The organism is Streptomyces sp. NPDC127129 (assembly GCF_042671585.1).
Lineage (GTDB): Bacteria > Actinomycetota > Actinomycetes > Streptomycetales > Streptomycetaceae > Streptomyces.
Genome location: NZ_JBHXTV010000012.1, coordinates 57,093 through 284,339, shown reverse-complemented (window position 1 = coordinate 284,339; position 227,247 = coordinate 57,093). Strand labels below are relative to the sequence as shown.

The window sequence follows — 227,247 nt, the reverse complement described above, 5'->3', positions numbered from 1 at the left end:
GGCGGCAGGGACCGCAGAGACCCGCGGGAGAAGTGCCGCTCCAGGTAGTACTGGCCCACGCTGAACACGCTGGTCAGCGCCAGGTACCAGATGGAGGCCACGAAGAGCATCTCCATGACGGCACCGGCCGTGCTGCCGATGTTCGAGGAGGCCCTCAGGAGCTCCGTGTACTGCACCGCCGAGACCAGCGACGAGGTCTTCAGCAGGTTGATGAACTCGTTGCCCGTCGGCGGCACGATCACCCGCATCGCCTGCGGAAGAACGATCCGGCGCATGGTCTTCGTCTGGGACATGCCGAGCGCGTGCGCCGCCTCGGTCTGGCCCTCGTCGACCGACTGGATGCCGGCCCGGACGATCTCCGCCATGTACGCGCCCTCGTTCAGGCCGAGGCCCAGGAGCGCGACCATGAACGGCGTCATGACGTCGACGGTCTCGTTCTTGTAGATCGGTCCGAGGTTGATGTACTCGAAGATCAGCGACAGGTTGAACCAGACCAGCAGCTGGACGTAGACCGGCGTGCCGCGGAAGAACCAGATGTAGAGCCAGGCGACCGCGCCGGTCACCGGGTTCTTCGAGAGCCGCATCACGGCGAAGACGACGCCGAGGACGAGGCCCAGCGCCATGGAGGCGACGCTGATGATGATCGTGTTCCCGAGGCCCTCGAGGACCGAGGGGTCGAACAGCTTGTCCCAGACCGTGTCCCAGATGACGTTGCCCTGGGAGAAGGCGTAGACGAGCCAGCCGAGCAGCGCGACGACGACGACGGCGCTGATCCAGCGGCCGACGTGCCTCACGGGGATTGCCTTGATCGCCTCGTAGGGAGTACCCGAGGCGCCGGGCCCGACCGGACTGTCGGCCGGACCCTTGTCGATCTTGTCAGTCACGATGACTGCCCTTCAGCGGAGCGTGGTGATCACTGGCCGGCGTTGACGGTGGCCTGCTTGACGGCGCTGTCGGTGACATCCCACTTCTCCAGGACCTTCTCGTACGAGCCGTCCTTGATGATCGCGTCGAGAGCTTCCTTGACGGCGTCACGCAGCTGCGTGTCGTCCTTGGAGACGCCGATGCCGAAGAGGCCGACGTCGCTCTGGCTGCCGACGACCTCGAAGTCGTTGCCGCCGCCCGAGGTCTTCGCGATGTACGCGGCGACCGGGTAGTCGTTCAGGTCGGCGACGGCGCCGCCGGCCTTGACGCGGGTCTGGGCCTCGGCGTCGGTGTCGAACGCCTGGATGGTGAGCTTGTTCGCGCCGCACTTCTCGGCCTGCGCCTTGAAGGTGTCCTCGTAGATGGTGCCGCGCTGGACGGCGACCGTCTTGCCGCACAGGTCGTCGAGGGAGTTGATCCCCTGCGGGTTGCCCTTCTTCACGAGGAGCGAGACGCCGGAGCTGAAGTAGTCGACGAAGTCGATGCCCTTGCCGATCTTCTTCCCGCTGTCGTCCAGGCCCTCCTGACGCTTCTTGTTGTCCGTCATCGAGGACATGATCAGGTCCTGGCGGCCGGTCTCCAGCGAGGTGATCAGGCCGTCGAAGGTGCCGGAGGTGAACGCGAACTTCACACCCAGCTGCTTGGAGAGCGCCTCGGCGATGTCGGGGTCGACACCGACGATCTTGCCGCCCTCGGTGTACTCCATCGGGGCGTAGGAGGCGTCCGTGCCGACCTTCACGACACCGGACTTCTGGATGTCGGCGGGCAGCTTCGAGAAGAGGGGCGCGTTGCTGGCGGCGCCGCTGGACGTGCCGCCCTCGGGGGTCGAGCCGCCCTCGGTCTGGTCGCCGCAGGCGGTCAGCAGCATCGAGCCGGCGACCGCGATGGCGGCGACCGCGGCAAGACGGGAGGTGCGGGTCTTGGCGGTCGTACAGCGCGTGGAGCGTGCGGTCATGGTCGGGTTCCTCCGGCGTGTGAGGGAGTTGCCTTAGGCCGCGCACGCACCTTCGGGTGTCGCGACCTCGTGTGATTACGCGCATCTTGCCATTCGGACTGCCCGAATCGGACGGCCTCGCATGTCAAAATCGGATAACGGGTGACCCCCGAATCCCGACAGGCCGGTACATCAAGGCCGGACCTTCTCCCGAGATTTCTTGTTACCGCCGGAAAATCTCCGGTTGATCTCGCCATTCGGACGACACGAATACCACGATTCGGTCTACGTCCGAACGTATCCGGACATCGGCCGACGCGCCTGGTGTGCGCAAGGTGCCAATACGGCTGTATGAGCCACATCACCGCTCCGTATTGGACTCGTCTACGGTGATGTACGTCCGGTAAGAAGGATCCTTACACCCCTCATCCGGGGCTCAGGGCGCGTTGTGCGGCGCGCCCGCGCGGTTGCCAGACACGGCGACCGCGGGACCCGCCCACCCCTCCTCAACCAGGAGTGGCCACCCTCAAATGAAGAAGACTTAAGGGGTCAACCCAATGGCAGCGGAGATCGTCAATCCTCGCAGCGAGAGCGGTACGGATGGGGCTCAGGAGCCCTTCGATCCGGCCTTCGCGCTGCACCGCGGCGGCAAGATGGCCATCTCGGCCACGGTGCCGCTCCGCGACAAGGACGACCTGTCCCTCGCGTACACGCCCGGCGTCGCCAAGGTGTGCACCGCGATTGCCGAGCAGCCGGAACTGGTCCACGACTACACCTGGAAGTCCCAGGTCGTCGCGGTCGTGACCGACGGTACGGCGGTGCTCGGACTCGGCGACATCGGCCCGGAGGCCTCGCTTCCGGTCATGGAGGGGAAAGCGATCCTCTTCAAGCAGTTCGGCGGCGTGGACGCGGTGCCGATCGCGCTCGCGACCACGGACACCGACGAGATCGTGGAGACCGTCGTCAGGCTCGCCCCGTCCTTCGGTGGAGTGAACCTGGAGGACATCTCGGCGCCGCGGTGCTTCGAGATCGAGCGCAAGCTCCAGGAGCGCCTGGACATCCCCGTCTTCCACGACGACCAGCACGGCACCGCCGTCGTCACCCTCGCCGCGCTCCGCAATGCGGCGAAGCTGACCGGCCGTACCCTCGGTGACCTGCGCGGAGTCATCTCCGGCGCCGGTGCGGCGGGTGTCGCCATCGCCAAGTTCCTGCTCGAGGCGGGGCTCGGCGACGTGGCCGTCGCGGACCGCAAGGGCATCGTCAGCCTGGACCGGGACGACCTGACCCCGGTCAAGCGCGAGCTCGCGGAGATCACCAACAAGGCCGGTCTCTCCGGCTCCCTGGAGACCGCCCTGGCCGGCGCGGACGTCTTCATCGGTGTGTCTGGCGGTACGGTCCCCGAGGCCGCGGTCGCGTCCATGGCGCCGAACGCGTTCGTGTTCGCCATGGCCAACCCGAACCCGGAGGTCCACCCCGACGTCGCGCACAAGTACGCGGCCGTCGTGGCGACCGGTCGTTCGGACTACCCGAACCAGATCAACAACGTGCTCGCCTTCCCGGGCATCTTCGCGGGCGCCCTCCAGGTCCGCGCCTCCCGGATCACCGAGGGCATGAAGATCGCCGCCGCCGACGCGATCGCCGGTGTGGTCGCCGACGAGCTCTCCGCCGAGTGCGTGATCCCGTCGCCGTTCGACGAGCGCGTCGCCCCGGCCGTCGCGGCCGCCGTCGCCGCCGCCGCCCGCGCCGAGGGCGTGGCGCGCCGCTGACGCGTCCGGTGCACCGCGTAGGGCCGTCCCGACCCCGGGGCGGCCCTTCGCCGTGTGCGGGCCCGCCGAGGCGCCTCACGGCCCGGCCGGCCTCACGGCCCGCATGGTGCGCGGGGGGCCGCCGAGGCGCCTCACAGCTCCACGACGGGCGGCTGTACGGGGTCACCGGCCGTCACGCGCTGATGCGTGTGTCACAGCCCTGCGTGGTTCCGCCGCGCGGGTGGGGGACCCTACGCTCGGCCCATGTTCGCTGCCTACGCCGCCCGAATCGACCGCGACCAGCCCCTGAACGGCCTTGAGCTGGGGGAACGGCCCGAGCCCGAGGTGCGTCCCGGGTGGACCACCGTCACCGTCAAGGCCGCCTCGCTCAACCACCACGACCTCTGGTCGCTGCGCGGGGTCGGGCTGCCCGAGGAGAAGCTGCCGATGATCCTCGGCTGCGACGCCGCGGGCATCGACGAGAACGGCAACGAGGTCGTCCTGCACTCCGTGATCGGCCAGTCCGGCCACGGGGTCGGCCCCGACGAGCCCCGCTCGATCCTGACCGAGCGCTACCAGGGCACCTTCGCCGAGCGCGTCACCGTGCCGGCCTGGAACGTGCTCCCCAAGCCCAAGGAGCTCTCCTTCGAGGAGGCCGCCTGCCTGCCGACCGCCTGGCTCACCGCGTACCGCATGCTCTTCACCAATGCGGGCGTGCGCCCCGGCGACTCGATCCTCGTCCAGGGCGCCGGCGGCGGGGTCGCCACCGCCGCCATCGTGCTGGGCAAGGCCGCCGGCCTGCGGGTCTTCGCCACCAGCCGGGACGAGGCCAAGCGGAAGCGGGCCGTCGAGCTCGGCGCCGTCGAGGCGTACGAGCCGGGCGCGCGGCTGCCGAAGCGGGTGGACGCCGTCATCGAGACCGTCGGCGCCGCCACCTGGTCGCACTCGGTCAAGTCGCTGCGCCCCGGCGGCAGCCTGGTGATCTCGGGCGCCACGAGCGGCGACCGCCCCTCGCACGCCGAGCTGACCCGGATCTTCTTCCTGGAGCTGAAGGTCGTCGGCTCGACCATGGGCACCAAGGACGAGCTGGAGGACCTCCTGTCGTTCTGCGCCGCCACGGGCGTCCGGCCGGTGATCGACGAGGTGCTGCCCCTGGACCGGGCGCGCGAGGGCTTCGAGAAGATGGCCTCGGGCGAGCTCTTCGGGAAGATCGTCCTGACAACGTCTTGATGGATCGTCAGATCTGCTGATGGGATCTCCGGCACCGCGCTCACCACGAGCGCCCCGTGCCGGAGGTTCCGTTGTCACGAACGTCCCGAACGTCACGAACATCACGACCGTTGCGAACGGCCCTTGCCGTCGGTGCCGTTGCCGCCGCTCTCCTGGCCCCCACGGCCGCCCGCGCCGACCCCGGAACCACCACGGCCGGCATACCCGCCGTCACCGACGACCGCGGCCGCGCCCTCACCCTGCGCGGCTGGAACGTCGAGGACAAGGCGAACCGCGGTGACCAGGCCCTCGGTGCCATCACCGAGCGGCACTTCAGGGACATGCGGGCCAAGGGCTTCAACTTCGCCCGGCTGCTCGTCTTCTGGGACGACCTGGAGCCGGAGCGCGGCCGCTACAGCCAGGCCTACCTGCGGAAGATCGAGCGGGTGCTGGACTGGGCGGAGAAGTACGACGTCCATGTCCTCATCGACGCCCACCAGGACGTCTTCGGGCCCGCCTTCGGCCACCGGGGCGTGCCCGCCTGGGCGACGAGGACGGACGGTCTGCCCTTCACCCCGCACCCGGACGACTGGTTCGCCGAGTACTTCGAGCCGGCCGTGCAGCGCGCCTTCACCCATCTCTACGAGGACGAGGACCTGCGGCGGGCCCAGGCGGCGATGTGGCGCGTGCTCGCCGACCGCTTCGAGGACCACCCGGCCGTTCTCGGCTACGACCTGATCAACGAACCGATGGGGGAGCTGCGCGAGGGCGAGGGCCTGCCGGCCGCCGCCCGCCGGATCGAGCGCGAGCAGCTCACTCCGATGTACAACCGGCTCGCGGACGCCGTCCGTTCGGTGGACCGGGACACCTGGATCTTCGTCGAACCGACGCCGATCGTCGGTGAGGGCGTGCCGACCGGCCTGGGCAGGATAGAGGACCGGAAGGTCGTCTACGCCCCGCACTTCTACAACACCGCCATGGAGGCGGGCGCCGACTACGACCCGGCGGCGGGCTGGATCGAGACGTACGAGCAGGCGGTGACCCGGTACCCCGAGGAGTACAAGGTCCCGGTCGTCGTGGGGGAGTGGGGGCCGCTCAACAACTCGCTGCCGAACATGAACCGCTTCTACCGTGAGGCGATGGCCTCCCTCGGCCGGTACGGCAGCGGGTGGGCCGGCTACGTCTGGTGCTACGGCGGCGGATACTGCGCGGTGGACGGCGCCGGAGGCTTCCGTACGAACAAGGAGCTGACCGCCGAGCCCTACGCGGAGGCGGTCGCGGGCACGGTGACCTCCTCCGCGTACGACTCCGGGGCGGGCGTCTACCGCCTCGCGTACGAGTCGTCACGGCGCGGCACCCGGGTCACCGAGCTGTCGCTTCCCCCGGGCGCCTGGCAGGTGACGGCCCGGGGGAAGGCGGTGGTGCTCCGCGAGAGCGCGGGCAGGGCCCGGGTCCTGGCGGCGCCCGGGGCCCGGGTGACGGTGACGGTCACCGAGGAGTCCCGCCGGGGGGTGTCCCCCTAGGCGTCCTAGGCGTCCTGGGGGTCCCTGGGGGGCCTAGGCGTCCTGGGCGTCCTTGCGCTCGGGGCGCAGCACGGAGGCGATCCGGTCCGCAGCCGTGGACAGATGGCGGCGGGCCTCGGTCAGCTGAGCCGCCGTCACCCCGTGGTCCCGGGCCGCGTCGCGCACGTCGTCGCGGAAGCGGTCCAGGAGCCGGTCGAGATCGCGGGCCGGTTCGCCGGTCGGCTCGACCGTCGCGGCCCAGTCCGAGACGGCCCCCTCCGGGGAGGAGGCACGGCCCGACGCCTTGGGGTGCGTCGTGCCGGTGACCAGGCCGCCCAGCTGGGCGGTGATGTCCGAGATGCCCTCCCAGACGCCCGACGGCCAGTCGCCGCGCGCGAAGCGGTCCTGGACCTGGTCCTGGACCTGCTGGGCGATCCGCTGGAACTCCTTCGCCTGTCTGCGCGCCGACTGCGCCTCCTCGCGGGCCTGGCGGGTCTGCTCCCGCCACTCCTGCTTGGCGCGGCGCAGCTCCTCCTTGGCGTCGCCGAACGAGGAGCCCTTCTGCCGGGTCTCGCTCGCCGCGGCGCGCATCTCGCTGCGCAGCTTGCCCGCCGCCCCGCGCACGTCGTCGCGGATCTCGGCGGCGAGCTCGGAGACCGACTCGCGGATCTCCCGCTCCAGGTCGTCGAGTTCGCCGCCGCGGCCGGCCAGCTCCGCGCGGCCCGCGTCGGTGATCGAGTACACCTTGCGGCCGCCCTCCGTGGCGTGCGTGACCAGCCCCTCGGCCTCCAGCTTCGCGAGCCGGGGGTAGACCGTGCCGGCGGAGGGGGCGTACAGCCCGTGGAAGCGCTCCTCCAGGAGTCTGATCACCTCGTAGCCGTGGCGGGGGGCCTCGTCGAGGAGCTTGAGCAGATAGAGGCGCAGTCGGCCGTGGGCGAAGACGGGCGGCATGTCACAGCACCTTTCCGGAGGCGTGGTCGAGGTCGTCGGAGCCGACCGGGTCCGGGCGGCGCAGGAGGGCGATCGAGCCGGAGACCGTGGTGGCCTTGAGTGTGCCCCGACCCTCGCCCAGCGTGCCGGTGATGGTCTTGGTCCCCCACTGCCCGGTGACCCGCAGGTCGTCGAAGGCGTTGGAGACGGAGCCGCTCGTCGTGCTCGCCTCGACCCGGGCGTCCGACGGATGCGGGATCCGGATCGCGACCTCGCCCGAGACGCTCGTCAGCCGGATGTCGGCGGGCGGGCCGTCCAGGTCGACGGCGTCGAGGTCGATCACCATGTCCCCGCTGACCGAGTCGGCGCGCACGGAGGATCCCGAGCCGTCGATGACCGTCAGATCGCCCGTCACCGTGTTGACCCTCAGCGCGCCCGTGACCGACTGGGCCTCCAGGGAGCCGGAGACGCTCTCCGCGTGCACCGGGCCGGAGAGTCCGACGAGCGTGGTGTCGCCGGTGACGCCCTTGACGTCCGTACGCCCCTTGATGCCGGAGATGACCGCGCCCGCGCTCACCACGCCCACCTCGACGTCCGCGCCGGCCGGGACGGCCACCGAGACGACGGCCCGACGGCGGTGCCCCTTGCGGTCGAACCACTTGAGGAAGCCCTGCCAGTGCAGGTCCTCGTAGGTGACGGTGAGGGTGGAGCCCTCCTGGGTCACGATCAGCGGAGGGCCCTGGATCTCGGAGACCTCCAGGCGGGCGGTGCTCTCGGCGGTGCCCACCACGTTCACCGTGCCGCCGACGACACGCACCTGGAGGCGGCCCACGGGGTCGGTCAGCATGAGTCTCGTCGGCTCGGCCACGGACCACTCTGTCATCGTGCTGACCTCCCGTATCGGTGACGCAACATATCGCGTCCTTGGTAGACACGATATATCGCGGTACGGGGAAGTCAACCCCGTTCGGTGTGGACGCGAGCGAACAATTAACCTCCTATGCGGACAAATTGTCCTAGCGTAAGGGCCCATGAACGCGACATCCGGATCGAGCCCCGTCGGCGCTCTGCTGCTCTGCCGCGCCGAGCCGCCGACGGTCCGCCCACCGGCACAGCTGCTGCGCGAAGAACTCCTCCTCGCCCCGGCCGGAACCGAATGGAGCGTCGTCGTCCCGGAGGGCAAGCCCTGGCTCCACGGCGGTGAGCCCGTCGAACGGGTCGTCAGCGGCTGGGCCACCGCGCTGGCCGTCTCCGCCGCCACCTGGCCCGTCCTCGCGCTCTGGTGGGACGCGGACCGGGCCGGCTTCGTCCTCGCCTCCGGATTCCGCCGCACCGTCGGCTACACCTGGCTCGCGGACGGCACCCCGGTCGGCGAGGACGAGGCCATGCGCACCTTCGCGGCCCGCCTCGCCCTCGATCCCGTACTCGATCTCCAGGCCCTGGAGCCGCTCACCGGACCGGACAAGGACGCCGACGCGCACGCCAGGCTCGTCGGCCTGACCGCCGTCCTCGCCCGCGTGGGCCTGGCCCTGCCCGCCGGACTCACTCCCGGGGAGAGCGCGGACCGGCTCCGCTCCGTCGCCCTGGCACAGGGTGCGGAGGAGCTCGAATGGGCCGGCTGGCGCGACGCCGTGCGCGCCGAACTCGACGCGGTGGAGGGCGGACCGCTCGGCCCGTTCCTGCGTGGCCCCAGGGCCCGGCTGCTCGGCGCGGTCCAACTCGGGGCGGGGCTGCCGCTGCTCGCCTGGGGAGTCGCCCGCCGCAGCGGGGGCTGGACGGCGGCGGGGGTGCTGCTGGTCGCGCACGGCGCGCTGGGACTCGCCTACGACCGGCTGCGCGGTGACCGGCCGGGACCGTCGTTCCTGACCGGCGGGACCGTCGGTCGGTGACCCCGGAGGGGGTCCCCGGCAGACGTCACTCGTCCTCGTCCTCGTCGTCCAGACGGGCCAGCCAGGTCGCGAGGCGCTCGACCGGCACCTCGAAGTCGGGGTTGAGGTCGACGAACGTACGGAGCTGCTCGGCGAGCCACTCGAAGGAGACCTCCTCCTCGCCGCGCCGCTTCTCCAGTTCCTCGATGCCACGGTCAGTGAAGTACATGCGATCAGGATAGGCCGTGCTCCCGACGGACCCTCGCGCTTGTCAGCGGCAGCGATTAGCCTTCTTCATCATCGTTTCGGGGAGCGGGGGGCCGCTGTGACGCACGGGATCGCTCGGGTACGACTGGACGACGGCACACCTGTCTGGGCCCGCATCAGCGAGCCGGACGAACTCGGCCGGGGCGGCGGCTTCACGGACACCGGCATCGGCGACCGGGTCATCTCGATGGCCGGGGGACTCACCGACGTCGTGCGCGGGGTCGTCGGCTCGCTGCGGGACGGGCTCGACCCGCAGTCGCCGGTCGAGGTCGCCGTCAGCTTCGGCATCGAACTCTCCGCCCAGGCGGGCAAGGTGATCAGCGTCCTCGCGGAGGGCGGTGGCACGGCCTCGATATCGGTCTCCCTCACCTGGACCGAACCGGGCCCCGACGCCGGACCGCCTGCGGGCCCGGGCCTCGACGCCGACCCGGCCGAGGCGCCCGGACCCGAGCCCCGACCCGGACCCGGATCCGCGCCCGCGCGCGTGCCCGGTCCCGCGCCGGCGCCCGACACCGGACCGCTCCACCGCCCGGCGGCCGATGGCGCCGTATGAGCGCCTTCGAATCACTCGTGCGCCCCGCACTGGTACGCGTCGCGGCTCCCGGTGACGGGTATGACCCGCTCGGCGACCGGTACTGGGGCACCGGCTTCTTCATCGCCCCCGGCTGGGTGCTGACCTGCGCCCATGTCGTGGCAAAGGGGGGAAGTGCGGTGTGGAAAGGCGAGCGGGCCGTCGGCATCGTCTGGGACGGCGGCGTGACGACCGGCGAGGTCGTCCTGGCCAGCCCGCGCCCCGCCGTGCCCGAGGAGGAGCTCCACCGGTGGGACTTCCCCGACCTCGCGCTCGTCCGCGTCCCCGACGCCAGGGACGCCAGCTGCGTACGGCTCAGTGAGCGCAGGCCCGTGATCGCCGAGCCCATCCCGGTCGGACTCCACGGCTGGTCCCGGGTGACCGGCCGGCTCGGCGTCCGCGAAGCCGTCGGCGAGGTCCACGGTGTCGACGGCGAGGCCCTCCTGCTGCGCGGGACACAGCCCGTGGAGGGGCTCTCCGGCGGACCCGTGGTCGACCTCGACCGCGCGGTCGTCATCGGCCTCAACAAGGGACGCGGTGCGGACGAGGGTGCGGCCGTCCCCATCACCTCCCTGCGCCGGCTCTACCGCGAGCGCGGCGGCGAGGTGCTCTCCGAGGTCATGCGCGAGCACGACCGGCACCACCTCGCCCGCTACCGCTCGCCCTCCGGTGCGCCCGACTGGACCAGGGCGCAGCTCCGCCACCGCCCGCCCACCGCCGAGGGCGGCCTCGACCCCGGGCGCCGGATCCATCTCTACGGACGGCTCGCCGAACTGCCCCAGCCCACCGGGCCGGGCGACGTGCTGCACCTCGTCGACGAGGCCCGGAGAGCGACGGTCGGCCACGACTTACGCCCCGTGCTCGAAGTCGCCCCGCGGACCTGGCGCGAGGGCGTCGGACTGCTCCACGAACTCCACGATCCGAACCAGGAGGAGGAGACCGCCTCCGGCCTCGGACTGAACGCCGTCTTCGTGTACGCGGCGAAGGTGGCCCGGCACGTCAGGGAGCGGCACGGGGAGAGCCGGGCGATCCGGAACCTGGCCGAATGGGTGACCGACGCCGCCGCCGGGACCCCGCTGCTCACCCGCCAGGCGATCGCCGCCGTGCTGGCGGCCGGCCGTCCCACCGGGACCCGGCCGGTCCGTGAAGCCGGGGCACGGGCGGACGTCCTGGTCGAGATCGACACCCCTCCGTACGGCCGGAAGTTCCCCTGGCGGGTGAAGCTGCTCTTCGACGGACACACGATCACGCCGCTGCACGGGGACGACGAAGGAGTGGAGCGCGAGCGGCTCCGGGACACCCTGCGCGAGCCGCTTGCGGACGCGCTGGCCCGGGGCGACCGCGGGGAGCATCTGGCCGCCGTGGAGGCGCTGTTGCCGCGCGAACTCTTCGACGAACCCCTCGACACCTGGCGGCTCTCGCCCGACGACGAGCTCTTCGACGAGCGCTCGCTGCCGCTCGGTCAGCGGCGGATCGTCGTCATCCGGGACGCGGCCCGCAACAAGCGGCCGCCGGCGCCCGAGTGGCACATGCGCTGGCGGACGGCCGGTCTCGGGCCCCTGCGGGCGGTACCGCTGCGCGCCGAGGTGCTCACGGCGGGAGGGGACGCCGCCCACGCGGCGCGTACCCGCCGCGAGTCCCCGCGTCAGGCCTGGGTACGGCTCTCCGAGGCCGACGACGGCTCGGTGCCGGTCTACTGCGGTCCCGTGGGCAGCGGCGACGGGCTCAAGGCGATGGCGGCCGCGCTCGCCGCCGGGCACCCCATCGCCCTGTGGCGCAGCGGGGCACACGACCACGCGGACTGCGCCGAGTTCCACGAGCGGGCGGACGGGCTGCTCCTTGAGGCGGGGCGTGCCGAGGCGCTGCACGGGCCGGTCGTCTCCCTGCGCAAGCGGGTGGCCGCGGACGCGGACCTCCTGGGCATGGAGGCGGGCACGGAGCCGCCCTGGGGCACGGAGCCGCCCTGGGGCACGGAGCCGCCCTGGGACGCGGATCCGCCCCGGGACGCGGATCCGGACGCCGGCCCGGACGGGGCCCCGGCGCCCGTGCGGTCCGAGCACGCCTGGGCCGAGCATCTCGCCGTGCTGTTCGATCCGCCGGACCGGCCCCCGCGCGAAGATCCGCTCCAGGGGCCGAGGATGCTCGGCGAGGAGGAGTGGTGACCGTACGGACGACTCCGCGAACACCCGGGCAATCGGTCCGGTTTGAGCGTCGGCAGCGCAAGGGGCCGGGCGGTATTTTCGACGGGCCGGGCCATGACACCACAGCCAGGAGGAGTCCATCGTGAACGATTGGCGGATCTACCGTGGTGCCGGCCACCCGCACGACGAGATACGGCGGTTGCCCGCACCGCCGCCGTGGCGGGACTTCTCGACCGGCGGGGCCGACGACACCCTCGCCGGCTCCGACCGGCGGCTCGGGGTGCGCCGCCGCCTGGTCCAGAACCACCATCCACGCCCCGCGGAGACCGACGCCGTCAACGCTGCGCTCTATCTGCGCCGGCCGCTCCTGGTCACCGGCAACCCCGGCACCGGCAAGTCCACGCTCGCCCACGCCGTCGCCCACGAACTGGGCCTGGGCCGGGTGCTGCGCTGGCCGATCGTGAGCCGCTCCACCCTCCTGGACGGGCTCTACCGCTACGACGCCATCGGCCGGCTCCAGGACGTCCAGCTGGAGCGGGCGCAGGCCGGGTCGGCGGTACCCGCCGCGACGCCCGCCGGCATCGGCTCGTACATCCGGCTCGGACCGCTCGGCACCGCGCTGCTCCCCTCCGAGCAGCCCCGCGTCCTCCTCATCGACGAGCTCGACAAGAGCGACCTCGATCTGCCGAACGACCTGCTGAACGCCCTTGAGGAGGGCGAGTTCGCGATTCCGGAGCTGGAGCGGCTGGCCGACCGCGAGCCCGTGGTCCAGGTGCTGACCGACGACGGCCGCAAGGTGCCCGTCCAGGGCGGACGCATCCGCTGCTCCACGTTCCCGTTCATCGTGCTCACCTCCAACGGTGAACGGGACTTCCCCGCCGCTCTGTTGCGCCGCTGCATCCGCCTGGAGCTGGAACCGCCGGGCGAGGAGCAGCTCGGCGCCATGATCGAGGCGCACCTCGGGCCCGACGCGGCAGCGGGGGAGGAGGGTCTGGTCAGCCGCTTCCTGAACCGCGAACCCGGCGAAGTGATCGCCACCGACCAGCTCCTGAACGCGATCTATCTGACCCAGCACGCCCCGCGCACCGAGCGGGTGACCCGGGAACGCATCGCGGACATGCTCATGCAGCCGCTCGATCAGCCGAGGTGATGGCCGGATGCACCGGATGCATCTGGAAGAGCTCACCCGCAGACTGCGGGCAGGCGGCCAGGACCCCACGGCCGAGGAGGTCGCGGATGCCGTCTGGCTCGCCCAGTGGCTGCCGCGTGCCTCCCCGGACCCGGTGGACGGTGCCGTCGACGGCGCGGGAGACGGTCGCGCGGAGGACCCGGGCGGCCTCCGGGCGACGCAGGAGGGGCGAGATCCGGCCACGGGCGACGGTGACGACCCCGGCAACGCCCTGACGGGTGCGGGCGCCGACGGCGAGCGCGTCCCCGGGGACGACAGCGGTACGGGTCAGGTCACGGGGCACGGCACGGGCGCCGGCCCGGACCCCGGCGACGACGGACGCAGGCCCGTCCGCCCCTCCGAGGACGTCGACATCGCGCTGCTCGTCGGTCCCGGGGGCCACGGCGCCGCCCGCATGCAGCGGAACAGGACCCTCCCCGTCCGCGCGCCCGGTGCCAACGCCCTGCCCGGCCTCCTCGGTCTGCAGAAGGCGCTCCGCCCCCTGCGCCACTACGCCCACTTCCCGGTCAGGCCCGGCGAAGGTCACCTCGACGAGGAGGCGACCGCCGAACACAGCGCCGCCGCGGGCATCCTCACCCCCGTCCTGCGCCCGGCCGCGGGCCGCCGCCCCGACATCCAGCTCCTCATGGACTCCGGACCCGCCATGGTCGTCTGGACCCGCATGGTCGAGGAGCTGCGCCAGGCCTGCCAGCAGTCCGGCGCCTTCCGCGACGTCCAGGTCCACCGGCTGTACGACACCGGCGACGGCGCCCCGCTGGTCACCACGACCTCCGGGGCGGACGGCAGGCCCCGGCTGCGCCCCGGCGACCAGCTCCACGACCCCACCGGCCGCCGGCTCACCCTGATCGTCAGCGACTGCGTCGGCCCCTTGTGGCAGCGTGGCGCGGCCCAGCGGCTCATCCACCAGTGGCCCCGGCAGTCCCCGATCGCCCTCGTCCAGCCGCTGCCCCCGAGGCTCTGGCCCCGGACCGCGCTCACCGTCGAACCCGGCCTGCTGCTCCGCCCCGTGTCCCCCGGCGGGCACACCGGCTTCCAGCCCGACGAGGAGCCCTGGGAGCCGGCCGCCCCGGACACGCGCGCGGTGCCCGTGCTGACGCCGACGCCCGAGGCGTTCGCCTCCTGGGCGCGCCTGCACGCCGGTCACGGCTCGGGCGGGGTGCGCGGCTGGGCGGCCACGATCGCCCCCGAGCCGCCGCGACCGTCCGCGCCGGCGGCGAGCACCGCGCGGACCGGGTCTCCCGGCCGGGCCCGCAGCCCGCGCAGCGACGAGGAGTTGCTGCGCGCCTTCACCGCCGGTGCCTCGCCCGGCGCGCTGCGGCTCGCCGTCCATCTCGCCGCCGCGCCGCTCGCCCTCCCCGTGATGCAGCTCGTGCAGCGCGCCATGCTGCCCGACACGGGCCCCATGGAGCTCGCCGAGGTCCTGCTCAGCGGGCTGCTGCGGCAACTGCCCGGACCCTCCCCGTACCCCTGCTTCAGCTATCCGCCCGGGGTTCAGCAGCATCTGCTCGGATCCCTGGACCGCAGCGCCGCCGCGCTGGTCCTCAAACACTGCTCCGAGTACGTGGAACGCAACTTCGGCCAGGGCATGCGCAACTTCCCGGCGCTCGCGGCCGCCCAGCTCGCGGGCCACTCCACGGACGACGGCCGGGCGGCCGCGACCGGCCCGGTCGAGGGGACCGACGAACCCTCCGGCCCGGTCGGCACGGAGCCCGAACTCTTCGCCCGCATCCCCGCGCGCGTGCTCCGCTTCTACCACCCCGACCTGATCACCCCCGATCCGCTGGCCGCCGCGCGACGGCTCTTCGAGCAGTGGCTGGGCCAGTCCGACCCCTCGCTCCTCGTCCGGTGCCGCCAACAGGCCGAGGCCGCAATGCCGGAGCACCCCGTCGAAGCGGGGATCCTGCTCGGCCGCGTGCTGTACGCGGAGTCCGGCACCGCCGCCGCCCGGGGCAGCGAGCGGCGCCGGGAGCTCCTCACCCGCGCGCTGACCGAGCTGGAGCGCGCGGGGAGCCTCGCCGCTCCCGGCAGCGCGGAATGGGCCGAGGCCCGGCTCGAACAGGCCGTCGCCCACCACGGGCTGTGGCGCCACACCGACGACCCCCGGCACCTCGACCACGCCCTCGCCGCGCTCCTCGGAGACGTACCGGACTGGCCCGAAGTCCACCACCACACCCTCCACCTGCGCCGCGGGCGCCTGCTGCTCGCGCGCGGCGACGGCGCCGCCGCGGCGACCGAACTCACCACCGCCCTCTCCCTCCGGGAGAGCGGTGCCGCACTCCTCGACCTGGCCGACGCCCTGCACCTCGCCGGCGCCGACACGGCCGAGATCACCCCCGTACTCGACCGCGCGGGCGAGCACCTCGGGGACGGTGTCGCCCTGCGGCTGCGCTGGACGACGGCGCGCGCCCGGCTGTACGACACGGCCGGCGACGGACCGGCCGCCGACACCGCCTACGAGGAGGCCACCCTGCTCGCCCCCGCCGACAGCGGACGGCGCGGCCGGATCCTGATGTCCTGGGGGGAGTCCCTGATGCGCCGGGCGGCGGCCGCCCCGGGCCAGGCCCCCGTCGACCGGGCCGAAGGCGTCCTGCGCGAGGCGCTGACCAGCCTCCCGGCCGACGCGCCGGAGCGCGCCCGGGCCAGGATCCTGATCGGCAGCGTCCTGGCCCTCCGCTTCCACCGGGCCGGGTTCCTGCCCGACCTCTTCGAGGGCCGCCACCTCCTGGAGCAGGCCGCCCGCACCACCCGGGACATCGGACTGCGTGCGGAGGTGTGGCTGCAACTGGGACGGGTGAGACTGGAGTTGAGCGAGTCCGCCCGGGACGGTGTCCTCGGCGACGCGCTCACGGCGTACGAACGGGCCTGGGAGGACGCCCGCTCGGCGCACGGCGACACCCCGGGCACGGTCACCGGCGCCCGCGCGCTCCACGCGCAGGGAGCGGTGCTCCGGCTCATGGGCCGTACGGGCAGGGCGCGCGAGGTGCTGAGCGCCGCGGCCGAGCAGTGGCGGCGGCTCACCGCCGCGCTGGTGGAGGTGGACTGGGGCGACGTCGAACGGACCAGGACCCTCCTGGCGGAGGCGGCCGCGGACCAGGACCTGCCCCAGGCACCGCCGTCCGGCGAGGACCGCCGCCGGATCGCTCCGCCGTGGTGGGCGTGGAGCGATACGGGCGGGTAGGTGACGGCCGGAGGGCCGAAACGGAGAACGGCTGGATAACGGGGGCGCGAATGGGCGCAGTTGAGTCGAACGGGTTTCTGACTTCCTGGCGTCGGGAAGAACCGCTCCGCCGCTACGACCGTGGGGGACAAGCGTCGGTGGGGAGGAGCCGAGGGTGTCGGAGCACAACGAGTGGGCGACCGGTGCCGACCGTGACAACGGCCGGTCCGCGCACCTGCCCGATCTCGCCGCTGTGGACCTGCGGACCCTGCGTGGCCTGGACGATCCCGAACTCGCGGCCGCGGTCGAGCTGGTGTTGCTGCGCTCACCCGAGCTGGTCGACGCGTGGTGCGAAGGCGCGGGGGACCGAGCCGCCTGACACGTGCCGCCACCACCGTCTGTTTCCGGCCGGATCCTCGCGATGGCCGAGGCTCCCCCGAAGGAGGCGGGAATGAACTTCGCGCCCCTGCCCGCGGGGGTCTTCACCGAGCTGGCGCGCACCCGACCCGCCCCGGCCGACGTCGCCCTGCTGCGCTCCGCGCTGCACGCGCGGCGCCTGCTGCTGCTCAAAGCCCTCCTGGTCCGCGTCCACCGGCACCGCGAGGCGGTCGACGCCGCCGTGTTCCGCCGCTTCGAGGACTCCTGGCACCTGCTCGAACGGGCCGAGAGCCGCAACCCCGACGTCGTACGGGACGTACTCGACTACCCCACCACGGGCGCATGGCTCGCGGCCGCGCTCGCCGAGCCGGTGGGACCCGCCCTCGACCGCCATCTCGTCCGGCTCGAAGGCGTCGCCGTCACCGCGGCCCTCCGCGCGGACTGCCCCCTCGACCTCACCGTCGAGCCCCCCGACGGCCGGCTCTCACTGCCCGGCGTCGGCCGGCAGACCGCGGGCGGCGGGCGCCTCCGGATCAGGGCCGGATCGCGCGTCGCCCGGGTCCACCCCGAGGACCCGCAGGCCGCCCCCGTCGTCCTGCTGCTCACCGACCGGCGCGCCGGCACCCTCGTCGGCCGGGGCCCGGGCTGGGACGGGCTGCACACCCTGCCCGGCTCCACCGCCCGCCTCGACGACCTCGACCCGTACCGGGTGCCGCCCGGCGGGATCGGCACCCCGCCCCGTACCGCCGCCGACCGCGCCGACACCGACCCCGTCGTCTGGTCGGCGCGCTGGAGCGGAGCGCAGGCGCTGCTCGCGCACACCGACCCGGGACGCGCCGCCGAGATCCGGCACGCCCTGCGCGCCGTCGTCCCGCTGCTGCCGCACGGCCCCCGGTCCCAGGGCGCCACCCTGCGCTCGGCTCCGGGCGCCGTCCTGACCTCCCTGCCGGTCGGGGCGCAGGACATGGCCGAAACGCTCGTCCACGAACTCCACCACAGCAAACTCGCCACCCTGCACGAGCTCGTACCGCTCTACCGGCAGGGCCGGGCGGCCGTGCACCGGGTCGGCTGGCGCCCCGACGCCCGGCCCATCGGCGGCGTGCTCCAGGGCGCGTACGCCCACCTGGCCCTGACCGATCTCTGGCGGCGCGCCGCGACCGCCCACGCGGCGCCGCGGCCCTGGCGGTCCAGCGCCGGGCAACAGTTCGACCATATGCACGATCAGGTGGGCGAGGCACTGACGATCCTGCTTGAATCCGATGAACTGACCAATGAGGGGCGGGAGTTCGCCCAGCAAATGAGGCGGCATCACGCGAGCCTCGGCGCGGCCCCCCGGGCAGCTGGGTAACACTGTGCCCAGGGCACATGACACTGCGTTGCGCGTGAGCGGGACGGGAGACGTATCAGATGGCGGAACAGCGGTCGGGTGGCGGCGCGGCGGACGACGGTGGCAGGGGCGCACCCGAGCACGTCCTTGTGGTCTTCCCCGGCTACCACCGGCCGTGGGCGGCCTGGATCAACCAGCGCCTCGAAGCCCACGGAGTGCGCGCGACCCTGCAGCGCTGGGACCCGCCGCGCGAGGTGCCCCTGGAGGACTCCCTCAGCGACCTGCTGCTCGCCAGCGGGCAGGTGCTGCTCGTGCTCAACGACTGGTTCTTCCAGCTCGGCCCCCGGCCGGCCGGCGAGTGGAACGACGTCCTGCGCGGCTTCGTCGCCTCCCGCGCCGACCGGTTCGCCGCCGTCAACCTCACCAACCGGCCGCTCCTCCCCGCCACCGCCGTCCTCGAACCCGTGAGCCTCTGGGGCGTGGGCGAGGACGAGGCCGAAGCGCGCCTCCTGAGCCGGCTCGGCATCGAACCCCGCCGCGCCTCCGGCCGCCGCGGCCCGCTCGGCACACCCGTCCGCTACCCCGACACCCCGCCCGAGATCTGGGGCGAGATCCCGCGCCGGAACCCGCGGTTCACCGGCCGCGACGACCTCCTCACCGAGCTCCAGGAACGGCTCATGGACGCGGACCGCGGCAACGCGGCCTGCACCCTGCTCGGCATGTCCGGCATCGGCAAGACCCAGATCGCCGCCGAGTACGCCCACCGCTTCAGCCCCGACTACGACGTCGTCTGGTGGGTCAACTCCGACGACCGCAACGTCCAGCGCGACCGCTTCGGCGAACTCGCCGCCGAACTCCGCCTGCCCAGCGGCAACGAACCCGGCGAACGCATCCGCGCCGTGCGCGAGGCCCTGCGCCGCGGCGACCCCCACTCCCGCTGGCTCGTCATCTTCGACGGCTGGGACGACACCGACGGCGCCCAGGTCCTGCTGCCCCACGGCCCCGGACACGTACTGATCACCTCCCGCAACCGCGGCTGGGGCGACTACACCGACGTCCTCGAAGTCCCCAGCTTCGACCGCGCCGAGTCCACCGCCTACCTGATGCGCCGCGCCTCCCACATCACCGCGCCCCAGGCCGACGAGGTCGCCGCCGAATTCGGCGACGTACCCCTGCCGCTCGTCCAGGCCGCCGCCTGGCTCGGGGAGTCCGGCATGGAGGTGCCCGAGTACCTGCGCATGGTCCGCGACGGGCGGCTCTCCACCGTCGAGGAGCCCTCCGCCGTCGACGGCTACCCCAACGCCTCGCTCACCTCCTGGTCGATACTGATCAACCGGCTCCGACGCTCCCAGCCGCAGGCCATCGACGTCCTCAGCCTGTGCGCCTCCTTCGCCCCCGGCCGCATCCCCCTCGGACTCGTCCGCGCCTACCCGCAGGCCGAACTGCCCGAGGACCTGCGCTGGATGGCCACCGACCTGCCCGCCTGGACCCGCGCCCTGGACACCCTCGTCAACTACTCGGTGCTCACCCGCGAGACCCGCGGCCCCGCCACCAACGTCGAGGTGGGACCCCACCAGGAGTCCGTGCACATGCACCGGCTCGTCCACGACATCGTCGCCCGCCTCACCGACGGCGAGAACCGGGAGGCCCACCGCAAGGCCGTCCGCTCCCTGCTCGCCGAGGCCGACCCCGGCAACCCGATGGACAGCCGCAACTGGCCCCGGTACGCCGAACTCCTGCCGCACGTCGGCCCGTCCGGCGCCCTCACCAGCCGTAGCCCCCGCGTGCAGACCGCCGTCCTCAACAGCCTTCGCTACTGCTACCGCAGCGGCGAGTTCCGGGCGGGCGCCCAGCTCGCCGAGCGCATCCGGGACGCCTGGTCCACCTTCATGGACCCGCTGGACCAGCCCATGCTCGACCTCACCACACAACAGGGCAACGTCCTGCGCTCCTTCGGCCGGTTCCGCGAGGCGTACGAACTCGACCTCGCCCAGCGCGAGCGGCTGAGCGCCGCCACACCCGCCAACGAGCTCGGCTCCCTCCTGTCCGGCAGCGCCATCGCCAGCGACCTGCGCTTCCTCGGCCAGTACCAGGAGTCCGAGAAGCTCCAGCGCCAGGTGCTCTCCGAGGCCGAACGCCTCCTCGGCGACACCGAGTTCTCCACCTTCGTCGCCCGCCACAACCTCGGCGTCGTCCTGCGGATGCTCGGCCGCTACCAGGAGGCGTACGACCTCGACGCGGAGTCCCTCGTCCGCTGCGAGACCGTGCTGCGCACCCGCCACGCCCACACCCTGGGCGCCGGCAACGCCCTCGCCCACGACCTCCGGCTCCTCGGCCAGTACCGCGAGGCTCTCGCCCGCCAGGAGGCCAACGTCCGGGTGCACGTCCAGGTCCTCGGGCCACAGCATCTGCAGACCCTGTACGCGCGCACCCAGCTGGCCCTCTGCCGGCGCCGCGAAGGCGGCTTCCAGCAGGACCTCGGAGCCACCATGGCCAGCCTGCTCGAACAGCTGGAACAGGTCCACGGCCGCGGGCACTACATCACGCTCGCCGCCATCAACAACTACGCCAACTACCTGCGCGAGCACGGCGACCTCGACCACGCCAGGGAGCTCGTCACCGAGGCCGAGGCCGGCTACCGCTCCCTCCTCGGGCCCGCCCACCCCGTCGCCACCGGGGTGCTCGCCAACACCGCCCTGGTCATGCAGGCCTCCGGAGAACGCGCCGACGCCATGGCCATCCTGGAGGGCGCGCTCGCCGGCCTCACCGCCTCCCTCGGAGCCGACCACCCCTGGGTCCTCGGCTGCGCGCTCAACACGGCCGCCGCCCGCAACTTCAACGGGCGGGTCGCGGACGCCGCCGAACTCAGCAGGGACACCCTGCGCCGGGCCCGGCACAGCCTGGGCAACGAGCACCCGCTCACCCTCTCCGGCCAGATCGCCCTCGCCACCGACCTGCGCGGCCTGCGCGAGGTCGAGGAGGCCGGAAAGCTGGAGGAGGCCGCCCTGCTCTCCCTCACCCGCACCCTGGGCGCCCAGCACCCGCACACCCTCTCCGCCCGCCACCGCAACCGCCCCTACTGGGACTTCGAGGCCAACCTCGGATAGCCCGACGGAGCTCGGACACGCCGGAGGCCCGGCACCCCTCGCGGGGTGCCGGGCCTCCGTACGCAGACGGAACAGCGGGTCAGGCGTCGAAGACCTCGTTGACCAGCTGCTGCTGCTCGGCCTGGTGGCGCTTGGCCGAGCCGACCGCCGGGGACGAGGAGTGCGGACGCGAGATCCGGCGCAGGCGCTCGCCGTGCGGGATGTCGGCGCCGACCGCCAGGTCCAGGTGGTCGATCAGGTTCAGCGCGATGAACGGCCACGCACCCTGGTTCGCCGGCTCCTCCTGCGCCCACAGGTACTTCTCGGCGTTCGGGTACTTGGCGATCTCGGCCTGCAGCTCGGCACCCGGCAGCGGGTACAGGCGCTCCAGACGGATGATCGCCGTGTCCGTGACACCGCGCTTCTGCCGCTCGGCCTCCAGGTCGTAGTAGACCTTGCCGGCGCAGAAGACGACCTTGCGGACGTCGGCCGGGTTGGCCGAGCTGTCGCCGATCACCGGGCGGAAGCCGCCGGTGGTGAACTCCTCCACCTTCGACGCCGCGGCCTTCAGACGCAGCATCGACTTCGGGGTGAAGACGATGAGCGGCTTGTGGTGCGGGTTGTGGACCTGCCAGCGCAGCAGGTGGAAGTAGTTCGACGGCAGGGTCGGCATGGCGATCGTCATGTTGTCCTGCGCGCACATCTGGAGGAAGCGCTCCGGGCGCGCGGACGAGTGGTCCGGGCCCTGGCCCTCGTAGCCGTGCGGCAGGAGCAGCGTGACGCCGGAGGTCTGGCCCCACTTCTGCTCGGCCGAGGAGATGAACTCGTCGACGACGGTCTGCGCGCCGTTGACGAAGTCACCGAACTGGGCCTCCCAGATGACCAGCGAGTCCGGGCGGGCCAGCGAGTAGCCGTACTCGAAGCCCATCGCCGCGTACTCGCTGAGCAGCGAGTCGTAGACGTTGTAGTGGGCCTGGTCCTCGCCCAGGTAGAGCAGCGGGGTGTAGTCCTCGCCGGTCTCCTGGTCCACCAGGACCGCGTGCCGCTGACCGAAGGTGCCGCGGCGGGAGTCCTGGCCGGACAGCCGGACCGGGGTGCCCTCCATCAGCAGCGAGCCGATGGCGAGGGTCTCGCCGAAGCCCCAGTCGATGGTGCCGTCGTCGATGGAGGCCGCGCGGCGCTGCATCTGCGGCATCAGACGCGGGTGGACCGTGATCCGCTCCGGGATGTTGACCTGCGACTCGGCGATCCGCTTCACGACCTCCTGGGAGACCGCGGTGGTGACGGCGACCGGGAACTCCGGCTGCGGGTCCGGGACGTGCGCCGGGGCCGGGGCGGAGGTGGCCTCGCGGACCTCCGCGAAGACCTTCTCCAGCTGGCCCTGGAAGTCCTGGAGCGCCTGCTCGGCCTCTTCCAGCGTGATGTCGCCGCGACCGATCAGCGACTCGGTGTACAGCTTGCGCACCGAGCGCTTCTTGTCGATCAGGTTGTACATCTGCGGGTTGGTGAACTGCGGGTTGTCGCCCTCGTTGTGACCGCGGCGGCGGTAGCAGATGAGGTCGATCACGACGTCCTTGTTGAACGTCTGGCGGAACTCGAAGGCGAGCCGCGCGACGCGGACCACGGCCTCCGGGTCGTCGCCGTTCACGTGGAAGATCGGCGCCTCGATCATGCGGGCCACGTCGGTCGCGTACATCGAGGAACGCGAGGACTCCGGGGCGGCGGTGAAGCCGACCTGGTTGTTGATGACGATGTGGACCGTGCCGCCGGTGCGGTAGCCGCGCAGCTGCGACATGTTCAGCGTCTCGGCGACGACACCCTGGCCGGCGAAGGCCGCGTCACCGTGCAGGGCGACGGGCAGGACGGTGAAGTCCGTGCCGCCCTTGTTGATGACGTCCTGCTTGGCGCGGACGACACCCTCCAGGACCGGGTCGACCGCCTCCAGGTGCGAGGGGTTGGCGGCGAGCGAGACCTTGATCTGCTCGCCGTCCAGGCCGGTGAAGGTGCCCTCGGCGCCCAGGTGGTACTTCACGTCGCCGGAGCCGTGCATCGACTTCGGGTCGAGGTTGCCCTCGAACTCGCGGAAGATCTGCGCGTACGACTTGCCCACGATGTTCGCGAGGACGTTCAGGCGGCCGCGGTGGGCCATGCCGATGACGACCTCGTCCAGGCGGGACTCGGCGGCGGAGTCGATGACCGCGTCGAGCAGCGGGATGACGGACTCGCCGCCCTCCAGGGAGAACCGCTTCTGACCGACGTACTTGGTCTGCAGGAAGGTCTCGAACGCCTCGGCCGCGTTCAGGCGGCGCAGGATCCGCAGCTGCTCCTCGCGCTCCGGCTTGGAGTGCGAGCGCTCGACGCGGTCCTGGATCCACTTGCGCTGCTTCGGGTCCTGGATGTGCATGAACTCGACGCCGGTGGTGCGGCAGTACGAGTCGCGCAGGACGCCGAGGATGTCGCGGAGCTTCATCATCGACTTGCCGGCGAAGCCGCCGACCGCGAACTCGCGCTCCAGGTCCCACAGGGTGAGGCCGTGCTCGGTGATGTCCAGGTCGGGGTGCTTGCGCTGGCGGTACTCCAGCGGGTCGGTGTCGGCCATGACGTGGCCGCGGACCCGGTAGGAGTGGATCAGCTCGAAGACGCGGGCGGCCTTGGTGACGTCGTCGTCGTGCGAGGCGTCGATGTCCTTGAGCCAGCGGACCGGCTCGTAGGGGATCCGCAGGGCCTTGAAGATCTCGTCGTAGAAGCCCTCCTCGCCGAGGAGGTAGTTCGCGACGACCCGCAGGAACTCGCCGGAGGCGGCGCCCTGGATGACCCGGTGGTCGTACGTCGAGGTCAGGGTCATGACCTTGGAGATGCCCAGCTTGTTCAGGGTGTCCTGGGAGGTGCCCTGGAACTCGGCCGGGTAGTCCATCGAGCCGACGCCCATGATCACGGACTGTCCGGGCATCAGACGCGGCACGGAGTGGACGGTGCCGAGGCCGCCGGGGTTGGTCAGCGAGACCGTGACGCCGGTGAAGTCCTCCATCGTCAGCTTGCCCACGCGGGCGCGCTTGACGATGTCCTCGTAGGCCTGCCAGAACTCGAAGAAGTTCAGCGTCTCGGCCTTCTTGATGCCGGCGACGACGAGCTGGCGTTCGCCGTTCGGCTTCACCAGGTCGATCGCGAGGCCGAAGTTCACGTGGTCCGGCTTGACCAGGGTCGGCTTGCCGTCCTTCTCCGCGAAGGAGTGGTTCATCGACGGCATGGCCTTGATCGCCTGCACCATCGCGTAGCCGATGAGGTGCGTGAAGGAGATCTTCCCGCCCCGGGCACGCTTCAGGTGGTTGTTGATCACGATCCGGTTGTCGAAGAGCAGCTTCACCGGGACGGCGCGGACGGACGTGGCCGTCGGCACCGCCAGCGAGGCGTTCATGTTCTTCGCGACGGCGGCGGCGGGGCCGCGCAGCGTGATCAGCTCGGGGCCGGCGGGCGCCTCGGCGGAGGTGGCCGCGGGGGCCTTGGCCGCGGGCGCGGCCTTCGCGGGCGCCGGAGCGGCGGCGGCGGGCTTCGCCGGGGCCGCGGCGGCGGGCTGCGCGGGCGCCGGAGCAGCGGCGGCCGGGGCAGCGGCGGCCGGGGCCGGAACAGCCTTGGCGGGAGCCGGGGCGGGCGCCGGAGCGGCGGGCGTCGCGGCAGGTGCGGCCTGTGCGGGGCTCACCTGCGGCGCGGCGGCCGGAGTCTCCGTCGCACCGGGCTTGTAGTCGGCGAAGAAGTCCCACCAGGCGCGATCGACCGAATTCGGGTCCTGGAGGTACTGCTGATAGATCTCGTCGACGAGCCACTCATTGGCGCCGAAGGCGGTCGCAGGGTTCTGACCCTGCCCGTCCTGGCCGGTGGAGGTACTCGGGGTACTGGGGGACTGAGACGACACGGCGGTAACCGCCCTCTTCCGCTTCACAAGGTGATGGACAGCGGAAATAAAGGCTACGCCTCCCTGACCGACAGGTGCAGGCCGGGCAGCTCCAACGTCGCGCAAGTCACACTTGACGGGGTGTTTCGGGGCAGGGATTGGCGGGAAACAAGCGTGGTTCTGCCCTCCCGCGGGTACGGGAGACCCGGGTTGCGGCCCGTGAGGCACGCATCCCTGACCACGTCCTGATCGTGTCCTGTTCATGTACACGCAGAACATGTGCTTCCGGTTCGACCCTACGTCAACCGCGCGCCGGAATGCTTCCCGGAAGAGTGACCTGGATCCGGCAGCCGCGTGACGATTCGGCCACGCCGATCTCGCCTCCGTGCAGATCCACCGCCCACCGGGCGATCGCCAGCCCCAGACCCGTACCGCCGTCGCTGCCCTTGCCGGACTGGGCCGGCACCTGTCCCCGGTTGAACCGCTCGAAGACCGTGTGGCGGAGCGACTCCGGGATGCCCGGGCCCTCGTCCTCGACCTCCAGGGCCAGCGAGTCCGGCCACGACCCGCGTCGCGCCCGTACCGTCACCCGGCCGTGCGGAGGAGAGTGCTTCACCGCGTTGTCGATCAGGTTCGCCATCACCTGGTGCAGCCGCTCCGCGTCCGCGTGCGCGGTCAGCTCGGGCGGCGAGACGTCCAGGTGCAGATGGACGTCCGTACGGTTGTGCAGCCCCGACGTCGAGGACAGACCCCGCTGGGACGCCGCGAGGTTGGCCTCGCGGAGCACGCCGGAGAGGTACGGCCAGACTTCGAAACGCCGTGCCTTCAGCGTGACGACACCGTTGTCAAGACGTGACAGGTCGAGCAGGGTCTCGACCAGCCGGCCGAGCCGCTCGGTCTGCTTCAGGGCCGTCCGCATCGTCTCCGGATCGGCCTGGGAGACACCGTCGACGACGTTCTCCAGGACGGCGCGGAGGGCGGCGATGGGGGTGCGCAGCTCGTGCGACACGTTGGCGACCAGCTCCTTGCGGTGCCGGTCGACCGCCTCCAGGTCGTCCGCCATGCGGTTGATCGTCGAGGCGAGGTCGCCCAGCTCGTCACGGCGGTCCGCGCCGCGCACACGCCGGCTGAAGTCGCCGCGCGAGATCGACCCGGCCACCGTGTTCATCTCGTCCAGCGGCGCCGTCAGGGACTGCGCCACGAACTGGGTGATCAACAGCGTCGCGATCATCGCGAAGATCGTGATGTAGCGGAACTCCGTGGAGGTCCGGATCGCCACCAGCGCCAGCCCGGAGGTCAGCAGGACCGCCCCGACGACCAGCGTGCCCAGCTTGGTCTTGATCGAGATCACGATCCGGCGCCTGCTCCGGCGCTCGGGGCGCTGCCCCCGGCGCCTCATGACGCCGGCGTCTCCAGTGCGTACCCGACGCCGTGGACCGTACGGATCCGCTCCGCCCCGATCTTCCGGCGCAGCGCCTTGATGTGGCTGTCGACCGTGCGCGTACCGGAGGCGTCCGCCCAGTCCCAGACCTCGGCGAGCAGCTGCTCGCGGGAGAGGACCGCGCGCGGGGTGTTCGCCAGGCAGACCAGCAGGTCGAACTCGGTCGGCGTCAGATGCACGTCCTCGTTGCGGACCCTGACCCGGCGCTGCGCGTGGTCGATCTCCAGCTCGCCGAGGCGCAGGATCCCGCTCCGCGGGGTCACGGCCGCCAGCGCGGCACGCTCCACCCGGCGCAGCAGGACGTGCACCCGCGCGGCCAGCTCACGCATCGAGAACGGCTTGGTCATGTAGTCGTCGGCGCCGACGCCGAGCCCCACCAGCATGTCCGTCTCGTCGTCCCGTGCCGTCAGCATCAGGACCGGGACCGGACGCTGGGCCTGGACCCGGCGGCAGACCTCCAGGCCGTCGAAGCCCGGCAGCATCACGTCGAGGACCATCAGGTCGGGCTGCCAGGCCTCGGCCGCGTCCACGGCCGCCGGGCCGTCGGTCGCCGTCTGGACGAGGAAGCCCTCCGCGCGCAGCCGCGCGGAGATCGCTTCCACGATCGTCGTGTCGTCCTCGACGACCAGCACTCGTCGCTGCGCACCCGGAGTGGCCGCCGCACCGTGGTGAGTGGTGTGTGTCTGCTCCATTGCCCCGCCTCGCATCGCTGGTGTCGGCCAGCAGCCTAGAGGCACGGGGAGCGTCCCGGCTACGCAGGCCTGATGGCGACGTGCACCACGTCAGGGACGCCCCGGGCAACCGGGATCTCTTCGGTCCGTACCCCGCTGAATCCGGCATTCCGCAATGACTCTTCGAAATCGGCTGACGGCTGGGCGGACCACACGGCGAGGATTCCGCCCGGATTCAGACGGCGTGCGCAGGCCTCCAACCCCTCGGCGGAGTAAAGGTTTTGGTTGTCCTCGGTCACGGTCCAGTCGGGTCCGTTGTCGATGTCCAGACAGAGAGCGTCGTAGTGGTCCGGGGAGGTGCGGAGGTGTTCGACCAGGTCCGTGTGAAGGATCACGTTGCGCGGATCGGCCAGAGCCGCTCCGGAGATCGCGGCAAGCGGCCCCTCGTGGTGCCAGTCGATGATCGCCTGCTCGCGCTCGGCCACGACGATCCTGGCCCAGCGGGGGTCGGCGGCGGCGTGCGCGAGGGAGAAGCCGACGCCGAGCCCGCCGATCAGGACGGAGGCGCCGTGACGGCCGCCGAGCGCGTCCATCGCCGCGTCGACGAGCAGCCGCTCCGAGCGTCCGTCGGAGGTGTCCATCAGGAAGGTGCCGTTGGCGATGATCTCGAAATGCTCGTCGCGCCGGCGCAGCACGACCTCGCCGTACGGTCCCTCGCGGCGGTCGAGGGTGACGGGCTGGGACATGGGTACTCGCTCCGATCGGCTCTCGGGGTCGTCGTGGCCGTCCATCCTTGCGGGATGCCGGTGGCCGGGACAACCGGAAGAGAGCGGTCCGGGGCCGGGCCCCCCACGGGCCGGCCCCGGACCGGGTGCGGGGCCGGTCAGGAACCCCGCGGTCAGAGGAGATCGGATTCTGGATATCGGATCGTGGATCCGATCCGTTGGATCTGGTCTCAGATCGCCAGGCCGTGGCCATGGGCGAAGACCGGGTCCGCCGTGTCGTTCGGCACGTCCGGGCGGGCCGCCTCCACCGCCGCCATCGAGCGCGGCAGCTCGAAGGGGAGCCGTCCCTCCGCCGTCGCCCGGCCGAACGCCACGTCGAGCAGGGCGTCGTCGCCCGCCCCGTAGTCGGCGATCAGCGCCGCAGCCCGCTCGGCGATCTCCGGCAGGACGGCCGGGCGCTCCAGGTTGACGCAGACCACCGTCGGGACCGTGTCGAGCAGCGACAGGATCCGGGCCAGCTCCGCCTCCTCGAAGGCGAGCGAGCCGGAGTGGAAGAAGGCCTCGAAGCGGTTCGGCCGCTCCTCGTACGGGGTGCGCAGACGCAGCACCGCCAGGTCCGCCTCGGCGGGGGCGGCCACGACGTCCCCGTAGGCGGCCGCGACCTGCGGGTCGACGTTCTCGACGTACAGCTTCGGGCGCCCGGCCAGGGGCAGCGGCCCGTTCGTGAGGACCGTGAGCGAGCGGCGCTGGGCCGCCGCGCCCGCGGCCTTGAAGTCGGCGCGGCCGACCGTCTCGGCCGCCTCGTCGGGGTCGACGTACCGGCGCCGGTCGAAGAGCCCGAGAACGAACTTCTCGCGCAGCAGCCGTCGTACGGAGGCGTCGATCCGCTCCATGGAGATCCGTCCCGACTCCACCAGCTCCACGACCACCTCGGGGCACTGCTCGCCGCCGAACTGGTCCGAGCCTGCGTCCAGCGCCTTCGCCGCCCGCTCGGCCACGCTCAGGTGCTCCACCCCCCACGCCCGCGCCTCGTGCGTCTCGCCGAAGATGACCGCGTCCGTGAGCAGCCCCCAGTCGGTGCAGACGATGCCGGTGAAGCCCAGCTCCTCCCGCAGCAGCCCGGTGACCACGCCCTTGTTGAAGCCGAAGCCGACCTCCTCCCAGTCGGTGCCGATCGGCTGGCCGTAGTACGGCATCATCTGCGAGCAGCCGGCGGCGACGGCGGCCCTGAAGGGCTCCAGGTGGTGCTCCCGCATGCCGCCCGGGTAGATCTGCTCCTTGCCGTGCGGGAAGTGCGGGTCCTCGCCGTCCTTCTGCGGCCCGCCGCCGGGGAAGTGCTTCACCATGGCGGCCACCGAGTCCGGCCCCAGCTCCTCGCCCTGCAGGCCGCGGACGTACGCCTGGACCAGCTCGCCGGTCAGCTTGGCGTCCGAGCCGAACGTGCCGGACTGGCGGGCCCAGCGGGGCTCGGTGGCGAGGTCGATCTGCGGGTGCAGGGCCGTGCGGAAGCCGACCGAGAGGTACTCGCGGCGCACGGTGTCGGCGAAGCGGAACACCAGTTCCGGGTCGCCTGTCGCGGCGAGTCCCAGCGCCTCGGGCCAGGCGGAGAACGCACCGGCGTTGAAGGAGGCGCCGACGTTGTCCGTGAAGGCGTGGCGCGGGTCGGTGGAGAGCGAGACCGGGATGCCCAGGCGGGTGTTCTCGGCCATTTCCTGGACCGCGTTGTGCCAGAGGGCCATCTCGCGGGCGCCGTAGGTGCCGAGCAGGTTGAAGTGGCTGAGGTGGCGGTCCTCGACGAGTTCCGGCGTGGTGAAGGGGAGCATCGAGCCGTCCGTCTCGGTCACCGGGGTGCCGTCCGCGTTCATCATCAGCATCGAGTGGAAGAGCTGGCCGGCCTTCTCCTCCAGCGTCATCCGGGAGAGCAGGTCCTCGACCCGTTCGGCGACGGGGCGGGTGGCGTCCTGGTAGGGGTGCATGTCGAGGCTCCTGAGGGCGGCTGCGTGAGGGGACGGCGGGCTCAGGCTAAGTGTGAAAACCGAGTGGGTACTAGGTTTCTGTTCTGTGACCTGGATCACGGCTCGCAGGGGCGGATTTCGGACAGCGTCTAGGGTGGCCGCATGCCGGAGAACAAGGGCCGATCGACCCGCGCGGGCGCGGGCAGGGGCAGCTACGCGGTGGGCGACGAGCGCCGCCGGAAGATCCTCGACACCGCCGTCGAACACTTCGGCCGGTGGGGCTTCCACGCCTCCTCGCTCGCCCGGATCGCCAACGACTGCGGCATCACCCAGGGTGGACTCCTGCACCATTTCCGCAGCAAGGAGGACCTTCTGCTCTCGGTCCTCGCGCAGAGCGAGCAGCACGACGTCGAGCGCCTCTTCGCCGAGGAACCGGAGTCTTACACCGCGTACCTGGAGACCGTCGTCGGTCTCGTCGAGGACAACACCCGGCGCCCCGGCATCGTGCGGATGTTCAACGTCCTGGTCGGAGAGTCGGGCAACGTCGGACATCCCGCGCACACGTACTTCAAGGAGCGGTACGCGCGCGTGCTGCGCCACACCCTCGACCTGATGGAGGCGGCGGTGCGGCGCGGGGAGCTGCGGGAGGGCGTCGACTGCCGGGCCGTCGCGCAGGAGCAGCTCGCCGTCATGGACGGTCTGCAGCTCCAGTGGGCGCTCGATCCCGGGGCGATGGACATGCCCGGGCGCGTACGGGCCTACCTGGACCGTCAGTTGAGAGGGATCTCGGCGACGGGGGAGGGGCTCCCCGGGGCCCCGTGAGGGTCCGGTCCGTCGCGGTCCGGCCGTCACCGTCCGGCCGTCACGGTCCGGTCCGTCGCGGTCCGGCCGTCACCGTCCGGCCGTCAGGGCCCGGTTCTTCAGGGTCCGGTTCTTCACGGTCCGGTCGGGGGGCCGCCGTCGGGCAGGGCCTCGAAGACGCGCTGCAGGGCGGGAGGGCGCTCGCCGTCCGCCGCGACGACGACGCGGTACCGGTACGTGAAGACGTACTGGAAACCGTCCTGGACCGTGCCTCCCGTCGGCCGGGCGGGCACCTTCGCGTAGGCCGGGTCCTCCAGCGCCGCGCGCAGCTCGGCCACTTCGGCGGCGGTCATACGGCCCGTGCGCGGCTCCTCCGTCCCGGAGCGGGTGGTGTAGCTGCCGTCGTAGTGGACGACCAGCTGGTTGCGGACGCCGGCGAGACCGCCGTTGACGTTCACCTCGACGAGGACCTCGCGCGGACCGGGCTCGTGGTCGTTGCGCACGGTCCCGTCCGTCGCGGTCGGGACCGGCGGGGCGGAGACGTCGCCGGTCCGGTCCGGAGCCGGTACCGATGCCGGGCTTCCCTCCCGGGGCGCGGCCGGCCCCGGTGGGGTGGCCTGGTCGCCGCAGCCGGTCAGTGCCAGTACCGGAACCAGTGCCGCCGTCGCGGCCCAGAGCCTCGCGTTACCGCCCTTGAGCGTCATGGCCACGATCCTGCCCTCACCCGACCCGGTTGACCAGGGTCGCGAGCGCGGCGTCGAGGCGAGGACCGTGCGGCCCGCTCCGTACCGCCCGGTCGACGGCGTCCGCGCACGCCCCGCACCGTTCGAGATGGGCCTCGGCGTGGCCGAGGACTTCGGGGGAGAGCTCCCCGCGGGCGTACGCCCCCACCCAGTCCGCGGGCAGATGCCGATGCCGTGCGGGCGCGGAGGCGGAGGCGGGCGCGGAGGTGGGGGTGGCGGGGGGAGAGAGCTCGGTCATGCGGGGGCCGCTTTCGGAAGTGGGGGGCGGAGTGGGGGCGGGGGCCCGGTCAGGGGCGGGGGCGGGGGACCCGGTCGCGGTCATGGGCACCTCCTCCGCCGGGGCCCGGGCCGCCGTTCCCCCGGGCGTCGTCCCTCGACTCCGCCTCGCCCTGGGCCACGATCCACTCGCGCAGCCGGGCGCAGCCGCGGGCTGCGCGGGCCTTGACCGTGCCCTCGGGGACGGCCAGGCGCTCGGCGGTCTCGCGGACGCTGTAGTGCTGGAGGTAGCGCAGCTCGATGACCTCGCGCTGCCGGGTTGGGAGCCCGGCGAGCGCGTAGGCGACGGCCGCGTAACGGGGCGATGAGGCCAGCAGGCAGTCCTCCGCCGAGGGCGCGGCTCCGGCGGAGGCGGGTGTGTGCTCGCGGGCCCGGTCGGCGAGGGCCCGCTGGCGGCCGGCGGCCCTTTCGAGGTCGATCGCACGACAGTGGGCTATTCGCCGCAGCCAGGCGGGGACGCTCCCCTCGTGGAAGCCGGAGGCGCTCTTCCACACGGTCAGGAAGGTCTCCTGGACGGCGTCCTCGACGGTCTGGGCGGGGAAGCCGCGGTTGAGGAGATGGGCGAAGAGGGGGCCTGCGTGCCGGGCGAAGAGCCGGGACAGCGCGTCCTTGTCGCCGTCGGCGACGGCGTGGACGAGCTGCCCGTCGCACCCGTCGTCCTCGACCGCCGGCCGGTCCTCGGTGCACTGCCCGCACCCGGGATAACTCGTCGTCACGACCGGTGAACGCATCGGAGGGGTGCGGAGGTTGCAGTTCCGCGTGTCTTTTCCCGATACGCCGGGTGCCGGCCCGTCGTACGAGGCGAAGCCACCCCCGCCCCGGAGTGCCCCGCCCCCCGTGCGTCACGCCTTGCTGATCTCCTGGCGGCGCACCATCTCGGCGATCCAGGTGGGGGCGAACGGAGAGGTGCAGTTCGGGGCGGTCGGGTAGTCCTTGAGGACCTCCAGGCGCTCGCCGATGCCGACCGCGCGGGCGCGGTGCCCGGGGTGCTGGATCCCGATCTGGGCCAGGCAGGTGTTCATCGCCCACTGCAGCCGGTCGGGTGCGTCCTTCATCTCGGCCTCGACGACGTCGAGCAGTCCGTCGAGGTCGAGACCGGCGGGCTTCTTCACCACGCGCTCGGCGGTCAGCGCCCAGCCGGCGCTCGCGACCACGGGGTCCGGGTCCGCCGACCAGGCGAGGCGCAGCTCCTCGGCGTGCGGGCTCTTCTTCACCACGTAGTTCACGAGCCAGTCGTGCACCTTGGGGGCGCGTGCCTCGCGCACCATGGTGTCCAGTTCGTCCCGCTCGAACGCCTTCGGGCGGCAGATCAGCAGCGCCAGGAGCCTCGCGGCGGTGACGTCCGTCGCCCAGAGCTCGCGGGCGAGATCCTGCTGCGTCCCGAGCTCCTTCGCGAGCGCGCGCAGCCGGGTGAGGTTCACGCCGTGATCGTCGCCGCGCTTCTCGTTCGCCGCGCGCATCTTCGGGTCCTCGAGCGCGGCCAGGTCGGCCATGACCCGCGCCCGCGTCGTCCCGGTCGTCACCTCGGTCACCTGGGTCTCCTCTTTCTCGCGGTGGCAGCCAGCCTACGGCCGGCCGACACCGATACGTCCTGCCGTGTCCCGATCGCTCAGAGCGAACGCCGCTCGGGGAACAACCCAAGGCTCATGTGCATTGAGTCCACATAGCTCAACTTGACTGCCGAAGGGGAGATCATGGCTGCTGAGTCCATGGCGTCCGTGCCGCTCACTCTGCCCGTGCTGCCGCTCGACGACGAGGTCGTGCTGCCCGGAATGGTGGTGCCGCTGGACCTGTCCGACAACGACGTACGCGCCGCGGTGGAGGCCGCCCAGGCCGCCGCCCGTTCCGGGGCCGGCAAGCCCAGGGTGCTCCTCGTGCCCCGGGTCGACGGGACGTACGCCGGGACCGGCGTCCTCGGCACCGTCGAACAGGTCGGCCGCCTGTCCGACGGCGACCCCGGCGCGCTCATCCGGGGTCGCGGCCGCGTCAGGATCGGCGCCGGTACGACGGGCCCCGGCGCCGCTCTCTGGGTCGAGGGAACCGTCGTCGAGGAGGTCCTGCCCGACCCGCTGCCCGGCTCCGTGACCGAGCTGGTCAAGGAGTACAAGGCGCTGGCCACCAGCTGGCTGAAGAAGCGCGGCGCCTGGCAGGTCGTGGACCGCGTCCAGCAGATCGACGGCGTCTCCGCCCTCGCCGACAACTCCGGCTACTCGCCCTTCCTCACCCTTGAGCAGAAGGTCGAGCTCCTGGAGACCGCCGACCCGGTCACCCGCCTCAAGCTCGCCACGGCCCAGCTCCGCGAGCACCTGGCCGAGCAGGACGTGGCCGAGTCCATCGCGAAGGACGTCCAGGAGGGCGTCGACAAGCAGCAGCGCGAGTTCCTGCTGCGGCGCCAGCTCGATGCCGTACGCAAGGAGCTGCGCGACCTCAACGGCGAGACCGACGGCGACGAGTCCGACGACTACCGGGCCCGTGTCGAGGCCGCCGACCTGCCCGAGAACGTACGGGAGGCGGCCCTCAAGGAGGTCGAGAAGCTGGAGCGGTCCAGCGACCAGTCCCCGGAGGGCTCCTGGATCCGCACCTGGCTCGACACCGTCCTCGAACTGCCGTGGAACGAACGGACCGAGGACCAGTACGACATCCAGGGCGCCAAGGCGATCCTCGACGCCGAGCACGCAGGCCTGGACGACGTGAAGGAACGGATCACCGAGTACCTGGCGGTGCGCAAGCGGCGCGCCGAGCGCGGGCTCGGGGTCGTCGGCGGCCGTCGCGGCGGCGCCGTCCTGGCCCTGGTCGGCCCGCCCGGTGTCGGAAAGACGTCGCTGGGCGAATCGGTCGCGCACGCGATGGGACGGAAGTTCGTCCGGGTCGCGCTCGGCGGCGTACGGGACGAGGCGGAGATCCGCGGCCACCGGCGGACGTACGTCGGCGCGCTGCCGGGCCGGATCGTACGGGCGGTCAAGGAGGCCGGGTCGATGAACCCGGTGGTCCTGCTCGACGAGATCGACAAGGTCGGCTCCGACTACCGCGGCGACCCCGCGGCCGCACTCCTCGAAGTCCTCGACCCGGCGCAGAACCACACCTTCCGCGACCACTACCTGGAGGTCGAACTCGACCTCTCCGACGTCGTCTTCCTGGCGACGGCGAACGTCCTGGAGGCCATCCCGGAGGCGCTGCTCGACCGGATGGAGCTGGTGCGCCTGGACGGGTACACGGAGGACGAGAAGGTCGTCATCGCCCGCGACCACCTGCTGCCCCGGCAGCTGGAGCGCGCGGGTCTGGAGCCGGGCGAGGTGGTCCTGGAGGACGCGTCGCTGCGGAAGCTGGCGGGCGAGTACACCCGTGAGGCAGGCGTACGGACCCTGGAGCGCTCCATCGCGCGGCTGCTGCGGAAGGTCGCGGCGCAGCACGAACTGGGCGACCGGGAGCTGCCGTTCACGGTCGGCGTCGACGATCTGCGCGGGCTGATCGGGCGTCCGCACCACATCCCGGAGTCCGCCCAGGACCCGGCCGAGCGCCGCACGGCGGTGCCGGGCGTGGCGACCGGGCTCGCCGTCACCGGCGCGGGCGGTGACGTCCTCTTCGTGGAGGCGTCGCTCGCCGACCCGGAGACGGGCGCGGCGGGACTCACCCTGACGGGCCAGCTGGGCGACGTCATGAAGGAGTCCGCGCAGATCGCGCTCTCCTTCCTGCGGTCGCACGGCGCGGAGCTGGAGCTGCCCGTGACCGGTCTGAAGGACCGGGGCGTGCACATCCACTTCCCGGCGGGCGCGGTGCCGAAGGACGGCCCGAGCGCGGGCATCACCATGACGACGGCGCTCGCGTCGCTGCTCTCCGGCCGGCTGGTCCGGACGGACGTGGCGATGACCGGTGAGGTGTCGCTGACCGGCCGGGTCCTCCCGATCGGCGGTGTGAAGCAGAAGCTGCTCGCGGCCCACCGGGCCGGCATCACGACGGTCGTGATCCCGAAGCGGAACGAGGCGGACCTGGACGACGTCCCGGCCGAGATCCTGGAGAAGCTGGAGGTCCACCCGGTGACGGACGTCCGCCAGGTCCTGGAGATCGCCCTCGCCCCTGCGGAGGTGGCGGTGAGCGCGGCCGCGTAAGCGGTTCCGGCGGTACGAGAAAGCGGGGCGCCCCTCACCGGGGCGCCCCGCTCCTCGTGTCCGTGGCCGCGCATGGAGGGAACATTGCGGGAGGACGCTCCGTTGACGCTCTGGCCGCCACTCGCACCACGAACCGAGGAGTGCCTTGACCGAGACGCCGTCGACGAGCCCCAGCCCGCACGCCCTCCCGTCGCTCACCGCCCAGGCGGAGCGGCTGATCGAACTCGGGGTGCACGAACTGGCCGGGGTTCCGGCGGACGAGGTGCGTGCCTTCGCCACGGGTGCGGGCGGCGGACGGGCGGACGTCCTGCTCGCCGTGCACCCCGACCGCGCGCCCGCCTCCGCCCTCGCGCCCCTGCTCCGCCGTGACGACAAGCCCGGCTTCGTCGTCGTCGACATGCCCGACGTCGACGACTTCGCGCCGCTCGACACCGTGGAGCTGCCCGACGCTCCCCTCTACCTCGTCTCCGGCGTCGACCGCGGAGACCACATGTCCAACTGGAGCCCGGACGAGGCGCTGCCCGCCCTCGCCGAGAAGGACCGCACCCCGCTGCTGCTCAGCGAGGGCATCCACTGGGTCCTTCAGCAGCCGGCGGCCCTGGAGCGGAACCTCTGCTTCATGACCATCGGCTCCCGGCTCCGCAAGGCGAACGGCGCCTTCGACGCACGCACGCCGGCGATCTGGATCAGCAACGGAACCGGGCGGGACGGCCGTGAGCGGCGCAACGCTCCGAAGGTCGGCTGGTGTTGGTGGAACAACCGTCACACCTGGCTGGGATTCGCCTCCACGACGGGCCGGAGCATCTGACGGGACGCGTGCCGGCCCGCCGCGGCCGTCACGAAACGTTCCGGCGCCGCGTCAGGAGCAGGCTGCCGGCGCCGAAGGCCGCCAGTGCGCCCGCGCCCGCGAGAGCCAGGGGGAGAGGGGACGGGGAGGTGCGTGCGGCCTCGGCCGAGAGCGCCGGGGCCTGCTCGTCGCCGCCGTGGCCCGCGTGGCTCACCGTCGAACGGTCCGTGCCCGCCGCGATCCTGGCCTCGCTCGGCGCCGAGCCCGCCACCGTCGTCGTACCGCCGTAGGTGACGTCCGAGCAGCTGTAGAACGCCTCCGGGCTGTCGTTGCGCTGCCAGACCTTGTAGACGATGTGGCGGCCGGTGCGCGCGGGCAGGGTGCCGGTGAAGTTGTAGTAGCCGTCCGCCGACGTGCGCGGCGTGGCGTAGGCGGCCACGGGCGTCGCGTCCAGGTCCGACCACTTCAGCGGCTTCGTGGGGTCGAAGCCCTGCTTGGTGATGTAGACGGTCATGGTGCCCGAGTGCGCCGCCGTGACCCGGACCTTGAAGTCGAAGGAGCCCGCCCCGACCGCCGTCGCGGGCCAGTCCGTCCGGGCCCAGTCCAGCGCGCGGTACTTCTCGCGGTTGGCCGAACAGAGCTTGCCGTCGGGGATGACCACCTGGTGCTGCCCGTTCGCGTTGGCGATGTTCACCTCGTTCCAGTCGTAGAGCGGCTGGGTGCCGGAGTCGGCGACGAGGTCCTTGCAGACCTGGGAGTCGGGGGACTCGGGCCCCTCCGCGTAACAGGCCGCGACCCGGCTCACCGGGTTGAAGACGGCGCCGTGCGCGCCCGCGGCGGACGGGGTGAGGGGGATCAGCGCGGCCGCGGACAGGGTGACGGCTGCGGCGGTGCGGCGGTACGAGGACGGCATGTCGGGGCTCTCTCTCGTGCGTGGGGGAGGACGGAACGAGCAATGAGCGGGTGGCGTACGGAAGTTGAAAGCCGCACGCGTCGCCCCAGAGACTCGCATTGGTCCATACCAATCGGCAAGAGGGGGAGCGAAAATGACCGGGAGAGGGGAAGGCCGGGACGGAGGAAGGCGGGGACGGAGGAAGGCCGGGACGGAGGAAGTCCGGGACGGAGGAAGGCCGGGGCCGAGGAGCCGGAAACGCGGAGGCGGTCTCCCGGGCGCGCCGCCGCGCACCCCGAAGACCGCCGGACGAGGGCGAAGGCCGGCTCAGCCGTTCGCCAGCGCCTGCACGCGCGAGAGGTCGCCGTTGAAGCGGTTGTGGTCGCCGACCGTCGGACCGGTCGAGGTGTACTGCCACATCGTGTAGTACGGCCAGCCGGCCGGCAGCGTGCCGACCGTCGAGGAGTACCGCGCGATCCACAGCGGGTTGCTCGCGCCGAAGCCGGCGTAGTTGCCCGTGCACTGCGTCCACCAGCTCGTCGCCGTGTAGATCACCGCGTCCCGGCCGGTCCGCGCCTTGTAGCGGTTGAGGAAGTCACGGATCCACGTGACCATCGCCGACTGCGACTTGCCGTAGCAGGTCGCGCCGTACGGGTTCCACTCGATGTCCAGCGCGCCGGGCAGGGTCCTGCCGTCCCCGGACCAGCCGCCGCCGTTGTTGACGAAGTAGTCGGCCTGCGCCGTACCCGTGGTCGTGTCCGGGGTGGCGAAGTGGTACGCGCCGCGGATCATGCCCACGTTGTACGAACCGTTGTACTGCTGCGCGAAGTAGGGGTTCTTGTAGTAGGTGCCTTCCGTCGCCTTGACGTAGGCCCACTTCACCCCGCTGTTCCACAGCGTCGACCAGGCCACGTTCCCCTGGTGGCTGGAGACGTCCACGCCTTCGGTCTGGGCGGCCCGGGGCGTTCCGGGTGTGCCGCCTCGGCCGTCGTGCTCGACGACGCCCATGCCCATGTGGGCGGAGCCGCGTGGGGGAACGGCCTCGGCGTCGGCCGCGTTCGCCGGGCCGGAGAGGGTGAGGGGCAGGAGGAGGGCCAGGGCCGCGAGGGCGGCGCCGGCGAGGGTCTTTCCGGATCTGTGCACGGGCATTGCGTGCCTCCGAAAGGCTCGGTGGGGGAGCGTGCCGGGACAGTCCTGGTGTGGACATGTCACCGATGACGCTACGCACGTAGACCGGTTCGGCGGAAGGGGGGCCGGGTGCCGCCGTTGGTCTACGCCTGCGAAATACTGAAGGAGCTGCGGCGATGACCGCGGACGAAAGAAACTTTCAGCGACCGGAAAGCGCGCGAGGGGTGCTGACGTGCACGGAAGCGGTACGGGGAGTGAAGGCGAGCCCACGGCGAGGAGTGGTGTGGACCAGGAATTCCTCGCCCTGGAACGGGAACTGGCGGTCTTTCTGCGCCGCGCCCGCGCCCAGTCCGGTGAGATGGCCCGCGAGGTCCATCCCGAGCTCGAATCCTCCGCGTACGGACTCTTCGTACGGCTCGACGACACCGGGCCCCAGCGCGCCACCGAACTGGCGGGCTACTTCGGCGTCGGCAAGGCGACCATGAGCCGCCAGCTGCGCGCCCTCGAAGAGCTCGGACTCGTCGCCCGCGACCCCGACCCCGCCGACGGACGCGCCTCGCTCGTCCGGCTGACCGAGGAGGGCCGGCTCCGCTTCCGGCGGGTACGGGACGCACGGCGCGGGCGGTACGTCCGGAAGCTCGCCGACTGGGACCGCGGCGAGGTCGCCGAACTGGCGCGCCTGCTCCATCAGCTGAACACCCGCGCCGAGGGCTGAGCCCCGCGCCGAGGCCGAGCCCCGCACAGGCCCCCTCGGCCGAAAGGGCCCCGCACGGGAAGGCAGGGGCAGGCAGGGCGGGGCCGTCTCAGAGGACCGCGTACACCGCCGTCGCGTCGTCGTGGCGCTTCCGGCGAAGGGTCCGGCCCGCCGCCCCGCCCTCCGTCTCCAGCGACCGGACGCGCGCCAGCAGCCCGTGCGCGCCCTCCTCGCCGAGCACCCCCATGCAGTCCGCCCAGTCGCCCTGCCCGAACACCTCCACCCAGCGCGCCGCCCCGTCCGTGAGTGCCGCCAGCGCCCGTACGGCCGCCCGGGGCGCCGTTCCGGTGACCGCCCGCCGTGCCACGTCCGGGTCCGCCGCGGCCGTGAAGAAGCCGCCCTCGCGGTTCCGCAGCCGGTCCGTGGCCTCCAGCGAACGCCTGACCGTGTCCGGGATCCGGTCGAGACGGTCGTCCAGCACCGCGCGTACGGACCCGTCCGGCGCCGCCAGGAGGAGCACGGCGTCCGACAGCACCAGGTACTCGACGGCTGCCGCGTCCCAGCGCGCCATCGCCACGGTCGCCTGGGGCGTGCGGACGTGAGAAAGGTCACAGCTGTCGCGGTGGGCGTCCGCGGTGCGCCGGATTGCCTCCGCGAGGATCCCGTCCAGCGTCATGTCACGCCGCGAAGCGGACAGTTCGGTCAGCGCGCCACCGAGGCGGGCGGTGAACCACGGCACGTCGTGCACACAACCGTCATCCCCCGCCGGCGGTGTCACCCCGTCGAGGACCACCACCGTCCCGCCCGCGCCCGAGGCGGGAAGAGTCGTGGCCGCCCAGTCCTCGTTGGGGTGTTCGGGGCGGCCGGGGAGGGTGGCGGCTTCGGTGCGCATGATCCCCAGTCTGCCTCCGGCCGACCGGGCCCGCACGGCACCTTCACGGCGTCTCCATAGGGGCGAACGGGGCCTGCACCAGGCTCTCCAGGGCCGCCCGAGAGGCGGAAGCGGAACCTCCGGCAAGCTGCGGGCGGGCATCCTGCCAAAGGCCGGGCGGAAGATCCAACCGGCGCACCGCGCGGACGCGCGGAACGCGCCGCCGGGAGTTGTTCCCCAACTCAGGAGTGTTGTTCACTCGTTCGGGTGGCGGAGCGGCCGATGCGCGTCCCCTTCCCAGAAGCGCTGGAATGGTCGGAAGCCGTACCAGGGGTGGGGGCGCTCTAACACATGACCGGTCGTCACCTCTGCTTCATGGGCGGACGAGTCGAGAATGCGAGCACCGGTGCAGAAGAAGCGGCCTCGGAGCAACAACGGCAGCCGGAGCCAGGCCCCCGGTGACCCGCTGAGCACGGGTGACGCCACGGGCCCCGCCGTCGTACCCGCGCAGCCGGGCACGGGTTCCGCCACAGTGCCCCCGCAGGCGAAGCCGGGCCGGTCCAAGCGCGTCCGCAACCGCCTCGTCGCCGGAGTCGCCCTCGTCGGCGTCACCGTCCTCGCCGCCGGCGCCCCCGCGGTCCTCACCGCCTCCGGCGCACTGACCGACTCGCAGAGCCTGGTCACCCTCGCCGAACTCGACCGCCAGGCCATCACCCTCGCGCACTCCCTCGCCGACGAGCGCGACGAGGTCGTCGCGTACATCGCCGCGGGCCGCGACGAGCAGAAGGGCGACAGCGACAAGAAGCGGCAGGTCACCAGCGCCCGGTCCACCCGCGTCGACCGCCAGATCGACGAGATCCGGCCCGCCGCCCCCGCCGAGCTGCGCCGCGACCTCGCGGGCCTGCCCTCCATCCGCCGTACCGCGCTCACCGGCAAGGGCACCGCCCTGGAGGCCCACAAGGCGTACACGGACGTCATCGCCAAGCTCCAGGCCCTCGCCGACGAGCTCGCCGAACAGACCCCGGCCCGCGCCGCCCAGGACACCAGGGCGCCCGCCGCCCTCGGCCGCGCCGTCGAGCAGGCGTCCGCCACACGCGGACTGCTCCTCGCCGCCCTGGCCGTGCCCCAGCCCGAGTCCAGCGGGGTCACCTACGACCCGGTCACCGGCACGTACGTCCCCGAAAAGGCGGAGGGCGCCGACGAGGCCGAGCGGATCCGCAACGCCCTCACGGCCGCCGCCCAGCAGGCCCGGGTCCGCGAACTGGCCACCCTCGCCGACTTCGACCAGGCCGCCTCCAGCGCCGGACGCGACTCCCTCGCCGTCACCGTCACCGGCCCCGACGTCAAGAACGCCGAGCGGCTCCTGGCGCGCCTCACCGACCAGCCGGAGCTCAGCAAGTCCGAGCGCAAGACCGACCCGGAGAAGCTGGAGGCCGCGCTCTCCGCCCGTGTCGAGCAGATGCGCGGCGTCGAGTCCGCCCTCGCCGCCACCCGGGTGGAGCGGCTCTCCCAGCTCCGCGACGACGACGTCACCGCGCTCGAGGTCCGCATCGCCTTCCTGGGCGGCTGCCTGCTCGTCGCGATCGGCATCTCCACCTACGTGGCCCGCACCCTCACCCGGCCGCTCGCCGTCCTGCGCATCGGCGCCGCTCGCCTCGCCGCGGCCCCGGAGCCGGAGACCGAGGAGCCGATCCGCTTCACCGGCCGCAACGACGAGTTCGCCCAGGTCGTCCGGTCACTCAACACCCTCCACGGCAAGCTCGCCGACCTCGGCCGGCGCACCGCGCAGCTCGACAGCGAGCGCGCCGACCTCAGCGGAGCCCGCGAGGCCCTCACCGCGGAGCTCGCCGCCCAGCGCGCCGAACTCCAGGGCCACACCGCGCTCCTCACCGCCGAGCTCGAACGCCTCCGGCACAGCGTCCACCACACCTTCGTCAACCTCTCGCTGCGCAGCCTCGGTCTGGTGGAGCGCCAGCTCGGGGTGATCGAGAAGCTGGAGGAGCGCGAGCAGGACCCGGAGCGGCTCGCGACGCTCTTCAAGCTCGACCACATGGCGACCGTGATGCGCCGCCACAGCGAGAACCTCCTCGTCCTCGCCGGCCACGAGCACGTCCACGGCCACCCCGGGCCCGTCCCGCTCGTGGACGTGCTGCGCGCGGCCGTCAGCGAGATCGAGCGGTACGAGCGGGTCGCGATCCAGTCCCTGCCGCCGCACGCCCAGATCGCCGGCTTCGCCGCGGACGACCTCAGCCACCTGATCGCCGAGCTCCTGGAGAACGCCACCTCCTTCTCGCCGCCCGACACCCAGGTCCAGCTCTCCGGCTGGCTCCTGGAGTCCGGCGAGGTCATGCTCTCCGTCCAGGACGAGGGCATCGGCATGACCGAGTCCCGGCTCGTCGAGCTGAACGCCCGGCTCGCCGAGGCCGACCCGGCCGACGTCGCGGGGGAGGGGCTCGGCATCCGCGTCGCCGCCCTGCTCGCCGCGCGCCACGGCGTACGGGTGCAGCTGCGGGAGCAGAAGCAGGGGGGCATCGCGGCCGTCGTCGTCCTGCCGCTCCCGCTCCTCCCGACGGCCCCGCCGACCGCGGGCCCGCCGGCCGTCCCGGTCGCGGGCGCGGCCCCCACGCTGAACCTTCCGGGCTCGGTCGCCGAGGCCAACTCCAACACCCTGCCGTCCCGCACCCGCGACCCGCTCGTGGAGGCCGCGGAGCGCGCCTTCGAGGCGGCGGCCGAGGAGACGAACGCGGCTGCGGCTGCGGAGGTGGCCGGGAACACCGCGAGCGCCGAGCCCGCCCCGGAGCGGACCGAGCCCGCCGCGTCGGCCCCGTCCGCCGAGTCCGCCGAGCACGGCGAACAGGCCGAGTCCGCCGAGCACGCCCAGCAGGGTGAACAGACGGAGTCCGCCGAGCCGACGCTCGCCGAGACCACCCTCCAGGTCCGCCTGCCCGACCCGCCGCCCGAGCCCGACGCCCACGAGCGCGCCTCCGAGGAGACGGACCCCGGCGCCCAGCGCCTCACGGACAAGGGCCTGCCCAAGCGCACTCCGAGGATCGTCCAGCAGGCCGACACCTCGCCCACCCCCCGTACGGGCGGAGTGGACGCCGAGGCCCTGCGCCGCCGGCTCGGCGGCTTCCACCAGGGGGCCAAGGAGGGGCGCCGCGACGTGGAGGCCGAGATCGGGGCGGCCACCGCGCCCGGAACCGAAACCGCGAAGGCCGGGACCACGGCCGAGACCAAGGCCGCGACCACGGCCGAGAGCGAGACCGAGAACGCGGCCGTGGACACCGCGCGTACCGAGGAGAAGACGGGGGACACAGTCGAGGAGGCACGCAGTTGACTGCGACCGGAACATTCGGACTGAGCAGGGAAGCCCGCAATCTGCACTGGCTGCTGGGCAACCTCGTCGAGGAGGTGCCCGGGGTCCGTTCGGTCGCCGTCGTCTCCTCCGACGGACTCCTCCTGCTCTCGTCCGACCCGGCGGTTCAGAACGCCGCGCCCGCCGAGAAGCGCCCGGCCGGCCCGAGGGGATCGAGCGCCGACCTCGCCACGATCGTCTCCGGCATCGGAAGCCTCACCGTCGGCGCCGCCCGGCTGATGGACGGCGGCGGGGTCAAGCAGACGATGGTGGCGATGGACGAGGGCAGCGTCTTCGTCATGTCGATCAGCGACGGCTCGCTGCTCGGCGTGCACGCCGAGCCGGACTGCGACATGAGCGTCGTGGCGTACCACATGGCCCTCTTCGTCGGCCGCGCCGGACACGTACTCACCCCCGAACTCCGCAGTGAGCTGCGCAAATCGATGGAGAGCGCCCAGTGACGTCTGTGCCGTCGGTCTACCACGCCTACAAGCTGCCGGTACGGGGAGAGGGCCGGCGCCCCGCGCGCGTACGCCCGTACTCCCTCACCGGCGGCCGCACCCGCTTCGGCCACGTCCTGCTCGTCGAGACGTTCGTCGCGGCGCTGGAGGCGGCGCCGGAGCGCAAGGTGCTGACGGACGGCGGCCCCGCCCGCGGGCTCATGCCGGAGATGCGGGCCATCGTCGAGATCTGCCGCCGGATGCGTACCGTCGCGGAGATCTCGGCGCTCCTGAAGATGCCGCTGGGTGTCGTCCGGGTGCTGCTCAGCGACCTGGCCGACCAGGGAAAGATCCGTGTGTACGGGACCGGTCACGGCACCGGCCAGCCCGACCGCGCGCTCCTCGAAAGGGTGCTGAGTGGACTCCGCCGTCTCTGAAGCCGCAGCCCCGGCGTCCGCCGGAATTCCCGCACAGCCCCGACCCGCCGATGTCTCCACGGAGGACGGCGCCCGGGACTGGCAGCTCGACCACACCCGGGCCCCCATAGCCACCAAGGTCGTCGTCGCGGGCGGGTTCGGCGTCGGCAAGACGACCTTCGTGCGGGCCGTCTCGGAGATCACCCCGCTCCAGACCGAGGCCCTGATGACGCAGGCCAGCGAGGAGACCGACGATCTCTCCGCGACGCCCGAGAAGCTCACCACGACCGTGGCGATGGACTTCGGCCGGATCACCCTCGACGACGATCTCGTCCTGTACGTCTTCGGTACGCCCGGCCAGCAGCGCTTCTGGTTCATGTGGGACGACCTGGTGCGGGGCGCGATCGGCGCGATCGTGCTCGCCGACACCCGCCGGCTGACCGACTGCTTCGCCGCCCTCGACTACTTCGAGAGCTGCGGGCTGCCGTACATCGTCGCCGTCAACCACTTCGAGGGCACCGAGCGGTTCGAGCCCGAGGACGTCCGGGAGGCCCTCACGGTGCCGCCGCACGTACCCGTCGTGATCATGGACGCGCGCAAGCGGTACAGCGTCGTCGAGACCCTGCTCGCGATGGTCGGGCACGCGCTCGAATCCTCCCCCGAATAGTCGGACCCCTCGTAAGGAACACCCGCCATGCGGAAGATACTCATCGTCGGAGCCGGTCAGTCCGGTCTCCAGCTCGCCCTCGGACTCCAGTCGCAGGGGTACGAAGTCACCCTCATGTCCAACCGCACGGCGGACGAGATCCGGGCCGGCCGGGTCATGTCCACCCAGTGCATGTTCGACACCGCGCTCCAGCACGAGCGCGACCTCGGCATCAACTTCTGGGAGTCCCAGGCCCCCCGGATCGAGGGACTCGGCGTCTCCGTCGCCGGCCCGGAGTCGCAGCGTGTGATCGACTGGGTCGGCACGCTGGACGGCTACGCCCAGTCCGTCGACCAGCGCGTGAAGATGGCCGGCTGGATGGAGACCTTCGCCCAGCGCGGCGGCCAGCTCGTCATCCACGGCGCCGCAGTCTCCGACCTGGACTTCTTCTCCCGCACGTACGACCTGGTGCTCGTCTCCGCCGGAAAGGGCGAGCTGGTCTCCATGTTCGGCCGGGACGCCGCCCGTTCCCCGTACGGCGAGCCGCAGCGCGCGCTGGCCGTCGCGTACGTCCACGGCCTCGGCCCGCGCCCCGAGCACCCGGACTTCGACGCCGTGCGCTGCAACCTGGTCCCCGGCGTCGGCGAGCTCTTCGTCATGCCGACGCTGACCACCTCGGGCCGCGCGGACATCCTCTTCTGGGAGGGCATCCCCGGCGGTCCGCTCGACGTCTTCCAGGGCGTCAAGGACCCGGCGGAGCACCTGTCGCTGACCCTGGAGCTGATGGAGAAGTACACGCCCTGGGAGTACGCGCGCGCGACGAAGGTCGAGCTGACCGACGCCAACGGCACCCTCGCGGGCCGCTACGCCCCGACCGTCCGCAACCCGATCGGCCGCCTCCCCGGCGGCGGTCTGGTCCTGGGCGTCGCGGACGTCGTCGTCGCCAACGACCCGATCACCGGCCAGGGCTCGAACTCGGCCTCCAAGTGCGCCGCCGCCTACCTGGCGTCGATCGTCGAGCACGGCGACAAGCCGTTCGACGAGGAGTGGATGCAGGCCACGTTCGACCGCTACTGGGACACGGCCCAGCACGTCACCAAGTGGACGAACGCGATGCTCGGCGTCCCGCCGGAGCACGTCCTCAACCTGCTCGGCGCCGCAGGCGGCCTCCAGCCGGTCGCCGACCGCTTCGCGAACGGCTTCAACGACCCGGCCGACTTCGAGAACTTCTTCTTCGACCCCGAGAAGGCCGAGGCCTACCTGGCGTCGGTCGCCGGGGCCTGACGGTCCGGGAGAGACGGGCGGGCGCCGGGCAGGTGCCCGACGCCCGCCCGGGGGTCACACGGCCCGCCTGGTGAGGCTCTGGTTGGCGCCGCCGTGGCAGTCCCACAGCCGCGCGCGGGCGCCCGGCTGCGTGCTCCAGTCGGCTATCTCCAGGCACTTGCTCCAGGCGTAGTCGTAGTCCATGTAGAGAATGCCGTCGCCGTGGAACAGCTGGTTGAGGCCGTAGTGGCAGTCCCACTGGTTGGCGGTCGCACCGTTGTTGCGTCCCCAGCCGCCGATCTCCAGGCACTTGCCGCTGTTGGCGTTCCGGTAGTACCACGCGCCGACGGGCGTGCTGGTGTAGTAGTAGAGCTCCCACTTCTGGTTGGCGCCACCGGTGCAGGGCCACTGCCGGACGGCCGCGCCGTTCGCCTTGCTCCAGTCCGCCACCTCGAGGCACTGGCCGGAGTGGCCCGCGCGGATCTCGACGGTGCCCCCGTAGTGGAGGGTCGCGGCCTGGGCCGGAACGGCCGAGACGCCGAAGACGAGACCGAGGGATGCGGCGAGCACGAGCAGACCGCGACGGGCGCGGACGATCGGGTTGAACTTCATGGTCCTCTGCAATCAATAGGAGAATCCGGCAAGAGGCCGGAAATCGCCGTTCATGATCGCATAGGTTTTCGACGCAACTGATCGCCCCTGCTGCCTATTTGGGCCGCCACCGCGTCCCCCGGGGTGGCAGGGTGGGCGGAATCGATTCCTCCGCCTCGCGGTGCCGACGGTGACGGTTGGTCAGTCGGGGGCGATGAGGGCCAGGACGGCATCGGTCGTCCAGTGGCCCGCCGCCCCCGGACAGGTGCCCAGGTAGGCGGCGATCTCGGCCGGACGCCACGCTCCGGTCTCGGCGAGCCCGGCTGCCAGGTGCTGGACGTAGGGGGCCGAGGGCTCGCGCAGGGCCACGTCGGTCATCCGCCACGGTGCGGTCAGCGTGAGGACCGGGACGCCGTCGAGCGTGCCGGGGCACACCAGCGTCTCGTACCGCCCCGGCCCGAGTTCGGAGCGGCCCCGGGTGACGGCCTCGGTCAGGTCCAGGTCGCTCTCCGGCTCCCGGTACATCTCCTGCGCCGCGATGTCGGCGAACTGGCCCGCGGTGATCAGATGGGCACACGCGAGCGCCGGGCCCCGCGCCGCGGGGTCGTAGAAGCCGCGGCCACCGGTCCAGACGGCCGACTCCGTGGCGAAGTACACCGCACCCGGCAGCACGACCGGCACGGACCGCGCGGGCGGTGTCCGGTCACGGCAGCCGGGGTAGCTCCGGGCCGAGCCCGGGGGCCGGCCCCCGTCGATGTAGTGGAGCAGCCGCGCGAGGTGCATGTTGGAGCCGTACGCGGCGTACCAGACGTGCGGGGGCGGCGCCGCCCCACCGGGGAGCGCGGGGGCCGGACGGCGGGGCTCTGGCATGGGCGCTCCTCGACAGGGCCGACGGACAGGGCGACGGGCAGGACCCGACGGGCAGGGCGACCGGCGGGGCGACCGACAGGGCACGCCCCCGACATGCTCAGGCCGTCCCCTGATCGAACCCCTCGTCCGTGCCGTCCCTGGCCCCGGCGGGGAGGTCGGGCGGCGTGTACGACTCAAGGGGTGCGCCGTCCGGGTCGGGACGGACCGCCCCGAGAAGCGGGTTGGCGGCGATGGGGGACACCTTGACCTTGGCGCCGGGGCGGGGCGCCTGCACGACCAGTCCGTGGCCGAGGTAGATCGCCACATGCGTGGCCTCGGGGAAGTAGACGACCAGGTCGCCGGGGCGCAGCTCGCGCAGCTCCACCCTGGGGAGGGTCCGCCACTGCTCCTGGCTGGTGCGCGGGATCTCCCGGCCGGCGCTCGCCCAGGCCCGGGAGGTCAGCCCCGAGCAGTCGTACGACTCCGGTCCTTCGGCGCCCCACTCGTACGGCTTGCCGATCTGGCCGACCGCGAACCGCAGGGCCTCGCCGCCCGCCCGGGACGGTGTCCGGGCGCCGTCCAGGACGCCCGAGCCGAGGAGCTCGCTCTGCGCGCCCGCCGTCTGCCGGCGCTCCAGCTCGGTCAGCCGGGTGAGCTGGTCGGCGGGGAGCGAGGCGAGCAGCCGCTCGACCTCCGCAAGCCGCTTCCGGACGTCCTCGCGCTGCTTGAGCCGCCGCGCGGCGAGCGTCTGCTGCCGGTCCAGGGCCTTGCGGGAGGCGCTCGCGAGCTCGTCGGCCGCCTTCTCGGCCCGGGTGAGCCGGGACACGGTGGTGGCCCGGTCGCGGACCGCGCGGTCCATCAGATGCCCCTGGTCCAGGGCGTGCTGGGGGTCGTCGGCGAGCAGCAGACGCAGGTACGAGGAGAACGCCGAGGTCGTGACCCGGCCCTGGTACTGCTCCCTGGCGAGCCGCCCCGCGGCGTTCCGGCCCCGGGCGAGGCGCTCGCGGGCCTCGGTGAGGGCGCCGCTGACCTTCTTGGTGTCGGCGGTCTGGAGGCGCAGCGCCTCGTCCGTTGCGTTGAGGGCCTCGGTGGCCTGCTCGGCCTGGCGGTAGAGGGTCCGGAGCCTGCCGAGGAGCGTCGCGACGGAGTCGCCGCCGGAGGGCGGGAGTTCGGCGGCGTCGTCGAGGGGGGTGCCGTCGGCCGGATCGGTGCCGCCGGCGGGGTCGGTACCGCCGGTGGAGTCCCCGGCATCCTCGGGCTCGTCGTCCTCGGGCTCGTCGTCCTCGGGCTCGTCGTCCTCGCCCGGGGAGGGGGCCGACACCTCCGCCGGGGCCTCCGTCACCGCGTCCGCCGGGTCGTCCGCCGTGGCCGGCGGAATCCCCGCGAGCGCGGTCGTCGCGGCGAGCACCCCCGTGCAGACCGTGCGCAGCACCCTTCCTGACACGTCATCACCTCCACCGCGATGATGGAGGGACCGCGCGGTCGGATGACCTCACAAAGGGGCGAATCGGCCCAATCGGCTCACCCGTTCGGCTTGGACCAGGGCCACTTCGGCGTCTGCCGCTCGCGGCCCTCGGGGACGTACTCGTAGACCCAGCCGCGCTGGATCCCGAGCCGCTTGGTGTGCCCGGCCGGTTCGCGGCGGTAGGCGTGGACCGTCGGGGGGCCGCCGTCCGCGTCCGGTACGGGCACTTCGTACCACTTCGGGGGGTGTCCGGTGTGGCCGAGGAGGACGGGCAGGACCTGGCCGTCCAGAGGACCGCCGCGGAAAGGGGTGTTCTCGCTTCTCACGGGACCAGTCTCATATGAGGTGCGCCGCCTTGCTCACCACGGGGGTCACTCGCCGCGCCAGCCTGCCGACCGGCCCTTCGGCCGTCTCCTGTGCGAGGAGCAGCGAGACGACCGACGCCGTCTCCTCGTCGCTCGCCGCCGTGGCCGCGAGCAGCGCGACCAGATGGTCGACCAGCCAGTCCCGCAGCTCGCCGGCCGGGGGCTGCTTCCCCTCGTCGAGCCAGATCAGCGAGGCCGCCTCCACCGCCGCGATCCAGGTGCGGACCATCATCCGCAGCCGGGGTCCGGGGCGGTCCACCCCCAGGTGGACGAGGATCTGCTCCGCCGCGGCGCGCCGCACCTCGTCCACGATCGCGGTGGTCCGGGAGGTCTCGGCGACGCTGCCGCCCTGCAGGAGGGCGCTGAACCCCGCGTCGTGCTCGTCGACGAAGGCCAGATAGCGGTCGAGGACCCGGCTGAGCCGCTCGGTCGGCGGGCCGTTCTGCGGCTCGGCGAAGCAGAGCTCCAGCTCGTCGGCGGAGGAGCGCAGGGCGGCCTCGTACAGCTGCTGCTTGCCGCCGGGGAAGTACCGGTAGACGAGCGGTCGCGAGACGCCCGCCGCCTCGGCGACGTCGTCGAGGGAGACCTCGTCGGGCGCCCGGTGCGCGAAGAGCGTCAGGGCGGCGGCGAGGAGCTGCACCCGTCGCTCCTCGACGCTGAGCCGGCGGTACGCGGGCGAGGCGGCACTGGTCATGCCTCGCAGGGTAGCTCCGCGAGATGACGCCCAGGGCGGAAGCCCGTGACCCCCGCCCTGCCCGGCCGTCCGCCCGGTCCGCCTGCCCGTCCGTCCGAGCCGCCCGCCCGTCCCCCCGAGCCGCCCGCCCGTCCCCCCGGGCCGTCCTCCCGCCGGCTCACGCCAGCAGTCCGGACGACTTCCAGAGCCGCCGGCCGGGGCCGCGCAGCACCCCGATGTCGTCGAGGAAGTCGGTCAGGCGCCGGGCGCCCGACTGCATGACCTCGCGGCGGTGGCCGCTCGCCCTGACCTGGGCGACCGCCTCGCGGCGGTCCAGGCCGACGTTGTCGTACACCGCGGGGTTGATGAAGCAGGTGGAGAAGACCCGGGCGGCCTGGCCGCAGCTGAGCCGGGTGAACTCCTGCTCCCAGCGCGGCGCGGTCACCATCTGGCGCCGCAGCTCCTCGCGGGCGTAGCGCACGTGCCGGGCCTCCTCGACGACATGGATGCGGGTCACGCCCCGTACCAGCGTCTGGACGCGCTCGTCCGGGAACGTCAGCCGTTGCATCCAGTCCAGGATCTCCTCGCCGAGGAGGGTGGCGGCGAAGGAGCCGGGGGTCGTGGAGACGGTCTTCAGGACGCGGGCGAGATTGTGGTGGATCCGCGGTACGGGGTAGGCGGGCGCGCCGCCCTTCTGGATCATCCGCGCGAACATCATCGAGTGCCGGCACTCGTCGGCGATCTCGGTCAGGGCGTACCGCACATGGTCGCTCGTGAGCGACTTGTCGTAGATGTGCCGGACGAGCAGCTGCATCAGGATGATCTCGAACCAGATGCCGAGCGAGGCGAGCGACGCGGCCTCGTGCCGGGCGAGGTCCATCCGCTGCTCCTCGGACATCCGCCGCCACATCGGGGTGTCGTAGAGCGAGACGAGCTCCGGCGGCCAGAACCACTTGCCGTCCTCGAGGGGCGCGGCCCAGTCGAGTTCGGTCTCGGGGTCGAAGGAGTGCTTGAGGGAGGACTCGAGCAGCCGGGCGGCGACCTGTTCCCGGTCGCGGAGCGGGCCGAGGGCGTCCCGGAGAAGGCTGAAGTCCAGTTCGGTCCGAGTGGTCATGACGGTGCGACACCTCGCTGTGCTCGCAGTCGGGTTACCGGCGGTCGCTCCTATCAGAATGCCTGTCAGTAAGCCCGTCAATCCCCCGTGCGCGACTTGTTGACTCGATGTCTACCAAGGTGTCAGCCTGCCCGGAGGACCATCACGTCCCCGTGAGAGCAAGGAGTCGTCAGTGTCGACGTACGACCTCTACACGAAGACCTTGAAAGCCGCGAACGCCACGGAAGACCCCATCTGGCAGGTGCCGGCGACCGGTTCGGCCCGCTTCAGCTGGGAGTACGACGACGGTCGCGACCGCCTCCTCGCCCTGTACCAGAAGGGCAAGGACAAACAGTGGGACGGCTCCAGGCGCATCGACTGGGACCTGGAGGTCGACCCGTACGACCCCCTCGGCACCCCCGACGACGTCCTCACCCTCTACGGCACGCGCCACTGGGCGAAGATGACGGAGAAGGACAAGGCCGAACTGCGCCGGCACTACGCCTCCTGGCAGTTCAGCCAGTTCCTCCACGGCGAGCAGGGCGCGATGATCTGCGCCGCGCGGATCGTCGAGTCCGTCCCGGACCTGGACGCCAAGTTCTACTCGGCGACGCAGACCATGGACGAGGCACGGCACGCGGAGGTCTACGGCCGCTTCCTGCACGAGAAGATCGGGATGCTCTACCCGATCAACGACAACCTCCAGGGTCTGCTGGGCGACACCCTCCGCGACGCGCGCTGGGACATGCCGTACCTCGGGATGCAGGTCCTGATCGAGGGCCTGGCCCTCGCCGCGTTCGGCATGATCCGCGACACCACGGACAAGCCGCTCCCGAAGCAGATCCTGGCGTACGTGATGCAGGACGAGGCCCGCCACGTGGCCTTCGGCCGGATGGCGCTGCGCGACTACTACAGGCAGCTGACGGACGCGGAACTGCGCGAGCGCGAGGAGTTCGTGATCGAGGGCTGCTACCTGATGCGGGACCGGCTGCGCGGGGTCGAGGTCCTGGAGAACTTCGGCATCGGGCGCAAGGAGGCGGAGGAGCTCAGCGAGCAGAGCGAGTTCCTGCACCTCTTCCGCAAGCTGCTGTTCAGCCGGATCGTCCCCTGCGTGAAGGACATCGGCCTCTGGGGCGAACGCCTCCAGAAGGCCTACCTGGACATGGGCGTCTTCGACCTCGGCGACTCGAGCCTGGACCTCCTGATGACCCAGGACGAGGAGATCGCGGAGGCGCTGGACCGGGAGCGGTTCGCGACGGAGGAGGCGGAGCGGGTGGCGGAGGTCGAGGAGGCCATCGCGCAGGGCGCGGCGGAGGCGGAGGCGTAGGCGGCAGGCGGGAGCCCCCGGAGGCGGGGCCACGGACCGGACCCGGAGGGTGGGATGTCGTACCGGTGACGTAGCGTGCCCGCCATGACCATGCCGCCATCGCCGAGCCAGCCGCCCCACAACCCCTACGGCGGCCCCGTCCCGCCCCCGCAGCAGCCCGGCCCGTACGGGGCTCCGCAGGGGTACCCCGCACAGGGCGTCCCTCCGCAGGGGTACCCCGCGCAGGGCGTCCCTCCGCAGGGCTTCCCTCCGCAGTACCAGCAGCCGGGCGCCGGGGGCTGGGGGCAGCCGCCCATGGGGCCGCCGCCGAAGAAGTCGCTCTCCGCGGGGGCGATCGTCGCCATCGTCGTCGGTTCCCTGGTCCTGGTCGGCGGGATCGGCTACGCGGCGAAGGCCGGGCTCTCCGGCGTCACCGGCTCCTTCCCCGAGGCGACGCACAAGCTCGTCGTCCCCAAGACGCTCCTCGCCGGCGAGTACACGCTGGTCTCCGACCTCTCCGACACCCAGGGCAAGGAGATCGAGGACACCCCCGATCTCACGGTGAAGGACGCCGAGGCGGCGGTCGGCCAGTACACCGGCAAGGACGGGTCCGTCCTCGTCGTCTCCGGTATGCACGGGCGCATCAAGAACGCCGACGTCACCCGGCGGTCCATCCTCAAGGGCGCCTCCACGGAGAAGGGCTCCACGCTCGCCGTCCCGCCCAAGGACTTCACCCCCGCCGGCTACGGCGTGACCGTGAGCTGCCAGGTCACGACGTCGAAGGACGCCCTCGCCACGACCACGCTGCCCATGTGCGCCTGGGGCGACGACAACACCGCGGCCGCCGTGGCCCTCGTGACCCCCGGTTCGGCGACCGCCGACCCGAAGGACATCGACCTGGCCGAACTCGCCGAGACCACGGCCAAGGTCCGCGCGGAGATCCGCAAGCCGATCGGCTAGCCGCCCGCCGCCCGCCGCCCGCCGCCCGCCGCCCGTACGACTGACCGGCCGTCCGGCTCCCAGCCCGTCCGGCTCCCAGCCCGTACGGCTCACAGTCCGTACGGTCAGCCGTCGTCCCGGGGTCGCAGCGCCTCCTCCATCACGGCCCGGGCGATCGGCGCCGCGCTGCCGCCGCCGCTGATCTCCGTACGCCTGGCCTCCGCGTCCTCCACGACGACCGCGACCGCCACCGCGGGCTGGGCCGAGTCCGCCGCCTGCGCCCAGGCGATGAACCAGGCGTACGGAGTGCCCGTGTTGCCCAGGCCGTGCTGGGCGGTGCCGGTCTTGCCGCCGACGGTCGCGCCCGGGATCGCCGCGTTGGTGCCGGTGCCCTCCTCGACCGCCTTGACCATCAGCCGCTGCAACTGGTTCGCGGTCGAGGGGCGCATCGCCTGGCGGTAGCTGCGCCGGCCCGTCGTGTCGACGGTCGTACCGCCGGCCGTCGTCGTCCGCTCCACCAGATACGGGTGGGCGATCTCCCCGTTGTTGGCGATCGCCGCCGCCACCAGCGCCATCTGCAACGGCGTCGCCGTCGTGTCGAACTGGCCGATCGACGACAGCGCGAGCTGGTCGTCGCTCATCTCACGGTCGAAGTTGGACTTCGCCACCCAGGACGGGATCGACAGGCCGGTGTCGTTGAAGCCGAAGCTCTCCACCGCCTCCACCATCCCGGAGAGCCCGACCTCCACCCCGAGCCCGGCCATCACCGTGTTGCACGACCACTGGATCGCGTACGCGAGCGACGCGTTCCCGCACCCCTTCGCCTCGTTCGGGAGCACCTGCCGGGTCCCCGGCAGCACGAACGGGTCCGGGGTGTCCGTCGGCGCGTCGACGTCCGTCACCACGCCCGCGTCCAGCGCGGCCGCCGCCGTCACCATCTTGAACGTGGAGCCGGGCGGATACGTCTGGCGGATCGCCCGGTTCAGCATCGGCTGGTTCGGCGAGGTGTTCAGCCGGGCCCAGGCGCCCTTGACCGCGGCACCCGTCCCGGACAGCAGCGCCGGATCGTACGAGGGGGAGGAGACCAGGGCCAGGATCCGCCCGCTCGACGGCTCGACCGCCGCCACCGCGCCCCGCTTCCCGCCGAGCCCCCGGTACGCGGCCTCCTGCATCGGGGCCCGGACCGTCGTCACCACGTCACCGCCGGGCTGCCGCCCCCGGCCGACGTCGTTCCAGAACGGCAGCGGGGCGAGCAGCGGACTCGTACCGGCCAGGATGTCGTCCTCGGCGTGCTCGACGAAGGTCGTGCCGTACGTCTGCGAGGCGTAGCCGGTCACCGGCGCGTACAACGGGCCCTGCTTGTAGGTCCGTTCGTAGCGGAGCTGCTGGCCGCTGTCCCGTGATCCGGTCACCGGCCGTCCCTCGACCACGATCTCGCCCCGCGGCTCGCCCCAGCCGGTGATCGCGACGCGCCGGTTGGCCGGGTTCTCGTTCAGTTCGTCGGACTGGACGACCATCACCCGCGCCGCGTTGACGAGCAGAGCCGCCAGCAGAACGAGGCAGAGCGCGGCAGCGCGCCGGATGTAGGGGATCACCGGGCGTCCTCCGCCGCCGGTGCGACGACACCGGGCTCGACCGTGTCGGGAAGGGGTGCGCGGGCCGAGTCGCTGAGCCGGATCAGCAGCGCCACGATGATCCAGTTGGTGACGACGGACGAGCCGCCCTGCGCCAGGAACGGCATCGCCATGCCGGTGAGCGGGATCAGCCCCATCACCCCGCCGGCGATGACGAAGACCTGGAGCGCCAGGATCGAGGCGAGACCGATCGCGAGCAGCCGCCCGAAGGGGTCGCGCAGGGCGAGCCCGGCCCGGAACCCGCGCGCGACGAGCAGCGCGTACAGCAGGAACAGGGCGGTCAGCCCTGCCAGTCCGAGCTCCTCGCCCGCCGTCGCCAGGATGAAGTCGGACTTGGCGGCGAAGCCGATCAGGATGGAGTGGCCGAGACCGAGCCCCGTGCCGAGCATCCCGCCCGCGGCGAAGGAGAACAGGGACTGTGCGAGCTGGCTCGGCCCGTCCCCCGCCTCGATCGAGGCGTAGGGGTTCAGCCAGTCCTCGACGCGGCTGTGCACATGGGGTTCGAGCGAGCCGACCGCGAACGCCCCCACGCCCGCGAGGAGCAGCCCGACCGCGATCCAGCCGGTCCGGCCCGTCGCCACGTACAGCATGATCACGAAGAGTCCGAAGAAGAGCAGGGACGTGCCGAGGTCCCGCTCCAGGACGAGCACGCCCACGCTCAGCACCCAGATCGCCACGATCGGCCCGAGCACCCGGCCGGTGGGGAGCTGGAGCCGCCAGATCCTGCGGCCGGTGTACGCCAGCGCGTTGCGGTTGGCAGCCAGATAGGCGGCGAAGAAGACCGCGAGCAGGATCTTGGCGAACTCGCCCGGCTGGAAGGAGAGTCCGCCGATCCGGATCCAGATCTTGGCCCCGTTCACCGCCGGGAAGAGGATCGGCACGAGCATCAGGACCAGGGCGCTGGCCATCGACAGGTACGCGTACCGCTGCAGCACCCGGTGGTCGCGCAGCAGTACCACGACGGCGCCGAAGAGCGCGACGCCGAGCGCCGACCAGACCAGCTGCGTGAAGGCCGCCTGGTCCTTCGGGGTCTCCAGGTCCAGCCGGTAGATCAGCACCAGGCCGAGGCCGTTGAGGAGTACGCCGATGGGCAGCAGCAGCGGATCCGCGTACGGGGCGCGGAACCGTACGGCGAGATGGGCGAGGAGCGCGAGCGCGCCCAGACCGGCTCCGTAGCGCAGGGCGTCCGGCGGGACGGCGTCGTTCTTGGCCAGGCCGACGCCCGCGTAGCCCATGACGGAGATGAGGACGGCGCAGACGAGGAGGGAGAGTTCCACGCCGCGGCGCTTCGGGACGCGTAGCGCGGGCGGGGGAGCGTCCGCCGTCGTTGCGGTCATGGACCGCAACGTAGCAAGCGATATGGCTTATATCCCTTATGTGTGACGGTGTGCCGTCAGGGGCCGGTGAACCGCACGTACTCCGGCAGCGTCAGCCGCGCCTCGGCGCCGCCGTCCGGCGCGTTGCCGAAGACCAGCTCCGCGCCGATCACTTCGGCCTGGCCGGCCGCGATGGTGAGCCCGAGACCGTGTCCCTTGCCGCCGCTCTCGGTACGGAACCGCTGCGGCCCGGACGCCAGCAGGTACTCCGGATATCCGGCCCCGTGGTCCCGCACCGTGACGACGGGGCCGTCCACGGTCAGGACGACCGGCGGGGAGCCGTGCCGGTGGGCGTTGGCGACGAGATTGCCGAGGACCCGTTCCAGGCGCCGCCGGTCCGTCTCGACCATCGCGTCCCGGACGACCCGTACCTCCGTCCCGGTCCCGGACGCCCGCACCACCCCGCGCGCGAGCGGCCCGAGATCGTGCATCGCCAGGTCGACGGTCTCGTTGCGGGCGTCGAGCCGCGAGATCTCCAGCAGGTCCTCGGTCAGCCCGCGCATGGCCTTCACCCGGTCCCGTACGAGCTCCGACGGCCGCCCCTCCGGCAGCAGTTCGGCGGCGGCCGACAGGCCGGTCAGCGGGGTGCGCAGTTCGTGCGCCACGTCCGCCGTGAATCGCTGCTCGGTCTGGAGCTTGCGCTGGAGCGAGGAGGCCATCGTGTCGAGGGCCCCGGAGACCGTGGCCACCTCGTCCTGCGGGCGTCCGGGGACCTTCGTACGGGGGTCGTCCACGCGCGCGTCGAGATCGCCGGCGCTGATCCGCCGGGCCACCTGGGCCGTCAGGTGCAGCCGGCGGGTGACCCGGGTGACCGCGAACGCGCCCACGAGCAGCGTCGCCCCGATCGCGAGGACCGAGGAGCCCATGATCGACCGGTCGAGGCCGTCGATGATCTCCGAGCCCGTGGAGTAGTCCACCCGGACGGCGAGGGCGCGGCCGTCGGCCGGTCCCGCCGCCCACATCGTCGGCCGGTCGCGGTACTCCCCGGCCATCGTGCCGCGCTCCCCCTTCAGGGCGAGCGCGCGCAGCTCGTCCGGGAGGTCCTCGGGGTCGATCCCGGTGGCACGGGGGAGCGGGTCGCCCGCCTCGTACGCCCGGGAGGCCGTGGTCAGCCGGGCGAGCGCCCGCTCGCGGAAGTCGTCCTCGGTCTGCCGGGACACGGAGACGTGCACGAGGGCGCCGAGCAGCGCGGCCAGGGCGCAGCACATGACGGTGATGAAGACCGCGGACTTCCAGGTGAGCGTCGCGGTCCAGGCGGGCAGGCGGAGCCGTCCGCGCGCGGTCACGGGGCCTCCCCGAAGGCGTCGTCGGTGTCGGAGGGCGCGGGGGAGGAGCCGGTCGGACCGGGCGTGGGCGTCGGCTCGACGAGCCGGGGCTGGGGCGCCGGCGAGACGGACGGGCCCGGCGGCTTGACGCGGACGATCTCGTCCCGGGCCGGGAGCATCGCCCCCTGCTGCTCGTCCCAGGACCAGGCCGTGCGGTACTCGTACCCCGGGATACCGGCCGAGGAGGCCCGCACGATCAGGTCCCTGCCCGCCAGCTCCACGCTGATCACCTGGTCGACGGTGGACATGATCCGGGTGAGCCCGCCGTTCTCGGCGAGATACACCCGCACCCCCACCTGCTGCTCGGGCATCCGGATGCCGACGATCAGCTCGTCCCGGCCGTTGCCGGTCAGATCGCGGTAGTACGGCTTCATGACCGGGCACGTCGCGGGCTCGGCCGCGCACCGGTCGATCTGCCGCGCCGTCTCCTGGTACATGCCGTCGGCCCCGGAGTACGTGTCCGGGTGGGCCTTCGCCTCGGCGCGGACCACGGCCACGGCGTCCACCCGGTGGACATCGTTGTCGGGGACCTCGATGCCCGGGACCGACTCGGTGTCGGTCTCGCCGTAGTCGAGCGGCGGCGCGGTCGCGGGCGGCAGACCGGGCCAGAGGCGCACGGGTCCGACGGCGCCGGGCGTGGCGCCCGCGCTCCTCAGCTCGCCCTCGGCGCCGCAGCCGGAGAGCATGAGCGGCGCCGCCGCGGCCAGGGCCACGGCGGCGACGAGCGGCCGTCCGCGCGGTCTCACTCTGCTCCTCGGGGGCGATCGGGTTCGCTGCTTCACCAGGTCGGCGAAGAGGAAGACGGTGTCACTCCGGTGACCGTCCACGATCGGCCCCCGCGGGTGATCGGCCGGAGTTCGGGACGGTCGGCCTTCCCGTAGACCATATTCGTAGGGAAGTCCTTTTTGCCGACCTGCTGGATCCCCCGGACCTGGAACGTGACCGTGGAGCCGTCCGCCCGACCGTCCTCGATCACCTCGCAGAGCGATTGATTCGAAGGTAAATGTCCGCTATTGCGACCCGGTAACAGTGACCCTTAAGTGGTGTGACGAAGCAGCCGCCCGCCCGGCTTCCTAGCGCTCCATCCGGTCCAGCGCGGCGCGGCAGAAGGTCAGCAGCTTCTCGTCCTCGTGGACGTCATGGCTGCTGTAGCCGCTCTCACGCACGTTGTGACGGCGCGGCCGGGCCAGTTCGGAACGGATCACCCACCGCGCCTCCACCGCCTCGGGACCCATCTCCGCCAGGCACTCCGCGATGTCCACGCGCGCGTGCCGGTTCTCCTCCCAGGCCGCGAGCAGCACCGGCAGCGCCGCCGCCGCGTCCCCGGACACCCGCCACAGAGCCGCCGCGCTGCGCACCCGTACCCACAGGTCCAGCGCCGTGAGGCCCGGGAGCAGGGCGGGCGCGCTGCTCGCCGCCGCCGGGCCGATCGTGCCCAGCGCGCGGGCCGCCGCGCACCGGTCCGGAGCGGTCGCGTCCGGGCCCAGCCAGGCCATCAGCGTCGGCAGTACGGCCTCCCGGTCGCCCTCCACCGCCCAGAGCGTGAGCGCCGCCTGTGCCGAGACCGCCGCCGACTCGCTCTCCAGCAGGAGCCGCGCGTCCGGGATCGCCTCCCGCGCGGCGGGTCCGAACGCGGACAGCGTCCTCAGCGCTGCCTCCTGCACCCAGTCCCGCCGGTTCGACGGAGCCCCGCGCAGCACCCGCAGCACCTCGGGCATCGCCTGGACACCCCGCACCGAGGCCAGGGCGTGGAGCAGCGGCGCCGCGTGCTCGTACAGCCGGTCGTCCAGGTCGACGCGGGCCAGCCGGCGGCGCAGCAGCGGCGCGAGCGGCGCGGCGGCCGGCCCCAGGGTGGGGACCGCGTACAGCAGATCGCGCCGGACCTCGGGCTCGACCAGGGCGCGGGCGAGCAGCGGTACGGCCCGCGCGTCCCCCGAGCGGGTGAGGGCGAGCAGGGCGCGGCCGCGTACGTCCGGTGCCCCCGGCTCGTCCTCCGGCCGGTCGGCCCACTCCTCCCACTCGGGCCGGTCGGGCCGTCCGGCGTACGCGGCGAGCCGGGCCGCGAGGGCGTCGGTCGCGGGGCCGGTGAGCTCGAAAAGGCCCTCCAGGAACGAGGTGGCGGCCTCGCACAGCCGGGGATCGGGGTCGGCGAGCTGCGCCCCGATCAGCCGCACCATCTCCTCGTACCCCCCGCGCCAGACCCGTATCAGACCGCCGCTCAGCCAGATGGCGTCCGCGCGCTGGCACCGGTCCGGACTGCGCAGCTGGGCGAGGATCAGGGCGATCCGGTCCTCGACACGGTCGTCGAGCGCGGTGTGCAGGGTCCGCATCAGCTCGTCGGTCCACGGGGTCGCACGGCCCGCGGCATGCTCCTCGAAGAGCTCGCGGACCTGCCCGGCGAACGTGGGCGCGGACGGCCGGGAGCTCTCCGGGGCGGCCGCCTCGGGCGGCGCGGTCCGCACCTCGTCGAGCAGCCGCGTCACCCGCTCGACCACGTCGCCCGGGACCTCGCCCGGCGCGCACCGGGCCAGCTGCGCGAGCGCCGCGAGCCGCAGGCCCGGCGCGTGGGCCGCGCGGGTGAGCCAGCCGAGCCAGTCGACGGTCTCGTCCCGCAGCGACTCGTGCCGCCGCGCGATGCGCCCGACCGCCTCCACCAGCGCGAGCCGCACCTCCGTGTCCCGCTCGACGGTCAGCCGCTCCCTCAGCAGGGTCAGCACACCGGCCGGGTCCGGGTGCAGCGAGGCGAGCGCGCAGGGGGCGGCGAGCCGCACCTCGCAGTCCGGGTCGCCGACGAGCCCGAGGAAGACGTCGGCACCCGCGGCGACCGCGGCGGCGGCCATGGCGTAGTTCGCCGCCGGGATGAAGTCCTCGTCGTCCGGATCGAGTTCGTCGAGCCCGTCCTCGCCGCTCAGATCGATCCCGCCGATGCTGGTCAGCAACTCGACGATGCCGCCACGGTCCTGGACCTCCGGGTCGGCGACGAGTTCGAGCAGGAAGGGGATGCAGGCGAGCGTCGAGTCGTACACGTCCCCCTGGTGGTGCACCGCGCCGTACATGCCGTCGAGGGCGAGCTCCCGTTCGCCGGAGTCGGGCGAGGCGAGTCCGCGCAGCATCCCCGGTACATCGTCGGCTGGTCCGTAGGCATGCCCCAACGAGGCCCAGTCGACCTCCTCGATCCCCGTCAGCATGCGGCCGCCGCCTTCCCCGTGAGCGCTGTACCAGGCAGCAAGTGTGCACCACCACACCGGGAACAAGGACCCGCTGACCGGACGCGGTCCCCGAAGGGCCCGCGAGCCGCTCGCTTTGCGCCATCTGCGGGAGCGCTACGCGGAGTTGCGCACGCCGGTACGGGGAGTGGCGTATGAGGAGCACGGGAGAACAGGCGTACGGAGGCGGGCAAGGGCACCCGCCGGACCGTCGCCGGCGGCCTAGCCGTCGGACCGTACGCGCACGAAGCGGGCCGTCTCGTGCCGCCCGGCCTGCTGCCGCAGCTCGACCGTCAGAGGGTCGGCGAGCGGGGTCACCGTGCCGTGCTCGGGATGCTCCACCGGCGCCCCGAGCCGGCCCGCGGCCAGCGCGCCGACCTCGCGGGCCTGCACCGGAGTCAGCTTCGGCGAGGTCGCCACCGTACGGTCGTCGGGGAGGCGGACGAGCAGCGCCCGGGGCCGGTCCGCCGGGCCGACCAGCCCGAGGAGCGTGCCGTCGAGCGTGTCCGCGTGCCGCACCTTCCGCCACGCCCACGTCTCGCCGGCCCGGTACGGAGAGCGCAGCGCCTTCGCCACGATCCCCTCGACGCCCGCCGCCCGCAGATCGCGGAACCAGTCCCGCGCCGTCTCCTCGTCCAGCGTCGCGAGCACGGGCTGCACGGGCGGCCCGACGTCGCTCAGCGCGACGCCCAGCAGCTTCCAGCGCTCGACGAGCGGCAGCGTCCTGACGTCCCGGCCGGGGAGGGCGAGGACGTCGAAGGCGATGTACGAGACCGGCACACCGGCCTGTCTGCGGTCGGCGTGCGAGCGGAGCAGGTCGGTGAAGCTCAGCCGCCCCTCCCGGTACGCGCACAGCTCCCCGTCCAGGACGACACCGGCCGGCAGCCGGGCGCCCAGATGCGCCGCGAGCTCGGGAAACTCCCGGGAGAGGTCCCGGTGCGAGCGCGACTGCAGGAAGACCCTGCGGTCCTCCAGGACGAAGGCGAGGGCCCGGAATCCGTCGAGCTTGAGGGAGTACTGCAGACCCCCCGGCGTGCTTCCCTGCGCCGGGATCTCGTCGGCCGGGCGCGGGCGCATGACGTCGACCGGCGGCCGCAGGACGGGTCCCTCGGCCGAGCCCGGCCCGGGGGCGGCGGTCATGGCATGGCCCCGGCCCGGGCCGGGTCGAAGAGCGGCCCGAGCAGGTCCCCGTACCGCTCCAGACGTGGCGCGATGTCGTCCATCATCAGCACGAGCCGTTCGGGCGCGTCGCACGCCTCGACCTCCTCCCACGTCACCGGCGCGGAGACGGTGGGCCGGGGGCGGGCGCGCAGGGTGTAGGGGGTCGCGGTGGTCTTGGCGGCCGCGTTCTGACTGAAGTCCACGAAGACCTTCCCCGGCCGCAGCGACCGCGCCATCCGGTGGACGACGAGCGCCGGGTGGTCCGCCTCCGCCTGGACGGCGAGCTGCTTCGCGTATGCCGAGACCTGGTCGGACGGGGTCGGCTCCAGGGGGACGAGCAGGTGCATGCCCTTGGCCCCGGAGGTCTTGGCGAAGGCCTCCAGGCCGTCCGCCGCGAGCCGCTCGCGCAGCCAGAGGGCCACCCGGCAGCAGTCCACGACGGTGGCCGGCGGCCCGGGGTCGAGGTCGAGGACGAGGCGGTCGGCGAGGGCCTGCGAGCCGGCCCGCCACTGCGGCGTGTGGAACTCCACGACCAGGTTCGCTGCCCACATCAGGGAGGCGAGGTCCTGGATCATGACCTGCCGCGCGCGGGGGTCGTCCGAGCGGGGGACCGGGGTGGTCTTCACCCAGGCGGGTGTGCCGGGCGGCGGGTTCTTGGTGAAGAAGAGCTGCCCTTCGGGGCCGTCCGGATAGCGCAGGAAGGACACCGGGCGGTCGCGCAGATGCGGCAGGAGCGCGGTGCCGACGGTGGCGTAGTAGTGCAGCAGCTCGCCCTTGGTGGTGCCGGTGGAGGGGTGGAGGACCTTCTCCAGATTGCTGAGCGGGAGGCGCCGCCCCTCCACCTCCGTGATGGGCGTCATACGATGAGAATCCCATGAATCCGGAAGTACCGTGCGAAAGGGATGAAACGTGCGATCCATATGGAACGGCGCCATTTCCTTCGGCCTGGTGAGCATCCCGATCAAGCTGGTGAACGCCACCGAGAGCCGGTCCGTGTCCTTCCGCCAGATCCACGCCGCGGACGGCGGCCGGATCCGCTACCGCAAGGTGTGCGAGCTGGACGGCGAGGAGATCTCGCAGGCCGAGATCGGCAAGGCCTACGAGGAGTCCGACGGGACCATGATCCCGATCACGGACGAGGACCTGGCGACGCTCCCGCTGCCGACGGCGAAGACGATCGAGATCGTGGCCTTCGTGCCGGCCGGGGAGATCGACCCGCTCCAGATGGACGCCGCGTACTACCTCTCGGCGAGCGGGGCGGCGGCCGCCAAGCCGTACACCCTGCTGCGCGAGGCGCTCAAGCGGAGCGACAAGGTGGCCGTCGCGAAGTACGCCCTGCGCGGGCGCGAGCGGCTCGGCATGCTCCGGGTCGTGGACGACGTGATCGCGATGCACGGACTGCTCTGGCCGGATGAGATCCGGGCGCCCGAGGGGGTGGCCCCGGAGACCCCCGTCTCGGTACGGGACGCGGAACTCGACCTGGCGGACGCCCTGATGGCGACCCTCGGCGAGGTGGACATCGCCACCCTGCACGACGACTACCGGGAGGCGGTCGAACAGATGATCGCCGCCAAGGCGGAGGGCGGCGCGGCGGTGGCGCCCCCGGAGCCCGAGGCGGCGGGCGGCGGCCAGGTCATCGACCTGATGGCGGCCCTGGAGAGCAGTGTCCGCGCCGCGAAGGAGGCGCGCGGGGAGGGCGGGGACGCCGACGTGAGGGAGCTGACGCCCCGCAAGACCTCGGCACGCACCCCGAAGGAGACGGGCGCGCGGAAGTCCACGTCGAAGACGGCGGCGAAGAAGGCGGCCCCGGCCCGCAAGTCGACGTCGAAGACGGCGGGAGCGGGGTCCGGGGCGGGCGGCGGCAGGACGGCGGCGAAGAAGACGACGGCGAAGACGGCCACGAAGTCGACGTCGAAGACGGCCGCCAAGAAGACGGCGGCGAAGAAGACCACGGCGTCCACGAAGAAGGCGACCCCGCGCAAACGGTCGGCATGATCCGAAGGACAGACCCCTAGCTCTTCAGCAGCTCCCGCAGCGACCTCTTCATCGCGGTCACGAACGCCTCCCGCTCCGCCTCGCCCACCAGGTCGAGCGAGAGGTACGGATTGAGGTCCTCCAGCTCCACGAGCAGCAGCTCCCCGCCCGGCGCCCGGCAGGCGTCGACGCGCTGGATGCCGAACTCCAGGCCGTTCCAGTCCACGAACCGCCGCGCGAACGCGAGGTCGTCGCCGGTCGGCTCGTACCGCTCCAGCCTCCACCGGGCGTCCGGGTCGGGCGCGTAGAGGGCGTACTGGAAGGCGTGCCCCACGAAGTAGAACGAGACCTCGTACGTGAACGGGATCCGCGGTTGTACGAGCATCCCGGCGGGGTCCACGTCCTGCAGCGCCGCCCGCTCCACGAACCGCAGGCCGACCGAGTCCGCCCCGAGGACCGGCTTGACGACGTACTCCTCGGCCTCCGGCAGCCGCGCGAACTCCTCGCGCCGGCCCGCCGTGGGAATGACCGGAAATCCCTCCCTCGACAGCTGCAGGAGGTAGTCCTTTCCGGCCATGTCGCCCTTCCCGGTGAGCGAGTTGAACACCCGCACCCCGCCCTCGCGCGCGGCGCGGGTGAAGGCGTCGTACGCCTCCTGGTAGTGGAGGACGGGCCCGCTGTTGCGTACGACGACGGCGTCGAAGCGGTCCATCAGTGCCGCCGCGTCGAGCGGATGGCAGAGCGCGACGTCGAACTCCTCGCGCAGCCGTCCGGAGAGCCAGATGTCCTCGTCGCAGTAGCGCCGCCCGCGCGCCTGGTAGCCGAGGTCGGTGACGTAGAGAAGCGTTTCCATGTGTGGTCCCCTCTGCCCCGGTTCGCGTTCGGTGGCCGGATCGCCACAGGTTACGTGACGGAAACACGCTGACCACAGCCGTAACGGATCCGCCTCCTCCGACACTTAACGTGAGCGAACACAGGTGCGAAGAGCGAGAGCTGAGGGCGGCATCATGCATTACCGGATCCTGGGACCGGTGCGGGTTTGGCGGCGAGACGCCGAACTGGCCCTGGGACCCCCGAAGCAGCAGGCCGTGCTGGCGCTGCTGCTGGCGCGGGCGGGAGAACTGCTCACACCCCAGGAGGTGATCGACGCTCTCTGGGAGGAGCCGCCCGGCAGCGCGGTCAACGTGGTGCACCGCCATGTCGGGGCGCTGCGCAGGCTCCTGGAACCCGAACTGCCCAGCCGGACGGCCGCGAGGCGGCTGCTGCGGGGGGCCGGGGGCTACCGGCTGCGCGTCGAACCGGGCGAGCTGGACCTGCTGCGCTTCCGGTCCCTGCGCGAGGACGCGGGCCGTGCGGCCACGGTGGGCGGCGACCGCGCCAAGGGGGTGTCGCTCCTCGTCGACGCCCTCGGACTGTGGGGCGGCCCCGCCGGTACGGGCCTGCCTCCGGTCGTGGCCGCGCACCCGCTCTTCACCACGCTGAACCACGAGTACCTGGCCGCCGTGAAGGAGGCCGCCGACCTCGCCCTGGCGACCGAGAGCGCGCCGGCGGCCCCGAACGCGCCGGCGACGGATCACACCCCGGCGACCGGGCACACCCCGGCGGCGCGGCAGGCCGACGTCGAGCGCGTGCTGACGCTGCTCGAACAGGCCACCCACCACTACCCGTTCGACGAGGCGCTGCACGCCAGGCTGGTCACCGCGCTCGCCGCCCTCGGGCGGCAGGCCGAGGCCCTGGCCGTCCACCAGTCCGTACGTTCCCGGCTCGTGGGGGAGCTCGGGGTCGACCCGGGTCCTGAGCTGCGCGCCGCCCACGAACGCGTCCTGCGGCAGGCCGTACCCGTCGTGGTCCGCGCCGTCGACCCGCGGGGTGACGCGGCGGAACCGGAGACCCGTCCGCCCGCACCCTCGCTCCTGCCCGCCCAACTCCCCTCCGACATACCCACGTTCGCCGGGCGCCGGGCGGAACTGGCCCTGTCGAAGGAGCTGCTGGACGGCCCCGACGACACGGAGGACGCCTCCGCCTCCGCCCCCGCTCGCGCCCTCGCGCCCGCCTCCGCCCCCGGCGGGGCGCCGGCGATCGCGGCGATCAGCGGCATGGCCGGCGTGGGCAAGACCACGCTCGCCGTCCACTGGGCCCACCGCGTGGCGCACCGCTTCCCGGACGGCCAGCTCTACGTGAACCTCCGCGGCTTCCACCCCACCATGGCCCCCCTCGACGCCCCCGACGTCATGCGCGAGGTGCTCTCGGCGCTCGGGGTCCCGCCCCAGCGCGTCCCGGAGAACCCCCAGGCCCTCCCGGCCTTCTACCGCAGCCTTCTCGCGCCCCGCCGCATGCTGATCCTGCTGGACAACGCCCGGGACTCCGAGCAGGTCAGGCCCCTGCTCCCCGGCACACCCGGCTGCCTGACCCTCGTCACCAGCCGCCAACGCCTCGACGGGCTCGTCGTCACCCACGCCGTCCGCTTCCTCGGTCTGGACGTGCTCTCCCGTGCGGAGGGCTTCGAGTTCCTGACGCGGCGGCTCGGCCTGGACCGGGTCGCGGCCGAACCCGAGGCCGCCGGGGACATCGTCGAGCTCTGCGGACATCTGCCGCTCGCCCTCGCGATCGTCTGCGCACGCGCCCTGCTCAACCCCCGGTTCGCCCTGGAGGCGATCGCGACGGAACTGCGCGCCAACCGGGGCAGCCTGGACTCCTTCGCGGGCAGCGACGCGAGCGCCGACGCCCGGAGCGTCTTCTCCTGGTCCTACCGGGCGCTCACCCCGCCCGCCGCCCGTCTCTTCCGGCTGCTCGGCGGCGCGCACGCGGGGCCGGAACTCTCCGTCCCCGCCGCGGCGAGTCTCGCGGGCGTGCCGGTACGGGAGGCCCGCCGCCAGATCGCCGAACTGCTGGAGAGCCAGCTGCTCCTGGAGGAGGCGCCGGGCCGCTACTCCTGCCACGAGCTGCTGCGGGCGTACGCCGGGGAGCTGAGCGGAGAACGGGACGACGAGGAGGAGCGGGCCCGGGCCCGGCGACGGCTGGTCGAGCACCATCTGCACAGCGCGTGGGCGGCCGACGCCCTCCTCGCCCCGTACCGGGACCGGGTTCCCCTGCCGCCTCCGGGCGAGGGCGTGGTGCCGGAGGAGCTGACCGACGAGACACAGGCCGCGCAGTGGCTGCACCGGCAGCGTCAGGTCCTGCTCGCGGCCGTGGAGCGCGCCGCCGCGGACGGAGACGACGGCGAGGGTCTCTGCTGGCGGCTGGCCGCGACCCTGGAGCTCTTCCTGGACCGGGCCGGACGCTGGGAGGAGCAGCGGGTCATCCAGGAACGTGCCCTGCGCGCCGCCCGCCGGGCCGGAGACACCACGGGCGAGGCGTACATCCTGCGCGCGCTGGGATTCGCGTACTGCAGGCTCGGGCTGTTCAAGGAGTCCCACAACACGCTCTCGCAGGCGCTCGACCGCTTCACCGCCGCCGGGGAACGGGACGGACAGGCGACCGCCCACCGCAACCTGGCGTTCCTCTGCAACGCGAGGGGGCGGCACCCGCAGGCGCTGGAGCACTACCGGCTGGCGTCCGCCCTCTACGAGGCCTCCGGACATCGCACGGGAGCCGCGGCCGTGCTCAACGAGATCGGCTGGACCCACATCCTCACCGGCGCCTACGAACAGGCGCTGGACGACTGCGGCAGAGCCGTCCTCCTGCACCGGCGGAACGGGAACCGGAACGGCGAGGCCGCGGCCTGGGACAGCGTCGGCTACGCCAGACACCACCGCGGTGAACACGCCGAGGCGCTCGACGCCTACGCGCGGGCGATCGCCCTCTACCGGGAGATCGGGGATCTCAGCCTGCAGGCCGACACCCTGGCGCACCTGGGGGACAGCCACGCGGCCGCCGGTGACCCCGCCGCCGCGGCCGTCGCCTGGCGGGAAGCCCTGCAGCTCTTCGAGCACCTGGGGCATCCCGACGCCGAGCAGGTCAGGGAGCGGCTCGCCGAACGGGACCCGCTCTCACCGCCGCCGGAGCAGTGGTGAGGCGGGACGTCACTTTTTCGGCACTGGACCCCGCCTATCCTGTCTCTGAAACCGCTCTCAGAGAATCGGGTCGTGGCCAACGATCAAGACAGGTCAGGCCGTTCCCCGATGCGCATGACAGAGGACCGATACGGGCGACGGGTTCAGGACGAACCCGCCGGCCCGGTCTTCCCGTTCACGAAACCGAGAACTTCAATGTGTTTACGTTCTGCTTCACGGCCTCAGGTCACGGAGCACGCCACTGACATTCAGCACGGCGTGGCAGCCGGAGGCCTGCCGCCCGGTTGCCGGAGTACCCGGCTTCGCGCAGGTCACTTCCGCGGTCACGGTCGAGTTCTCGGGGATTTCGATGGGGGTGACCCAGTGGTAGTCCTGATTCCGGAAGGTCTCCAGCGCGATCGTGGTGATCTTCCGCTCTCCGAACGAGATCGTGATGACACCCTCGTCACCCTGGAAGTTCGCCACGACCATGTCGGTGACCCCGAACACCTTGCCCCGGGGCACCTGATACGTCCCCGCCTTCTTGCCGCCCGCGCCCGTCTGGACGTCGATCGTGGCGGAACTCTGCTGACCGGGACCGGCACGGCCCGTACCGGACCCGCCGTCACCCTGCCCGCCGCCGGAACCCTGCTCCTGCCCGCCGGACCCGTCGCTCGGCTTGGCCCGCGCCCTCTCCTGCTCGGCGGCCTCCTGCTGCTTCGCGGCCTCCTCCTTCTGCGCGGTGGTCGCGGCCTCCTTCGCGGCGCTGCGCACCGCCGGCCTGACCAGCGCGAACCAGGCGACCAGCAGCGCCATGAGCACCGCGAGCAGGATCAGCAGCCACTTCGGCAGGACCGGCAGCTGGACGAACTCGCCCTCGGCCACGCCCGACACGGCGGGCTCGCCGCCGCTCTCGGTGCTCCACGAACTCTCCGCGGAACCCGAGGTCTTGGCGATCCCCGGCGCGTCCGCGTCGCCGCCCTCGGCCGCCTCGGCCACCTCGATCTCGAAGGGGTGGCTCACCGGCTCGCCGAACCAGATCAGCGGCCGGACCGCCGCCTTCAGCGCGACCTCGGCCGACTCGCCGGGCTCAAGACGCTTGCGCTGCGGAGTGGTGCGCAGACTCAGCTCTTCCCCGGCCTGCCGGCCGGAGAGAGCGAGCGACACGGGCGTGTTCCCCTGGTTCCGCAGGGCGACCCGGTAGCGCGCCCCGCGCCAGCCGCGCCGCCGGCGGGGCGTGAGCTCCTGACGGACCTCCCGGAACGCGCCCACACGCACCGTGGTCTCCGGGACCGTCACGTTCTCCGGGTGCTCCACGGGCAGGACCCGCACACCGAGCGGCTTCTCCCCCGCGCGGACCTCGGGGGAGCGCGGCGGTGCCAGCCGCACCGTCACCGTCTCGGAGGTGCCGGGATAGAGCGAGACACGGGCCGGCTCGACGGTGCTCCACGCGGCGCACTCACCGACCACCGTGAACGTGTACGCCTCGACGATGTCGCTGTCGTTGCGGACGTTCAGGGTGGTCGTCGCCTCGCCACCGGGCGAGACCGTCACGGTCGGCATTTCGAGTTCGGCAGAAGTGGTCACGCAGGGAACCTAGGCCGCCGACGGGCCCTTCTCCAGGGGCGTGGGGGCCAACGACCGGGCAGCCCGGATGCCCCCGAGGACCAACGCCGCACGGCCACGCGCCACATCTGAACCACCCGCCGGCCGTAGACCCTCCGGCCGGCGGACGACCATGAAACGGGTGGGAAGAACATGACGAACAGTGATCAGTGCAATTCCAGGGTGTCGGTCTCGGTCTACGCCGAAGACCTGATCCTCCAGGCGGGAATCACCGAACAACTGCGCAGGCGCCCCGAGGTGGAGCTGCTGCCCGAGGCGGACGCCGACCGGGCCAGGGCCACCCTGGTGGTGGTGGACACGGTCGACGACTCCACCGTGCAACTGCTGCGCCGCCTCCAGCGCAACACCGCCACCAGCACCGGGCTCGTCGTCGGACGGTTCGAGGCCGGCGCGCTCCAGACGATGATCGAATGCTCGGTCGCCGCCGTACTGCGCCGCGCCGAGGCCGACCAGGACCGCCTCGTGCACCTGGTGACCGCGCTGGCCAAGGGGGAGGGCGTCCTCCCCGGCGACCTGCTGGGCAAGTTGCTCGCCCACGTCAGCAGCCTCCAGCGGACGGTCCTCGACCCGCGCGGCCTGACCCTCTCCACCCTGACGACACGTGAGGCCGACATGCTCCGGCTGGTGTCCGAGGGCTTCGACACCGTGGAGATCGCGCAGAAGACCTCGTACTCCGAACGGACCGTCAAGAACGTGCTGCACGAGGTCACCAGCCGGCTCCAACTGCGCAACCGCGCCCACGCGGTGGGCTACGCGATGCGGCACGGACTCATATGAGTGCCCGAAAGAGCAGCGGACGCTTCCCCCGGCACGGGTACTCGCGCCCTGGCACCGTGCGACCCGGGCTGTGACGCTCGACGACGGTGAACCGCTCCCAGACTGTGAGGTGGACGTGACCGGCACCCCCGGCCCGGTGGGCCGAATCAGGCTGGGCAGACTGTCCGTCGCCGTAGCGCTGATCGTGCCCCTGCTCGCGGTGAGTTCACCCCGTGCCGCCACCCCCGCCGCCGCGCCCGCCCGCGCGGCGGCGGCCGCCGACGAGACCGGCCGCATCGCCTTCGCGGGCACCGAGCACCGCTCCATGGGGCGCGTCACCGGCAACCCGGCCACGAGCGAACCGCTGCTCGGCAAGGGCCCGGCGCACTACGACACCGAGGCCTCCGCGCGCGGGGACCAGATCGTCTTCACCAGCCTGCGCGACGGCACGCGTCCCCAGGTGTACCTGCGGGACGCCGCCGGGGGCATCCACAAGCTGACCTCCGACCGCGACGCGGCCAACCCCGAACTCACCCCGGACGGCCGGTCCGTGGTGTTCGACTCCGCCGAACCCGGCATCGGCGGCACCCAGCGCGACCTGTGGATCGTGGGCACGGACGGGTCCGGGGCCCGCCCCCTCACCGACACCCCCGCGAACGAGACCGCGCCCACCGTCTCGCCGGACGGCGCCAGGATCGCGTACGCGACCGACGCCGACCCCCTGCGCGGACGGCAGATCCACCGCCGCCAGCTGGCCGGCGGAGCATCCGAGCGGATCAGCGACGGTCCGGCCGGCGACGCCGACGACCCCGCCTGGAACCCGGTCGACGACACCGTCAACCGCGACCTCGTCGCCTACACCCTCACCCTCGCCCCCGGCGGCCAGGAGAGCGGCTCCCGACTGCGCGTCACCGCCGGCCGGGGCGCCGACGGCCCGCTCCTCTCCGGCGAACAGGCCGGCTGGAACACCCGGGCCGCCGCCTGGCAGCCCGACGGCGACACCCTCCTCTTCCTCAGCATCAACGGGCCCTGCGGCTGCACCAACCCGTACGACACCGTCTACCGGGCCGTCGCCCACTCCACGACCAGGGCGGAGGTCGTCCTCTACGAGGACCGCGTCGTCGACTCCCCGACCTGGCTCGGCCCGCAGAACGGCGGCTCCGTCGTCGTCACCCGCACCACCGCGGAGGCCCGCTACCACGCGTACCTCCAGGACGTACGGCCCGACGGCTCCGACCCGCGCGACCTCGGCGTCAAGATCCTCCGCGAGGACCCCGCCGCACGGACCACCACCGACCCGGCGGCCGACCCGCTCTTCAAACCGGCCAAGGGCTACGACCCGTGGACCCAGCGGCAGAACTACACCCCCGACGGCCGGCGGATCGTCGTGTCCCGCTTCTCGGGAGACCCCGAGACCGGCCGGATCGAACAGATCTGGCTCACCGGCGCCGACGGAACCGGCCCGGCCCTCGTACCGCTCGCCGGACGGGGCGAGAAGGACTGGGACACCGACCCCACGTTCTCGCCCGACGGCAGGCTCCTCGCCTTCACCCGCACCTCTCCCGGCGGCGTCGGCACGGCCTCCGGCCCCGGCCGCATCCTCGTCGCGGACGCCACGACCGGCGCACTCGTCGGCGAGGTGCGCCCGCCCGCCGGACAGACCGGCGGCGACGCCCAGCCGACCTGGTCCTCGGACGGCACGACCCTCGCCTTCACCCGCAACCAGGTCATCGACGGCGTGGGCGGCAACAAGCACATCTGGACCGTGCCCGTGAAGGCGCTCGGCCAGCAGCGGAACCTGAGCGCCGAACTCTGCCCCGGCACCTGCCAGGTCATCGACGACAGTCCCGCGTTCTCGCCCGACGGCAAGCGCCTCGCCTTCAACCGCAAGGACGGCGGCGGCCGGGTCAACGAACGCAACAGCGTCCTCATGACCGACCTCACCGACGGCCGCTGCCAGGTACTCCTGCCGGCGGGCCGTGCCGGCGACCCCGACGGCTGCCGGCGGGCCGTCCCCGACACCTCCGCCACCGGCCCCTTCCAGCCGCGTGACGTGGCCTGGTCCCCGGACGCGAGCCGGCTCGTGTTCAGCTCCCGCCGAGCCCTGGCGGCCAACTCGCCGGAGGCCCTGTCCACCGTCGAGCTCGCCACCGGTGCCGTCACGTCCCTCACCGGTGCCCTTCCGGGCCGCCAGAAGGAGCCCGCGTACCAGCAGTCCGTGAACCTGACGGTCACCGCGCCCCCCGCCGCGGACCCGGTGACCGAGGGCGAGACCGGCACGGTGACCGTGACCGTCACCAACCAGGGACCCTCCGCCGCGCCCGGCACGACCTTCACCGCGGCCGTTCCCCCCGGCGTACGGCTCGACGGGCTGACCCCGTCGAAGGGGCGGTGCGCGCCCGGGTCCCCCCAGTGCGACCTCGGGGTCCTCACCCCGGGGGAGAGCGTCACCGTCCTCGTCACGCTCACCGGCGTGACCCCCGGCGACCAGGTGATCGACTGGTCCGTCACCGGCGCCGTGATCGACCGCAGCCCGGCCGACAACGCCACCCGGACCCTCGTCCCCGTCGACGACGCCCCGGCGCCCCCGACGCCGACCCCGACCCCGACCACGCCGACGCCGACACCCACCCCGGCGCCCCCGAAGCCCACCCCGCCCCCGCCCGCGCCCGAGGCCGGCCCCGCGCTGACCCTCACCGCCCAGCCCGAACCGGGTTACGTCGGCGGCCGCGTGGTCCTCACGTACACCGTCCGCAACGGGCGGGAGGCGCTGGCCACCGGCCTCTCCCTGAGGCTCGGCCTCCCCCGCGGCATCCCGGCCGGGAAGGCCCCCGCCGGGTGCGTCGACGGCGTGTGCGCCCTCGGCGACCTCGCCCCCGGCGCCTCCACCGTCGTCACGGTCGTGCTCTCCCCGGACAAGGCGCTCACCGCCACCGCCAGCGGCCGGATCACCACCTCCGGCACCGACGCCGACGCGTCCGACAACGCCGACCGGCAGCGGATCCGGATCCTCCAGCCGAAGATCGTGGCCGTACCGGCCGTCGGCAAGCCCGGCTTCGTGACCTCCGTGCGCGGCAAGGACTTCCCGCCCGGGACCCCGGTCACGCTGAGCTGGAAGCCCGGCATCACCGCCGCGGCCGTGCCCACCGTCCCCCGCGCCGACGGCACCTTCATCGCCCAGCTGCTGATCCTCGCCAAGGACGAGACGGGGCCGCGCACGATCACCGCCAAGGGCGCCGGGTTCTCCCCGGTCACCACGCCCTTCCTGGTCGTCACCGGCAACGTCGCCCCGCCCGACGAGGTGGCGCGCCGGTGATCCACGAAGTCGACGAGGGGCTGCGCCTGCTGCTCACCCAGTCCGGCTTGACCGAGAGCGGGGTCGACCTGGTCTTCGACCCGCCCACCCGTGAGTGGGCGGCGCGCCGCAACGCCCCGACCATCAGCGTCTTCCTCTACGACATCAGGGAGGACGTCGAACGGCGGCGGACCGGCAGGCTCGAGGAGTACGACGACACCGGGCGGATCGTGGCGTACCGCACCCCGCCCCGCTGGTTCGACCTCACCTACCTCGTCACGGCCTGGACCAACCGGCCCCAGGACGAGCACCGGCTGCTCTCCGAGGTGCTGCGGTGCATGGCCCGTACGGACGTGCTCCCCGCCCGTCTGCGCACCGGCACCCTGGCCGAGCTGGGCCTCGCCGTCCCCATCGAGGTGGCCGGCGGCGGCACGCAGGGCCGGTCGGCCGGAGACGTGTGGTCCGCCCTCGGCGGTGAGCTGAAGGCCGCGATCGACCTCAGGGTGCTGGCTCCGCTCGCGGGCGAGCTCATCGACGCCGCGCCGCCGGTCACCGAGGGGATGGAGGTACGCGTCACCCCCGCGGCCGACGACACACCCTCGGGCCCGGGCCGGCGCCTGCGCTACGACGGTGCCGGCGACCCCGGTCCGCAGGGCTTCGCCACTCCGCGCGACAGGCCCCAGCCGACGCGCCGCCACCGGGGGCCCGTCCGGTGATCCAGGACGACGTACGGACGTACGTGGACGCGGACACGGAGTCGGGCGCCGTCATGGACGGGGCCGGGGACCCGGCCGGGCTCACCCACCTCTGGGAGCGGCTGGCCCGCGTCGAACTGCGGGTCCGCGACGCGGTGGCGGACCGCCACGCGACCGACCCGAACCCGGACGACCCGTACCGGGGCCAGTACCTCACCCCGGAGGGCGCGGAGCGGCTCCTGCGGGCCCCGGCGGCCTTCCATCCGGGCCCGGGCGCGTCCGCGGGCCCCGTGGACGCGCCCCCGGCATCCGCCGGGTCCCGGCTGCGCCGTCTCGCCGAGGACTTCGGACTCCTCCCGCTCGACGAGGAGTTGCTGCTCGTCGCCCTCGTCCCCGATGTCGACGCCCGCTTCGAGGCGCTCTACGGCTACCTCAACGACGACCTCACCCGGCGGCGCCCGACCATCGGCCTCGCCCTCGAACTCTGCGGGGAACCCGCCGCAGGACCGGGACGGTTCCGCTTCTCCGCCGCCGCGCCCCTGATGCGCGGCGGCCTCCTGGAGATCACGGAACCCGACCGTCCGCTCCTCTCTCGCACCCTGCGCGTCCCCGACCGGGTCGCCGCGCATCTGCTCGGCCACGACGAGCCCGACGGCAGGCTCGCGGGGCTGGTCGACACGGGCGCGTTCGCCCCGGGGCCGTACGACGAGACGGTGCTGCGCGTGGCGGCGGCAGCCGCCCCGGGCACCGGTCCCGTCCACCTCAGGGCCCGGGGCGGCGACGCCGGACGGGCCGCCGTCGAGGCGCTCACCGCCGCGGGCCGCCGGCCCCTGGTCCTCGACGTCGCCGCGCTCACCACGGACCCCGAGGCCGCCCGCCTGCCGCAGCTCCTCGCGACCGAGGCCCGGCTCTCCGGCGGCGGCATCGTCGTCGGACCGCTCGAAGCCCTCGAACCCGAACGCCCGGAGCGGGCCCGCTGGTTGCGTGACCTGTGCGCCGCCGCGGCGGGCCTCCCGCTGATCACCCACGGTACGAAGAACTGGGACCCGCTCTGGTCCCGGCACAGCCCGGTCCCCTTCACCGTCGGCCCGCCCGCCACCGGACGCAGGGCCGCCCAGTGGCGCCAGGCCCTGACGGACGCGGTGGCCGCCTCCGTACGCTCCGAGGCCTTCGAGGTCTCCGCGGCCCCCGCCGAGGCCCCGCACCCGCTGCCCGTGACCCTCCCGGACGACGACGCACTCGACGCGGCCGTCGCCTCGTACCGCCTCGACGCCGAGCAGGTGCGCAAGGCCGCGACGGTCGCCGTCCGCACGGCGGTCGCCCAGGGGCGGCCCGTCGTACCGCAGGACCTCCGCACCGCCGTACGCGCCCAGAACGGCGCGGGCCTCGAACGCCTCGCCCGTCGCATCGACCCCGCCGTCGGCTGGGACGACCTCGTCCTGCCCCCGCCCACCCGCCGTCAGCTCGGCGAACTCGCCCTGCGCGCCCGCCATCGCGACCAGGTGCTCGGGCGCTGGCGGATGCGTCCCGGCGGCGGGCGCGGACGCGGCGTGATCGCCCTGTTCGCCGGCGAGTCCGGTACGGGAAAGACGATGTCCGCCGAGGTCGTGGCCGCCGAACTCGGCATGGAGCTCTACGTGGTGGACCTCTCCACGGTCGTCGACAAGTACGTCGGCGAGACGGAGAAGAACCTGGAGCGGATCTTCGTCGAGGCCTCGGAGGTCAACGGAGTCCTGCTCTTCGACGAGGCGGACGCGATCTTCGGCAAGCGCTCCGAGGTGAAGGACGCGCACGACCGCCATGCCAACGTCGAGTCGGCGTACCTGCTCCAGCGCATGGAGTCCTTCGACGGCATCGCGGTCCTCACCACCAACCTCCGGGCCAATCTGGACGAGGCGTTCACCCGCCGCATCGACGTGATCGCCGACTTCCCCATGCCCGACGCGCGGCAGCGGCTTGCGCTGTGGGACCGCTGCCTGGGCCCCGAGATGCCCCGGGGCGACGACCTCGACCTGCCGTTCTGCGCCGACCGCTTCGAGCTCGCGGGCGGCTCGATCCGCGCCTGCGCGGTGACGGCGGCCTACCTCGCGGCCGAGGCGGGCCGGCCGCTCGGCATGCCCCAGCTCGTCTCCGCCGTGCTGCAGGAGTACCGCAAGCTCGGGCGCCTGGTCCTGGAGAGCGAGTTCGGCCCCTGGCTGCGGAGCGAACAGAGCCTGACGGCGGGCTGACGGCGGGACAACCGGCGGCCGACCTGCTCCCGACCTGCCGGTCCGACCCCTCCGACCTGCCGGTCCGACCCCTCCCACCTGCCCGTTCAGGCAGAGGCGTTGCCCTCCGCCGGGGACCTGGAGGCCTAGGACCGGGCACGTAGGGCCGGTGAGACTCGGTGGTGACCCAGTGGCCACTTCAAGGAGCGAGTATGCCGTCGTACCTCACCCCGGGCGTGTATGTGGAGGAGGTGCAGTCCGGTGCGCGGCCGATCGAGGGAGTGGGCACCGCGGTTGCCGCCTTCGTCGGTTTCGCGGAGCAGGGACCCTTCCACCGGCCGACGCTGGTGACCAACTGGGACCAGTACGTCCAGACGTTCGGCGGCTTCACGACCGGCACCTACCTCGCCCACGCCGTCTACGGCTACTTCGCCAACGGCGGCGGCACGGCGTACATCGTCCGCGTCGGCGGCCCGGCGGCCGACCTGGCCGACGACGGCCGCCCCGCCGCCCTCCAGGCGCCCAGGCCCACCGCGCTCGGCGGCTTCCTCCTCTCGACCCGCCCCGGCGCCGGAGCCGACGTCTCCGTCGAGATCGCCGACGCCGACGGCGAGAACCCGCCGGAGGACAAGTTCAAGCTGCTGGTCCGCCAGGGCGGCAAGGTGGTGGAGACGTATGACGCCTCCGTCCGCAAGAACGTCAAGGGCTATCTGCTCAACCAGGTACGCGAGTCGAAGCTCATCGAGGTCGCCGAGCAGCCCGGCACGGCGCAGACCCGCCCCGAGAAGCAGACCGTCACCCTCGCGGCCGCCCCCGCCGCCACCCCGGCGGCCACGGCCCCGGGCGGCGTCGCGCGGATCGACCCCACCGAGTACGTCGGCGACTCCTCCGCCCGCACCGGCTTCGCCGGTCTGGAGGCCATCGACGAGATCACGATGGTCGCCGTACCGGACCTGATGGGCGCCCACCAGCGGGGCGAGATCGACGCCGAGGGCGTCAGGACCGTCCAGCTCGCCGTCATCTCCCACTGCGAGCAGATGGGCGACCGCGTCGCGGTCCTCGACTCACCGCCGAGCATGAACGCGCAGCAGATCCGTACCTGGCGCCAGGACGAGGCCGGTTACGACTCCCGCTACGCCACCCTGTACTACCCCTGGATCTCGGTCTTCGACCCGGCCACCGGCCGCAACACGACCGTGCCGCCGAGCGGCCACGTCGCGGGCGTCTGGGCGCGCAGCGACGGCGAGCGCGGGGTGCACAAGGCCCCGGCGAACGAGGTCATCCGCGGCGCCGTCGACCTGGACGTCCGGCTCACCAAGGGCGAGCAGGACCTGCTCAACCCGATCGGCGTCAACTGCGTCCGCGCCTTCCCGGGCCGGGGCATCCGCATCTGGGGCGCCCGCACCCTGTCCTCGGACCCGGCCTGGCGCTACCTCAACGTCCGCCGGCTCTTCAACTACCTGGAGGAGTCCATCCTCCTGGGCACCCAGTGGGTGGTCTTCGAGCCGAACGACGACCGGCTGTGGGCGAGCATCCGCCGGAACGTCACCGCCTTCCTCACCGAGGAATGGCGCCGGGGCGCGCTCTTCGGACGCACGGCGGCGGAGGCGTTCTACGTCAAGTGCGACCGCGAGAACAACCCGCAGGAGTCCGTCGACCTCGGCCAGGTCGTGTGCGAGATCGGCGTCGCGCCGGTCAAGCCCGCCGAGTTCGTGATCTTCCGGCTCTCGCAGTTCTCCGACAGCACCAGCCTCGTCAACGAGTAACAAGAAAAGGTGAAAGCAGTCATGGCAGAGGGCGACGCTCTTTCCACTCATGTCTTCGGCGTGCAGCTCGGCGGCTACATGGTCGAGTCGATCCAGGAGATCAGCGGCCTGTCCTACGAGGAGGACGTGGTCGAGGTCCGTCAGGTGACCCCCGACGGCAAGCTGCTCATCCGCAAGCAGCCGGGTGCGCGCCAGGCCGGCGAGGTGACGATCACCCGCGGCATGGACAAGAGCACCGAGTTCACCAAGTGGGTCAAGGAGACGCTGGAGAACGGCGCGGTCGACTCGGCCCGGCAGAACCTCACGATCGAGGTCAAGGACGCCGCCGGCGAGACCGTCCGCCGCATCCAGCTCATGCAGGGCTGGGCGAGCAAGTGGGAAGGGCCCTCGCTCAAGGCCGGCGAGTCCAGCGCCGCCACCGAGACGGTGACCATCACCTTCGAGGAGATCGTGATCGAATGAGGCGCAGGACGGTCACCTCGGGCGGCCTTGACGAACTCCTCGAAGCCGCCTCGTCCGCCGAGCGCGCGGCGGCCGCCACTCAGGCGGCCGCCCCGGCCCAGGCGGCGGCCCCGCCGCCGCCGGCGGCGCGGCAACGCGAACAGCTCCAGACCGAGTTCACCTTCGAGCTCCCGCGCGGGTACGTCGACGACGAGGGCACGGTCCACCGCACCGGCACCATGCGGCTCGCGACCGCCCGGGACGAGCTGCGTCCGCAGATCGACCTGCGGGTGAAGGAGAACCCGGCGTACCTGAGCGTGGTCCTGCTCAGCCAGGTGATCACCACGCTCGGCACGATCACCGACGTCCACGCCGGAGTCGTCGAGCGGATGTACGCGACCGACGTCGCGTTCCTCCAGGACTTCTACCGGCGGATCAACAGCGAGGGGCACACGCACGCCGCGGTGACCTGCCCCCACTGCCAGGGCGACTTCGAGGTGGACCTCTCGGGCGGGCGCCTGGGGGAATCGTGACGTACGCCCTTCCCCGGCTGCGGGAGGAGATCGCGTACGTCGCCTACCACTTCCACTGGCAGCGCGAGGACATCCTCGACCTCACCCACGCAGAGCGCCAGCAGTGGGTGAGGGAGATAGCGCGGATCAACACACGGGTGAACGAAGGCGGGTGAGGTGAGGGCATGGGCTTCTGGGACAGGTTCCGGCGCGGCGGCGACGCACAGGCGCCCGCCGCGCCCGCGCAGGCCGCCACGGCGGCGCCGGGCGCCGCGGCTGCCGCGCCTGAGGTCCCGGCCGGGCGCCCGGACTGGGACGGAGGCTGGCGCGAGGTCGCCCCGCCGTCGGTCACCATCGCGCGCTCGACGCCGGCCGTCAGCGACGGGATGCGCTTCCGCTCGGGCCTCGCCGCCTGGCAGAACCCCACGCTCACCTCGGGACTCGGCCACGGCCTCATGCCGTCCGCGCCCGCCGGCCTGATCCACGGAGTCGCCCGCCCCGCCACCGGCCCGCGCACGTCGACGGTCGAGGGCGGCGGTCCGCTCCTGCTGCGCGCGGTGCGGGACCCCGAAGCCGACGGAGAGCCGGGTCCGGCGACGACGCCCCACGGTCCCGAGCACCCGGTCCAGCGGCGAACCGTGACGGCGCCGGTCGCCGAGCGTGCGGCGAACAGCGGGCCCTCGGCCACCGCGCCGGTGCGGCGTGCGGACTCCGGCGCGCCGATGACGGCGGGTACCGACCCGCTGGTCGTGTCCCGGAGCACGGGCACGGACAGGGCGCCAGGAACCCCGACGTCGTCCGCCACCCCCCGGCGGACGGCGTCGGCCCCCGAGAGCGTGCCTGAGGGCGGGCCCGCGAGCACCGCGCCGGTGTTGGGCGCGGGCTCCGGCGCCCCGGACGCGCTGACGGTGTCGCGCCCGACGCCGGATGCGACCGGAAGCGGTGCGACGACGGCGGGTACAGACCCGCTGGTCGTGTCCCGGAGTACGGCCGCGGACGCGGCATCCGGAACCCCGACGTCGTCCGCCTCCCCCGGGCGGGCGGCGTCGGTCCCCGAGGGAGGGCCTGAGGGCGGGCCGACGCGCATCGCGCCGGTGCTGGGCGCGGGCTCCGGGGCCTCCGACCCGCTGGTCGTGTCCCGGAGTACGGGCACGGACGCGGCATCCGGAACCCCGACGTCGTCCGCCTCCCCCGGGCGGGCGGCGTCGGTCCCCGAGGAAGGGCCGGAGAGCGGGCCCACGCGCACCGCGCCCGTGCTGGGCGCGGGCTCTGGGGCCTCCGACGCGCTGATGGTCTCCCGGCGTACGGCGTCGGCCCCCGAGCGCGGTTCCGGGGCTCCCGACGCGCTCACGGTGGCGCGCCGGGCGACGGACGCGGGCGGAAGCGGTTCCGCGACGGCTGCGACCGACCCGCTGGTCGTCTCCCGACGCACGGGAGCCGAGTCCGGTACGGGCGCGGCCGCCACCACCCACGCGACGACCGGGGCGCCCGAGAACGCCCGGACCGTCACACCGGGTGCTTCGGCCACGCGCAACGGCGACGTCGTCAGGCCCACCAACGCCTCGGCCAGGCCCGACGCTTCGGCCTCGGTCCCGTCCACCAGGCCGGTCACCCCCGACACCTCCGCCACTTCCGGCAGGCCGGCCACGCCCGGTGCGCGCGGCGACTCGGCCACGCCCAGCGCCTCGGCCGCGGGCGCAGGCCCTTCGGGCGAGGCCCAGACCCTCGGCAGCGGCAGCGGCATGCCCACGGTCCTCCGGCGCGCGGAGCCGGCCGCCCCGGGCCGGTCCGACGCGAACGGGCCCGCCACCCTGCCCGTCGTCGGGTCCCGCCCGGACGCCTCCGGCGCCCCTGCGGCCACCGCTACGGGCCGGCCGTCCGCCCACCCCCGGCCGACCCGCCCGGCACCTGTCCGGCCACGTCCGGTCGGCACGTCGTTGGTCGTGGCCAGGCGCCCGGCGGTACCGCCGCGCGTGCTCGCCGCGGTACCGCCGCGCGCACCGGCCACGACCGCCGACCGCGCGCCCGGGCCGAAGCCGGCGCCGCCCGGGAGGGCGGACCGGAGCCCCCGTACGCCCGCCGCCCGACCCGGCCTGGGCGAACCGCTCGCCGAACTCCCGGTCACGGCACGGCGTGCGGACCCCGCGAACACCACGGCCCCGGCCCCCGCGCGGTCGAGCGAGGCACCACCGCTGCCCGTGATGCGACGCATGACCGAGACCGATACGACGACCGGTCCGAGGCCCACGACGCGTTCCGGTCTCGGTGCCCCGCTGCGGGAACTCCCGCCGACGGCCACGCCTGCCGCGCCCCTGCTCGGCGGCCCCGCCCCGACGGCTCGCCCCGAGCGGCGGCCGGCCGCGCCCGCCGGCCGCACCCCCGTCCAGCGTGACGTGGCGAACCCGGGCAGCGCCCCGGCGGTCTCCTCCGGCCCGTCACAGAGGCCTTCGGATCCGCCCCTTCCTCCGCTGCCGGTGGTCCCGGTGGCCCGTGCCGCCGAGAGGACGGCGGGCCCTGCGGGTTCCGCCGCACCCTCCGGGGACGCCCCCGCCACCGCCGTCCAGCCCTCGCGCCGGCTCCTCGCCGACCGTCCGCTCGTCGTCGGTACGGGTGTGCCCGAGGGGTTCTCGGCCCAGCCCGCCCCCGCCCACGCTTCCGGCGCCGCCCCCCGACCGGTGGTCGCCGCCACCTGGCGCCGCGACCCCGGGCCCGCCGCCCCTCCTGCCCCCGCGCCCGTGCAGCGTGCGGCGTCCCGGCCCGACGCGTCCCGGACACCGCGTACGAGCCCGTCCGGGCACCAGGGCGGCTCCGGCGGCGACCCGACAACGCCCCGGCGGGGACCGCTCGCCCGGCTGCGGCCGACGAAGGCCGCCGGCTCCCGGAGCGGCGGCGCCGCGCCCGTACTCCGTACCAGCGCCACACCCCCCGCGAGCCCGACCCCGGCCCACGCCCCGACTCACGCCCCGGCCCACGCCCCGACTCACGCCCCGGTCCAACGCGCCACCGCCACGCCCCCCGCCCCCGGGCCGGTGAGCCCCGACGATGCTCCGCCGGTCGTCCCGCGCGTACGCCTCGACCCGGCGCCCGCCCGGACCGCCGCCGCCTCCGTGCAGCGGACGGCCTCCCCGCTGCCGATGCCGTTCACGAGGGGCGCCGGGCCGGGGCTCGGGGCCGAGCCGTCCCCGCCGCCCGTCGTACAGGCGCCGGCCGCCAACCGGCTGCAGGCCAGGGCCGTCCAGCGGATGGCGCAGGAGGGGCTCGGCGGCGTCCCGGTGACCCCGGTACCCCGTGCCACGCCCCCCTCGACCACCTCGGCGACCTCGGCCACCCAGCCGACGTCCTCCGCACCCCCGGCCGCCGCGGCCACGTCCACACCGGCCTCCAGCCCGCGAGGGCCCGAGATCGAGGAGCTGGCCAGGCAGCTGATCGACCCGGTGGCCCGGCTGCTCCGGGCCGAGATGCGCCGAGGGCGGGAGCGCACGGGGCGTCCGTACGACAACCGCCGCTGACCCCGGCCGCCGACCCGGCAGCCACCCCCGATCACGGACCGGCACACAGACCGGCACACGGACCGGCACACAGACCAGCACACAGAACGGGCCCCCGGGCCAAGGAGAGAGATGACGGACAGCATCGTCGCGACGAGCGTGTTCTTCCGGCTCGCGATCGGCGGCAACGACCTCGGTGCCTTCCACACCTGCTCCGGCCTCGGCGCGGAGGTGGAGATGCACCAGTACGCGGAGGGCGGCAACAACGGGTTCGCCTGGCAGCTCCCCGGCCGCATCACCTGGTCCAACATCACCCTGACCCGGCCCGTCACCGCGGACACCGCCAAGATCGCCCGCTGGCTCGACGAGATCATCGAGCGGGTCGAGCCCAAGGACGGGGAGATCGTCGCGCTCAGGCCCGACCTCAGCCGCATCGTCAGCTGGCAGGTCCTCGGCATCGTCCCGGTGCGCTGGCAGGGACCGTCGTTCGACCCGGCGAACTCCCAGGCCGCGATCGAGACCCTGGAGATCGCCCACGAGGGCCTGCGCCCGTCCTGACACCCGGCCGCCCCGGCCACACCCACGGAGAGGAGGTACGTACGCGATGGCACCCGCCCGATCGAGCCGCGCACGGGCCCAGTTGACGATCATGGAGCCACCCGCGAAGGTCGGCGCCAAGCCCGGCGGCACCCTGGCCCGGGTGAAGCTCCAGTTCAACCCGTCGGCGCTGACCATGAGCAAGTCCACCGAGTGGCGGCGCACCCCGTCCCGGATGGCGGGCCAGTCGGCCCTGCCCGAATTCGTCGGCAGCGGACCGCGTTCGCTCTCCCTGGAGGTCTTCCTCGACGCGACGGCCAAGCACGACAACTCCGTCGAACAGGCCGTCCAGCAGATGATGACGGCCTGTGTGCCCACGAAGGCCAGCCTGGCCCGCAAGACACCGGCCAGCCCCTGGGTGCGGTTCGAATGGGGCACGTCGAAGACGACCTCGTTCGACGGCGTGCTGTCCAACTTCTCGGTCAACTACACCCTGTTCGACGTCGACGGGAAGCCGCTGCGCGCCACCTGCTCGCTGTCGATCGAGGAGGCGAGCGTCGACCCGCCGGGCCAGAACCCGACATCGGGTTCGCGCGAGGCACGCCGTACGCACCGGGTCGTCGCGGGCGACAGCCTGCCGCTGCTGGCCTGGCGCGAGTACGGCGACGCCACCGCCTGGCGCGTCATCGCCGAGGCCAACGCCATCGACGACCCCATGGTGCTCGTGCCCGGTACGGAACTCGTCGTGCCCGGGGCCGACGGAACATCCCAGGAGGACCGATGAGCGCCGCCGGCGAGTCGAGGGGCGGCCGGTCGTTCGCGGCCGACCCGATCGTTGAGGCCCCCGCCGAACTGCCGCCCGCCTGGGTCGCGCAGCTGGTCAGCTGTGTCGTCGACGAGAACGTCGGACTGCCGGACACCGCGCTGCTGACCTACCGCGACCCGAACCACGAACTGCTCACCGCCACCGGCATCACCATCGGCACGCCCCTGAAGATCTCGGTGGTGACGGTCACGGGCCAGGCCAGGGAGCGCCTGTTCACGGGCGAGGTGACGGCCGTCGAACTGGACACCGACACCACGGGGTCGTTCACGGTGATCCGCGCGTACTCCAAGGCACACCGCCTCCAGCGCGGCCGCAAGGTCGTCGCGTACCGCAACATGACGACGGCGGACATCGTCCGCAAGGTCGCCGCCGGGGCCGGTCTGGCCTGCGGAAAGATCGAGGCGGCCCCGGTCACCCATCAGCAGCTCTCCCAGCCCAACATCTCCGACTGGGATTTCCTCCAGTACCTGGCGGGGGAGAGCGGTGCCCATGTGCGGGTCGACGAGAAGGGCCTGCTCCAGTTCGTGAAGCCGACGCCCGCCGCGTCCGCGCCGGCCCCGTCCACCCCGGCGACCCGCAACCCGCTGGTCCTGGAGTACGGCCGTAACCTGCTGGCCCTGCGGGCCGCCCTGACGGGCGCCGACGGGGCGGGCAACGTGGAGGTGCGCGGCTGGAACGTGACCACCAAGACCCCGCTGGTCGCCACCCGGCCCGCCGTCCGCAGCACCACCGTCACCCCGGGCCTCAACCCGTCCGTCGCGTCCGCGTTCGGCGCGTCCGCGAAGGTCACCGTCACCGACACCCCGTACCGCTCCCAGGCCGAGACGACGGCCGTGGCCGGTTCGGTGGCCGCGTCGGTGAGCGCCGGGTTCGGCGAGATCGAGGCGGTCGCCGAGGGAAACCCCAAGCTGCGCGCGGGCAAACCGGTCGCCCTCGGCAACGTGGGCCCCGCGTTCTCCGGCCGGTACACGGCCACCGCGGCCCACCACGTCCTGGAGCCGCAGGGCGGCTACCGTACGACGATCGTCGTCAGCTCCTCCCCCGACCGCTCCCTCACCGGCCTCGCCACGGGCGGGAACGCGCCCGCGCGCGGCTCGCGCATGCCCGGTCTGGCGATCGGCGTGGTCACCGACATCCGTGAGACCGGCGGCGGCCAGCGCGGCTGGGTGAAGCTGAAGTTCCCCTGGCTCGACGCCACGTACGTGACGGACTGGGTACGGACCGTCCAGTGGGGCGGCCAGGGCGGCGGAGGGGTCTTCAGCCCGGAGGTCAACGACGAGGTGCTCGTCGGCTTCGAGCAGGGGCTGCTCGACAGCCCGTACGTGCTCGGCGGCCTCTACAACGGCGTGGACAAGCCCTCACCGCACGACGTCCCCCTGGTCGACAAGACCAGCGGCAAGGTCCAGCGCCGCTCCCTGGTGTCCCGTTCGGGCCACCGCCTCGAACTGCTCGACACCCCGCGCGGCACGTCCGGGGTCCGCCTGGCCAGTGGGAACAAGCGGCTGGAGGTGAAGCTCGACGAGCGTCGCAACCGGCTCGAACTGACCGTGTTCGGGCCGGGCGGCAGACGCGCGCTGAGCTCGGTGACGCTGACCCCGAAGGGCATCACGCTCGACGCGGGGACGGGAACGCTCGACCTGAACGGCCGGACGGTCAACATCAACGGCAAGACGGGGGTGACGGTGGACGGCGGGCTGCTGGCGACGATCAAGGCACGGATGATCCGCCTCAACTGACGGAGGGCCTCCCCCCACTCGACGCATCGTCATCTTGATCTTCATCTTCATCATCAGCAAGGAGAAAGAGAATGCCTCCCGCAGCCCGCGTCGGAGACCCCACGGCCCACGGCGGTGTCATCGGCACCCCGCCGCCCGGCGCCGTCCTGGTCCCCACCGTGCTCATCGGCGGCAAACCGGCCGCGGTGACAGGAAGCCTGCACGCGTGCGTGCCGCACGCCTACCTCGGCCCGGCCAACGTGATCATGCCGAACCCGCGCGCCGCCGTGGGCGGCCCCGTACTGATCGGCGGGCTGCCCGCCGCCTGCGTGCGGGACCAGACGAGCTGCGGGGCACAGATCGTGGCCGGCGCGTTCAACGTCCTCATCGGGGGGCCGGTGTGAGCGAGCGGTTCATCGGCCGGGGCTGGGGCTTCCCGCTCCGGGTGAGCCCCACCGGCGGGATCGGCATGGTGGAGCGCGACCGGGAGATCGAGGAGGCCATCCGCCTGGTCCTCGGCACGGCACCGGGCGAGCGCCCCATGCGCCCCGAGTTCGGCTGCGGGATCCACGAGTACGTCTTCGCGCCCGGCGACGGCGAGACGGCGGGCCGGATCGGCCACGAGGTGCGGACGGCGCTGGAGCGCTGGGAGCCGCGGATCGAGGTCGACGACGTGGTGGTCGCCTTCGACGCGGTGGACGACGGCATCTTCTACATCGACGTCCGGTACACGGTCCGGTCCACCAACGACCTGCGGAACCTGGTCTTCCCGTTCTACTCCATCCCCTCCCACGAGGGCTCCGACGAGGCGGGAGGACGCTGATGGCTCTGCCCTCACCGAACCTGGACGACCGGCGTTTCCAGCAGCTCGTCGACGAGGCGAAGCGGTACGTGCAGCAGGCGGCGCCGGAGTGGACCGACCACAACGTGTCGGACCCCGGGGTCACGCTCATCGAGACCTTCGCCTACATGGTCGACCAGCTGCTCTACCGGCTGAACCGGGTGCCGGAGAAGAACTACGCCGCGTTCCTCGACCTGTTGGGCGTACGGCTGTTCCCGCCGACGGCCGCGACGGCGGACGTCGACTTCTGGCTCTCCGCGCCCCAGCCCGACACCGTGATGCTGCGGGCGGGCGTCGAGGTGGCCACCGTACGGAGCGAGACCGAGGACGCGGTGGTGTTCGGCACCGCCGCCGACCTGCCGATCGTGCCCAGCTCCCTCATCCGCCTGGTGACCGCCCCGGCGGGCGGCGAACAGACGGACCGGACGACGGCACTCGGCGAGGGCCGCGACATCCCGTGCTTCCAGGCGGCCCCGGCCCCCGGTGACGCGCTGCTGTTCGGCCTGCCGACGGCCGTGCCGCGCTGCATCGTCGCCGTCCGGCTCGACAGCCGTGTCGAGGGCGTCGGCGTCGACCCCCGGCAGCCGCCCCTCGTGTGGGAGGCGTGGGACGGCGCCCGGTGGGTGGTCTGCGAGACCGGTCCGGACACCACGGGCGGGCTCAACAGGCCCGGCGAGATCGTCGTGTTCGTACCGGCGGGACACACCGCGTCGGTGGTCGCGGGCACGCGCGCCGGCTGGCTGCGCTGCCGTGTCACCGCGCCCGAGGCGGGCCAGCCGTTCTACTCCGAGTCGCCGACGATCCGCGAGGCGGAGGTGTTCACGGTCGGCGGCACGATGACGGTCGAGCACGCGGAGGCCGTGTACGACACCCTGCTCGGCACCTCCGACGGCGTGGCGGGCCAGCGGTTCAGGCTGCCCCGGCCGCCGCTGCTGCTCGACGGCGAACCGGTGGTGGTCGAGGTGTCCTCGGCCGAGGGCTGGCAGACCTGGACGGCGGTGGACCACTTCGGCGACTCCTCGCCCACCGACCGGCACGTCGTCGTGGACGCCACGAACGGCGAGTTCACCTTCCCGCCCGCGGTGCGCGAGCCCGACGGCACGGTACGCACCTACGGGGCGGTGCCCGACCAGGGAGCCCAGGTCCGGGTTCCGCGCCACCGCACGGGAGGCGGCGCCGACGGCAACGTGGCGCGCGGCGCGATCTCGGTCCTGCGCAGCTCCGTTCCGTACGTCGCCCGGGTCGAGAACCGCGAGGCGGCCCGTGGCGGGGTGGACGGCGAGACCGTCGACAACGCCAAGGTGCGGGCGCCGCACGTGCTGCGGATCCGGGACCGGGCCGTCACGGCCCAGGACTACGAGTTCATCGCCCGCGAGGCGGCGCCCTCGGTGCGGCGCGTGCGCTGCCTGCCGGCCGTGGCGGGGGAGGGCGGGGCGGTACGCGTACTGATCGTCCCCGACGCGGTCGCCGACGAGCGGGACGACCGGCTCCGGTTCGAGCAGCTGATCCCCTCCGAGCAGGTCCTGTCGGCGATCACGGCCCGCCTGGACGAACGCCGCCTGGTCGGCACGCGCCTGGTCGTGGAGCCCCCCGCGTACCAGGGGATCACGGTGGTGGCCCGCCTGATCGCCGACCCGCAGGACGTGGACCGGGTGCGCGAGGCCGCGCTCGCCGCGCTGTTCCGGCACTTCAACCCGCTGCACGGCGGAGCCGACGGCGGGGGCTGGGCGTTCGGCCGCCCCGTCCAGTACGGAGAGGTGTTCGCGGTCCTCCAACGGGCGGCCCGCAACGCCCTGGTGGAGGAGGTCCGCCTCTTCCCCGCCGACCCGGTGACCGGCCGCCGCGGCGCCCCGGTCGAACGGATCGACGTGGCCCGCAACGCCCTGGTCTTCTCGTACCAGCACCAGGTGGTCGTGGCCCCCGGGGACCTGGGCGGCGCGACATGACCCGAGCAGCCGTCCCCGGGCTGCCGAGCCGCCACCCGATCGGCGGCCTGCTCCCCGCCCTGTACGCGGACGACGACTTCGCGCAGCGCTTCACGACGGGCCTCGACACGGTCCTGGCCCCGGTGCTGTCCACGCTGGACAACCTCCCGGCGTACTTCGACCCCGCGCTCACACCCCCGGACTTCCTGCGGTGGCTCGCGACCTGGCTGGGCGTGGAGCTGGACGAGGAGTGGCCGGAGGAACTCTCCAGGACGGTCGTGGCCCGGGCGATGGACCTCCACCGCCGCCGCGGCACGCGCCGCGGACTGGTGGAGAGCCTGCGCCTCTGCCTCGGGGTGGAGGCACGGATCGTCGACGGGGGCGGCGCCACCTGGTCGACGACGGCCGACTCGGAACTGCCCCCGGCGCCACCGGGCGAACTGCTGGTCCTGGTCTGGCCGGTCCGCACACCGACGGTGAACGAGCGCCAGGTCCTGGACGTGATCGCGGCGTCGTGCCCGGTCCACCTGACGTGCCGGGTGGAGATCCTCACCGGCCCACCGGAAGACGGAGGTAGCTGAGGCCATGCGCTCATGCCCGGACTGCGGAACGGCGAACGGCGAGACGGACGACTTCTGCGGCAACTGCGGGGGGTACCTGGGCTGGTCGCAGGAGGAGAAGAAGAAGGAGAAGGAGCAGGAGCGGGAGGAGGAGCGGGAGGCCAGGGAGCCCGATGCGCCCGAAGCCCGACAACTCCCCTCGGCGCCCCCGGAACTCCCGTCGGCACCCCTGCCGGGGCTGCCGTCATCACTCACACCCCTCACACCCGAACTCCCGGAGGAGGCTCAGCCGGGATTCCTGAGGGGCCTGCTGAGGGGCTTCCAGCAGGACCTCCCGGTGGAGGTCCCGGCGGAGATCCCCGCAGGTCTCTCGACGGACATCCCGGCGGAGCTCCAGGCGGGCCTGCCGACGGACTCCCGGACGGATTCTCCGGCGGCAGAGGAAGAGGACACCCGAAGGGAGCGCGCCGCGCCCAGGCCCCGTCCCGCTCCGGCCATCCCACCAAGGCCCACCCACAGGCCCACGAACACCCCCACGCCGCCACCGATCCCCGCGCGCACCCCTACTCCCACGCCTGCCCCCACCCCGCGGCCCACCCCGCAGGTGGCACCACAGGCGGAGGAGTCTCCGGTGGGGGCGGTGAAGCCGGCGAAGCCGATCGCGCAGCGCCCGACGGTACGTGCGGCGGCGTCAAAGGATCAGCAGGTGGGCCCCCCGTGCCCGCAGTGCGGAACGCCGAACGCCTCGGACCGCCGTTTCTGCCGCCGCTGTGCGACCCCGCTGCGGGCGACGGCCAAGGCGGCGCCGCTGCCGTGGTGGCGGACGGTGTGGCCGTTCCGCCGCAGGGTGCGCTCGGGCTCGGGCCAGTGGGTACGCCGATCGGTGATCGCGGTGGTGGTGCTGGGCCTCCTGGTGGGGGGCTACTTCCTGATCCCGGCGGGCCGCTGGCTGTACGAGGACGTACGGGACAAGCTCTCGAAGGCGACGCACATCACCCCGGCCTCGGTCGAGGCCACGGCATCGGTCCCGAAGCACGGGCCGACGCTGGCGACGGACGGCCTGACCAACACGTACTGGGGCGCGCCGGCGGTCGGTGACTCGCTGTCCTTCACGTTCCGCTCCCCGTTCCGCCTGGTGGACGTGGTGGTCCACACGGGCGTCTCGAAGAAGGCGGAGACGCACCGCAACCAGGCCCGCCCGATCAGAGCGGACCTGCTGATAACGGCGTCGGACGGAACGACGAAGACGAAGACGATCACCCTCGCGGACAAGCCCGGCCCCCAGACGATCCAGACGGGCTACAGCGACGTCGTCTCGGTCCAACTGACGCTGCGCGACGCGACGCGCCTCACCGAGGGCCGCCACATCGCGCTGGCGGAGGTCGAGTTCTTCAGGAGGAGCTGACGGCCCACAGCCCGGGACGCGAGCGTCTGTTACTCGTCGTCTTCGTCGTCCTCGTCGTACCAGCCTTCGATCATGCCGACGAGCCCTTCGTCGATCGGGTTGTCGAACTCGTCCTCGGTGGCGAGGAGCCGGCGCAGCGTGTTCAAGGGGTACCAGTGTTCGCCGGGCTTGGCGTCGGGTGCGCCGACGCAGGGGGTGTCCAGGTACGCGGGGTCCGGGACCGCCGGATAGAACGCCGGGAGCAGACCGAAGGTGACGTCCGGTTCGAACTTCCACACCCAGCCCTCACGCCGCCGGCGCAGGGTCTCGCCGACGTACCACACGGCACCCTGGACGAAGGGGGAACGGCGCTGGGCGGTGATCTCCTCCGACTCGGCGAATGTCTCCTCGACGAGGTCTTCCAGGGCGTCGAGCGAGGCGTCGGAGAAGTCGAACCGGTCGACACCGCTGGCTTCCCGGGCCCAGCCTTCGAAGGCGGCCTGTCGTTCGGCGAGCCAGGTCAGGAGGTCGGGGTGGCGGGTGGAGTCGTAGTCGGAGTGGGGTGTGGTCATGGCCAGAACCTACCGAACCGCGCCGACAGCCACGCAGGATCTTCGCGGAGTCATCACACGACACGTCAATAACCCTTTGCACAGCAGGAGTTGGCAGCACTTAGTGTGGTCGGTCGGCAGGAGCGGACACGCTACGGGGGCCCATGTCCAGCCCTGCCCTCCCCAGTCTTGAGTCCCGTGGCCCCCACGACCAGGGACACTAAGTGAGCACATCCATACGACAGCGCCTGAAAAGGCGCCTCTCTGCCGCGCTGGCGGTCGTCTCCTCGGCCGCGGTGCTGCTGGTCGGCCTGCCGTCCGTGGCGTCGGCCGCGCCGGGGGACTACGCGAAGATCACCGGCGGTAAGCGGTGCGATCAGATGCACCTGAAGAAGACCGTCCCGCGTACGCCGAACAACTCGGGTGCGCCGACCGGTCAGCACCACTGGACGAAGTCGGGGCCGGACGAGGAGTTCTACTACAACAACGCGTTCAAGGGCTTCGAGAACGTTCCCGCGCCCACTGCGGCCGAGCTGGGGCAGGTCACCGGCAGCCGCGCGGACATCGACAAGTGGGACAAGGCGTTCGCGGCCTCCAAGGACCCGGAGGACATGCGCAAGGCGATCTACTCCCGCTACAAGCGGCACCAGAACGAGTCGAACAAGCCCAAGCCGTTCGGCAAGTGGAAGGTCAACCTGATCAGCGCGCAGCACAGCAAGCAGAAGGGGGGCACGTTCGAGGTCAAGGCGGTTCAGGACTTCAACATGGTCGGCCCTGACTGGCTGTGCGAGGTCACGATCGAGATCTTCGACAAGGACGGCAAGAAGATCGCCTCCCGGCGGTACGACTCCTACAACCAGCGCACCGGCGAGCTGGGGGAGTTCAAGTCCGACGGGAAGCGCAAGCCGGCCCAGCTCCGGGCCGACAAGATCATCCTGCGGCACAAGGACGCGAAGCACGACTTCACCCGGCACCGGCTGACGATGTTCACGTCGGAGAAGCCGAACGGGGCCACCACCCGCGACTACAAGGCCGAGAACGCCAAGCTGCGGGCGGAGCGCGGAACGGGGAACAACCCGATCCGGATCGCGGAGCGCCGGGCGACCGCGAAGGGCCTGTGGCCGCAGACGAAGTACACGAAGACGTACAACGTGTTCAACCCGCTGCCGAACCGCGGCACCCAGGGCCCGGGCGCCTCGATGGCCTACGGTTCGGGCCAGAACCCGGCCCAGGCACGGCAGTTGCAGAACCAGTACCTGGCGAACAACGGCCAGTCCGCGCTCGGCCGGGGACCGGGCGGGGTGGACTTCTCCACCCTGGAGCTCCAGTACGTCGGCAACCCGGTCAAGGGCAAGGCCCTGGACTACTCCATGAAGGCCGACCTCATGCCCGATGAGGACGAGAACCCGGGCTGGGGCGGACAGGCGAAGCTCGAACTGGCCTCCGACGCCCTGTTCACGTGGCTGGCGCTCACTCCTGACCGGCAGTGGGTGAACCTCAACCCCGACCAGCCCGACACCATCATGGACAAGGCGTTCGGCGAGACCGACGCCGGCCGTGTCCTCCTGGTGGCCGACATGGAGATGAAGCGGGACTTCTCCCGCGCCATGGACCCCAAGAAGTCCCCCGGCAAGGAGTTCATGAACGCGGCCCCCAAGGTCGACGGGGTGCCGTGCTGGGGATCGGGACGCAACTGGATCGTTCCCGGCCGGGCGAAGGTCCGCGAGCAGGACGGCGGGATCTACATCCTCGACGCCCCGCTGGAGGTCAACCACGCGGCGATGGACTTCGACACCCCCGTGCAGGGGGAGGACTGCTCGAAGAAGCTCAGCAAGGAGGAGAAGGAGCGCAGCCACCGGCTGATCTCCCAGTACCTCGTCCCCCACGTCGCGAAGCAGATCAACACCGAGCCCAAGTACGCCGACCTGCGCCGCGTCTACAAGTCCCGCGTCGCGGCCGAGTGGATCCGCCAGCAGGACGCGAAGAAGGCCACCGACTTCCGCTCCATCATCAACAGCAACAACCTGAAGCGGTGGCCGCTGCGCGGTGAGAACGCCGACTGGGACAAGCGGACCGTGTGGAAGGAGATGGTGAAGTCCTTCACCGAGGGCGAATTCACCTACGAATGGCCCCTCGGCGACGGCCGGATCTACACGTTCTTCGTCGGCGGCGTCGACTTCGCCAAGGCCCCCAAGCGGAACATCACCGGCGTCGAGTTCACCGCCCAGCACCGTGAACTGCCCCGCACGACGAAGGACTCCGTCCGCACGGAGACCTCCGCCCGTGACAGCGACACCGCGTTCCTGGGCGGCAACGGCGCCGCCCTGACGGATGACGGGAAGCCCGACCCGACGCCGACCCCGACGCCGACCCCGACGCCGACCGACCCGACCGATCCGCCCACGTCGCCGAACCCGGACCCGACCAAGCCGGGCGACGGTGACGCCGGCGGCACTGGCGGCGCGACGCCTCCGGCGAACCGCCCGGAGCCGGACGGCGACCTCGCCGACACCGGATCGGACACCCCGGTCGGCCTGATCTCCGGCATCGCCGCGGCGATCGCCGCCACCGGCGCGGCCCTGGTGTGGTGGATGCGCCGCCGCCGCACGGTCCAGCACTAACCCGAACAAGCACCCCAACCAGCAAGGGCCCCACCCCGGTTCACCCCGGGGCGGGGCCCTTCCTGCGAGGCACTTCGTCGCTCTGTGAACTCACCCGATTACCCAACGCTAGGATCGCGGACGTCGCCGCAGTCGCGCGGCGGACCGAGAGAGGGGCATCTGCATGGCCATCATCGTCACCTTCGACTTCCCTGACGCCGGACAGGAGCTCTACGACGCAGTCATCGAACGCGTGACCGATGGGCAGGGCTTCACGCAGTTCGCGGACCTGCCGACCACCGGTCTCGTCTCCCACGCGGCGGGACCGGTTGACGGAGGGTTCCGCGTGACGGAGGTCTGGGAGAGCGTGGAGGCCCTGGAAGCCCACGCAAAGACCTTCGGCCCGATCCTGGCCGCCCTCGGCCACACCGACGTACAGCCCACGATCATCCCGGCGCACAACGTGGTCGTCCGGTAGGGACGTTCCAGGCGGGTGCCTGAACTCCGCCTATCGCCCCGGACCCACCAGGTCTGGGGCAACACGCTGTGGGCTCTCGCCGCCACCGAGGCCACCGAGCGTACTCAAAAGTGCCTCGACGGCCTTCAGGGCGTGGGGAATTGGCACGGCACACCTGCGCAACGCAAATGACCAGTCGCTCGGCCCGCTCGATGATGCCCAGCCCACAGAACTCGACGTGCCCCTTCACCTTCCCGCTGCGCGACACCGCCCGGAACAGCAACAAGGGGACGGCACCCGCGCGTTCATCGGGCGCGTGCCCCTGGTGCCCAGCGAAGCCATCCAGCAGAGCGGCGTTCCCGACGGTCTTTCCCAGGGCGGCCGTCGTGCTGGCCTTGTAATCGCCGAATTGGCGAACGTGCCCGTTGTCCATGTCGAACACGTCGTGCCGGCGTCTGCTCGGAACCAGCCTTCCAAGGACTCGACCGTAGGAGGATCAACGGCCGCCGCTCTCCACCTGGCGCGCGCACCTTCGCCATGCCGTTGATGCCAGCCTCCAGCGATCAACCACAAGCGACTCAGAGAGACACCCTCTAGTACTCCAGCTTTAGATCCTCATCTTGCCTGGTATGAATCAACTGGGCGACCGATCCAGATCATGGAAGGATGCCTGTTCAGGACAGGCGAAGCGGGGCGGCATGGGACTGGACTACAGCTACGAGATCTTCATGCCTCCTCGGAACGTTGTGAGGGCACTGACCCGGCTGGCCGAGCTCGCCCCTCAAGGCCGCGACACGCCGCCGCTTCGGGTGACCCTGCCGGGTGGGGAGCAGTTGATCGTGCCGTTCACCTCGAACTTCAAGAGCGAACCGGTCCACTGTTCAGCAGGCGGCACGCTCGAACTGGACACCTCGATCGTCATCGGCGTCGACGACGCGATACGCGAGTTCTTCCTCCGCGATTCCGACAGGGTCGACGAGCGGGGACGAGTGTCGGTCGGGTACATCTACCTGACCGTCAGGTTCTCCCCCGCATGGCACCCAAACTTCGCGTCACTGCAGTTCACAGCCGCTACCTCGAGCATGAGCCGGATGTTCGTGCAGTCCGCGAGCGCAAGAAAGGTGTTCACCGACCTCACCGCCACCACCGGTGGTGTGTGCTGCCTACTCGACACCGAGACCGACATCTTCGACATCTGCTGGCTCAACGGCGAGGCGTTCAGTGGTGAGACTGTTCCCGGCGTCCGGTTCTCGCGCTTCCACGATCTCGTCGCCGCCTGGCGCGAGCCGGTGGAATAGAACGGAACGACGCTCGCCGGGGATTCGGCATACCCTGCCCGGTCACCGCAGGTGTGTCACGTGTTCCTCCGCTTGCGGTTGCAGAACGACCTCGCGTGCACGGTGCCGCCTCAGCCCGACGTCTGGCGCCACGCGCCGGGCAGACGATGGCCGACTTGGTGCTCGTTCTTGATGCAGTCGGCGAACGGGCCATTGCTGGGGCGGAGCTCGCGCATGCAGGGGTCGAGGTGGTCTCGATGCCATGTGCTGGGCCCGGTGTAGTCGCAGGTGGCTGGGTCGGTGAGTTCCTGCCAGGCGGGCTTGGAGGATTTCGGGATGCGACGGAGTGCGACAATCTGGCCGTGTCTGAGGAGTTGTCGCGCTGGTATCGAGGCCGCCTGGTCGTGGGGCCGTTCAGGCCGTTCGAGGTCGGTGAAGTTGAAGGTCTCGAACGTGAGATCGGGCTGCCAATGCCGCCTTCCTATCGCTCGTTCCTACAGGCGGCGGGCGGGGAGACCCTCGCGTACTCGGTCCGATTGCCGGCTTGCGACCCAGAGCCGTTCCAGAGTTTCGGCGACCTCTATCAGCTCGGCCGTGGCGACGATGGCGAATACGGCTGGGGCACCTTGCTCGGCGAGTATCGCCGCAGCCGTGATGGCCGGCTCGCCGATGAGGTCTCTCTGGCCGGCCTTCTTCCGATCGCTGGCAACGGCGGCAGCGACACCCTGTTCCTGGACCTGAACCCGGCGACCCATGGCCAGCTCCACGCCTTCGTTCATGGCATCCCTCACCCGGGATACCTGTCGAAGGGGGTCTTCACCCAAGTCGCTCACGACTTCAACACCTACCTCGACAGCCTCGTCGTCGATCCGGACCTCGCCGAAGACACCTGGGCCGATGTCGTCGACAATGACTCCACAGACCCTTGGCGGCGGACCGTCGAGGAATGGCTGGACAAGGAATTGCCGGGCTGGCGTGCTGAGCCGTGGGCGGCGGCCTGAGTGCCCGGGCTGGACGATTGATCAAGCGACGTTGGTGTCGAGTTCGATGGCCGCGAGCCGGTTCTTCAGCCGGTAGCTCGGACCGTTGACGGAGACGACGTCGCAGTGGTGCAGGAGCCGCTCGAGGATGGCGGTGGCGAGGACTTTGTCACCGAACACCTGCCCCCATTCGCTGAAGGTTTTGTTCGAGGTCAGGATGATCGAGCCCTTCTCGTAGCCGGTGGGGCGGTAGGTGGCCAGGACGTCGATGTAGAAGTCGTAGTGTCCGGCGAATCCGACCGCTTCCGGGTGCAGCGGAACGGCCTCGCCCGGTGCGACGTGGCGTCGGACGACTGTCTTGGTGCGGTCGTAGACCATCGACATCGGCACCCGCCGAAGTGGGCGAACGCCTGGCGGTGGCAGTCGAAGAAGGCGGCCAGATCCTGGCTGGTGGTGAAGCAGCAGAACGGATCTCGGCCCCTAGCCTCGGAGTCGCCCTGATTTCGCAGCATCACCCCTCCCAAGGCACAGTCGCCCGCCCACACACCGCCGGACCCCTCGGGTTTTCGGCTGGAGCAGGCCCCGCCTGCGGGACTCGGAAGCGCGGATTCAGCGAATCCTGAGCAACCCCGGGGCCCGCTCGGTGGGACGAGCAGGGGCGCCGGTACGGTCCTCCTCGCGGCGTGCTCGAAAACCTGTGCGCGCCGTTCAGGGAGGGGACAGAATGCGCACATCACTGCTTCGGCGCCTGGCCTCGGTGGCCGGCGCGCTGGGGCTCACCTCGCTTGCTCTGCTGGGCGCGGGTGGGACACCCGCGCAGGCCGCGGTCAGCGACTGCCCTTCGGGGTACTTCTGTGCCTGGAAGGACAGAGATGCCACGGGGGCGATGTTCAAGACGAACACGAACAAGGCGACTCTGGGCACGTTTGACAACCAGATCACCATGATCATCAACCGCACGTCCCTGCTCGCCTGTCTCTACGACGAACCGAACTACGGTCTCACGCAGGGGCTCAGGGTCTACAAGCCCGGCGATCATTTCAGCATGAGCCCGGCCGACTACAGCTCGCTGAAGCTCGTCCGCACCGTACGGGAGTGCGAGACGACCCCCTACCCCGAGTGGTACGTAGGGGTCTCGCCCAAGCTGTCCGGCTTCGGTGACATGAACGCCGATCGGAAGGCGGATGTCCTGGTCCGCGACCCGGTCGGGCGGCTGTGGTTCCTGCCGGGCGACAACACCGGCCGTCTTGTCGGCTCCGGTGGCTGGAACTCCTTCAACGCTCTCGTCCGGCACGGTGACTTCAGCCGGGACGGCCGGGAGGACGTGATCGCCCGCGAGGCGTCCACCGGCAAGCTGTGGCTCTACCCCGGCACCGGGAGCGGCAGCCTCGGCGCACGCAAGCTGCTGGGCAGCGGCGGCTGGAACGCCATGAGCCGGATCGCCGCGTTCGGGGACCTGTCCGGCGACACCCGGGCCGACCTCCTCGCGGTGGAAAAGGCCACCGGCAAGCTGTGGCTCTACCCCGGCACCAGCACGGGCGGCCTCGGCGCACGCAAGCTGCTCGGCAGCGGCGGCTGGAACAGCATGAACGCCCTGGTGGGCGTCGGTGACATGAACAGCGACGGCCGGGCCGACCTGTACGCCCGTGAGGCGTCTACCGGCAAGCTCTGGCTCTACCCGGGCAGGACTGGATACCTCGGTAGCCGGGTTCTGGTCGGCAGCGGCGGCTGGAACGCCATGTTCTCCCTCACTGCCGTCGGCGACTCGTCCGGCGACGGCCGCCCGGATCTCCTCGCACTGCACGACTACAACTGGCTGTACCGCTACGCGGGCACCGGCACGGGCGGAGTGCAGACACGGGAGGAAATCGGCTATTGGTGGGGCGTAGACGGCCGCCATTGGGGCCAGGCCGCCGGCATCGTCTTCTGACCCACTGTGGGCACTGTGGGGGCCTTCGCTTCCAGGCGAAGGCCCTCACGCATACCCGGGTGAGATGTGCAGCGTCCCTGACGCACCGACACGGCCGACGCAACCTGCGGCAGTAAGGCGCCCGGTTATCGTCCAGAAATGACGCACAAGGGCGGATCGCCCCGGGGGTAGTCGGCCAGAGTGAAGCCCTCCATGCACTCGCCGCACATGATGCTGCGGCGACTCAGACTCCGCGGGGAGACCAGGATGACGTGCATGCCCATCTGGTGGTAGTCCCACAGGCGCTGCGTGTCGTCCCAGTCCGCGTAGAGATCACGTCTGCTCTCCCCGCTCTTCGCTGAGTCCGGAACCTTGAAGACGCCGTGGGGTACGGGCGAAGAGCGCCTCTTTCATGTGCTCGATCTCGTAACCGGCGTCAGAGAGAACGCGAAATCCTCCGCCTCGACCGGCCGGGCCGGGCGTTGGGTCGACCAGCCGGGTGCCTTCAACGTGCTCTGACCGCACGGATGGGTGAGCGGCTCGTGCGCGAGGAGCCGAGGCAACTGTGAACTCGCCCTCTACCGGAGTGGTCTACTTTTTGCCGGCTCGGGCTAGTGAGGCGCTTTGGTAACTGCCGAGGTCGTCCTTGACATGAGTGGACATCCCAGGGCCATAGCCAGGGCCACCGTATACAGCCTGCCTGATCTTGTACGCGAGTTCTTGCGAGACCTCAGCGCCGGGCTGGGTGGCATCCATGGCCTGGTAGAGGTGAGACCGCAGTTCGTAGAACTTGGCGTAGACGGGCTGGGAGAAGAAGACGCCACCTTCGAGGTTGAAGTCGTTGAGCTCTTGGGCGTATTGCTCAGCCCATTCGCGAGTCTTGGGTTGACCTGCGAGAGTCCAGTTGGTCTCGTAGCGAATGTGGATCTTCCAGAGCTTGGGGTAGCACTCGATCCGCCTCTTGATGATCTCTTGGAACTGCGTCTGGACTGCCGCGTTGTGGTTGGTCCGCACGGTGGCGCGGACAGTCAAGAGGGTTCCGACCACGGACACCACTGCCGCTATGAGGGCAACGGCTGCTGGAGAGTTGAGATCCATGAGCACCTTCTATCTCGGACGCCGCGCTCCTGCCGCTGGTTTGGGGGATTCGCTCCCTCAAACTGGCCAGTGACCGATTCTCGCCGGCTGGCACCACCGCGGCTGCAGGGATGGTCATGAGGAACGCGAAGATCACATAGGCGCTGGAGGGGGAGCGACGCAGTGTGTCGGAGGCGTGTCGCGGACAGGGAGAGACAACGAGAGAGGGCGGGAGTCAGTGAGACTGACTCCCGCCCTCTTCTACTGGCATCCGCACTGGTCAGCGCTTGATCTCTGCTGATCCTTGGCGAGTGCCCCCGGCAGGATTCGAACCTGCGCACACGGCTCCGGAGGCCCTGTGTGTCTCACGCGTTCCAGCAGGTCAGAGAGCCATACCTTCTCTGTCGTGGCGCCCGTGTCCACAGATGGGCCGCGAGCTTCGGAGCCCGCTACTCAAGCAGGATCTCTTCCGGGCGCCTGTTCGTGACTGCTGTCTCCCGTCCGCTCAGTATGTGCTCGATGCAGGCGGTCAGGCTCCCGTCGTGATCGTCCCTGGCCATACTCCTGAGCTTGTGGACGAGGTTCAAGCCGTTGATCAGGACGATCGGGTACTGGTCCTCCACCATCTCGGTCTGTGCGGGCACAGAGTAGGCCCCGGTCGTCACGTAGACGCCGATCCAACCGCGGCGAAGGCGAGCCACCACGCGAGCGATCTGTTCGGCAGTGACGAGGCTGTCTGGCTTCACGCATTTGGCTTGACCGAGTACAACCAAACTGGTGCCGGCCAAGCCGCTGCCAAGGTCCAGACGCCCTACGAAGTCCGCGCCGCCGTCGCCGGATCTGCGAGTTAACCAACCCTCGAGGTAGCTGTTTCCTGCCCCGCGGAGAACAGACGCGGCAACGGCTGAAGCGACGGCCTCGAAGTCATGCTTCCGCCCGTCGAAGTACCTGTAGATGATCTCAAGGTCCCTGGCCTCTGAGCTGCCCGCCTTGGGCCGTTGCTCGGACACCTTGGTGACCTTCGCTCGGGCAACACGCCTCCGGAGACGAGGCAGAGCCGAATTGCCGTGCTTGACCCATTCGCGCCACGCGTGCGGTGCTAGTTCGAGCGCTTCCGTATCCGTCACGGACTCGTCCCTGCGGGACTGGATCCACTCCCAGGAGACCTCGTCACCTTCTGCCGTCAGGTCGATGAGAGCGATGTCGTAGACGTAGTTGATGAAGGTCGTGTGCTCGCTGCCACCCCACTGCACCAACCGCTCGGCTCGCTCAATGACACCCAGACCACAGAACTCGACGTGCCCCTTGGGCTTGCCATTGCGGGGGACGGCGCGGAAGAGGAGCAGTGGCGTGGCCGTTGCCCGCTCCTCAGATGTGTGCCCCTGGTGCCCGGTGAACGCCTCGAGCAGCGCGGCGTTCCCCTTGGTGGTCCCTGGTGGAACGGTCACGCCAGCCTTGTGGTCTCCGAAGTAGCGGACGTGCCCGTTGTCCATGTCGAAGACGTCGTGCCATGGCGTCTGCTCGGTGCCTGCCTTCCAGGGGCTGGACCGGATGAGAGTCACTGGCCGGCGCGTACCTCCAGGAGCGGTGACCTTGGCCATGCCGTTGATGCCGGACTCGAGGAGTGCCCGCTTCAAGTTTGGCGAGTGCGTCACGTGATGGAAGTTGGGATAGCCGTCGAGCACCTGCGGTAGGGGGTCCTTTCCGCTTGCGTAGCGGTAGACCTGTCCTACCCGAAACTTCCCACCCAACGGCCCCTCCGAGTCTAGTCTTTGAAGATCTTGTCACGCGTCCGGGCGGTGTCCTAGGGCCAGGACGAGACGCGGCGGGCAGTGGCTGAGCCGCCCACTTGGGCAAGGTGGAGTGATCGGTCGGGCTGATCGAGAACTGCATCCCGGACTGAAGGAAGTTGAAGACTGTGGTAACCGATGCGGCAAAGCTCTTCATTGCATTTCACGGTCGGGTAATCGAGCACCTCGGGATTGACATGTATCAATCCCCGGTTGCGGCAATTGCCGAACTCGTTTCGAACTCCTGGGATGCCGATGCCGCAAGCGTGAGAGTCACGTTGCCCGATAGCCTTTCTGGCGAGATTGTGATTGCTGACACTGGTGAGGGGATGTCGCTTCGGCAATGCCAGGAGCGATACCTTAAGGTTGGTTATAACCGACGCAAGGATCGTCAATCCGAGTTCACTCCCGGCAACCGTCCAGTGATGGGGAGAAAGGGGATCGGAAAGTTCGCCGGATTCGGTATCGCCGACTTGGTCGTCGTGGAGACGGTAAGTAAAGAGACGGGTGAGAGGACGGTATTTCAGCTCGATGTCGCTCGCCTTACCGGGGAATCGGAAGGTTATGCCAGTGAGACTCTCCTTGATGTCGAGGTCGTAGAATACACCGGCCCGGACGATGCCTTGAAGGAGAAGCACGGGACGACCATTTATCTGCGTAACCTTACGCTCAAGAAGCGGCCGAATAGCGACCAATTTCGCTTGAGCATGGCTCGACGATTCCTGCTCCTGGAGCGGTCGGACGAGTTTGAAGTTTTGGTGGACGGTAAAGCTATTGCGGATGAGGGGGGCGCGGAGAAGATTCAGTTTTCTTTCCCTGTGGACTACGTCGATGGAGAAGCGCCCGCGGGTTTGATCATCGAAGACGGGTGGGGGGTAGAGGAGCTTTCGACCGGGGAAAGGATTCGCTGGCAGTTTCACTTCTATCGCGAGCCGATCCACGAAGAGGAGCTCGCGGGTATCTCGATCTTTAGTCACCACAAGCTCGCCCAGCGCCCCTTCCTCTTTAATATGAGTGGCGGAATGGGGGCGCAGCAAGGTACCAGCTACCTCTCGGGTCGAATCGAAGCCGACTTCATTGACGATCAAGAGAAGGACCTGATCTCGACGGAGCGGCAGCGAATCAATTGGGAGGCGGAGGCGGCCCTCCCGCTGGCTGCTTGGGGCCAGGAGCGCGTGCAGGCCCTTCTGAGGATCTGGAAGGATCGGCGTGCGGAGTCAAAGGTCCGGGCAATGAACGCGAGAATTGAGCCGTTCTCTAAGCGTCTAGGGAGGCTGGAGAGGCACGAGCGAAAGATCGTGGACCGTGCCCTGACCTCGCTGGCCAGGATCGCCGTGATCTCAGATGAGCAATTCGAAGACCTGGCCAACGCCATCTTGAGTGCGTGGGAAGGGGGCCGACTTCGTGACTTGATCGACGACCTTGGTCAGACCGGGGAAATGGATGCCGAGGCGCTTGTTGGGATTCTGCTCGAATCTAGGGCGATGAATGCGCTTCATGCGGCCGAGCGAGTCAAGATTCAGTTGAATCTAATTGAAGGTCTCGAGGAGCGCATCAAGAACCGCGAGTTGGAGAACGCTGTACGGGACTATATCGCGGAGAACCCGTGGATGATCTCGCCGGAGTGGGACACGTTCAAGGTGGAGAAGAGCCTGGAAAACCTAATGAAGATGGTCGGTGAAAGCTCCCTCGACACTCTCAGCGGATGGAAGGGGCGAGTTGATCTCGTCCTATGCTCCGGTCATCAGCTGCTCGTGATTGAGTTCATGCGCCCAGGGGTCACCGCGGACTGGGATCACGTGGGTCGATTTGAGCGATACATCTTCTCGCTCCGGGAGGCTGTAATCGCAAATCGGGGGGGCGACTTCACTTCAGTCACAGGTCTCATGGTGGCAGATAGGCTGGATAGGCCAGCGGGATTCGCTGAGAAGTTGTCCGGCCTGCGCCGGCAGGGGATGGATGCAACGGACTGGCCTGGACTTCTCGGTAAGGCCAAGGCACAGTGGCAGGAGTATTTCGACATTCTCTTTGATCGTGCACCCGAAGATGGCCGGATGCGGGCTCTGGCAGGTACCGAGCCTGAATCAACCGATTCCGCTTCATAGGAGCAGCTAGCGAGAGGGCGGTGGAGCGGGTTTGGCCGGTGGCCTGCCAGGGGTCGGGTCGAGCATGATCATGAGGTTGCGCGGCGGCGTATGGTTGCCATCCGAGCCGCCGGAAGGCGACTGAACGAAATGTTCTCAGCCACGACGAGACCGGTACCGACGCGGAGCGATCACACCGGCCAGCGCCAAATCGCGGCAGCAGCCGCTCCCCGCCCGCCCATATCGGATGGCGCGCTCGCCTCACGCACCCGTCATCCGCGACGGCGGGGGTACGGCGCCCTGCCCGACTCAGGCCCGGCTGACGGCTGGCCATGCGAACCAGGCCACCCCGCCCTCGCCGCCAGCCGTCTTTTTATGCCCGGTCACGGCCGCAGTCGGCAACGCACCCGGCCACGCATGCCATGTGACGGTTGCCGGGCCTGAAATCCGCCTGAGCTACTGAACGGAAACCCCAGACCTGTGTGACTCTGATGCGCTCAGAGGCGCTCGACGGGCCGGGCGGTGCAACCCATCAACCCGAGCTGTCAGGCGTGCGGCCGGCGGCCGGGCCGGAGCGGGGCGCAGACAGGAGCGGCGGCCCGGGCGACGGGCCGCGCGCGCCGCGCCGTGCGCGGCGGGTGCCTTGATGAAGTAGAGAAACTCTCACCGCGCTTGTGACCTCTGTCCGCACAGTGAGGCGGCCCACTAGGCTTAGGTGGGTTGGCCAACACACCTGAGGGGGCGTGCTCGCAGAATGGGACCGAAGTCGGAGCGGGTGTACCGCACGATTCGCGAATGGATCTCCACGGGAAAGTACCCGCCGGGAGCCAAGATCCCTTCAGAGCGTGCGCTGACCGAGGAGCTAGCTATCGGTCGGACCGCGCTTCGTCAGGTCCTCGCCAAGCTCGTGTCTGAGGGTGCCATCGAGGTGCACGACCGCAGTTCCTACCGCGTTCCGGATCGTGCCGCCAGCATCCAGGCGCCGGCAGACCTGGAGCCGTGGCAGATCCACGGTGAGCGCACCCTCTACGACAACCGCTGGGTGAAGCTCGAACTCGTCGACGTCGAACCTCCCGGCGTGGAGCGGTTCGAGCACCACGTGGTTCGGCTTCAGCACGTCGCCATTGCCGCCGTCATTGACGATCAAGACCGTGTCCTCATGCTGTGGCGGTACCGCTTCGTTCCCCAGACCTTCGGCTGGGAGCTGCCCGGCGGGATCGTCGACGCAGGGGAGTCCCCTTCCGAGACGGCACTCCGCGAGGTGGAGGAAGAGACCGGTTGGCGGCCGGAGTCACTTGATCACATCGTCACGTACCAACCCATGGTGGGCATGGTCGACTCGCCCCACGAGATCTTCGTGGGTCACGGTGCAGAGCTCGTCGGTGAGCCGACTGACCTCGAAGAGGCCGGCCATGTCGCCTGGGTGCCGCTCGCCGATATCCCCGAACTCATGGCACGCGGCGAACTGATGGGGTCGGGAACGCTTGTGGCGCTGCTCCACGTGCTCGCGTCCAGGACTGGCAAGAAGGCGCCTACAAGTGCTGCGTGAGCTGCTCGATCCGTCGTCGCTGACGAACCGACCCAGTGCGATTGGCAAGCAAGCGTGCCTGGCGTAGCTGGTCGTGAGCCTGGTCGTACTCACCGCGTGCCAGGTGAGCTTGGGCGAGGTCAGATCGCAGCCCTGCTGAGGCTCGGATGAACGTCGGGTCCATCGCATCGAGTGCGTCGTAGAGGCTTTGCACGGCCTCGGCATCACCAATCAGAGCAAGTGCGTTGCCACGCCACCGCGTCAGATGGCCTTGATTGAGGAAGATGCTGAGCATGTCCGGATCGCGCGCGTCCTCGCCCTGAGGAAGGTGCCGCATCGCCATGTCCAGGGCTCGACGACAGTCGTCGGGCAGTCCGGCCTTGGCACAGATCTCGGCTTCCGCCGCATACAGCCATGCCGTCAACCGCGGAGACATCAACGTGCCGCCGGCGCGCTGAGCATCCCGGATCAGCTCGACGGCTATGGACGCGCGCCCAGCGTCGCAGAGCACGTATGCCTGCTCAGCCATGGCATGAGCCAGATACATCGGCTCGTCTGCCTCTTTGGCCGCGTGCTTCCCTAACTCGTAGTTGCGCCATGCTCTCTCGATGGCGCCGACATCAAGGGCCTGCCACGCCGCCAGAGTTGCGGCCCCTGCCAGGGCTCGCGCTACCGGACGCCTTGTCTCGGGCAGTACGGCGAACGTCAGGGCCTCCTCGAGCGTCGAGAGATGCCCCGTCATCTGATCGACGAGACTGGCGGCGCCCATCTGACGGTCCATGGTCCGCAAGAGCTCCGTCTGATCCATGAACGTCTTGACCATGGTGAGACTCACGCTGCGAGCTGCGTCGATCCGGCTCACGAGTTCGTCGTAGCCGTTCGCCTCAATGGAGGGCACCAACGTACTGCTGGCTCTGCCGTGGAGCTCGTCGTCTGTGACGCCGAGCAGCGCCCGAAGGATCTTCGAATACCGCTCCGAAATGGGGCGCTTGTCGTTCTCCCACTCGGACACGTAGACGCGGAGGCTAGAAGTAGAGGCCACCGTGAACACGTGCTCTCGCGCGTACCGCTCGATTTCGCGCACCAGCCGCTCTTGCGACCACTCCCGCGCGCCTCTCGCTGCCCGCAGTCCGTTCGTCACGTGCACCGCCCTGCATGTGAAGCCTGATCCGTAACGCCAGCATGCCTCACATTGACGCAGGTCGTCAGGGGTTAACCAGAACGGTGTTAACCCCTGTTGGCTACCGGGTTGTTGGGGCACGCGCTTCTCTAGAGGCAAGCCAAGCAGGCGAGTTGAGAACCCACCACGAACGAAGCGCTTGACATCTGGTGCGCACCAGATGCAACCTACTGGTGCGCACCAGTTGGGACGCGAGTGCCACACAACAACGCGCAAGAGCGGCGCCCTACCGCCAAGCAAGTGCGCCGCTCCCGCCCCTCCGAAAGGGAGTTCCATCATGCGTCAGATTCCCGTCGACACGTCCACCGCCGCCGCGATGGTGGCCCAGCCTCCGACCCCGAAGATCGCGAACCGTCAGACCGGTGAGATCGCGACCGACCGCGAGACCGGTGCCACGCTGATGACGGTCGACGTCATGTTCGTCATGGACGGCAACGCCGAGATCCTGAGCCTGACCGTCCCTCAGACCGGCGTCTCCAGTGACTTGACCATGGGCACCCCGGTCGCGCTGACCGGTGTGATCGCCCGGCCGTGGGAGCGGGATGGCCGGCACGGGATCGCCTTCCGTGCCGTCGCTGTTACCCCGCTGACCGCCGCGACGGCGGCCTGACCGTGAACGCCTTAACGGTCACGCTGGCGCTGGTCGCCACGGTCGCATTGCTGCTGCGGTGGCAGCGTCCGGCCTGGTACTGGATGACCTTCGGCATCGCGTTCGCCGTGGTCCGGGTCCTCGTCCGGTACTCCTCGGTCATGGACGCGTGCGGCTTGACCGTCCCGCCCTCTCGCTTCCGCCTCGCTTTGGCCCGGATGGCGAACCGGCCGGTCCCGGAGCCGCGGGCCCCTCGGATTCTGCGGCTGCGGCCGACCCGGACCGGTCTGGTCCTGCGGGTGAAGTTGCGGCCGGGTCAGGACGCGTTCGACTTCTCCGCCGCCTCGGACCGGATGCGGCACTCGTACGGAATGCAGAACGTCACCACCCGCGAGATCAAGTCGGGCGTGGTCGAGCTGCGGATGACCGGCTACGACGTCCTCAAGCGCGTCCAGATGCCTGCTCTCGCGCCTGCTGAGGTGATGCGGGTTCCGGTCGCCATGCGGGAGGACGGAGAGGTCTACTACCGCGACTACCGGCAGAGTCCGCACGCGCTGAACGTCGGCGCCACCCAGTCCGGCAAGTCCGTCTATCAGCGCAACCTCGTCGCCGGCCTCGCCACGCAGGACGTCGCCCTGGTCGGCATCGACTGCAAGCAGGGTGTGGAACTCGCCCCGCTCGCCCGCCGGTTCACCGCGTTGGCCGACAACCCCGACACCGCCGCCGAACTCCTCGATGCCCTCGTTGAGCACATGACCGGCGTCTATCTGCTGATCCGGCGTGAGCAGCGGCTGAGCGCTGATGTACCGGATGCGGAGATCACCGCGGACATCTGGGACCTGCCCGACCACCTGCGTCCGACGCCGATCGTGCTGCTGGTCGATGAGGTCGCCGAACTCGCGCTGTTCGCCACGAAGGAGGAAGAGAAGCGCCGGGACCGGATCATCACCGCCCTGGTGCGCCTCGCCCAGCTCGGCCGCGCGGCCGGCATCTATCTGGAGATCTGCGGGCAGCGATTCGGCTCCGAACTCGGCAAGGGCATCACCATGCTCCGCGCCCAGCTCACCGGCCGTACGGCCCACCGTGTCAACGACGAGACCTCGGCGAACATGGCCTTCGGCGACATCTCCCCGGACGGCGTCCTGGCCACGATCCAGATCCGCACCGACCGGCCCGGCACCGCCGTTGCCGGTGACTCCTCCGGCGGCTGGGTCAGCATCCGCACCCCGCACCTCACGCTCCGGCGGGCCGTGAACCTCTGCAACGCCAACGCCCATCGCACCCCAGAGATCCCCGCGCTGGACGCCTTCCGACCCGACCTGCCCAGCCTGGTCAAGGTCCCCGCCCCGGCGGTCGAAACCGCCCCTGCCCCGGCCTGACACACCCCGCATCACGGTCGGCGTGACCGCCTCACGCCACGTCCCTACCCCACCCATGCCTGAAACCGGAAGGAAGCGTCCGCCATGGCCACTCGCAGTAAGCCCGCGTCGAAGAAGTGCCCGGACTGCAAGGGCACCGGAGAGACCACCGAAACCGTCCAGGTCGGCACCCGCAAGCGCCGTGACACCGAGGACCGTCAGGCCGCGCTCTGCCTGTCCTGCTTCGGCACCGGCAACGACACCACCTGACCCGCCGGGACCGGGCGGCCGGCCACCTGAGCCTCGCCCCGTCCCAGCACCAACCCCAGGAAGGAGGAACTCCCGTGAAGCGCTCGCCCATCCGCGTGGACGCCGTCCTCGTACAGGCCGTGATCGCCGGCGCCCTGTCCTTCGCCCACCTCCACGACCTGGCCGCAGCCGCCGGACAGACCGGCTGGAAGGCGTGGGCCTACCCCGTCTCCGTCGACCTCCTGCTCGTCGCCGCCTGGCGCTGCCTTCGCACCCTGCGGGCCGCCGGCACCTCTGCTCGCTCGGCCTGGACCTGGTTCACCGTTGCCCTGGCAGCATCCCTCGGCGCGAACGTCGCCACCGCTGGCCTCCTCGACCTCGGCCACGTCCCGGACTGGCTGCGCATCCTGGTCGCCGGATGGCCCGCCCTCGCGTTCCTCGGCGGCACCCTCCTCGTCCACACCCCGGCCCCCGCGGCAGAGCCGACGACCCCGACTGCGGACCCCCTGGAGTCTCCGGCGGCTGAAACGGTCGTCGAGCGAGACGACACCGCCGAGCTGGAACCCGAGCCTGCCCCCGTCCCGGCTCTGCCCGCCGTCGAGCCTGCCCCGGCACCCGAGCCCATGCCCGCGGCCCCGGCCGTCGCCGTACCGCCGGCGCTGGTGGCTCACGCCCGGAAGGTCGCCGACGACCACCAGACCCGTACCGGTTCGCCGATCGACACCGACACCCTGCGCGCCCGCCTCGGCGTCCCGCCCGTGATGGCCGACGCCATCGCCGCCCAACTCGCCTGAAGCGAAGGGAGATCGCATGATCCGCGATCCGGCCGATCTGACCGCCGCCGACTACCTCGACAGCGCCCGCGAGATGAACGCCGCCAACCGGCCGTACCTCGCCCACCTCCTCGCCGAAGAAGCCGCCCAGCACACCACCGACCCGGTCTCCGCCGCCGGCATCCGCGCCACGTACCCCGACCCCACCACCACGCGAACGGAGACCGACTGACATGCCTGCCCGCGACTTCTTCCACTCCGTGATGCGGATCGGCCCCGTGCAGATCGGCACCCACCGCGACCGCCACGGACGCACCAAGCACGCCGCCGCCTGCACCGCCGATGACTGCGGCTGGTCCGCCGAGTACTCCAACCAGTCCGCCGCCCAGCTCGCCGCCCGCACCCACCGCTGCCAGCCCCGCTAACCGCGAAGGAGAACCGCGTCATGGACGTCCCGCTCTGGCTCGCCCTGATCGTCGTCGGCGCCCTCGGCATCAAGCTCATCCGCCCGCCCTGGTGGCTCGTCGCCGTGATCCTCCTCGGCGGCTACCTCCTCGCCGACAGCGTCCTCGCCCCCCTCATCGACAACACCATCAACCAGTAGGGAGAACCGCCATGCTCCGACCGCGCATCCCGGTCAACCCGCTCCCGACCGGCCTCGTCACCCCGCTCGCCCACCCGGCCACCACGACCGACATCGAGCCCCGCAACGGTGTCGAGCCGGTGACCTGCAACCACCACCACGCCCCGGCGCCCGCATCGGCCGCGCCCCGCGTTCAGGTCCCGGCCGTCCGCCTCACCCCGACCGGCCTCGTCACGATCGTCGCCGGTGGTGCCGGACTCGTCCTGATCGTCGGCACAGTCCTGGTCTCCATGCTCCTCGCCGTCGCCATCAGCGCCGCATCGGTCGCCGTCTGCGCCGTCGTCCTGCGCTCGCTCCTCAACGGCCGGCACAAGCACTGACCGGCCCCCGGGCGGCCTCAACCGCCAAGCCTCCGCCGCCCGGGAGCCACGCCCCTTGCCCAGTCCACAGAACCGGAAGGAACCCGCCCATCATGGCCCACCACAACCACGCCCCGGCCCGGATCTGCTCCAACTGCGACGGACACGCCTCCGTCGCCATCACCCTCGGCGGCCGCGACCGCCGCGGTCACCTCCGCACCATCACCGCCCACTGCCCGACCTGCCACGGCACCGGCACCCGCCCCGCCCGGATGCGGGAGACCGCCCGTGTCTGATCTCCGGCCCCGGGTCCTGGACCTGTTCTGCTGCTCCGGCGGCGCCGCCATGGGCTACCACCAGGCTGGCTACGCGGTCGACGGCATCGACATCGCCGATCGTCCCCGCTATCCGTTCGCCTTTCACCAGGGCGACGCCCTCGAATACCTCGCTGCCCTGATCTCGTCGGGGGACATCGAGCGCTACGCCCTCGTCCACGCCTCCCCGCCCTGCCAGGCCGGCTGCGCCCTCACCGTCGGCACCAACCACTCCCAGGGCTGGGGTGGTGACCACGTCGACCTTGTTGCCCCCACCCGCGAACTCCTCGACCGCACCGGCCTGCCGTACGTGATCGAACAGCCCAACGGCCGCGCCGCCATCCGCAAAGACCTGTCGCTGTGCGGCGAGATGTTCGGCCTCGGAGTCCTGCGGCACCGCAACTTCGAACTCGGCTGCTGGACCACCGCCAAGCCCTTCCACCCCCGACACCGGGGTTACGTGCGGGGCCACAGGCACGGCATACGCCGCGACGGCCCCTACGTCGCCGCATACGGAAAGGGCGGCGGCAAGGCCACCGTCCCGGAGATGCAGGAGGCCATGGGCATCGACTGGACCGACATCCACGAGGAACTGACCGAGGCCATCCCGCCCGCCTACACCCGGTGGATCGGCACCGCCTTCCAGACCGCTCGACAGGAGGTGCTCGTGTGACCGACACCGCGACCTTCGCGGGCCTGGACCCGGCCACCCTGGACGACATGCTCCAGGTGGCCGGGTCTCCCGGCTTCGACCGCTGGCGGGAACAGATCCGCCGCACCGGCGGCTGCTCCAACCCCATCCACCTCAGTGGCTGGACGCTCACTCAGGACAAGACCAGCGGCGAGACCCTGCACCGCTACTCCACCGAGACCGAGCCCGGTGGGCGGCTCCGGGTCGCGTGCGGCAACCGGCGGGCCTCCCGCTGCCCCGCCTGTGCCTGGACCTACGCCGGCGACACCTATCACCTCATCCGCGCTGGCCTCGCCGGAGACGACCGCCGCGACATCCCCGCATCCGTACGGGACCACCCGCGGGTCTTCCTTACCCTCACCGCGCCGTCCTTCGGCCCCGTCCACAACCGTCCCGGCACCCGGGCGTGCCGCTGTGGTATCCACCATCCCGAGGATTCTCCCGAGTTGGGGAATCCGCTCGACCCCGAGTCGTACGACTACGCCGGCGCCGTGCTCTTCAACAACCACGCCGGACAGCTCTGGGACCGCTTCGCCAAACGACTCCGCCGGGAGATCGCCGCAGCCGGCGGACTCTCCCAGCGCGCTCTAAAGGAGGTTCTCCGGCTCTCCTACGGGAAGGTCGCCGAGTTCCAGAAGCGCGGCGCCGTCCACTTCCACGCCGTGATCCGGCTCGACGGACCTGACGGCCCGGACACGCCACCACCGTCCTGGGCCACCACCGAACTGCTCACCGATGCGATCCAGGCCGCTGCCGCCCACTCGTACACGACCGTCACCGTCCCTGCCGCCGACGACCAGCCTTTACGCCGACTTCGCTGGGGTACCCAGCTCGACATCCGGCCCGTAAAGGCCTTCGGGGACGGCTCCGACATCACCGAACAGGCCGTCGCCTCCTACATCGCCAAGTACGCCACCAAAGCCGCCGAGACCACCGGCAGCCTCGACCGCCGGATCGGCAATCGTGAAGCACTGCTCCTCCTCGGCGTCCCCGATCACACTCGCCGCCTCGTCGAAGCCTGCTTCGACCTCGACCCGCTCTATCCCGACCGGCGTCTGATGGCCTGGGCGCACATGCTCGGCTTCCGGGGCCACTTCAGCTCGAAGTCCCGGCAGTACTCCACGACGCTCGGCGAGCTGCGCCAGACCCGCGCCGAGTACCGCGCAGCCCAGGAACGCACCGCCCGCGGCCTGGACGACGTCGAGCCGGACACGGTCCTCGTCCTCACTTCCTGGACGTACGCCGGCCAAGGCCACAGCCCCGGCGAAGCAGCCCTGGCCGTGTCCATCGCCCGGGACATCCAGCTCAACCGCGAAACCGCCCGAGAAGCCCTACGCGACCAACTTGCCCTGGAAGGAGCGCTCACATGAAGGACGAGCTGATGACAGTGCCGCAGATTCTCGCTGAGCTGGGCGGCGTCTCGCGCCGGACCTTCTATCGGTGGCGGGAGCTGGGACAGGGGCCTGCAGCCTTCAAGCTGCCCAATGGCGAGCTTCGAGTGTGGCGATCCGACTTCAGCGCATGGCTCCGCAACCTGGAGGTCGCTGCCGCGTGAAGTCCCTTGACGTCAAGATCTGGGGTGTTCGTAAGCGGAACACCAAGAAGCCGTCTTACGACGTGCGCTGGGCTGTCGCCGGTCGGGTCTTCCCCGAGTCATTCAGGACGAAAGCGCTCGCCGAAAACTATCGCTCCAAGCTGATGCGGGCCGCGCGTGATGGCGAGGAATTCGACACCGAATCCGGCCTGCCCAGCTCTATGGAAGAGAAGAAGTCGGCCCTGAGCTGGTATGCCTTCGCTTTGCGGTACCTCGCTATGAAGTGGCCCCATGCGGCGCCGAACACCCGCGACGGCATCAACGAATCGCTGACCTCGGTCACCATGGCACTACTCGATTCGCGTCCGGGGCGCCCGTCCGATGGGATCCTGCGTAAGGCTCTGAGGAACTGGGCCTTTGTCCTCCCAGGCCCGGACGAGCGCGAGCTTCCCACAGAGATCGGCAACGTCCTGCACTGGGTCGCCAAGGCATCTCGGCCACTCTCCGACCTGGCCGACCCGGTGATCGGGAGGGCCGTTCTCGACTCGCTCAAGCTCAAGCTGGACGGCACCGCGGCGGCTGCCGAGACTGTGCGCCGGAAGCGTCGCACCCTCGTAAACGCCGTGCACTACGCCGTGGACCTGGGGGAGTTCCCGGAGAATCCCCTTGCCTCGATCCGGTGGCAGAAGCCCAAGGTCTCCAACGAGGTGGACCCGCGGGTCGTGGCCAACCCGGAACAGGCCCGGTCCCTCCTCCACGCCGTCTCGTACGTCGGCGGCTACCGGCGTGCTCGTGGCCGGCGCCTCGTCGGGCTGTTTGCCGGGATGTACTTCGGGGGCTTCCGGCCGGCTGAGGTGGTGGGCCTTGCCGAGCCCGATCTGACGCTCCCCACCTCTGGATGGGGCTCCGCACTCCTGCACCGAACCCGTCCGAGCGTGGGCAAGCAGTGGACCGACTCGGGGGAGAGCCACGACGATCGCGGGCTGAAGAATCGTCCGAACGAAGACGTCCGTCGGGTCCCCATCCCGCCCCAGCTCGTCGCGATCTTCCGCGAGCACATCGAGACCTTCGGGACTGCCAACGACGGCAGGCTGTTCTTCAGCGAGAGCGGGGGAGTGGTCTCCTCCTCGACGTACTACCGGGCCTGGCAAGAGGCCCGAGTGCTGGCACTCCCGCCGGCCGTGGTCGCCTCCCCGCTCGCCCGACGGCCGTACGACCTCCGGCACTCGGCGCTCTCCACGTGGCTCAACGCGGGCGTCGACGCCACAGAGGTCGCTGAACGTGCCGGCAACAGCGTGGAGGTGCTGCTGAGTCGGTATGCCAAGTGCCTCGACGGCCGTCAGGAAGTGGCGAATCGGCGCATCGAGGACCTGCTCCGCGAGTACGAGTGACCGCTACTGCACGATTGCTGGGCCCAGGTCGGCTATTCGCCTGGGCCCTTCCGCTACTCAGGCGGTCTTGTCCATCCTCCGACAGGGGGACAGCATGGGCGGGACCTCGCTGTTCCGTCGCTTGGAGGGCCATGATCCCGCGGACTGAGTACCCGGTTTCCGCCCAGATTCCCGAGAACGCTGAATTCTGGATGCCCACAGAGGAGGACATCCCGGACGACGAAGGCATCGGGTGCTTCCGCGGCGTCTGGATGATCTTGGGTGTCACCGCCGAAGAAGCCCAAACCATGGTCTCGGTCGAAGCCGCACAGATCGCTGCGATCGACGAGCTGGCGCGTTCCGCATCCGAGTTCGAAGAGATCGCCTGCGCCTGCGAGGGGGGATGGGTGGCGGGCGTTCAGGATCCTTCAGTCCGCAGTCGGCTGCTCAAGAGGTTCCCCACCCTCTCCGAGGACGAGCCGGACTTCTATGCCGACTTGGGGGGCCTGGAGGTGGGGGTTGCTGCTCTGTCGCACGCACTCTCGTACATCGGCGGCGTTCCCGTAGCCAGCTGCCGAGGTCATATTGCCGAGCTGCGGTGGTCGGATAACCCCACCGTGTATGCCGCACTCGACCAACAGCGCGCCGAGTGGTTGGCGCCGTTGGTACACGAAGCCGGCTGCGGATTCCACATCGGCCTAAACCGCTCGGAGTTCCTTGCCATCGACGCTCCGTCGCTCATCGAGTCGAATGCCCTGGCCAGGCTGATCGTCGACCGGTTTGACGGTGTGGATCGCTTCGACAGGTGGCTCGACCTGTCTGCCCTCTGATCTGGGTCGATGGGGCAAGATCCTGTCCACGAATAGTCCACAGGGCCTGACACACGGCTGCGTTCGGTGGCAGTTGGTTGCAGATACGCGAAGACCCCGTCCTCAGCATCAATGCTGGTGGCGGGGTCTTCAGGCACTTCCTGCGAAGTGCCCCCGGCAGGATTCGAACCTGCGCACACGGCTCCGGAGGCCGTTGCTCTATCCCCTGAGCTACGGGGGCGTCCGCCGCGTTCGGCGGCGACGGGTAGAACCCTACCAGCATCCGAGCCGTGCCTGTGAACAGGTATTTCCGTCGAGTCACCGACCCCTCGTTCCCCCTCACGGGTCGGAAGTGGGCAAAACCCGGACGCAGCCACTTCCGGCGACCTACTCTCGTCGTGTGTCAGGCATGTCCGGTCGGGTGCTCGTTGTCGATGACAACCGGGTGATCCGGCAGTTGATCAGGGTCAATCTCGAGCTTGAGGGCTTCGAGGTCGTGACCGCGGCCGATGGTGCCGAGTGTCTGGATGTCGTGCATCAGGTTCGGCCTGATGTCGTCACCCTCGACGTCGTCATGCCCCGGCTCGACGGGTTGCGCACCGCCGAGAGACTCCGGGCCGATCCGCGGACCAGTCATCTGCCCGTCGCCATCGTCAGCGGCTGCACCCAGTACGAGATGGACAGCGGCGTCGCCGTCGGTGTCGACGCGTTCCTCGCCAAGCCCTTCGAACCCGCCGAGCTCGTGCGCGTCGTACGCAAGCTCATGCACCGCGACGGGCGTGAGCCCGGTCAGCGGCGTGGCGGACAGGAGGGGCCGTCGGGGGTCGACGGCAGACCCGACGGGCGGCCCCACGGCGTCGGGCACGCCCGCACCCGCCCCTAGGGTCCGACCGCCTGCTCACGCTCATCGAGCGAGACCGTCGCCCCCACCGCGACCACCACTCCCGTGCGCCGCCCGCACCACCGCTCCCCACCGCGCCCGTCGCCGCCCGCCCCACCGCGCCCCGCGCGTCGCCCGCACCATCGCCCCACCGCGCCCCCGCCACCGCCCCCGTGCCCGCATCGCGAAACCGGTTCGCTTTCCCACCCCCCTTCTCCCATACGCTTGTCCCGTGACCCCCGCGGACCTCTCCCTCACCGTGCTGCACGCCGTGCGCCGTGCGGTCGATGACGGTGTGCTGCGGGTCGACGTTCCCGAGAACGTCAAGGTCGAGCGGCCCCGGCCCGGGGGGCTCGGGGACTACGCCAGCAACGTCGCGCTGACCATCGCGCGCGGCGCGCAGCGTCCGCCCCTCGACGTCGCCGCCATCCTCCGCGAGCGGCTCCAACAGAGCCCCGGGATCGCCGCCGTCGACATCACCGGGCCCGGCTTCCTGAACTTCACCCTGCAGACCGGCGCCCAGCAGGACCTCGTGCGCGAGATCCTCCGGCGCGGTGAGCGCTACGGACGGCTCGGGCACAGCGGGCAGGTCGCCCAGCCCGCTCACCGCGCCGACGTCCGGGCCGCCGTCACCGCCGACGCCGTGCGGCGCATCCTTCTCTCCCAGGGGTACGCCGTGCGCACCTCCTGCGAGGACGCCGCCGACCCCGCCTGGGCCGACCTCGGTGTACGGATCGAGGTCCAGGGCTCCCGGGGCCGCCTGGCCACCGACATCGCCCCGCTCCCCGTCCCGTACACCGCCGCCGAGCTGCTCGCCCGCTTCGGGCTCGACGCCGCCCGCTGGGGACTCCTCTCCGCCGCCGGCCATGACCGGGCCCCTCTCGACGATCTTCTGCTGCGGCAGGACGAGAGCAACCCCCTCTTCCGGGTCCGGTACGCCCACTCCCGCACCCGCGCCCTCGTCCGGAACGCCGAGCAGTTCGGGTTCCGGAGCGAAGTCCGCGAGAACGTCGACGCGCCCGCGCTCACCCGCGCCCTCGGCGACCACCCCGCCGTTCTCGCCTCCGCCGCCCGCCACCGCGCCCCCGACCGGGTCGCCCGGCATCTCGAAGTCGTCGCCGACGCGCTGCTCGACTTCCAGCACACCGTCCTGCCCCGCGGCGACGAGAAACCCTCGGCCGCCCACCGCTCCCGGCTCGCGCTCGCCGAAGCCGCCGGGGTGGTGCTCGCCGGTGGCCTCTCCCTGCTCGGCATCAGCGCACCCGACCAGATCTGAAAGATGCAGACATGAGCCGTTCCGCCCACCCCGCCGGGCCCCGCCACGCCGACGTCCTCCCCGAGGGGCACTACACCGCGCCGCCCGCCGACCTCAACCTGCTCGACCCCAAGGTCTGGGCCCGGACCGTCCGTCGTAACGACGAGGGGCAGGTCACCGTCGCCGGTCTCACCGTCGACGAGCTCCGCGAGGAGTTCGGCACGCCCGCCTACATCCTCGACGAGGACGACTTCCGCGTTCGCTGCCGCGCCTGGGCCGACGCCTTCGGCACGGACGCCGACGTCTTCTACGCCGGCAAGGCCTTCCTCTCCCGCGCCGTCGTGCGCTGGCTCAAGGAAGAGGGGCTCAACCTCGACGTCTGCTCCGCAGGTGAGCTGAGCACCGCCCTCTCCGCCGGCATGCCGCCGGAGCGCATCGCCTACCACGGCAACAACAAGTCCGAGGCGGAGATCCGGCGGGCCGTCGAGGTCGGTGTCGGGCGCATCGTCCTCGACTCCTTCCAGGAGATCGTCCGCGTCGCCCACATCGCCGACTCCATCGGCAAGCGGCAGCGCGTCCAGATCCGCGTGACCGTCGGCGTCGAGGCCCACACGCACGAGTTCATCGCCACCGCCCACGAGGACCAGAAGTTCGGCATCGCGCTCGCCGGGGGACAGGCCGCCGAGGCCGTCCGGCGCGTGCTGAAGCTGGACGGTCTGGAGCTCATCGGCATCCACTCGCACATCGGGTCGCAGATCTTCGACATGGCCGGCTTCGAGGTCTCCGCCCGCCGCGTCGTCCAGCTCCTCGCCGAGGTGCGCGACGAACACGGCGTCGAACTCCCCGAGATCGACCTCGGCGGCGGCCTCGGCATCGCCTACACCTCCGACGACGACCCGCGCGAGCCCCACCACATCGCCAAGGCCCTCCACGAGATCGTCACCAGGGAGTGCGCCGCCGCCGGGCTCGCCACGCCCCGGATCTCCGTGGAGCCGGGCCGCGCCATCGTCGGGCCCACGGCCTTCACGCTGTACGAGGTCGGCACCGTCAAGCCCCTCGACGGGCTGCGGACGTACGTCAGTGTGGACGGCGGCATGTCCGACAACATCCGCACCGCGCTGTACGACGCCGAGTACAGCGTCGCGCTCGTGTCGCGGACGAGTGACGCCGAGCCCATGCTCACCCGTGTCGTCGGCAAGCACTGCGAGAGTGGCGACATCGTCGTGCGGGACGCGTTCCTGCCCGCCGACATCGCGCCCGGCGATCTTGTCGCCGTGCCCGCCACCGGCGCGTACTGCCGGTCGATGGCCAGCAACTACAACCACGCACTCCGCCCGCCCGTCGTCGCCGTCCGCGACGGCGAGGCGCGCGTGATCGTCCGGCGTGAGACGGAGGAAGATCTCCTGCGTCTCGATGTCGGGTGATGAAATAGATGTCTCAGGATCCGGACGAGGGGCAGAAACCCTCGTCCGGTGAGTGAGACTGGTCCAACCGTAGAGATACGAAGCAGTACGAGAAGCAGTACGAGAAACGAGGTCGGATGATGCGTACGCGTCCGCTGAAGGTGGCGCTGCTGGGCTGTGGTGTGGTCGGCTCAGAGGTGGCGCGCATCATGACGACGCACGCCGACGACCTCGCCGCGCGCATCGGCGCCCCGGTCGAGCTCGCCGGCGTCGCGGTCCGCCGCCCGGACAAGGTCCGTGAGGGCATCCCCGCGGAACTGATCACCACCGACGCCACCGCTCTGGTGAAACGGGGCGACATCGACGTCGTCGTCGAGGTCATCGGCGGTGTCGAGCCCGCCCGCACGCTCATCACCACCGCCTTCGAGCACGGCTCGTCGGTCGTCTCGGCCAACAAGGCGCTCCTCGCCCAGGACGGTACGAGCCTCTACGCCGCCGCCGACCAGCACGGCCAGGACCTCTACTACGAGGCCGCCGTCGCGGGCGCCATCCCGCTCATCCGGCCGCTGCGCGAGTCCCTCGCCGGCGACAAGATCAACCGTGTGATGGGCATCGTCAACGGCACGACGAACTTCATCCTCGACAAGATGGACACCTCCGGCGCCGGCTACTCCGAGGCGCTCGACGAGGCCACCGCCCTCGGGTACGCGGAGGCCGACCCGACCGCCGACGTCGAGGGCTTCGACGCCGCCGCCAAGGCCGCCATCCTCGCCGGAATCGCCTTCCACACCCGCGTACGCCTCGACGACGTCTACCGCGAGGGCATGACCGAGGTCACCGCCGCCGACTTCGCCTCGGCCAGGCAGATGGGCTGCACCATCAAGCTGCTCGCCATCTGCGAGCGGGCCGCCGACGGCGAGTCCGTCACCGCGCGCGTGCACCCCGCGATGATCCCGCTGAGCCACCCGCTCGCCTCCGTCCGCGAGGCCTACAACGCGGTCTTCGTCGAGGCGGAGGCCGCCGGGCGGCTCATGTTCTACGGCCCCGGCGCCGGCGGCGCCCCGACGGCGTCGGCCGTCCTCGGCGACCTGGTCGCCGTGTGCCGCAACAAGCTCAACGAGGCCACCGGCCCCGGCGAGTCCGCGTACACCCAGCTGCCCGTGAGCCCCATGGGCGACGTGGTGACGCGGTACCACATCAGCCTCGACGTGGCCGACAAGCCGGGCGTCCTCGCCCAGGTCGCGACGGTCTTCGCCGAGCACGGCGTATCGATCGATACGGTCCGCCAGCAGGGCAAGGACGGCGAGGCCTCCCTCGTCGTCGTCACCCACCGCGCGCCCGACGCCGCCCTCTCCGGGACCGTCGAGGCGCTGCGCAAGCTCGACACCGTGCGCGGTGTCGCCAGCATCATGCGTGTTGAAGGGGAGTAAGGACCCATGACCAGCAAGGGCACCCACCAGTGGCGCGGCATCATCGAGGAGTACCGGGACCGTCTTCCGGTCACGGACACGACGCCGGTCGTCACGCTCCGTGAGGGCGGTACGCCGCTCGTTCCCGCTCAGGTCCTCTCCGAGCGCACGGGCTGCGAGGTGCACCTCAAGGTCGAGGGCGCCAACCCCACCGGGTCCTTCAAGGACCGCGGCATGACCATGGCCATTTCCAAGGCCAAGGAGGAGGGCGCGCAGGCCGTCATCTGCGCCTCCACCGGCAACACCTCGGCGTCCGCGGCGGCTTACGCGGTACGTGCCGGGATGGTCTCGGCCGTCCTCGTGCCGCAGGGCAAGATCGCGCTCGGCAAGATGGGCCAGGCCCTCGTGCACGGCGCGAAGATCCTCCAGGTCGACGGCAACTTCGACGACTGCCTCACGCTGGCCCGCAGCCTCTCCGAGAACTACCCGGTGGCGCTGGTCAATTCGGTGAACCCGGTCCGAATCGAGGGCCAGAAGACCGCCGCCTTCGAGATCGTGGACATGCTGGGCGACGCCCCCGACATCCACGTGCTGCCCGTCGGGAACGCCGGCAACATCACGGCCTACTGGAAGGGGTACCGGGAGTACGCGGCCGACGGCCTCGCCACCCACACCCCGCGCATGTGGGGCTTCCAGGCCTCCGGCTCCGCGCCGCTCGTCCGCGGTGAGGTCGTCAAGGACCCGTCGACCATCGCCACCGCGATCCGCATCGGCAACCCGGCCTCGTGGGACTACGCGATCGCCGCCCGGGACGAGTCCGGCGGCTTCATCGACGAGGTGACGGACCGTGAGATCCTGCGCGCCTACCGGCTGTTGGCCTCCCAGGAGGGTGTCTTCGTCGAGCCCGCCTCGGCCGCGTCCGTCGCCGGTCTGCTGAAGGCAGCCGAGCAGGGCAAGGTCGACCCGGGCCAGCGGATCGTCTGCACGGTCACCGGCAACGGCCTGAAGGACCCCGACTGGGCCGTCGCCGGCGCCCCGCAGCCGGTCACCGTCCCCGTCGACGCCGCCGCGGCGGCAGAGCGCCTCGGCCTCGCGTAATCGGCCGCCAGCAGGCACGTCCTGACGAAGTTCGCCTCTCCGGGAATCCCCGGAGAGGCAAACCCGATCAGGAACGTACATAGGCGCACAGGAAGGCATGCGACACGCATCGTGCGCCTCCTGTGCGCCCTATGTCGCCACAGAACCTTCCTTCGATAGGCTGTACCGAACCCGCCCCGTTGCATATGCGCGGTGTCGTTGCCGTTGTCGCCCCCGAGGCAGAAACGGCCCCCGGGTTTCCGTGTACTTCTCTTGAAATCCCGTAGTCGCAAGTCAAGGAGAGTCATCGAGCGATGGCCGGTCCCGCGTTCCGCGCCGCCGCCGTACGGGTGCGCGTTCCCGCCACCAGCGCCAACCTCGGCCCGGGCTTCGACGCCTTCGGCCTGTCGCTGGGTCTCTACGACGACGTCGTCGTCCGGGTCGCCGACTCCGGGCTGCACATCGACATCGCCGGTGAGGGCGCAGACACGCTCCCGCGCGACGAGAGCCACCTGCTCGTACGCTCCCTGCGTACCGCCTTCGACCTGCTGGGCGGCCAGCCGCGCGGCCTCGAGGTCGTCTGCGCCAACCGCATCCCGCACGGCCGCGGCCTCGGCTCCTCCTCCGCCGCCATCTGCGCCGGCATCGTCGCCGCCCGCGCCGTGACCATAGGCGGCGACACCCGCCTCGACGAGGCGGCGCTCCTCGAACTCGCCACCGAGATCGAGGGACACCCCGACAACGTCGCCGCCTGTCTGCTCGGCGGCTTCACGCTCGCCTGGACCGAGTCCGGTGCCGCGCGAGCGATCAGGATGGATCCCTCCGATTCCATCGTTCCGGTGGTTTTCGTCCCCGGTAAGCCCGTACTGACCGAGACCGCCCGTGGTCTGCTGCCGCGCACCGTCCCGCACGTCGACGCCGCGGCCAACGCCGGACGCGCCGCGCTCCTGGTGGAGGCGCTCACCCGCCGCCCCGAGCTGCTGCTCGCGGCCACGGAGGACCGGCTGCACCAGGAGTACCGGGCTCCCGCGATGCCCGAGAGCATCGCCCTTGTGAACCGGCTGCGGGCGGACGGAGTCCCCGCGGTCATCTCCGGCGCGGGTCCCACGGTGCTCGCGCTGGCCGAACACGGGTCGGCCGACAAGGTCGCCCGGCTGGCGGGCGAGGGATGGGCCGCGAACCGGCTCGACCTCGATGTGTCCGGAGCGAGTGTCCTGCCGCTCGCGCCATAGGGACACGTGATTGCCGGTGAGGGAGAGGGGGAATGTTTGTTGGAGCCGGTAGTGTTAACCTCAAGTCTGCACCCGACGTTTTTGAGGCGCGGTGCGGAGTGTCCCCATCAGGGACCACCCATTCTTCCGGGAGCCTCCCCAACTGCCTGAGCAGCCCGCCTGAGCAGTTTCGAGCACGCTCCGGAACCGGCACGACACCCCTCGCTCTTTCCATGTGAGGGCCGAGCAGGGGGCCTCGGGCCGGACCCACAGCACGTTTTTTCCTCCTCCGCCGTACCCGGCGGGACCACCGCCCCGACACGGTCCACAAGCCAGACCGTCGTCGGACAGCACAACCGGTCGCCGAGCCAGATGGCCGACGTCCGCTCCAGGGAAGGACCCTTCGTGAGCGACACCACCGATCTGATGGGCGTGACTGCCGACAACCCTGTCGACACTTCCGCGCCCGCCGCAGGTGCTGCCACTGGCACCACCGCACGGCGCCGCCGCTCCGGCACCGGCCTCGAGGGCATGGTCCTGGCCGAGCTGCAGCAGGTCGCGTCCGGCCTCGGCATCAGGGGCACCGCGCGGATGCGCAAGAGCCAGCTGATCGAGGTCATCAAGGAGGCGCAGGCCGGGGGCGGAGCCCCCGCCAAGGCCGCCGCCGACACGGCTGAGACCAAGCCGAAGCGCCGCGCCACCTCCAAGGCCCGTACGGCCGAGGGCGCCGCCGAGACCGCTGCCCCCAAGGCGGAGAAGGCCGAGAAGGCCGTCGCCCAGCAGCAGATCGACATCCCCGGCCAGCCCGCCTCCGACGACCAGCCGGCCGGCGAGCGCCGCCGCCGTCGGGCCACGGCTCCGGCCGGCAGCCCGGAGGGCGACGTCAAGGCCGAGTCCTCCCAGGCCGTGAAGACCGAGGCCAAGGCCGACACCCGGACGGACTCCCGAACCGAGTCCCGTACGGACGGCTCCGCCGACGCCAAGGCCGAGACCGCCGCCGACACCGCCGAGGGCCGCGGCCGCCGTGACCGCGGCGAGCGGGGCGAGCGCGGGGACCGCCGTGACCGCGGCGACCGTCAGCGCGACCGCCGCGACCGTGGCGGCAAGGGCGACGACCAGCAGGGCGGTGGCCAGGGCGGTCAGCGTCAGCAGCGTCAGGGTGGCCAGCAGGGCCAGCAGGGCGGTCCGCAGGACGACTTCGACGACGAGAGCGGCCGCCGTGGCCGTCGCGGCCGCTACCGCGACCGTCGTGGCCGTCGTGGCCGTGACGACTTCGCGACCGGCGAGCCGCAGGTCTCCGAGGACGACGTCCTGATCCCCGTCGCGGGCATCCTGGACATCCTCGACAACTACGCGTTCATCCGGACCTCCGGCTACCTGCCCGGCCCGAACGACGTGTACGTCTCCCTGGCCCAGGTCCGCAAGAACGGCCTGCGCAAGGGTGACCACGTCACCGGCGCCGTGCGTCAGCCGAAGGAGGGCGAGCGCCGCGAGAAGTTCAACGCGCTGGTGCGCCTGGACTCCTCGAACGGCATGGCCGCCGACTCCGGCCGCGGCCGCCCGGAGTTCAACAAGCTGACCCCGCTCTACCCGCAGGACCGGCTCCGTCTGGAGACCGACCCGGGCGTGCTGACCACGCGGATCATCGACCTCGTGTCGCCGATCGGCAAGGGCCAGCGTGGTCTGATCGTGGCCCCGCCGAAGACCGGCAAGACCATGATCATGCAGGCGATCGCCAACGCGATCACGCACAACAACCCCGAGTGCCACCTGATGGTCGTCCTGGTCGACGAGCGTCCGGAAGAGGTCACCGACATGCAGCGGTCGGTGAAGGGCGAGGTCATCTCCTCGACCTTCGACCGTCCGGCCGAGGACCACACCACGGTCGCCGAGCTGGCCATCGAGCGCGCCAAGCGTCTCGTGGAGCTGGGTCACGACGTGGTCGTCCTGCTCGACTCGATCACCCGCCTGGGCCGCGCGTACAACCTCGCCGCCCCGGCCTCCGGCCGCATCCTGTCCGGTGGTGTCGACTCGACCGCGCTCTACCCGCCGAAGCGCTTCTTCGGTGCGGCGCGCAACATCGAGGACGGCGGCTCGCTGACCATCCTGGCCACCGCGCTGGTCGACACCGGCTCGCGCATGGACGAGGTGATCTTCGAGGAGTTCAAGGGCACCGGCAACATGGAGCTCAAGCTCGACCGGAAGCTCGCCGACAAGCGCATCTTCCCGGCCGTCGACGTCGACGCCTCGGGTACGCGTAAGGAAGAGATCCTGCTCGGCAGCGACGAGCTCGCGGTCACCTGGAAGCTGCGTCGCGTGCTCCACGCGCTCGACCAGCAGCAGGCGATCGAGCTGCTGCTCGACAAGCTCAAGCAGACGAAGTCGAACGGCGAGTTCCTGCTCCAGATCCAGAAGACGACGCCTGGCGGGAACAACGACTGAGGCGAGACCTCAGTCACACGGCGGGAAGGCGGCCTCTGGGCCGTGACCCCGCCGTGACCTGGACGAACGCAGCGCCCATCGTGCCTCGGCACGGTGGGCGCTGTGCGTTGCGGTCCGTCGCTCTGCGAAACCTCACAGGTTCCTATGCAACCCTTTCGGGTGCTTCGTCGTCACAGAAGGTGAAGCGAAGACCTGAGGTGGGAGATGAGCGAGCAGAGCAAGGGCGGCCGAATACGAAGCGGCCGCCGCCGTAAGCGGCCCGCCAAGGGCCGCCGCGCGGTGACCGTCGCCGCCTGGGGCGCCGCCGCGCTCGTCGTCGTCGGCGGCTCCGGGCTCGGATACGTCTACTTCAAGCTCGACGGCAACCTCAAGAGCGTGGACATCAACGCCCAGCTCGGCACCGACCGGCCCAAGAACGTCGACAACGGCTCGATGGACATCCTCGTCCTCGGCTCCGACTCCCGGTCCGGTGACAACGGCGCCTACGGCAAGGACGAGGGCGGCGCCCGCTCCGACACCGCGATGGTGCTCCACGTCTACGAGGGCCACAAGAAGGCCAGTGTCGTCTCGATCCCGCGCGACACCCTCGTCGACCGCCCCTCCTGCACCGACGAGAAGGGCACCGCGATCGCCGGCGAGCGACGGGCGATGTTCAACACGGCGTACGAGGTCGGCGGCCCGGCCTGCGCGGTGAAGACCGTCGAGTCGATCTCAGGCATCCGCATGGACCACTACATCGAGGTCGACTTCACCGGCTTCAAGAAGCTGATCGACAAGCTCGGCGGCGTCGAGATCACCACGACCAAGGCCATCAAGGACTCCAAGAGCCACCTCGACCTCGCCCCGGGTACCCACACCCTCGACGGCGAGCAGTCCCTCGGCCTGGTCCGCACCCGCAAGAGCGTCGGCGACGGCAGCGACCTCGGCCGCATCCAGCTCCAGCAGGCGTTCATGAAGGCCTTCCTCGACCAGGTCAAGGACGTCGGCGTCTTCACGAACCCCAAGAAGCTCCTGGACATCGCCGACACCGCCACCAAGGCCATCACGCCCGACTCGGAGCTCGAATCCGTCAACGAGCTGATGGGATTCGCCCAGGGCCTCTCCGGGCTCGGCGCCGAGGACGTCCACATGGTCACGATGCCGGTCGAGTACGACCCCGCCGACCCGAACCGCGTCATACCGCTCGAAGCCCAGTCGCGGCAGGTCTGGCAGGCCCTCAAGGGCGACCGCCCCATCCCCGCCTCCGCCACGAAGGACGCGGCCACCGGCCAGGCGGACGGTGTCGTGGGACCGCCCGCCACAGCCTCGGAATAGTTTCACCAGGGACCCGGTTTTGGGAGATACGGCCGGTCCTGGCAGACTGGTACGTCGGCCCCGGTTCACGCAGGTGCAATCCGCACGGCGACCCGGCGCCCTCCCGAAACTAGGAGACACCTTGAAGCGCGAGATCCACCCCGAGTACGTCGAGACCCAGGTCAGCTGCACCTGTGGCGCGTCGTTCACCACCCGTAGCACCCTGACCGAGGGCACCATCCGTGCCGAGGTCTGCTCCGAGTGCCACCCGTTCTACACGGGCAAGCAGAAGATCCTCGACACCGGCGGCCGCGTCGCCCGCTTCGAGGCCCGCTTCGGCAAGGCTGCGGCCAAGAAGTAGCACGTCACTGCGCCGGTCCTTGGTCGCTCCCGCTGGGAGTACCGGACCGGCGCTTTGCCGTCCCCGCAGTCCGTTCGTACGAAAACCAGGAGCCCCCGATGTTCGAGGCGGTCGAGGAACTGATCGGCGAGCACGCCGATCTCGAGACGAAGCTCGCTGACCCTTCGGTCCACGCGGACCAGGCCAATGCGCGCAAGCTGAACAAGCGTTACGCCGAGCTGACCCCGATCGTCGCCGTCTACCGTTCCTGGAAGCAGAACGGTGACGACATCGAGACCGCCCGCGAGCTGATGCACGACGACCCCGACTTCGCGGCCGAGGTCAAGGATCTGGAGAAGCAGCGCGAGGAGCTGACCGACAGGCTTCGCCTGCTGCTCGTCCCGCGCGACCCCAGCGACGACAAGGACGTCATCCTGGAGATCAAGGCCGGCGCGGGCGGCGACGAGTCCGCCCTCTTCGCCGGCGATCTGCTGCGGATGTACCTGCGCTACGCCGAGCGCGTCGGCTGGAAGACCGAGATCATCGACTCCACCGAGTCCGAGCTCGGCGGCTACAAGGACGTCCAGGTCGCCGTGAAGACCAAGGGCGGCAACGGCGCGACCGAGCCCGGCCAGGGCGTCTGGGCGCGGCTGAAGTACGAGGGCGGGGTGCACCGCGTGCAGCGCGTGCCCGCCACCGAGTCGGCCGGCCGGATCCACACCTCCGCGGCCGGTGTCCTCGTGACCCCCGAGGCCGAGGAGATCGACGTCGAGATCCACGCCAACGACCTGCGCATCGACGTGTACCGCTCGTCGGGTCCCGGCGGCCAGTCCGTCAACACCACCGACTCCGCGGTCCGCATCACGCACCTGCCGACCGGCATCGTCGCCTCCTGCCAGAACGAGAAGAGCCAGCTCCAGAACAAGGAGCAGGCGATGCGTATCCTGCGATCCCGGCTGCTCGCCGCCGCACAGGAGGAGGCGGAGTCCAAGGCCGCCGACGCCCGTCGCAGCCAGGTCCGCACCGTCGACCGGTCCGAGAAGATCCGTACGTACAACTTCCCGGAAAACCGGATCTCGGACCACCGCGTCGGCTTCAAGGCGTACAACTTGGACCAGGTGCTCGACGGCGATCTGGACGCGATGATCCAGGCCTGCGTCGACGCCGACTCCGCCGCCAAGCTCGCAGCAGCGTAGGACTTGTCAGCCCCACCCGCACCACGGAGGACCAGCGTGAACCTGCTGCTTGCCGAGGTGGCCCAGGCCACCCAGCGGCTGGCCGACGCCGGCGTTCCCTCACCGCGTTTCGACGCCGAGGAGCTCGCCGCGTTCGTGCACGGCGTCAAGCGGGGGGAGCTGCACAACGTCAAGGACGCGGACTTCGACGCCCGCTACTGGGAGGCGGTCGCCCGCCGCGAGGCGCGCGAGCCGCTCCAGCACATCACCGGCCGGGCGTTCTTCCGCTATCTGGAGCTCCAGGTGGGGCCGGGCGTCTTCGTGCCCCGGCCGGAGACCGAGTCGGTCGTCGGGTGGGCCATAGACGCCGTACGGGCCATGGACGTCGTCGAGCCGCTGATCGTCGACCTGTGCACCGGTTCGGGCGCGATCGCGCTCGCGATGGCGCAGGAGGTGCCGCGCTCGCGCGTGCACGCGGTCGAGCTCTCCGACAACGCGCTGGTGTGGACCCGCAAGAACGCGGAGGGCTCGCGCGTCACGGTCCACCAGGGCGACGCGCTGAGCGCGCTGCCGGAGCTCGACGGCCAGGTCGACCTGGTCATCTCCAACCCGCCCTACATCCCGCTCACCGAGTGGGAGTACGTGGCGCCCGAGGCGCGTGACCACGACCCGGAGATGGCGTTGTTCTCCGGCGAGGACGGCCTCGACACGATCCGCGGCATCGAGCGCACCGCGCACCGTCTGCTGCGCCCGGGGGGCCTCGTCGTGATCGAGCACGCGGACACCCAGGGCGGCCAGGTTCCGTGGATCTTCAACGAGGAGGCCGGCTGGGCGGATGCCGCCGACCACCCGGACCTGAACAACCGTCCGCGCTTCGCGACCGCCCGCAAGGCCACGCCGTGATCCGCGCTGCCATGACCACGCTTGTGTATGAGGAGGCCCGCTAAATGGCTCGGCGATACGACTGCAACGAGGCGACCGACCGTGCGACCGGGCTGCGCGAGGCCGCGTCCGCCGTGCGCCGTGGCGAGCTGGTCGTGCTGCCCACCGACACCGTGTACGGGATCGGCGCGGACGCCTTCAGCTCGGAGGCGGTCGCGGACCTGCTGGACGCCAAGGGCCGGGGCCGCAACATGCCCACGCCCGTCCTCATCGGCTCCCCGAACACGCTGCACGGGCTCGTCACGGACTTCTCCGAGCAGGCGTGGGAGCTCGTCGACGCGTTCTGGCCCGGCGCGCTCACGCTCGTCGCGAAGCACCAGCCGTCGCTGCAGTGGGACCTGGGCGACACCCGGGGCACGGTCGCGATCCGGATGCCGCTGCACCCGGTCGCGATCGAGCTGCTGACCGAGGTCGGCCCGATGGCGGTCTCCTCGGCGAACCTCACCGGGCACCCGTCGCCGGAGGACTGCGACGCGGCGCAGGGCATGCTCGGCGACTCGGTCTCCGTCTACCTCGACGGTGGTCCGACGCCGGGGATCGTCCCGTCGTCGATCGTCGACGTGACGGGCAAGGTGCCGGTCCTGCTGCGTCAGGGCGCGCTCTCCGCGGAGGAGCTCCGGAAGGTCGTACCCGACCTCGAGGTGGCCAATTGACCGCCCCTGAGGGGCGTGGCATAGCGGGGCACGAGAGCACTTCCTTCCGCATCCTCCACGTCAGCACCGGCAACGTCTGCCGCTCGCCGATCACCGAGCGGCTGACCCGCCATGCCCTGAGCTCCCGCCTCGGCGACCCCCGGGGCGGCGGCCTGATCGTGGAGAGCGCGGGCACCTGGGGCCACGAGGGGGCCCCGATGGAGGCCAACGCGGAGCTGGTCCTCGCCGACTTCGGCGCGGACCACAGCGGCTTCGTGGGGCGCGAGCTCCTCGACGAGCACGTCATCCGCGCGGACCTGGTCCTGACGGCGACCCGCGACCACCGCGCGCAGGTCATCTCGATGGGCCACTCGGCGGGCCTGCGCACCTTCACCCTGAAGGAGTTCACCCGCCTCGTCCGCGCCATAGACCCCGCGACCCTGCCGGACCCGCTGGACGAGGGCATGGTCGAACGCGCGCGTGCGCTGGTGCGCGCGGCGGCGGCTCTACGCGGGTGGCTCCTGGCCCCGAGCGCGGAGGCCGACGAGGTCAACGACCCGTACGGTGCGCCGATCACGTTCTTCCGCTCCATCGGCGAGGAGATCAACACGGCACTCGACCCCGTGGTGACGGCCCTGACCGGGGTGCCGGCACGGCGTTGAGCTGTGCCGACGTGTGCCGCCCACGTCCGTCGGCCGGAGGCCGACGCAGCGGTCCGATGCCTGGGAAGGCCCCCAGGGGCCGAGCAGTGCGAGGGGCGCGTCGAGGCCTGGGACTCGACACGGCACTCGACCCCGTGGTGACGGCCGTGACCGGGGTACCAGCGCGGCGTTGACCGGCGGTGCCCGCGCGGCGTTGAGCGGGGTGTCGGGACGGGGCCTGGCCGGGGTGCCGGCGCGGCATCGACGGGAGGCGCCGCGTGCCGGCAGAGCCATCCGGCCCAGGGGTCCGGTGAACATCGGGCAAACCCGTGCCCACGCGCCTACATTTGGAGCTGAAGGCCAGCCCACGCGCCGCCTGGAGCCCACGATGCCGGTCACCGCTCCACCCGAAGAGGTTCTCGACGTCCTGCGCCGTCAGGACCCGGAGATCGCCGACGTGCTGCTCGGGGAGGTACGCCGGCAGGCCGACAGTCTGCAGCTGATCGCCGCCGAGAACTTCACCTCGCCCGCCGTCCTCGCCGCGCTCGGCTCCCCGCTCGCCAACAAGTACGCCGAGGGGTATCCCGGCGCCCGCCACCACGGCGGCTGCGAGTTCGCCGACGCCGCCGAGCGGATCGCCGTCGAACGGGCCACCGCGCTCTTCGGAGCGGAGCACGCGAACGTCCAGTCCCACTCCGGCTCCTCGGCCGTCCTGGCGGCGTACGCGGCCCTTCTCAGGCCCGGAGACACCGTCCTCGCCATGGGACTTCCGTACGGCGGCCATCTCACGCACGGTTCGCCCGCCAACTTCTCCGGCCGCTGGTTCGACTTCGTCCCCTACGGCGTCGACGCCGAGACGGGTCTGATCGACTACGAGCAGGTCGCCGCCCTCGCCCGTCACCACCGCCCCAAGGCGATCGTCTGCGGCTCCATCTCCTACCCGCGCCACATCGACTACGCGATCTTCCGGGAGATCGCCGACGAGGCCGGGGCCTACCTGATCGCCGACGCCGCCCACCCCATCGGGCTCGTCGCCGGGGGAGCGGCGCCCAACCCCGTCCCGTACGCCGATGTGGTCTGCGCCACCACCCACAAGGTCCTGCGCGGCCCGCGCGGCGGGATGATCCTCTGCGGCGGCGAACTGGCCGACCGTGTCGACCGTGCCGTCTTCCCGTTCACACAGGGCGGCGCCCAGATGCACACGATCGCCGCCAAGGCCGTCGCCTTCGGCGAGGCGTCGACCCCCGCCTTCACCACGTACGCCCATCAGGTCGTCGCCCACGCCCGTGTCCTCGCCGACGCGCTCTCCGCCGAGGGCTTCGCGCTCACCACCGGCGGCACCGACACCCACCTCATCACCGCCGACCCCGCCCCCCTCGGCGTCGACGGCCGCACGGCGCGCTCGCGCCTCGCCGCCGCCGGCATGGTCCTCGACACCTGCGCCCTGCCGTACGGAGACGGACGTGGGATTCGTCTCGGAACCGCCGCCGTCACCACCCAGGGAATGGGCGCTTCGGAGATGGCCCGGATCGCCGCGTTGTTCACGATCGCGCTACGGGACGAACCGCAGGAGACGGCCCGGGTACGCGCGGAAGTACGTGATCTTGCCGGGCGATTTCCCCCGTATGGACGGTGAGGAAGCCCGGAGCGCAACCATCCGGCCGGGACGTATGTCCTCAAGCACATGGACAGCACGGCTAGGGTGTGGGGCTGAGATGGCCAGCGATTCCTGTGGGGCAGCCCGTGCGTGATTACCTGCTGACGCTCTGTGTCACGGCCGCGGTGACCTATCTGCTGACCGGTCCGGTGCGGAAGTTCGCCATCGCGACCGGGGCGATGCCGGAGATCCGTGCCCGAGACGTACACCGAGAACCGACTCCGCGGCTCGGTGGCATCGCCATGTTCTTCGGCCTGTGCACCGGACTGCTCGTGGCGGACCACCTGCAGAACCTCAACAGCGTCTTCGAGCTCTCCAACGAGCCCCGCGCGCTGCTCTCCGGCGCCGCCCTGATCTGGCTGATCGGTGTCCTCGACGACAAGTTCGAGCTGGACGCGCTGATCAAGCTGGGTGCGCAGATGATCTCCGCCGGTGTGATGGTGATGCAGGGTCTGACGATCCTGTGGCTGCCGATCCCGGGTGTCGGCACGGTCGCGCTCACCAAGGGGCAGGGCACGCTCCTCACCGTGGCCCTGGTCGTCCTGACCATCAACGCCGTGAACTTCGTCGACGGCCTCGACGGCCTGGCCGCCGGCATGGTCTGCATCGCCGCCGCGGCCTTCTTCCTGTACGGGTACCGCCTCTGGTACGGCTACACGATCGAGGCCGCCGCGCCCGCGACGCTCTTCGCCGCGATCCTCATGGGCATGTGTCTGGGCTTCCTGCCGCACAACATGCATCCGGCCCGGATCTTCATGGGCGACTCCGGTTCGATGCTGATCGGCCTGATCCTGGCCGCCTCGGCGATCTCGATCACCGGCCAGGTCGACCCGGACATCCTGAAGCTCTTCGAGGGCTCGACCCGTGAGGCCACCCACGCCGCCCTGCCGGTCTTCATCCCGCTCGTGCTGCCGCTGACGATCATCGCGATCCCCATGGCCGACCTGATCCTGGCCATCGTGCGCCGCACCTGGAACGGTCAGTCGCCGTTCGCCGCCGACCGCGGGCACCTGCACCACCGGCTGCTGGAGATCGGGCACTCGCACAGCCGGGCCGTCCTGATCATGTACTTCTGGTCGGCGCTCATCGCCTTCGGGACGCTCGCGTACTCGGTGCACTCGACGTCGATGTGGATCGTGCTCGTGGTCGTGTTCCTGAGCGCCATCGGCCTGGTGCTGCTCCTGCTGCCCCGCTTCACGCCGCGCGCCCCGCGCTGGGCGGAGTCCTTCGTCCCGCCGCGCTACCGGCGCCGCGGGGCCGGACGCCGGGGAGGCCGGCCGGGCACGCGCTCGGACGGCGCCGTTCCGGTCGCCACGGCGGCCGAGGAGCCCGCGGAGGAACGCGTACCGGTGCCCGCGGGGGTCAACGGGTCCACCGCCATCGGCCACCGTTCGCGCTTCACCGACCGGCGGAAGGCCGGAACGCCGAGTTGACGAATGTCATATCGAGCCGCATTACCAGACAAAACCTCCCGGCGTGCTGCACACACGCGCACGGTCACACTCATGTGTGACAGTCAGCACACTTCCCGGGTAAAGAACTACTCAAATAGTTTGTGATACCGTTCACGAGACCCGGAGGCAGAGCCGAAAGACCGTAGTGCGACGGTCCGTTGGCCCCGAGACACACCTCGGACCGGGCTTACGCTCGTCCCTGACGACACCATCGCCCCCACCAAGCAACAGCGGAGACACCGCCATGCCGTCCAACGACGCACGCATCCTTCTGTCAGCTGCCATTCCCGCTGCAGCCACCGGCGCCGTCGCCGCGGTCATCAGCGGCGTGGTTGCCGGTGGAAAGGGCGCGATCGGCGCCGTCATCGGCTGCGCCGTCGTGATCGCCTTCATGGGGATCGGGCTCGTGGTGCTCCAGCGGACGGCCAAGTCGTACCCGCACCTGTTCCAGGCGATGGGTCTCCTGCTCTACACGACCCAGCTGCTGCTGCTCTTCGTGTTGATGCTGATGCTCAAGAACACGACGTTCTTCGACTTCAAGGCCTTCGCCTTCACCCTGCTCGCGTCGACCCTCGTCTGGATCGCCGCGCAGGCACGCGCGTACATGAAGGCCAAGATCATGTACGTCGACGACCCCAAGAAGCCGGGGTCGTCGCAGTGAGGGGTAGGGCCGGGATAAAGGCGCGTTCGGCTTCCTGCTATCGTCCGGTGCCAACTGCGGCATTGCGGGCGCGGGCATCCGAGCTGACGCCTGTCCCAGCGCGAGGCTCGACGCCGAACCGCCGCCCCCTTATCCGTAAGACCAGTCCAGTGCCGACCCGCGGCTGCGTGCCGCGCCGACACAACGAGGTTGCCGTACCTATGCGCCACGCTGAAGGAGCCCGCGGTGAGTGCTGACCAGACGCTTGCCTTCGACCCGGATTGCCACATCTTCAGTGGATGCGGCTTCCCGGCGCCGGGCCTGCACACGTTCATGTACGAGCCCATCGCCACGGTGGGAGGCATCGACATCACCAAGCCGATGCTGCTCGCTCTGCTGGGCTCCATCGTGGTCGTCGGGTTCTTCTGGGCGGCCTTCAACAAGCCCAAGCTGATCCCCGGCAAGATGCAGATGGTCGGCGAGGCCGGTTACGACTTCGTCCGCCGCGGCATCGTCTACGAGATCATCGGCAAGAAGGACGGCGAGAAGTACGTCCCCTTCATGGTGTCGCTGTTCTTCTTCGTCTGGATCATGAACCTCTGGTCGATCATTCCGCTCGCCCAGTTCCCGGTCACCTCGCTGATCGCCTTCCCGGCCGGTCTCGCGCTGATCGTGTACGTGCTCTGGATCACGCTGACCTTCAAGAAGCACGGCTTCGTCGGCGGCTGGAAGAACATCGTCGGCTACGACAAGTCCCTCGGTGCGATCCTCCCGATGGTCGTCGTCCTCGAGTTCTTCTCGAACCTCATCATCCGGCCCTTCACGCACGCGGTCCGACTGTTCGCGAACATGTTCGCCGGTCACCTGCTGATCGTGATGTTCTCGCTGGCCACCTGGTACCTCATGAACGGCCTGGGCTTCGTCTACGCCGGCGCCTCGTTCGTGATGGTCCTCGTGATGACGGCCTTCGAGCTCTTCATCCAGGCCGTCCAGGCGTACGTCTTCGTCCTCCTGGCCTGCAGCTACGTCCAGGGCGCACTGGCCGAGCACCACTGAGCCACTCCCGCCCAGGGATCCAGCTAGACCCCCAATCCAACAGTCGTCCGGTGGCCAACCCCCACCGGGTCATTGAAAGAGAAGGAAGTAACGGCATGTCCGCTGCTCTCGACATGGTCAACCTCGCGGCCTCCGCCAAGGAGAACGTCGTCGGCAACGTCGCCTCGATCGGCTACGGCCTGGCCGCGATCGGCCCCGGCGTCGGCGTCGGCATCATCTTCGGTAACGGTACGCAGGCGCTCGCCCGCCAGCCCGAGGCCGCCGGTCTGATCCGCACCAACCAGATCATGGGCTTCGCCTTCTGTGAGGCGCTCGCCCTCATCGGCATCGTCATGGGCTTCGTCTACCAGTAAATCGGACCGACAGCCCACACCTTTTTACGGAAGGCACTGATGTGAACGCTCTGCTTCTTGCGGCGGAGGAGCCCCAGCCTCCTCTGATCCCGCATCTTGACGAGCTCGTCATCGGCCTGATCGCCTTCGTCATCGTCTTCGGCTTCCTCGCCAAGAAGCTCCTCCCGAACATCAACAAGGTTCTGGAAGAGCGTCGGGCGGCCATCGAGGGTGGCATCGAGAAGGCCGAGTCGGCCCAGATCGAGGCCCAGAGTGTGCTGGAGCAGTACAAGGCCCAGCTCGCCGAGGCCCGCCATGAGGCCGCGCGTCTTCGCCAGGAGGCGACGGAGCAGGGCACCGCGATCATCCAGGAGATGAAGGCGGAAGGCCAGCGCCAGCGCGAGGAGATCATCGCGGCCGGTCACACGCAGATCGAGGCCGACCGCAAGGCCGCGGCGACCTCGCTGCGCCAGGACGTGGGCAAGCTCGCCACCGACCTGGCCGGCAAGCTGGTCGGTGAGTCCCTCGAGGACCACGCCCGCCAGAGCCGCACGATCGACCGCTTCCTCGACGAGCTCGAGGAGAAGGCCGAGGCCGTCCGATGAACGGAGCGAGCCGCGAGGCACTGGTCACCGCGCGCGAGTCTCTCGACGCGCTGACCGACAACACCTCGGTCGACGCCGCGAAGCTCGCGGGCGAGCTGGCCGCGGTCACCGCGCTGCTCGACCGCGAGGTGTCGCTGCGTCGGGTCCTGACCGACCCGGCGCAGGCGGGCGAGGCCAAGGCCGAGCTCGCCGGGCGACTGCTCGGCGGTCAGGTGGGCGGGGAGACCGTCGACCTGGTGTCCGGCATGGTGCGTTCCCGCTGGTCGCAGTCGCGTGACCTGGTCGACTCGGCCGAGGAGCTGGCGAACACCGCCGACCTCACCGCGGCCCAGCAGGCCGGCGCGCTGGACGACGTCGAGGACGAGCTGTTCCGGTTCGGCCGGATCGTCACCTCCAGCACCGAGCTGCGCTCGGCGCTGACGGACAAGGCCGCCACGGCGTCCGCCAAGGGCGAGCTGCTCCGCAGCCTGCTCGGCGGCAAGGCCAACGCGGTCACCGAGCGTCTGGTCGTCCGTCTCGTGACCCAGCCCCGGGGACGTAGCCTGGAAGCGGGACTCGAGTCCCTCTCCAAGCTCGCCGCGGCGCGCCGGGACCGGATGGTGGCCGTCGTGACGTCGGCGGTGCCGCTGACCGATCAGCAGAAGCAGCGCCTCGGTGCCGTCCTGGCCAAGCTGTACGGCCGCCAGATGCACCTGAACCTGGACGTGGACCCGGCGGTCCTCGGCGGGATCACGGTGCAGGTCGGTGACGAGGTCATCAACGGCACCATCGCGGAGCGCCTCGACGAGGCGACCCGGCGACTGGCCGGCTGACGTCAGCCGGCAACTGAACAGAGCATCACCTGCGGCCCGGTTGGGCCGTGCAGAGATTGCAGAAGATTCCTGGGGGTCGGCCCCCAGACCCCCAAGAAGACTTCGGGCCCAACAAGGAGAGCAGGGAACCCAGATGGCGGAGCTCACGATCCGGCCGGAGGAGATCCGGGACGCGCTGGAGACCTTTGTCCAGTCGTACCAGCCGGACGCGGCCTCGCGCGAGGAGGTCGGAACGGTCAGCCTGGCCGGCGACGGCATCGCCAAGGTGGAGGGTCTTCCCTCGGCCATGGCGAACGAGCTGCTGAAGTTCGAGGACGGCACCCTCGGTCTCGCCCTCAACCTCGAGGAGCGCGAGATCGGTGCGATCGTCCTCGGCGAGTTCAGCGGTATCGAGGAGGGCCAGCCGGTGCAGCGCACCGGTGAGGTTCTCTCCGTAGGTGTCGGCGAGGGCTACCTCGGCCGCGTCGTCGACCCGCTCGGCAACCCGATCGACGGTCTCGGCGAGATCGCGACCGAGGGCCGCCGTGCCCTCGAGCTGCAGGCCCCGGGCGTCATGGCCCGTAAGTCGGTCCACGAGCCGATGGAGACCGGCTACAAGGCCGTCGACGCCATGACCCCGGTCGGCCGTGGTCAGCGTCAGCTGATCATCGGCGACCGTCAGACCGGCAAGACCGCGCTGTGCGTCGACACGATCATCAACCAGCGTGACAACTGGCGCTCGGGCGACGTGAACAAGCAGGTCCGCTGCATCTACGTCGCCGTCGGCCAGAAGGGCTCGACCATCGCGTCCGTTCGCGGCGCCCTGGAAGAGGCCGGTGCGCTCGAGTACACGACGATCGTCGCCGCCCCGGCGTCCGACCCGGCCGGCTTCAAGTACCTGGCGCCGTACACCGGCTCCGCCATCGGCCAGCACTGGATGTACCAGGGCAAGCACGTCCTGATCGTCTTCGACGACCTGTCGAAGCAGGCCGACGCCTACCGCGCCGTGTCCCTGCTGCTGCGCCGCCCGCCGGGCCGTGAGGCCTACCCGGGTGACGTCTTCTACCTGCACTCGCGTCTGCTCGAGCGCTGCGCGAAGCTCTCGGACGAGCTGGGTGCCGGCTCGATGACCGGTCTGCCGATCGTCGAGACGAAGGCCAACGACGTCTCGGCGTTCATCCCGACCAACGTCATCTCCATCACCGACGGCCAGTGCTTCCTGGAGTCCGACCTGTTCAACGCCGGCCAGCGTCCGGCCCTGAACGTCGGTATCTCGGTCTCCCGTGTCGGTGGCTCCGCCCAGCACAAGGCGATGAAGCAGATCTCCGGTCGCCTCCGTGTCGACCTGGCCCAGTTCCGTGAGCTGGAGGCGTTCGCCGCCTTCGGTTCGGACCTGGACGCCGCGTCGAAGGCGCAGCTGGAGCGTGGCCAGCGGATGGTCGAGCTGCTCAAGCAGGCTCAGTACCAGCCGATGCCCACCGAGAACCAGGTCGTCTCCGTCTGGGCCGGCACCACCGGCAAGATGGACGACGTTCCGGTCAACGACATCCGCCGCTTCGAGGCCGAGATGCTGGCGTACCTGCGCCAGAGCCACTCCGGTCTCATGACCTCCATCCGTGAGGGCGGCAAGATGTCGGACGACACCCTGCAGTCCGTGGCCGACGCCATCGCGGAGTTCAAGAAGCAGTTCGAGACCTCTGACGGGAAGCTGCTGGGCGACGACGCTTCCGCTGCCGTCAACGTCTCGAAGTGACGACGGAAGGGACCTGACTCATGGGAGCGCAGCTCCGGGTCTACAAGCGTCGCATCAAATCCGTCACCGCGACGAAGAAGATCACCAAGGCGATGGAGATGATCGCCGCCTCGCGTGTCGTCAAGGCGCAGCGCAAGGTGCAGGCGTCGACCCCGTACGCCACCGAGCTGACCCGCGCGGTCACCGCGGTGGCCACGGGTGCGAACGACAAGCACCCGCTGACCACCGAGACGGAGAACCCGACCCGTGCCGCGGTTCTGCTCCTCGCGAGCGACCGCGGTCTGGCCGGCGCCTTCAACTCCAACGCCATCAAGGCGGCGGAAGCGCTGACGAGGAAGCTGGAGAGCGAGGGACGCGAGGTCGACATCTACGTCGTCGGCCGTCGTGGCATCGCGCACTACAACTTCCGTGAGCGCAAGCTGGCCGACTCGTGGACCGGCTTCACGGACCAGCCGGAGTACGCGGACGCCAAGACGATCGCGGCTCCGCTGATCGAGGCGATCGAGAAGGACACCGCTGAGGGCGGCGTGGACGAGCTCCACATCGTCTACACCGAGTTCGTCTCGATGATGACGCAGACGGCGGTCGAGGCCCGGCTGCTGCCCCTCAGCCTCGACGAGGTGGCGAAGGAGGCGGGCGAGCAGGACACGCTCCGTCCGCTGTACGACTTCGAGCCGTCGGCGGAGGACGTCCTCGACGCCCTCCTGCCGCGCTACGTCGAGAGCCGGATCTACAACGCGCTGCTCCAGTCGGCTGCCTCCAAGCACGCCGCCACGCGTCGTGCGATGAAGTCGGCGACCGACAACGCGGGAGACTTGATCAACAACCTCTCCCGACTTGCCAACGCGGCCCGCCAGGCCGAAATCACCCAGGAAATCAGCGAGATCGTCGGTGGCACCGCAGCCCTGGCCGACGCGACCGCGGGGAGTGACAAGTAATGACGACCACTGTTGAGACGGCCGCCGCCACGGGCCGCGTCGCCCGGGTCATCGGCCCGGTCGTCGACGTGGAGTTCCCCGTCGACGCGATGCCGGAGATCTACAACGCGCTGAACGTCGAGGTTCCGGACCCGGCCGAGGAGGGCGCGACCAAGACGCTGACCCTCGAGGTCGCCCAGCACCTCGGTGACGGCGTCGTCCGCACCATCTCCATGCAGCCCACCGACGGCCTGGTCCGCCAGGCCCCCGTGGTGGACACCGGCGACGGCATCACGGTGCCGGTCGGCGATGTCACCAAGGGCCGCGTGTTCAACACGCTCGGTCAGGTGCTGAACGCCGACGCCTCCACCGTGGCCGACGCGCCGCGCTGGACGATCCACCGCAAGGCCCCGGCCTTCGACCAGCTCGAGTCCAAGACCGAGATGTTCGAGACCGGCCTGAAGGTCGTCGACCTTCTCACCCCGTACGTCAAGGGTGGAAAGATCGGTCTGTTCGGTGGCGCCGGTGTCGGCAAGACCGTTCTGATCCAGGAAATGATCGTCCGTGTGGCCAAGCTGCACGACGGTGTGTCGGTCTTCGCGGGCGTCGGCGAGCGCACCCGTGAGGGCAACGACCTCATGGTGGAGATGGAGGAGGCCGGCGTTCTGGACAAGACCGCGCTGGTCTTCGGCCAGATGGACGAGCCCCCGGGCACCCGTCTGCGCGTGGCCCTGGCCGGTCTGACCATGGCGGAGTACTTCCGCGATGTGCAGAAGCAGGACGTGCTGTTCTTCATCGACAACATCTTCCGCTTCACGCAGGCCGGTTCCGAGGTCTCGACCCTGCTCGGCCGCATGCCCTCCGCCGTGGGTTACCAGCCGAACCTGGCCGACGAGATGGGTCTCCTCCAGGAGCGCATCACCTCGACCCGTGGTCACTCGATCACCTCGATGCAGGCGATCTACGTCCCCGCGGACGACCTGACCGACCCGGCCCCGGCCACCACCTTCGCCCACCTCGACGCGACGACGGTTCTCTCCCGTCCGATCTCCGAGAAGGGCATCTACCCGGCCGTGGACCCGCTGGACTCCACGTCCCGGATCCTGGACCCGCGCTACATCGCGCAGGACCACTACGACGCCGCCACGCGCGTCAAGGGAATCCTGCAGAAGTACAAGGACCTCCAGGACATCATCGCGATTCTCGGTATCGACGAGCTGAGCGAGGAGGACAAGCTCGTTGTCCACCGCGCCCGCCGTGTCGAGCGCTTCCTGTCCCAGAACACCCACGCGGCGAAGCAGTTCACCGGTGTGGACGGTTCGGACGTTCCGCTCGACGAGTCGATCGCCGCGTTCAACGCGATCTGCGACGGTGAGTACGACCACTTCCCCGAGCAGGCCTTCTTCATGTGTGGTGGTCTCGAGGACCTCAAGAAGAACGCCAAGGAGCTGGGCGTCTCCTGAGCCCCGTGCTCTCGCGAGGGGGGCGGGTGTGTCCCGCCCCCCTCGTCACGCCCATTAGAATTGACCCCAACACCCGGCACGACCGCCGGGTGGTGACCCGAGGAGCCACCCTTGGCTGCTGAGCTGCACGTCGAGCTGGTCGCCGCGGACCGGAGTGTCTGGTCCGGCGAGGCCACCCTGGTCATCGCACGTACCACCTCCGGCGACATCGGCGTCATGCCCGGCCACCAGCCGCTGCTCGGTGTGCTGGAGTCGGGCCCGGTGACCATCCGTACCAGCGAGGGCGAGACCGTCGTCGCCGCTGTGCACGGTGGATTCATCTCGTTCGCCGACGACAAGCTGTCTCTGCTCGCGGAGATCGTCGAGCTGGCGGACGAGATCGACGCCCAGCGCGCGGAGCGTGCGCTGGAGCGCGCCAAGTCGGAGTCGGACGCCGCCGCCGAGCGTCGCGCCGATGTCCGGTTGCGTGCGGTAGCGGTCCGCTAGCGGACCGCGCCGAGAGTTGTGCCCTCAGCCGCGGCACGGCTGGAATTTTCCAGACCGTGTCGCGGCTGAGGCGATGCATATGCAGGTCGTATTCGGTTACGCCGGCGACGCCGGTCACGGGACGCAGCGAGGAGGTCGGTGAAGATGTTCCTCGCTCTGCTCCTGAGCGGCCTGGTCGTCGCACTGGTGGTGATCGGGCTCTTCGTCTTCGGCTTGCGCCGCAGGCTGATCCAGCGCGCCGGGGGCACCTTCGACTGCTCCCTGCGCTGGGACATCCCCGAGGAGACGGATCTCTCCGGCAAGGGCTGGGTGTACGGCGTCGCCCGCTACAGCGGTGACGAGATCGCCTGGTTCCGGGTCTTCTCGTACGCGCCCCGCCCCCGCAGGGTTCTGGAGCGCTCGGCCATCGAGGTCCTGGAGCGCCGGATGCCCGAGGGCGAGGAGGAGCTGGCGCTGCTCTCGGACGCCGTGATCCAGGGCTGTATGCACCGGGGGACACGGCTGGAGCTGGCGATGAGCGAGGACGCTCTCACCGGCTTTCTCGCCTGGCTGGAGGCGGCGCCTCCGGGCCAGAGGGTGAATGTGGCCTGATCGGCTCTCTCCCCCTGGACGAAGCCTGGGGGAGGGTGAATGGTGGCCTGACAGCGGAAATACGACGGCGGGGACGGTGTGCTGCACCGTCCCCGCCGCGTTTTCCCGGGGCTAGTTCAGCCCGCTGTTGATGGCTCCCACCAGCTCACCGTTGCCGGTGTCACCGCTGAACTCCCAGAAGAACGCGCCGCCCAGGCCCTGGTTCTTCGCCCAGCTCATCTTGGACGTGACCGTCGCCGGGGTGTCGTAGCTCCACCAGTTGGAACCGCAGTGCGCGTACGCCGTGCCGGCGACCGTGCCGTTCGCCGGGCAGGAGTTCCGCAGGACCTTGTAGTCCTCGATGCCCTGCTCGTACGTGCCGGCCGCCGGGCCCGTCGCCGTGCCGCCGGGGGCGGACTGGGTGACGCCGGTCCAGCCGCGGCCGTAGAAGCCGATGCCGAGCAGCAGCTTGTTGGCCGGGACGCCCTTCGCCTTGAATTTGGCGATCGCCTCGGCGGAGTTGAAGCCCGCCTGCGGGATGCCGGCGTACGAGGTGAGCGGGGAGTGCGGGGCGGTCGGGCCCTGCGCCGCCCAGGCGCCGAAGAAGTCGTACGTCATCACGTTGAACCAGTTCATGTACGGCGCGGCGCCCGCGTAGTCGGCGGCGTCGATCTTGCCGCCGGAGGACGCGTCGGCCGTGACCGCCGCCGTGACCAGGGCGTTGCTGCCGAACTTGGCGCGCATGGCCTGCATCATGTTCTTGAAGGAGGCCGGGCCGCTGGTGTCGCAGGACAGACCGCAGGCGTTCGGGTACTCCCAGTCCAGGTCGATGCCGTCGAAGACGTCGGCCCAGCGCGGGTCCTCGACCAGGTCGTAGCAGGACTGCGCGAAGGCGGTCGGGTTCTGCACGGCCTGGCCGAAGCCGCCGGACCAGGTCCAGCCGCCGAAGGACCACAGCACCTTGATGTGCGGGTAGGCCTTCTTCAGCTTGCGCAGCTGGTTGAAGTTGCCGCGCAGCGGCTGGTCCCAGGTGTCGGCGACGCCGTCGACCGACTGGTCGGCGGTGTAGGCCTTGTCGTAGTCCGCGTAGGAGTCGCCGATCGTGCACCTGCCGCCGGTCACGTTGCCGAAGGCGTAGTTGATGTGCGTGATCTTGGAGGCGGAGCCGGACGTCGCGATGTTCTTGACGTGGTAGTTGCGGCCGTAGACACCCCAGTTGGTGAAGTAGCCCAGCTTCACCGTGGAACCCGGCGGCTGCGGCGGGTCGCCGCCCGTGGTGCGGACGTTCGCGGCGCCGCTGGCGGGGCCGGTCTGGTCGATCGTGTCCCGGGCGACGACCGTGTAGCTGTAGTCGGTGCCCGCGGTCAGCCCGGTGTTCGTGTACGTCAGTCCGGTGACCGTGGCGACCGTGGTGCCGTTCCGCTTGACGTCGTAGTTCTTGATGCCCTTGTCGTCCGTGGCGGCGGTCCAGGTCAGCTTGACCGAGGTGTTGGTGACGTCGGAGGCGACCGGGGTGCCGGGGGCGGAGGGCGCGTTGTCGCCGGGCTGGGTGCCGCCGTCGCAGGAGCCGCCGTTGACCTTGCAGCCGCTCGGTGCGCCGGAGCCCGAGCCGTTGAAGCCGAAGGAGATGGAGGCGCCCGGGGCGAGGGTGCCGTTCCAGCCGACGTTCTTGGCGGTCCAGTGGGTGCCGGAGCCGGTGACGGTGGCGTCCCAGGCGGAGGTGACGGCGGTGCCGGCGGGGTAGTCCCACTCGACGGTCCAGGAGGAGAGGGTGGTGGTGCCGGTGTTCTTCACCGTCCACTTGCCCTCGAAGCCGGTACCCCAGTCGGAGACCTTGGTGTACGTGGCGGTGGCCGCCGTGGCGGCTTCGGCGGGGGCGGCGAGGCCGACCATGGCGGCCAGGGGCAGGATCAGGGCGGTGAGACCGGCGGCGGCCCGGTGTCTGAACCCTGTTCTGCGCGTCGGTGCTTGAGTGCTCAACGGTGCTCCTCAAGTTGCGGACGGACGAGCGATGGGGGTGGTCCGTGAAGTGCGCGCGCCCCGCGAGCGTAGAAAGGTCTGGACCAACCGTCAAGAGGTCCAGACCAACGTCGAAAGGGTCGTTCAGACGCCCAACTCCCGTGCCAGAACGGCCGCTTGAGCACGACTGCGCACACCCAGCTTTCCCAGCACCTTGCTGACGTGCGTCTTCACCGTCGCCTCCGCCATGTCCAGCCGTCCCGCGACCTCCGCGTTCGACAGCCCCTTGGCCAGCGCCGCCAGCACCTCCCGCTCCCGGGGCGTCAACGCGTCCAGTACGGCACGGTCCACCGCGCTCCGCGTGGGCGCCGGTGCGTGCGGGGACGCGAACTCGGCGATCAGCCGCCGTGTCACGGCCGGGGCGATCAGGCCCTCCCCGCGTGCCACCGTCCGTACCGCCTCGATCAGGTCCTTGGCGTCGGCGTTCTTCAGCAGGAAGCCGGACGCCCCGGCCCGCAGCGCCCCGAACACGTACTCGTCCAGATCGAAGGTGGTCAGCACGAGCACATCGGCCAGCCCCTCCGACACGACGAGGCCGGTCGCCGTCACCCCGTCCATCCGCGGCATCTGGATGTCCATCAGGACCAGGTCCGGGCGCAGCTCCCGGGCCAGCTCCACCGCGCGCTCGCCGTCGGCCGCCTCACCGACCACCTCGATGTCCGGCGCGCTGCCCAGGATCAGGACGAGCCCCGCCCGGACCGCGCTCTGATCCTCGGCCACGATCACCCGTACCATGCCGACGGCTCCTTGTCGTTCGTCCCGACGGGCAGGACAGCCCGCACCCGCCATTCTTTCCGTCCGCCGTCCGAGGTGACCGGACCGGCCTCGAACTCCCCGTCGAGCAGCGCCACCCGCTCCCGCATCCCCACGAGGCCCGCCCCCGAGCCTGGGGCGCGCGGCCCGGGCTGCCCGCCGAGCGCACTGGTCACGCGCACCGTGAGGGCGCCGTCCGTGCGGCGGCCGAGGTCCACCCGTACCTCGCCCGGTCCCGCGTGCTTGAGGGCGTTCGTCAGCGACTCCTGCACGATCCGGTACGCGGCGAGCCCGACCGGGGCCGGCAGCCCCGAGTCGCTTCCCGCCCGGGTGTCGTCGATCGAGAACGTCAGCCCGCTGCTCCGCCCGTTCGTCGCCGCCTGGGCCACCAGCGCGTCCAGGCCGTCCAGCGTGGGCGCGGCCGCCGGCTCCATGTCGCCGCTGCTGTCCCGGAGCAGACCGATCAGCCGCCGCATCTCCGCGAGCCCCTCCACGCTGTTCTCCCGGATCACGGTCAGCGCCTGCCGGGTGGTCCCCGGCTCGTCGAGCGACAGCGCGGCCGTGGAGTGGATCGCGATGGCGGAGAGATGGTTGGCGACCATGTCGTGCAGCTCCCGTGCCATCCGGGCGCGCTCGGCCACGACGGCCTGACTGCGGTCCATCTCGGCGAGCAGCGCGGTCTGCTCCGCGCGGAGGCGGGCGGCGTCGGCGGCCTGGCGGTGGTTGCGCACGACGGCTCCCGTGACGGCGGGCAGGAACGACAGCATGCCGGTGATCAGCCCGATCACCAGGGCGGCCGCGTTCTGCCACCAGACGAGGAAGCCGATCGTCACCCCGATCGTGATCAGCCCGGTCGTGTACGGGACGCGCCGGGCGGCGGACGGCGGCCCGTAGACCACGGCCGCGTAGACCAGGTCCGTGAACATCAGCGCGGTCACGAGGGTGCCGTAGGTGAACTGGTCCGCCACGAGGGCGACCGTGCCGACGATCAGGGCGGTCTGCGGCAGCGAACGGCGCAGAGTGGCCATCGAGGCCATGACGACGAGCGGGATCAGGGTCGCCCACCGCGCGGTGATCAGCCGGTCGGTCTGGGTGTGCAGCCCGTAGGACCACATCAGCAGGCCGACGGCGAGGCCGCCGACGGCGATGAGCAGATCGACGCGGTGCGGTCGGGGGAGTGTCACGGTCCCATCCAACACGGCGGTACGGCCCCGGGCCTCGCCGCGCGGGCCGATCCGCACCTCCGTCGAAGGATGTAGTCGTACTTCGTCATCGGCGACGACGATCCGGGCGGAATGCCACGGGACGCTGGAGGGGAACCGAGAGGGGAGTTCCGTCGTGATCGTCACGCTGATCGTGATCTGCGAAGTCGGATTCTGGGTGCTGCTGGGCGCCGGTCTCGCCGCCCGCTATCTGCTGAAGATGCCCCGGGTGGGCCTGGCCCTGCTGCTGTGCGAGCCGCTCCTGGAGGTCCTGCTGCTCGTCGTGACCGCGATCGACCTGAAGAACGGCGCGGAGCCGAGCTGGCGGCACGGTCTCGCGGCCGTGTACATCGGCTACACCGCCGGCCACGGCCACCGCACCGTGAAATGGCTCGACGGCCACGCCGCACACCGCCTGGGCGGTGCGCCGCCGCCGGTCGGCCCGCCGCGCTACGGCATGGCGCGCGCCCGCCACGAGGGCAAGGTCTGGCTGGGCTCGGTCATCGGGGCGGCGGTCGCGACCGTACTGCTGCTGCTCGCCGTCCGGTACGTCGGCGACGCCGGGGACACGCAGTCGCTGAACGGCTGGATCGGCTTCGCCTGGCGGGCGGTCGGCTTCCACGGCCTCTTCGCGCTCAGCTACGTCGTCTGGCCGAGGAAGGCCCCGGAGGGAGAGCCGGAGTCACCGCTCCCCACCCGGGACCGGGACTCCCACCGGGACCCCGCCCGGGGCCGGGATCGCGTCTAGCGCTCGCCGCCGGGGACCCAGAGCACGTCCCCGACCTCCTTGTTCGCCGTCCTGGCCAGAATGAAGAGCAGGTCCGAGAGACGGTTGAGATAGGTCGCGGTCAGGGCGTTCATCGCCTCGCCGTGGACCTCCAGCGCCGCCCACGTCGAGCGCTCCGCACGGCGGACCACCGTGCACGCCTGGTGCAGCAGCGCCGCACCGGGCGTGCCGCCCGGCAGGATGAAGGAGCGCAGCTTCTCCAGCTCCTCCAGGAAGCGGTCGCAGTCCGCCTCCAGCTTGTCGACGTAACTCTGCTCGACCCGCAGCGGCGGGTACTTCGGGTCCTCGACCACCGGGGTGGAGAGATCCGCGCCGACGTCGAACAGGTCGTTCTGGACGCGGACGAGGACCTTCACTACCTCCTGGTCGAGCTGCCCGAGGGCGATGGCCGTACCGATGACGGCATTGGCCTCGTTGGCGTCGGCGTACGCCGAGATCCGCAGATCGGTCTTGGCGGTCCGGCTCATGTCGCCCAGAGCGGTGGTGCCCTGGTCGCCGGTACGGGTGTAGATGCGCGTCAGATTGACCATGAGCCCAGCGTAGTTACGCACCGGCCCCCCGGAGCGCCCGTGTGCCGACCGTCACGGCGAGCGCCCCTGACGTACGCCGTACGGGGGTAGCCGGCCTGTCGCGAGTGTGACGTCCGTCAAACCGGGCGTGACGCGCGTTACTTCGCGGTCACATCCCGCCTCCCGCCCGCTAATCTCCGCCGGAGAGTCAGAAGTGAACAGGTGTTGAGGGGTGGAAGACGTGGCCAGGAAGCTCGCCGTCATCGGGGCCGGACTCATGGGGTCGGGAATCGCGCAGGTCTCTGCCCAGGCGGGGTGGGACGTCGTCCTGCGTGACGTCACCGACGCCGCGCTGACCCGGGGCACCGACGGCATCAAGGCGTCGTACGACCGGTTCGTCGCCAAGGGCAAGCTGGACGCCGCCGACGCCGAGGCCGCCCTCGGCCGGATCACCGCCACCACCGAGCTCGACGCGGTCGCCGACGCCGACATCGTCGTCGAGGCCGTCTTCGAGAAGCTCGAGGTCAAGCACGAGATCTTCCGCTCCCTCGACAAGATCGCCAAGGACGGCGCGGTCCTCGCCTCCAACACCTCCGCCATCCCGATCACCAAGATCGCGGCCGTGACGGAGCGGCCGGAGGCCGTCGTCGGCGCGCACTTCTTCTCGCCGGTGCCGATGATGCAGCTCTGCGAGCTCGTCCGCGGCTACAAGACCAGCGACGCCACCCTCGCCGCCGCGCGGGAGTTCGCCGAGTCGGTCGGCAAGACCTGCATCGTCGTCAACCGCGACGTCGCCGGCTTCGTCACCACCCGCCTCATCTCCGCGCTGGTCGTCGAGGCCGCCAAGCTCTACGAGTCGGGCGTCGCCACCGCCGAGGACATCGACATCGCCTGCAAGCTGGGCTTCGGCCACGCCATGGGCCCCCTCGCCACGGCGGACCTCACCGGCATCGACATCCTGGTGAACGCCACGAGCAACATCTACACGGAGTCCCAGGACGAGAAGTTCGCGCCGCCGGAGCTGATGCGCCGGATGGTGGACGCCGGTGACATCGGCCGCAAGAGCGGGCAGGGCTTCTACGAGCACTGATCGCCGGAATTCGATCGGCATTCACCCCACCGGGTGAATTCCGTATCAGTTCGCTTACAAGGCGCAACGCTTCTGCGCCAACGACAGTCAGTTGATGAAAAGACGGAGCACCTCAGGGGAGCGGATATGCACATCAGGGGCGACCATGTCGAGCTGGTCGTCGGGGGCCGCCTCGACGTCCGGAGCGCGGCGGACGCCCGTACGGTCCTGCACTCGGCCGTCGACGACGGAGTCGGCGACCTCGTGCTCGACCTGACCGGTCTCGACTCCTGGGACGCCACCGGGCTCGGGGTCATCATGGGCGCGCACCGCAGGGCCGGCCGCTGCGGACGGCGGCTCGTGCTGCGTGGCGTGCCGCCCCAGATGCAGCGTCTGCTCGTCGCGACCCGGCTGCACCGCATCCTCGCCATCGAGGGCGGCCTCGCCGCCGAGTCGCTGCCCCGGGTCTGACCCGCGCGCCCTGCCGAGCGGGCGGGTCGCGGGGCGGACCACGGCGGGAGCCGGCTCCGTACCGGCTGTGCAGCTGCTGCGCTCCGTACCGGCTGTGAAGCCGCTGTGAGAAACCGGCGTCCCGGGCCAATCCTTAGCGGACCGTGACGTCTTGGGCGGGGTGGCACCCCGCCTGTTCCCGGATACTCGTGGAACGTCTAGGGTTCGGTCGCCCGCCCATTGACGAACCCACCCGGCGGGCACCGGACCAGAAGCGACAGCGCGCGTGCAGATCGGCCGGAGGGGCTTTCCGTACGCACCGCTTTTGGGGGGCTTGAACCATGGACCCGATGAACCGGGAGCCGGAAGAGCACGGCTACGACCACGAAGGCGACGACGTCCGCGGCGGACTCCTGCCCGAACGCGGTCCGGCCACACCCGCCCGCGTCCGCACCGCCCGCGTCGTCTCGGGCGACCTGCTGCTGACCGTCAACCCCGTCGACGGCAGCGAGATCGAGACCTGCCCGCCCGGAGAGCAGCCCGAGCCGCCCCGCCGCCGCACCACCCAGGAGCGCGCCGAGGCCGCCCGCGCGGCCACCCCGCCCGTGCCGCCCGGCCCCGCCGCCCCGCCTCTGCCCCTGCTCGAACGGCAGGAGGAGCACGAGCGGCTCGTCCAGCTCCTCTCCCGCGGCCGCTCCGCCCGCGTCACCGGCCCGGCCGGCTCCGGCCGCACCGCCCTCCTCGACGCCGTCGCCGCCGACTGCGCCGACCTCGCGCCGGACGGCGTCGTGCGGCTCTCCGGCCACCACCGCACCGCCACCGAGCTCCTGTACGAACTCCACGCCACGGTCCAGCACGCCCCGGACCACCGCCCGGACCGCGCCGGGCTGCTCGCCCTGGTCCACGACATCGGCGCCGTCGTCGTCGTCGACGACCTGGAGCTCGGCGGCGCCGCGCTCGACGAACTCCTCACCGCCGCCCCCGAGTGCGCCTTCCTGCTCGCCGCGGCCCCCGACGTCCCGGCCCCCTCGCCCGACGCCCACCTCGAAGAGGTCGCCCTCGCCGGTCTCGGCCGCGCAGCCTCCCTCGCCCTCCTGGAGCGTGCCGTCGACCGGTCGCTCACCGACGACGAGGCGAACTGGGCGGGCGACCTCTGGTTCGAGTCCGAGGGGCTGCCGCTGCGCTTCGTCCAGGCCGGCGCCCTGCTCCGGCAGCGCGACCGGCTCCGGGTCACCCCGGCCGAGTTCGACGCGTTCGGGGCCCAGGAGGAGACCGTCCCCTCGGAGTTCGACGCCTTCGGCGCCCTCGACGACGCCTTCGGACCGGGCGCGGACGGTCCCACGGCCCCGGTCCCGCAGGACCCCGTCGACATCGAACTGCGCGAGATACCCCTGCCCAGCCTCGGCGAGGGCGCGGCTCCGGCCGCCCTGCTCGCCTCCCGGCTCAGCCGCTCCGCCCAGGACACCCTGCGGTTCGCCGTCGCCCTCGGCGGCGAGGTGCCGCACCAGGCCCACCTGCCCGCCCTCGTCGGCGACACCCACGCGGACGCCGCCCTCGGCGAACTCATGGCCTGCGGACTGCTGACCCCGGTCGGCACGCGCTACCGCCTCGCCTCCGGCATCCTCACCCAGCTCGTCGCCCACGGGTACGACGAGGACGCCACCGGCCGCGCCCACTCCGTCGCCCAGCACTACGCCTGGTGGGCCGGACACCCCTCCGTCACCCCCGCCCGCGCGGCCGCCGAGGCCGACGCCATGCTCGCCGCCCTGGCCGCGATCGTGCCCGGCTCGGACCCCGAACACCCCGCCACCGCCGTCCTGCTCGCCCGCAGCGCCGCCCCGGCCTTCGCCGCGGGACTGCACTGGGGTGCCTGGGAGCGGGTGCTGCGCGGCGGCCAGGAGGCCGCCCGTCTCGCCGGCGAGGTCGCCGAAGAGGCGTACTTCCACCACGAGTTGGGCGTCCTCGCGCTCTGCGCCGGAAACCTGGAGCGGGCCCGCGCCGAACTGGAGGCGTCCGTCGGCATGCGCGGCGTCCTCGCCGACAAGCGCGGCACGGTCGCCGGCCGCCGGGCGCTCGCCCTGGTCGCCGACCGCAGTGGCGGGCCCCAGGGCGCCGACGGCGCGCCGACGGCCGCACGCCAGGAGGAGTCCGTCTCCCCGCCGCGCGGCATCCCGAAGGCCGTCGCCCCGCCCGTCGTGCCCCGCCCCGCCCTCCCGCGTTCCGCGGCCGCGGCCAAGACCTCGCCGATCCCCGCCTTCCCGGACTTCGCCGACGAGGGCCCGACCCTCATCTCCCGCCCGGACACGCGGCCGAGCGAGCAGAGCGCGAAGCGCGGCGGCCGTTTCGGCATCGTCGCCGGGGCCCGCCGCAACCTGGTCGCGGTCGGTACGGGCGTGCTCCTGGCCGCCGTGCTCGGCACGGTCGTGACCATCGGGGCCACCTCGGGCGACGCCCAGGACCCGGGCACCGGGCGGGTCACCTCCGACCGTACGGCCGACGAGGAGAACGGCGACGAGATCCTCGACGCCGAGGAACCGGCCGAGGGCGCCGCGGACGGCCCCTCGGAGAGCGCCTCGCCCAGCCGGTCGGGGTCGGCGAGCCCGGGCACGCCCGGCACCTCGGGCACCCCGTCCACCTCGCCGTCCGGCACACCGAGCGCCACGGCGCCCACGACGGGTGCGCCGTCGACGACGCCCCCACGGCCGACGACGAGCCCGACGCGGCCCACGAAGCCGCCGACCAAGCCGTCGACGACGCCTCCCACGACGGCGCCGACCACACCGCCGACGACCCCGCCCACCACCCCGCCGACGACGCCGCCGACCACGACGCCGCCGGAGGGCGAGGGCAGCCCCAGCAACACCGCCTCCGGCGACTCCACCGGTACACCGGCCTGACCGTCGCGGAACGACGACGGCCCCGGGCGCGTTCACCGCACCCGGGGCCGTCGACGTATCCGTACGTCCTGAAGACGTCCTAGAAGAGTCGCAGCTTGTCGTCCTCGATGCCGCGCATCGCGTCGTAGTCGAGCACCACGCAGTCGATGCCGCGGTCCGTCGCGAGCACCCGCGCCTGCGGCTTGATCTCCTGCGCCGCGAAGACGCCCTTCACCGGCGCGAGGTGCGGGTCGCGGTTGAGCAGCTCCAGGTAGCGGGTCAGCTGCTCCACACCGTCGATCTCGCCCCGGCGCTTGATCTCCACCGCGACCGTCGCCCCGTCGGCGTCCCGGCAGAGGATGTCCACCGGGCCGATCGCGGTCGGGTACTCACGGCGGATCAGGGTGTGGCCCTCGCCCAGCGTCTCGATGCGGTCGGCCAGCAGCTCCTGGAGGTGCGCTTCCACGCCGTCCTTGATGAGGCCAGGGTCGACGCCGAGTTCGTGCGAGGAGTCGTGGAGGATCTCCTCCATCGTGATGATCAGTTTCTCGCCCGCTTTGTTCACCACGGTCCAGATGCCGGCCTCTCCGTCGACACCTTCCTTGAGGGTGCACGGGGGCGACATCCAGTTGAGCGGTTTGTACGCGCGGTCGTCCGCGTGGATGGAGACGCTGCCGTCTGCTTTGACCAGGATCAGACGGGGGGCGGAGGGCAGGTGGGCGGTGAGCCGGCCCGCGTAGTCCACGGAGCAGCGGGCGATGACGAGACGCATGGTCGGCAACGCTACAAGACACACGCTCTTCCGCGCGATTCGGCTCTTAACGCCCGCTGGACGACCGTCACTTATTGGCCGGTTGTGCTCCCATTCTCCTGGTGCGCTCCGGACGCCGCGCTTACCGTGGAGACAGGAGGTCGCCGTCCGTGCACGCTGCGTGTCGCACGGGGGTCCTTCATCCCTGCCCGTAAGACCCCGTCCGTCGGGGTCGCGAGAGGAGAACCCATGTCGCTCGACGTCTCACCGGCGCTGTTGGAACAGGCCGAGCGAGGCGAGGTCGACGAAGCCGACTTCGTCGACTGCGTCCGGACCTCCCTGCCCTACGCATGGGAGATGATCAGTTCTCTGGTGGCCCAGCTGAAGGTCGACGGCGGCGAGTTCGCCGACAACCAGACGCCGCCGCCGAACGAGCAGGCACGTGGTCAGCTGTTGCGTGCACTCGCGAGTGACGCCATCCGCGGTGCGCTGCAGCGGCACTTCGGGGTGCGTCTGGCCTTCCAGAACTGCCACCGTGTGGCGGTGTTCCCGCTCGACCCCGCGGTCGACGAGCGGCTCGCCCGCTTCACCTCCGTACGGGGACAGCTGCTCAACCAGTCGCCGGAACTGCGCGACTGCTGAGGCACGGTGCCGCCGCTCCGCATCGCGGGAGACGCGATCGTTGCGAGAGATGCCGGCGCGGCGGCACCGGACCCGCACACCGCCTGACTCATGGACTCAGACCAGCAGGGGGAGCACCTCGGCCCCCAGCCGCCGGACGTTCTCCTCGGTGGCCGAGAGATCGCCCGTGCCCTCGGCGAGCAGCGCGAAGCGCGTGATGCCCGTCCGCTCCGCCGTCGCCGCGAGCCGGTCCGCCGCGAGGCGGGGTGTGCCGACCGGGTGCAGCCCGCAGAGCAGCTCCGTGTAGGCGACCGGGTCCCGCATCGCGCGCAGCCGGCCGTCCACGGTCACATGGGCTTCGAGCCCCTGCTTCAGCCAGCCGGGCATCGCCTTCACCAGCGCCTCGGCGGCGTCCCGCGGACCGTCCGCGAGCTGGACGACGCCCGCCGAGACATGGCCGGCGCCGATCCGCGCGATCTCGTCGGGCGTGCGGCCCGCGTCCCGGGAGAAACGTTCCCATGCGGCCACCATCTCGGCCTTCTCCTCGTCGCCGCAGTGCATCCCGAGGAGCATCGGCAGCCCGCGACGGGCGGCCAGCTCGACGCTCTTCGGAGAGGTGCAGGCGACGACCACCTCGGGCGCCGCGTCCCCGCCGATGAGCTCCCCGGGGCCGGGCACGACGGCCACCTCGCGGAAGGCGAATCGGTCTCCCTCGGCCGAGACCCGGGACTCCGTCAGCCAGCGCAGCAGCAGATCGAGCGCCTCGGGGAAGCCTTGTTCGTACGCCGGCAGCCCCGCGCCGAACACCTCCAGATCGACCCATGGACCGCCTCTGCCCACGCCGAGCGTGAACCGGCCCCCGGACGTCAGATGGAGCAGGGCGGCCTGCTCGCCCAGCGCGACCGGATGGACCGTCGGCAGCACACTGACCGCCGTGCCCACCCGGATCCGGCGCGTCCGTCCCAGGAGCAGCGCCGCCAGGGTCACGGCCGACGGACAGACGCCGTACGGAACGAAATGGTGCTCGGCGAGCCAGACGGAATCGAGCCCCGCCTCCTCGACCACTTCGGCGGTCCGCACCGCCCGGTGCAGTGCCTCGCCCTGACCCTGGCCCGGGAACTGGGCGGCCAGAACAAACGTACCCACGCGCATCGCCTTCTGCCTCCTTGCGGCCGACGCGTTTCTCCCCCTCGTAACGGCAACAACGTCTGACACGTGCCAAAGGCAACGGCCTCGGCCGAAGTTCTTGCGATTTTCCGCTGATTCGGCTCGGAGGGTGGAAGGGCCACTCCGTCGCGGCCCGTAGGCTGGAGAGAACGTTCCGTGTGTCCCGGTCCCGTGAGGTGATTACGTGTCCCCCCGTCGCAACCGCCCCCAGGGCGGCGAGAAGCCCGATCGTCAGGGTGAGCCGGGCGACCGGTACGGCGGGTCCCAGCGCAGCGAGAGCTGGCAGGGCGAGGAGTGGTTCGTCCGGCACGTGGCCGGCGCGAGCGCTCCCGGCAAGCGTTACCGCTGCCCCGGCTGCGACCAGGAGATCCCCGGGGGCGCGCCGCACGTGGTGGCATGGCCGGAGTACGGGGGAGTGGACGACCGCCGGCACTGGCACAAGGCCTGCTGGAGCGCGAAGGACCGCCGCACCACAAGGGTGCAGCGGTCCCGTAACGCCCCGAAGCACTAGGGCGTGTTGCGCCCTAGTGGCCGGCCCTGACCGGCCGGACCCTCTGACTCCGCCGGCGGGTCAGACGTCCCGGCTGTTCAGCAGCGCGTACGCGCCGCCCATCGCCGCCGCGACGATGACCGCCATGATCCAGATCGGGTCCCAGCCCGAGGGGCCGCCCTCGCCGAGCGTCGCCCGGCCCGCGTACAGCGCGATGAGCTGACTCGGGATCGCGTAGTCGAGCAGCCACTCCTGCACCGCGGCCAGCGACTCCGAGAACATGAACATCGCCGCGACCAGCGGCAGCAGCAGGACGCCGATCATGATCGTGATCGAACCCGCCGAGTGCCGGATGATCGCGCCGACGGCCAGCGACAGCAGGCCGAGCAGCGCCAGGAACAGGCCGACGCCGACCGTGGCCCGGAGCCACTCGCCGGCGGACGGCTCGACGGCGGTGCTCACCATCGCCACCTGGGCCGCCCCCACCACCGCCGCCGTGACGGTGGTGACGGTGAACACCAGCAGGAAGAAGACGATCGCCTTGGCCGTCAGCACCCGGCTCCGGCTCGGGCAGGCGGTCAGCGTCGTGCGGATCATGCCCGTGCCGTACTCGGAGGCGATCGTCAGCACGCCGAGCGTCATCACGCAGATCGATCCGAGCAGCACACCGAAGAAGCCGAGCGTGAGCGCCGACTCGTTCGCCGTGGGCGCCTCGGTGCCGGCCACGACCGCAGCCACGCTGAGCCCGATGCCCAGCATCAGCAGCACCATCACGCCGAGCGTCCACATCGTGGAGCGCAGCGAACGGATCTTGGTCCACTCGGAGGCGAGCGCGTCCCCGAGGTGCGCCCGGCGCACCGGGATCGGCGAGACGTACGAGGCCGGGAAGGGGCTGGGGGCGGTCATCGGGCGTCCTCGTTGTCGTTCTTGGCGGGCTCGCTCTGCGTCGCGTACGGGTTCTGTCCGGGCGGCGGCGGGGCGTACCAGCCCTGCTGCGGCACGTCCGGCACCACCGGCTGGGCCGGCGGCTGCTGAAAGTGGTGCGGCTGCGGCTGCTGGAGGTGCGCAAGCTGGTCGTCGGTGGAGCGGTAGTCCACGGCGCCCTGCGTCAGCCGCATGTACGCCTCCTCCAGCGAGGCCTGGTGCGGGGACAGCTCCCAGAGCCGTACGTCCGCGTCATGGGCCAGGTCGCTGATCCGCGGCAGCGGCAGACCGGTCACGCGCAGCGCGCCGTCCGGCTCGGACATCACCCGGCCGCCGGCCTCGGTGAGCGCGGCCGTCAGCTTCTCGCGCTGCTGGGGCTCCGTCTGCGGGGTGCGCACCCGGGCGAAGTCCGCCGAGTTCGCCGAGATGAAGTCCTTGACGCTCATGTCGGCCATGAGCTGGCCGCGGCCGATCACGATCAGATGGTCGGCGGTCAGCGCCATCTCGCTCATGAGGTGGCTGGAGACGAAGACGGTCCGGCCCTCGGAGGCGAGCTTCTTCATCAGGTTCCTGACCCAGAGGATGCCCTCGGGGTCGAGACCGTTGACCGGCTCGTCGAAGAGCAGCACCTGCGGGTCGCCGAGCAGCGCCGCGGCGATGCCGAGCCGCTGCCCCATGCCCAGCGAGAAGCCCTTGGAGCGGCGCTTGGCGACGTCCTGGAGGCCGACGACCCCGAGGACCTCGTCGACCCGCTGCGCCGGGATCCCGGCGAGCTGGGCGAGCGAGAGCAGATGGCTGCGGGCGCTCCGGCCGCCGTGCACGGCCTTGGCGTCGAGCAGGGCTCCCACCTGGCGGGGCGCGTTCGGCAGCTGCCGGAACGGATGGCCGCCGATCGTGACGTGCCCCGACGTCGGCCGGTCGAGCCCCAGGATCATGCGCATCGTCGTCGACTTGCCGGAACCGTTGGGGCCGAGGAAGCCGGTGACGGTGCCCGGCCGCACGTGGAAGGAAAGGTTGTACACGGCCGTCTTGGCGCCGTAGCGCTTCGTCAGGCCGACTGCCTCGATCATTCTCCAGCCCCATCGACAGGTCAGGTCGTCGGGGTCGTGGCCTTCTGGGCCGGAACCCCCGTATGAGCTAGGAGCTTATCCAGCCGTTGACGGTTCCGGCGAAGCCTCGATCGTCATGTACGCGCTACGCGTCCCGCTTCTTCATGACCAGGTAGCCGCCGAGCAGCGCGGCCGCCACCCAGATCAGCATGATCCCGAGCCCGCCCCACGGACCGTACGGCGCCTCCTCCGTGTTCATGGCGTCCGGTACGACCTGCATGATCTTCGAGCCGGCCTGGTCGGGGAAGTAGAGCGCCACCTCCTTGGCCTTCGGCACCGCGGAGAGGATCTGCGAGACCAGGAAGAAGAACGGCACGAGGATGCCGAGGGAGAGCATCGAGGAGCGCAGCATCGCCGCCACACCCATCGAGAACAGGGCGATCAGCCCCATGTAGAGCCCGCCGCCGACGACCGCCCGCAGCACGTTGTCCGCGCCGAGGGAGGTGCGGTGCTCGCCCAGGAGCGCCTGCCCGAGGAAGAACGACAGGAAGCTGGTCGCCAGGCCCACCACCAGGGCGAGCGCCCCGGCCACGGCGATCTTGGAGAAGAGGAACGTCGCCCGCTGCGGGACGGCCGCCAGGGACGTACGGATCATGCCCGAGCTGTACTCGGTGCCGACGACGAGGACGCCGAAGACCACCATCGCCAGCTGGCCGAGCACCATCCCGGAGAAGCTGACGAAGGTCGGGTCGAAGGTCGCCTGCTCGGCCTCCGAGAGGTCGTCGAAGGTCGACTTCAGCAGGGCGCAGAGAGCCGCGCTCATCGCCACTGTCACCAGGAGCGCGCTCGCCAGGGTCCAGACCGTCGACGAGACCGTCCGGATCTTGGTCCACTCTGACTGGAGGACCGCCGATACCGCTGCCATCGTTCAGGCTCCCTTGGTGGTGTCGCCCCAGCGGGGGCCGGGCGCGTCCGCCCCGTGTACGTCCGTGCCGTGCGCGTGGTACTCCACCGCGCCCGCGGTCATCTGCATGAACGCCTCCTCCAGGGAGGCGCGCTGGGAGCTCAGCTCGTGCAGGACGAGGCCGTGCTCGGCGGCCAGTTCGCCGAGCTTCTCGGTCGTGGCGCCGTCCACCTCCAGCGTGCCGTTGCCCGCCTCCACGGGGGTGAAGCCGTTGGCGTGGAGGATGTCCCGCAGCCGCTCCTGCTGTGGCGAACGGAGCCGTACATAGCTCCGCGAATTCTGGTGGATGAAATCGGCCATCGTCGTGTCGGCCAGCAGCTTTCCCTGCCCGATCACGATGAGATGATCCGCCGTCAGAGCCATTTCACTCATGAGATGGCTGGAAACGAAGATCGTCCGCCCTTCGGACGCGAGCGCCTTCATCAGATTGCGGATCCAGTGAATTCCCTCGGGGTCCAGACCATTGACGGGTTCGTCGAACATCAGGATCTCGGGATCGCCGAGGAGCGCCGAGGCGATTCCCAGCCGCTGCCCCATACCGAGGGAGAAGCCCTTCGACTTCTTCCGCGCCACCGCCGTCAGGCCGACCAGATCAAGGACCTCGCCGACCCGCCGTGCCGGGATGCGGTTCGACTGGGCGAGGCAGAGCAGGTTGTTGTACGCCGACCGGCCGCCGTGCATCGCCTTGGCGTCCAGGAGCGCGCCGATGTACTTCAACGGCTCCTGGAGCTCGCGGTAGTGCTTGCCGTCGATCCGGACCGTACCGCTGGTGGGGTTGTCCAGATCGAGCATCATGCGCATCGTCGTCGACTTGCCCGCGCCGTTGGGCCCCAGGAAGCCGGTGACCACACCGGGCCGCACCTGGAAGGAGAGATGGTCGACCGCCGTCTTCGTTCCGAACCGTTTCGTCAGGCCCTCGAGCTCGATCATGCGACCACGCTACGGGTGCCAAAAACCCTCCGCCACTGGAATGACGGAGGGTTTTGTGGGAGTTCGCGTTCCGGTTACCGGACCGGGGAGACCGGTGCGATCAACGGGTCTGCTGCGCCGGGACACCACGGGTGGCCGGCTCGTCGTCGATCGGGGAACCGGCGGCCGCCACGGCGGCACCGGTGAGCGTCGCCAGCATCTCGCGGACGTTGGTCAGCTGCGCGTTGATCGAGTCGCGGCGGTTCGTCAGCGCCGCCAGCTCGCGCTCCGATTCCGAGCGGATCCGGTCGGCCTTGGCGTTCGCGTCGGCCACGATGTCCTCGGCCTGGCGCTGCGCGGTCTCCACCGTCTGGCGGGCCCGGCGCTCCGCGTCCGTACGCAGCTTCTCGGCCTCCAGGCGGAGCTGCTCGGCGCGGTGCTCGATCTCGGCGAGGCGCTTCTCGGCCTTGGCCTGACGCGAGGCCAGGTCGCGTTCCGACTGCTCCCGGCGCTTGGCCAGGTTGGTCTCGAAGTCCGCGGCGGCCTGGGCGGCCTTGGCGCGGGTCTCCTCGAAGAGGGCGTCCGCCTCCTCGCGCTTGGACTGCGCGTCCTTCTGGGCCTCCGCACGGAGCGAGTTGGCCTCGCCCTGCGCCTTCTCGACGATCCGGACGCCCTCGTCCTCGGCCTTCGACTTGCGCTCCGCGGCGAACGACTCGGCGTCGTTGCGCACCTGCTGGGCGGCCGACTCGGCCAGCTCGCGGTGCTGCTCGGCGGCGCGACGGGCCTCCTCACGCAGGTCCTTCGCCTCCTCCTCGGCCAGCCGGAGGATCTTCTCGACGCGGGCGCCGAGGCCGGCGTAGGACGGCTCGGCGTCGGTGACCTGGGCCTGCGCGTTCTGCGTCTCGAGGTGGAGTTCCTCGATGCGCTTTTCCAGCGAGGTGATTCTGGCCAGAGCACTGTCACGGTCGGCGACGAGCTTGGTAATGCGGTCGTCCACCTGACCGCGGTCGTAACCACGCCGCACGAGCTCGAAGCCGAAGGGGGAGGAAGTGTCGCTCATGGGGTTCCTGTCGAATGAGACCGGTGAGGTGTTAGGGGGAATCCTAGGGGCCGAAGCGGCGTGTCATCGAGCGGATGCCCGTTTGATATGGAGAATGTCCAGCCTTTTGAGTGGCTAGCCGTCGGAGGACTTGCCACTCGAACGTGTTGCTCCGGCCGGAACACCCGCCTTGACCCCCTCCTTCGTTCCCGCGGACGGCGTCTCGAAAGACTCCAACGCCTCCAGGACGTCCTGGACACGGGAGATCTCCGCATTGATGTCCTCGCGCCTGCGCACCAGGACGTCCAGCTCGCGCCGGCCCTCGGAGATCATCTCCTCGGCCTCGCGCTCGGCCTCCCCCTTGACCTTCTCCGCCTCCGCGACCAGCGAGGCCTTCTTCTGCTCGGCCTCCTTGAGCAGCGCCTCGGCCTTCTTCACCGCGGCGATGCGGACCTTGCTCGCCTCCGAACTCGCGTCGGAGAGCATCTCCTTGGACTTCTCCTCGGCCTCGGCCCGCTGCTCCTCGGCGGCCTTCACCAGCTTGTCGACGCGCTCGCCGGCCGTCTTCATCTGCTCGGACGTCTCGCGCCGCGCCCGCTCGTGCAGCTCCTCGATCTCGCCCTCGACACGGGCCCGCAGCTCCTCCGCCCGCTCCCTTATGGCCGTCGCGTCGCTGCGCGCGCCCACCAGGAGCTCGTCCGCGTCCGTGCGCGCCTTCTCCACGAGCGAGTTGCCCTCGACCGTCGCCTCGGCCACGATCCGCTCGGCCTCCTGACGCGCCGCGCCGACCATCGTGTCGGCCTGCGACTCGGCCTCGGCGGTGGCGCGCAGCGCCTCCTCCTGGGCCTTCGCCATCAGCTGGTCGGCCTGCTCGGCCGCGTCCGAACGGCGCTTGGCACCGGCCTCGCGCGCCTCGTCGAGCGTACGGTCGGCCTCCGCGCGCGCCTCGGCACGCATCTGCTCCGCCGCCGCTTCTGCGTCGGCCTTGACCCGCTCGGCCTCCGCCCCGATCCGCTCGGCCTCGCTCCTGGCCTCGGTGATGAGGGTGTCCGCCTGCTCGGCCGCGTCCGCGCGCCGCTTGTCGGCGGCCTTGCGGGCCTCGTCGAGGACACCCTCGCCGTCCGCCCGCGCGGCGGCCCGCAGCGCCTCGGCCTGCGCCTCGCCGTCCTCCTTGACCTGCTCGGCCTCGGCCCGGATCCGCAGCGCGTCCTGCTCGGTGGACTCCAGGAGGGCCACCGCCTCGGCGGTGATCGCGTCGGCCTGCTCGGCCGCGTCCGTACGCCGCTTGTCGGCGGCCTTGCGGGCCTCGTCCAGGACCCGCTCGCCGTCCTCGAGCGCGGCGACCCGCAGCGCCTGCGCGTGCGCCTCGCCGTCCGTCTTCAGCTGCTCGGCCTCGGCACGCAGCGCGTCCGCATCGGCCGTCAGGCGCTCCGCCTCGCTCGTGGCCTCGGTGATGAGGGTGTCCGCCTGCTCGGCCGCGTCCGCGCGCCGCTTGTCGGCGGCCTTGCGGGCCTCGTCCAGGATCTGGTCGCCCTCGGTGCGGGCGAGCGTCACCAGCTCCTCGGCCTCGGCGGTCAGCCGCTCGGACTCCGCCGACGCCTCGGAACGGATCCGGTTGGCGTCGTCGCGGGCGTCCGCACGGGTCCGGGCCGCGTCCTGCTCGGCCGACCCCAGCGCGTCCGACGCCTCCGTCCGTACCCGCTGGGCGTACTCGGCCGTGTCCGCGCGCAGCTTCTCCGACTCGGCGATCGCGTCCGCGACCGTCCGCTCGGCCAGCGACTTCGCGGCCTCGGTCTCCTCCTGGGCGCGCGTCCGGACGCGGTTGGCGTCCTCGGTGGCCCGCTCCCGCTCCTCGTACGCGTCGGCGCGGACCCGGTCCGCCTCCTCCTGCGCCTCCGTGCGGGTGCGCTCCGCCGCGTGCTCGGCCGCGCTGCGCAGCCCGGCGATCTCCTCCTCGGCCTGCTCCTGGAGGCCGGCGACGGAGTCCCGTACCTCCTTGGCCGTCTGCTCGGCCGCGGACACCATCTCCGTGGCCCGCCGGTCCGCCTCCTCGACCAGACGCTGCGCCTCGGTCTGCGCCTCCTCGACCCGCTTACGGGCGGAGGCGAGCAGCTCCTCGGACTGCTCACGGGCGTGCTCGCGCTCCCGGCCGGCCTCGGAACGGGCCGACTCCAGCGTCTCGTCGGCCTCCCGGCGCCGCCGGTTGGCCTCCTCCTGCGCGGCGGCCAGCGCCTCGGCGGCCTCGGCGGCCACCCGCTCGGCGGCGGCCGCGGCCTCGGCGCGGACCCGGTCCGCGGTCTCCTGGGCCTCCGACTTCAGCCGCTCGGCCTCCGTCGACGCCTCCGTCCGCAGCCGTACCGCCACGGTCTCCGCCTCGGCGCGCGAGGTGGACGCGTCCGACGCCGCCTCGGTACGGAGCCGCTCGGCCTCCTGTTCGGCCTGCGCCTGGAGCGTGCGGATCCGCTCGGCGGCCTCCGTACGGAGCCGCTCGGTCTCCTCGGCGGCCTCGCGCCGGAGCCGCTCGCTCCCGGCGCGCGCTTCGGTCAGCGCCTGCTCGGCGCTCTCGACCCGGGTCTCGGCCTCGGTGTGCAGCCGGGACAGTTCGTCGGCCGCCTCCGCGTGCCGTGCCCGGGCGGCCCGCTCGGCGTCCTCACGCAGCTCGGCGGCGGTCCGCTCGGCCGCCTCCTTGACCGACTCGGCCTGCTCCTCGGCCTCGGCCCGCATCCGCTCGGCCTCGGCGCGGGTGCGCTCCAGGGTCTCCTCGGCCTGCGTGCGCAGCGTCTGGGCACGCTCCATGGCCTCCGAGCGGACCCGCTCGCCCTCGGCGCCCGCGCTCGCGCGCAGCTCGTCGGCGTCGGTACGGGCCTTGGTCAGCAGCTCCTCGGCGGTGCTGGCCGCCTCCTCGATCTGGCCGACGGCCTCGCGGCGGGCCTCGCCGCGGATCTTCTCGCCCTCGGCGATCGCCTCGGCCCGCAGCTGCTCGGCCTCGCCGCGCAGCCTGCGCGCCTCCTCCTGCAGCTCGACCGTCTTGGCGCGGTACTCCTTGGTGTCGTCCTTGGCCGACCCGAGCACCTCGTCGGCCTGCTCCTCCGCCTGGTTGCGCAGCCGGTCGGCCTCCGACTCCGCCTCGCGGCGGATCCGCTCGGCCTCCTCGGACGCCTTGCGGGTGGTCGCCTGGGCGTCCTCGGACGCCTTGGTGAGGACCTCCTCGGCGGTACGGGCCGCCTTGGCGAGCGCGGCGGCCGAGTCCTCGGCCGCGACCGTACGGGCCTTGTCGGAGGCCTCCGAGACCAGCTTCTCGGCCTCGGCGGTGGCTTCGCGCAGCTTCTCCTCGGCCTCGCCCTTGAGGGTCTCGGCCTCCTTCGTCGCCTCGGCGACGAGCCGGGCGATCTCCGCCTTGGCCGTACGGGTGCGCTGCTCGTTGACGGACTCCGCGGAGGACAGCTGCCTGGCCGCCGCCTCCTTGGCCTCGGCGAGCGCCTTTTCGGCCTCGGTGCGGGCCTCGCGCAGCCGGATCTCGGCCTCCTGCATCCGCTGCTCGGCGGCGCGGGACAGCTCGGTGGCCTGCTGGCGGGCCTGCTCGGTCTCGGCGCTGGTGGAGGAGCGCAGCTGCTCGGCGTGGCTGGTGGCCTCCTGCGCCTGGGTGGACGCGGCGTTCAGAAGCCGCTCGGCGTCCTTGCGGGCGCGCAGCAGAATCGCTTCGGCCTCGGCACGGGCGGCCTCCGCCTCCGAGCCGACCCGTTGACGGGTCTCCTCGGCCAGGCGGGTGGCCTCGGAGCGCGCGCCGGCGAGCGCCTGCTCGGCCTCGGCGCGGGACTCCTCCATCAGGCGGCGGGCCTGCGACTCCGTGCGGGCGCGCAGCTGCTCGGCCCAGGCCACGTTCTCGTTGACGTGCGCCTCGACGGTCTGGCGGCGCTCCGCCAGCTCCTGGTCCAGGCGCTGACGGCGCTGGACGGCCTCGGCGTGCAGCTCGGCCTGGAGCCGGGCCTGGTGCTCGGCGTGCTCCTGGAGGATGCGCTGGGTCTGGGCGCGGGCGTCGCGCAGCTCGCGCTCGGCGTCCTGGCGGAGCTGGTCGGCCTGGACCTGCGCGTTGCGCAGCATCTGCTCGGCCTGGTAGCCGATGTCCGCGCTGTCGTAGGCGGGACGGGACGCGATGGTGCGCCGCGCCTCGTGGAGCTTGGCGCGCAACACCTCGACCTGGTAACCGAGGTCCTCGGCGTGCTGGACGGCCTTCTCCCGCTCGGTCTTCAGCCGGTCCATCTCGGCTTCGAACCGCGAAAGATGGTCGTCTTCAGCTCGGTGGCTCTCCTGGCGTTCGTAGCCCCGCACTGCGCGGTCCCATCCGTCCCCTGGTCGCAACACTCCAACGAGCACCGTTCCCCGGAGAACGGCCCCCCGGGAATCGTGGCAGATCGGATACCCCGACTTCGACGCCGCATGGCATGCGGCACCGACCGGCCCCGGCCCGGAGCCGCCCACTCTACCGGGCCAGGAATCCGGAGGTCAGTGCTCCGCTGAGGAGGGATCAGCGGACGTGACCAGTTCGGTCAGTACACCGTGGCAGTCCTTGGGGTGGAGGAAGGTGATGCGGGAGCCCATGGAACCGGTCCTGGGCTCGTCGTAGAGGACCCGGACGCCCTTGGAACGGATGTCGCCGGCAGCACCGTCCACGTCTGCCGTACCGAAGGCGATGTGGTGCACACCCTCGCCGTTCTTTGCCAGCCACTTGCCCACCGCGGAGTCCTCGCGGGTGGGCTCCAGGAGCTGGAGGTAGGAGGCTCCGCCGTCGGAGGTCTCGTTGATCTTGAGCATGGCCTCGCGGACGCCCTGCTCCTCGTTCACCTCGGAGTGGAACACCTCGAAACCGTAGGTCGCACGGTAGAACTCGACAGTCTTGTCGAGGTCGAAACAGGCGATCCCGATGTGGTCGATTCGCGTCAGCATGCCTCCAGTGCAGCGCCAGGGGCATGGTTACGCAACGTGCGCGCCGTCACACCGGCAGGCCGGTGACCGCGTACGGCACCGCTCAGTACATTGGCGGTAAACCCTCGTTCACTCCTCATCCCAAGGGGCTGTGCCTCATGTCTGGAACGACCGGTACCACCTCAGTGATCGTCGCGGGCGCCCGCACGCCCATGGGCCGTCTGCTCGGCTCCCTCAAGTCCTTCTCCGGCGCCGACCTGGGTGGCTTCGCCATCAAGGCCGCGCTCGACCGGGCCGGGATCGGCGGCGACCAGGTGCAGTACGTGATCATGGGGCAGGTGCTCCAGGCGGGCGCCGGCCAGATCCCCGCCCGCCAGGCCGCCGTCAAGGCGGGCATCCCGATGAACGTCCCGGCCCTCACCATCAACAAGGTGTGTCTGTCCGGTCTGGACGCCATCGCCCTGGCCGACCAGCTGATCCGCGCGGGTGAGTTCGACGTGGTCGTCGCCGGCGGCCAGGAGTCGATGACCAACGCCCCGCACCTGCTGCCGAAGTCCCGCGAGGGCTTCAAGTACGGCGCGATCGAGATGCTCGACGCGATGGCGTACGACGGCCTGACCGACGCCTTCGAGAACGTCGCCATGGGCGAGTCCACGGAGAAGCACAACACCCACCTGGGCATCAAGCGCCCCGAGCAGGACGAGATCGCCGCGCTGTCGCACCAGCGCGCCGCCGCCGCGCAGAAGAACGGCATCTTCGAGGCCGAGATCACCCCGGTCGAGATCCCGCAGCGCAAGGGCGACCCGGTCATCTTCTCGAAGGACGAGGGCATCCGCGCCGAGACGACCGTCGAGTCGCTCGGCAAGCTGCGCCCGGCCTTCGCCAAGGACGGCACCATCACCGCCGGCACCTCCTCGCAGATCTCCGACGGCGCCGCCGCGGTCGTCGTCATGAGCAAGGCGAAGGCCGAGGAGCTGGGCCTGGAGTGGATCGCCGAGATCGGCGCCCACGGCAATGTCGCGGGCCCGGACAACTCGCTGCAGTCGCAGCCTGCCAACGCGATCCAGCACGCCCTGAAGAAGGAGGGCCTCGGCGTCGAGGACCTCGACCTGATCGAGATCAACGAGGCGTTCGCGGCCGTCGCCCACCAGTCAATGAAGGACCTGGGCGTCACCCCGGAAAAGGTGAACGTCAACGGTGGCGCGATCGCCCTGGGTCACCCCATCGGCATGTCCGGCGCCCGTGTGGTGCTGCACCTCGCCCTGGAGCTCAAGCGGCGCGGCGGCGGCGTCGGCGCGGCGGCGCTGTGCGGCGGCGGCGGTCAGGGTGACGCTCTGATCGTTCGCGTACCCGGCAAGTAGTTCCCGTCAAGCAAGGAGCATCGGCAATGGTGGACGTCCCCGAACTGGTCGCCCAGGCGCGGGAGGGCCGGCCGCGCGCCGTGGCCCGGCTGATCTCACTCGTGGAGGGGGCGTCCCCGCAGCTGCGCGAGGTGATGGCGACGCTCGCGCCGCTGACCGGCGGCGCCTACGTGGTGGGCCTGACGGGCTCGCCGGGCGTGGGCAAGTCCACGTCGACGTCGGCGCTGGTCTCGGCGTACCGGCGGGCGGGCAAGCGGGTCGGCGTCCTGGCCGTCGACCCCTCGTCCCCGTTCAGCGGGGGAGCGCTGCTCGGCGACCGGGTCCGGATGTCGGAGCACGCATCCGACCCGGGCGTCTACATCCGCTCGATGGCCACCCGCGGCCACCTCGGCGGGCTCGCCTGGGCGGCGCCGCAGGCGATCCGGGTCCTGGACGCGGCCGGCTGCGACGTCGTCCTCGTCGAGACCGTCGGTGTCGGGCAGTCGGAGGTCGAGATCGCCTCCCAGGCCGACACCTCCGTGGTGCTCCTCGCTCCGGGGATGGGCGACGGGATCCAGGCCGCGAAGGCGGGCATCCTCGAGATCGGCGACCTGTACGTGGTGAACAAGGCGGACCGGGACGGCGCGGACGCGACGGCCCGCGAGCTGAACCACATGCTGGGCCTGGGCGAGGCGCGCGGCGCCGGTGACTGGCGGCCGCCGATCGTGAAGACGGTCGCGGCGCGGGGCGAGGGCATCGACGAGGTCGTCGAGGCCCTGGAGAAGCACCGCGCGTGGATGGAGGAGCACGGGGTCCTGGCGGAGCGCCGCCGGGCGCGCTCGGCGCACGAGGTCGAGACGATCGCGGTCACGGCGCTGCGCGCCCGCATCGGCGACCTCCACGGCGACCGCCGTCTGGACGCCCTGGCGGAGCGCATCGTGGCGGGCGAACTGGACCCGTACCGCGCGGCGGACGAACTGGTGGCGGGCCTGACCGAGTCCTGACGGCCCGTCGGCCGTGAGGCCGTGATGCCGTGACACGACCGCGCCGGGCCACCGCCGAAGGCGGACGTCGCCGCGGGGCCGGCCAGGGCCGACGCGGTGTGCGCAGGTCCTCCCGGCGCTCCTCCGTCAGTTGTCGGAGCCGTCCGCGTCGTCCGCGCGGTCGTCGGCGCGTCCCGCCGCTCCGGCCCGGTCGTCGTCCCGGTCGTCCTGCCCGTCGTCGTCCGGGGTGACCTGGGCCGTCTTCGGATCGACCCGCCAGTCGCCGTTGACGGTGTCCACGTCCCACGCGGCCGGGGCGCGGTCGTCGTCGTCCAGGCTCACCGAGGTGACGGCGCCCTTCACGGAAGCCGCCTCGGCGGCCTCCCGGGCGTCGACGGAGGCACCCTTCAGGGCGCGGCGGTCGTCGGCGTCGTCCCGGTCGTCGTCGTCCCGGTCGGTCTCCTTGCCGAGGACCTTGCCCGTTCCGGCGTCCACGTGGACCGTGTACGAGGTCGTGCCCGTGCCCAGGACGTCGACCTCCCAGCCGCGGTCGTCGTCGTCCAGGTCGGCCGAGACGGCCGTGCCCGGCTGCGCCTGCAGCGCGGCCTCGATCGCCTGCGCGGCGGTCACCTTCGCGTCCCGGACGGCGGTCTTCTCCGTCCGGTCTCCGGCGTCGTCCGCGAGGGCGATCGCGGTTCCGCCGCCGGCCACGGCCACCGCGGCCACCGCGGCGACGGTGGCGATCACGGTGATGCGCTTCATGCGCTTCATGAGGGTCCTCCAACCCGGCGTGGTTCGTTCCGACGGACCCCACTGTGCGCAACGCGACCTGAAGGCAGCCTGAAGCCACCTGAAGGCCGCTTCAGCTTCGGTTTGCGAACCTTGTGCCCATGCGCTTGCTCATCGTGGAGGACGAGAAGCGGCTCGCCCGCTCCCTGGCCGGAGGCCTGACCGCCGAGGGGTACGCCGTCGACGTGGTCCACGACGGCCTGGAGGGGCTGCACCGGGCGATCGGAACGCCGTACGACCTGATCGTGCTCGACGTGATGCTGCCCGGCATGAACGGGTACCGGGTCTGCTCCGCGCTGCGCGCCGCGGGCGACGACGTGCCGATCCTGATGCTGACCGCCAAGGACGGCGAGTACGACGAGGCCGAGGGCCTCGACACGGGCGCCGACGACTACCTCACCAAGCCGTTCTCCTACGTCGTCCTGGTGGCCAGGATCCGGGCCCTGCTGCGCCGCCGCGCCGCGGATCCCTCCCCGGTCCTCGACCTCGGCGCCCTGCGCGTGGACACGGCGGCCAGGCGCGTGCACCGCGGCGAGGACGAGGTCACGCTCACCACCAAGGAGTTCGCGGTCCTGGAACAGCTCGCGCTGCGCCCGGGCGAGGTGGTCTCCAAGGCCGAGATCCTGGAGCACGTCTGGGACTTCGCCTACGCGGGCGATCCGAACATCGTCGAGGTGTACGTCAGCACGCTCCGGCGCAAGCTGGGCGCCTCCCTGATCCGGACGGTGCGCGGCGCCGGATACCGCCTGGAGGCACGGTGAGCGGCCGGTGGTTCTCCTCGGTCCGCGCCAGGGCCACGCTCGGAGCGACCGCGGTGGTGGCGGTCGCCCTGGTCGCGGCGGGTGTCGCCGTCCTGCTGTCCCTGCGGGGCGACCTCACGAGCCGGGCGGACGGCGAGGCGGACGCGGTCGCCCGCCAGGTCGCGGGCCGGATCGCCGCCGGAACTCCGTACCGGTCGCTCGATCTGCCGGACGGCGAGGAGAACCCGGTGCAGGTCGTCGACCGCGACGGCAGGGTCCTCGCGGTGAGCGAGGGGCTCACGGCGATCAGCGGGACCGGCGTGCCGGACGTCACCCCCGAGGCGAGCCCCGGGACCGGGCGGGACGCCGACGACGACGCGGACGACCCCGAGCCCGGCGAGGTCGGGGTCGGCACCTGGCACGGTGAGGGCAGTGCCACCGTGGACGGGGAGAGCGACGACTACCGCTTCAGCGAGGTGGAGGTCACCGACCGGCGGGACGAGACGGTCCGGGTCTTCGCCGGCGCGTCGCTCGGGGCGCAGCGGGACGCGGTGAGCACCGCCGCCACCGCCATGCTCGTCGGACTGCCGCTGCTGCTCGGGGTGGTGGCCGGGGTGACCTGGCTGGTGACCCGGCGGGCGCTGCGGCCCGTCGAGTCCATCCGCCGCGAGATGGCGGAGATCACCACCTCGCAGGATCTGTCGCGCCGGGTCCCCGAGCCCGCCACGCACGACGAGGTGGCCCGGCTCGCCCGGACCACCAACGAGACGCTCACGGCCCTGGAGTCGTCCGTGGAGCGGCAGCGACGGTTCGTCGCCGACGCCTCGCACGAGCTGCGCAGCCCCATCGCGAGCCTGCGCACCCAGCTGGAGGTGGGCGCCGCGCATCCGGAACTCCTGGACGTCCCGGGTGCGGTCGAGGACACCGTACGGCTGCAGCACCTCGCCGCCGACCTGCTGCTGCTCGCCCGGCTCGACGCGGGGGAGCGGCTCGCCGGCGCCCCGGTCGACCTCGCCGCGCTGGCGACGGAGGCGGCCGCCGGGCGGCGCGGGGTCACGGTGGAGGCCGCGGAGTCCGTCCGGGTGAACGGCTCCAGGGGCCGGCTCGGCCGGGTGCTCGGCAATCTCCTCGACAACGCGGTGCGCCACGCCCGTGCGGAGGTGACGGTCACCGTACGGAGGGAGGGGGACCGGGCCGTGCTCGGCGTGGCCGACGACGGGCCCGGGGTGCCGGAGGCCGACCGTGAGCGGATCTTCGAGCGCTTCGTACGGCTCGACGACGCGCGCACCCGCGACGAGGGCGGCGCGGGGCTCGGCCTCGCCATCGCCCGGGACGTGGCCGTACGGCACGGCGGGACCCTCACCGTCGGTGAAGCACCGGCGGGCGGCGCGCTGTTCGAACTGGTGCTGCCGCTGGTCGTGCCGCTGCCGGAGGAACGCTAGGGCTTGCCCCGGCGGCCCCGGAGCTGCTCGGCGACGGGCTTGAGGGACTCGTGCAGGTCGCCGAGGGCCTCGGGCGACAGCTGGTCGATGAAGTGCTTGCGCACCGACTCCACGTGGTGGGGTGCCACCTTGCGCATGGTCTCCATGCCCTGGTCCGTCAGGACCGCGTACAGCCCGCGCCGGTCCGACTCGCAGTTGGCGCGACGCACGAGCCCCGCGTTCTCCATGCGCGTGATCTGGTGCGAGAGCCGGCTCTTGGACTGCAGCGTGGCCGTCGCCAGATCGCTCATGCGCAGACGCCGTTCGGCCGACTCCGAGAGATTCACCAGGATCTCGTAGTCGTTCATGGTCAGGCCGAAGGGCTGGAGGTCCTTCTCCAGCTGATACGTCAGCATCCGGTTGACGTCCAGATAGGTGCGCCACGCACACTGCTCGGCGTCGGTGAGCCAGGGGGTGGCCGTCTCGGTCTCCATATATGGATTCTACCTAAGAAGTTGAAAACTGGACGAAGTGAGGGAGTGTGACGCCGGGCACCCAGGGCCCTGACGGGCGCAGACGTTCGAGGGCGTCACACTCCGCAGACTACCGGCTACAGACCGAAGCGACGCTGGAGGTCTCCGAGCTGTCCGGGAAGGCGCGGTGCCGAACCGTGCCCCCCTTGGCCGGAACCATGCGCTCCGGGAACGCCGCCGCCCGGGACCCCCGGCTGCCCGCCGACCTCGCCGATCGCCCGGTCGGCCATCAGCATCTCGCTCGACTGGAGGAGTACCGTACCCGCTCCCACGAACTCGAACTGGTGCTCCTCGCCCGAGGTCCCGCCGAGCCCGGTCAGCGCGCGGACGCCGCCCATCACGCCCGTCATGTACCCGTGGTCGTAGTGGTGGCAGGGGGACGGGCAGTCCGCCCAGCCGACCAGGGCCTGCGGGTCCACCCGCATCGGCGGCTCCATGAAGACCACCGGGCCGTTCGAGGCCGCCACGAACTTGCCCGTGCCGATCAGCGTCACGAACCCCGGCACGATCGACTGCTTCAGCGCCAGCGTCGGCTGGTACGCCAGCAGGTTGCCCGAACGGATCGTCAGATTGCCCTCGTCCAGGTCGAACGAGTTCACGTCGAAGGCCCGGTCGGCGAGCAGCATCTTGCCGCTGCCCTCCGCCACCACCCAGTCGCTCGCGTGCAGCGGTGAGTGGAACGACGTCCGGACCAGGCGGTCCAGGCGCCCGTGGCCGATGCCGTTGAAGTCGATCCGCCCGTAGTAGGCGATCATCTTGCCCTTCTGCAGGAACCACTGGGAACCCTTGAGCTCCACGCAGAAGGTGTACGGATTGACGTTGTCGTCGGACGGGAGCGACTGCGGGTCGAGGACGACGGGACCGGTCACAGCTTCTCCTCCGAGGCCTGCACGTACACCACACCGCTGCCGGTCAGCTCCAGCTGGAACGCCTCGCCGGAGCCCCGCCCCACCATGTCGCGCCAGCCCAGCGCGGTGGAGAGCTTGTTCCGCACGTCGCCGTGGTGCGCGACGTACGCCTGCGGGTCCACGTGGACCGCGCGTCCGGGGGTGATCGGCAGCTCGATCACGCCGCCGTGGGCCATGACGGCGACCGCGCCGTGACCCTTGAGCGTCGTCGTGAAGAGCCCCTGGCCCGTCACCTGGCCGCGCACCATGCCCATGACCCCGCCCTGGGAGCCCATGAACATCGTGCCCTGCTGCAGGGTGCCGTCGAAGGCGAGCAGCCGGTCGGCCTCGACGTACAGGGTGTCGCCGGTCAGCTGGATCACCTGGATGTGGTGGCCGCCGTGCCCGAACATCACCGTGCCGTTGCCCTCGACGGTCATCAGCGGCGTCGACTCGCCGGCCACCCGGCGGCCGATCATCGACATCACGCCACCCTGGCCGCCGGCCATGTTCGGCGTGAAAGTGACGTCGCCGCGGTACGCGAGCATCGCGCCGCGTTGGCTGAACATGCGCTGTCCGGGGATGACGGTCGCCTCGACCATCTTCGAGTTGATCTCGCGGAACGGCATCAGACGTCGCCCCCGATCGTGTTCCGCTCGCTGGGCTGGACGTACACGACGCCGTCGCCCTCGAAGCGGATCTGGAAGGCCTCGCCGCCGCCCTCGCCGAGGAACGTGCGGAACGTCACACCGGACTGGAAGCTCTGCTGCAGGTTGCCCTGGTGGGCGATGTACGCGCCGGGGTCGACGGAGAGCGGGTACTGCGGGGTCACGCGCAGCACCACCGCGGGGCCGTCGGACATGATCGCCGCCTGCCCCGTGCCCTCGACGGTCGTGGTGAAGAGACCGTTGCCGGTCGCTCCGCCACGCAGGCCCGTGAAGCTCGTGCCGGTGCGCAGCCCCGCGTCGGTGCAGAGCAGGTTGCTCGCCTCGACGTAGAGCTTGTCGCCGTGGAGCGAGACGAGGTTGATCTCGGAGGCGCGGTCGGCGAACCAGCAGGTCCCCTGGCCCTTCACCTCCATCACCTCCATCTGCTCACCCGTGAGCCGGCGCGTGACCATGCCGCGCAGGCCCTCGCCTCCGCCGGACATCTTCTTGAAGGCCATCTGGCCGTCGTAGGCGACCATGGAGCCGTTTTTGGCCTTGACGGCATCGCCGGTCATGGACACGGCGAGCACTTTGCTGCCTTGGAGTCGGAACGTTGCCACGGAGGGAGATTACGGGCCCCCCGGCTAAAGGAACAGCAAAGTCGGCGTGCACAATGGACCCGCCCACCCTTGTGCATCCGTTCACAAGATCGAACGAAGGTGACCCCCTCCCGTGGACATCAAGACCGCCTCCTCCCTCCACCGCCTCCGGCTCGTCTCCGCGCCGGAAGCCGTCTCCTTCCTGCTGCTGCTCGTCTGCTCGGTGCTCAAGCGCACGACGGAGTTCAACGCCGTCCCCGTGATGGGCGCGGTCCACGGCATCCTCTTCATCCTGTACGTGCTGTTCTGGCTGGACGCCTGGAACCGCACGAAGTGGCAGTTCAAGACGGCCGCCCTCTACTTCGTCCTCTCGGTGCTGCCGTTCGGCGGCTTCTTCGCGGAGCGCAAGCTCAAGCGCGAGGCCGAGGACGCGGTCATCGCCTCCCGCGCCCGCCGCGAGAGCGCGGTGGAGGCATGATCGTCGCCTTCTCGGTCACCCCGCTCGGCGTGGGGGAGGAGGTCGGCGAGTACGTCGCCGACGCCGTCCGGGTCGTGCGGGAGTCGGGTCTCCCGAACCGCACGGACGCGATGTTCACCTCCGTGGAAGGCGAGTGGGACGAGGTGATGGACGTGGTCAAACGCGCCGTCGCCGCGGTGGAGGCACGGGCGCCCCGGGTCTCCGTCGTCCTGAAGGCCGACATCCGCCCGGGCGTCACGGACGGTCTCACGTCGAAGATCGCGACGGTGGAACGCCACCTGGAGGCCTGACCGCCGCCCTCGGCCCCCGAGCCCCCGAACCCTGCACGGGTGCCGGGGGCTCAGTCGTGTGCGGCGCCCGGGGCCGTCAGGGCGATGCCGATCGGGGTGCGTTCGTAGAGGACCTGGTGGCCGTAGCGGCGGGAGGTCAGCAGGCCGGCCTCGCGCAGGACGGACAGGTGGGCCGACACGGAGGAGGGTGCGAGGCCGAGCCGGTGGGCGAGCGCGGTCGTGCCGGCCGGCTCGTCCAGCGCGCACAGCACGTCCGCACGGGCCCGCCCGAGGAGCCGGGTCAGCGCCTCGGGGGTCCGGTCGGGGGCCTCGGTCCAGAGGCCGCCGATCCCGCGAACGGGGTAGACGACGGTCGGCTGCCACGGCGGGTCGAAACCGCTCACGACGTGGGGCCAGGTGAAGACGGAGGGCATCAGGACGAGGCCCTGGCCGTCGAGAGCGCGGACGTGGTCGCCGGGGTGGGCGACGGTGAGGGTGGCGCGGTCCGCCTCCCAGTCGAAGCCTGGGTGGAGCTCGCCGAGGAGCCGCTCCAGACCGCCCTCGGCCAGCCGCCGCGAGTGGTACGCCACGTCGGCCTCCAGGACGGCCCGCAGCCGCGGCCACTCGGGGGCGATCAGGGCCTCCCAGGCCGCCTGGAGCAGATCGGCGAGGCGCCGGACGGTCGCCACCGGGTCGTCCAGCATCCGCCGCCCCGCGTCGCTCGCCGCGGCGCCGGGGGTCTCGGCGAGCGCCCGCGCGAAGTCGTCCCGGGCCAGGGCCGGATCCGTCTCCCGCACGGCCGCGATCTCCTCGGCGAACGAGGCGGCGGGCCCCAGGGGCGGCGGATAGAGGAAGTCGGGGCTGTGTCCGCGCAGGGGCATCAGCAGGTGCAGGGGCGCGAGTTCGAGCCCTTGGGCGGCGCCCCGGATCCGTCGCAGCCAGGGCAGGTGATAGCCCTGCTGGCGGGGCCGCGCGAGCACGCGTACGGCGGAATGCGTCTCCCAGAGCGGCGAGAGCGCGAACCGGATCCGCAGCGGGTCGGCCTCGCCGAAGTGGAGGTGGTACGGCACGGGTTCGGACCTCGGGCGGGAAGATTCGGCTGGGGCCGAAAGTCTAGGCCGGGCGGTCGAGGACGGCCACGCTGCGGCCATGCCCGACCAGCCCGCCACGCCACCCCGGGACCCGGCCCCCACGTCGCCGCCCCCCCGCCCCGCCCCGGCCCCTCATGCCCTCTCGGCCCCGGACCCTCACGCCGCTCCGGCGCCGGCCCCCCGCGTCGCCGCTCCGGCCCCGGACCCCCGCGTCGTCGACCCGGCGATGCCGGAGCCGTCGGCCGTCGCCGCGCCCCAGGGTCTCCGGCGCACGTCCGGGGGCGCGCCGAGTCCCGGGTATCGCGCCGTGTTCTCCGTGCGGGAGTTCCGGACCGTCTTCGTCGCCCATCTGCTCTCCCTCCTCGGCGTCGTCGTCAGCGAGATCGCGCTCACCGTCCTCGTCTACGACCTCACCCGCTCCCCCCTCCTCTCCTCCCTCACCTTCGCCCTCGGCTTCCTCCCCTACCTCCTCGGCGGCACCCTGCTCGCCGGCGTCGCCGACCGGTATCCGCCCCGGCGGGTCCTCGTCGTCTGCGATCTCGTCTGCGCCGCGTGCGTCGCGCTCATGGTCGCGCCCGTCACGCCCGTCGCCGGGCTGCTCGTCCTGCGGTGTGCCGTCGCCGCCGTCGCGCCCGTGTTCAACGGGACCCGGACCGCGACCCTCGCCGACATCCTCGGCGAGGGCGACCTCTTCGTCCTCGGGCGCTCCCTGCTCCGGATCGTCTCGCAGAGCGCCCTCCTCGTCGGCTTCGGCGCCGGCGGCGTGCTGCTCACCGTCGTCGAACCGCGCGGCGCCATCGCCATCACCGCCGTGACCTTCCTCGCCTCCGCGCTCCTCCTCCGGCTCGGGACACGGAAGCGGCCCGCCCGCGCCGCCGCCACCGCCACCGCCCCGCGCGAGCGCGGCGGCAACCTCGCCGTCCTCCGCGACCGCCGCGTCCGCGCGCTCATGCTCCTGTTCTGGCTGCCGCCCCTCTTCGCCGTCGTCCCCGAGGCCCTCGCCGCGCCCTACGCCGACCAGGCCGGCGTCTCCACCGCCGCGCTCGGGCTGCTGATGTGCGCCCTGCCCGTCGGCACCGTCACGGGCGAACTGTTCGCCGGGTCCAGGCTGAGCGCGGCCACCCGCTCCCGGATCGTGTACCCGCTGGCCCTGGCCGGCGTCCTCCCCTATCTCCTCTACGCCGTGGAGCCCGGCGCCGCCCTCGCGGGCCTCGCCCTCCTCCTGGCCGGTGCCACCGGCGCGTACACGCTCGGCCTCGACGCCTGGTTCGTCGCCGCCGTCCCCGAGGGGCAGCGGGGGAGGGCCATGACCCTGATGACCGCGGGCATGATGACCGCACAGGGCGTCGGCATGGCGGGCGCCGGCCTCGCCGCCGAGTTCCTCCCCGTCCACCTGGTGGTCGCCGGCACGGGAGTGGTCGGCACCCTCTGCGTCCTCGCCGCCGTCCTCCATGTCCGTGCGACCGAAGTTCGAGACGGGGCTGACCACCATGTGACCAGTGGGTAAGGTCGACGCGTGCCGAAGCCGCTCAGTCTCCCCTTCGACCCCATCGCCCGCGCCGACGAACTCTGGCAGAAGCGCTGGGGGCCGGTCCCCTCGATGGCCGCGATCACCTCGATCATGCGCGCCCACCAGATCCTCCTCGCGGAGGTCGACGCCGTCGTCAAGCCGTACGGACTGACGTTCGCGCGGTACGAGGCGCTGGTGCTGCTCACCTTCTCCAAGGCCGGTGAGCTGCCGATGTCCAAGATCGGCGAGCGGCTGATGGTCCACCCGACCTCGGTCACCAACACCGTCGACCGGCTCGTGAAGTCCGGCCTCGTCGACAAGCGGCCCAACCCCAACGACGGCCGCGGCACCCTCGCCTCGATCACCGGGAAGGGGCGCGAGGTGGTCGAGGCCGCCACCCGCGATCTGATGGCGATGGACTTCGGGCTCGGGGTCTACGACGCCGAGGAGTGCGGCGAGATCTTCGCGATGCTGCGCCCGCTCCGGGTGAACGCGCACGACTTCGACGAGAGCTGACCGGAACCGGGCCCGCCCGAAGATCGCCCGGAACGTGCCGTTACGCTCGACGGCATGAAATCCAGCGTGCTGACCCGTTACCGCGTGATGGCGTACATCACCGCCGTCATGCTGCTCGTGCTCTGCACGTGCATGGTCTTCAAGTACGGGTTCGACATGGGCGAGGACGTGACCTTCGCGGTCTCCCAGGCCCACGGCGTCCTCTACATCATCTACCTGATCTTCGCCTTCGATCTGGGCTCCAAGGCGAAGTGGCCGTTCGGCAAGCTCCTGTGGGTGCTGCTGTCCGGGACGATTCCCTTCGCCGCCTTCTTCGTCGAGCGCAAGGTCGTCCGCGAGACGCTTCCGCTGGTCAGCGGCGCGCAGCCGGCTCCCGCCAAGGCCTGATCCGGCTCCGTACCACACCCCCCGCACGGATGTGCGGGGGTTTGCCATCGACATTTACTAGGACGTCCTAGTAAATTTGAAGCATGGACGCAGACGCGATCGAGGAAGGCCGCCGGCGCTGGCAGGCCCGCTACGACAAGGCCCGCAAGCGGGACGCAGACTTCACCACGCTCTCCGGCGATCCGGTCGAGCCCGTCTACGGCCCCCGGCCCGGGGACACCTACGAGGGCTTCGAGCGCATCGGCTGGCCCGGCGAGTACCCCTTCACCCGGGGTCTGCACCCCACCGGCTACCGCGGCCGGACGTGGACCATCCGGCAGTTCGCCGGCTTCGGCAACGCCGAGCAGACCAACGAGCGGTACAAGATGATCCTGGCCGCCGGCGGCGGCGGACTCTCGGTCGCCTTCGACATGCCCACCCTCATGGGCCGCGACTCCGACGACCCCCGCTCGCTCGGCGAGGTCGGCCACTGCGGTGTCGCCATCGACTCCGCCGCCGACATGGAGGTCCTCTTCAAGGACATCCCGCTCGGCGACGTCACCACCTCGATGACCATCTCCGGGCCCGCCGTGCCCGTCTTCTGCATGTACCTGGTCGCCGCCGAGCGCCAGGGTGTCGACCCGGGCGTGCTCAACGGCACGCTCCAGACCGACATCTTCAAGGAGTACATCGCGCAGAAGGAGTGGCTCTTCCAGCCCGAGCCGCACCTGCGCCTCATCGGCGACCTGATGGAGCACTGCGCGCAGGGCATCCCCGCGTACAAGCCGCTCTCCGTCTCCGGCTACCACATCCGCGAGGCCGGAGCGACGGCCGCGCAGGAGCTCGCGTACACCCTCGCCGACGGCTTCGGCTACGTGGAGCTCGGCCTCTCCCGCGGCCTGGACGTCGACGTCTTCGCCCCCGGTCTCTCCTTCTTCTTCGACGCGCACCTCGACTTCTTCGAGGAGATCGCCAAGTTCCGCGCCGCCCGCCGGATCTGGGCCCGCTGGATGAAGGAGGTCTACGGCGCCAAGACCGACAAGGCGCAGTGGCTCCGCTTCCACACCCAGACCGCCGGTGTCTCGCTCACCGCCCAGCAGCCGTACAACAACGTCGTACGGACCGCGGTCGAGGCGCTCTCCGCGGTCCTCGGCGGCACCAACTCGCTGCACACCAACGCCCTCGACGAGACCCTGGCGCTCCCCAGCGAGCAGGCCGCCGAGATCGCGCTCCGCACCCAGCAGGTGCTGATGGAGGAGACGGGTGTGGCCAACGTGGCCGACCCGCTGGGCGGTTCCTGGTACGTCGAGCAGCTCACCGACCGGATCGAGGCCGACGCCGAGAAGATCTTCGACCAGATCAAGGAGCGCGGCCGCCGCGCCCACCCGGACGGTCAGCACCCCATCGGCCCGATCACCTCCGGCATCCTGCGCGGGATCGAGGACGGCTGGTTCACCGGCGAGATCGCCGAGTCCGCCTTCCAGTACCAGCAGTCCCTGGAGAAGGGCGACAAGCGGGTCGTCGGCGTCAACGTCCACCACGGCTCGGTCACCGGCGACCTGGAGATCCTCCGCGTCAGCCACGAGGTCGAGTGGGAGCAGGTCCGGGTCCTCGGCGAGCGCAAGGCCCGCCGCGACGACGCCCGGGTCCGCTCCGCGCTGGACGCGATGCTGGCGTCGGCCCGCGACGGCTCGAACATGATCGGCCCGATGCTGGACGCGGTACGGGCGGAGGCCACGCTCGGCGAGATCTGTGACGTGCTCCGCGAGGAGTGGGGCATCTACACCGAGCCCCCGGGCTTCTAGCCGCACGCCCGGACGCGAACCGGACGAGAACCGGACGAGAAGGGGCGGTACGGGACCTCCCGTACCGCCCCTTCCCCTTCCCCGGGCTACTCGGCGGCGGTGCCCGCCACCTTCGTCGGTGTGATCCGGATGACCACCCGCACCACCTCCGGCGGCAGTTCGAGGTAGCCCTGGCCGGAGCCGGGCCCCTCGTACTGCTCCTCGACCGCGACGGCGAAGGCCCGCCCGGCGTCCTCGGAGACCGTGGCCGTGCCCCGTATCTCGGCGTACAGCTGCGGGTCCTTGACGTCGTACACGAGCAGGCTGACCCGTGGGTCGGCCCGGATGTTCCGCACCTTGCGGCGGCCGTCCTGGCTTGAGATCAGCAGGTCGTCGCCGTCCCTGGCCACCCAGACCACCGAGTTCTGCGGAGAGCCGTCGGGGAGGACCGTGCCCAGGATCGCCGGGTTGGGGTCGTCCAGAAGCGTGCGCACAGTGCTGTTCAGAGTGATCGTCACGGCGATCACCCTAAGGTGTCGCCGCCGCCGCGCCCAGGCCTCCGATGAGCAGGGCCGTGAAGCGCTGGACCCACGCGGCGTCGACCGGCTCGGCGCTCACCAGGGCGCGGTGGACCACCGCGCCGGCGATCACGTCGAAGATCAGGTCGTCGGTGCTGCCGACCGACGTCGGGTCCCGGTCGGAGGGGAGTTCGCCGCGCTCCTGGGCGCGCTGGCGGCCTTCGAGGACGAGCCGCTTCTGCCGGTCCACGATGGAGGTGCGGATGCGCTCGCGCAGCGGTTCGTCCCGGGTGGACTCCGCCACCACGGCCATCAGCGCCGTCTTGGTCTCCGGCCGCTGGAGCAGCGCGGCGAACTGGAGGACCACATGCTCGATGTCGGCCTGGAGGGAACCGAGGTCGGGGAGTTCGAGTTCGTCGAAGAGGACGGCGACGGCGTCCACGACCAGTTCGTTCTTGCTCGCCCAGCGCCGGTAGAGGGTCGTCTTGGCGACCCCCGCGCGGCCGGCCACATCGCCCATGGTCAGCTTGGACCAGCCCAGTTCGACCAGCGCGGCCCGGGTCGCCTCGAGGATCGCGGCATCGGCCTCGACACTGCGCGGGCGTCCGGTACGGCTGCGGGAACTGCGGGAACTGGTGCGGCTACACATGGAGGTCGACCATACCCGCCGGTAGGTATTGCGCCAGAGGTGCGTGATGTGAGCCAGTTCACCGGGGAGTCCTTCCCGCGAGACGACCGGGACAGTTACGCTACGACCCGTAGCGAAAGGCCTCCACCGGCCTGAGCGACAACCACATTGCGCCGGGTGGGGACCCGGCGCGACCGAAGGGAACCGCGCACCTTGGTGTGCGGTTCAGCCATGACTTACCGGTTACGCGCGCGGAAGGGGGAGGATGTACTCATGCAGCCCAGAAACATGTCCATGAGCGGCGTCGTCGACCTCGCCGCGGTGAAGGCGGCCGGAGAGGCCAAGGCCAAGGCGGAGCAGGCGCGCGCGCAGGCCGCCCGGCAGGGCGGGCCCACGGCCGTCGCCCCCTCCGCCCTGGTGATCGATGTCGACGAGGCCGGCTTCGAGCGCGATGTCCTCCAGCGCTCCGCCGAGGTTCCGGTCGTCATCGACTTCTGGGCCGAGTGGTGCGAGCCCTGCAAGCAGCTCGGCCCCCTCCTGGAGCGGCTCGCCGTCGAGTACAACGGCCGCTTCCTCCTGGCGAAGATCGACGTCGACGCCAACCAGATGCTGATGCAGCAGTTCGGCATCCAGGGGATTCCGGCCGTTTTCGCGGTGGTCGCCGGCCAGGCGCTGCCGCTCTTCCAGGGTGCGGCCCCCGAGGCCCAGATCCGCGAGACCCTGGACCAGCTGATCCAGGTCGGCGAGGAGCGCTTCGGTCTCACCGGTATCGCCGTGGACCCGGACGCCGCGGCCGACGGCGCGTCCGCCGCGGCCCCCGTGCCGGCCGGTCCGTACGACGCGCTGCTCGAAGCGGCCATGTCGGCGCTGGACGCCGGTGATCTGGCCGGTGCCGTCCAGGCGTACAAGAACGTGCTCGCCGACGACCCCGCCCACCCGGAGGCCACGCTGGGTCTCGCCCAGGCGGAACTGCTCACCCGGGTGCAGGACATGGACCCGCAGCAGGTGCGCAAGAACGCGGCGGACGATCCGGCCGACGTCACCGCGCAGATCGCCGCCGCCGACCTCGATCTGGTGGGCGGTCATGTCGAGGACGCTTTCGGCCGTCTTGTGGACGCCGTGCGGCGCACGGCCGGTGAGGACCGGGACGCGGCGCGGCTGCGGCTCCTGGAGCTCTTCGAGGTCATCGGTCCGGACGATCCGCGGGTCACGACGGCCCGTCAGGCCCTCGCACGCGTGCTGTTCTGACCTGATCCATCCCGTCCGGGACAGCGCCGATTTGGCGACACAGTGACAAAACGCGGCCGCGCTTTACCAAAACTTGGTAATCGCGGCCGCTGTTACTTGCAGTAAATCGAACCTCGATTTCTGTCCGGGTTTCACCGACATCCTCCTCCTATGTCGCCTCCCTTGACTGCACCCTGTGTGGCCGGGCGACATCGCCCCGTCGTGGCGCGGTTATCCAGCCGTTACTAGTCAGTAACGAACCCCCTTGTGCCCCGGCCCGGAATGGACCACGATCGGCGACGCTCGGTCCTGTACCGCACCCCGGCACCCAACCGGGCACGGCGGCGAGGGTCCCCACCGAGCGGGTCGGCGACAGTGGCGCCGGCCGTGGACAGGGGGGTTCCTGCTCTCACCGGCAGGGCCTGTCCAAGAGGTTGCGCGCAAGGCGTGGCCAGTGGTTGTCGCTCGGGGGTGATCGCCGGTGATGTCGGACGCTCCTCGCGCCCGGTGTACGGCGCTCCTTCCCGAGGACGTAGCACTTCTCCCATCCCAGGACGGGCCCTGGGCCCATCCGGAGATGTACGTCCGAGAAGGAGGATTCTCATGAAGTCCCAGGTTCGTGGCGGGACCAGATGGAAGCGGTTCGCCGTCGTCATGGTGCCGAGTGTGGCCGCGACGGCCGCGATCGGTGTCGGCCTGGCTCAGGGCGCGCTCGCCGCGTCCTTCAGCATCTCCGGCCAGGAGTTCAAGGTGAAGGCCGACAGCCTTGTCGGCAATGACTTCGTCCAGTACGGCAGCGTGGCGTCCGGCAAGGACCTCGAAGGCAAGCCCTTCGCGGAGCCGGTCGGTGTCTCGGGCTTCTCCGAGGCCTGGATCACCAACATGTGCCAATCCGTGGTGACGCCGAACGTGCCGTTCATCGGCAACGTGTCGCTCGAGCTGCGCGCCGGTACGGAGAAGAACAAGCCGGTCTACGCGAAGGACATCTACCTCGATGTCTCGTCGCTGAAGGCGGACGCCGAGTTCGGCAACATCGACATCGGTGTGGCCGCGGGCTCGCTCCCGAAGTCCGAGGGCAAGCCGGGCATCCAGCCCGGTACGAAGGCCAACCCCTACGGCTTCTCGCAGCGCGCCGAGACGGCGAAGCTCACCAACGTGGAGCAGAAGGCGTGGGCGACCACGGCCGGAACGTTCAAGCTCAGCAACCTGAGCCTGAAGCTGCACAAGGGCACCAAGGAGTGCTTCACCGAGTAGTCACTCGGTGCGGCATCTGGCACAACCGCCCGGCGGGCGAGGGCCGTCGTTCGTTCCGTAACGGCCCCGCCCGTTCCCGGCCATAGCGCCATCTTCTTCACTTTTCTCAGCAACACCGCTTCCAGGGAGCTGTTTTCCATGAGCGCCGAGTCCACTGCTTCCCGCGGAGTCCCGAACCAGCGCGAGCGCCGTTTCCACCACTGGCGGGGCAGCCGACCCTTCTGGGCCGGTCTGTTCACCATGATCGGCGGCGTACCGATCGCCTACTTCCCGTATGCCGACCTGCGACTCGGCAACATGACGATCGCCATGGCGACGACGGGCGGCGCCGGAGCGCTGATCATCGGCGTGCTTCTGGTGACGCTCGGACTGACGATGTGGTTCCAGCCCGTCGTACGCGTCTTCGCGGGCGTCGCGGCGATCGTGCTGGCGCTCGTCTCCATCCCGGTCTCCAACCTCGGTGGCTTCTTCATGGGCTTCCTGCTGGCCCTGATCGGTGGCGGACTCTCCGTCGCATGGGCCCCGGCTCCGGTGCAGGAGACGGCGAAGCCGGCCGGCGAGCCGACGGGCGCCGAGGCGGGCGAGCACGAGTACGACGGTCAGCCGCAGGGATCCGAGGCGCCGGAGGAGACCCAGCCGGTCGACTTCGGGAAGGCCACGGTTCCGGAGCAGCGCGCCGGTGAGGAGCCGGACCCGCAGGCGGGTCCCGGTGCGCAGGCGACCGAATCGACGATCGACGCCAACGGCGGGAGGAACAGTGCGGGGTGACGAAACACAGTCGGCGCAGTCGGCGACGGCTGCGGACGACGCCACTCTGGCTCGCAGGGGTCCGCGGCACGCGGCACCGCGCAAGTCGCTGCTGAACAAGATCCAGGGACCGGCGGGCAAGGCGATGGCCCTGGCCGCCATGCCGACCGCGGTCCTGATGGGCATGGGCATGGCGCCCAAGCTCGCCCTCGCCGACGAGAAGGACATCCCCTTCGCGCCCGGTCCGTGCGTGACCCGCTCGGACGAGCCGGTGGCCGAGGAGTCGACGAAGCCCGCCGAGACGCCGAAGCCCACGCCGACGTCCGACGCGAGCGAGAGCCCGGACCCGACCGGATCGCCGAAGCCCGGCACGACGGAGGAGCCGGAGGCGCCCAAGCCGACCGCCACCCCCTCGGCGACGGCCACGACGAAGCCGGACGCCGAGGAGCAGCGGGCCCCGGCGCCGACGCCGACCCCGACGAAGAGCGTCAACCCGCTCGACCCGCTGGGCCTCGGCGACAAGATCAAGGACCTCTTCGACGGGCCGGACAGCACCCCGACGGCCACGCCGACGCCGACCGCTTCCGCGACGAAGCCGTCGGCCGAGGACCCTGCCGCGACGCCGACGGCCGAGCCCGACGACAAGCCGGCGACCACGGCGCCCAAGCCGGGCAAGGCCACCGCCGACGACCCGGTCGACCCGGCCAAGGACGCGATCAAGGACGCCGCCGAGAAGGCCGGCGCGAAGGTCGAGGAGCTGCCGGAGGACGCCAAGGGCCTCGACGTCAAGAAGGACGAGGACATACCCGAGGGCGCCAAGCCGCGCTTCCCGTGCCCCGAGGCCGACCCCGAGGCGCTCGCGGCCGCGGAGCTGGAGCCGGGCATCCCGCTGCTCCCGGACGAGCCGTGGATCCTCAACAGCACGAGGCTCACGCTCAAGGGCCTCAAGTACCACGGCATCGTCGAGGTGAAGACGGGCAGCGGAAAGATCAAGAAGGTTCTGAAGTTCACCGCGAAGGACGGCGTGGACATCAAGGACCTGCACCAGCGCACCGTGCACTCCGAGGGCTACACGGGACACGTCCGCTCCGACAAGGGCTCGACGTCGACCATGACCAACGGCACCGTGACCATGTACACGGAGAGGCTGAAGGGCAACCTCTTCGGCATCATCCCGGTCACCTTCAGCCCGGAGACCCCGCCGCCGCTCGACGTACCGTTCGCGATCTTCACGGACGTCGAGGTGCGCCAGGCCGGCCAGTTCGGCGGCACGCTCACGGTCCCCGGCCTGCGCAACACGGTCGAGGCCGGCTGACCGCAGTCCGGCAGACATGACGAGGGCCCCCGTCCGGATCGGACGGGGGCCCTCGTCATGCCCGGAGGCCGGCGCGGCGCGTCAGTCGCGACCGTCGCCGCCCAGGTGGTGCACCCGGACCATGTTCGTGGTGCCGGGGACGCCGGGGGGCGAGCCGGCCGTGATGACCATGGTGTCGCCCTCGTTGTAGCGCTGGAGCTTCAGCAGCTCCGCGTCGACGATGTCGACCATCGCGTCCGTGGTCTCCACGAACGGCACGAGGAAGGACTCCACGCCCCAGCTCAGCGTGAGCTGGTTGCGGGTGGCCTCGTCGGTGGTGAAGGCCAGGATCGGCTGGATCGTGCGGTAGCGCGAGAGGCGGCGGGCGGTGTCGCCGGACTGGGTGAAGGCGATCAGCGCCTTGCCGTCCAGGAAGTCCGCGATCTCGCAGGCCGCGCGGGCGACCGAGCCGCCCTGCGTACGCGGCTTCTTGCCGGGCACGAGGGGCTGGAGGCCCTTGGAGAGCAGCTCCTCCTCGGCCGCGGCGACGATCTTCGACATCGTCTTCACGGTCTCGATCGGGTAGGCGCCGACGGAGGACTCCGCCGAGAGCATGACCGCGTCCGCGCCGTCCAGGATCGCGTTGGCCACGTCGGAGGCCTCGGCGCGCGTGGGGCGGGAGTTGGTGATCATCGACTCCATCATCTGGGTGGCGACGATGACCGGCTTGGCGTTGCGGCGGCACATCTCCACGAGGCGCTTCTGCACCATCGGGACCTTCTCCAGCGGATACTCCACGGCGAGGTCGCCGCGGGCCACCATGACGGCGTCGAAGGCCGCGACGACGGCGGCCATGTTCTCCACCGCCTGCGGCTTCTCCACCTTGGCGATGACCGGGACCCGGCGGCCCTCCTCGTCCATCACCTTGTGGACGTCCTTGACGTCGTTGGCGTCGCGGACGAAGGAGAGGGCGACCATGTCGCAGCCCATACGGAGCGCGAAGCGGAGGTCCTCGACGTCCTTCTCGGACAGGGCCGGGACGTTGACCGCGGCACCCGGCAGGTTGATGCCCTTGTGGTCCGAGATGACACCGCCCTCGATGACCACGGTCTTGACCCGCGGACCCTCGACCTCGACGACCCGCAGTTCGACGTTGCCGTCGTTGATCAGGACCTGGTCGCCCTTGGAGACGTCGCCCGGCAGGCCCTTGTACGTGGTGCCGCAGATGGACTTGTCACCCGCGACGTCTTCCGTGGTGATGGTGAACTCGTCACCGCGCACCAGCTCGACGGGACCCTCCGCGAAGGTCTCCAGACGGATCTTGGGGCCCTGGAGGTCGGCGAGCACACCGACGGCGCGGCCGGTGTCCGCCACCGCCCTGCGGAGACGGTCGTACCGCTCCTGGTGCTCTGCCTGGGTCCCGTGGCTCATGTTGAATCGGGCCACGTTCATACCGGCCTCGATGAGCGCTTTCAGCTGCTCGTACGAGTCGACGGCGGGGCCCAGCGTGCAGACGATTTTGGAACGGCGCATGAGGCGGATCCTATCGGTTTGTTTCACTGCGGAATATTCCGTCTGGTGGAAAGTACAAATGGGCGCGGGGTCGCTCAGGCGTTCACTTCCGGAGCGGCCGGGGCCACCAGGTCGTAGCTCTGGCGCGCGATCTCCAGCTCCTCGTCCGTCGGCACCACGGCGACCGCCACCCGCGCGTACGCCGGCGAGATGATCCGGGCCTCGCCGGACCGTACGGCGTTGAGATCGGCGTCCACCGCCAGGCCCAGCTCCTCCAGTCCCACGATCGCAGCTTCCCGCACCGGAGCCGCGTTCTCCCCGACACCCGCCGTGAACGCGACCGCGTCCACCCGCCCGAGTACCGCGTAGTACGCCCCGATGTACTTCTTCAGCCGGTGGATGTAGATGTCGAAGGCGAGCGCCGCCCGCTCGTCGCCCTCGTCGATCCGGCGGCGGATCTCCCGCATGTCGTTGTCGCCGCAGAGCCCGACCAGCCCCGACTTCTTGTTGAGCAGCGTGTCCACGTCGTCGTCCGTCATCCCCGCCACCCGCTTGAGGTGGAAGGTCACCGCCGGGTCGACGTCACCCGAGCGCGTGCCCATGACCAGGCCCTCCAGGGGGGTGAGCCCCATCGAGGTGTCCACGCACCGCCCGCCCCTCACGGCCGAGGCGGAGGCCCCGTTGCCCAGGTGCAGCACGATCACGTTCACCTCCTCCGGCTCCTTGCCCAGCAGCCTCGCCGTCTCACGCGACACATAGGCGTGCGAGGTGCCGTGGAAGCCGTACCGCCGGATGCGGTGTGCGTCCGCCGTCTCCACGTCGATCGCGTACCGGGCCGCCGGCTCCGGCATCGTCGTGTGGAAGGCGGTGTCGAAGACCGCGACCTGCGGCAGGTCGGGGCGGAGCGCCATCGCCGTACGGATCCCGGTCAGGTTCGCCGGGTTGTGCAGCGGCGCGACCGGGACGAGCCGCTCGATCTCGGCGAGCACCTCCTCGTCGATCACGGTCGGCGCCGTGAACCGCAGTCCGCCGTGCACCACCCGGTGGCCGATGGCCGCCAGTTCGGGGGAGTCGAGGCCGAGGCCGTCCGCCGACAGCTCCTCCGCCACCGCCTTCAGGGCGGCCGCGTGGTCGGCGATGGCGCCGGTCCGCTCCCGCGGGGCGCCTCCGCCGCCCTGCAGCGGGGTGTGGACCAGGCGCGAGGTCTCCTCGCCGATCCGCTCCACCAGGCCGACCGCGAGCCGGCTCCGGTCACGCATGTCGAGCAGCTGGTACTTCACCGACGAGGAGCCGGAGTTGAGGACGAGAACGCGGGTCGCGGTGCCGGTGCCGGTCATGCGGGGAGCTCCTGGGACTGGCCCTCGGGGGCCTGGGGGACCTGGGACTGGATCGCCGTGATGGCGACCGTGTTGACGATGTCGCTGACGAGCGCGCCGCGCGAGAGGTCGTTCACCGGCTTGCGCAGGCCCTGCAGGACCGGGCCGACGGCCACGGCACCGGCCGAACGCTGCACGGCCTTGTACGTGTTGTTGCCGGTGTTGAGGTCCGGGAAGATCAGCACGGTCGCCTGACCGGCCACCTCCGACCCCGGCAGCTTGGTCGCCGCCACGGACGGCTCGACGGCCGCGTCGTACTGGATGGGCCCCTCGATCCGCAGCTCCGGGTGGGACTCGCGCACCAGCTTCGTCGCCTCGCGGACCTTGTCGACGTCCGCTCCGGAGCCCGAGGTGCCGGTGGAGTACGACAGCATCGCGATCCGCGGCTCGACGCCGAAACGGGCCGCGGTGGCCGCCGACTGCACGGCGATGTCCGCGAGCTGCACCGCGTTCGGGTCCGGGTTCACCGCGCAGTCCCCGTACACCAGCACCTTGTCGGCCAGGCACATGAAGAAGACGGACGAGACGATCGACGCCTCGGGCTTGGTCTTGATGATCTCGAACGCCGGACGGATGGTGGCCGCCGTGGAGTGCACCGAGCCGGAGACCATGCCGTCGGCGAGACCCTCCTCGACCATCAGCGTCCCGAAGTAGTTGACGTCCGAGACGACGTCGTACGCCAGTTCCACCGTCACGCCCTTGTGGGCGCGCAGCTCGGCGTACTTCGTGGCGAACGCGTCACGCAGCTCCGAGGTCTGAGGGTCGATCAACTGGGTCGACGGCGACGACAGGTCGATGCCCAGGTCGGCGGCCTTCTTGCGGATGACCTCGACGTCGCCGAGGAGCGTCAGGTCGCAGACGTCCCGGCGCAGCAGCACGTCGGCCGCGCGCAGTACGCGCTCCTCGGTGCCCTCCGGCAGGACCACACGGCGGCGGTCGGCGCGGGCCTGCTCCAGGAGTTCGTGCTCGAACATCATCGGCGTGACCCGCCCGCTGCGGGCCACCGAGATCCGCTTCAGCAGATCGGCCGTGTCCACGTGCCGCTCGAAGAGACCGAGTGCGGTCTCCGCCTTGCGGGGCGTGGCCGCGTTCAACTTACCTTCGAGGGAGAAGAGTTCGGCGGCCGTGGGGAAGCTGTTGCCGGGGACGGAGATGACCGGGGTGCCGGGCGCGAGCCGGGCGGCCAGGGTCAGGATCTCGTCACTGGGGCGCTCGTTGAGGGTGAGCAGGACACCGGCGATGGGCGGGGTGCCGGCCGAGTGCGCCGCGAGCGCCCCGACGACGATGTCGGCGCGGTCCCCGGGGGTGACCACCAGGCAGCCGGGGGTCAGCGCGTTCAGGAGGTTCGGCAGCATCGCGCCGCCGAAGACGAAGTCCAGGGCATCGCGCGCCAGGCCCGCGTCGTCGCCGAGCACGACCGAGGCGCCCAGATGGTGGGTGATCTGGGCGACCGTGGGGGCCGCGAGCGCGGGCTCGTCGGGCAGGACGTAACAGGGCACCGGCAGCCGGGCCGCGAGCCGTTCGGCGATGGCGGCCCGGTCGTCGGCGGCCACCCGGTTGACGGCCATCGCGAGCACGTCGCAGCCCAGCCCGTCGTACGCCCGGAAGGCGTTGCGCGCCTCGGCCCGTACGGACTCGGCGGGCTGGCCCTTGCCGCCCACCACGGGTATCACCGAGGCGCCGAACTCGTTGGCGAGGCGCGCGTTGAGCGCCAGCTCGTCGGGGAGCTGGGTGGCGGCGAAGTCCGTACCGAGGACGAGGACGACCTCGTACTCCCGGGCCACCGCGTGGAAGCGGTCGACGAGCCGGGAGACCAGTTCGTCGGTACCCTGCTCGGCCTGGAGCGCGGACGCCTCGTGGTAGTCCATGCCGTAGACGCTCGCCGCGTCCTGGGAGAGCCGGTACCGGGCGCGCAGCAGGTCGAAGAGCCGGTCGGGGCCGTCGTGCACCAGGGGCCGGAACACCCCCACCCGGTCCACCTGGCGGGTCAGGAGCTCCATGACTCCCAGCTCGACGACCTGCCGGCCGTCCCCGCGGTCGATCCCGGTCACGTACACACTGCGCGTCACGCCGTGGTCTCCTGTCCCGTTTCCGTCCACCCGATCGCGTCAACCGAGTGTGTTCAAAAAACCCCGATAGGGTGGCATAGCCCTCTTGACAATACCTCCGGGGGTGGATAGGACGCCCGCCGGGCGAAGGGCCCCTAAAAGGGGACGAAAGGCCCTCGGAGACGGGCCCGCGGAGCCGCCGGGAGCGCGAGGGCCGAGCCGGACGTGGGAGAATCGACGGAGCTCACACGTACCACTACCGAGCAGGAGACACGGCACGATGCGCATCGGAGTTCTCACCGCAGGCGGCGACTGCCCTGGCCTGAACGCAGTGATCCGGTCGGTCGTACACCGGGCGCTCACCGGCCACGGCGACGAAGTCATCGGCTTCGAGGACGGGTTCAAGGGTCTCCTCGACGGGCACTTCCGCCCCCTCGACCTCAACGCGGTCAGCGGCATCCTCGCCCGCGGCGGAACCATCCTCGGCTCCGCCCGCCTGGAGCGCAACCGCCTGGCCGAAGCGGCCGCGTCCGCACCGGAGTTGGCGAACGAGTACGGCATCGACGTGCTCATCCCGATCGGCGGCGAGGGCACGCTCACGGCCGCCCGGATGCTCGCGGACGCCGGCATGCCCGTCGTCGGCGTCCCCAAGACGATCGACAACGACATCTCCTCCACCGACCGCACCTTCGGCTTCGACACCGCCGTGGGCGTGGCGACGGAGGCCATAGACCGTCTCAAGACCACCGCCGAGTCCCACCAGCGCGTGATGGTCGTCGAGGTGATGGGCCGGCACGCCGGCTGGATCGCGCTGGAGTCCGGCATGGCCGGCGGCGCCCACGGCATCTGCCTGCCCGAGCGTCCCTTCCAGGTCGACGACCTCGTCAAGATGGTCGAGGAGCGCTTCGCGCGCGGCAAGAAGTTCGCCGTCATCTGCGTCGCCGAGGGCGCGCACCCGGCCGAGGGCTCCATGGAGTACAAGAAGGGCGAGATCGACCAGTACGGTCACGAGCGCTTCCAGGGCATCGGCACCCGGCTCGCCATCGAGCTGGAGCGGCGGCTCGGCAAGGAGGCCCGGCCGGTCATCCTCGGTCACGTCCAGCGCGGCGGCACGCCGACGGCGTACGACCGGGTGCTCGCGACCCGCTTCGGCTGGCACGCCGTGGAGGCCGCGCACCGGGGCGACTTCGGCAGGATGACGGCGCTGCGCGGCACCGACGTCCACATGGTCCCGCTGGCCGAGGCCGTCACGCAGCTGAAGACCGTCCCGTCGAGCCGGATGTCCGAGGCCGAGTCGGTCTTCTGACCCACCCGGCCGGGACCTCGGTCCCGATCCGTCCCGAAGCCGGAAGGGCCCCGATCGTCCCCCGTGGACGATCGGGGCCCTTCCGTTCCCCCGTGTCTCCCCCGTGGTTCCCCCGTGTCTCCCCCGTGGCGGTTCCGGCCCGGGGCCGGAATTGCCGATTTCCACTCTTGAGTTGAACAGCCGGATCAACAAGGCTTGGGGCTGTCCCGGACATGTCCCAACCCTGTCCGGGGGAGGGGCGGCGAGCACGTATGACCGAGGGACACGCCGGCGCGGGCGGCGCCCCCGACCCGCGCGGGGCCACCGACGCCGCCTCGTTCCTCGCGCAGCTCCAGGCACTCAAGGACTGGTCCGGACTGACCTACCGCGAGCTGTCGGCCCGGGCCGAGGCGCTCGGCGACGTCCTGCCCCGCTCGACCGTGGCCAACATGCTCGCCCGCTCGACCGTCCCCCGCGAAGAACTCCTGACGTCCTTCGTCCGCGCGTGCGGAGTGGCCCCCGGCGCGCTGGAGGACTGGCAGTCGGTCCGCAAGGAGCTGGCGGTACGAGGGGTGTACGGGGGCGGTGTGGGCGGCCCCGAGGGGCCGACGGCCGGGGAACCGGAGAGCGAGGGGCCGGAGGCGGAGGAACCGCAGACCGGGGAACCGGCGACCGGGGAACCCGAGACCGCGTGGGCGGTGGCGGCGGCGGGAGCCCCCGGTCCCGGCCCCGGTCCCGAGCCTCCGTCGCCCGGTCCCGGCCGCGGGGCCGGCCCCGACGCCGGTCCCGGCCCCCGGATACCGCGGACGCTCGTCACCGTCGTCGCCGTCACCGGCCTCGTCCTCGCCACCGTCAGCCTGGTCGCCGCCCTCGTGCGGGACGAGGACGGCGGCCGCCCGGAGACCGAGGCCACGGCCCTCACCGCGCCGGCCGCCGGGGACGTACGCATACGGGTGATCGGCTCGGACCTCTGCCTGAACGAGCGGCGCGGCGGCCGCAGCGGCCAGATCCATCAGCGGGAGTGCGAGGGCGCCGACGTCCCCCGGTACTCCCTCAAGGACCTCGGCTCCGGGGAGTGGCGGATCGTCTCCGACCACCCCGACTACGGCCCCGGCTGCTCCGGCATCCCCTCCGGGGGCCGGATCCCCGACGCCGCGTTCGAGGACTCCGAGTGCGGGGATCCGTCCCGCGTGGAAACGTTCCGCCTCGAGCCCTTCGGTACCCCGGTGACCGGCTACCGCATCGTCCCGAGGGGCCCGGCGACAGTGAACTCCTGCGTCACCGTCGTCGGCGACCGGGCCGCAGCCTGGGCGAAGCTGGCCCAGGCCCCGTGCCGTACGGACGCCCGGGGCCAGCTCTTCAGCTTCGACCGCCGCTGACGCCCCGCGGCCGGACCGGTACCCAGGGGGCCGGTGGCCCAGGGGGGTCCGGACCAGCCCCGGCCCAGCGCCGGTCAGCCCCGGATCATCGACATCAGCTGCTCGTGGGTCCCGGCGTCGGCCGCTGCCACGAGCCCGCGGCCGCCGGCCCCGACCGGGCCCCCGTCGATCCCGGTGACGACGCAGCCGGCCGCCCGGCACAAGGCGATGCCCGCGGCGAAGTGCACGCTCCCCGACAGGTCACCGCCGTCGGTGACGTACGCGGCCCGCTTGCCGGCCGCGACCCAGGCCAGCGCCAGCGTCGACGACACGACCCGCGGCCGGAACCGCTCGACGAATCCGGGGTGGGCCAGCAGGTCCACCGCCCGGAACCCCGGTGCGCTCGGGAACGGCGGATCGAGGTTGACGTCCACGAGACTGGTGGCGGGCGTCGGCGCGAGCGGCGTGACGGACCCCTCGCCGTCGCCCTCGCCGTCTCCGCCTCCGTCGCCCCCGCGCCGCACCCAGGCGGCCCGGCCGTCCGTGAAGAAGACCTCGCCGCTGAACGGGTCGGCCACCGCCGCGGCCCCGTCGCGCAGCGCCACGTTGACGGCCACGACCATGGTGCCGGCGGCGTAGTTCAGGGTTCCGCAGAGCGGATCCACCAGCCACCGGCGCGCGGCGTCGGCCGCACCCTGCCGCCCGCTCTCCTCGCCCAGCACCGCGTCGTCGGGCCGGGCGGTCCGGAGGACGTCGAGGATCGCCTTCTCCGCGGCCACGTCGGCGGCGGTGGCGAAGTCCCCGTCGCCCTTGTCGATGCGGGCGAGCCGACGGCCGTACAGGGTCCGTACGACGTCCGAGCCGGCGCCCGCCGCGGCCACCGCGACATCCGTGTCGTCGAGGCGGACCGCGGATGAATTGATCATGTCCATGGTCCCGACCCTACCGACGGGAACCCCGTTCCCCGCGGGCGTCCTACGGGCCGACCGCGTCCCAGAAGTGCTGGACGATCCCGTCCAGGTACTCGCGGCCGGACTCCCCGCTGCCGCCCGAGGCGCCCCAGCTGCTGGTGGCCGCCATCCTGGCGTGGTAGTCCGTGTACAGCCGCTGGAGGGCGGGCTCCAGGATCCGCTTCGGCAGCGGCAGCAGCTTCGCCACGGGACGGACGTACGCCTGCCAGCGCGTCGTGGCCGCGTCCCGCAGCAGCCCTGCCAGCTCCTCGTCCCGGCCGGTGGCCTGGAGCAGTTCCTTCGGTCCGAGGCCGAGGGCCTCGGCGAGGGCGCCGGTCTGGCGTTCGTTGCCGCGCCAGCGGCCCGACTCCTCCATGCGCGTGTAGGCGGCCGCGTCGAGACCCACGCGCCGGGCCAGGTCGTCGAGGCCGATGCCGCGGGCGATCCGGTGTTCGCGGAGGGTGGTGGCGGCGGCTATCAGCTCCCCGGGGGCACACCAGAGGACGCCCGCGAGTGCGGTGAGCTCCTGTGCGGTGGGGGCGAGGCGCCCGCGTTCCCAGGCGACGACGATGTCGGGGGTGGTGGCGAGGCCGTACTGCGCGCGGAGACCGTAGGCGACATGGCCCGGAGCCATGCCGAGGCCTTCGCGCAGTTGACGTGCGGCGAGCGCGTTGAAGGGAGGGGAGGGAGGGGTGTGGTGCACGCCCCACACCGTAGGTGCGGAACGTGACCGTGGGCTACGGTGCGTTCACCCAAGGCCAGAAGTCGTAGAAACGTGGGAACTCGGCGGTAACCATCCGTAGTGATCACCTACGGGTTCGGTGACCGACGAGCGCCGTCCGGTCAGCGGACGATCGTCGTGATCCACCGGTACTGGAGCTCCGGCCGGCCGATCTGACCGTACTGCGGAGCCCGGGCGGCGCGCCCGTCCGTGACCAGGTGTTCCAGATAGCGGCGGGCGGTGATCCGGGAGATCCCGACCGCAGCTGCGGCCTCCGTCGCGGTCAGGCCGTCCGCGGCGTCGCGGAGGGTGCGGGTGACGGCCTCCAGGGTGGGGGCGCTCAGGCCCTTGGGGAGCGAGGCCGGCTGCGGCGCGCGCAGCGTGGCCAGGGCGCGGTCCACCTCGTCCTGGCCGGACGCCTCACCGGCGGTGGCGCGGAACTCCGCGTAGCGGGTGAGCCGGTCCCGCAGCGTCGCGAAGGTGAACGGCTTCAGGACGTACTGGACGACACCCAGCGACACCCCCTCGCGCACGATCGCCAGATCGCGGGCCGAGGTCACCGCGATCACGTCCGCGGAGTGTCCGCCCGCCCGCAGCGAGCGGAGCAGCTGCAGGCCGTGGCCGTCGGGGAGGTAGAGGTCGAGCAGGATGAGGTCGACGGGCGCCCGGTCGAGGACGCGCACGGCGGCGGCCCGTGAGTGCGCGACCCCGACGACCGTGAACCCCCGTACCCGCCCCGCGTAGAGCGCGTGCGCGTCGGCGGCGACGGGATCGTCCTCGACCACCAGTACGCGGATGTCCTGGCTCATACGGGAACCTCCCTGCTCGTCCCGCCCCCGTCGTGGTGCCTCGGCCCCGGCGTCCCGCCACCGGCCCGCTCCCGCTCCCGCACCAGCGGCAGTCGTACGGTGAACTCCGCGCCGCCCTCCGGGGGGTCGGTCAGGACCACCGTGCCCGAGGCGCGGGTGGCCGCCTGGCGGACCAGGGCCAGGCCGAGACCCCGGCCGGGGCCATGGGTGGACCAGCCGCGGTCGAAGGCCGTCTCGCGGTCGGCCTCGGCGATCCCCGGCCCGGTGTCGCAGACCCGGAGGAGGAGTTCGCCGTCGCAGGTGCGGGCGGTGACCGTCACGTGCGCGTGCGGGGTGCCGCTCGTCGCGTCCACCGCGTTGTCGATCAGGTTGCCGAGGATCGTCACCAGGTCCCGCGACGGGATCTCCGGCGGCAGGAGCCCGTCGTCTATCCGGCTGTCCTCGGTCAGGACCAGCTCCACACCCCGCTCGTTGGCCTGCGCCGCCTTGCCCAGGAGCAGCGCCGCGAGGACCGGCTCGCCGACCGCGTCGACGACCCGGTCGGTGAGCGCCTGGGCCAGCTCCAGCTCCGCCGTGGCGAAGCCCACCGCCTCGTCCACCCGGCCGAGTTCGATCAGCGAGACGACCGTGTGCAGCCGGTTCGCCGCCTCGTGGGCCTGCGAGCGCAGCGCCTGCGTGAACCCTCGCTCCGACGTCAGCTCGCCCGACAGCGCCTGGAGTTCGGTGCGGTCCCGGAGTGTCACCACCGTCCCGCGGCGCTCCCCGCCCACCACCGGGCGGGTGTTGACCACGAGCACGCGCTCCGCCGTCAGATGCAGCTCGTCCACCCGCGGCTCGGAGGCGAGCAGCGCGCTGGTGAGCGAGACCGGCAGGCCCAGATCCGCCGCCGACCGGCCCACGACCTCCGCGTCCAGACCGAGCAGCTCGCGCGCCCCGTCGTTGATCAGCGCGATCCGCCGCTGCCCGTCCAGCATCACCAGGCCCTCGCTCACCGCATGCAGCGCGGCCTCGTGGTAGTCGTGCATCCGGCTCAGCTCGGTCGCGTTCATCCCGTGCGTGTGGCGCCGCAGCCGGGCGTTGATGACGTACGTACCGGCGCCGCCGAGCGAGAGCGCAGCACCCGCCATGCCCAGGAGCGCGACGACCTGCTCCCGTACCTGCTCGCTGATCTTCTCGATCGTGATGCCCGAGCTGACCAGGCCGACGACCCGGCCGTCGTCGAGCACCGGCGCGACCGCGCGGACCGACCGGCCGAGCGTGCCCAGATGCGTCTCGGAGAAGGTCGTCCCCCGCAGGGCCGGCTCGATGTGGCCGAGGTACGTGCGGCCTATCTGGCCCGGCTCGGGGTGCGTCCACCGCGTGCCGTCGGGTGCCATGATCACGACGAAGGCGACCCCGGAGTGCTTCCGCAGCGACTCCGCGTACGGCTGGAGCCGGGCGCTCGGGTCGGGGGAGCCCGCCGCCTCCACCACGGAGGGGGACTCGGCGACGGCCGTCGCGAGCGCGGTGACCTGGCGGCGCGCGGTCTCCTCGGCCTGGTCCCGGTCGGTGAGGTACGCGAAGACCACGCACCCCGCCACGATCGCCGCCACCAGCACGACCTGCATCGCGAAGAGCTGGCCGGCGAGGCTCCGTGGACGGGGGACGGGTATGCGCATGCCGGACAGTGTGACAGTTCGCCCGTGAACGAAACGAACGTAAGCGTGACCCGGGTCACAGGCTGATGGATATTCGCTGGGATCCACCGGGACGTGGACATCCATCAGCACGAGGAGGACCCCGTGGCCGCACAGCGGGACCGCACCCATTATCTGTATCTCGCCGTCATCGGAGCCGTGATCCTCGGAGTCACGGTCGGCTTCGTGGCACCGGACTTCGCCGTCGAGCTCAAGCCGCTGGGCACCGGCTTCGTGAACCTCATCAAGATGATGATCTCGCCGATCATCTTCTGCACGATCGTTCTCGGTGTCGGCTCGGTCCGCAAGGCCGCGAAGGTCGGGGCCGTCGGCGGGCTCGCGCTCGGGTACTTCCTCGTGATGTCGACCGTCGCCCTCGCCATCGGCCTGGTCGTCGGCAACATCCTGGAGCCGGGCTCCAGCCTCCACCTGACCAAGGAGGTCGCCGAGGCGGGCGCACAGCAGGCCGACGGGGCGAGCGAGTCCACGGCGGACTTCCTGCTCGGGATCATCCCCAAGACGCTGGTCTCCGCCTTCACCGAGGGCGAGGTCCTGCAGACCCTGCTCGTCGCCCTCCTCGCGGGCTTCGCCCTCCAGGCCATGGGGCGTGCCGGTGAGCCCGTGCTGCGCGGGATCGGGCACATCCAGCGACTGGTCTTCCGCATCCTCGCCATGATCATGTGGGTCGCCCCGATCGGCGCGTTCGGCGCCATGGCGGCGGTCGTCGGCGCGACCGGCATCGACGCGCTGAAGTCGCTCGCGGTCATCATGATCGGCTTCTACGTCACCTGCGCCCTCTTCGTCTTCGTGGTGCTCGGCGCGCTGCTCCGGATCGTGGCGGGCGTCAACATCCTCACGCTCCTGAAGTACCTGGGCCGCGAGTTCCTGCTGATCCTCTCCACCTCGTCCTCCGAGTCCGCGCTGCCGCGCCTCATCGCGAAGATGGAGCACCTGGGCGTCAGCAAGCCCGTCGTCGGCATCACCGTCCCGACCGGCTACTCCTTCAACCTGGACGGCACGGCGATCTACCTGACGATGGCCTCCCTCTTCGTCGCCGAGGCGATGGGCAACCCGCTCTCCGTCGCCGAGCAGATCAGCCTGCTGGTCTTCATGATCATCGCCTCGAAGGGCGCCGCCGGTGTCACCGGCGCGGGCCTGGCGACCCTCGCCGGCGGCCTGCAGTCGCACCGCCCCGAGCTCGTCGACGGCGTCGGCCTGATCGTCGGCATCGACCGCTTCATGAGCGAGGCCCGCGCACTGACGAACTTCGCCGGCAACGCGGTCGCGACCGTCCTCGTCGGCACCTGGACCAAGGAGATCGACGAGCAGCGGGTGGCGGAGGTGCTCGCGGGGCGGGTTCCGTTCGACGAGAAGACCCTCGTCGACGACCACGCGGCCCTGCCGGAGCCGGACGAGGAGTCGGACGTACCGGACCAGCGCCTCGGCAAGGGCGACGAGAAGGCCCACGCGGGCGTCTGAGCGATATCGGATCCAGGATCCAATGTCCGGGATCCAATGTCCGGGATCCATGATTCCGGACACCGGATCCTGGACATTGGATCCACCACATGGATCCGGAGACCGCCCCGGCTCCCGGGCCTTGAGCCGGATCCGGGCTCCGGGGTACGGGACGCCCCCGGCCGCTCATGCGGCCGGGGGCGCCTTTCCCGTAGGTCACGGGTCGGTGTGGTCGGCCGGCGTCACCGGTCCGCGCCGGTCACCGGTCCGCGCCGGTCACCGAAGCGTGTCGGTCGCCGATGCACGTCGGTCACCGAAGCGCGCGGATCCCGCTCAGGAGAACGGGATCCGCACCACCGACTGGTTCCCGACGCCGACCGTGCTCGCCCCGTTCCCGATCGCGTTCCACACCTCGACCCGGACCCGTCCGTTCGACAGGTTCCCGTGGCTGCCGGTCGCCGACTTCAGGCCGCTCGCCTGGGTGTAGTGCTCGTACCCCGGCACCGGATCGGTCGCGAAGTACTGGTACGTCTCCACCCGCTCCCAGCTCCCGTCGCCCGTACGGTCGTAACTGACCCGCACCTGCTGACCGTTGGCGACCACCGATCCCGCGTCCACGAACAGGTCGAACTGGGTCGCACCGCCGTTGTACGTCCGCGTGATCGGACCGGAGGTGAAGACCTGCGGGTCGGCCGGCGCGCCGTCGTGGTTCCCGCCGCCCGCCGAGGCCAGGGAGACGGTCGAGGCGGCCGCCTGGGCGTCTCCGGCGCCCGAACCCGTTCGCAGGTACAGCTGCGAGGAGCCCGAGGGCGGCGGAGTGGTCGGCGGGGTCGTCGGCGGGGTCGTCGTGCCGCCGCCCTTCGTCCACACGGCCACGTAGTCGACCAGCATGGGCCGCCCGGACACCGTGGCGGCCGTCGGCGTCGGACCGCCCAGGGCGTCCGGGAAGGCGCCGCCCATCGCCACGTTGAGCAGCAGGAAGTAGCCCGCGTGGCTGGTCATGTCGGCCCACGCCTGGGCCCCGACCCGCGTCTCGTTCACGCTGTGGAAGAGCTGGTCGTCCACGTACCAGCGCAGCTCGTTGGGGGAGGCCGAACGGTCCCACTCGAAGCGGTACGTGTGGAAGGCCGACTGGCAGCTCGCGCCCGGGCAGACGCGGCTGGCGCCGATGCCGGTGGTCTCACCGCACGGCCCGCCGGGGTTCACGCCGCAGTGCAGCACACCCCAGACCGAGTTGATGCCGTTGACGTTCTCCATGATGTCGAACTCGCCGATGGCGGGCCAGTTCCAGTAGTTGCCCCGGTAGGGCGCGCCGAGGGCCCAGAACGCGGGCCAGTAGCCCTTGGCGGCGTCACCCGTGACGTTCGGCATCTGAATCCGGCCCTCGATGCGGAGGGTCCCGCCGGCCGGAGCCTTGAAGTCGGCCCGCCTGGTCTCGATCCGGGCCGAGGTCCAGTTGCCCGCGCCGTCCTCGAGCGGGGTGATGCGGAGGTTCCCGGTGCCGTCGAGGCGCAGGTTGTCGGGGCTCGACGTGTAGTTCTGGATCTCTCCGGTGCCCCAGTTCCCGGGGCCGCCCGGATAGCCGTGGCCGGTGTCGATCTGCCAGTCGGCCCCGTTGGGCAGGGAGCGGTCGGGGCCGTCGAAGTCGTCGCTCCACTGGAGCGACCAGCCGGGCGCCGGGGGTACGGCGCCGCTGGCGGTGCCGGCCCCGCCCAGGCCGAGCAGGGCGCCCGCGGCAAGGGTGCCGGCGAGGAGTGAGGCGAGAAGAGGGGTGCGTCGGACGCGGCTCAAGGAGAACACCTCCGGTGGGGGTTGAGGGCGTGAGAGCGCTCTCAGGAAGCTTTTGTAGATGGAGACACCGGGCCCGTCAATGGGTTCGGTGCCTTCGACTTCCGAACGACCGTCGAACGTCCAGCTCGACCAACTCCCGTGTACTGAGCACGAGTTCGGAGGCCGCCGCCGAATCCCGCACGGTCCCCGGCCGGCTCGCCCCCGGGATCGGCAGCACCGTCTCCGAACGGGCCAGCAGCCAGGCGAGCGCCACCCGCTGCGGGCTCACCCCGCGCTCCCGCGCAACCCGGTGGAACGCCCCGAACTCCGGGTCCGCCTCCAGGGCCGACGCCCCGTCCAGCGAGCTGCGCGAGATGCCGCCCAGCGGGCTCCAGGGCATGAACGCGAGACCGAGCTCCGCGCAGAGCCGCAGCTCCGGCTCGGAGGACCGGACCGCCGGGGAGTACCGGTTCTGCACGGAGACGAGCCGCTCGCCCAGGATCTCCCGGGCGAGCCGGATCCCGCCGACGTCCACGTTCGAGATCCCGGCCAGCCGGATCGTGCCCGCGTCCAGCAACTCCCGTATCGCGCCCAGTGATTCGGCGTACGGAACGGCCGGGTCCGGCTTGTGGAGCTGGTACAGCCCGATCGCCTCGACGCCCAGCCGCCGAGCCGACGCCTCGGCCGCCCGCCTCAGATGCTCCGGCCGCCCGTCGACCGTCCAGCCGCCGTCGGCGGTCCGCCCGCGCCCGCCCTTCGTCGCCACGAGCACGTCCCCGGTCCGGCCACGACCCCCGTACGTGGCCAGCGCCCGCGCCATCAGCAGCTCGCCGGCGCCCGGCTCACCGCCCGGCGGGTGGTAGGAGTCCGCCGTGTCGAGCAGGGTCACGCCCGCGTCCAGGGCCGCGTGGACCGTGGCCAGGGCGCGGTCCTCGTCCGGGTGCCCCTCGATGGAGAGCGGCATGGCTCCGAGGCCGACCTCGCCGACCCGTACGTCCCCGAGCATGCGGTACCGCATCAGCGCACCCCCAGCGTCTCGGCGAGGGCCTGCCCCAGCCACTCCGTGGAACGGCGGAAGGAGAATCCGAGAGCCGTCGCCCTGGAGTTGTCCATTCCGTACGAGCGGGCGAAAGAGAAGGGCGACACCTCGCCGACCTCGACCTCCCGGAAAACGGTCCGGCCCCCGATCCGGCGCTCGATCTCCGCGCAGATGTCGGCGGTGGTGAGCGGGCCGTGGGAATGCGCGTTGACCGGTCCGGTGAACGAGGCCCCGGCCGCCCACGCCAGGAATTCCGCGATCTCCTCCACGTACACATAGGTGGCCGGATGGTTCTCCGCCGGTACGCAGACAGGTTCGCCGGCCCGGATACGATCCGCGTAATGGCCGACCCGGCCGGTGAAGTCGTCCTCACCGCCGAGCACATGGGCGACCCGCACCGCCGCGTACGGGAAGGCGGGCGCGGCCGCGAAGACCGCCTCCGCCTGCCGCTTCCCCTCCCCGTAGTGCGCGTCGAGGAACTCCGGGTCGTCCCAGGGGAGATCGAGGTCGACCGTGACGGTACGCGGATCGACCGCCTCCTCCCGTACCGGGTCGGCGGTGTTCTCGTACTCGTACACCTCGACCGTCGACGTCATCACATAACGCCGTGTGCGCGGCCCGAGAACGCGCCGTGCGATCGCCGCCTGGCGCGGCGTGTAACAGACCTGGTCGACGACGACATCGAATACCCGGTCGCCCAGCGCGCTTTCCAGAGCGGCCTCGTCGTTCCGGTCGGCGATCAGATGGTCCACGCCCTTCGGAACCCCCGAAGAACCCCGGTTGAGAATCGCGACGGCATGCCCGGATTCCAGCAGACGGGACGTCAGGCGCTTTCCGACATAGCGGTTTCCGCCGATGATCAAAACGTTCATGCGACAATTGTTACGTTGAGCGACCGTTGACTGAAGGGGGAAACATGGGAGTCCAGGCCGCCGCACCGAAGGAACCACGGCATCCGCGCCCTGCCGCCGACGAAACCTCGGCGGGGGCCTTCGACCCCATCGACCGGCAGATCCTGCAACTCCTCCAGGAGGACGGCCGGATCAAGCTCAGCGAGCTCGGCCGCCGCGTCCGGCTGAGCCCCGCCGCCGTCACCGAACGGGTCCGCAGACTGGAGGCCTGCGGGGCGATCACCGGCTACGGCGCCCACGTCTCCCCGGCCCGCCTCGGTTACGGCATCCGGGCCTTCATCCGCGTCGACCCGCACGGCGGCTACACCCTCAGACACCCCAGAACACTGGAGCTGACCGCCCGCCCGGAGGTCCTGGAGGTCCACCACGTCGTCGGCGAGGACTGCTGGATCCTCAAGGTCGCCGTCACCGACACCCTCCACCTCGAAGACGTCCTGGAACAGACCTCGGCGCTCGGCCGGACGACCACGTCGATCGTCCTGTCGTCCCCGGTGGAACGCAAACCGCTCCTGCCCCCGGCCCCGTGAACGAGGCTTTGCCTTGACGTCGGCGTCAAGGCGTACGTTCGGGGACATGCGAATCGGCGAGCTGGCCGAGCGGGCCGGAACGACCACGCGGACTCTGCGCTACTACGAGTCCCGTGGCCTTCTGGCAGCCCGGCGCACGGAGAACGGCTACCGCACGTACGACGAGGACGACCTGCGTCTCCTCCAGCAGATCAGGACCCTGCAGGACTTCGGGTTCGAACTGGAGGAGACCCGGCCGTTCGTCGAGTGCCTGCGGGCGGGCCACCCGGCGGGGGACGCGTGCCCCGCCTCGCTCGACGTGTACCGCCGCAAGCTCGCGGAGCTGGACGGCCTCGTCGAGCAGCTCCAGGCGGTACGCGCACAGGTCGCCGCGCAACTGCTGCGGGCCGAGGCGGAACTGCCGGGCGGCCCCGAACCCACCTGCGAACTCGGAGGATGAGTCATGACCGACGTGACGGACGTGACGGACGCGGTGTTCGACCACGAGGTACTGGAGGCCGACCTCCCGGTCCTGGTGAAGTTCACCGCCGACTGGTGCGGCCCGTGCCGCCAACTGGAGCCGGTGCTCCGCGCGATCGCGGAGGAGGAGCACGACCGGCTGAAGATCGTCCGGATCGACGTGGACCGCAACCCGGAGACGACGCTCCGCTTCGGCGTCCTGGCCACCCCGACGCTGATGGTGTTCCGCGCCGGCGAACCCGTGAAGTCCATCGTCGGCGCCCGCCCGAAGCGCCGCCTCCTCCAGGACCTGGAGGACGTACTGACTCCGGCACCCCGGTGATCCTCTGGCAGGATCGCCTGACACGACGACGGCCGGCGTCGCGACGGGAGAAACGGGCATCGACCGCTGACCCTAGTCGTCCCACAGCGCGGTGCTGTGTGCGCCGATGAGGTTCTCGATCCGTCGCAGGGCCTCGTCGGCCGGCAGCGGGTCGAGTCTGCGGCCGTCGCGCAGCCGCAGTGCCACCAGACCGTCCGCGGCCTCCTTCGCGCCGACGACCGCCTGGTACGGGACGAGGCGGGCCTCCCGGACGCGGGCGCCGAGGCTGCCCTGGTCGGGGCCCGCCACCTCCGCCCGCAGCCCGCGCTCCACGCACCGCGCGGCCAGCGCCTCGGCGACGGAGCGTTCGGACTCCGCGACCGGCAGGACGACCAGTTGGACGGGGGCCAGCCAGCCGGGGAACGCCCCGCCGTGCTGTTCGAGGAGGTGCGCGACGGCACGCTCCACACTGCCGACGACACTGCGGTGGATCATGACCGGGCGGTGCCTGGCGCCGTCCGCGCCGACGTAGCGCAGGTCGAACCGCTCCGGCTGGTGGAAGTCGATCTGCACGGTCGACAGGGTGGACTCGCGGCCGGCCCGGTCGGCGACCTGCACGTCGATCTTCGGGCCGTAGAACGCGGCCTCGCCCTCGGCGGACTCGTACGGCAGCCCCGATTCGTCGAGCACCTCCCGGAGCAGGGCGACGGAGCGCCGCCACAGCTCGGGGGCGTCGACGTACTTCCCGCCCGGCCCGGGCAGCGAGAGCCGGTGGCGCGCGGGGACGATGCCCATCGCCTCGTACGCCCTCCGGATCAGCTCCAGCGCGCCCGCGGCCTCCTCCCGGACCTGGTCCGGGGCGCAGAAGATGTGCGCGTCGTTCAGCTGGATGGCCCGGACCCGGGTCAACCCGCCGAGGACGCCGGAGAGTTCGGAGCGGTACATGGGACCGAGCTCGGCCATGCGCAGAGGCAGGTCGCGGTGGCTGTGCGGGCGGGAGCGGTAGACCACCGCGTGGTGGGGGCAGAGACTGGGGCGCAGGACGACCTGCTCGCCGCCGAGTTCCATGGGCGGGAACATGTCGTCGCTGTAGTGCGCCCAGTGCCCGGAGATCTCGTACAGCTCCCGCTTCCCGAGGACGGGCGAGTACACATGCCGGTATCCGGCGCGCCGCTCCACCTCCCGTACGTACTCCTCCAGTGCGTGCCGTACGGCGGCTCCGTCCGGCAGCCAGTACGGCAGGCCGGCCCCGATCAGCGGGTCGGTGTCGAACAGGTCGAGTTCGCGTCCGAGCATGCGGTGGTCGTGGTGCATGTCGCCCTCCTGGGGGTGGCCGCCCGGGGGCGAGCGGCCGGAGGTACGACGAAGCCCCGGGGCGCTCGGCCCCGGGGCTTCGTGACGTAAGACAGCGGTCAGCGCGCCGGGACACTCTCCGGCGTCGTCGTGATGACCGCGGCACGCTTCATACGGTCGACGGTAGCGGGTTCGCCTCCGGCGCGCACCGGGTTATGCGTGGAGCCTGAGCCCCACGCGGCGCGTCACGAGGTTGACCGAAGCGACCTCGACGGACAGCTCGTCTCCCTCGCGCGGGGCGAGGCCTCCCAGGTCCTCCTCGTGCACCACGCCGTCGACACCTGGGGCCAACTCGACGAGGACCCCGACGGCCAGGACGGCCGTGACCCTCCCGCGGCGGACCCCGGCGAACCCTCCGCGGGCGAACGCGGCCAGCGGATCGGGCTCCAGGGCCTTGAGCGAGAGAGAGATCCGCTCGCGAGTCATGTCCACGTCCAGCACTTCGAAGGCGTGCTCCTCGCCCTCGGCGATGATGTCCGAAGGCCCGTCGTAGCGGTACCAGGACACCTCGGGGATGTTCATCGTCGCCTGGACGCCGCCCAGTTCCACGAACGTCAGGTGGAAACTCGCGATGTGCGCGACGACACCGGTGACGACGTCTCCCCGCTCCAGCCCCCGCAGGAACGCCTCGCGCTCGGCGCCCTCCAGCGTCAGCAGTTCGTGTGCCTCGGTGAACGCCGGCTCGCTCAGCAGCGACCGCCACCGTGTGAACAGTCTCAGCAGCGCGCCGCCGTGCCGGGACCACAGCTCCTGGTTCTCCCGCAGCACGTCCACCTCGTTCGCGGCCGTCAGCTCCGCGAAGTCCGCCCGCTGCCGCGCCGTCGGAATGAAGGTCTCGCCGGTGAACCGGTCCCGGAAGGGACCGTCCTCGCTCCCGAGGTGCGCGTACGAGAATTCCCGGTCGCAGCTCGCGTAGAAGTACACGAGCTCCTCGGCCTCCGCGCCGATCGCCGCCGCCAGGACCTCACGCTGCTCCAGCGGCAGCAGATGCTCGGAAAAGCCGTCGGTGCCGTAGAAGGCGTGGCTCAGTCCCGCGAGCCGAAGCTCGTCCCGCGCGCCCCAGGCGGCCAGTCGGGCCTCGACCCGGTCCAGATGGCCGAGCAGGGTGCCCCCTGGGTGCTGCAGTATGTCCGCTCCCCGTGCGATCAGCAGATCGCGTGCCGTGTCTCTCCCCATGAGACATGAAAATACCCCGACTAGAATTGCAGTCGGGGTCGGAACTCGCGTATCTTCATGGATTCCGTGTCTACGTACAACAAGGCACAACAGAAGACGCGGAGAAGTTCAATAAACGCACTGTATCGCGCCGGGAGTCGAATTGTCAACCGAGGAATTTCGGAAAGAGCAGCAATTCATCACAGAGCTCTACGCACGACTCGACGACCTGAGGGACCAGGCCGAGGCGGCCGTCGGCCGGGCCCTGAAGACGCCCTGGGTCGGCAATCAGGGACGCCTCGAACGTGACGTGCTGGTCGCCGAACAGTCCGGGGTGCTCGGCGCCCTCAACGCGGGGGAGAGCGGCCTCTGCTTCGGACGGCTCGTCTTCCGGGACGGGCGCGACCACCACATCGGCCGGATCGGTGTCCGGAAGGACGACCCGAACCGCACACCCCTCGTCGTCGACTGGCGCGCCGACGTCGCCCGGCCGTTCTACCTCGCCACCGGGTACGAGCCGATGGGCCTCAGCCGCCGCCGGCACATCACCACCCGGGGCCGCGAGGTGACCGCACTCCACGACGAGGTCCTCGACCTCGCCGACCGGACACGCACGGGCCACGAGAACCGGGACGCCGACGAGGTGCTGCTCGCCTCGCTCGACGCGGCCCGCACCGGACGCATGCACGACATCGTGCAGACCATCCAGGCCGAGCAGGACCGCATCATCCGCTCCCCGCACCGCGGCGTCCTCGTCGTCGAGGGCGGCCCCGGCACCGGCAAGACCGCCGTGGCCCTGCACCGCGCCGCGTACCTCCTCTACGCGCACCGCGAGCAGCTCGCCAAGCGCGCCGTCCTCATCGTCGGCCCCAACCCGGCCTTCCTCGGCTACATCGGCAACGTCCTGCCCTCCCTCGGCGAGACCGGCGTCCTGCTCGCCACCCCCGCCGAGCTCTTCCCCGGCGTCCGCGCCACCGGCACGGACACCCCCCGCGCAGCCGCCGTCAAGGGCGCCGCCACGATGGCCGAAGCCCTCGCCCACGCGGTACGGGACCGGCAGCAGGTCCCCGAGCGCGGCGAGCCGATGATCGTCCCGCACGACGACGGCGACCTCGTCATCGACTGGGACATGGCCCTGGAGGCCCGCCACAAGGCCCGCGAGACCGCCCTGCCGCACAACCTCGCCCGCCCCTACTTCGTCTTCAACATCCTCGACGCGCTCGCCGAACAGCTCGCCGACCGCATCGGCGCCGACCCCTACGGCGGCCCCAACTTCCTCGGCCCCGACGACATCGCCCTGCTCGCCAAGGGCATCGCCGCGAGCGCCGACGTCCACGCGGCCGTCGACACCCTGTGGCCGCACCTCACCCCCGAGGTCTTCCTCGCCGACTACCTGGCCGAGCCCACCCACCTCACCGACGAGGACGCGGCGGCGATCCGGCGTGAGGACGGCCCCTGGACCCCCGCCGACGTACCGCTGCTCGACGAGGCCGCCGAACTCCTCGGCGTCGACGACTCCGCCGCCCGCGCGGCCGCCGAGGCCGAGCGGGAGAAGCAGATCCAGTACGCGCAGGGCGTGCTCGACGTCAGTTACGCCTCCCGCACCTACGAGTTCGAGGACAAGGAGGAGCAGGACAAGGACGCCGCCGAGGTCCTCGGCGCGCACGACATCATCGACGCCGAGCGGTTCGCCGAGCGCCATGAGGAGGCCGACCACCGCAGCGCCGCCGAACGCGCCGCCGCCGACCGCACCTGGGCCTTCGGCCACATCATCGTCGACGAGGCGCAGGAGCTCTCGGCGATGGCCTGGCGGCTGCTGATGCGCCGCAGCCCCAACCGCTCGATGACCCTCGTCGGCGACCCGGCGCAGACCGGCGACGCGGCGGGCGTCGGGGCGTGGGAGCAGATCCTCGCGCCGTACGTGGACGACCGCTGGGAGCTCGTACGGCTCGGCGTCAACTACCGCACCCCCGCCGAGATCATGGCGGTCGCAGCCGGCGTCCGGCGCGAGGCCGACCCGGGCTTCGAGCCGCCCCGCTCGGTGCGCTCCACAGGTGTCGAGCCCTGGGAGCGGACCGTCGAGGACCCGGTGAAGGAGGCGGCCGACGCCGTCGCCGCCGAGACACGGGACGAGGGCCGCCTCGCCGTGATCGCCCCGCCGGAGCTCCACCCGGAGCTGATCGCGGCCCTGCCGGACGCCTCGCACGGCGCGGCGCCCGACCTGACCCGCCCCGTGGTCCTGCTCGACCCCCGTCAGGCCAAGGGCCTGGAGTTCGACACGGTCCTCGTCGTCGACCCGGACGGTATCCGGGCCGGCGCCACGCACGGCATCAACGACCTGTACGTGGCACTGACCCGGGCCACCCAGCGGCTGGGGATCGTCAGGCGGGCCTGAGCCAGACCGTCGCCAGCGGCGGCAGCGTCATCCGTACGCTCGCCGAACGGCCGTGGGAGGGCACCGACTCGGTCTTCACCGGGTCGGTGCTCACCACGCCACCACCGCCGTACCGCGTCTCGTCGGTGTTCAGGACCTCCACCCAGGCCGCGCAGGTGTCCGGGACCCCGAGCCGGAAGTCGTGCCGCACGACGGGGGAGAAGTTGCAGACCGCGAGCAGCGGCGAGCCCTCGGCGTCGTAGCGGAGGAAGGCGAAGACGTTGTCCTCGGCCGCGTCGCCGACCACCCACTGGAAGCCCGCGGGGACGGTGTCCCGCTCCCACAGCGCCGGGGTGTCCCCGTACACCGTGTTCAGATCGCGCACCAGGTCCCGTACGCCCCGGTGGTCCGCCTCCGCGCCGTAGGACGGGTCGAGCAGCCACCAGTCCGGCCCGTGCTCGGCCGACCACTCCGCGCCCTGGGCGAACTCCTGCCCCATGAAGAGCAGTTGCTTGCCCGGGTGGGCCCACATGAAGCCCAGGTACGCGCGGTGGTTGGCGCGCTGCTGCCACCAGTCGCCCGGCATCTTCGAGACCAGGGCCTGCTTGCCGTGCACGACCTCGTCGTGGGAGATCGGCAGGATGTAGTTCTCGCTGTACGCGTACACCATCGAGAACGTCATCTCGTTGTGGTGGTACTTGCGGTGCACCGGCTCCTTGGCGACGTAGCCCAGGGAGTCGTGCATCCAGCCCATGTTCCACTTCATGCCGAAGCCGAGACCGCCGAAGCCGCCGGGGCCGACCTGGTCGGTCGCCCGCGTCACCCCGTCCCAGGCCGTCGACTCCTCGGCGAAGGTGATGACACCGGGGCAGCGCCGGTACACCGTCGCGTTCATCTCCTGGAGGAAGGCCACCGCGTCCAGGTTCTCCCGACCGCCGAACTCGTTCGGCAGCCACTCGCCGTTCTCGCGCGAGTAGTCGAGGTAGAGCATCGAGGCGACCGCGTCCACGCGCAGACCGTCGAGGTGGAACTCCTCGCACCAGTACACCGCGTTGGCGACCAGGAAGTTCCGCACCTCCTTGCGGCCGTAGTCGAACTCCAGCGTCCCCCAGTCCGGGTGCGCGGAGCGGCGCGGATCCTCGTGCTCGTACAGCGGCCGGCCGTCGAACTCGGCGAGCGCCCAGTCGTCGCGCGGGAAGTGCGCGGGCACCCAGTCCATCAGGACACCGATCCCGGCCCGGTGCAGCGCGTCGACGAGGTACTTGAAGTCGTCGGGCGTGCCCATGCGGGCCGTCGGCGCGTAGAAACCGGTGACCTGGTAGCCCCAGGAGCCGCTGAAGGGGTGCTCGGCGACGGCCATGAACTCCACGTGCGTGAAGCCGAGATCGCGGACGTACTGCGGCAGCTGCTCGGCGAGCTGCCGGTACGTCAAACCCGGCCGCCAGGACGGGAGGTGCAGCTCGTAGACGGAGAACGGCGCCTCGTGGTGCGGGCGTGCGCCCCGGCCCGCCATCCACTGCGCGTCGCTCCACTCGTGGTACGAGTCGGTGACGATCGATGCGGTGTTCGGGGGGCACTCGGTGCGCCGGGCCATCGGGTCGGCGCGCAGCGTGTGGGAGCCGTCGGGCCGCGTGATGTCGAACTTGTACACCGCTCCCTCGCCGATCCCGGGAACGAACAGCTCCCAGACACCCGTCGCGCCCAGTGAGCGCATCGGCAGCGCGGTGCCGTCCCAGTGGGTGAACTCGCCGGTGACACGGACGCCGCGGGCGTTGGGGGCCCAGACCGTGAACCGCGTGCCGGTGACGCCCTGGTGGACCATCGGCCGGGCGCCGAGCGCCTTCCACAGCTCCTCGTGCCGGCCCTCCCCGATGAGATGCAGGTCGAGGTCGCCGAGCGCGGGCAGGAAGCGGTACGGGTCCTCCACGGGCAGCTCGTCGCCGTCGTAGCGGACCCGGAGCTCGTACGGGGGGATCTTGCGCAGCAGCGGCAGCAGCCCCGAGAAGAGGCCGTCGCCGTCGTCGTGCAGGACGACGCGCTTGCCCTTGGCGAGGACGGCGACCTCACGGGCGTACGGACGCAGCACCCGGATCGCGACCCCGCCGCGGACGGGGTGCGCGCCGAGGAGGGCGTGCGGGTCGTGATGCTCCCCGGCGAGCAGCCTCGCCCGGTCCCCGGGATCGAGCGGCGGCGCCTTGCGTACCTCCTGGGCGGCCCGGGGGGCGGGCGTCTTGGCCGGGGGCGCTGCCGTCTTACGAGCGGATCGGGCGGTCACGGGGATGCCTCCTGCAGAGGTGTCGGAAGGATGGGCCGAGGAAGATGCGCCGGTTCCCACGCAACCGCAACGGCGCGGGTCCCGCACAGGACACTCCGCCGAACGGGCTGCGCACGCCCACGGCGGGGGTCATGGTTCACTCCGGTCCCGCGAGGCGTTCGATCGCGGCCATGGGGACCGGGAGCCAGTCCGGGCGGTGGCGGGCCTCGTAGAGGACCTCGTAGACCGCCTTGTCCGTCTCGTACGCGCGCAGCAGCGCCGGGTCCGTGCGCGGGTCCGTGCCCGAGGCCTCCGCGTACCCCGCGCAGTACGCCGCACGGCAGCGCGCCGCCCACTCGGGCTTCCACGGGCGGTGGGTGCGCGCCGCGTAGTCGAAGGAGCGGAGCATCCCCGCGACGTCGCGGACCGCCGGCTGCGGGCGGCAGCGCTCGGCGAGCGGCTTCGCGGGCTCGCCCTCGAAGTCGATCACCGCCCAGCCGCCGTCCGTCGCCCGCAGCGTCTGCCCCAGGTGCAGATCGCCGTGCACCCGCTGCAGCCGCCCCGCGCCCACCGTGTCCCCTGCGGCCGCGAAGACCGCCCGCAGCCCGGGCACGTACGGCAGCAGCGCGGGCACCGCCTGCGCCGCCGCGTGCAGCCGCTGGTCCATCTCGCCGGCCAGATGCTCCGTCTGCGTCCGCCGCAGCCGCTCCGTCGGCAGCGCCGTCGCCAGCGCGAGGTGCACCTCGGCCGTCGCCCGGCCCAGCGCCCGCGCCTCGGCCGTGAACTCCCGCCCCTCCGCCAGTGCGTCGAGGGCAAGCCGCCACCCGTCGCGCGAGTCCCGCAGATAGGGCTGGAGGACGCCGAGCGTGTTCGCGCCCGACTCGAACCAGGCCACCGGTGCCGGCACCCGCGCGCAGCCGGCCCGGGCCAGCGCGAGCGGCAGCTCCAGGTCCGGGTTCACCCCGGGGCTGACCCGTCGGAAGATCTTCAGGATGTACGCATCGCCGTACACGAGCGAGGAGTTGGACTGTTCGGCGTCCAGGACCCTCGGTGCCAGGGACGCGGGCAGCGCTGTCGAGCCGTGGAACGTCAGCGGGCCGATCCGGCCCGGTGTGCGCAGCCGTTCGTAGAGCAGTCCGGCGAGCCGCGGGTCCCGCAGCCCTTCGTAGACCGCCCGGCCCGCCAGCGGCCCCTGCCGGATCCGCCCGATCAGGGCGGGGGCGAGGCGCGGTGGCAGCTGGGTCCGTACACCCAGGAGCAGTTGGTAGCAGTCGGCGGGTGTTCCGGCCGGGCGTCCCGGCTGTTCTACCCGTACGAGCAGGTGCAGCAGCCCGGGTCCCGTGCCGTCCAGCGGCAGCAGCTCGGTGGCCGCTTCCAGCGTGAATCCGATGACCCGGCGGCCCTTGCCCGAGAACCAGCGCTGCCGGGGCAGCCATTCATGGAGCAGGGGGGCGAGTGACGGGAGGAGGGCGGCCGGGGCCCGGGTGGTGGATGCGGTCTCCGGCATGGCATCGCGTCCTTTCCCCGGGGGGCGCAGATTCGAGTTCGCGTGAATCGAGTTCAAATGCGCAGAGTGTCCCGGATGGCAGCATCGACTGTCCGGAAGTGCGGGACGTGTCGGGAGGGGAAGATCCATATGGGCCCGACAAGAAGGCCCGTATGGACCTGAATCGACCGTGTGTGGGACACAGTGCCCAGGGTGACGCGGGGGAAACCCGCCCCACCCCGGGCAGTTGGGCGATTTTCGGTCAGCTCTTGGCCGACCGGGCCTTCTTCAGACGGAACCAGTAGAAGCCGTGGCCCGCCAGCGTCAGCAGGTACGGCCACTGCCCGATCGCCGGGAACCGCACCTGACCGATCAGCTCCACGGGGCTCATCCCGTCGAACTGCCGCAGGTCGAGCTCCGTCGGCTGCGCGAACCGCGAGAAGTTGTTCACGCAGAGCACGAGATCGTCGCCGGATTCCCGGAGGAAGGCGAGCACCGCCGGATTCGACGACGGCAGCTCCGTGTACGAGCCGAGCCCGAAGGCCCGGTTCTGCTTACGGATCTCGATCATCCGCTTCGTCCAGTGGAGCAGCGACGACGGCGAGGCCATCCCCGACTCCACGTTGGTGACCTGATAGCCGTGGACCGGGTCCATGATGGCCGGAAGCGTGAGCCGGCCCGGATCGCAGGACGAGAAGCCCGCGTTCCGGTCGGGTGTCCACTGCATCGGGGTCCGCACCCCGTCCCGGTCGCCGAGCCAGATGTTGTCGCCCATCCCGATCTCGTCGCCGTAGTACAGCACCGGCGAACCGGGCAGCGAGAAGAGCAGCGCGGTGAACAGCTCCATCTGCTTGCGGTCGTTGTCGAGCAGCGGGGCGAGCCGCCGCCGGATGCCGATGTTCGCCCGCATCCGGGGATCCTTGGCGTACTCCGCGTACATGTAGTCGCGCTCTTCGTCCGTGACCATCTCGAGCGTCAGCTCGTCGTGGTTGCGCAGGAAGATGCCCCACTGGCAGCCGTCCGGGATCGCCGGGGTCTTGGCCAGGATCTCGGAGACCGGAGTGCGCGACTCCCGCCGTACCGCCATGAAGATCCGCGGCATCACCGGGAAGTGGAACGCCATGTGGCACTCGTCGCCGCCCGAGGGGAAGTCCCCGAAGTAGTCGACCACGTCCTCGGGCCACTGGTTCGCCTCGGCGAGCAGCACCGTGTCCGGGTAGTGGTCGTCGATCTCCTTGCGGACCCGCTTCAGGAAGGTGTGGGTGGCCGGCAGGTTCTCGCAGTTGGTCCCCTCCTGCTGGTACAGGTAGGGCACGGCGTCCAGCCGGAAGCCGTCGATGCCGAGGTCCAGCCAGAACTTCAGCGCCGAGAGGATCTCCTCCTGCACCGCCGGGTTCTCGTAGTTGAGATCCGGCTGGTGCGAGAAGAACCGGTGCCAGTAGTACTGCTTGCGCACCGGGTCGAAGGTCCAGTTCGACGTCTCCGTGTCGACGAAGATGATCCGGGCGTCCTGGAACTGCTTGTCGTCGTCCGCCCAGACGTAGTAGTCCCCGTACGGGCCGTCGGGGTTGGAGCGGGACTCCTGGAACCACGGGTGCGCGTCGCTCGTGTGGTTCATGACGAAGTCGATGATCACGCGCATGCCGCGCTGGTGCGCCGCGTCCACGAACTCCACGAAGTCGGCGAGATCGCCGAACTCCGGCAGCACGGACGTGTAGTCGGCGACGTCGTATCCGCCGTCCCGCAGCGGGGACTTGAAGAACGGCGGCAGCCAGAGGCAGTCGACGCCCAGCCACTGCAGGTAGTCCAGCCTGGACGTGATGCCCTTGAGGTCGCCTACGCCGTCCCCGTTGCTGTCCTGGAAGGACCTCACGAGCACTTCGTAGAAGACGGCCCGCTTGAACCAGTCCGGGTCACGGTCCTTGGCGGGCGTGTCCTCGAAGGTGTCAGGGACGGGTTCGTTGACTGTCATGGTGTGGGTGACCCTCCGGTCGACGGGGACGGTCGCAGGGCGAAGACGTGCGCGGGCGTGACACCCGGCTCGAGGCGCACATAGTTGGCCCTGCCCCAGTGATAGGTCTCTCCGGTGAGCTCGTCGCGCACCGGTACGGTCTCGTGCCAGTCGAGGCCGAGCTCCGGCATGTCCAACGAGACCGTGGCCTCCTGGGTGTGGTGCGGATCGAGGTTGGCGACCACCAGAACGGTGTTCGAACCCGATCGCTTGCTGTACGCGATCACCGCGTCGTTGTCCGTGCTGTGGAAGTGCAGGTTCCGCAGCCGGCGCAGGGCCGGATGGCGCCGCCTGACCCGGTTGAGCGTGGTGATCAGAGGCGCGATCGTGGCGCCGGTACGCTCGGCCGACTCCCAGTCGCGCGGACGGAGTTGGTACTTCTCCGAGTCCAGGTACTCCTCGCTGCCCTCCCGCAGCGCGGCGCCCTCGCACAGCTCGTACCCCGCGTACATGCCCCAGGTCGGCGAGAGGGTCGCCGCGAGCACCGCCCGCACCTCGAAGGCCGGACGGCCGCCCGTCTGGAGGTAGGCGTGCAGGATGTCGGGGGTGTTCACGAAGAAGTTCGGCCGCATCTGGGCCGCCACGTCCCCGGACAGCTCCGTCAGGTACTCCGTGAGCTCCGCCTTGGTGTTGCGCCAGGTGAAGTACGTGTACGACTGCTGGAAGCCGACCGCGCCGAGCGTGCGCATCATCGCGGGCCGGGTGAAGGCCTCCGCCAGGAAGATCACGTCCGGGTCGGCCCCGTTGATCTCGCCGATCACCCGCTCCCAGAACACCACGGGCTTGGTGTGCGGGTTGTCGACGCGGAAGATCCGTACGCCGTGGTCCATCCAGTGCCGCAGCACCCGGACGGTCTCGGCGACGATCCCGTCCATGTCCCGGTCGAACGCCACGGGATAGATGTCCTGGTACTTCTTCGGCGGGTTCTCGGCGTACGCGATCGAGCCGTCCGGGCGGTGGTGGAACCACTCCGGGTGCTTCTCCACCCACGGGTGGTCCGGCGAGCACTGGAGCGCGAAGTCGAGCGCGATCTCCAGGCGCAGCTCGCGGGCGCGGGAGACGAAGGCGTCGAAGTCCTCGATGGTGCCCAGGTCCGGGTGGACGGTGTCGTGGCCGCCCTCGGGGGAGCCGATCGCCCACGGCACGCCGACGTCGTTCGGGCTCGCGGAGAGCGCGTTGTTGGGACCCTTGCGGTGGGTGGTGCCGATGGGGTGGATGGGCGGGAGATAGACGACGTCGAAACCCATCGCCGCGATGGCCGGAAGCCGCTCCGCCGCGGTACGGAACGTTCCCGGCTTCGTACGGCCCCGGACCTTCTTCACGCCCTCCGAGCGCGGGAAGAACTCGTACCAGGAGCCGTACAGGGCCCGCTCGCGCTCCACCTGGAGCGGCAACGCGGGTGAGGCGCTGACCAGTTCGCGCAGCGGGTGCCGGTCCAGGGTCTCGGTCACCCGCGGGGCGAGCGCCGCCGCCAGCCGGGCCGCCGCCGACCGGGACTCGTCGCGCATGGCGTCCGCCGCGGCCAGCACCGCCTCACGGCCGCCGCCCTTCTTCGGAACGCCCTTCGCGGCGCGCTCGTGCAGCTCGGCGCCCTCGGCGAGCACCAGCTCGGAGTCGATGCCGGCCGGGATCTTGATCTTCGCGGCGTGCCGCCAGGTCGCCAGCGGGTCGCTCCACGCCTCGACCGTGTAGGTCCACCGGCCCTCGGTGTCCGGCGTGACCTCTGCGCCCCACCGGTCGGTGCCGGGGGCCAGTTCCCGCATCGGGATCCAGGGGCCGGGCCGGCCGGACGGGCCGCGCAGCACGACATTGGCGGCGACGGCGTCATGGCCCTCGCGGAAGACGGTGGCCGACACCTCGAAGGTCTCGCCGGCCACCGCCTTCGCGGGCCGGCGGCCGCAGTCGACCAGCGGGCGGACGTCCAGAACGGGAATGCGTCCCATGAGCGGATTCACAGCATCACCTGAGGGGGTACGGGGGTGCGGGTGGTGGTGCGCTCTTTGTAGCTCCGTCGACGGCTTGCGGGTTGCGGGCATGGCCGCTCCTGTCCGCGTTCACTCGGATGGCGGGTCTACGGGATGTACGTACGGGTGTGTGCCGGGGTGTACGGGGGTGTACGGGGGTGTACCGGGGGAGCCTTCCACCCACTCGGGGTGGGCAATCCGGCGCTTTGTTACCTACTCGGGCGTAGTGGCGCGTGCAAGGACACGGTGCCCACAACATTCCGGCCCCGTCCTTGTGGGACGGGGCCGAATGGCCGAATCTGCGCGGCGGGTGAGGGACGGGGGGAAGTTGGGTGGGGGCGGCTGGGCGCGGATCGGGGGCGCGTGCACGACGGCCTCACGCCCCTCGGGCACGTATGCCGCCGCGTCAGCCCTGCGGGGACGGGGACTGCTCCTCCGCGTCGTCGCCGGACCACATCTGCCACGGCTGGCGCGTCACCCACTCCTCCACCGGCGCGGGCTGCACCCGGAGCACCTCCGCCGACACCCCGTCGTCCGCGGCGAGGAGCAGCGGGTCGACGCCCGTCGCCATGTAGTGGTAGATCCCGGCGACCCCGGCCGCCGTCTCCGGCCCGAGCAGCCGGCCGAGGCCGCGTTCGAAGACCTCCGGGGGAAGCTGCAGATACCGCACCGTACGCCCGAGCCCCCGGCTGAACGCCGCCGCCAGCTCGTCGCCCGACAGCGACCGGGCCCCGCCGATGTCGAAGGTCCGGCCCTCCAGCCCCTCGACGGTCAGCGCCGCGTGCACCGCCTCCGCGAGGTCCCGGTGCGACAGCCAGGCCGTCGGCGTGGAAGCGGGCAGCGGATAGGCCAGAATTCCCTCGTTCACCAGCGCCGGCCCGTTCCAGGGCGAGAAAAGGTTGTCCAGGTACACCGGCGGCCGTACGACGACCAGCGGGACGCCGCTGTCCCGCAGCTCCTCCTCGGCGACCCGCCGGGTCTCGAACGCGGCGACCGCGTTCGGACCGTGCGGCAGACGGGTGTTGGCGTTGAAGACCAGGCGCACGGTCCCGGCGGCCAGGGCGGCCAGCGCCACGTTCCGCGCGTAGCGGCGTATCCGCTCCACGTCGTACACGAGCGGCATCGTCACCACGGCGTGCGTGGTCCCCTCGAAGAGCCGCCGCACGTCGGCGGGGCGCGCCAGGTCGCCCGCGACGAAGAAGGCGCCGGGCAGCGGGGGGCGGTCCCCCGAGGGGCGCCGGGTGAGCGTCCGGACCCGGTGGTGGCGCTCGACCAGCAGACGCGCGATCGCGCCGCCCTGGAAACCGGTCGCTCCGACGACCGCGACCCGCATCGGAATCTGACTGGACATGTGTCGTTGAGGCCCTTCGATAAGGTATGGCTGCTGCCATGACGTCTTTCTCAGGCTGGCGGCGGCGGCTCACACCGTTCAATTAACAAACCGGGGCGGAAGTTGAAGGATCGTCCATGGACACCGTGGCAACCGACCGTGACGACCGGCGTGAGGACGACGAGGCCGAGGACCTCCTGAGCGAGCTGCTCAAACCGCTCCGCCTGACCGGCGTCTTCGACAGCCGCTGGCACGTCCGCGCGCCCTGGGCCATCGAGGGCGACGCGGAACAGAGCTGTGCCGTGCTGCACTACATCGTGGAGGGCGGCTGCTGGATCACGGGCGACGGGCAGGCCCCGCTGGAGCTGAGCGCCGGCGACCTGATCGTCTTCCCGACCGGCACCGCCCACCGGCTCTCCGACCGCCCGGACCGCCAGGGCGTCCCGCTCAAGGCCGTGCTGCCCGAGCGGCGGCCGGGCACGTCGGGGGAGATACGCATCGACGGCACCGGACCGGTGAGCCGGCTGCTGTGCGCCGGACTCCACTACGACGCCAGCGCCGCGAGCACGCTCTACACCTCGCTGCCCTGGGCCCTGGTCCTCGACGGCGCCCAGGTCGACCGCGAGCCGCTGCTCCGCGACACCCTCCGCCTGCTCGCCTCCCCGGACCGCCCCGTGGGCCCGGGCGACCGCCTCATCACCCTGCGCGCCTTCGAGATGGCCCTGGTCCTCGCCCTGCGCCCCCTGCTCCGCGACCTCGCCGACAACCCGACGTCGCTGCCCCTGCTGCGCCACCCGGGCATCAGCCAGGCGATGGTGATGATCGCGACCCGCTTCGCCCAGCCCTGGACGATCGACTCCCTCGCCCGCGAGGTCGGCATGTCCCGCTCGGCGTTCACGGCGGCGTTCCGCGCCCTGGTGGGCGAATCCCCGGCCCGCCACCTCACGTCCCGCCGCATGCAGGAAGCAGCCCGCCTCCTCTCCGAAACCACCCTCCCCCAGTCGGCGGTCCCGTCCCGAGTGGGCTACCAGAGCGCGGTCGGCTTCCACCTGGCGTTCCGGAAGTGGTTCGGCATGACCCCGGGGGAGTACCGCGCGGGGGTCTGCAGCGCGGCGTGATCCGCGCGGGGCTCCCGGTGAGGCAGGGCGCCGGCGGGCGCCTCGATCGATCGATCCGATGAGCGTCGCCCCAGTCGAAGGGCTGCGCCTGCCGGGCGAGTTCTTCGGCATCCATTTAGAGCGGCAGTCGAAGCCTCAGCCTGCGCGATCCGTACAAATGCCGCGTCAGCGGCCACCGACTGGCCGGTTCTTAAGGACCGGTGGACGGTCGTTCATTGCCTCGTGTGTCCCGTGACGGGAAGGCTCGGGTCCGGTACATGGCGTGACACACGAGGAGAGGCGATATCACCGTGACGAGGTCCGGGCAGGAGTATCTGGAGGCGCTGCGCGACGGGCGTGAGGTCTGGCTCGACGGGGAGCGGGTCAAGGACGTCACCGCGCACCCCGCCTTCCGGGCCACCGCGGGTTCCTTCGCCGGGCTCTTCGACCTCGCCCGCGACTCCCCGCACGCGCCCGATCTCGTGACCGGCGGCGTGCACCGGGCGTACGCCGTGCCCCGGTCGTACGAGGATCTCGTCGCGCGGCGCCGGGCGTACAAGGTGTGGGCCGAGGCGAGTTACGGGTTCCTGGGGCGCACACCCGACTACATGGCCTCCGGCGCCGCCGGGTTCGCCGCCGCGCCCGGCGTCTTCACCACCGAGCGGTTCGACGGCGCCGAGAACGCCCTCGCCTTCCACCGGCGGCTCGCCGAGGGCGGGCTGCACTGCGCCTTCACCATCACCGACCCCGCCTGCGAGGGCGTCCGGGTCGTCGGGGAGCGCGACGGCGGGATCGTCGTGCGCGGGGCCAAGACCATCGGCACCGGCGCCGTCTTCGCCGACGAGATCCTCGTGGGGACGATCGAGCCGCTCCCGGAGGGGGAGGTCGAGCGGGCCGTCACCTTCGCCGTGCCGGTCGACACACCCGGGCTGAAGCTCGTCTCGCGGACCTCGTACGAAGGCAACGCCCGGTCCGTCTTCGACCAGCCCCTGTCCTCCCGTTACGACGAGAACGACGCGCTGCTGGTGTGCGACGACGTCTTCGTCCCCTGGGACCGCGTGCTGACCTACCGCGACGTCGCCGCGACCGCGGCCATGTGGTGGGAGACCCCGGCGTACGTGAACTTCGTGCACCAGTCCGCCACCCGGTTCTGGACCAAGCTGGAGTTCCTCACCGGACTCGCCGTCCTGCTCGCCCGGTCCAACGGGACGGAGACCATTCCGCAGGTCACCCAGGCCATCGGGCGGCTCCTCGGGATGGTCGCCCAGGCCAAGGCGTTCGTCCTCGGCGCCGAGGCGTCCCACGAGCCCGTCGACGGCGGGCGGGGCGGCGTCCGGCCCGGGCAGGAGATCTCCTTCGCGCAGCGCATCATGGCCGGCGAGCTCTACCCGCGCGCCGTCGCGGACATCAAGCTGCTCGCCGGCGGAGCCCTCATCCAGACGCCCGCCAGTGGGCGCGATCTGCTCCATCCCGAACTCGGGCCGCTCATCCAGCGATACGTCCGTACGCCCGGCGACCCCGCCGAGGGCCGGCTCAAGCTCCTCAAGCTGGCCTGGGACGCCCTCGGTTCGGAGTTCGCCGGCCGCCACGAACAGTACGAACGCTTCTACCAGGGCGCCCCGCACGTCTACCTCACCATGCAGACCTGGGCAGGGGCCGCGGACGCCTGCGAGAGCCTCGCCCAGGCCTGCCTGGACGGCTACGACCTGGGTACGACGAAGTGACGGCGCACCGGAGGGAAGAGGATCCCGGCTGGGGCCGGTGCACGGCCGACCCCGGCTGGGGCCGGCGACCGGCGGGCTCGCGCGGCGCCCGCGCGGAGGTCTCCCCGTGAAGGGCGACCGCGTCCCCCGCGGCGCCCTCCCGCTGCTCGCCGCCACCCAGCTCCTCCTGATCCTCGACACCGCGATCGTCAACGTCGCCCTGCCCTCGGTCGGGGAGGAGCTCGGGGCGGGCTCCGCCGACCTGTCCTGGGTGGCCAACGCGTATCTCATCGCCTTCGGCGGGCTGTTGCTGCTCGGCGGGCGCGCCGCGGACCTGCTCGGTCACCGCCGCGTGTTCCGTTCCGGACTCGTGCTGCTCGCCGCCGCCTCCGCGCTCGGCGGGCTCGCGCCGAGCGCGGGTGTCCTGGTCGCCGCCCGGGCCGCGCAGGGCGTCGGAGCCGCTTTCGCCGCGGCCGCCGCGTTCGCCCTGCTGCTCGTCCTCTTCCCCGACGGGCCCGCCCGGCACAAGGCGCTCGGCGCGTTCGCCGCGATGGGCGGTCTGGGCGGCGTCCTCGGCACCGTACTCGGCGGGGTGCTCACCGACCTCCTGAGCTGGCGCTCCACGTTCTGGCTCAACGTCCTCGCCGCCGCCGTACTGGCCCTCTGGGGGTCCGTCGTCCTGCGAGGAACGCCCAGGAGCGCCCAGGCGCCCGGCTTCGACCTCGCCGGCGCGCTCACCGTCACCGCCGGGCTCGCCCTGGTCGCGTACGCGCTCGTCGGCTCCGCCGCACACGGCTGGCTGTCCGCGCCGACCCTCGGAGCGGGTGGCGCCGGACTCGTCCTGCTCGCCGTGTTCGCCGCAGTCGAGACCCGTACCGCCCGGCCCCTCGTCCCGCCGGCGATCCTCGCCCGTCCCGCGCTCCGGCTCGCCAACCTCCTCAGCGCCCTCGCCCAGATGACGCTGTTCCCGATGTTCTTCCTGGTCAGCCTCTATCTGCAGAGCGTCATCGGGTACGCCCCCCTCGGCGGCGGGCTCGGACTCCTCCCGCTCTCCCTCGTCGTCGTCGCGGTCGCCCCGCAGACCGGCCGGCTCATATTCCGCCTCGGCCTGACCCGGACCACGACCCTCGGCTTCGCGCTGCTGTGCGCCGGCACCGTCTGGCTCGCCCTCGCGCTGCGGGCCGACGGCACGTTCCTCACCACCGTCCTCGCGCCCAGCCTGCTGCTCGGCGCCGCCCTGCCGCTGGTCATGGTCGCCACCAACGTGGCCGCCACCGCCGACGCCGCCCCCGAGGAGACCGGTCTCGCCTCCGGACTCGTCAACACCGCCCAGCAGTTCGGCTCCGTACTCGGCCTCGCCGTCCTCGTGGCCGTCGCCGCCACCCATGGCGAATCGGCCACCGCGGCCGCCCGGACCGACGGATTCAGGGCCGCTCTGCTCGTCGGCGGGGCCTTTGCCGCCGTCGCCGCCGTGACCTCCTTACGCTTGCGCCTGCCCACGCCCACCCCGGCGCCGCCACGTCAGGGGCGCGTGGCCGAACCGCGATGACCGCGACGGCCTCGGTGAACGCGATGACCGCGACCACCTCGGTGACCGCGATGATCGCGATGGCCGCGATGACTTCGGTGACCGCGGTGACCACGTAGACCCGGCGAGTGAACCGAAGGGCGTCGCGGGTGTCGAGAGGGGAGATCGCGCGCAGGTCCCGAGGAACGCGGGACCGAAGCGCGACCGACCGTCGACGCGCGCGCGAGGCGTCCGGAGGTGAACGCGCCCCAAATGGAGGGGGCATTTCCGTTGGCCCTGTACGACCTTGTCGCACCCCGACTCGAGGAACGCGGCGACCCGCGCTATCGCATAGCCGACATACGCGACGCCGATCCACTCGGCGCCGACGCCCTGCTCGCCGCGGTGCCCGCGATGAACGACCACGCCGATGTGCCCGCGCTCACCGTCGCGCTGCGGGCCCTCCTCCCGGACCGCGAACTCGCCGCCGAGTGGAGCGTCGTCGACGCGCTCGCCGCCATGCGCGACCTCGGCATCCTGCTCGGTTCGCTGAAACGTCACGGCACGCAGCCCGCGGCCGCCGTCCCCGAGGTCGTCCCGATCCTGGAACTCCTCGGCCGCCGCACCGACATGGTGCCGCGCGACACCGTCCACCACTACACGACCTGGAACCCGCTCGGCCCGCGCCAGCGCATGTACACCGGCGACCCCATGGAGGGCCGGCTCCAGGAGGCCGTCCGGATGACGTTCCCCGGCCTGGTCGCCGCCCTCGACACCTGCGCGCGGCTCGCCACGCTCGAACCGTACGACCCCGGCTTCGCGGTCGCGCTCGACCGCACCGCCCACCACGTCCAGTCCATCGTCGACGCCATCGACTTCACCGTCGCCCATGTCAGCCCGGAGTACTTCGCGCTCACCCTGCGCCCGTACTTCGAGGAGATCGACGTCGACGGGCGCGACTACCTCGGCCCGGCCGCCGCCCAGGTCCCCCTCTGGCTGATCGACCTGACGCTCTGGCAGTGCGACCGCTCCGACCCGGCCTACGACGCGTTCCTCGCCGACTCCGTCGAGTACAGCCTGCCGTCCTGGCGCGGCTTCCACGCCCGGTACGCCGGCGGGATCTCCGCCGTCAGCAAGCTCTCGGCCGCCGTCAGCTGGGAGAGCGGCGACCGGCTGCCACCGCAACTGGCCGCCTCCGCCCACGCGCTCGGCCGGGTCCTGAAGATCCTCAAGACCTTCCGCGCCCGGCACATCGGCATCGCCCGCAAGGCCTACGCGGACGACGTGCGGCTGTACGACGAGGGCAGCGGCGGCGCGCCCGTCGCCCTGCTGCGCTCGATACTCGACCTGACCAGGGACAACGAGACGCTGGTACGGCGCGCGTCCCAGGGCGTGTCGGGGGCGGCACCGTCCCCGGCGGACCGAGCGGGAACGGCCCGGTCCCAGGCGGCCCACGTCCCTGCCCGGCCATCCCCGGCTGCCACGGCAGCCCCCTCGCCCGTGTCCGCCGGCGCGGGCGCGTACGCACCACGGGCGTACGCCGCCGGCCGCCCAGGGAGGCTCCGGTGAAGCGTCCCGCTCCGCACACCCCGCCCGCACCGGACGGCGGACTGCTCCACGTCGTCGTCGCCGGCGGCGGCATCGCGGGCCTCACCGCCGCCCTGTCCCTGCACGCCGCCGGATTCGACCGCGTCACCGTCGTCGAGTCCGTCCGCGAGAGCCGCCCCGTCGGCGCCGGACTCAACCTGATGCCCCACGCGGTCCGCGAACTGGACGCGCTGGGCCTCCTGTCCCGCCTCGAAGCCGGGGCACTGCGCACCCGCGAGCTGCGCTACTACCACCGCTCCGGCGGCCTGATCGCCCGGGAACCCCGGGGCCTGGGCGCCGGCTACCGCTGGCCCCAGCTCTCGATCCACCGCGCCCACCTCCAGCAGGTCCTGGCCGATGCGGTACGGGAACGGCTCGGCGCCGCGGCCCTGGTGACCGGCGTCCGGGTGACCGGTGTCGAACCGCTCCCCGACGGCCGCCCCCGGATCCAGCTGGTCCACCGCGACGGTGCCGTCCGGGGCCGGGCCTCCCTCGAACCGGACGTCCTCGTCGGCGCGGACGGCATCCGCTCGGCCGTCCGGGCGGCGCTCAACCCCGGCGAGGGCGCCCCGCCGTGGAACGGGACCCTGGTGTGGCGCGGGGTGTCCCGGATGCCGGCCCGTTCGATCGGCACCTTCATGCTCATCGCGGGCGACGACCGCCAGAAGGCCGTGGTCTACCCGATGGGCGAACCCTCCGGCCCTTCCCGTGAGGTCCTGGTGAACTGGGCCCTCGCCCGGCCGGCGGACGCGGCGGACGAGCGCTATCTCGGCGACTGGAACCGCCCCGTCTCCGTGGAGTCCTTCCTCCACCACTACGAGGGCTGGGAGTTCGACGGCGTCAGCGTCACCGACGTCCTGCGGGCCGCCGACACCGCCCACGAGTACCCCATGGTCGACCGTGAGCCGCTGACCCGGTGGAGCCACGGCCGGACCACGCTCATCGGCGACGCCGCCCATGCCATGTACCCGGTCGGCTCCAACGGCGCCTCGCAGTCCATCCTCGACGCGCGCGCCCTCGCCCACTCCCTCGCGCTCCACCACGACCCGGCCGAGGCCCTCGCCGCCTACGAAGCGGCCCGCAGGCCCGTCACCACCGAACTGCAGCGCGCCAACCGCAGGCTCGGCCCCGAAGTCGTCATCAGCATGGCGCACGAGCGGGCGCCGCACGGCTTCACCGACATCCACCAGGTGATCCCCGCCGCCGAGCTGGCCGCCGTCGCCGCACGCTACGCCGTCAGCGGCGCGGCCGACCCCGCCACCGTCAACGAAGGCTCGCCCTACGAGGTGCGCATCGGCCACGAAGCACGCATCGGCCACGAAGCACAGAGCGGCCACGACGCACGCAGCGGCCACGACGCATACAGCGCCCAGGACGCACGCAGCGCCCACGACGCATACAGCGCCAACGAGGCACGAAGCGGCGCCCCGCACGTCGGCGCGGAGCGCTGACGCCCCTCCCGGGCCACGGCACCACCCCCGCGCGCCGTGGCCCGGGAGCCCGGGTTGGCTTACCTTCGGTGGATGCACGACCGGCTGCACAGCGTGGTGCGTCGGCTCCGCTCCGTCATCCCCTGCGAAGGTGGAACACGTGAAGGCAATCCGTCGATTCACCGTGCGTCCCGTCCTCCCCGACACCCTTCGACCCCTCACCGACCTCGCGCGGAACCTGCGCTGGTCCTGGCACGATCCGACCCGTGAGCTCTTCGACTCCGTCGACCCCGACCACGCCGGCCGGGGGGCGGACCGCCGTGCCGACGACCTCGACCCGGTCCGTCTGCTCGGCTCCGTCTCCGCCGCCCGCCTCGCCGCCCTCGCGGGCGACGAGGACTTCCAGGCCCGGCTGCGCGCCGCGGCCGAGGACCTCGACCACTATCTGCACGCCCCCCGCTGGTACCAGGAGGAGCGCGAGCGCCACGGCGACCTGCCCGCCTGCATCGCCTACTTCTCACCCGAGTTCGGGGTCGCCGCGGCCCTGCCCCAGTACTCCGGTGGCCTCGGCATCCTGGCCGGCGACCACCTGAAGGCCGCCAGTGACCTCGGCGTCCCGCTCGTCGGCGTCGGACTGCTCTACCGGCACGGCTACTTCCGCCAGTCGCTCTCCCGTGAGGGCTGGCAGCAGGAGCAGTACCCCGTCCTCGACCCCGGCGAGCTGCCCGTCACCCTCCTCCGGGAGAGCGACGGCAGCCCCGCCCGGGTCACCCTCGCGCTGCCCGGCGGCCGCTCCCTGGACGCCCACATCTGGACCGCCCAGGTGGGCCGCGTACCGCTGCTGATGCTCGACTCGGACGTCGAGGGGAACGCGCCGGCCGAACGCGAGGTCACCGACCGGCTCTACGGCGGCGGCAGCGAGCACCGGCTGCTCCAGGAGATGCTGCTCGGCATCGGCGGCGTCCGCGCCGTCCGCACGTACTGCCGGCTCACCGGCACCCCCGCGCCCGAGGTCTTCCACACCAACGAGGGGCACGCCGGTTTCCTGGGACTCGAACGCATCAGGGAACTGGCCGAGCGGGGCCTCGACTTCGACGCGGCCCTGGAGACCGTCCGCGCCGGGACGGTCTTCACCACCCACACCCCCGTCCCCGCCGGCATCGACCGCTTCGAGCGGAGCCTCGTCGCCCGTCATCTCGGTGAGGACGGCGAGCTCTCCGGCGTCGACGTCGGCCGGATCCTCGCCCTCGGCGACGAGACACCTCTCGGCGGCGAGCCGGGTCTCTTCAACATGGCCGCCATGGGACTGCGGCTCGCCCAGCGTGCCAACGGCGTCTCCACCCTCCACGGCTCCGTCAGCCGCGAGATGTTCGCCGGTCTCTGGCCGGGCTTCGACCCGGAGGAGGTGCCCATCGGCTCGATCACCAACGGCGTCCACGCGCCGACCTGGACCGCGCCCGAGGTCGGCCGCCGGGCCGAGGGGGCCGACGACCGGGAGCTGTGGGAGCTGCGCCGCGCCCTGCGCGAACAGCTGGTGACCGAGGTGCGGGAGCGGGTGCGGCACTCCTGGCGGCAGCGGGGCGCCGGGGCGGCCGAACTCGGCTGGACGGACACCGTCCTGGACCCCGACGTGCTCACCATCGGGTTCGCGCGCCGGGTGCCCTCGTACAAGCGGCTCACGCTGATGCTGCGCGACCCCGACCGGCTCCGGGCGCTGCTGCTCCACCCCGAGCGGCCCGTTCAGCTCGTCGTGGCGGGGAAGGCGCACCCGGCCGACCACGGCGGGAAGCGGCTCGTGCAGGAGCTGGTGCGGTTCGCCGACGACCCGCGCGTACGGCACCGGATCGTCTTCCTGCCCGACTACGGCATGGCCATGGCGCGCAGGCTCTACCCGGGCTGTGACGTCTGGCTGAACAACCCGCTGCGCCCGCTGGAGGCCTGTGGGACGAGCGGGATGAAGGCGGCCCTGAACGGCTGTCTCAACCTCTCGGTCCTGGACGGCTGGTGGGACGAGTGGTACGAGTCCGGCTTCGGCTGGGCCATCCCCACGGCCGACGGGGCGTCGGCCACGGACGAGGAACGCCGCGACGACCTGGAGGCGGCCGCGCTCTACGAGCTGATCGAGCGCCGGGTCGCGCCCCGCTTCTACGACCGGGGTGCGGACGGCGTGCCGGTCCGCTGGACCGAGATGGTCCGCAGGACGCTGAGCGACCTCGGCCCGAAGGTGCTCGCCGACCGGATGGTGCGGGAGTACGTGGAGCGGCTGTACGCCCCGGCGGCGCGGGCCCACCGGGCCATGGCGCCGGCTGCCGCGCGGGAGCTCGCGGGGTGGAAGTCCCGGGTGCGGGGCTCCTGGTCGAAGGTGGCGGTCGACCACATCGAGGTGGGCGAGATCGGCGAGGACCTCGCCGACGCGGAACTCGGTGCGACCACGGCGGTGCGGGTCAGCGTGACGCTCGGCGACCTGCTGCCGGACGACGTGGAGGTGCAGGCGGTGGCCGGCCGGGTCACCCCGGACGACGCCCTGGTGGACACCCGGGTGTGCGTGCTGAAGCCCGCGGGCGGCGGCCCGGACCTGGAGGGCAGGCTGCCCTACGAGGGCTCCCTCGTCCTGGACCGCACGGGCTCCTTCGGCTGCACGGTCCGGGTGTTGCCCGCCCACCGGCTGCTGGCTTCCGCGGCGGAGCTGGGGCTGGTGACCCTGCCGACGGAGACGACGCGCGAGGGGGCGGGGGTCCTGATGCGCTGACACAGGTATGGACCAGGGTCTTGACGTGTCCATGAGCGGCCTTTAAGTTCCACGCTCGACGCGGAGTTCATTCACCCGTGCGTCGTTCACATACAGGAACGGAAGGCACCCCCCACATGCGCCTCAAAGCCCTGGTCCCCGCTCTCGCGGCGACTCTTGCGGCGGCCCTCGCCGTCACGCTCGCCCCGACCGCCTCCGCAGGACCCGAACAGACGGCGGCGGCCCCGGCACAGGCGGCCGCCCCGGCAGGGGCCGCCGCCCCCGCTTCGGTCGCCGCCCCGGCGGCCTTCACCCACCCCGGGGTCGTCGTGTCCCGGCCGCAACTCGACTTCGTGCGCGCGAAGGTGCAGGCCGGGGCGCAGCCCTGGAAGAGCGCCTACGACCAGATGACGGCGAGCTCCTACGCCTCCCTCACGCGCGCCCCCAAGCCGCGCGCGATCGTCGAGTGCGGCTCCTCCTCCAACCCCAACCACGGCTGCACGGACGAGCGGCAGGACGCCGTCGCCGCCTACACCCAGGCGCTGGCCTGGTACATCACCCGGGACGACCGCCACGCCCGGAAGGCGATCGAGATCATGGACGCCTGGTCGGCCGTGATCGAGGACCACACCAACTCCAACGCCCCCCTCCAGACCGGCTGGGCCGGCTCCTCCTGGCCCCGGGCGGCCGAGATCATCAAGCACACGTACACCGGCGGCTGGGCGAACTCCGGCCGCTTCGCGACCATGCTGCGCACCGTCTACCTCCCCGAGATCATCAACGGGGCCGCGACGAAGAACGGCAACTGGGAGCTCATCATGACCGAGGCCGCGCTCGGCATCGCGGTCCACCTGGAGGACCGCGCGGCCTACGACAAGGCCGTGAAGACCTACCTCGGCCGGGTCCCCGCGTACGTGTACCTGACCACCGACGGCGCCACGCCCAAGCCGCCGCCGAACAGCAGCATCGACACCCGCGACGAGATCGTGAAGTACTGGCAGGGCCAGTCCACCTTCGCCGACGGCCTGTCCCAGGAGACCTGCCGGGACTTCGGCCACACCGGCTGGGGCCTCGCGGCGGCCGTCCACACCGCCGAGACCAGCCGGATCCAGGGCGCGGACCTCTACCCCCAGGTCGCCGAGCGGCTGCGGCACGCGCTCGGCTTCCACACCAAGTACGAGAACGGCACGGCGGTCCCGTCCTGGCTCTGCGGCGGCACGGTGAAGAAGGGCCTCGGAAGCGTGACGGAGATGGGTTACAACGCCCTCAACGGCCGGATGGGGATCGGCATGACGAACACCGGGATCTACACCGAGGCGCGCCGGCCCTCCGGCACGGACAACTACTTCGTCTCCTGGGAGACCCTGACCCATGCGGGCAACCCGAACTGACACCGCTGACCCGAACTGACGCCGGCTCACCCGACGACCGCCTTGGCGGCGAGCCGCCCGTCGACGAGACACAGACGGTAGACGGGCACGGAGGCCGTCATCGCCGCCCGGTAGTACAGACACGCGTCCATGCCGGGCGGCTCGGGCGGGGCGGAGGCGGGCGGCCCGTCCAGGGGGTGCGGGGGGAGCCGCTCGGCGTCGGCGGAGAGCGGGTCGCC

At 71.4% G+C, this 227,247-nt stretch carries 198 protein-coding genes, 1 tRNA gene and 3 pseudogenes (1 of these 202 cut by a window edge); 121 read left to right on the top strand and 81 right to left on the bottom strand.

Annotation, left to right across the window (positions count from 1 at the left end; all coding sequences use genetic code 11):
- Both ACFVGW_RS24145 and ACFVGW_RS24140 read right to left on the bottom strand, forming a co-directional pair.
- Positions 1-884, bottom strand: an 884-nt coding sequence (locus ACFVGW_RS24145; RefSeq protein WP_385853423.1) for an amino acid ABC transporter permease, incomplete at its 3' end; no start/stop codon positions are given.
- Between the two features lie 29 nt (positions 885-913).
- Entirely contained in the window at positions 914-1,879 is a 966-nt protein-coding gene (locus ACFVGW_RS24140) for an ABC transporter substrate-binding protein (protein WP_385853422.1), read from the bottom strand.
- Positions 1,880-2,415: 536 nt separating this feature from the next.
- Between ACFVGW_RS24140 and ACFVGW_RS24135 the strand changes: the two genes are divergently transcribed.
- The 3 genes from ACFVGW_RS24135 to ACFVGW_RS24125 all read left to right on the top strand — a co-directional run bounded on the left by ACFVGW_RS24135 (position 2,416) and on the right by ACFVGW_RS24125 (position 6,335).
- Positions 2,416-3,624, top strand: a complete 1,209-nt coding sequence (locus ACFVGW_RS24135; protein WP_352189059.1) for an NADP-dependent malic enzyme — start codon at positions 2,416-2,418, stop codon at positions 3,622-3,624.
- A gap of 243 nt (positions 3,625-3,867) precedes the next feature.
- Complete coding sequence (locus tag ACFVGW_RS24130) at positions 3,868-4,833, top strand: zinc-binding dehydrogenase (RefSeq protein WP_352189058.1); 966 nt, start codon at positions 3,868-3,870, stop codon at positions 4,831-4,833.
- 110 nt (positions 4,834-4,943) lie between these two features.
- Positions 4,944-6,335, top strand: a complete 1,392-nt coding sequence (locus tag ACFVGW_RS24125; protein ID WP_385853421.1) for a cellulase family glycosylhydrolase — start codon at positions 4,944-4,946, stop codon at positions 6,333-6,335.
- Positions 6,336-6,368: 33 nt separating this feature from the next.
- Here the strand turns inward: ACFVGW_RS24125 and ACFVGW_RS24120 are convergent, their stop codons facing one another.
- On the bottom strand, positions 6,369-7,265 hold the full coding sequence (locus ACFVGW_RS24120; RefSeq protein ID WP_385853420.1) for a helix-turn-helix transcriptional regulator: 897 nt from the start codon (positions 7,263-7,265) through the stop codon (positions 6,369-6,371).
- A 1-nt stretch (position 7,266) separates the two neighbouring features.
- Positions 7,267-8,127, bottom strand: a complete 861-nt coding sequence (locus ACFVGW_RS24115) for a DUF4097 family beta strand repeat-containing protein (protein WP_352189056.1) — start codon at positions 8,125-8,127, stop codon at positions 7,267-7,269.
- A gap of 148 nt (positions 8,128-8,275) precedes the next feature.
- On the opposite strand from ACFVGW_RS24115, the gene ACFVGW_RS24110 reads away from it, so the two are divergent.
- A complete protein-coding gene (locus tag ACFVGW_RS24110) occupies positions 8,276-9,133 on the top strand; it encodes a hypothetical protein (protein ID WP_385853419.1) in 858 nt (285 codons plus the stop codon).
- A 25-nt stretch (positions 9,134-9,158) separates the two neighbouring features.
- Here the strand turns inward: ACFVGW_RS24110 and ACFVGW_RS24105 are convergent, their stop codons facing one another.
- Positions 9,159-9,341 carry a DUF6104 family protein gene (locus ACFVGW_RS24105; RefSeq protein ID WP_037695221.1) on the bottom strand — a complete coding sequence of 61 codons (183 nt, stop codon included), beginning with the start codon at positions 9,339-9,341 and terminating at the stop codon, positions 9,159-9,161.
- Positions 9,342-9,437: 96 nt separating this feature from the next.
- Between ACFVGW_RS24105 and ACFVGW_RS24100 the strand changes: the two genes are divergently transcribed.
- The 7 genes from ACFVGW_RS24100 (at position 9,438) to fxsT (ending at position 21,249) form a co-directional block, all read left to right on the top strand.
- On the top strand, positions 9,438-9,932 hold the full coding sequence (locus ACFVGW_RS24100; RefSeq protein ID WP_385853418.1) for a CU044_2847 family protein: 495 nt from the start codon (positions 9,438-9,440) through the stop codon (positions 9,930-9,932).
- A complete protein-coding gene (locus ACFVGW_RS24095; RefSeq protein ID WP_385853417.1) occupies positions 9,929-12,112 on the top strand; it encodes a trypsin-like peptidase domain-containing protein in 2,184 nt (727 codons plus the stop codon). Before ACFVGW_RS24100 ends, ACFVGW_RS24095 begins: the two co-directional genes overlap by 4 nt.
- Positions 12,113-12,233: 121 nt before the next feature.
- Entirely contained in the window at positions 12,234-13,241 is a 1,008-nt protein-coding gene (locus ACFVGW_RS24090) for a MoxR family ATPase (RefSeq protein WP_352189052.1), read from the top strand.
- Positions 13,242-13,248: 7 nt separating this feature from the next.
- Complete coding sequence (locus ACFVGW_RS24085; RefSeq protein WP_385853416.1) at positions 13,249-16,458, top strand: SAV_2336 N-terminal domain-related protein; 3,210 nt, start codon at positions 13,249-13,251, stop codon at positions 16,456-16,458.
- Positions 16,459-16,612: 154 nt separating this feature from the next.
- Positions 16,613-16,816 (top strand): hypothetical protein, encoded by a 204-nt coding sequence (locus tag ACFVGW_RS24080; protein WP_383174951.1) that lies wholly within the window; start codon positions 16,613-16,615, stop codon positions 16,814-16,816.
- Positions 16,817-16,888: 72 nt separating this feature from the next.
- Positions 16,889-18,163: an aKG-HExxH-type peptide beta-hydroxylase gene (locus tag ACFVGW_RS24075; RefSeq protein ID WP_385853415.1), complete on the top strand. Its 1,275-nt coding sequence runs from the start codon at positions 16,889-16,891 to the stop codon at positions 18,161-18,163.
- A 59-nt stretch (positions 18,164-18,222) separates the two neighbouring features.
- Entirely contained in the window at positions 18,223-21,249 is a 3,027-nt protein-coding gene (gene fxsT / locus ACFVGW_RS24070) for an FxSxx-COOH system tetratricopeptide repeat protein (protein ID WP_352189048.1), read from the top strand.
- Positions 21,250-21,328: 79 nt separating this feature from the next.
- Here fxsT and ACFVGW_RS24065 read toward each other — a convergent pair whose 3' ends face one another.
- From ACFVGW_RS24065 to ACFVGW_RS24045, 5 genes are all read right to left on the bottom strand, one after another.
- On the bottom strand, positions 21,329-25,138 hold the full coding sequence (locus ACFVGW_RS24065) for a multifunctional oxoglutarate decarboxylase/oxoglutarate dehydrogenase thiamine pyrophosphate-binding subunit/dihydrolipoyllysine-residue succinyltransferase subunit (RefSeq protein WP_385853414.1): 3,810 nt from the start codon (positions 25,136-25,138) through the stop codon (positions 21,329-21,331).
- 280 nt (positions 25,139-25,418) lie between these two features.
- A complete protein-coding gene (locus tag ACFVGW_RS24060) occupies positions 25,419-26,516 on the bottom strand; it encodes an ATP-binding protein (protein WP_383294408.1) in 1,098 nt (365 codons plus the stop codon).
- On the bottom strand, positions 26,513-27,250 hold the full coding sequence (locus tag ACFVGW_RS24055; protein ID WP_352189045.1) for a response regulator transcription factor: 738 nt from the start codon (positions 27,248-27,250) through the stop codon (positions 26,513-26,515). Before ACFVGW_RS24055 ends, ACFVGW_RS24060 begins: the two co-directional genes overlap by 4 nt.
- Before the next feature lie 59 nt (positions 27,251-27,309).
- Entirely contained in the window at positions 27,310-27,975 is a 666-nt protein-coding gene (locus tag ACFVGW_RS24050; protein ID WP_385853413.1) for a spermidine synthase, read from the bottom strand.
- 209 nt (positions 27,976-28,184) lie between these two features.
- A complete protein-coding gene (locus tag ACFVGW_RS24045; RefSeq protein ID WP_385853412.1) occupies positions 28,185-29,930 on the bottom strand; it encodes a glycoside hydrolase family 3 protein in 1,746 nt (581 codons plus the stop codon).
- 141 nt (positions 29,931-30,071) lie between these two features.
- On the opposite strand from ACFVGW_RS24045, the gene ACFVGW_RS24040 reads away from it, so the two are divergent.
- On the top strand, positions 30,072-30,731 hold the full coding sequence (locus ACFVGW_RS24040; RefSeq protein WP_383221918.1) for a TetR/AcrR family transcriptional regulator: 660 nt from the start codon (positions 30,072-30,074) through the stop codon (positions 30,729-30,731).
- Between the two features lie 113 nt (positions 30,732-30,844).
- On the opposite strand, the gene ACFVGW_RS24035 is transcribed toward ACFVGW_RS24040, so the two are convergent.
- The 4 genes from ACFVGW_RS24035 to ACFVGW_RS24020 form a co-directional block, all read right to left on the bottom strand.
- On the bottom strand, positions 30,845-31,414 hold the full coding sequence (locus ACFVGW_RS24035) for a hypothetical protein (RefSeq protein ID WP_385853411.1): 570 nt from the start codon (positions 31,412-31,414) through the stop codon (positions 30,845-30,847).
- A gap of 16 nt (positions 31,415-31,430) precedes the next feature.
- Positions 31,431-31,691, bottom strand: a complete 261-nt coding sequence (locus ACFVGW_RS24030) for a zf-HC2 domain-containing protein (RefSeq protein WP_385853410.1) — start codon at positions 31,689-31,691, stop codon at positions 31,431-31,433.
- A 49-nt stretch (positions 31,692-31,740) separates the two neighbouring features.
- Complete coding sequence (locus ACFVGW_RS24025; protein ID WP_385853409.1) at positions 31,741-32,460, bottom strand: RNA polymerase sigma factor; 720 nt, start codon at positions 32,458-32,460, stop codon at positions 31,741-31,743.
- 111 nt (positions 32,461-32,571) lie between these two features.
- On the bottom strand, positions 32,572-33,222 hold the full coding sequence (locus tag ACFVGW_RS24020) for a DNA alkylation repair protein (RefSeq protein ID WP_385853435.1): 651 nt from the start codon (positions 33,220-33,222) through the stop codon (positions 32,572-32,574).
- A 201-nt stretch (positions 33,223-33,423) separates the two neighbouring features.
- Here ACFVGW_RS24020 and lon point away from each other — a divergent pair, with 201 nt between their 5' ends.
- Both lon and ACFVGW_RS24010 read left to right on the top strand, forming a co-directional pair.
- Positions 33,424-35,835, top strand: coding sequence for an endopeptidase La (lon, locus tag ACFVGW_RS24015; RefSeq protein WP_385853408.1), 2,412 nt, complete (start codon positions 33,424-33,426; stop codon positions 35,833-35,835).
- 145 nt (positions 35,836-35,980) lie between these two features.
- Entirely contained in the window at positions 35,981-36,643 is a 663-nt protein-coding gene (locus ACFVGW_RS24010) for a DUF5701 family protein (RefSeq protein ID WP_385853407.1), read from the top strand.
- A gap of 28 nt (positions 36,644-36,671) precedes the next feature.
- On the opposite strand, the gene ACFVGW_RS24005 is transcribed toward ACFVGW_RS24010, so the two are convergent.
- Together ACFVGW_RS24005 and ACFVGW_RS24000 are read right to left on the bottom strand one after the other, a co-directional pair.
- Positions 36,672-37,535, bottom strand: coding sequence for a lytic polysaccharide monooxygenase (locus ACFVGW_RS24005; protein ID WP_385853406.1), 864 nt, complete (start codon positions 37,533-37,535; stop codon positions 36,672-36,674).
- Between the two features lie 306 nt (positions 37,536-37,841).
- Positions 37,842-38,663 carry a lysozyme gene (locus ACFVGW_RS24000; RefSeq protein WP_385853405.1) on the bottom strand — a complete coding sequence of 274 codons (822 nt, stop codon included), beginning with the start codon at positions 38,661-38,663 and terminating at the stop codon, positions 37,842-37,844.
- A gap of 211 nt (positions 38,664-38,874) precedes the next feature.
- Here ACFVGW_RS24000 and ACFVGW_RS23995 point away from each other — a divergent pair, with 211 nt between their 5' ends.
- Entirely contained in the window at positions 38,875-39,357 is a 483-nt protein-coding gene (locus ACFVGW_RS23995; RefSeq protein ID WP_352189036.1) for a MarR family transcriptional regulator, read from the top strand.
- Positions 39,358-39,445: 88 nt separating this feature from the next.
- On the opposite strand, the gene ACFVGW_RS23990 is transcribed toward ACFVGW_RS23995, so the two are convergent.
- A complete protein-coding gene (locus tag ACFVGW_RS23990) occupies positions 39,446-40,228 on the bottom strand; it encodes a hypothetical protein (RefSeq protein WP_385853404.1) in 783 nt (260 codons plus the stop codon).
- A gap of 373 nt (positions 40,229-40,601) precedes the next feature.
- On the opposite strand from ACFVGW_RS23990, the gene ACFVGW_RS23985 reads away from it, so the two are divergent.
- From ACFVGW_RS23985 to ACFVGW_RS23965, 5 genes are read left to right on the top strand one after another with little or no spacing between them, the layout of a single operon-like run.
- The gene (locus ACFVGW_RS23985; RefSeq protein WP_385853403.1) at positions 40,602-43,544 is read left to right on the top strand and encodes a nitrate- and nitrite sensing domain-containing protein; all 2,943 of its coding nucleotides are present in this window, start codon (positions 40,602-40,604) and stop codon (positions 43,542-43,544) included.
- Complete coding sequence (locus tag ACFVGW_RS23980) at positions 43,541-44,023, top strand: roadblock/LC7 domain-containing protein (RefSeq protein ID WP_352189033.1); 483 nt, start codon at positions 43,541-43,543, stop codon at positions 44,021-44,023. Before ACFVGW_RS23985 ends, ACFVGW_RS23980 begins: the two co-directional genes overlap by 4 nt.
- Positions 44,020-44,439, top strand: coding sequence for a DUF742 domain-containing protein (locus ACFVGW_RS23975; RefSeq protein ID WP_352189032.1), 420 nt, complete (start codon positions 44,020-44,022; stop codon positions 44,437-44,439). The genes ACFVGW_RS23980 and ACFVGW_RS23975 overlap by 4 nt, the downstream gene beginning before the upstream one ends.
- Entirely contained in the window at positions 44,420-45,085 is a 666-nt protein-coding gene (locus ACFVGW_RS23970; protein WP_352189031.1) for an ATP/GTP-binding protein, read from the top strand. The genes ACFVGW_RS23975 and ACFVGW_RS23970 overlap by 20 nt, the downstream gene beginning before the upstream one ends.
- 27 nt (positions 45,086-45,112) lie before the next feature.
- On the top strand, positions 45,113-46,348 hold the full coding sequence (locus tag ACFVGW_RS23965) for a styrene monooxygenase/indole monooxygenase family protein (protein ID WP_383221934.1): 1,236 nt from the start codon (positions 45,113-45,115) through the stop codon (positions 46,346-46,348).
- A 54-nt stretch (positions 46,349-46,402) separates the two neighbouring features.
- Here ACFVGW_RS23965 and ACFVGW_RS23960 read toward each other — a convergent pair whose 3' ends face one another.
- The 6 genes from ACFVGW_RS23960 to ACFVGW_RS23935 all read right to left on the bottom strand — a co-directional run bounded on the left by ACFVGW_RS23960 (position 46,403) and on the right by ACFVGW_RS23935 (position 51,384).
- Entirely contained in the window at positions 46,403-46,939 is a 537-nt protein-coding gene (locus tag ACFVGW_RS23960; protein WP_385853402.1) for an RICIN domain-containing protein, read from the bottom strand.
- 180 nt (positions 46,940-47,119) lie between these two features.
- A complete protein-coding gene (locus ACFVGW_RS23955) occupies positions 47,120-47,788 on the bottom strand; it encodes a histone deacetylase (protein ID WP_385853401.1) in 669 nt (222 codons plus the stop codon).
- 97 nt (positions 47,789-47,885) lie between these two features.
- Positions 47,886-49,211, bottom strand: a complete 1,326-nt coding sequence (locus tag ACFVGW_RS23950) for an NlpC/P60 family protein (RefSeq protein WP_385853400.1) — start codon at positions 49,209-49,211, stop codon at positions 47,886-47,888.
- A 77-nt stretch (positions 49,212-49,288) separates the two neighbouring features.
- On the bottom strand, positions 49,289-49,558 hold the full coding sequence (locus ACFVGW_RS23945) for a hypothetical protein (RefSeq protein ID WP_352189026.1): 270 nt from the start codon (positions 49,556-49,558) through the stop codon (positions 49,289-49,291).
- 10 nt (positions 49,559-49,568) lie between these two features.
- Positions 49,569-50,291 (bottom strand): TetR/AcrR family transcriptional regulator, encoded by a 723-nt coding sequence (locus ACFVGW_RS23940; protein ID WP_385853399.1) that lies wholly within the window; start codon positions 50,289-50,291, stop codon positions 49,569-49,571.
- Positions 50,292-50,448: 157 nt separating this feature from the next.
- Entirely contained in the window at positions 50,449-51,384 is a 936-nt protein-coding gene (locus ACFVGW_RS23935) for a diiron oxygenase (RefSeq protein WP_385853398.1), read from the bottom strand.
- Between the two features lie 172 nt (positions 51,385-51,556).
- Between ACFVGW_RS23935 and ACFVGW_RS23930 the strand changes: the two genes are divergently transcribed.
- Together ACFVGW_RS23930 and ACFVGW_RS23925 are read left to right on the top strand one after the other, a co-directional pair.
- Positions 51,557-52,690: a ferritin-like domain-containing protein gene (locus ACFVGW_RS23930; protein WP_385853397.1), complete on the top strand. Its 1,134-nt coding sequence runs from the start codon at positions 51,557-51,559 to the stop codon at positions 52,688-52,690.
- Positions 52,691-52,774: 84 nt separating this feature from the next.
- Complete coding sequence (locus ACFVGW_RS23925; protein ID WP_383221944.1) at positions 52,775-53,629, top strand: hypothetical protein; 855 nt, start codon at positions 52,775-52,777, stop codon at positions 53,627-53,629.
- A 104-nt stretch (positions 53,630-53,733) separates the two neighbouring features.
- On the opposite strand, the gene ACFVGW_RS23920 is transcribed toward ACFVGW_RS23925, so the two are convergent.
- From ACFVGW_RS23920 to ligD, 7 genes are all read right to left on the bottom strand, one after another.
- A complete protein-coding gene (locus tag ACFVGW_RS23920) occupies positions 53,734-55,203 on the bottom strand; it encodes a penicillin-binding transpeptidase domain-containing protein (RefSeq protein ID WP_385853396.1) in 1,470 nt (489 codons plus the stop codon).
- A complete protein-coding gene (locus ACFVGW_RS23915) occupies positions 55,200-56,579 on the bottom strand; it encodes an FtsW/RodA/SpoVE family cell cycle protein (protein WP_385853395.1) in 1,380 nt (459 codons plus the stop codon). The genes ACFVGW_RS23920 and ACFVGW_RS23915 overlap by 4 nt, the downstream gene beginning before the upstream one ends.
- 56 nt (positions 56,580-56,635) lie before the next feature.
- Complete coding sequence (locus ACFVGW_RS23910; RefSeq protein ID WP_385853394.1) at positions 56,636-57,904, bottom strand: ATP-binding protein; 1,269 nt, start codon at positions 57,902-57,904, stop codon at positions 56,636-56,638.
- Positions 57,901-58,689, bottom strand: coding sequence for a hypothetical protein (locus ACFVGW_RS23905; RefSeq protein WP_385853393.1), 789 nt, complete (start codon positions 58,687-58,689; stop codon positions 57,901-57,903). Before ACFVGW_RS23905 ends, ACFVGW_RS23910 begins: the two co-directional genes overlap by 4 nt.
- A gap of 327 nt (positions 58,690-59,016) precedes the next feature.
- Entirely contained in the window at positions 59,017-61,131 is a 2,115-nt protein-coding gene (locus ACFVGW_RS23900) for a HEAT repeat domain-containing protein (RefSeq protein WP_385853392.1), read from the bottom strand.
- Between the two features lie 240 nt (positions 61,132-61,371).
- Positions 61,372-62,289: a DNA ligase gene (locus tag ACFVGW_RS23895; RefSeq protein ID WP_385853391.1), complete on the bottom strand. Its 918-nt coding sequence runs from the start codon at positions 62,287-62,289 to the stop codon at positions 61,372-61,374.
- A complete protein-coding gene (ligD, locus tag ACFVGW_RS23890) occupies positions 62,286-63,170 on the bottom strand; it encodes a non-homologous end-joining DNA ligase (RefSeq protein ID WP_385853390.1) in 885 nt (294 codons plus the stop codon). Before ligD ends, ACFVGW_RS23895 begins: the two co-directional genes overlap by 4 nt.
- A 49-nt stretch (positions 63,171-63,219) precedes the next feature.
- Between ligD and ACFVGW_RS23885 the strand changes: the two genes are divergently transcribed.
- Positions 63,220-64,305: a Ku protein gene (locus ACFVGW_RS23885; protein WP_385853389.1), complete on the top strand. Its 1,086-nt coding sequence runs from the start codon at positions 63,220-63,222 to the stop codon at positions 64,303-64,305.
- 16 nt (positions 64,306-64,321) lie between these two features.
- On the opposite strand, the gene ACFVGW_RS23880 is transcribed toward ACFVGW_RS23885, so the two are convergent.
- On the bottom strand, positions 64,322-65,137 hold the full coding sequence (locus ACFVGW_RS23880; protein ID WP_385853388.1) for a hypothetical protein: 816 nt from the start codon (positions 65,135-65,137) through the stop codon (positions 64,322-64,324).
- A 178-nt stretch (positions 65,138-65,315) separates the two neighbouring features.
- Here ACFVGW_RS23880 and ACFVGW_RS23875 point away from each other — a divergent pair, with 178 nt between their 5' ends.
- Positions 65,316-68,297 (top strand): BTAD domain-containing putative transcriptional regulator, encoded by a 2,982-nt coding sequence (locus ACFVGW_RS23875; protein WP_385853387.1) that lies wholly within the window; start codon positions 65,316-65,318, stop codon positions 68,295-68,297.
- Between the two features lie 213 nt (positions 68,298-68,510).
- Here the strand turns inward: ACFVGW_RS23875 and ACFVGW_RS23870 are convergent, their stop codons facing one another.
- The gene (locus tag ACFVGW_RS23870) at positions 68,511-69,839 is read right to left on the bottom strand and encodes a hydrolytic protein (RefSeq protein WP_385853434.1); all 1,329 of its coding nucleotides are present in this window, start codon (positions 69,837-69,839) and stop codon (positions 68,511-68,513) included.
- 195 nt (positions 69,840-70,034) lie between these two features.
- Here ACFVGW_RS23870 and ACFVGW_RS23865 point away from each other — a divergent pair, with 195 nt between their 5' ends.
- From ACFVGW_RS23865 to ACFVGW_RS23785, 17 genes are all read left to right on the top strand, one after another.
- Positions 70,035-70,679: a response regulator transcription factor gene (locus tag ACFVGW_RS23865; RefSeq protein WP_385853386.1), complete on the top strand. Its 645-nt coding sequence runs from the start codon at positions 70,035-70,037 to the stop codon at positions 70,677-70,679.
- Positions 70,680-70,794: 115 nt separating this feature from the next.
- Positions 70,795-73,974 (top strand): hypothetical protein, encoded by a 3,180-nt coding sequence (locus ACFVGW_RS23860; protein ID WP_385853385.1) that lies wholly within the window; start codon positions 70,795-70,797, stop codon positions 73,972-73,974.
- A complete protein-coding gene (locus ACFVGW_RS23855) occupies positions 73,971-74,669 on the top strand; it encodes a DUF4255 domain-containing protein (protein WP_383221962.1) in 699 nt (232 codons plus the stop codon). Before ACFVGW_RS23860 ends, ACFVGW_RS23855 begins: the two co-directional genes overlap by 4 nt.
- Positions 74,670-74,722: 53 nt before the next feature.
- Positions 74,723-76,876: an ATP-binding protein gene (locus tag ACFVGW_RS23850; RefSeq protein WP_385853433.1), complete on the top strand. Its 2,154-nt coding sequence runs from the start codon at positions 74,723-74,725 to the stop codon at positions 76,874-76,876.
- Between the two features lie 191 nt (positions 76,877-77,067).
- The gene (locus tag ACFVGW_RS23845; protein ID WP_383309708.1) at positions 77,068-78,621 is read left to right on the top strand and encodes a phage tail sheath family protein; all 1,554 of its coding nucleotides are present in this window, start codon (positions 77,068-77,070) and stop codon (positions 78,619-78,621) included.
- Positions 78,622-78,642: 21 nt separating this feature from the next.
- Entirely contained in the window at positions 78,643-79,083 is a 441-nt protein-coding gene (locus ACFVGW_RS23840) for a phage tail protein (protein ID WP_352189007.1), read from the top strand.
- Positions 79,080-79,595 (top strand): hypothetical protein, encoded by a 516-nt coding sequence (locus ACFVGW_RS23835; RefSeq protein WP_385853384.1) that lies wholly within the window; start codon positions 79,080-79,082, stop codon positions 79,593-79,595. The genes ACFVGW_RS23840 and ACFVGW_RS23835 overlap by 4 nt, the downstream gene beginning before the upstream one ends.
- Positions 79,592-79,750, top strand: coding sequence for a DUF6760 family protein (locus ACFVGW_RS23830; protein WP_018492281.1), 159 nt, complete (start codon positions 79,592-79,594; stop codon positions 79,748-79,750). Before ACFVGW_RS23835 ends, ACFVGW_RS23830 begins: the two co-directional genes overlap by 4 nt.
- A 9-nt stretch (positions 79,751-79,759) precedes the next feature.
- A complete protein-coding gene (locus ACFVGW_RS23825) occupies positions 79,760-83,083 on the top strand; it encodes a hypothetical protein (protein ID WP_385853383.1) in 3,324 nt (1,107 codons plus the stop codon).
- 111 nt (positions 83,084-83,194) lie between these two features.
- On the top strand, positions 83,195-83,620 hold the full coding sequence (locus ACFVGW_RS23820; RefSeq protein ID WP_383177814.1) for a phage tail protein: 426 nt from the start codon (positions 83,195-83,197) through the stop codon (positions 83,618-83,620).
- A gap of 46 nt (positions 83,621-83,666) precedes the next feature.
- Positions 83,667-84,383, top strand: a complete 717-nt coding sequence (locus ACFVGW_RS23815; protein WP_385853382.1) for a LysM peptidoglycan-binding domain-containing protein — start codon at positions 83,667-83,669, stop codon at positions 84,381-84,383.
- Positions 84,380-86,161, top strand: coding sequence for a VgrG-related protein (locus tag ACFVGW_RS23810; RefSeq protein ID WP_385853381.1), 1,782 nt, complete (start codon positions 84,380-84,382; stop codon positions 86,159-86,161). Before ACFVGW_RS23815 ends, ACFVGW_RS23810 begins: the two co-directional genes overlap by 4 nt.
- 71 nt (positions 86,162-86,232) lie before the next feature.
- Positions 86,233-86,544: a PAAR domain-containing protein gene (locus tag ACFVGW_RS23805; protein ID WP_383221971.1), complete on the top strand. Its 312-nt coding sequence runs from the start codon at positions 86,233-86,235 to the stop codon at positions 86,542-86,544.
- Positions 86,541-86,963: a GPW/gp25 family protein gene (locus tag ACFVGW_RS23800; protein ID WP_352189000.1), complete on the top strand. Its 423-nt coding sequence runs from the start codon at positions 86,541-86,543 to the stop codon at positions 86,961-86,963. Before ACFVGW_RS23805 ends, ACFVGW_RS23800 begins: the two co-directional genes overlap by 4 nt.
- Positions 86,963-88,927 carry a putative baseplate assembly protein gene (locus ACFVGW_RS23795; RefSeq protein WP_385853380.1) on the top strand — a complete coding sequence of 655 codons (1,965 nt, stop codon included), beginning with the start codon at positions 86,963-86,965 and terminating at the stop codon, positions 88,925-88,927. The genes ACFVGW_RS23800 and ACFVGW_RS23795 overlap by 1 nt, the downstream gene beginning before the upstream one ends.
- Positions 88,924-89,487: a phage tail protein I gene (locus tag ACFVGW_RS23790; protein WP_385853379.1), complete on the top strand. Its 564-nt coding sequence runs from the start codon at positions 88,924-88,926 to the stop codon at positions 89,485-89,487. Before ACFVGW_RS23795 ends, ACFVGW_RS23790 begins: the two co-directional genes overlap by 4 nt.
- 4 nt (positions 89,488-89,491) lie before the next feature.
- Complete coding sequence (locus ACFVGW_RS23785) at positions 89,492-90,871, top strand: NADase-type glycan-binding domain-containing protein (protein WP_385853378.1); 1,380 nt, start codon at positions 89,492-89,494, stop codon at positions 90,869-90,871.
- A gap of 29 nt (positions 90,872-90,900) precedes the next feature.
- Here the strand turns inward: ACFVGW_RS23785 and ACFVGW_RS23780 are convergent, their stop codons facing one another.
- Positions 90,901-91,422, bottom strand: coding sequence for a hypothetical protein (locus ACFVGW_RS23780; protein ID WP_385853377.1), 522 nt, complete (start codon positions 91,420-91,422; stop codon positions 90,901-90,903).
- A 203-nt stretch (positions 91,423-91,625) separates the two neighbouring features.
- On the opposite strand from ACFVGW_RS23780, the gene ACFVGW_RS23775 reads away from it, so the two are divergent.
- On the top strand, positions 91,626-94,022 hold the full coding sequence (locus ACFVGW_RS23775; protein ID WP_385853376.1) for a hypothetical protein: 2,397 nt from the start codon (positions 91,626-91,628) through the stop codon (positions 94,020-94,022).
- 163 nt (positions 94,023-94,185) lie between these two features.
- Complete coding sequence (locus ACFVGW_RS23770) at positions 94,186-94,479, top strand: hypothetical protein (protein WP_385853375.1); 294 nt, start codon at positions 94,186-94,188, stop codon at positions 94,477-94,479.
- On the opposite strand, the gene ACFVGW_RS23765 is transcribed toward ACFVGW_RS23770, so the two are convergent.
- Positions 94,448-94,891 (bottom strand): hypothetical protein, encoded by a 444-nt coding sequence (locus tag ACFVGW_RS23765; protein WP_385853432.1) that lies wholly within the window; start codon positions 94,889-94,891, stop codon positions 94,448-94,450. The two genes, ACFVGW_RS23770 and ACFVGW_RS23765, sit on opposite strands and share 32 nt — an antisense overlap.
- Positions 94,892-95,156: 265 nt before the next feature.
- Here ACFVGW_RS23765 and ACFVGW_RS23760 point away from each other — a divergent pair, with 265 nt between their 5' ends.
- Positions 95,157-95,756 carry a hypothetical protein gene (locus ACFVGW_RS23760; protein WP_385853374.1) on the top strand — a complete coding sequence of 200 codons (600 nt, stop codon included), beginning with the start codon at positions 95,157-95,159 and terminating at the stop codon, positions 95,754-95,756.
- A gap of 110 nt (positions 95,757-95,866) precedes the next feature.
- Here ACFVGW_RS23760 and ACFVGW_RS23755 read toward each other — a convergent pair whose 3' ends face one another.
- A complete protein-coding gene (locus ACFVGW_RS23755) occupies positions 95,867-96,073 on the bottom strand; it encodes a DUF4913 domain-containing protein (protein WP_385853431.1) in 207 nt (68 codons plus the stop codon).
- Positions 96,074-96,097: 24 nt separating this feature from the next.
- On the opposite strand from ACFVGW_RS23755, the gene ACFVGW_RS23750 reads away from it, so the two are divergent.
- The gene (locus ACFVGW_RS23750; protein WP_385853373.1) at positions 96,098-96,736 is read left to right on the top strand and encodes an SMI1/KNR4 family protein; all 639 of its coding nucleotides are present in this window, start codon (positions 96,098-96,100) and stop codon (positions 96,734-96,736) included.
- Between the two features lie 21 nt (positions 96,737-96,757).
- Here ACFVGW_RS23750 and ACFVGW_RS23745 read toward each other — a convergent pair.
- Positions 96,758-96,952 (bottom strand): annotated as a pseudogene (locus tag ACFVGW_RS23745) (ATP-binding protein); the annotation flags it as partial.
- Positions 96,953-97,191 (bottom strand): annotated as a pseudogene (locus ACFVGW_RS23740) (IS21 family transposase); the annotation flags it as partial. It lies immediately after the preceding pseudogene.
- A 248-nt stretch (positions 97,192-97,439) separates the two neighbouring features.
- Between ACFVGW_RS23740 and ACFVGW_RS23735 the strand changes: the two are divergent.
- On the top strand, positions 97,440-98,645 hold the full coding sequence (locus ACFVGW_RS23735; protein WP_385853372.1) for an FG-GAP-like repeat-containing protein: 1,206 nt from the start codon (positions 97,440-97,442) through the stop codon (positions 98,643-98,645).
- A gap of 363 nt (positions 98,646-99,008) precedes the next feature.
- Here ACFVGW_RS23735 and ACFVGW_RS23730 read toward each other — a convergent pair.
- The 3 genes and pseudogenes from ACFVGW_RS23730 to ACFVGW_RS23720 all read right to left on the bottom strand — a co-directional run.
- Positions 99,009-99,146, bottom strand: a pseudogene (locus ACFVGW_RS23730) (GntR family transcriptional regulator); the annotation flags it as partial.
- Positions 99,147-99,215: 69 nt separating this feature from the next.
- Complete coding sequence (locus ACFVGW_RS23725; RefSeq protein ID WP_385853371.1) at positions 99,216-99,722, bottom strand: hypothetical protein; 507 nt, start codon at positions 99,720-99,722, stop codon at positions 99,216-99,218.
- 428 nt (positions 99,723-100,150) lie between these two features.
- The gene (locus ACFVGW_RS23720; RefSeq protein ID WP_385853370.1) at positions 100,151-101,386 is read right to left on the bottom strand and encodes a restriction endonuclease; all 1,236 of its coding nucleotides are present in this window, start codon (positions 101,384-101,386) and stop codon (positions 100,151-100,153) included.
- A 233-nt stretch (positions 101,387-101,619) separates the two neighbouring features.
- Here ACFVGW_RS23720 and ACFVGW_RS23715 point away from each other — a divergent pair, with 233 nt between their 5' ends.
- On the top strand, positions 101,620-103,596 hold the full coding sequence (locus ACFVGW_RS23715; protein ID WP_385853430.1) for an ATP-binding protein: 1,977 nt from the start codon (positions 101,620-101,622) through the stop codon (positions 103,594-103,596).
- A gap of 733 nt (positions 103,597-104,329) precedes the next feature.
- On the top strand, positions 104,330-105,124 hold the full coding sequence (locus tag ACFVGW_RS23710) for an NUDIX domain-containing protein (protein WP_385853369.1): 795 nt from the start codon (positions 104,330-104,332) through the stop codon (positions 105,122-105,124).
- On the opposite strand, the gene ACFVGW_RS23705 is transcribed toward ACFVGW_RS23710, so the two are convergent.
- Positions 105,108-106,244: an XRE family transcriptional regulator gene (locus ACFVGW_RS23705; RefSeq protein ID WP_385853368.1), complete on the bottom strand. Its 1,137-nt coding sequence runs from the start codon at positions 106,242-106,244 to the stop codon at positions 105,108-105,110. The two genes, ACFVGW_RS23710 and ACFVGW_RS23705, sit on opposite strands and share 17 nt — an antisense overlap.
- Positions 106,245-106,560: 316 nt before the next feature.
- Here ACFVGW_RS23705 and ACFVGW_RS23700 point away from each other — a divergent pair, with 316 nt between their 5' ends.
- From ACFVGW_RS23700 to ACFVGW_RS23635, 14 genes are all read left to right on the top strand, one after another.
- On the top strand, positions 106,561-106,893 hold the full coding sequence (locus tag ACFVGW_RS23700; RefSeq protein ID WP_385853367.1) for a hypothetical protein: 333 nt from the start codon (positions 106,561-106,563) through the stop codon (positions 106,891-106,893).
- A 2-nt stretch (positions 106,894-106,895) separates the two neighbouring features.
- Positions 106,896-108,251 (top strand): FtsK/SpoIIIE domain-containing protein, encoded by a 1,356-nt coding sequence (locus ACFVGW_RS23695; protein ID WP_385853366.1) that lies wholly within the window; start codon positions 106,896-106,898, stop codon positions 108,249-108,251.
- Between the two features lie 84 nt (positions 108,252-108,335).
- Positions 108,336-108,500 (top strand): hypothetical protein, encoded by a 165-nt coding sequence (locus ACFVGW_RS23690; RefSeq protein ID WP_385853365.1) that lies wholly within the window; start codon positions 108,336-108,338, stop codon positions 108,498-108,500.
- Between the two features lie 74 nt (positions 108,501-108,574).
- Entirely contained in the window at positions 108,575-109,273 is a 699-nt protein-coding gene (locus tag ACFVGW_RS23685; RefSeq protein WP_385853364.1) for a DUF2637 domain-containing protein, read from the top strand.
- A gap of 16 nt (positions 109,274-109,289) precedes the next feature.
- On the top strand, positions 109,290-109,484 hold the full coding sequence (locus ACFVGW_RS23680) for a hypothetical protein (protein ID WP_385853363.1): 195 nt from the start codon (positions 109,290-109,292) through the stop codon (positions 109,482-109,484).
- A 1-nt stretch (position 109,485) separates the two neighbouring features.
- Entirely contained in the window at positions 109,486-109,677 is a 192-nt protein-coding gene (locus ACFVGW_RS23675; protein ID WP_385853362.1) for a mobile element transfer protein, read from the top strand.
- 20 nt (positions 109,678-109,697) lie between these two features.
- Positions 109,698-109,856 (top strand): hypothetical protein, encoded by a 159-nt coding sequence (locus ACFVGW_RS23670; protein ID WP_376440169.1) that lies wholly within the window; start codon positions 109,698-109,700, stop codon positions 109,854-109,856.
- A gap of 11 nt (positions 109,857-109,867) precedes the next feature.
- Positions 109,868-110,215, top strand: coding sequence for a SpdD-like protein (locus ACFVGW_RS23665; RefSeq protein ID WP_385853361.1), 348 nt, complete (start codon positions 109,868-109,870; stop codon positions 110,213-110,215).
- Between the two features lie 92 nt (positions 110,216-110,307).
- Entirely contained in the window at positions 110,308-110,490 is a 183-nt protein-coding gene (locus tag ACFVGW_RS23660) for a hypothetical protein (protein WP_385853360.1), read from the top strand.
- A 49-nt stretch (positions 110,491-110,539) separates the two neighbouring features.
- Positions 110,540-111,181: a DNA methylase gene (locus ACFVGW_RS23655; RefSeq protein WP_385853429.1), complete on the top strand. Its 642-nt coding sequence runs from the start codon at positions 110,540-110,542 to the stop codon at positions 111,179-111,181.
- Complete coding sequence (gene repSA, locus ACFVGW_RS23650; protein WP_385853359.1) at positions 111,178-112,569, top strand: replication initiator protein RepSA; 1,392 nt, start codon at positions 111,178-111,180, stop codon at positions 112,567-112,569. Before ACFVGW_RS23655 ends, repSA begins: the two co-directional genes overlap by 4 nt.
- Positions 112,566-112,754 carry a helix-turn-helix domain-containing protein gene (locus ACFVGW_RS23645; protein WP_362419376.1) on the top strand — a complete coding sequence of 63 codons (189 nt, stop codon included), beginning with the start codon at positions 112,566-112,568 and terminating at the stop codon, positions 112,752-112,754. The genes repSA and ACFVGW_RS23645 overlap by 4 nt, the downstream gene beginning before the upstream one ends.
- On the top strand, positions 112,751-114,124 hold the full coding sequence (locus ACFVGW_RS23640) for a tyrosine-type recombinase/integrase (RefSeq protein ID WP_385853358.1): 1,374 nt from the start codon (positions 112,751-112,753) through the stop codon (positions 114,122-114,124). Before ACFVGW_RS23645 ends, ACFVGW_RS23640 begins: the two co-directional genes overlap by 4 nt.
- A gap of 131 nt (positions 114,125-114,255) precedes the next feature.
- Complete coding sequence (locus ACFVGW_RS23635) at positions 114,256-114,933, top strand: hypothetical protein (RefSeq protein ID WP_385853357.1); 678 nt, start codon at positions 114,256-114,258, stop codon at positions 114,931-114,933.
- A 148-nt stretch (positions 114,934-115,081) separates the two neighbouring features.
- Here ACFVGW_RS23635 and ACFVGW_RS23630 read toward each other — a convergent pair.
- Positions 115,082-115,153 (bottom strand) — tRNA-Arg (locus ACFVGW_RS23630).
- 159 nt (positions 115,154-115,312) lie between these two features.
- Between ACFVGW_RS23630 and ACFVGW_RS23625 the strand changes: the two genes are divergently transcribed.
- The 25 genes from ACFVGW_RS23625 (at position 115,313) to ACFVGW_RS23505 (ending at position 141,357) form a co-directional block, all read left to right on the top strand.
- Complete coding sequence (locus ACFVGW_RS23625) at positions 115,313-115,795, top strand: response regulator (RefSeq protein ID WP_383221987.1); 483 nt, start codon at positions 115,313-115,315, stop codon at positions 115,793-115,795.
- A 229-nt stretch (positions 115,796-116,024) separates the two neighbouring features.
- On the top strand, positions 116,025-117,068 hold the full coding sequence (nrtL, locus tag ACFVGW_RS23620; protein WP_385853356.1) for an ArgS-related anticodon-binding protein NrtL: 1,044 nt from the start codon (positions 116,025-116,027) through the stop codon (positions 117,066-117,068).
- Between the two features lie 11 nt (positions 117,069-117,079).
- Complete coding sequence (lysA, locus tag ACFVGW_RS23615) at positions 117,080-118,471, top strand: diaminopimelate decarboxylase (protein WP_385853355.1); 1,392 nt, start codon at positions 117,080-117,082, stop codon at positions 118,469-118,471.
- 116 nt (positions 118,472-118,587) lie between these two features.
- Positions 118,588-119,880 (top strand): homoserine dehydrogenase, encoded by a 1,293-nt coding sequence (locus ACFVGW_RS23610; protein ID WP_383221991.1) that lies wholly within the window; start codon positions 118,588-118,590, stop codon positions 119,878-119,880.
- A 6-nt stretch (positions 119,881-119,886) separates the two neighbouring features.
- Positions 119,887-120,957 (top strand): threonine synthase, encoded by a 1,071-nt coding sequence (thrC, locus tag ACFVGW_RS23605; RefSeq protein WP_385853354.1) that lies wholly within the window; start codon positions 119,887-119,889, stop codon positions 120,955-120,957.
- A 293-nt stretch (positions 120,958-121,250) separates the two neighbouring features.
- Positions 121,251-122,168 (top strand): homoserine kinase, encoded by a 918-nt coding sequence (gene thrB / locus ACFVGW_RS23600; protein ID WP_352188989.1) that lies wholly within the window; start codon positions 121,251-121,253, stop codon positions 122,166-122,168.
- Positions 122,169-122,552: 384 nt separating this feature from the next.
- Positions 122,553-124,589, top strand: a complete 2,037-nt coding sequence (gene rho / locus ACFVGW_RS23595) for a transcription termination factor Rho (protein WP_385853353.1) — start codon at positions 122,553-122,555, stop codon at positions 124,587-124,589.
- A gap of 204 nt (positions 124,590-124,793) precedes the next feature.
- Positions 124,794-125,903, top strand: a complete 1,110-nt coding sequence (locus ACFVGW_RS23590) for an LCP family protein (RefSeq protein ID WP_385853352.1) — start codon at positions 124,794-124,796, stop codon at positions 125,901-125,903.
- Between the two features lie 121 nt (positions 125,904-126,024).
- A complete protein-coding gene (rpmE, locus tag ACFVGW_RS23585; protein WP_046909139.1) occupies positions 126,025-126,243 on the top strand; it encodes a 50S ribosomal protein L31 in 219 nt (72 codons plus the stop codon).
- Positions 126,244-126,341: 98 nt separating this feature from the next.
- Positions 126,342-127,418: a peptide chain release factor 1 gene (prfA, locus tag ACFVGW_RS23580; RefSeq protein ID WP_352188986.1), complete on the top strand. Its 1,077-nt coding sequence runs from the start codon at positions 126,342-126,344 to the stop codon at positions 127,416-127,418.
- A gap of 36 nt (positions 127,419-127,454) precedes the next feature.
- Positions 127,455-128,300: a peptide chain release factor N(5)-glutamine methyltransferase gene (gene prmC / locus ACFVGW_RS23575; protein WP_383221994.1), complete on the top strand. Its 846-nt coding sequence runs from the start codon at positions 127,455-127,457 to the stop codon at positions 128,298-128,300.
- A 44-nt stretch (positions 128,301-128,344) separates the two neighbouring features.
- On the top strand, positions 128,345-128,992 hold the full coding sequence (locus tag ACFVGW_RS23570; protein WP_385853351.1) for an L-threonylcarbamoyladenylate synthase: 648 nt from the start codon (positions 128,345-128,347) through the stop codon (positions 128,990-128,992).
- On the top strand, positions 128,989-129,633 hold the full coding sequence (locus tag ACFVGW_RS23565; RefSeq protein WP_352188983.1) for a protein-tyrosine-phosphatase: 645 nt from the start codon (positions 128,989-128,991) through the stop codon (positions 129,631-129,633). Before ACFVGW_RS23570 ends, ACFVGW_RS23565 begins: the two co-directional genes overlap by 4 nt.
- A gap of 367 nt (positions 129,634-130,000) precedes the next feature.
- On the top strand, positions 130,001-131,248 hold the full coding sequence (gene glyA, locus ACFVGW_RS23560) for a serine hydroxymethyltransferase (protein WP_352188982.1): 1,248 nt from the start codon (positions 130,001-130,003) through the stop codon (positions 131,246-131,248).
- Between the two features lie 107 nt (positions 131,249-131,355).
- A complete protein-coding gene (locus ACFVGW_RS23555; protein WP_383221999.1) occupies positions 131,356-132,702 on the top strand; it encodes an MraY family glycosyltransferase in 1,347 nt (448 codons plus the stop codon).
- A 265-nt stretch (positions 132,703-132,967) separates the two neighbouring features.
- On the top strand, positions 132,968-133,384 hold the full coding sequence (locus ACFVGW_RS23550) for a hypothetical protein (protein WP_383222001.1): 417 nt from the start codon (positions 132,968-132,970) through the stop codon (positions 133,382-133,384).
- A gap of 225 nt (positions 133,385-133,609) precedes the next feature.
- Positions 133,610-134,419 (top strand): F0F1 ATP synthase subunit A, encoded by an 810-nt coding sequence (atpB, locus tag ACFVGW_RS23545; RefSeq protein WP_352188979.1) that lies wholly within the window; start codon positions 133,610-133,612, stop codon positions 134,417-134,419.
- A 95-nt stretch (positions 134,420-134,514) separates the two neighbouring features.
- A complete protein-coding gene (gene atpE / locus ACFVGW_RS23540) occupies positions 134,515-134,772 on the top strand; it encodes an ATP synthase F0 subunit C (protein WP_158990502.1) in 258 nt (85 codons plus the stop codon).
- Between the two features lie 41 nt (positions 134,773-134,813).
- Positions 134,814-135,356, top strand: a complete 543-nt coding sequence (locus ACFVGW_RS23535) for a F0F1 ATP synthase subunit B (protein ID WP_352188978.1) — start codon at positions 134,814-134,816, stop codon at positions 135,354-135,356.
- The gene (locus ACFVGW_RS23530) at positions 135,353-136,168 is read left to right on the top strand and encodes a F0F1 ATP synthase subunit delta (protein ID WP_352188977.1); all 816 of its coding nucleotides are present in this window, start codon (positions 135,353-135,355) and stop codon (positions 136,166-136,168) included. Before ACFVGW_RS23535 ends, ACFVGW_RS23530 begins: the two co-directional genes overlap by 4 nt.
- Positions 136,169-136,301: 133 nt before the next feature.
- Complete coding sequence (gene atpA / locus ACFVGW_RS23525; protein ID WP_352188976.1) at positions 136,302-137,900, top strand: F0F1 ATP synthase subunit alpha; 1,599 nt, start codon at positions 136,302-136,304, stop codon at positions 137,898-137,900.
- Between the two features lie 20 nt (positions 137,901-137,920).
- On the top strand, positions 137,921-138,838 hold the full coding sequence (locus ACFVGW_RS23520) for a F0F1 ATP synthase subunit gamma (RefSeq protein ID WP_352188975.1): 918 nt from the start codon (positions 137,921-137,923) through the stop codon (positions 138,836-138,838).
- The gene (gene atpD, locus ACFVGW_RS23515; RefSeq protein WP_352188974.1) at positions 138,838-140,280 is read left to right on the top strand and encodes a F0F1 ATP synthase subunit beta; all 1,443 of its coding nucleotides are present in this window, start codon (positions 138,838-138,840) and stop codon (positions 140,278-140,280) included. Before ACFVGW_RS23520 ends, atpD begins: the two co-directional genes overlap by 1 nt.
- 111 nt (positions 140,281-140,391) lie before the next feature.
- Positions 140,392-140,766 carry a F0F1 ATP synthase subunit epsilon gene (locus ACFVGW_RS23510; protein ID WP_352188973.1) on the top strand — a complete coding sequence of 125 codons (375 nt, stop codon included), beginning with the start codon at positions 140,392-140,394 and terminating at the stop codon, positions 140,764-140,766.
- Between the two features lie 144 nt (positions 140,767-140,910).
- Positions 140,911-141,357 carry a DUF2550 domain-containing protein gene (locus ACFVGW_RS23505; protein WP_352188972.1) on the top strand — a complete coding sequence of 149 codons (447 nt, stop codon included), beginning with the start codon at positions 140,911-140,913 and terminating at the stop codon, positions 141,355-141,357.
- A 111-nt stretch (positions 141,358-141,468) separates the two neighbouring features.
- Here ACFVGW_RS23505 and ACFVGW_RS23500 read toward each other — a convergent pair whose 3' ends face one another.
- The 3 genes from ACFVGW_RS23500 to ACFVGW_RS23490 all read right to left on the bottom strand — a co-directional run bounded on the left by ACFVGW_RS23500 (position 141,469) and on the right by ACFVGW_RS23490 (position 145,292).
- Positions 141,469-143,316 (bottom strand): glycosyl hydrolase family 18 protein, encoded by a 1,848-nt coding sequence (locus ACFVGW_RS23500; RefSeq protein ID WP_385853350.1) that lies wholly within the window; start codon positions 143,314-143,316, stop codon positions 141,469-141,471.
- Positions 143,317-143,439: 123 nt separating this feature from the next.
- Positions 143,440-144,090, bottom strand: a complete 651-nt coding sequence (locus ACFVGW_RS23495) for a response regulator (protein WP_385853349.1) — start codon at positions 144,088-144,090, stop codon at positions 143,440-143,442.
- Positions 144,078-145,292, bottom strand: a complete 1,215-nt coding sequence (locus ACFVGW_RS23490; RefSeq protein ID WP_385853348.1) for a sensor histidine kinase — start codon at positions 145,290-145,292, stop codon at positions 144,078-144,080. The genes ACFVGW_RS23495 and ACFVGW_RS23490 overlap by 13 nt, the downstream gene beginning before the upstream one ends.
- A gap of 154 nt (positions 145,293-145,446) precedes the next feature.
- On the opposite strand from ACFVGW_RS23490, the gene ACFVGW_RS23485 reads away from it, so the two are divergent.
- A complete protein-coding gene (locus tag ACFVGW_RS23485; protein ID WP_385853347.1) occupies positions 145,447-146,058 on the top strand; it encodes a hypothetical protein in 612 nt (203 codons plus the stop codon).
- On the opposite strand, the gene ACFVGW_RS23480 is transcribed toward ACFVGW_RS23485, so the two are convergent.
- Positions 146,055-146,627, bottom strand: a complete 573-nt coding sequence (locus tag ACFVGW_RS23480) for a cob(I)yrinic acid a,c-diamide adenosyltransferase (RefSeq protein ID WP_352191683.1) — start codon at positions 146,625-146,627, stop codon at positions 146,055-146,057. The genes ACFVGW_RS23485 and ACFVGW_RS23480 overlap by 4 nt on opposite strands.
- Positions 146,628-146,847: 220 nt before the next feature.
- Between ACFVGW_RS23480 and ACFVGW_RS23475 the strand changes: the two genes are divergently transcribed.
- From ACFVGW_RS23475 to ACFVGW_RS23465, 3 genes are all read left to right on the top strand, one after another.
- Entirely contained in the window at positions 146,848-147,696 is an 849-nt protein-coding gene (locus ACFVGW_RS23475; protein WP_352191684.1) for a 3-hydroxyacyl-CoA dehydrogenase family protein, read from the top strand.
- 126 nt (positions 147,697-147,822) lie between these two features.
- Complete coding sequence (locus ACFVGW_RS23470) at positions 147,823-148,146, top strand: STAS domain-containing protein (RefSeq protein WP_024761898.1); 324 nt, start codon at positions 147,823-147,825, stop codon at positions 148,144-148,146.
- Positions 148,147-148,466: 320 nt separating this feature from the next.
- Entirely contained in the window at positions 148,467-151,022 is a 2,556-nt protein-coding gene (locus tag ACFVGW_RS23465) for an ATP-binding protein (protein WP_385853346.1), read from the top strand.
- A gap of 79 nt (positions 151,023-151,101) precedes the next feature.
- On the opposite strand, the gene nucS is transcribed toward ACFVGW_RS23465, so the two are convergent.
- Positions 151,102-151,773 carry an endonuclease NucS gene (nucS, locus tag ACFVGW_RS23460; RefSeq protein ID WP_329115828.1) on the bottom strand — a complete coding sequence of 224 codons (672 nt, stop codon included), beginning with the start codon at positions 151,771-151,773 and terminating at the stop codon, positions 151,102-151,104.
- A 228-nt stretch (positions 151,774-152,001) separates the two neighbouring features.
- Between nucS and ACFVGW_RS23455 the strand changes: the two genes are divergently transcribed.
- Positions 152,002-152,394, top strand: a complete 393-nt coding sequence (locus tag ACFVGW_RS23455; protein ID WP_017236120.1) for an SCO5389 family protein — start codon at positions 152,002-152,004, stop codon at positions 152,392-152,394.
- Positions 152,395-152,490: 96 nt separating this feature from the next.
- Here ACFVGW_RS23455 and ACFVGW_RS23450 read toward each other — a convergent pair whose 3' ends face one another.
- Positions 152,491-153,525 (bottom strand): LLM class flavin-dependent oxidoreductase, encoded by a 1,035-nt coding sequence (locus ACFVGW_RS23450; RefSeq protein ID WP_385853345.1) that lies wholly within the window; start codon positions 153,523-153,525, stop codon positions 152,491-152,493.
- Between the two features lie 199 nt (positions 153,526-153,724).
- Between ACFVGW_RS23450 and ACFVGW_RS23445 the strand changes: the two genes are divergently transcribed.
- Positions 153,725-154,051, top strand: coding sequence for an ATP/GTP-binding protein (locus ACFVGW_RS23445; RefSeq protein WP_352191687.1), 327 nt, complete (start codon positions 153,725-153,727; stop codon positions 154,049-154,051).
- Between the two features lie 60 nt (positions 154,052-154,111).
- Here the strand turns inward: ACFVGW_RS23445 and ACFVGW_RS23440 are convergent, their stop codons facing one another.
- From ACFVGW_RS23440 to mce, 7 genes are all read right to left on the bottom strand, one after another.
- Positions 154,112-154,936, bottom strand: coding sequence for an ABC transporter permease subunit (locus ACFVGW_RS23440; protein WP_385853344.1), 825 nt, complete (start codon positions 154,934-154,936; stop codon positions 154,112-154,114).
- Positions 154,933-156,024, bottom strand: coding sequence for an ABC transporter ATP-binding protein (locus ACFVGW_RS23435; RefSeq protein ID WP_352191689.1), 1,092 nt, complete (start codon positions 156,022-156,024; stop codon positions 154,933-154,935). Before ACFVGW_RS23435 ends, ACFVGW_RS23440 begins: the two co-directional genes overlap by 4 nt.
- Positions 156,025-156,148: 124 nt before the next feature.
- Positions 156,149-156,928, bottom strand: coding sequence for an ABC transporter permease (locus ACFVGW_RS23430; RefSeq protein WP_383222015.1), 780 nt, complete (start codon positions 156,926-156,928; stop codon positions 156,149-156,151).
- A gap of 3 nt (positions 156,929-156,931) precedes the next feature.
- Positions 156,932-157,897 carry an ABC transporter ATP-binding protein gene (locus ACFVGW_RS23425; protein ID WP_383222017.1) on the bottom strand — a complete coding sequence of 322 codons (966 nt, stop codon included), beginning with the start codon at positions 157,895-157,897 and terminating at the stop codon, positions 156,932-156,934.
- 100 nt (positions 157,898-157,997) lie between these two features.
- A complete protein-coding gene (locus ACFVGW_RS23420) occupies positions 157,998-158,936 on the bottom strand; it encodes a cellulose-binding protein (protein ID WP_352191692.1) in 939 nt (312 codons plus the stop codon).
- A gap of 114 nt (positions 158,937-159,050) precedes the next feature.
- Positions 159,051-163,244 carry a polarized growth protein Scy gene (gene scy / locus ACFVGW_RS23415; RefSeq protein WP_385853343.1) on the bottom strand — a complete coding sequence of 1,398 codons (4,194 nt, stop codon included), beginning with the start codon at positions 163,242-163,244 and terminating at the stop codon, positions 159,051-159,053.
- A gap of 174 nt (positions 163,245-163,418) precedes the next feature.
- Positions 163,419-163,859 carry a methylmalonyl-CoA epimerase gene (mce, locus tag ACFVGW_RS23410; RefSeq protein WP_383222021.1) on the bottom strand — a complete coding sequence of 147 codons (441 nt, stop codon included), beginning with the start codon at positions 163,857-163,859 and terminating at the stop codon, positions 163,419-163,421.
- 137 nt (positions 163,860-163,996) lie between these two features.
- Between mce and ACFVGW_RS23405 the strand changes: the two genes are divergently transcribed.
- Both ACFVGW_RS23405 and meaB read left to right on the top strand, forming a co-directional pair.
- Positions 163,997-165,199, top strand: coding sequence for an acetyl-CoA C-acetyltransferase (locus tag ACFVGW_RS23405; protein ID WP_352191695.1), 1,203 nt, complete (start codon positions 163,997-163,999; stop codon positions 165,197-165,199).
- Positions 165,200-165,225: 26 nt separating this feature from the next.
- Complete coding sequence (meaB, locus tag ACFVGW_RS23400) at positions 165,226-166,182, top strand: methylmalonyl Co-A mutase-associated GTPase MeaB (RefSeq protein WP_385853342.1); 957 nt, start codon at positions 165,226-165,228, stop codon at positions 166,180-166,182.
- A gap of 126 nt (positions 166,183-166,308) precedes the next feature.
- Here the strand turns inward: meaB and ACFVGW_RS23395 are convergent, their stop codons facing one another.
- On the bottom strand, positions 166,309-166,932 hold the full coding sequence (locus ACFVGW_RS23395; RefSeq protein WP_385853341.1) for a PepSY domain-containing protein: 624 nt from the start codon (positions 166,930-166,932) through the stop codon (positions 166,309-166,311).
- 119 nt (positions 166,933-167,051) lie between these two features.
- Here ACFVGW_RS23395 and ACFVGW_RS23390 point away from each other — a divergent pair, with 119 nt between their 5' ends.
- Together ACFVGW_RS23390 and ACFVGW_RS23385 are read left to right on the top strand one after the other, a co-directional pair.
- Entirely contained in the window at positions 167,052-167,711 is a 660-nt protein-coding gene (locus ACFVGW_RS23390; protein ID WP_385853340.1) for a response regulator transcription factor, read from the top strand.
- The gene (locus ACFVGW_RS23385; protein ID WP_385853339.1) at positions 167,708-169,132 is read left to right on the top strand and encodes an ATP-binding protein; all 1,425 of its coding nucleotides are present in this window, start codon (positions 167,708-167,710) and stop codon (positions 169,130-169,132) included. Before ACFVGW_RS23390 ends, ACFVGW_RS23385 begins: the two co-directional genes overlap by 4 nt.
- Here the strand turns inward: ACFVGW_RS23385 and ACFVGW_RS23380 are convergent.
- The 4 genes from ACFVGW_RS23380 to ACFVGW_RS23365 form a co-directional block, all read right to left on the bottom strand.
- Positions 169,129-169,605 (bottom strand): MarR family transcriptional regulator, encoded by a 477-nt coding sequence (locus ACFVGW_RS23380; protein ID WP_352191697.1) that lies wholly within the window; start codon positions 169,603-169,605, stop codon positions 169,129-169,131. The genes ACFVGW_RS23385 and ACFVGW_RS23380 overlap by 4 nt on opposite strands.
- A 116-nt stretch (positions 169,606-169,721) precedes the next feature.
- The gene (locus ACFVGW_RS23375; RefSeq protein ID WP_352191698.1) at positions 169,722-170,513 is read right to left on the bottom strand and encodes an AIM24 family protein; all 792 of its coding nucleotides are present in this window, start codon (positions 170,511-170,513) and stop codon (positions 169,722-169,724) included.
- Positions 170,510-171,160, bottom strand: coding sequence for an AIM24 family protein (locus ACFVGW_RS23370; protein ID WP_352191699.1), 651 nt, complete (start codon positions 171,158-171,160; stop codon positions 170,510-170,512). The genes ACFVGW_RS23375 and ACFVGW_RS23370 overlap by 4 nt, the downstream gene beginning before the upstream one ends.
- Positions 171,160-171,798, bottom strand: a complete 639-nt coding sequence (locus ACFVGW_RS23365; protein ID WP_352191700.1) for an AIM24 family protein — start codon at positions 171,796-171,798, stop codon at positions 171,160-171,162. The genes ACFVGW_RS23370 and ACFVGW_RS23365 overlap by 1 nt, the downstream gene beginning before the upstream one ends.
- 112 nt (positions 171,799-171,910) lie before the next feature.
- Here ACFVGW_RS23365 and ACFVGW_RS23360 point away from each other — a divergent pair, with 112 nt between their 5' ends.
- Positions 171,911-172,255 carry a DUF3817 domain-containing protein gene (locus ACFVGW_RS23360; protein ID WP_383222028.1) on the top strand — a complete coding sequence of 115 codons (345 nt, stop codon included), beginning with the start codon at positions 171,911-171,913 and terminating at the stop codon, positions 172,253-172,255.
- Positions 172,252-172,545 carry an MTH1187 family thiamine-binding protein gene (locus ACFVGW_RS23355; protein WP_385853338.1) on the top strand — a complete coding sequence of 98 codons (294 nt, stop codon included), beginning with the start codon at positions 172,252-172,254 and terminating at the stop codon, positions 172,543-172,545. The genes ACFVGW_RS23360 and ACFVGW_RS23355 overlap by 4 nt, the downstream gene beginning before the upstream one ends.
- 50 nt (positions 172,546-172,595) lie before the next feature.
- Here ACFVGW_RS23355 and ACFVGW_RS23350 read toward each other — a convergent pair whose 3' ends face one another.
- Positions 172,596-173,594: a DUF5937 family protein gene (locus ACFVGW_RS23350; protein ID WP_385853337.1), complete on the bottom strand. Its 999-nt coding sequence runs from the start codon at positions 173,592-173,594 to the stop codon at positions 172,596-172,598.
- 79 nt (positions 173,595-173,673) lie between these two features.
- On the opposite strand from ACFVGW_RS23350, the gene ACFVGW_RS23345 reads away from it, so the two are divergent.
- The 4 genes from ACFVGW_RS23345 to ACFVGW_RS23330 all read left to right on the top strand — a co-directional run bounded on the left by ACFVGW_RS23345 (position 173,674) and on the right by ACFVGW_RS23330 (position 177,812).
- Positions 173,674-175,122 carry an MFS transporter gene (locus ACFVGW_RS23345; RefSeq protein ID WP_385853336.1) on the top strand — a complete coding sequence of 483 codons (1,449 nt, stop codon included), beginning with the start codon at positions 173,674-173,676 and terminating at the stop codon, positions 175,120-175,122.
- A gap of 9 nt (positions 175,123-175,131) precedes the next feature.
- Positions 175,132-175,641, top strand: a complete 510-nt coding sequence (locus tag ACFVGW_RS23340) for a MarR family winged helix-turn-helix transcriptional regulator (protein WP_383222035.1) — start codon at positions 175,132-175,134, stop codon at positions 175,639-175,641.
- A 54-nt stretch (positions 175,642-175,695) separates the two neighbouring features.
- Complete coding sequence (locus ACFVGW_RS23335; RefSeq protein WP_352191706.1) at positions 175,696-176,028, top strand: DUF3817 domain-containing protein; 333 nt, start codon at positions 175,696-175,698, stop codon at positions 176,026-176,028.
- 83 nt (positions 176,029-176,111) lie between these two features.
- On the top strand, positions 176,112-177,812 hold the full coding sequence (locus tag ACFVGW_RS23330) for a methylmalonyl-CoA mutase (protein ID WP_385853335.1): 1,701 nt from the start codon (positions 176,112-176,114) through the stop codon (positions 177,810-177,812).
- Positions 177,813-177,898: 86 nt separating this feature from the next.
- On the opposite strand, the gene ACFVGW_RS23325 is transcribed toward ACFVGW_RS23330, so the two are convergent.
- Positions 177,899-178,309, bottom strand: coding sequence for a PPOX class F420-dependent oxidoreductase (locus ACFVGW_RS23325; protein WP_385853334.1), 411 nt, complete (start codon positions 178,307-178,309; stop codon positions 177,899-177,901).
- Positions 178,310-178,319: 10 nt separating this feature from the next.
- Positions 178,320-178,958 (bottom strand): TetR/AcrR family transcriptional regulator, encoded by a 639-nt coding sequence (locus tag ACFVGW_RS23320; protein ID WP_385853333.1) that lies wholly within the window; start codon positions 178,956-178,958, stop codon positions 178,320-178,322.
- A gap of 252 nt (positions 178,959-179,210) precedes the next feature.
- On the opposite strand from ACFVGW_RS23320, the gene ACFVGW_RS23315 reads away from it, so the two are divergent.
- From ACFVGW_RS23315 to ACFVGW_RS23300, 4 genes are all read left to right on the top strand, one after another.
- Positions 179,211-180,185 carry a tetratricopeptide repeat protein gene (locus ACFVGW_RS23315; RefSeq protein WP_385853332.1) on the top strand — a complete coding sequence of 325 codons (975 nt, stop codon included), beginning with the start codon at positions 179,211-179,213 and terminating at the stop codon, positions 180,183-180,185.
- A 582-nt stretch (positions 180,186-180,767) separates the two neighbouring features.
- Positions 180,768-181,418, top strand: a complete 651-nt coding sequence (locus ACFVGW_RS23310) for a DUF6230 family protein (protein ID WP_352191711.1) — start codon at positions 180,768-180,770, stop codon at positions 181,416-181,418.
- 138 nt (positions 181,419-181,556) lie between these two features.
- A complete protein-coding gene (locus tag ACFVGW_RS23305) occupies positions 181,557-182,186 on the top strand; it encodes a DUF6114 domain-containing protein (protein ID WP_352191712.1) in 630 nt (209 codons plus the stop codon).
- Complete coding sequence (locus ACFVGW_RS23300) at positions 182,176-183,480, top strand: hypothetical protein (RefSeq protein WP_385853331.1); 1,305 nt, start codon at positions 182,176-182,178, stop codon at positions 183,478-183,480. Before ACFVGW_RS23305 ends, ACFVGW_RS23300 begins: the two co-directional genes overlap by 11 nt.
- A gap of 81 nt (positions 183,481-183,561) precedes the next feature.
- On the opposite strand, the gene pyk is transcribed toward ACFVGW_RS23300, so the two are convergent.
- From pyk to pta, 3 genes are all read right to left on the bottom strand, one after another.
- A complete protein-coding gene (gene pyk, locus ACFVGW_RS23295; RefSeq protein WP_383222042.1) occupies positions 183,562-184,992 on the bottom strand; it encodes a pyruvate kinase in 1,431 nt (476 codons plus the stop codon).
- A 74-nt stretch (positions 184,993-185,066) separates the two neighbouring features.
- Positions 185,067-186,308: an acetate kinase gene (locus ACFVGW_RS23290; protein ID WP_383222043.1), complete on the bottom strand. Its 1,242-nt coding sequence runs from the start codon at positions 186,306-186,308 to the stop codon at positions 185,067-185,069.
- On the bottom strand, positions 186,305-188,416 hold the full coding sequence (gene pta, locus ACFVGW_RS23285; RefSeq protein WP_385853330.1) for a phosphate acetyltransferase: 2,112 nt from the start codon (positions 188,414-188,416) through the stop codon (positions 186,305-186,307). The genes ACFVGW_RS23290 and pta overlap by 4 nt, the downstream gene beginning before the upstream one ends.
- 259 nt (positions 188,417-188,675) lie before the next feature.
- Between pta and ACFVGW_RS23280 the strand changes: the two genes are divergently transcribed.
- Both ACFVGW_RS23280 and ACFVGW_RS23275 read left to right on the top strand, forming a co-directional pair.
- The gene (locus ACFVGW_RS23280; RefSeq protein ID WP_383222047.1) at positions 188,676-189,701 is read left to right on the top strand and encodes an ATP-dependent 6-phosphofructokinase; all 1,026 of its coding nucleotides are present in this window, start codon (positions 188,676-188,678) and stop codon (positions 189,699-189,701) included.
- A 251-nt stretch (positions 189,702-189,952) separates the two neighbouring features.
- Positions 189,953-191,059, top strand: a complete 1,107-nt coding sequence (locus tag ACFVGW_RS23275) for a helix-turn-helix domain-containing protein (RefSeq protein ID WP_385853329.1) — start codon at positions 189,953-189,955, stop codon at positions 191,057-191,059.
- Positions 191,060-191,133: 74 nt separating this feature from the next.
- Here the strand turns inward: ACFVGW_RS23275 and ACFVGW_RS23270 are convergent, their stop codons facing one another.
- The 4 genes from ACFVGW_RS23270 to ACFVGW_RS23255 all read right to left on the bottom strand — a co-directional run bounded on the left by ACFVGW_RS23270 (position 191,134) and on the right by ACFVGW_RS23255 (position 195,176).
- Complete coding sequence (locus ACFVGW_RS23270; RefSeq protein ID WP_385853428.1) at positions 191,134-191,964, bottom strand: inositol monophosphatase family protein; 831 nt, start codon at positions 191,962-191,964, stop codon at positions 191,134-191,136.
- 49 nt (positions 191,965-192,013) lie between these two features.
- Positions 192,014-192,622, bottom strand: coding sequence for a helix-turn-helix transcriptional regulator (locus ACFVGW_RS23265; RefSeq protein WP_352189609.1), 609 nt, complete (start codon positions 192,620-192,622; stop codon positions 192,014-192,016).
- 209 nt (positions 192,623-192,831) lie between these two features.
- Complete coding sequence (locus tag ACFVGW_RS23260; RefSeq protein ID WP_383222049.1) at positions 192,832-193,518, bottom strand: response regulator; 687 nt, start codon at positions 193,516-193,518, stop codon at positions 192,832-192,834.
- Complete coding sequence (locus ACFVGW_RS23255; protein WP_385853328.1) at positions 193,515-195,176, bottom strand: ATP-binding protein; 1,662 nt, start codon at positions 195,174-195,176, stop codon at positions 193,515-193,517. The genes ACFVGW_RS23260 and ACFVGW_RS23255 overlap by 4 nt, the downstream gene beginning before the upstream one ends.
- Before the next feature lie 99 nt (positions 195,177-195,275).
- On the opposite strand from ACFVGW_RS23255, the gene ACFVGW_RS23250 reads away from it, so the two are divergent.
- Positions 195,276-196,673 carry a cation:dicarboxylate symporter family transporter gene (locus ACFVGW_RS23250; protein WP_385853427.1) on the top strand — a complete coding sequence of 466 codons (1,398 nt, stop codon included), beginning with the start codon at positions 195,276-195,278 and terminating at the stop codon, positions 196,671-196,673.
- A 312-nt stretch (positions 196,674-196,985) separates the two neighbouring features.
- Here the strand turns inward: ACFVGW_RS23250 and ACFVGW_RS23245 are convergent, their stop codons facing one another.
- The 3 genes from ACFVGW_RS23245 to ACFVGW_RS23235 form a co-directional block, all read right to left on the bottom strand.
- On the bottom strand, positions 196,986-198,443 hold the full coding sequence (locus ACFVGW_RS23245; RefSeq protein WP_385853327.1) for a glycoside hydrolase family 16 protein: 1,458 nt from the start codon (positions 198,441-198,443) through the stop codon (positions 196,986-196,988).
- 76 nt (positions 198,444-198,519) lie between these two features.
- Positions 198,520-199,440: an aldo/keto reductase gene (locus tag ACFVGW_RS23240; protein ID WP_385853326.1), complete on the bottom strand. Its 921-nt coding sequence runs from the start codon at positions 199,438-199,440 to the stop codon at positions 198,520-198,522.
- On the bottom strand, positions 199,440-200,333 hold the full coding sequence (locus ACFVGW_RS23235; RefSeq protein ID WP_385853325.1) for an NAD-dependent epimerase/dehydratase family protein: 894 nt from the start codon (positions 200,331-200,333) through the stop codon (positions 199,440-199,442). The genes ACFVGW_RS23240 and ACFVGW_RS23235 overlap by 1 nt, the downstream gene beginning before the upstream one ends.
- A 44-nt stretch (positions 200,334-200,377) precedes the next feature.
- On the opposite strand from ACFVGW_RS23235, the gene ACFVGW_RS23230 reads away from it, so the two are divergent.
- From ACFVGW_RS23230 to ACFVGW_RS23220, 3 genes are read left to right on the top strand one after another with little or no spacing between them, the layout of a single operon-like run.
- Complete coding sequence (locus ACFVGW_RS23230) at positions 200,378-200,899, top strand: Lrp/AsnC family transcriptional regulator (protein WP_383569742.1); 522 nt, start codon at positions 200,378-200,380, stop codon at positions 200,897-200,899.
- Between the two features lie 46 nt (positions 200,900-200,945).
- On the top strand, positions 200,946-201,338 hold the full coding sequence (locus tag ACFVGW_RS23225; protein WP_215066265.1) for a MerR family transcriptional regulator: 393 nt from the start codon (positions 200,946-200,948) through the stop codon (positions 201,336-201,338).
- A 3-nt stretch (positions 201,339-201,341) separates the two neighbouring features.
- Positions 201,342-201,680 (top strand): thioredoxin family protein, encoded by a 339-nt coding sequence (locus ACFVGW_RS23220; RefSeq protein WP_385853324.1) that lies wholly within the window; start codon positions 201,342-201,344, stop codon positions 201,678-201,680.
- 72 nt (positions 201,681-201,752) lie between these two features.
- Here ACFVGW_RS23220 and thrS read toward each other — a convergent pair whose 3' ends face one another.
- Entirely contained in the window at positions 201,753-202,973 is a 1,221-nt protein-coding gene (gene thrS / locus ACFVGW_RS23215; RefSeq protein ID WP_385853323.1) for a threonine--tRNA ligase, read from the bottom strand.
- Between the two features lie 192 nt (positions 202,974-203,165).
- Complete coding sequence (locus ACFVGW_RS23210) at positions 203,166-204,188, bottom strand: DUF6817 domain-containing protein (protein ID WP_385853322.1); 1,023 nt, start codon at positions 204,186-204,188, stop codon at positions 203,166-203,168.
- 142 nt (positions 204,189-204,330) lie between these two features.
- On the opposite strand from ACFVGW_RS23210, the gene ACFVGW_RS23205 reads away from it, so the two are divergent.
- Positions 204,331-206,562 (top strand): HelD family protein, encoded by a 2,232-nt coding sequence (locus tag ACFVGW_RS23205; protein ID WP_385853321.1) that lies wholly within the window; start codon positions 204,331-204,333, stop codon positions 206,560-206,562.
- Here the strand turns inward: ACFVGW_RS23205 and glgB are convergent.
- From glgB to ACFVGW_RS23180, 5 genes are all read right to left on the bottom strand, one after another.
- Positions 206,549-208,816 (bottom strand): 1,4-alpha-glucan branching enzyme, encoded by a 2,268-nt coding sequence (gene glgB, locus ACFVGW_RS23200; RefSeq protein ID WP_385853320.1) that lies wholly within the window; start codon positions 208,814-208,816, stop codon positions 206,549-206,551. The two genes, ACFVGW_RS23205 and glgB, sit on opposite strands and share 14 nt — an antisense overlap.
- Positions 208,817-208,952: 136 nt before the next feature.
- A complete protein-coding gene (locus ACFVGW_RS23195) occupies positions 208,953-210,302 on the bottom strand; it encodes a maltokinase (RefSeq protein ID WP_383222067.1) in 1,350 nt (449 codons plus the stop codon).
- 241 nt (positions 210,303-210,543) lie between these two features.
- Positions 210,544-212,253 carry a maltose alpha-D-glucosyltransferase gene (gene treS, locus ACFVGW_RS23190; protein WP_352189591.1) on the bottom strand — a complete coding sequence of 570 codons (1,710 nt, stop codon included), beginning with the start codon at positions 212,251-212,253 and terminating at the stop codon, positions 210,544-210,546.
- On the bottom strand, positions 212,250-214,235 hold the full coding sequence (locus tag ACFVGW_RS23185; protein WP_383293011.1) for an alpha-1,4-glucan--maltose-1-phosphate maltosyltransferase: 1,986 nt from the start codon (positions 214,233-214,235) through the stop codon (positions 212,250-212,252). Before ACFVGW_RS23185 ends, treS begins: the two co-directional genes overlap by 4 nt.
- Positions 214,236-214,662: 427 nt before the next feature.
- A complete protein-coding gene (locus ACFVGW_RS23180; protein WP_385853319.1) occupies positions 214,663-215,607 on the bottom strand; it encodes an SDR family oxidoreductase in 945 nt (314 codons plus the stop codon).
- Positions 215,608-215,723: 116 nt separating this feature from the next.
- On the opposite strand from ACFVGW_RS23180, the gene ACFVGW_RS23175 reads away from it, so the two are divergent.
- From ACFVGW_RS23175 to ACFVGW_RS23145, 7 genes are all read left to right on the top strand, one after another.
- Complete coding sequence (locus ACFVGW_RS23175) at positions 215,724-216,704, top strand: AraC family transcriptional regulator (RefSeq protein WP_383222072.1); 981 nt, start codon at positions 215,724-215,726, stop codon at positions 216,702-216,704.
- Positions 216,705-216,994: 290 nt separating this feature from the next.
- On the top strand, positions 216,995-218,407 hold the full coding sequence (locus tag ACFVGW_RS23170; protein ID WP_385853318.1) for a 4-hydroxyphenylacetate 3-hydroxylase family protein: 1,413 nt from the start codon (positions 216,995-216,997) through the stop codon (positions 218,405-218,407).
- Between the two features lie 106 nt (positions 218,408-218,513).
- Positions 218,514-219,935, top strand: coding sequence for an MFS transporter (locus ACFVGW_RS23165; RefSeq protein ID WP_385853317.1), 1,422 nt, complete (start codon positions 218,514-218,516; stop codon positions 219,933-219,935).
- Positions 219,936-220,184: 249 nt separating this feature from the next.
- Positions 220,185-221,462 (top strand): monodechloroaminopyrrolnitrin synthase PrnB family protein, encoded by a 1,278-nt coding sequence (locus ACFVGW_RS23160; protein WP_385853316.1) that lies wholly within the window; start codon positions 220,185-220,187, stop codon positions 221,460-221,462.
- A complete protein-coding gene (locus tag ACFVGW_RS23155; protein ID WP_385853315.1) occupies positions 221,459-222,931 on the top strand; it encodes an FAD-dependent monooxygenase in 1,473 nt (490 codons plus the stop codon). Before ACFVGW_RS23160 ends, ACFVGW_RS23155 begins: the two co-directional genes overlap by 4 nt.
- Before the next feature lie 139 nt (positions 222,932-223,070).
- A complete protein-coding gene (gene glgP / locus ACFVGW_RS23150; RefSeq protein WP_385853314.1) occupies positions 223,071-225,659 on the top strand; it encodes an alpha-glucan family phosphorylase in 2,589 nt (862 codons plus the stop codon).
- Positions 225,660-225,775: 116 nt separating this feature from the next.
- Positions 225,776-227,029: an alginate lyase family protein gene (locus tag ACFVGW_RS23145; RefSeq protein WP_385853313.1), complete on the top strand. Its 1,254-nt coding sequence runs from the start codon at positions 225,776-225,778 to the stop codon at positions 227,027-227,029.
- A 26-nt stretch (positions 227,030-227,055) separates the two neighbouring features.
- Here ACFVGW_RS23145 and ACFVGW_RS23140 read toward each other — a convergent pair whose 3' ends face one another.
- A protein-coding gene (locus ACFVGW_RS23140) for a sensor histidine kinase (RefSeq protein ID WP_385853312.1) crosses the window boundary here: on the bottom strand, positions 227,056-227,247 show its 3' end. The gene runs 1,467 nt beyond the window's last position; 192 of the gene's 1,659 nt are visible here — the last part of the coding sequence; the start codon falls outside the window, past its right edge; its stop codon occupies positions 227,056-227,058.

Coding starts and splice junctions, on each gene's coding strand:
- ACFVGW_RS23470 (WP_024761898.1), top strand. CDS start 147,823: ATGCACATCAGGGGCGACCATGTCGAGCTGGTCGTCGGGGGCCGCCTC.
- ACFVGW_RS23265 (WP_352189609.1), bottom strand. CDS start 192,622: ATGGCTCCGGGCCATGTCGCCTACGGTCTCCGCGCGCAGTACGGCCTC.
- ACFVGW_RS23670 (WP_376440169.1), top strand. CDS start 109,698: ATGGACGTCCCGCTCTGGCTCGCCCTGATCGTCGTCGGCGCCCTCGGC.
- atpD (WP_352188974.1), top strand. CDS start 138,838: ATGACGACCACTGTTGAGACGGCCGCCGCCACGGGCCGCGTCGCCCGG.
- ACFVGW_RS24120 (WP_385853420.1), bottom strand. CDS start 7,265: ATGCCGCCCGTCTTCGCCCACGGCCGACTGCGCCTCTATCTGCTCAAG.
- thrB (WP_352188989.1), top strand. CDS start 121,251: ATGGCCGGTCCCGCGTTCCGCGCCGCCGCCGTACGGGTGCGCGTTCCC.
- ACFVGW_RS23345 (WP_385853336.1), top strand. CDS start 173,674: ATGCCCGACCAGCCCGCCACGCCACCCCGGGACCCGGCCCCCACGTCG.
- ACFVGW_RS23255 (WP_385853328.1), bottom strand. CDS start 195,176: ATGCGCATACCCGTCCCCCGTCCACGGAGCCTCGCCGGCCAGCTCTTC.
- ACFVGW_RS23520 (WP_352188975.1), top strand. CDS start 137,921: ATGGGAGCGCAGCTCCGGGTCTACAAGCGTCGCATCAAATCCGTCACC.
- ACFVGW_RS23680 (WP_385853363.1), top strand. CDS start 109,290: ATGATCCGCGATCCGGCCGATCTGACCGCCGCCGACTACCTCGACAGC.
- ACFVGW_RS23225 (WP_215066265.1), top strand. CDS start 200,946: ATGCGAATCGGCGAGCTGGCCGAGCGGGCCGGAACGACCACGCGGACT.
- ACFVGW_RS23895 (WP_385853391.1), bottom strand. CDS start 62,289: ATGACCGCCGCCCCCGGGCCGGGCTCGGCCGAGGGACCCGTCCTGCGG.
- ACFVGW_RS23455 (WP_017236120.1), top strand. CDS start 152,002: ATGTCGCTCGACGTCTCACCGGCGCTGTTGGAACAGGCCGAGCGAGGC.
- pyk (WP_383222042.1), bottom strand. CDS start 184,992: ATGCGCCGTTCCAAAATCGTCTGCACGCTGGGCCCCGCCGTCGACTCG.
- ACFVGW_RS23925 (WP_383221944.1), top strand. CDS start 52,775: ATGACCATGCCGCCATCGCCGAGCCAGCCGCCCCACAACCCCTACGGC.
- ACFVGW_RS23785 (WP_385853378.1), top strand. CDS start 89,492: ATGCGCTCATGCCCGGACTGCGGAACGGCGAACGGCGAGACGGACGAC.
- ACFVGW_RS24110 (WP_385853419.1), top strand. CDS start 8,276: ATGAACGCGACATCCGGATCGAGCCCCGTCGGCGCTCTGCTGCTCTGC.
- ACFVGW_RS23655 (WP_385853429.1), top strand. CDS start 110,540: ATGGGCTACCACCAGGCTGGCTACGCGGTCGACGGCATCGACATCGCC.
- ACFVGW_RS23760 (WP_385853374.1), top strand. CDS start 95,157: ATGGGACTGGACTACAGCTACGAGATCTTCATGCCTCCTCGGAACGTT.
- ACFVGW_RS23335 (WP_352191706.1), top strand. CDS start 175,696: ATGAAATCCAGCGTGCTGACCCGTTACCGCGTGATGGCGTACATCACC.
- treS (WP_352189591.1), bottom strand. CDS start 212,253: ATGACAGTCAACGAACCCGTCCCTGACACCTTCGAGGACACGCCCGCC.
- ACFVGW_RS23820 (WP_383177814.1), top strand. CDS start 83,195: ATGACGGACAGCATCGTCGCGACGAGCGTGTTCTTCCGGCTCGCGATC.
- ACFVGW_RS24005 (WP_385853406.1), bottom strand. CDS start 37,535: ATGCCGTCCTCGTACCGCCGCACCGCCGCAGCCGTCACCCTGTCCGCG.
- ACFVGW_RS23420 (WP_352191692.1), bottom strand. CDS start 158,936: ATGAGCGACACTTCCTCCCCCTTCGGCTTCGAGCTCGTGCGGCGTGGT.
- ACFVGW_RS23530 (WP_352188977.1), top strand. CDS start 135,353: ATGAACGGAGCGAGCCGCGAGGCACTGGTCACCGCGCGCGAGTCTCTC.
- ACFVGW_RS23635 (WP_385853357.1), top strand. CDS start 114,256: ATGATCCCGCGGACTGAGTACCCGGTTTCCGCCCAGATTCCCGAGAAC.
- ACFVGW_RS23230 (WP_383569742.1), top strand. CDS start 200,378: ATGGGAGTCCAGGCCGCCGCACCGAAGGAACCACGGCATCCGCGCCCT.
- ACFVGW_RS23235 (WP_385853325.1), bottom strand. CDS start 200,333: ATGAACGTTTTGATCATCGGCGGAAACCGCTATGTCGGAAAGCGCCTG.
- ACFVGW_RS23985 (WP_385853403.1), top strand. CDS start 40,602: ATGCGAGCACCGGTGCAGAAGAAGCGGCCTCGGAGCAACAACGGCAGC.
- ACFVGW_RS23310 (WP_352191711.1), top strand. CDS start 180,768: ATGAAGTCCCAGGTTCGTGGCGGGACCAGATGGAAGCGGTTCGCCGTC.
- ACFVGW_RS23660 (WP_385853360.1), top strand. CDS start 110,308: ATGGCCCACCACAACCACGCCCCGGCCCGGATCTGCTCCAACTGCGAC.
- ACFVGW_RS24130 (WP_352189058.1), top strand. CDS start 3,868: ATGTTCGCTGCCTACGCCGCCCGAATCGACCGCGACCAGCCCCTGAAC.
- ACFVGW_RS24055 (WP_352189045.1), bottom strand. CDS start 27,250: ATGGAGCAGACACACACCACTCACCACGGTGCGGCGGCCACTCCGGGT.
- meaB (WP_385853342.1), top strand. CDS start 165,226: ATGGTGGACGTCCCCGAACTGGTCGCCCAGGCGCGGGAGGGCCGGCCG.
- ACFVGW_RS23290 (WP_383222043.1), bottom strand. CDS start 186,308: ATGACCGGCACCGGCACCGCGACCCGCGTTCTCGTCCTCAACTCCGGC.
- ACFVGW_RS23440 (WP_385853344.1), bottom strand. CDS start 154,936: ATGACCGCCCCCAGCCCCTTCCCGGCCTCGTACGTCTCGCCGATCCCG.
- ACFVGW_RS24045 (WP_385853412.1), bottom strand. CDS start 29,930: ATGCACCCCTACCAGGACGCCACCCGCCCCGTCGCCGAACGGGTCGAG.
- ACFVGW_RS23495 (WP_385853349.1), bottom strand. CDS start 144,090: ATGGTACGGGTGATCGTGGCCGAGGATCAGAGCGCGGTCCGGGCGGGG.
- ACFVGW_RS24035 (WP_385853411.1), bottom strand. CDS start 31,414: ATGACGCTCAAGGGCGGTAACGCGAGGCTCTGGGCCGCGACGGCGGCA.
- ACFVGW_RS23195 (WP_383222067.1), bottom strand. CDS start 210,302: ATGCCGGAGACCGCATCCACCACCCGGGCCCCGGCCGCCCTCCTCCCG.
- ACFVGW_RS23690 (WP_385853365.1), top strand. CDS start 108,336: ATGGCCACTCGCAGTAAGCCCGCGTCGAAGAAGTGCCCGGACTGCAAG.
- ACFVGW_RS23845 (WP_383309708.1), top strand. CDS start 77,068: ATGCCGTCGTACCTCACCCCGGGCGTGTATGTGGAGGAGGTGCAGTCC.
- ACFVGW_RS23305 (WP_352191712.1), top strand. CDS start 181,557: ATGAGCGCCGAGTCCACTGCTTCCCGCGGAGTCCCGAACCAGCGCGAG.
- ACFVGW_RS24075 (WP_385853415.1), top strand. CDS start 16,889: ATGAACTTCGCGCCCCTGCCCGCGGGGGTCTTCACCGAGCTGGCGCGC.
- ACFVGW_RS23610 (WP_383221991.1), top strand. CDS start 118,588: ATGATGCGTACGCGTCCGCTGAAGGTGGCGCTGCTGGGCTGTGGTGTG.
- ACFVGW_RS23175 (WP_383222072.1), top strand. CDS start 215,724: ATGGACACCGTGGCAACCGACCGTGACGACCGGCGTGAGGACGACGAG.
- ACFVGW_RS23435 (WP_352191689.1), bottom strand. CDS start 156,024: ATGATCGAGGCAGTCGGCCTGACGAAGCGCTACGGCGCCAAGACGGCC.
- ACFVGW_RS23990 (WP_385853404.1), bottom strand. CDS start 40,228: ATGCGCACCGAAGCCGCCACCCTCCCCGGCCGCCCCGAACACCCCAAC.
- ACFVGW_RS24060 (WP_383294408.1), bottom strand. CDS start 26,516: ATGAGGCGCCGGGGGCAGCGCCCCGAGCGCCGGAGCAGGCGCCGGATC.
- ACFVGW_RS23665 (WP_385853361.1), top strand. CDS start 109,868: ATGCTCCGACCGCGCATCCCGGTCAACCCGCTCCCGACCGGCCTCGTC.
- ACFVGW_RS23780 (WP_385853377.1), bottom strand. CDS start 91,422: ATGACCACACCCCACTCCGACTACGACTCCACCCGCCACCCCGACCTC.
- atpE (WP_158990502.1), top strand. CDS start 134,515: ATGTCCGCTGCTCTCGACATGGTCAACCTCGCGGCCTCCGCCAAGGAG.
- ACFVGW_RS23700 (WP_385853367.1), top strand. CDS start 106,561: ATGCGTCAGATTCCCGTCGACACGTCCACCGCCGCCGCGATGGTGGCC.
- ACFVGW_RS24140 (WP_385853422.1), bottom strand. CDS start 1,879: ATGACCGCACGCTCCACGCGCTGTACGACCGCCAAGACCCGCACCTCC.
- ACFVGW_RS24105 (WP_037695221.1), bottom strand. CDS start 9,341: ATGTACTTCACTGACCGTGGCATCGAGGAACTGGAGAAGCGGCGCGGC.
- ACFVGW_RS23900 (WP_385853392.1), bottom strand. CDS start 61,131: ATGCTGACGGGGATCGAGGAGGTCGACTGGGCCTCGTTGGGGCATGCC.
- ACFVGW_RS23465 (WP_385853346.1), top strand. CDS start 148,467: ATGGACCCGATGAACCGGGAGCCGGAAGAGCACGGCTACGACCACGAA.
- ACFVGW_RS23430 (WP_383222015.1), bottom strand. CDS start 156,928: ATGGCAGCGGTATCGGCGGTCCTCCAGTCAGAGTGGACCAAGATCCGG.
- ACFVGW_RS24085 (WP_385853416.1), top strand. CDS start 13,249: ATGCACCGGATGCATCTGGAAGAGCTCACCCGCAGACTGCGGGCAGGC.
- ACFVGW_RS23450 (WP_385853345.1), bottom strand. CDS start 153,525: ATGCGCGTGGGTACGTTTGTTCTGGCCGCCCAGTTCCCGGGCCAGGGT.
- ACFVGW_RS23940 (WP_385853399.1), bottom strand. CDS start 50,291: ATGACCAGTGCCGCCTCGCCCGCGTACCGCCGGCTCAGCGTCGAGGAG.
- ACFVGW_RS23965 (WP_383221934.1), top strand. CDS start 45,113: ATGCGGAAGATACTCATCGTCGGAGCCGGTCAGTCCGGTCTCCAGCTC.
- ACFVGW_RS23805 (WP_383221971.1), top strand. CDS start 86,233: ATGCCTCCCGCAGCCCGCGTCGGAGACCCCACGGCCCACGGCGGTGTC.
- ACFVGW_RS24025 (WP_385853409.1), bottom strand. CDS start 32,460: ATGCGTTCACCGGTCGTGACGACGAGTTATCCCGGGTGCGGGCAGTGC.
- ACFVGW_RS23710 (WP_385853369.1), top strand. CDS start 104,330: ATGGGACCGAAGTCGGAGCGGGTGTACCGCACGATTCGCGAATGGATC.
- ACFVGW_RS23270 (WP_385853428.1), bottom strand. CDS start 191,964: ATGATCAATTCATCCGCGGTCCGCCTCGACGACACGGATGTCGCGGTG.
- ACFVGW_RS23220 (WP_385853324.1), top strand. CDS start 201,342: ATGACCGACGTGACGGACGTGACGGACGCGGTGTTCGACCACGAGGTA.
- ACFVGW_RS23570 (WP_385853351.1), top strand. CDS start 128,345: ATGGCTCGGCGATACGACTGCAACGAGGCGACCGACCGTGCGACCGGG.
- ACFVGW_RS23765 (WP_385853432.1), bottom strand. CDS start 94,891: ATGGACAACGGGCACGTTCGCCAATTCGGCGATTACAAGGCCAGCACG.
- ACFVGW_RS24000 (WP_385853405.1), bottom strand. CDS start 38,663: ATGCCCGTGCACAGATCCGGAAAGACCCTCGCCGGCGCCGCCCTCGCG.
- ACFVGW_RS23825 (WP_385853383.1), top strand. CDS start 79,760: ATGGGCTTCTGGGACAGGTTCCGGCGCGGCGGCGACGCACAGGCGCCC.
- ACFVGW_RS24020 (WP_385853435.1), bottom strand. CDS start 33,222: ATGGCCGACCTGGCCGCGCTCGAGGACCCGAAGATGCGCGCGGCGAAC.
- ACFVGW_RS23480 (WP_352191683.1), bottom strand. CDS start 146,627: ATGGTCAATCTGACGCGCATCTACACCCGTACCGGCGACCAGGGCACC.
- atpA (WP_352188976.1), top strand. CDS start 136,302: ATGGCGGAGCTCACGATCCGGCCGGAGGAGATCCGGGACGCGCTGGAG.
- ACFVGW_RS23390 (WP_385853340.1), top strand. CDS start 167,052: ATGCGCTTGCTCATCGTGGAGGACGAGAAGCGGCTCGCCCGCTCCCTG.
- ACFVGW_RS23280 (WP_383222047.1), top strand. CDS start 188,676: ATGCGCATCGGAGTTCTCACCGCAGGCGGCGACTGCCCTGGCCTGAAC.
- glyA (WP_352188982.1), top strand. CDS start 130,001: ATGCCGGTCACCGCTCCACCCGAAGAGGTTCTCGACGTCCTGCGCCGT.
- ACFVGW_RS23880 (WP_385853388.1), bottom strand. CDS start 65,137: ATGGAAACGCTTCTCTACGTCACCGACCTCGGCTACCAGGCGCGCGGG.
- ACFVGW_RS23810 (WP_385853381.1), top strand. CDS start 84,380: ATGAGCGCCGCCGGCGAGTCGAGGGGCGGCCGGTCGTTCGCGGCCGAC.
- ACFVGW_RS23210 (WP_385853322.1), bottom strand. CDS start 204,188: ATGGGGAGAGACACGGCACGCGATCTGCTGATCGCACGGGGAGCGGAC.
- ACFVGW_RS24040 (WP_383221918.1), top strand. CDS start 30,072: ATGCCGGAGAACAAGGGCCGATCGACCCGCGCGGGCGCGGGCAGGGGC.
- ACFVGW_RS23960 (WP_385853402.1), bottom strand. CDS start 46,939: ATGAAGTTCAACCCGATCGTCCGCGCCCGTCGCGGTCTGCTCGTGCTC.
- fxsT (WP_352189048.1), top strand. CDS start 18,223: ATGGCGGAACAGCGGTCGGGTGGCGGCGCGGCGGACGACGGTGGCAGG.
- ACFVGW_RS24030 (WP_385853410.1), bottom strand. CDS start 31,691: ATGACCGAGCTCTCTCCCCCCGCCACCCCCACCTCCGCGCCCGCCTCC.
- ACFVGW_RS23370 (WP_352191699.1), bottom strand. CDS start 171,160: ATGCCGTTCCGCGAGATCAACTCGAAGATGGTCGAGGCGACCGTCATC.
- ACFVGW_RS23355 (WP_385853338.1), top strand. CDS start 172,252: ATGATCGTCGCCTTCTCGGTCACCCCGCTCGGCGTGGGGGAGGAGGTC.
- ACFVGW_RS24115 (WP_352189056.1), bottom strand. CDS start 8,127: ATGACAGAGTGGTCCGTGGCCGAGCCGACGAGACTCATGCTGACCGAC.
- ACFVGW_RS23405 (WP_352191695.1), top strand. CDS start 163,997: ATGTCTGGAACGACCGGTACCACCTCAGTGATCGTCGCGGGCGCCCGC.
- nucS (WP_329115828.1), bottom strand. CDS start 151,773: ATGCGTCTCGTCATCGCCCGCTGCTCCGTGGACTACGCGGGCCGGCTC.
- ACFVGW_RS23835 (WP_385853384.1), top strand. CDS start 79,080: ATGAGGCGCAGGACGGTCACCTCGGGCGGCCTTGACGAACTCCTCGAA.
- ACFVGW_RS23395 (WP_385853341.1), bottom strand. CDS start 166,932: ATGAAGCGCATGAAGCGCATCACCGTGATCGCCACCGTCGCCGCGGTG.
- ACFVGW_RS23550 (WP_383222001.1), top strand. CDS start 132,968: ATGCCGTCCAACGACGCACGCATCCTTCTGTCAGCTGCCATTCCCGCT.
- ACFVGW_RS24050 (WP_385853413.1), bottom strand. CDS start 27,975: ATGTCCCAGCCCGTCACCCTCGACCGCCGCGAGGGACCGTACGGCGAG.
- ACFVGW_RS23675 (WP_385853362.1), top strand. CDS start 109,486: ATGCCTGCCCGCGACTTCTTCCACTCCGTGATGCGGATCGGCCCCGTG.
- ACFVGW_RS23915 (WP_385853395.1), bottom strand. CDS start 56,579: ATGACCGCAACGACGGCGGACGCTCCCCCGCCCGCGCTACGCGTCCCG.
- lysA (WP_385853355.1), top strand. CDS start 117,080: ATGAGCCGTTCCGCCCACCCCGCCGGGCCCCGCCACGCCGACGTCCTC.
- ACFVGW_RS23815 (WP_385853382.1), top strand. CDS start 83,667: ATGGCACCCGCCCGATCGAGCCGCGCACGGGCCCAGTTGACGATCATG.
- ACFVGW_RS23725 (WP_385853371.1), bottom strand. CDS start 99,722: ATGGATCTCAACTCTCCAGCAGCCGTTGCCCTCATAGCGGCAGTGGTG.
- ACFVGW_RS23275 (WP_385853329.1), top strand. CDS start 189,953: ATGACCGAGGGACACGCCGGCGCGGGCGGCGCCCCCGACCCGCGCGGG.
- ACFVGW_RS23735 (WP_385853372.1), top strand. CDS start 97,440: ATGCGCACATCACTGCTTCGGCGCCTGGCCTCGGTGGCCGGCGCGCTG.
- ACFVGW_RS23870 (WP_385853434.1), bottom strand. CDS start 69,839: ATGCCGACCGTGACGGTCTCGCCCGGTGGCGAGGCGACGACCACCCTG.
- ACFVGW_RS24135 (WP_352189059.1), top strand. CDS start 2,416: ATGGCAGCGGAGATCGTCAATCCTCGCAGCGAGAGCGGTACGGATGGG.
- prfA (WP_352188986.1), top strand. CDS start 126,342: ATGTTCGAGGCGGTCGAGGAACTGATCGGCGAGCACGCCGATCTCGAG.
- ACFVGW_RS23795 (WP_385853380.1), top strand. CDS start 86,963: ATGGCTCTGCCCTCACCGAACCTGGACGACCGGCGTTTCCAGCAGCTC.
- ACFVGW_RS23935 (WP_385853398.1), bottom strand. CDS start 51,384: ATGACCACTCGGACCGAACTGGACTTCAGCCTTCTCCGGGACGCCCTC.
- ACFVGW_RS23505 (WP_352188972.1), top strand. CDS start 140,911: ATGTTCCTCGCTCTGCTCCTGAGCGGCCTGGTCGTCGCACTGGTGGTG.
- ACFVGW_RS23320 (WP_385853333.1), bottom strand. CDS start 178,958: ATGTGTAGCCGCACCAGTTCCCGCAGTTCCCGCAGCCGTACCGGACGC.
- ligD (WP_385853390.1), bottom strand. CDS start 63,170: ATGACGCCCATCACGGAGGTGGAGGGGCGGCGCCTCCCGCTCAGCAAT.
- ACFVGW_RS23380 (WP_352191697.1), bottom strand. CDS start 169,605: ATGGAGACCGAGACGGCCACCCCCTGGCTCACCGACGCCGAGCAGTGT.
- ACFVGW_RS23955 (WP_385853401.1), bottom strand. CDS start 47,788: ATGCCAGAGCCCCGCCGTCCGGCCCCCGCGCTCCCCGGTGGGGCGGCG.
- thrS (WP_385853323.1), bottom strand. CDS start 202,973: ATGCACCACGACCACCGCATGCTCGGACGCGAACTCGACCTGTTCGAC.
- ACFVGW_RS23840 (WP_352189007.1), top strand. CDS start 78,643: ATGGCAGAGGGCGACGCTCTTTCCACTCATGTCTTCGGCGTGCAGCTC.
- ACFVGW_RS23865 (WP_385853386.1), top strand. CDS start 70,035: ATGACGAACAGTGATCAGTGCAATTCCAGGGTGTCGGTCTCGGTCTAC.
- ACFVGW_RS23330 (WP_385853335.1), top strand. CDS start 176,112: ATGGACGCAGACGCGATCGAGGAAGGCCGCCGGCGCTGGCAGGCCCGC.
- ACFVGW_RS23425 (WP_383222017.1), bottom strand. CDS start 157,897: ATGATCGAGCTCGAGGGCCTGACGAAACGGTTCGGAACGAAGACGGCG.
- lon (WP_385853408.1), top strand. CDS start 33,424: ATGGCTGCTGAGTCCATGGCGTCCGTGCCGCTCACTCTGCCCGTGCTG.
- thrC (WP_385853354.1), top strand. CDS start 119,887: ATGACCAGCAAGGGCACCCACCAGTGGCGCGGCATCATCGAGGAGTAC.
- ACFVGW_RS23185 (WP_383293011.1), bottom strand. CDS start 214,235: ATGGGACGCATTCCCGTTCTGGACGTCCGCCCGCTGGTCGACTGCGGC.
- ACFVGW_RS23590 (WP_385853352.1), top strand. CDS start 124,794: ATGAGCGAGCAGAGCAAGGGCGGCCGAATACGAAGCGGCCGCCGCCGT.
- ACFVGW_RS23260 (WP_383222049.1), bottom strand. CDS start 193,518: ATGAGCCAGGACATCCGCGTACTGGTGGTCGAGGACGATCCCGTCGCC.
- ACFVGW_RS23240 (WP_385853326.1), bottom strand. CDS start 199,440: ATGCGGTACCGCATGCTCGGGGACGTACGGGTCGGCGAGGTCGGCCTC.
- ACFVGW_RS23645 (WP_362419376.1), top strand. CDS start 112,566: ATGAAGGACGAGCTGATGACAGTGCCGCAGATTCTCGCTGAGCTGGGC.
- ACFVGW_RS23790 (WP_385853379.1), top strand. CDS start 88,924: ATGACCCGAGCAGCCGTCCCCGGGCTGCCGAGCCGCCACCCGATCGGC.
- ACFVGW_RS23770 (WP_385853375.1), top strand. CDS start 94,186: ATGGCCATCATCGTCACCTTCGACTTCCCTGACGCCGGACAGGAGCTC.
- ACFVGW_RS23850 (WP_385853433.1), top strand. CDS start 74,723: ATGGACGGGGCCGGGGACCCGGCCGGGCTCACCCACCTCTGGGAGCGG.
- ACFVGW_RS24095 (WP_385853417.1), top strand. CDS start 9,929: ATGAGCGCCTTCGAATCACTCGTGCGCCCCGCACTGGTACGCGTCGCG.
- mce (WP_383222021.1), bottom strand. CDS start 163,859: ATGCTGACGCGAATCGACCACATCGGGATCGCCTGTTTCGACCTCGAC.
- ACFVGW_RS23180 (WP_385853319.1), bottom strand. CDS start 215,607: ATGTCCAGTCAGATTCCGATGCGGGTCGCGGTCGTCGGAGCGACCGGT.
- ACFVGW_RS23315 (WP_385853332.1), top strand. CDS start 179,211: ATGCAGCCCAGAAACATGTCCATGAGCGGCGTCGTCGACCTCGCCGCG.
- ACFVGW_RS23145 (WP_385853313.1), top strand. CDS start 225,776: ATGCGCCTCAAAGCCCTGGTCCCCGCTCTCGCGGCGACTCTTGCGGCG.